Source organism: Methylocella silvestris BL2 (assembly GCF_000021745.1).
GTDB classification, from domain to species: Bacteria; Pseudomonadota; Alphaproteobacteria; order Rhizobiales; family Beijerinckiaceae; genus Methylocapsa; species Methylocapsa silvestris.
In genome coordinates this window covers 1932501-2156219 of the sequence record NC_011666.1, presented here as the reverse complement: position 1 = coordinate 2156219, position 223719 = coordinate 1932501, and the positions used below count along the sequence as shown (strand labels likewise).

211 protein-coding genes, 4 tRNA genes, 2 rRNA genes and 3 pseudogenes (2 of these 220 running past the window's edge) are annotated in these 223719 nt (G+C 62.5%); 108 read left to right on the top strand and 112 right to left on the bottom strand.

What is annotated here, in order from left to right; genetic code table 11:
• Nucleotides 1–141, bottom strand: the beginning of a protein-coding gene (locus MSIL_RS10135; RefSeq protein WP_012590998.1) for a TetR/AcrR family transcriptional regulator. It extends 480 nt beyond the left edge of the window; 141 of the gene's 621 nt are visible here — the first part of the coding sequence; its start codon is at nt 139–141; its stop codon lies beyond the left edge, outside the window.
• A gap of 65 nt (nt 142–206) precedes the next feature.
• Between MSIL_RS10135 and MSIL_RS10130 the strand changes: the two genes are divergently transcribed.
• Nucleotides 207–1175, top strand: a complete 969-nt coding sequence (locus tag MSIL_RS10130) for an alpha/beta fold hydrolase (RefSeq protein WP_148213067.1) — start codon at nt 207–209, stop codon at nt 1173–1175.
• A 338-nt stretch (nt 1176–1513) separates the two neighbouring features.
• Here MSIL_RS10130 and MSIL_RS21285 read toward each other — a convergent pair whose 3' ends face one another.
• Both MSIL_RS21285 and MSIL_RS10115 read right to left on the bottom strand, forming a co-directional pair.
• Nucleotides 1514–1705 carry a hypothetical protein gene (locus MSIL_RS21285; RefSeq protein ID WP_012590996.1) on the bottom strand — a complete coding sequence of 64 codons (192 nt, stop codon included), beginning with the start codon at nt 1703–1705 and terminating at the stop codon, nt 1514–1516.
• Between the two features lie 810 nt (nt 1706–2515).
• Complete coding sequence (locus tag MSIL_RS10115; RefSeq protein ID WP_012590994.1) at nt 2516–2950, bottom strand: DUF1330 domain-containing protein; 435 nt, start codon at nt 2948–2950, stop codon at nt 2516–2518.
• A gap of 112 nt (nt 2951–3062) precedes the next feature.
• On the opposite strand from MSIL_RS10115, the gene MSIL_RS10110 reads away from it, so the two are divergent.
• On the top strand, nt 3063–3683 hold the full coding sequence (locus MSIL_RS10110) for a TetR/AcrR family transcriptional regulator (RefSeq protein WP_012590993.1): 621 nt from the start codon (nt 3063–3065) through the stop codon (nt 3681–3683).
• A gap of 424 nt (nt 3684–4107) precedes the next feature.
• Here MSIL_RS10110 and MSIL_RS10105 read toward each other — a convergent pair whose 3' ends face one another.
• Nucleotides 4108–4941, bottom strand: coding sequence for a helix-turn-helix transcriptional regulator (locus tag MSIL_RS10105; protein WP_012590992.1), 834 nt, complete (start codon nt 4939–4941; stop codon nt 4108–4110).
• 101 nt (nt 4942–5042) lie between these two features.
• Between MSIL_RS10105 and MSIL_RS10100 the strand changes: the two genes are divergently transcribed.
• On the top strand, nt 5043–5930 hold the full coding sequence (locus MSIL_RS10100; RefSeq protein ID WP_012590991.1) for an SDR family oxidoreductase: 888 nt from the start codon (nt 5043–5045) through the stop codon (nt 5928–5930).
• Between the two features lie 198 nt (nt 5931–6128).
• On the opposite strand, the gene MSIL_RS10095 is transcribed toward MSIL_RS10100, so the two are convergent.
• The 7 genes from MSIL_RS10095 to MSIL_RS10065 form a co-directional block, all read right to left on the bottom strand.
• On the bottom strand, nt 6129–6872 hold the full coding sequence (locus MSIL_RS10095; protein ID WP_041367865.1) for a hypothetical protein: 744 nt from the start codon (nt 6870–6872) through the stop codon (nt 6129–6131).
• Nucleotides 6873–6905: 33 nt separating this feature from the next.
• Nucleotides 6906–7829, bottom strand: a complete 924-nt coding sequence (locus MSIL_RS10090) for a nucleotidyl transferase AbiEii/AbiGii toxin family protein (RefSeq protein WP_012590989.1) — start codon at nt 7827–7829, stop codon at nt 6906–6908.
• Nucleotides 7816–8667 (bottom strand): type IV toxin-antitoxin system AbiEi family antitoxin domain-containing protein, encoded by an 852-nt coding sequence (locus MSIL_RS10085; protein ID WP_012590988.1) that lies wholly within the window; start codon nt 8665–8667, stop codon nt 7816–7818. Before MSIL_RS10085 ends, MSIL_RS10090 begins: the two co-directional genes overlap by 14 nt.
• A gap of 126 nt (nt 8668–8793) precedes the next feature.
• On the bottom strand, nt 8794–10236 hold the full coding sequence (locus MSIL_RS10080; protein ID WP_012590987.1) for a relaxase/mobilization nuclease domain-containing protein: 1443 nt from the start codon (nt 10234–10236) through the stop codon (nt 8794–8796).
• The gene (locus MSIL_RS10075) at nt 10233–10586 is read right to left on the bottom strand and encodes a plasmid mobilization protein (RefSeq protein WP_012590986.1); all 354 of its coding nucleotides are present in this window, start codon (nt 10584–10586) and stop codon (nt 10233–10235) included. Before MSIL_RS10075 ends, MSIL_RS10080 begins: the two co-directional genes overlap by 4 nt.
• Nucleotides 10587–10908: 322 nt before the next feature.
• Entirely contained in the window at nt 10909–11256 is a 348-nt protein-coding gene (locus MSIL_RS10070) for an ankyrin repeat domain-containing protein (RefSeq protein WP_012590985.1), read from the bottom strand.
• On the bottom strand, nt 11256–12074 hold the full coding sequence (locus MSIL_RS10065) for a hypothetical protein (RefSeq protein ID WP_012590984.1): 819 nt from the start codon (nt 12072–12074) through the stop codon (nt 11256–11258). The genes MSIL_RS10070 and MSIL_RS10065 overlap by 1 nt, the downstream gene beginning before the upstream one ends.
• Before the next feature lie 14 nt (nt 12075–12088).
• Here MSIL_RS10065 and MSIL_RS10060 point away from each other — a divergent pair, with 14 nt between their 5' ends.
• Genes MSIL_RS10060 through MSIL_RS10045 form a run of 4 tightly spaced genes read left to right on the top strand, consistent with a single transcriptional unit; the run spans nt 12089 to nt 15586 of the window.
• On the top strand, nt 12089–13873 hold the full coding sequence (locus MSIL_RS10060; protein ID WP_244406252.1) for a type IV secretory system conjugative DNA transfer family protein: 1785 nt from the start codon (nt 12089–12091) through the stop codon (nt 13871–13873).
• Between the two features lie 9 nt (nt 13874–13882).
• On the top strand, nt 13883–14659 hold the full coding sequence (locus MSIL_RS10055) for a J domain-containing protein (protein WP_012590982.1): 777 nt from the start codon (nt 13883–13885) through the stop codon (nt 14657–14659).
• The gene (locus tag MSIL_RS10050) at nt 14659–15252 is read left to right on the top strand and encodes a hypothetical protein (protein WP_012590981.1); all 594 of its coding nucleotides are present in this window, start codon (nt 14659–14661) and stop codon (nt 15250–15252) included. Before MSIL_RS10055 ends, MSIL_RS10050 begins: the two co-directional genes overlap by 1 nt.
• A gap of 34 nt (nt 15253–15286) precedes the next feature.
• Nucleotides 15287–15586, top strand: coding sequence for a hypothetical protein (locus tag MSIL_RS10045; RefSeq protein WP_012590980.1), 300 nt, complete (start codon nt 15287–15289; stop codon nt 15584–15586).
• 330 nt (nt 15587–15916) lie between these two features.
• On the opposite strand, the gene MSIL_RS10040 is transcribed toward MSIL_RS10045, so the two are convergent.
• The 5 genes from MSIL_RS10040 to MSIL_RS10025 form a co-directional block, all read right to left on the bottom strand.
• A complete protein-coding gene (locus MSIL_RS10040; RefSeq protein ID WP_012590979.1) occupies nt 15917–16276 on the bottom strand; it encodes a hypothetical protein in 360 nt (119 codons plus the stop codon).
• The gene (locus MSIL_RS21675) at nt 16273–16446 is read right to left on the bottom strand and encodes a hypothetical protein (RefSeq protein WP_012590978.1); all 174 of its coding nucleotides are present in this window, start codon (nt 16444–16446) and stop codon (nt 16273–16275) included. Before MSIL_RS21675 ends, MSIL_RS10040 begins: the two co-directional genes overlap by 4 nt.
• A 30-nt stretch (nt 16447–16476) precedes the next feature.
• Nucleotides 16477–16716 carry a hypothetical protein gene (locus tag MSIL_RS10035; RefSeq protein WP_012590977.1) on the bottom strand — a complete coding sequence of 80 codons (240 nt, stop codon included), beginning with the start codon at nt 16714–16716 and terminating at the stop codon, nt 16477–16479.
• 392 nt (nt 16717–17108) lie between these two features.
• A complete protein-coding gene (locus MSIL_RS10030) occupies nt 17109–21029 on the bottom strand; it encodes a calcium-binding protein (protein ID WP_012590976.1) in 3921 nt (1306 codons plus the stop codon).
• Between the two features lie 9 nt (nt 21030–21038).
• Nucleotides 21039–21725, bottom strand: a complete 687-nt coding sequence (locus MSIL_RS10025) for a hypothetical protein (protein WP_012590975.1) — start codon at nt 21723–21725, stop codon at nt 21039–21041.
• Nucleotides 21726–22306: 581 nt separating this feature from the next.
• Here MSIL_RS10025 and MSIL_RS10020 point away from each other — a divergent pair.
• Nucleotides 22307–22747, top strand: a complete 441-nt coding sequence (locus tag MSIL_RS10020; protein ID WP_041367862.1) for a hypothetical protein — start codon at nt 22307–22309, stop codon at nt 22745–22747.
• On the opposite strand, the gene MSIL_RS10015 is transcribed toward MSIL_RS10020, so the two are convergent.
• Complete coding sequence (locus MSIL_RS10015) at nt 22721–23620, bottom strand: ArdC family protein (RefSeq protein ID WP_012590973.1); 900 nt, start codon at nt 23618–23620, stop codon at nt 22721–22723. The genes MSIL_RS10020 and MSIL_RS10015 overlap by 27 nt on opposite strands.
• Before the next feature lie 451 nt (nt 23621–24071).
• Here MSIL_RS10015 and MSIL_RS10010 point away from each other — a divergent pair, with 451 nt between their 5' ends.
• Nucleotides 24072–24536 (top strand): hypothetical protein, encoded by a 465-nt coding sequence (locus MSIL_RS10010; RefSeq protein WP_012590972.1) that lies wholly within the window; start codon nt 24072–24074, stop codon nt 24534–24536.
• A gap of 27 nt (nt 24537–24563) precedes the next feature.
• On the opposite strand, the gene MSIL_RS10005 is transcribed toward MSIL_RS10010, so the two are convergent.
• Genes MSIL_RS10005 through MSIL_RS09995 form a run of 3 tightly spaced genes read right to left on the bottom strand, consistent with a single transcriptional unit; the run spans nt 24564 to nt 26400 of the window.
• Nucleotides 24564–25049 (bottom strand): N-acetyltransferase GCN5, encoded by a 486-nt coding sequence (locus tag MSIL_RS10005; protein ID WP_012590971.1) that lies wholly within the window; start codon nt 25047–25049, stop codon nt 24564–24566.
• On the bottom strand, nt 25049–25711 hold the full coding sequence (locus MSIL_RS10000) for a hypothetical protein (protein WP_012590970.1): 663 nt from the start codon (nt 25709–25711) through the stop codon (nt 25049–25051). Before MSIL_RS10000 ends, MSIL_RS10005 begins: the two co-directional genes overlap by 1 nt.
• Nucleotides 25708–26400, bottom strand: a complete 693-nt coding sequence (locus MSIL_RS09995) for a GIY-YIG domain-containing protein (RefSeq protein ID WP_210160594.1) — start codon at nt 26398–26400, stop codon at nt 25708–25710. Before MSIL_RS09995 ends, MSIL_RS10000 begins: the two co-directional genes overlap by 4 nt.
• 321 nt (nt 26401–26721) lie before the next feature.
• Here MSIL_RS09995 and MSIL_RS09990 point away from each other — a divergent pair, with 321 nt between their 5' ends.
• Complete coding sequence (locus MSIL_RS09990) at nt 26722–26904, top strand: hypothetical protein (RefSeq protein ID WP_012590968.1); 183 nt, start codon at nt 26722–26724, stop codon at nt 26902–26904.
• Between the two features lie 9 nt (nt 26905–26913).
• Here the strand turns inward: MSIL_RS09990 and MSIL_RS09985 are convergent, their stop codons facing one another.
• Complete coding sequence (locus tag MSIL_RS09985; RefSeq protein WP_012590967.1) at nt 26914–27855, bottom strand: ImmA/IrrE family metallo-endopeptidase; 942 nt, start codon at nt 27853–27855, stop codon at nt 26914–26916.
• Entirely contained in the window at nt 27842–28255 is a 414-nt protein-coding gene (locus tag MSIL_RS09980; protein ID WP_244406251.1) for a helix-turn-helix domain-containing protein, read from the bottom strand. Before MSIL_RS09980 ends, MSIL_RS09985 begins: the two co-directional genes overlap by 14 nt.
• Nucleotides 28256–28315: 60 nt before the next feature.
• Here MSIL_RS09980 and MSIL_RS09975 point away from each other — a divergent pair, with 60 nt between their 5' ends.
• Genes MSIL_RS09975 through MSIL_RS20720 form a run of 4 tightly spaced genes read left to right on the top strand, consistent with a single transcriptional unit; the run spans nt 28316 to nt 30911 of the window.
• The gene (locus MSIL_RS09975; RefSeq protein WP_210160593.1) at nt 28316–28741 is read left to right on the top strand and encodes a multiubiquitin domain-containing protein; all 426 of its coding nucleotides are present in this window, start codon (nt 28316–28318) and stop codon (nt 28739–28741) included.
• Nucleotides 28742–28744: 3 nt separating this feature from the next.
• The gene (locus MSIL_RS09970; RefSeq protein ID WP_012590964.1) at nt 28745–29158 is read left to right on the top strand and encodes an E2/UBC family protein; all 414 of its coding nucleotides are present in this window, start codon (nt 28745–28747) and stop codon (nt 29156–29158) included.
• 35 nt (nt 29159–29193) lie between these two features.
• Nucleotides 29194–30558, top strand: coding sequence for a ThiF family adenylyltransferase (locus tag MSIL_RS09965; RefSeq protein ID WP_210160592.1), 1365 nt, complete (start codon nt 29194–29196; stop codon nt 30556–30558).
• Nucleotides 30555–30911, top strand: a complete 357-nt coding sequence (locus MSIL_RS20720; protein WP_012590962.1) for a ubiquitination-like system serine protease family protein — start codon at nt 30555–30557, stop codon at nt 30909–30911. Before MSIL_RS09965 ends, MSIL_RS20720 begins: the two co-directional genes overlap by 4 nt.
• Before the next feature lie 21 nt (nt 30912–30932).
• Here MSIL_RS20720 and MSIL_RS09960 read toward each other — a convergent pair whose 3' ends face one another.
• From MSIL_RS09960 to MSIL_RS09930, 8 genes and pseudogenes are all read right to left on the bottom strand, one after another.
• Entirely contained in the window at nt 30933–33881 is a 2949-nt protein-coding gene (locus MSIL_RS09960) for a type III restriction-modification system endonuclease (RefSeq protein WP_012590961.1), read from the bottom strand.
• On the bottom strand, nt 33878–34495 hold the full coding sequence (locus tag MSIL_RS09955) for a hypothetical protein (protein ID WP_012590960.1): 618 nt from the start codon (nt 34493–34495) through the stop codon (nt 33878–33880). The genes MSIL_RS09960 and MSIL_RS09955 overlap by 4 nt, the downstream gene beginning before the upstream one ends.
• A gap of 13 nt (nt 34496–34508) precedes the next feature.
• Nucleotides 34509–36404: a site-specific DNA-methyltransferase gene (locus MSIL_RS09950; protein WP_012590959.1), complete on the bottom strand. Its 1896-nt coding sequence runs from the start codon at nt 36402–36404 to the stop codon at nt 34509–34511.
• Nucleotides 36405–36415: 11 nt separating this feature from the next.
• Nucleotides 36416–39265, bottom strand: coding sequence for an SNF2-related protein (locus MSIL_RS09945; RefSeq protein ID WP_012590958.1), 2850 nt, complete (start codon nt 39263–39265; stop codon nt 36416–36418).
• A gap of 47 nt (nt 39266–39312) precedes the next feature.
• Nucleotides 39313–39504, bottom strand: coding sequence for a ribbon-helix-helix domain-containing protein (locus tag MSIL_RS20715; RefSeq protein ID WP_083772205.1), 192 nt, complete (start codon nt 39502–39504; stop codon nt 39313–39315).
• A gap of 744 nt (nt 39505–40248) precedes the next feature.
• A pseudogene (locus tag MSIL_RS21045) lies at nt 40249–40515 on the bottom strand (tyrosine-type recombinase/integrase); the annotation flags it as partial.
• Between the two features lie 24 nt (nt 40516–40539).
• Entirely contained in the window at nt 40540–41439 is a 900-nt protein-coding gene (locus tag MSIL_RS21040) for a site-specific integrase (RefSeq protein WP_148213066.1), read from the bottom strand.
• A 54-nt stretch (nt 41440–41493) separates the two neighbouring features.
• Complete coding sequence (locus MSIL_RS09930; protein ID WP_012590957.1) at nt 41494–41727, bottom strand: hypothetical protein; 234 nt, start codon at nt 41725–41727, stop codon at nt 41494–41496.
• A gap of 187 nt (nt 41728–41914) precedes the next feature.
• Here MSIL_RS09930 and MSIL_RS21670 point away from each other — a divergent pair, with 187 nt between their 5' ends.
• Nucleotides 41915–42091 carry a hypothetical protein gene (locus MSIL_RS21670; RefSeq protein ID WP_187148720.1) on the top strand — a complete coding sequence of 59 codons (177 nt, stop codon included), beginning with the start codon at nt 41915–41917 and terminating at the stop codon, nt 42089–42091.
• 12 nt (nt 42092–42103) lie between these two features.
• Nucleotides 42104–43210 (top strand): annotated as a pseudogene (locus tag MSIL_RS21945) (recombinase family protein); the annotation flags it as partial.
• A 78-nt stretch (nt 43211–43288) separates the two neighbouring features.
• Here MSIL_RS21945 and MSIL_RS21940 read toward each other — a convergent pair.
• The 3 genes from MSIL_RS21940 to MSIL_RS20700 form a co-directional block, all read right to left on the bottom strand.
• Nucleotides 43289–43645: a hypothetical protein gene (locus tag MSIL_RS21940; protein WP_041367853.1), complete on the bottom strand. Its 357-nt coding sequence runs from the start codon at nt 43643–43645 to the stop codon at nt 43289–43291.
• Nucleotides 43646–43723: 78 nt separating this feature from the next.
• Nucleotides 43724–43800 (bottom strand) — tRNA-Arg (locus MSIL_RS09910).
• 418 nt (nt 43801–44218) lie between these two features.
• On the bottom strand, nt 44219–44407 hold the full coding sequence (locus tag MSIL_RS20700; RefSeq protein ID WP_012590955.1) for a YdcH family protein: 189 nt from the start codon (nt 44405–44407) through the stop codon (nt 44219–44221).
• 269 nt (nt 44408–44676) lie between these two features.
• Between MSIL_RS20700 and MSIL_RS09905 the strand changes: the two genes are divergently transcribed.
• A complete protein-coding gene (locus MSIL_RS09905) occupies nt 44677–44895 on the top strand; it encodes a YdcH family protein (protein ID WP_012590954.1) in 219 nt (72 codons plus the stop codon).
• 36 nt (nt 44896–44931) lie between these two features.
• Here the strand turns inward: MSIL_RS09905 and MSIL_RS09900 are convergent, their stop codons facing one another.
• Both MSIL_RS09900 and mnmA read right to left on the bottom strand, forming a co-directional pair.
• Entirely contained in the window at nt 44932–45594 is a 663-nt protein-coding gene (locus MSIL_RS09900; protein WP_012590953.1) for a class I SAM-dependent methyltransferase, read from the bottom strand.
• A 104-nt stretch (nt 45595–45698) separates the two neighbouring features.
• Nucleotides 45699–46946 (bottom strand): tRNA 2-thiouridine(34) synthase MnmA, encoded by a 1248-nt coding sequence (mnmA, locus tag MSIL_RS09895; protein ID WP_012590952.1) that lies wholly within the window; start codon nt 46944–46946, stop codon nt 45699–45701.
• 446 nt (nt 46947–47392) lie between these two features.
• On the opposite strand from mnmA, the gene sciP reads away from it, so the two are divergent.
• Together sciP and MSIL_RS09885 are read left to right on the top strand one after the other, a co-directional pair.
• Nucleotides 47393–47668, top strand: a complete 276-nt coding sequence (gene sciP / locus MSIL_RS09890; protein WP_012590951.1) for a CtrA inhibitor SciP — start codon at nt 47393–47395, stop codon at nt 47666–47668.
• A gap of 124 nt (nt 47669–47792) precedes the next feature.
• A tRNA-Glu gene (locus MSIL_RS09885) sits at nt 47793–47868 on the top strand.
• Nucleotides 47869–48014: 146 nt separating this feature from the next.
• Here the strand turns inward: MSIL_RS09885 and MSIL_RS20695 are convergent.
• A pseudogene (locus MSIL_RS20695) lies at nt 48015–48215 on the bottom strand (SUMF1/EgtB/PvdO family nonheme iron enzyme); the annotation flags it as partial.
• Between the two features lie 563 nt (nt 48216–48778).
• On the opposite strand from MSIL_RS20695, the gene MSIL_RS09880 reads away from it, so the two are divergent.
• Nucleotides 48779–50947 carry a TonB-dependent hemoglobin/transferrin/lactoferrin family receptor gene (locus MSIL_RS09880; protein WP_012590950.1) on the top strand — a complete coding sequence of 723 codons (2169 nt, stop codon included), beginning with the start codon at nt 48779–48781 and terminating at the stop codon, nt 50945–50947.
• 30 nt (nt 50948–50977) lie between these two features.
• On the top strand, nt 50978–51298 hold the full coding sequence (gene hmuQ, locus MSIL_RS09875; RefSeq protein WP_012590949.1) for a heme-degrading protein HmuQ: 321 nt from the start codon (nt 50978–50980) through the stop codon (nt 51296–51298).
• A gap of 27 nt (nt 51299–51325) precedes the next feature.
• Here the strand turns inward: hmuQ and MSIL_RS09870 are convergent, their stop codons facing one another.
• The 7 genes from MSIL_RS09870 to MSIL_RS09840 form a co-directional block, all read right to left on the bottom strand.
• Nucleotides 51326–52144, bottom strand: a complete 819-nt coding sequence (locus tag MSIL_RS09870) for a heme ABC transporter ATP-binding protein (RefSeq protein WP_012590948.1) — start codon at nt 52142–52144, stop codon at nt 51326–51328.
• Complete coding sequence (locus tag MSIL_RS09865; protein WP_012590947.1) at nt 52141–53211, bottom strand: FecCD family ABC transporter permease; 1071 nt, start codon at nt 53209–53211, stop codon at nt 52141–52143. The genes MSIL_RS09870 and MSIL_RS09865 overlap by 4 nt, the downstream gene beginning before the upstream one ends.
• A complete protein-coding gene (locus tag MSIL_RS09860; RefSeq protein WP_244406250.1) occupies nt 53208–54104 on the bottom strand; it encodes a heme/hemin ABC transporter substrate-binding protein in 897 nt (298 codons plus the stop codon). Before MSIL_RS09860 ends, MSIL_RS09865 begins: the two co-directional genes overlap by 4 nt.
• Nucleotides 54105–54112: 8 nt before the next feature.
• Nucleotides 54113–54226 (bottom strand): hemin uptake protein HemP, encoded by a 114-nt coding sequence (hemP, locus tag MSIL_RS21935; protein ID WP_244406249.1) that lies wholly within the window; start codon nt 54224–54226, stop codon nt 54113–54115.
• Nucleotides 54227–54900: 674 nt separating this feature from the next.
• Nucleotides 54901–55116, bottom strand: a complete 216-nt coding sequence (locus tag MSIL_RS21280) for a hypothetical protein (protein ID WP_148213065.1) — start codon at nt 55114–55116, stop codon at nt 54901–54903.
• A gap of 318 nt (nt 55117–55434) precedes the next feature.
• The gene (locus tag MSIL_RS09850) at nt 55435–55671 is read right to left on the bottom strand and encodes a hypothetical protein (RefSeq protein WP_041367851.1); all 237 of its coding nucleotides are present in this window, start codon (nt 55669–55671) and stop codon (nt 55435–55437) included.
• A 399-nt stretch (nt 55672–56070) separates the two neighbouring features.
• Nucleotides 56071–57321: an arylsulfotransferase family protein gene (locus MSIL_RS09840; protein ID WP_210160591.1), complete on the bottom strand. Its 1251-nt coding sequence runs from the start codon at nt 57319–57321 to the stop codon at nt 56071–56073.
• A gap of 242 nt (nt 57322–57563) precedes the next feature.
• On the opposite strand from MSIL_RS09840, the gene MSIL_RS09835 reads away from it, so the two are divergent.
• Nucleotides 57564–58961, top strand: coding sequence for a cytochrome P450 (locus tag MSIL_RS09835; protein ID WP_012590941.1), 1398 nt, complete (start codon nt 57564–57566; stop codon nt 58959–58961).
• A gap of 231 nt (nt 58962–59192) precedes the next feature.
• Here MSIL_RS09835 and MSIL_RS09830 read toward each other — a convergent pair whose 3' ends face one another.
• Nucleotides 59193–60020: an oxidoreductase gene (locus MSIL_RS09830; protein WP_012590940.1), complete on the bottom strand. Its 828-nt coding sequence runs from the start codon at nt 60018–60020 to the stop codon at nt 59193–59195.
• Between the two features lie 106 nt (nt 60021–60126).
• On the opposite strand from MSIL_RS09830, the gene MSIL_RS09825 reads away from it, so the two are divergent.
• Nucleotides 60127–61035, top strand: a complete 909-nt coding sequence (locus MSIL_RS09825) for a LysR family transcriptional regulator (protein WP_012590939.1) — start codon at nt 60127–60129, stop codon at nt 61033–61035.
• A 271-nt stretch (nt 61036–61306) separates the two neighbouring features.
• Here the strand turns inward: MSIL_RS09825 and MSIL_RS09820 are convergent, their stop codons facing one another.
• From MSIL_RS09820 to MSIL_RS09810, 3 genes are all read right to left on the bottom strand, one after another.
• On the bottom strand, nt 61307–61717 hold the full coding sequence (locus MSIL_RS09820) for a phasin family protein (protein WP_012590938.1): 411 nt from the start codon (nt 61715–61717) through the stop codon (nt 61307–61309).
• A 495-nt stretch (nt 61718–62212) separates the two neighbouring features.
• Nucleotides 62213–62746, bottom strand: a complete 534-nt coding sequence (thpR, locus tag MSIL_RS09815) for an RNA 2',3'-cyclic phosphodiesterase (RefSeq protein WP_012590937.1) — start codon at nt 62744–62746, stop codon at nt 62213–62215.
• Nucleotides 62747–62862: 116 nt separating this feature from the next.
• Entirely contained in the window at nt 62863–63459 is a 597-nt protein-coding gene (locus tag MSIL_RS09810; protein WP_012590936.1) for an arylesterase, read from the bottom strand.
• A 170-nt stretch (nt 63460–63629) separates the two neighbouring features.
• Between MSIL_RS09810 and MSIL_RS09805 the strand changes: the two genes are divergently transcribed.
• Nucleotides 63630–64337 carry an ABC transporter ATP-binding protein gene (locus MSIL_RS09805; protein ID WP_012590935.1) on the top strand — a complete coding sequence of 236 codons (708 nt, stop codon included), beginning with the start codon at nt 63630–63632 and terminating at the stop codon, nt 64335–64337.
• On the opposite strand, the gene MSIL_RS09800 is transcribed toward MSIL_RS09805, so the two are convergent.
• Together MSIL_RS09800 and MSIL_RS09795 are read right to left on the bottom strand one after the other, a co-directional pair.
• Nucleotides 64334–64825: a DUF302 domain-containing protein gene (locus MSIL_RS09800; RefSeq protein ID WP_012590934.1), complete on the bottom strand. Its 492-nt coding sequence runs from the start codon at nt 64823–64825 to the stop codon at nt 64334–64336. The genes MSIL_RS09805 and MSIL_RS09800 overlap by 4 nt on opposite strands.
• 86 nt (nt 64826–64911) lie before the next feature.
• Nucleotides 64912–65895, bottom strand: a complete 984-nt coding sequence (locus MSIL_RS09795) for a GlxA family transcriptional regulator (RefSeq protein ID WP_012590933.1) — start codon at nt 65893–65895, stop codon at nt 64912–64914.
• A 113-nt stretch (nt 65896–66008) separates the two neighbouring features.
• Between MSIL_RS09795 and MSIL_RS09790 the strand changes: the two genes are divergently transcribed.
• From MSIL_RS09790 to MSIL_RS09765, 6 genes are all read left to right on the top strand, one after another.
• Nucleotides 66009–66581, top strand: coding sequence for a cysteine hydrolase family protein (locus MSIL_RS09790; protein WP_012590932.1), 573 nt, complete (start codon nt 66009–66011; stop codon nt 66579–66581).
• 162 nt (nt 66582–66743) lie between these two features.
• A complete protein-coding gene (locus tag MSIL_RS09785; RefSeq protein WP_012590931.1) occupies nt 66744–67166 on the top strand; it encodes a YeeE/YedE family protein in 423 nt (140 codons plus the stop codon).
• Nucleotides 67163–67654: a YeeE/YedE family protein gene (locus MSIL_RS09780; RefSeq protein WP_012590930.1), complete on the top strand. Its 492-nt coding sequence runs from the start codon at nt 67163–67165 to the stop codon at nt 67652–67654. Before MSIL_RS09785 ends, MSIL_RS09780 begins: the two co-directional genes overlap by 4 nt.
• An 18-nt stretch (nt 67655–67672) precedes the next feature.
• Nucleotides 67673–67993 carry a cupin domain-containing protein gene (locus MSIL_RS09775; RefSeq protein WP_012590929.1) on the top strand — a complete coding sequence of 107 codons (321 nt, stop codon included), beginning with the start codon at nt 67673–67675 and terminating at the stop codon, nt 67991–67993.
• A 44-nt stretch (nt 67994–68037) separates the two neighbouring features.
• On the top strand, nt 68038–70686 hold the full coding sequence (locus MSIL_RS09770) for an ABC transporter permease (protein ID WP_012590928.1): 2649 nt from the start codon (nt 68038–68040) through the stop codon (nt 70684–70686).
• A 239-nt stretch (nt 70687–70925) separates the two neighbouring features.
• Nucleotides 70926–71711: a Bax inhibitor-1/YccA family protein gene (locus MSIL_RS09765; RefSeq protein WP_012590927.1), complete on the top strand. Its 786-nt coding sequence runs from the start codon at nt 70926–70928 to the stop codon at nt 71709–71711.
• Nucleotides 71712–71779: 68 nt separating this feature from the next.
• Here the strand turns inward: MSIL_RS09765 and MSIL_RS09760 are convergent, their stop codons facing one another.
• Nucleotides 71780–72169, bottom strand: a complete 390-nt coding sequence (locus tag MSIL_RS09760; RefSeq protein ID WP_012590926.1) for a DUF2794 domain-containing protein — start codon at nt 72167–72169, stop codon at nt 71780–71782.
• A 281-nt stretch (nt 72170–72450) separates the two neighbouring features.
• Here MSIL_RS09760 and htpG point away from each other — a divergent pair, with 281 nt between their 5' ends.
• Together htpG and prmC are read left to right on the top strand one after the other, a co-directional pair.
• Nucleotides 72451–74403 carry a molecular chaperone HtpG gene (gene htpG, locus MSIL_RS09755; RefSeq protein WP_012590925.1) on the top strand — a complete coding sequence of 651 codons (1953 nt, stop codon included), beginning with the start codon at nt 72451–72453 and terminating at the stop codon, nt 74401–74403.
• Between the two features lie 26 nt (nt 74404–74429).
• Entirely contained in the window at nt 74430–75320 is an 891-nt protein-coding gene (prmC, locus tag MSIL_RS09750) for a peptide chain release factor N(5)-glutamine methyltransferase (protein ID WP_012590924.1), read from the top strand.
• 54 nt (nt 75321–75374) lie between these two features.
• Here prmC and MSIL_RS09745 read toward each other — a convergent pair whose 3' ends face one another.
• Nucleotides 75375–75656 (bottom strand): hypothetical protein, encoded by a 282-nt coding sequence (locus MSIL_RS09745; protein WP_041367848.1) that lies wholly within the window; start codon nt 75654–75656, stop codon nt 75375–75377.
• Nucleotides 75657–75763: 107 nt separating this feature from the next.
• Here MSIL_RS09745 and MSIL_RS20175 point away from each other — a divergent pair, with 107 nt between their 5' ends.
• The 4 genes from MSIL_RS20175 to gyrB all read left to right on the top strand — a co-directional run bounded on the left by MSIL_RS20175 (nt 75764) and on the right by gyrB (nt 83229).
• Complete coding sequence (locus MSIL_RS20175; RefSeq protein WP_012590923.1) at nt 75764–76801, top strand: DUF4167 domain-containing protein; 1038 nt, start codon at nt 75764–75766, stop codon at nt 76799–76801.
• A 375-nt stretch (nt 76802–77176) separates the two neighbouring features.
• Complete coding sequence (clpB, locus tag MSIL_RS09735) at nt 77177–79771, top strand: ATP-dependent chaperone ClpB (protein WP_012590922.1); 2595 nt, start codon at nt 77177–77179, stop codon at nt 79769–79771.
• A gap of 372 nt (nt 79772–80143) precedes the next feature.
• Entirely contained in the window at nt 80144–80593 is a 450-nt protein-coding gene (locus MSIL_RS20170; protein WP_012590921.1) for a DUF2335 domain-containing protein, read from the top strand.
• Nucleotides 80594–80763: 170 nt separating this feature from the next.
• Nucleotides 80764–83229: a DNA topoisomerase (ATP-hydrolyzing) subunit B gene (gene gyrB / locus MSIL_RS09725; protein WP_012590920.1), complete on the top strand. Its 2466-nt coding sequence runs from the start codon at nt 80764–80766 to the stop codon at nt 83227–83229.
• A 6-nt stretch (nt 83230–83235) separates the two neighbouring features.
• Here gyrB and MSIL_RS09720 read toward each other — a convergent pair whose 3' ends face one another.
• A complete protein-coding gene (locus MSIL_RS09720; protein WP_012590919.1) occupies nt 83236–84573 on the bottom strand; it encodes a DUF2254 domain-containing protein in 1338 nt (445 codons plus the stop codon).
• A 290-nt stretch (nt 84574–84863) separates the two neighbouring features.
• Here MSIL_RS09720 and MSIL_RS21665 point away from each other — a divergent pair, with 290 nt between their 5' ends.
• Both MSIL_RS21665 and msrB read left to right on the top strand, forming a co-directional pair.
• Nucleotides 84864–85079, top strand: coding sequence for a hypothetical protein (locus MSIL_RS21665; protein ID WP_012590918.1), 216 nt, complete (start codon nt 84864–84866; stop codon nt 85077–85079).
• Between the two features lie 120 nt (nt 85080–85199).
• Nucleotides 85200–85607 carry a peptide-methionine (R)-S-oxide reductase MsrB gene (gene msrB, locus MSIL_RS09705; RefSeq protein WP_012590917.1) on the top strand — a complete coding sequence of 136 codons (408 nt, stop codon included), beginning with the start codon at nt 85200–85202 and terminating at the stop codon, nt 85605–85607.
• Nucleotides 85608–85616: 9 nt separating this feature from the next.
• On the opposite strand, the gene MSIL_RS09700 is transcribed toward msrB, so the two are convergent.
• Nucleotides 85617–85832: a hypothetical protein gene (locus MSIL_RS09700; RefSeq protein ID WP_012590916.1), complete on the bottom strand. Its 216-nt coding sequence runs from the start codon at nt 85830–85832 to the stop codon at nt 85617–85619.
• Between the two features lie 357 nt (nt 85833–86189).
• On the opposite strand from MSIL_RS09700, the gene MSIL_RS09695 reads away from it, so the two are divergent.
• Entirely contained in the window at nt 86190–86897 is a 708-nt protein-coding gene (locus tag MSIL_RS09695; protein WP_012590915.1) for an alpha/beta hydrolase, read from the top strand.
• On the opposite strand, the gene MSIL_RS09690 is transcribed toward MSIL_RS09695, so the two are convergent.
• Nucleotides 86898–87644 carry a class I SAM-dependent methyltransferase gene (locus MSIL_RS09690; RefSeq protein ID WP_012590914.1) on the bottom strand — a complete coding sequence of 249 codons (747 nt, stop codon included), beginning with the start codon at nt 87642–87644 and terminating at the stop codon, nt 86898–86900.
• A gap of 213 nt (nt 87645–87857) precedes the next feature.
• Between MSIL_RS09690 and gloB the strand changes: the two genes are divergently transcribed.
• A complete protein-coding gene (gene gloB, locus MSIL_RS09685) occupies nt 87858–88628 on the top strand; it encodes a hydroxyacylglutathione hydrolase (protein ID WP_012590913.1) in 771 nt (256 codons plus the stop codon).
• Nucleotides 88625–89092, top strand: a complete 468-nt coding sequence (locus MSIL_RS09680) for a cupin domain-containing protein (RefSeq protein WP_012590912.1) — start codon at nt 88625–88627, stop codon at nt 89090–89092. Before gloB ends, MSIL_RS09680 begins: the two co-directional genes overlap by 4 nt.
• Before the next feature lie 73 nt (nt 89093–89165).
• On the opposite strand, the gene MSIL_RS09675 is transcribed toward MSIL_RS09680, so the two are convergent.
• The gene (locus MSIL_RS09675) at nt 89166–91508 is read right to left on the bottom strand and encodes an autotransporter domain-containing protein (protein WP_012590911.1); all 2343 of its coding nucleotides are present in this window, start codon (nt 91506–91508) and stop codon (nt 89166–89168) included.
• 255 nt (nt 91509–91763) lie between these two features.
• Nucleotides 91764–93404: a B12-binding domain-containing radical SAM protein gene (locus MSIL_RS09665; protein WP_012590910.1), complete on the bottom strand. Its 1641-nt coding sequence runs from the start codon at nt 93402–93404 to the stop codon at nt 91764–91766.
• A gap of 466 nt (nt 93405–93870) precedes the next feature.
• Here MSIL_RS09665 and MSIL_RS20165 point away from each other — a divergent pair, with 466 nt between their 5' ends.
• The 3 genes from MSIL_RS20165 to MSIL_RS09645 all read left to right on the top strand — a co-directional run bounded on the left by MSIL_RS20165 (nt 93871) and on the right by MSIL_RS09645 (nt 99733).
• Nucleotides 93871–95442 (top strand): SUMF1/EgtB/PvdO family nonheme iron enzyme, encoded by a 1572-nt coding sequence (locus MSIL_RS20165; RefSeq protein ID WP_012590909.1) that lies wholly within the window; start codon nt 93871–93873, stop codon nt 95440–95442.
• Between the two features lie 122 nt (nt 95443–95564).
• Nucleotides 95565–96638: an efflux RND transporter periplasmic adaptor subunit gene (locus tag MSIL_RS09650; protein WP_083772203.1), complete on the top strand. Its 1074-nt coding sequence runs from the start codon at nt 95565–95567 to the stop codon at nt 96636–96638.
• Nucleotides 96638–99733, top strand: coding sequence for an efflux RND transporter permease subunit (locus MSIL_RS09645; protein ID WP_012590907.1), 3096 nt, complete (start codon nt 96638–96640; stop codon nt 99731–99733). Before MSIL_RS09650 ends, MSIL_RS09645 begins: the two co-directional genes overlap by 1 nt.
• Before the next feature lie 5 nt (nt 99734–99738).
• Here the strand turns inward: MSIL_RS09645 and MSIL_RS09640 are convergent, their stop codons facing one another.
• The 5 genes from MSIL_RS09640 to MSIL_RS09620 all read right to left on the bottom strand — a co-directional run bounded on the left by MSIL_RS09640 (nt 99739) and on the right by MSIL_RS09620 (nt 104921).
• Nucleotides 99739–101106 (bottom strand): O-linked N-acetylglucosamine transferase, SPINDLY family protein, encoded by a 1368-nt coding sequence (locus MSIL_RS09640; RefSeq protein ID WP_244406247.1) that lies wholly within the window; start codon nt 101104–101106, stop codon nt 99739–99741.
• Nucleotides 101107–101244: 138 nt separating this feature from the next.
• On the bottom strand, nt 101245–101766 hold the full coding sequence (locus tag MSIL_RS09635; protein ID WP_012590905.1) for a hypothetical protein: 522 nt from the start codon (nt 101764–101766) through the stop codon (nt 101245–101247).
• A gap of 134 nt (nt 101767–101900) precedes the next feature.
• On the bottom strand, nt 101901–102431 hold the full coding sequence (locus tag MSIL_RS09630) for a hypothetical protein (RefSeq protein ID WP_012590904.1): 531 nt from the start codon (nt 102429–102431) through the stop codon (nt 101901–101903).
• A 366-nt stretch (nt 102432–102797) separates the two neighbouring features.
• On the bottom strand, nt 102798–103745 hold the full coding sequence (locus tag MSIL_RS09625; RefSeq protein ID WP_012590903.1) for a hypothetical protein: 948 nt from the start codon (nt 103743–103745) through the stop codon (nt 102798–102800).
• A gap of 12 nt (nt 103746–103757) precedes the next feature.
• Complete coding sequence (locus MSIL_RS09620; RefSeq protein ID WP_041367837.1) at nt 103758–104921, bottom strand: response regulator; 1164 nt, start codon at nt 104919–104921, stop codon at nt 103758–103760.
• Nucleotides 104922–105293: 372 nt separating this feature from the next.
• Here MSIL_RS09620 and MSIL_RS09615 point away from each other — a divergent pair, with 372 nt between their 5' ends.
• A complete protein-coding gene (locus tag MSIL_RS09615) occupies nt 105294–107204 on the top strand; it encodes a S9 family peptidase (protein ID WP_012590901.1) in 1911 nt (636 codons plus the stop codon).
• A 22-nt stretch (nt 107205–107226) separates the two neighbouring features.
• Here MSIL_RS09615 and MSIL_RS09610 read toward each other — a convergent pair whose 3' ends face one another.
• Together MSIL_RS09610 and MSIL_RS09605 are read right to left on the bottom strand one after the other, a co-directional pair.
• The gene (locus MSIL_RS09610; protein ID WP_244406246.1) at nt 107227–109593 is read right to left on the bottom strand and encodes a sensor histidine kinase; all 2367 of its coding nucleotides are present in this window, start codon (nt 109591–109593) and stop codon (nt 107227–107229) included.
• 174 nt (nt 109594–109767) lie between these two features.
• The gene (locus MSIL_RS09605; RefSeq protein WP_012590899.1) at nt 109768–110127 is read right to left on the bottom strand and encodes a DUF2147 domain-containing protein; all 360 of its coding nucleotides are present in this window, start codon (nt 110125–110127) and stop codon (nt 109768–109770) included.
• Between the two features lie 162 nt (nt 110128–110289).
• Here MSIL_RS09605 and MSIL_RS09600 point away from each other — a divergent pair, with 162 nt between their 5' ends.
• The 4 genes from MSIL_RS09600 (at nt 110290) to MSIL_RS09580 (ending at nt 116202) form a co-directional block, all read left to right on the top strand.
• Nucleotides 110290–111240 carry an aldose epimerase family protein gene (locus MSIL_RS09600; RefSeq protein WP_244406245.1) on the top strand — a complete coding sequence of 317 codons (951 nt, stop codon included), beginning with the start codon at nt 110290–110292 and terminating at the stop codon, nt 111238–111240.
• 134 nt (nt 111241–111374) lie between these two features.
• Complete coding sequence (locus MSIL_RS20160; protein WP_012590897.1) at nt 111375–113522, top strand: transglycosylase SLT domain-containing protein; 2148 nt, start codon at nt 111375–111377, stop codon at nt 113520–113522.
• 201 nt (nt 113523–113723) lie between these two features.
• Nucleotides 113724–114680: a bifunctional 5,10-methylenetetrahydrofolate dehydrogenase/5,10-methenyltetrahydrofolate cyclohydrolase gene (locus tag MSIL_RS09585; RefSeq protein WP_012590896.1), complete on the top strand. Its 957-nt coding sequence runs from the start codon at nt 113724–113726 to the stop codon at nt 114678–114680.
• Nucleotides 114681–114768: 88 nt separating this feature from the next.
• Complete coding sequence (locus MSIL_RS09580; protein ID WP_012590895.1) at nt 114769–116202, top strand: LPS biosynthesis protein; 1434 nt, start codon at nt 114769–114771, stop codon at nt 116200–116202.
• Nucleotides 116203–116205: 3 nt separating this feature from the next.
• Here the strand turns inward: MSIL_RS09580 and MSIL_RS09575 are convergent, their stop codons facing one another.
• On the bottom strand, nt 116206–116415 hold the full coding sequence (locus MSIL_RS09575) for a DUF2842 domain-containing protein (protein WP_012590894.1): 210 nt from the start codon (nt 116413–116415) through the stop codon (nt 116206–116208).
• Nucleotides 116416–116594: 179 nt separating this feature from the next.
• Here MSIL_RS09575 and MSIL_RS09570 point away from each other — a divergent pair, with 179 nt between their 5' ends.
• From MSIL_RS09570 to MSIL_RS09560, 3 genes are read left to right on the top strand one after another with little or no spacing between them, the layout of a single operon-like run.
• Nucleotides 116595–117674 carry a COX15/CtaA family protein gene (locus tag MSIL_RS09570; RefSeq protein WP_012590893.1) on the top strand — a complete coding sequence of 360 codons (1080 nt, stop codon included), beginning with the start codon at nt 116595–116597 and terminating at the stop codon, nt 117672–117674.
• 30 nt (nt 117675–117704) lie between these two features.
• On the top strand, nt 117705–117968 hold the full coding sequence (locus MSIL_RS09565; RefSeq protein ID WP_012590892.1) for an antitoxin: 264 nt from the start codon (nt 117705–117707) through the stop codon (nt 117966–117968).
• Between the two features lie 8 nt (nt 117969–117976).
• Complete coding sequence (locus tag MSIL_RS09560; protein WP_012590891.1) at nt 117977–118366, top strand: type II toxin-antitoxin system VapC family toxin; 390 nt, start codon at nt 117977–117979, stop codon at nt 118364–118366.
• Nucleotides 118367–118370: 4 nt separating this feature from the next.
• Here the strand turns inward: MSIL_RS09560 and MSIL_RS09555 are convergent, their stop codons facing one another.
• On the bottom strand, nt 118371–118814 hold the full coding sequence (locus MSIL_RS09555; RefSeq protein WP_012590890.1) for a CoA-binding protein: 444 nt from the start codon (nt 118812–118814) through the stop codon (nt 118371–118373).
• A gap of 70 nt (nt 118815–118884) precedes the next feature.
• Here MSIL_RS09555 and MSIL_RS09550 point away from each other — a divergent pair, with 70 nt between their 5' ends.
• The 7 genes from MSIL_RS09550 to MSIL_RS09520 all read left to right on the top strand — a co-directional run bounded on the left by MSIL_RS09550 (nt 118885) and on the right by MSIL_RS09520 (nt 123835).
• Complete coding sequence (locus MSIL_RS09550) at nt 118885–119313, top strand: cupin domain-containing protein (protein ID WP_012590889.1); 429 nt, start codon at nt 118885–118887, stop codon at nt 119311–119313.
• A gap of 190 nt (nt 119314–119503) precedes the next feature.
• A complete protein-coding gene (gene rplM, locus MSIL_RS09545) occupies nt 119504–119974 on the top strand; it encodes a 50S ribosomal protein L13 (protein WP_012590888.1) in 471 nt (156 codons plus the stop codon).
• 2 nt (nt 119975–119976) lie between these two features.
• Complete coding sequence (gene rpsI, locus MSIL_RS09540) at nt 119977–120456, top strand: 30S ribosomal protein S9 (protein WP_012590887.1); 480 nt, start codon at nt 119977–119979, stop codon at nt 120454–120456.
• Nucleotides 120457–120754: 298 nt separating this feature from the next.
• Entirely contained in the window at nt 120755–121471 is a 717-nt protein-coding gene (locus MSIL_RS09535; protein WP_012590886.1) for a hypothetical protein, read from the top strand.
• The gene (locus tag MSIL_RS09530) at nt 121468–122130 is read left to right on the top strand and encodes a TetR/AcrR family transcriptional regulator (RefSeq protein ID WP_012590885.1); all 663 of its coding nucleotides are present in this window, start codon (nt 121468–121470) and stop codon (nt 122128–122130) included. Before MSIL_RS09535 ends, MSIL_RS09530 begins: the two co-directional genes overlap by 4 nt.
• A 235-nt stretch (nt 122131–122365) precedes the next feature.
• A complete protein-coding gene (gene argC, locus MSIL_RS09525) occupies nt 122366–123280 on the top strand; it encodes an N-acetyl-gamma-glutamyl-phosphate reductase (RefSeq protein ID WP_012590884.1) in 915 nt (304 codons plus the stop codon).
• 66 nt (nt 123281–123346) lie between these two features.
• Entirely contained in the window at nt 123347–123835 is a 489-nt protein-coding gene (locus tag MSIL_RS09520; RefSeq protein ID WP_012590883.1) for a CDP-archaeol synthase, read from the top strand.
• A gap of 22 nt (nt 123836–123857) precedes the next feature.
• Here MSIL_RS09520 and MSIL_RS09515 read toward each other — a convergent pair whose 3' ends face one another.
• Nucleotides 123858–124103 carry a hypothetical protein gene (locus MSIL_RS09515; RefSeq protein ID WP_012590882.1) on the bottom strand — a complete coding sequence of 82 codons (246 nt, stop codon included), beginning with the start codon at nt 124101–124103 and terminating at the stop codon, nt 123858–123860.
• 238 nt (nt 124104–124341) lie between these two features.
• Nucleotides 124342–125349, bottom strand: a complete 1008-nt coding sequence (locus MSIL_RS09510) for a metallophosphoesterase (RefSeq protein WP_012590881.1) — start codon at nt 125347–125349, stop codon at nt 124342–124344.
• Between the two features lie 343 nt (nt 125350–125692).
• Between MSIL_RS09510 and trxA the strand changes: the two genes are divergently transcribed.
• The 7 genes from trxA to pgi all read left to right on the top strand — a co-directional run bounded on the left by trxA (nt 125693) and on the right by pgi (nt 132923).
• On the top strand, nt 125693–126613 hold the full coding sequence (gene trxA, locus MSIL_RS09505; RefSeq protein ID WP_012590880.1) for a thioredoxin: 921 nt from the start codon (nt 125693–125695) through the stop codon (nt 126611–126613).
• Nucleotides 126614–126728: 115 nt separating this feature from the next.
• The gene (locus MSIL_RS09500) at nt 126729–127388 is read left to right on the top strand and encodes an LON peptidase substrate-binding domain-containing protein (protein WP_012590879.1); all 660 of its coding nucleotides are present in this window, start codon (nt 126729–126731) and stop codon (nt 127386–127388) included.
• Nucleotides 127389–127462: 74 nt separating this feature from the next.
• Nucleotides 127463–127672 carry a Trm112 family protein gene (locus MSIL_RS09495; RefSeq protein ID WP_012590878.1) on the top strand — a complete coding sequence of 70 codons (210 nt, stop codon included), beginning with the start codon at nt 127463–127465 and terminating at the stop codon, nt 127670–127672.
• Nucleotides 127673–127878: 206 nt separating this feature from the next.
• Complete coding sequence (tesB, locus tag MSIL_RS09490) at nt 127879–128790, top strand: acyl-CoA thioesterase II (RefSeq protein WP_012590877.1); 912 nt, start codon at nt 127879–127881, stop codon at nt 128788–128790.
• Nucleotides 128791–129212: 422 nt separating this feature from the next.
• Complete coding sequence (locus tag MSIL_RS09485; RefSeq protein WP_012590876.1) at nt 129213–129551, top strand: P-II family nitrogen regulator; 339 nt, start codon at nt 129213–129215, stop codon at nt 129549–129551.
• A 35-nt stretch (nt 129552–129586) separates the two neighbouring features.
• The gene (locus MSIL_RS09480; RefSeq protein ID WP_012590875.1) at nt 129587–131107 is read left to right on the top strand and encodes an ammonium transporter; all 1521 of its coding nucleotides are present in this window, start codon (nt 129587–129589) and stop codon (nt 131105–131107) included.
• Between the two features lie 166 nt (nt 131108–131273).
• Nucleotides 131274–132923 carry a glucose-6-phosphate isomerase gene (gene pgi / locus MSIL_RS09475; protein ID WP_012590874.1) on the top strand — a complete coding sequence of 550 codons (1650 nt, stop codon included), beginning with the start codon at nt 131274–131276 and terminating at the stop codon, nt 132921–132923.
• 39 nt (nt 132924–132962) lie between these two features.
• Here pgi and MSIL_RS20155 read toward each other — a convergent pair whose 3' ends face one another.
• On the bottom strand, nt 132963–133736 hold the full coding sequence (locus MSIL_RS20155; protein ID WP_012590873.1) for a protease inhibitor Inh/omp19 family protein: 774 nt from the start codon (nt 133734–133736) through the stop codon (nt 132963–132965).
• A 296-nt stretch (nt 133737–134032) separates the two neighbouring features.
• On the opposite strand from MSIL_RS20155, the gene MSIL_RS09465 reads away from it, so the two are divergent.
• Nucleotides 134033–134854 (top strand): DUF3108 domain-containing protein, encoded by an 822-nt coding sequence (locus MSIL_RS09465; RefSeq protein ID WP_012590872.1) that lies wholly within the window; start codon nt 134033–134035, stop codon nt 134852–134854.
• Nucleotides 134855–134867: 13 nt separating this feature from the next.
• On the opposite strand, the gene MSIL_RS09460 is transcribed toward MSIL_RS09465, so the two are convergent.
• Together MSIL_RS09460 and MSIL_RS09455 are read right to left on the bottom strand one after the other, a co-directional pair.
• Nucleotides 134868–135536 carry a 3-oxoacid CoA-transferase subunit B gene (locus MSIL_RS09460; RefSeq protein ID WP_012590871.1) on the bottom strand — a complete coding sequence of 223 codons (669 nt, stop codon included), beginning with the start codon at nt 135534–135536 and terminating at the stop codon, nt 134868–134870.
• Nucleotides 135536–136189 carry a CoA transferase subunit A gene (locus MSIL_RS09455; RefSeq protein ID WP_012590870.1) on the bottom strand — a complete coding sequence of 218 codons (654 nt, stop codon included), beginning with the start codon at nt 136187–136189 and terminating at the stop codon, nt 135536–135538. Before MSIL_RS09455 ends, MSIL_RS09460 begins: the two co-directional genes overlap by 1 nt.
• Before the next feature lie 266 nt (nt 136190–136455).
• Here MSIL_RS09455 and MSIL_RS09450 point away from each other — a divergent pair, with 266 nt between their 5' ends.
• Nucleotides 136456–137847 carry a GntP family permease gene (locus tag MSIL_RS09450; RefSeq protein ID WP_012590869.1) on the top strand — a complete coding sequence of 464 codons (1392 nt, stop codon included), beginning with the start codon at nt 136456–136458 and terminating at the stop codon, nt 137845–137847.
• Nucleotides 137848–137964: 117 nt separating this feature from the next.
• Here MSIL_RS09450 and MSIL_RS20150 read toward each other — a convergent pair whose 3' ends face one another.
• Nucleotides 137965–138849: an AraC family transcriptional regulator gene (locus MSIL_RS20150; RefSeq protein WP_012590868.1), complete on the bottom strand. Its 885-nt coding sequence runs from the start codon at nt 138847–138849 to the stop codon at nt 137965–137967.
• Between the two features lie 281 nt (nt 138850–139130).
• Here MSIL_RS20150 and MSIL_RS09440 point away from each other — a divergent pair, with 281 nt between their 5' ends.
• Nucleotides 139131–140294 carry an alpha/beta hydrolase gene (locus MSIL_RS09440; RefSeq protein ID WP_012590867.1) on the top strand — a complete coding sequence of 388 codons (1164 nt, stop codon included), beginning with the start codon at nt 139131–139133 and terminating at the stop codon, nt 140292–140294.
• 196 nt (nt 140295–140490) lie between these two features.
• Here MSIL_RS09440 and MSIL_RS09435 read toward each other — a convergent pair whose 3' ends face one another.
• Nucleotides 140491–141216 (bottom strand): GyrI-like domain-containing protein, encoded by a 726-nt coding sequence (locus tag MSIL_RS09435; RefSeq protein ID WP_012590866.1) that lies wholly within the window; start codon nt 141214–141216, stop codon nt 140491–140493.
• A gap of 178 nt (nt 141217–141394) precedes the next feature.
• Between MSIL_RS09435 and dapF the strand changes: the two genes are divergently transcribed.
• The 4 genes from dapF (at nt 141395) to MSIL_RS09415 (ending at nt 144843) form a co-directional block, all read left to right on the top strand.
• Nucleotides 141395–142267, top strand: coding sequence for a diaminopimelate epimerase (gene dapF, locus MSIL_RS09430; protein ID WP_012590865.1), 873 nt, complete (start codon nt 141395–141397; stop codon nt 142265–142267).
• Nucleotides 142264–143565 carry a tRNA (N(6)-L-threonylcarbamoyladenosine(37)-C(2))-methylthiotransferase MtaB gene (gene mtaB / locus MSIL_RS09425; RefSeq protein ID WP_012590864.1) on the top strand — a complete coding sequence of 434 codons (1302 nt, stop codon included), beginning with the start codon at nt 142264–142266 and terminating at the stop codon, nt 143563–143565. The genes dapF and mtaB overlap by 4 nt, the downstream gene beginning before the upstream one ends.
• Nucleotides 143566–143667: 102 nt before the next feature.
• Nucleotides 143668–143811, top strand: coding sequence for a hypothetical protein (locus tag MSIL_RS09420; protein ID WP_012590863.1), 144 nt, complete (start codon nt 143668–143670; stop codon nt 143809–143811).
• Nucleotides 143812–143898: 87 nt separating this feature from the next.
• Nucleotides 143899–144843 (top strand): site-specific tyrosine recombinase XerD, encoded by a 945-nt coding sequence (locus tag MSIL_RS09415; protein ID WP_012590862.1) that lies wholly within the window; start codon nt 143899–143901, stop codon nt 144841–144843.
• A 3-nt stretch (nt 144844–144846) separates the two neighbouring features.
• Here MSIL_RS09415 and MSIL_RS09410 read toward each other — a convergent pair whose 3' ends face one another.
• A complete protein-coding gene (locus MSIL_RS09410; protein ID WP_049768138.1) occupies nt 144847–146247 on the bottom strand; it encodes an aminotransferase-like domain-containing protein in 1401 nt (466 codons plus the stop codon).
• 103 nt (nt 146248–146350) lie between these two features.
• Here MSIL_RS09410 and MSIL_RS09405 point away from each other — a divergent pair, with 103 nt between their 5' ends.
• Nucleotides 146351–147214, top strand: coding sequence for a DMT family transporter (locus MSIL_RS09405; RefSeq protein ID WP_012590860.1), 864 nt, complete (start codon nt 146351–146353; stop codon nt 147212–147214).
• A gap of 8 nt (nt 147215–147222) precedes the next feature.
• Here the strand turns inward: MSIL_RS09405 and MSIL_RS09400 are convergent, their stop codons facing one another.
• From MSIL_RS09400 to MSIL_RS09375, 6 genes are all read right to left on the bottom strand, one after another.
• On the bottom strand, nt 147223–148062 hold the full coding sequence (locus MSIL_RS09400) for a formate/nitrite transporter family protein (protein ID WP_012590859.1): 840 nt from the start codon (nt 148060–148062) through the stop codon (nt 147223–147225).
• A gap of 224 nt (nt 148063–148286) precedes the next feature.
• On the bottom strand, nt 148287–148730 hold the full coding sequence (locus MSIL_RS09395) for a DUF3597 domain-containing protein (protein WP_012590858.1): 444 nt from the start codon (nt 148728–148730) through the stop codon (nt 148287–148289).
• A 203-nt stretch (nt 148731–148933) separates the two neighbouring features.
• Nucleotides 148934–149713 (bottom strand): glutamine amidotransferase, encoded by a 780-nt coding sequence (locus tag MSIL_RS09390; protein WP_012590857.1) that lies wholly within the window; start codon nt 149711–149713, stop codon nt 148934–148936.
• Between the two features lie 25 nt (nt 149714–149738).
• On the bottom strand, nt 149739–150539 hold the full coding sequence (locus MSIL_RS09385; protein WP_012590856.1) for an SDR family NAD(P)-dependent oxidoreductase: 801 nt from the start codon (nt 150537–150539) through the stop codon (nt 149739–149741).
• 69 nt (nt 150540–150608) lie between these two features.
• Nucleotides 150609–151127, bottom strand: coding sequence for a tellurite resistance TerB family protein (locus tag MSIL_RS09380; protein ID WP_012590855.1), 519 nt, complete (start codon nt 151125–151127; stop codon nt 150609–150611).
• A gap of 39 nt (nt 151128–151166) precedes the next feature.
• Nucleotides 151167–151538 (bottom strand): hypothetical protein, encoded by a 372-nt coding sequence (locus tag MSIL_RS09375; RefSeq protein ID WP_012590854.1) that lies wholly within the window; start codon nt 151536–151538, stop codon nt 151167–151169.
• Between the two features lie 214 nt (nt 151539–151752).
• Here MSIL_RS09375 and pheT point away from each other — a divergent pair, with 214 nt between their 5' ends.
• Nucleotides 151753–154185, top strand: a complete 2433-nt coding sequence (gene pheT / locus MSIL_RS09370) for a phenylalanine--tRNA ligase subunit beta (RefSeq protein WP_012590853.1) — start codon at nt 151753–151755, stop codon at nt 154183–154185.
• A gap of 523 nt (nt 154186–154708) precedes the next feature.
• Here pheT and rplT read toward each other — a convergent pair.
• From rplT to MSIL_RS09335, 6 genes are all read right to left on the bottom strand, one after another.
• Nucleotides 154709–155068, bottom strand: a complete 360-nt coding sequence (rplT, locus tag MSIL_RS09360) for a 50S ribosomal protein L20 (protein WP_012590851.1) — start codon at nt 155066–155068, stop codon at nt 154709–154711.
• 62 nt (nt 155069–155130) lie between these two features.
• Nucleotides 155131–155331 (bottom strand): 50S ribosomal protein L35, encoded by a 201-nt coding sequence (gene rpmI, locus MSIL_RS09355; protein WP_012590850.1) that lies wholly within the window; start codon nt 155329–155331, stop codon nt 155131–155133.
• A 369-nt stretch (nt 155332–155700) separates the two neighbouring features.
• Nucleotides 155701–156027 carry an SWIB/MDM2 domain-containing protein gene (locus MSIL_RS09350; protein WP_012590849.1) on the bottom strand — a complete coding sequence of 109 codons (327 nt, stop codon included), beginning with the start codon at nt 156025–156027 and terminating at the stop codon, nt 155701–155703.
• Between the two features lie 362 nt (nt 156028–156389).
• Nucleotides 156390–157772: a glutamate--cysteine ligase gene (locus MSIL_RS09345; protein WP_012590848.1), complete on the bottom strand. Its 1383-nt coding sequence runs from the start codon at nt 157770–157772 to the stop codon at nt 156390–156392.
• Between the two features lie 232 nt (nt 157773–158004).
• A complete protein-coding gene (locus tag MSIL_RS20145; protein ID WP_012590847.1) occupies nt 158005–158862 on the bottom strand; it encodes a DUF937 domain-containing protein in 858 nt (285 codons plus the stop codon).
• Between the two features lie 37 nt (nt 158863–158899).
• Nucleotides 158900–160255 (bottom strand): MATE family efflux transporter, encoded by a 1356-nt coding sequence (locus tag MSIL_RS09335; RefSeq protein ID WP_012590846.1) that lies wholly within the window; start codon nt 160253–160255, stop codon nt 158900–158902.
• Nucleotides 160256–160509: 254 nt separating this feature from the next.
• On the opposite strand from MSIL_RS09335, the gene MSIL_RS09330 reads away from it, so the two are divergent.
• Nucleotides 160510–161472: a cation diffusion facilitator family transporter gene (locus MSIL_RS09330; RefSeq protein WP_012590845.1), complete on the top strand. Its 963-nt coding sequence runs from the start codon at nt 160510–160512 to the stop codon at nt 161470–161472.
• A gap of 75 nt (nt 161473–161547) precedes the next feature.
• Here MSIL_RS09330 and MSIL_RS09325 read toward each other — a convergent pair whose 3' ends face one another.
• From MSIL_RS09325 to MSIL_RS09315, 3 genes are all read right to left on the bottom strand, one after another.
• On the bottom strand, nt 161548–161826 hold the full coding sequence (locus MSIL_RS09325) for a hypothetical protein (RefSeq protein ID WP_012590844.1): 279 nt from the start codon (nt 161824–161826) through the stop codon (nt 161548–161550).
• A 276-nt stretch (nt 161827–162102) separates the two neighbouring features.
• Nucleotides 162103–163092 (bottom strand): LLM class flavin-dependent oxidoreductase, encoded by a 990-nt coding sequence (locus MSIL_RS09320; RefSeq protein WP_012590843.1) that lies wholly within the window; start codon nt 163090–163092, stop codon nt 162103–162105.
• A gap of 97 nt (nt 163093–163189) precedes the next feature.
• The gene (locus MSIL_RS09315; protein WP_012590842.1) at nt 163190–164227 is read right to left on the bottom strand and encodes a zinc-dependent alcohol dehydrogenase family protein; all 1038 of its coding nucleotides are present in this window, start codon (nt 164225–164227) and stop codon (nt 163190–163192) included.
• A 226-nt stretch (nt 164228–164453) separates the two neighbouring features.
• Between MSIL_RS09315 and MSIL_RS09310 the strand changes: the two genes are divergently transcribed.
• From MSIL_RS09310 to MSIL_RS09290, 5 genes are all read left to right on the top strand, one after another.
• Entirely contained in the window at nt 164454–166346 is a 1893-nt protein-coding gene (locus tag MSIL_RS09310) for a PAS domain-containing sensor histidine kinase (RefSeq protein ID WP_012590841.1), read from the top strand.
• Complete coding sequence (fixJ, locus tag MSIL_RS09305; RefSeq protein ID WP_012590840.1) at nt 166339–166956, top strand: response regulator FixJ; 618 nt, start codon at nt 166339–166341, stop codon at nt 166954–166956. Before MSIL_RS09310 ends, fixJ begins: the two co-directional genes overlap by 8 nt.
• A 261-nt stretch (nt 166957–167217) precedes the next feature.
• On the top strand, nt 167218–167592 hold the full coding sequence (locus MSIL_RS09300) for a response regulator (protein ID WP_012590839.1): 375 nt from the start codon (nt 167218–167220) through the stop codon (nt 167590–167592).
• Nucleotides 167593–167715: 123 nt separating this feature from the next.
• A complete protein-coding gene (locus MSIL_RS09295) occupies nt 167716–168420 on the top strand; it encodes a helix-turn-helix domain-containing protein (protein WP_012590838.1) in 705 nt (234 codons plus the stop codon).
• A gap of 100 nt (nt 168421–168520) precedes the next feature.
• A complete protein-coding gene (locus MSIL_RS09290) occupies nt 168521–170272 on the top strand; it encodes a PHA/PHB synthase family protein (RefSeq protein ID WP_012590837.1) in 1752 nt (583 codons plus the stop codon).
• Between the two features lie 73 nt (nt 170273–170345).
• Here MSIL_RS09290 and adhP read toward each other — a convergent pair whose 3' ends face one another.
• From adhP to ppc, 3 genes are all read right to left on the bottom strand, one after another.
• Nucleotides 170346–171374, bottom strand: a complete 1029-nt coding sequence (gene adhP / locus MSIL_RS09285) for an alcohol dehydrogenase AdhP (protein ID WP_012590836.1) — start codon at nt 171372–171374, stop codon at nt 170346–170348.
• A 72-nt stretch (nt 171375–171446) separates the two neighbouring features.
• Nucleotides 171447–172964, bottom strand: coding sequence for a threonine ammonia-lyase, biosynthetic (gene ilvA / locus MSIL_RS09280; RefSeq protein ID WP_012590835.1), 1518 nt, complete (start codon nt 172962–172964; stop codon nt 171447–171449).
• A 62-nt stretch (nt 172965–173026) separates the two neighbouring features.
• Entirely contained in the window at nt 173027–175798 is a 2772-nt protein-coding gene (ppc, locus tag MSIL_RS09275) for a phosphoenolpyruvate carboxylase (RefSeq protein ID WP_012590834.1), read from the bottom strand.
• A 295-nt stretch (nt 175799–176093) separates the two neighbouring features.
• Between ppc and MSIL_RS09270 the strand changes: the two genes are divergently transcribed.
• Both MSIL_RS09270 and MSIL_RS09265 read left to right on the top strand, forming a co-directional pair.
• Nucleotides 176094–178022: an elongation factor G gene (locus MSIL_RS09270; RefSeq protein WP_012590833.1), complete on the top strand. Its 1929-nt coding sequence runs from the start codon at nt 176094–176096 to the stop codon at nt 178020–178022.
• A 98-nt stretch (nt 178023–178120) separates the two neighbouring features.
• Entirely contained in the window at nt 178121–178510 is a 390-nt protein-coding gene (locus tag MSIL_RS09265; RefSeq protein ID WP_012590832.1) for a tautomerase family protein, read from the top strand.
• Nucleotides 178511–178652: 142 nt separating this feature from the next.
• Here MSIL_RS09265 and MSIL_RS09260 read toward each other — a convergent pair whose 3' ends face one another.
• Nucleotides 178653–178892: a DUF2188 domain-containing protein gene (locus tag MSIL_RS09260; RefSeq protein WP_012590831.1), complete on the bottom strand. Its 240-nt coding sequence runs from the start codon at nt 178890–178892 to the stop codon at nt 178653–178655.
• A gap of 246 nt (nt 178893–179138) precedes the next feature.
• Here MSIL_RS09260 and MSIL_RS09255 point away from each other — a divergent pair, with 246 nt between their 5' ends.
• The 3 genes from MSIL_RS09255 (at nt 179139) to MSIL_RS09245 (ending at nt 182693) form a co-directional block, all read left to right on the top strand.
• Nucleotides 179139–180311 carry an HlyD family secretion protein gene (locus MSIL_RS09255; protein WP_012590830.1) on the top strand — a complete coding sequence of 391 codons (1173 nt, stop codon included), beginning with the start codon at nt 179139–179141 and terminating at the stop codon, nt 180309–180311.
• Nucleotides 180308–181876, top strand: coding sequence for an MFS transporter (locus MSIL_RS09250; RefSeq protein WP_012590829.1), 1569 nt, complete (start codon nt 180308–180310; stop codon nt 181874–181876). The genes MSIL_RS09255 and MSIL_RS09250 overlap by 4 nt, the downstream gene beginning before the upstream one ends.
• 94 nt (nt 181877–181970) lie before the next feature.
• Nucleotides 181971–182693, top strand: a complete 723-nt coding sequence (locus tag MSIL_RS09245; protein WP_012590828.1) for a 2OG-Fe dioxygenase family protein — start codon at nt 181971–181973, stop codon at nt 182691–182693.
• Here the strand turns inward: MSIL_RS09245 and MSIL_RS09240 are convergent.
• Entirely contained in the window at nt 182677–183195 is a 519-nt protein-coding gene (locus MSIL_RS09240) for a 2Fe-2S iron-sulfur cluster-binding protein (RefSeq protein ID WP_041367827.1), read from the bottom strand. The genes MSIL_RS09245 and MSIL_RS09240 overlap by 17 nt on opposite strands.
• Before the next feature lie 261 nt (nt 183196–183456).
• Between MSIL_RS09240 and efeU the strand changes: the two genes are divergently transcribed.
• The 4 genes from efeU (at nt 183457) to efeO (MSIL_RS09220) (ending at nt 187740) form a co-directional block, all read left to right on the top strand.
• Nucleotides 183457–184308: an iron uptake transporter permease EfeU gene (gene efeU / locus MSIL_RS09235; protein WP_012590826.1), complete on the top strand. Its 852-nt coding sequence runs from the start codon at nt 183457–183459 to the stop codon at nt 184306–184308.
• Nucleotides 184309–184311: 3 nt separating this feature from the next.
• On the top strand, nt 184312–185472 hold the full coding sequence (efeO, locus tag MSIL_RS09230) for an iron uptake system protein EfeO (RefSeq protein ID WP_012590825.1): 1161 nt from the start codon (nt 184312–184314) through the stop codon (nt 185470–185472).
• Between the two features lie 4 nt (nt 185473–185476).
• Nucleotides 185477–186778: an iron uptake transporter deferrochelatase/peroxidase subunit gene (efeB, locus tag MSIL_RS09225; RefSeq protein WP_012590824.1), complete on the top strand. Its 1302-nt coding sequence runs from the start codon at nt 185477–185479 to the stop codon at nt 186776–186778.
• Between the two features lie 116 nt (nt 186779–186894).
• The gene (gene efeO / locus MSIL_RS09220; RefSeq protein ID WP_012590823.1) at nt 186895–187740 is read left to right on the top strand and encodes an iron uptake system protein EfeO; all 846 of its coding nucleotides are present in this window, start codon (nt 186895–186897) and stop codon (nt 187738–187740) included.
• Nucleotides 187741–187825: 85 nt separating this feature from the next.
• On the opposite strand, the gene MSIL_RS20140 is transcribed toward efeO (MSIL_RS09220), so the two are convergent.
• Complete coding sequence (locus MSIL_RS20140; RefSeq protein WP_187148717.1) at nt 187826–188326, bottom strand: hypothetical protein; 501 nt, start codon at nt 188324–188326, stop codon at nt 187826–187828.
• A gap of 541 nt (nt 188327–188867) precedes the next feature.
• Here MSIL_RS20140 and MSIL_RS09210 point away from each other — a divergent pair.
• The gene (locus tag MSIL_RS09210) at nt 188868–189281 is read left to right on the top strand and encodes a DUF1236 domain-containing protein (protein WP_012590821.1); all 414 of its coding nucleotides are present in this window, start codon (nt 188868–188870) and stop codon (nt 189279–189281) included.
• A 106-nt stretch (nt 189282–189387) separates the two neighbouring features.
• Here the strand turns inward: MSIL_RS09210 and MSIL_RS09205 are convergent, their stop codons facing one another.
• A complete protein-coding gene (locus MSIL_RS09205; protein WP_012590820.1) occupies nt 189388–190131 on the bottom strand; it encodes a type 1 glutamine amidotransferase in 744 nt (247 codons plus the stop codon).
• A 262-nt stretch (nt 190132–190393) separates the two neighbouring features.
• Here MSIL_RS09205 and MSIL_RS09200 point away from each other — a divergent pair, with 262 nt between their 5' ends.
• Together MSIL_RS09200 and MSIL_RS09195 are read left to right on the top strand one after the other, a co-directional pair.
• Nucleotides 190394–191356 carry a DUF5996 family protein gene (locus tag MSIL_RS09200; protein WP_012590819.1) on the top strand — a complete coding sequence of 321 codons (963 nt, stop codon included), beginning with the start codon at nt 190394–190396 and terminating at the stop codon, nt 191354–191356.
• A gap of 73 nt (nt 191357–191429) precedes the next feature.
• Nucleotides 191430–192800: an L-serine ammonia-lyase gene (locus tag MSIL_RS09195; protein WP_012590818.1), complete on the top strand. Its 1371-nt coding sequence runs from the start codon at nt 191430–191432 to the stop codon at nt 192798–192800.
• A gap of 28 nt (nt 192801–192828) precedes the next feature.
• On the opposite strand, the gene MSIL_RS09190 is transcribed toward MSIL_RS09195, so the two are convergent.
• Both MSIL_RS09190 and MSIL_RS09185 read right to left on the bottom strand, forming a co-directional pair.
• The gene (locus MSIL_RS09190) at nt 192829–193884 is read right to left on the bottom strand and encodes a hypothetical protein (protein WP_012590817.1); all 1056 of its coding nucleotides are present in this window, start codon (nt 193882–193884) and stop codon (nt 192829–192831) included.
• Between the two features lie 186 nt (nt 193885–194070).
• Nucleotides 194071–195063 carry an MBL fold metallo-hydrolase gene (locus MSIL_RS09185; RefSeq protein ID WP_012590816.1) on the bottom strand — a complete coding sequence of 331 codons (993 nt, stop codon included), beginning with the start codon at nt 195061–195063 and terminating at the stop codon, nt 194071–194073.
• A gap of 93 nt (nt 195064–195156) precedes the next feature.
• Here MSIL_RS09185 and MSIL_RS09180 point away from each other — a divergent pair, with 93 nt between their 5' ends.
• Nucleotides 195157–195783: a nitroreductase family protein gene (locus MSIL_RS09180; protein ID WP_012590815.1), complete on the top strand. Its 627-nt coding sequence runs from the start codon at nt 195157–195159 to the stop codon at nt 195781–195783.
• 21 nt (nt 195784–195804) lie between these two features.
• Here MSIL_RS09180 and MSIL_RS09175 read toward each other — a convergent pair whose 3' ends face one another.
• Nucleotides 195805–196341 (bottom strand): formaldehyde-activating enzyme, encoded by a 537-nt coding sequence (locus MSIL_RS09175; RefSeq protein ID WP_012590814.1) that lies wholly within the window; start codon nt 196339–196341, stop codon nt 195805–195807.
• Nucleotides 196342–196932: 591 nt separating this feature from the next.
• On the opposite strand from MSIL_RS09175, the gene MSIL_RS09170 reads away from it, so the two are divergent.
• Nucleotides 196933–197142, top strand: a complete 210-nt coding sequence (locus tag MSIL_RS09170) for a cold-shock protein (RefSeq protein WP_012590813.1) — start codon at nt 196933–196935, stop codon at nt 197140–197142.
• 101 nt (nt 197143–197243) lie between these two features.
• Here the strand turns inward: MSIL_RS09170 and cdd are convergent, their stop codons facing one another.
• The 7 genes from cdd to MSIL_RS09135 all read right to left on the bottom strand — a co-directional run bounded on the left by cdd (nt 197244) and on the right by MSIL_RS09135 (nt 202660).
• A complete protein-coding gene (cdd, locus tag MSIL_RS09165; protein ID WP_425277113.1) occupies nt 197244–197630 on the bottom strand; it encodes a cytidine deaminase in 387 nt (128 codons plus the stop codon).
• 121 nt (nt 197631–197751) lie between these two features.
• Nucleotides 197752–198036, bottom strand: a complete 285-nt coding sequence (locus MSIL_RS09160; RefSeq protein ID WP_012590811.1) for a con-10 family general stress protein — start codon at nt 198034–198036, stop codon at nt 197752–197754.
• A gap of 348 nt (nt 198037–198384) precedes the next feature.
• Nucleotides 198385–198645: a hypothetical protein gene (locus MSIL_RS09155; RefSeq protein WP_012590810.1), complete on the bottom strand. Its 261-nt coding sequence runs from the start codon at nt 198643–198645 to the stop codon at nt 198385–198387.
• 228 nt (nt 198646–198873) lie between these two features.
• Nucleotides 198874–199596: a 6-phosphogluconolactonase gene (gene pgl / locus MSIL_RS09150; protein WP_012590809.1), complete on the bottom strand. Its 723-nt coding sequence runs from the start codon at nt 199594–199596 to the stop codon at nt 198874–198876.
• 144 nt (nt 199597–199740) lie between these two features.
• Nucleotides 199741–200064: a TonB-dependent receptor gene (locus MSIL_RS09145; RefSeq protein ID WP_041367820.1), complete on the bottom strand. Its 324-nt coding sequence runs from the start codon at nt 200062–200064 to the stop codon at nt 199741–199743.
• Nucleotides 200065–200187: 123 nt separating this feature from the next.
• Nucleotides 200188–201849, bottom strand: a complete 1662-nt coding sequence (locus MSIL_RS09140; RefSeq protein ID WP_012590808.1) for a Na/Pi cotransporter family protein — start codon at nt 201847–201849, stop codon at nt 200188–200190.
• 157 nt (nt 201850–202006) lie between these two features.
• Complete coding sequence (locus MSIL_RS09135; RefSeq protein ID WP_012590807.1) at nt 202007–202660, bottom strand: MarC family protein; 654 nt, start codon at nt 202658–202660, stop codon at nt 202007–202009.
• A 171-nt stretch (nt 202661–202831) separates the two neighbouring features.
• Here MSIL_RS09135 and MSIL_RS09130 point away from each other — a divergent pair, with 171 nt between their 5' ends.
• The 3 genes from MSIL_RS09130 (at nt 202832) to MSIL_RS09120 (ending at nt 206409) form a co-directional block, all read left to right on the top strand.
• On the top strand, nt 202832–204247 hold the full coding sequence (locus MSIL_RS09130; RefSeq protein WP_012590806.1) for a sodium:proton antiporter: 1416 nt from the start codon (nt 202832–202834) through the stop codon (nt 204245–204247).
• Nucleotides 204248–204437: 190 nt separating this feature from the next.
• The gene (locus tag MSIL_RS09125) at nt 204438–205610 is read left to right on the top strand and encodes an alpha/beta hydrolase (protein ID WP_012590805.1); all 1173 of its coding nucleotides are present in this window, start codon (nt 204438–204440) and stop codon (nt 205608–205610) included.
• Nucleotides 205611–205836: 226 nt separating this feature from the next.
• On the top strand, nt 205837–206409 hold the full coding sequence (locus MSIL_RS09120) for a L,D-transpeptidase (protein WP_012590804.1): 573 nt from the start codon (nt 205837–205839) through the stop codon (nt 206407–206409).
• A 40-nt stretch (nt 206410–206449) separates the two neighbouring features.
• Here MSIL_RS09120 and MSIL_RS20130 read toward each other — a convergent pair whose 3' ends face one another.
• Complete coding sequence (locus MSIL_RS20130; protein WP_049768133.1) at nt 206450–207256, bottom strand: tetratricopeptide repeat protein; 807 nt, start codon at nt 207254–207256, stop codon at nt 206450–206452.
• Between the two features lie 188 nt (nt 207257–207444).
• A complete protein-coding gene (ykgO, locus tag MSIL_RS09110; RefSeq protein ID WP_012590802.1) occupies nt 207445–207570 on the bottom strand; it encodes a type B 50S ribosomal protein L36 in 126 nt (41 codons plus the stop codon).
• A gap of 208 nt (nt 207571–207778) precedes the next feature.
• Between ykgO and MSIL_RS09105 the strand changes: the two genes are divergently transcribed.
• The 5 genes from MSIL_RS09105 (at nt 207779) to MSIL_RS09085 (ending at nt 213317) form a co-directional block, all read left to right on the top strand.
• Entirely contained in the window at nt 207779–209551 is a 1773-nt protein-coding gene (locus MSIL_RS09105) for a NirA family protein (RefSeq protein WP_012590801.1), read from the top strand.
• Entirely contained in the window at nt 209548–211128 is a 1581-nt protein-coding gene (locus MSIL_RS09100) for a sulfite reductase subunit alpha (protein ID WP_012590800.1), read from the top strand. The genes MSIL_RS09105 and MSIL_RS09100 overlap by 4 nt, the downstream gene beginning before the upstream one ends.
• Nucleotides 211129–211264: 136 nt before the next feature.
• On the top strand, nt 211265–211900 hold the full coding sequence (locus MSIL_RS09095; protein WP_012590799.1) for a DUF1007 family protein: 636 nt from the start codon (nt 211265–211267) through the stop codon (nt 211898–211900).
• Between the two features lie 7 nt (nt 211901–211907).
• A complete protein-coding gene (locus MSIL_RS09090; RefSeq protein ID WP_012590798.1) occupies nt 211908–212948 on the top strand; it encodes a nickel/cobalt transporter in 1041 nt (346 codons plus the stop codon).
• A 117-nt stretch (nt 212949–213065) separates the two neighbouring features.
• Nucleotides 213066–213317: a hypothetical protein gene (locus MSIL_RS09085; RefSeq protein WP_012590797.1), complete on the top strand. Its 252-nt coding sequence runs from the start codon at nt 213066–213068 to the stop codon at nt 213315–213317.
• A gap of 95 nt (nt 213318–213412) precedes the next feature.
• Here the strand turns inward: MSIL_RS09085 and cysN are convergent, their stop codons facing one another.
• From cysN to MSIL_RS09065, 4 genes are all read right to left on the bottom strand, one after another.
• On the bottom strand, nt 213413–215356 hold the full coding sequence (gene cysN, locus MSIL_RS09080; protein ID WP_012590796.1) for a sulfate adenylyltransferase subunit CysN: 1944 nt from the start codon (nt 215354–215356) through the stop codon (nt 213413–213415).
• Nucleotides 215356–216264: a sulfate adenylyltransferase subunit CysD gene (gene cysD, locus MSIL_RS09075; RefSeq protein WP_012590795.1), complete on the bottom strand. Its 909-nt coding sequence runs from the start codon at nt 216262–216264 to the stop codon at nt 215356–215358. The genes cysN and cysD overlap by 1 nt, the downstream gene beginning before the upstream one ends.
• Before the next feature lie 106 nt (nt 216265–216370).
• A complete protein-coding gene (gene cobU / locus MSIL_RS09070; RefSeq protein ID WP_012590794.1) occupies nt 216371–216925 on the bottom strand; it encodes a bifunctional adenosylcobinamide kinase/adenosylcobinamide-phosphate guanylyltransferase in 555 nt (184 codons plus the stop codon).
• 16 nt (nt 216926–216941) lie between these two features.
• Nucleotides 216942–217376 (bottom strand): GlcG/HbpS family heme-binding protein, encoded by a 435-nt coding sequence (locus tag MSIL_RS09065; RefSeq protein ID WP_012590793.1) that lies wholly within the window; start codon nt 217374–217376, stop codon nt 216942–216944.
• 272 nt (nt 217377–217648) lie between these two features.
• On the opposite strand from MSIL_RS09065, the gene MSIL_RS09060 reads away from it, so the two are divergent.
• Nucleotides 217649–218758, top strand: a complete 1110-nt coding sequence (locus MSIL_RS09060; RefSeq protein ID WP_012590792.1) for an extracellular solute-binding protein — start codon at nt 217649–217651, stop codon at nt 218756–218758.
• A 35-nt stretch (nt 218759–218793) separates the two neighbouring features.
• Here MSIL_RS09060 and MSIL_RS09055 read toward each other — a convergent pair whose 3' ends face one another.
• A complete protein-coding gene (locus MSIL_RS09055) occupies nt 218794–219084 on the bottom strand; it encodes a hypothetical protein (protein WP_012590791.1) in 291 nt (96 codons plus the stop codon).
• 1085 nt (nt 219085–220169) lie between these two features.
• Between MSIL_RS09055 and MSIL_RS09050 the strand changes: the two genes are divergently transcribed.
• The 4 genes from MSIL_RS09050 to MSIL_RS09035 all read left to right on the top strand — a co-directional run.
• Nucleotides 220170–221656 (top strand): 16S ribosomal RNA (locus tag MSIL_RS09050).
• A gap of 239 nt (nt 221657–221895) precedes the next feature.
• Nucleotides 221896–221972: transfer RNA gene (locus MSIL_RS09045), tRNA-Ile, on the top strand.
• 262 nt (nt 221973–222234) lie between these two features.
• Nucleotides 222235–222310 (top strand) — tRNA-Ala (locus MSIL_RS09040).
• A 524-nt stretch (nt 222311–222834) separates the two neighbouring features.
• Nucleotides 222835–223719: ribosomal RNA gene (locus MSIL_RS09035) — 23S ribosomal RNA — on the top strand (it continues 1988 nt past the right edge of the window).
• The 16S and 23S rRNA genes sit together here with 2 tRNA genes alongside, the layout of an rRNA operon.

Sequence of the window (223719 nt, the reverse complement as noted above, 5' to 3'; positions counted from 1 at the left end):
TTCCGCCACGGCGTCGACGCTCACGCTTCGGATGCCCTCACTGTAGAACAGCTTGGACGCCGCGGCGATGATGCGGTCGCGTGTCGAGGGGTTCGTCGAGGCCATGAACAATGTATACCGACTAGTGAGTGTAAGCGCCATCCGCCTTCCCCTAGATTAGCGTTCAATGCTGATGCGAGGACGGGGGCTTGGTGTCGGGGAATCTAGTGGCGCCGGAGGCGCAAGCTATCGCGATCCCTTGCCGGGATGACGTGACGCTCGGAGGCCATCTCTGGACCAAAGCCGGGCCGGGGGGAACCGGCACGGTCATCATCAATCCGGCGACGGGCGTGCTGGCCCGCTACTATCACTCTTACGCGGCATTTCTCGCAGGACACGGTTTCAGCGTCCTGACATATGACTATCGCGGCATAGGACAGTCGCGGCCCGCGCGGCTGCGCGGTTGCGGTTATCGGTGGCGGGATTGGGGGGAGCTGGATTTCGACGCGGCGCTGCGCTTCGCCAAGGCTCGCGATCCGGACGCTCCCTTATTCGTGGTCGGTCACAGCGTCGGCGGGTTCCTGCCCGGCCTTTCGGAAAATGCGCCGGCGATCTCCCGAATGCTCACGGTCGGAGCGCAATATGCCTATTGGCGCGACTATGAGCGAAGCCGCCGCGCCCGTCTGTTCCTCAAATGGCATGTGATCATGCCCGCATTCACCGCGCTCTGGGGCTACTTTCCCGGCAAGCGGCTGGGCTGGCTGGAGGATCTTCCCGCCGGAGTCGCCAATGAGTGGAGCTTCCGGCGCGCGCGCATGGAGCTGAGCCACCCTCGACCGGGAAGAAAGGAGGTTCTCCAGCGTTTTGCCGCAGTCTCTGCGCCGATCCTGGCCATCGCAGTGTCCGATGATGAATTGGGAACCGTCCCGGCGATTGGGAGAACTCTGGAATACTACCGCGGCGCCACGCGAATAGAGGTGCTTCTGGAGCCTGCCGATCTCGGTTTCGACGCGATCGGACACTTTGGTCTATTTCATAATCGACACGCGGCAGGATTTTGGCTCGACACTGTACGGTGGTTGAGGGATGGCATGAACCCTTGGCCGGACAAGCGCGTGGCGCCCATATGCAGTGAGCTCAGCAGCCGGCAGAATTTTCTGCCGCCGAACCTTTGGACAAAAGAAAATCCGCAGTGATCCAACGCAGAGGCGCACGGAACTCGCGCAACGGGATGCTAATTTTCTCTACGTCGCCACGCCTTCCAAGCAGAGCGCCGAGCATCTCAAGGCGATAGAGAATTGCTGGCTATCGGTGATCCATGACGCAACAAAACGGGGTATAGCTATATCGGAAAGATAGACCCCACCGTCCGACAGAGCCTGGGCGGACGCGCCGAGCGGAACCCGGGCAGATCGCGCTTGAAGAGTCGAAGTCGCTCGCAAAGCGAGACGCGAACGGGACGCAGCGATTGCGGATGCGGCCGCTTTCTCGGCGGCGGCTCTCCGACGGGTCGTTCAAGCGCGCCGATGGCGGCTCATATGCCGGGATCAAATCCGTGGCGCGGGCGTCCGCGTCGAGAGCGCCAGTAATCTATCTCAACCCAGACGCGGATCAGCTTGCGCAAGATGTCGCGTCGCTTCGCATGATCATAAAGCGTCTCGCCGGCGAGATATTCCTGCGCGACCTGCCGCTTGAGGTCGACGTCAGGGGATCGGCGCTTTGCCATGGGCTTTCATCCTTTGAAAGCCCGGCTTCTTGGTCAATCCGTCAAATCCAAACCGTCCGCCGCCTGGGGCCGCCTCCACTATCGGGCCAATTCTCAGTGGAAATCGCCAATTCCGATTATCAATGAAGGCCGCGCGCCGAGATCGACGTCCTGGGAAGCGTCGCCGCCGCGCTCGCCATTGCAGGCGACGTCTGATCGGCCAAGCGAAAGCCGCGTAAGCTGGCGTCATAGGAAAGCTGTTTCCAGGCAATCTTTAGAGAACGCGCCTCCAAGCCGGAACAGCTCCGCAGCACGACGTCCGCGACGATCGGGCCGCCCGTTTCCGTATCGATAAGAAGACGTTTGAGACTTCCGATCCGATTGGCGCCGTCAAATATCGGCCTTCCTTCGATGCCGCCGCCTGTCTCATGCGATTCAAAACAAACCGAGCGGGCACGAGAGCATTCTTGCAGAGCTTTCATCGCTGAACTCCTGACGCCAGATCGCGATCAATGGATCAGAGTGATAAAACGACTGAGTTCTTAAGTCTTTAAGCTGCGCCTTTAATATTCTTATGTTTTCGAAAGCGCTCAATCTACCCGGCGTTGCGCTTTCGTTAGGGCGGATGTGCTGGCGCCAGCTGTTCATTCGGCCCTGGCGGCCAGCCGCTGTGCCGGCGCCAGCAGGCGCCGATGATCGCCTCTTATATCGGGAGCGACGCATCGCCCCAGGACAGAGCGCCGAACTGAGCCAACTACGCCTTCCAGGCAGGCCCAAGCTCGGGCTGCCTCCCGGCGCATGATCATTTGTCGGACCATGCCGGACAGGCGATCATCCGGGAAGGTTCATCTTTTGGGCAGCAATGAAGCGCCAGTCCTCAAGGGCGGCGCGTCGGTGCGGGGCGGCGTCGGATTTATATTCGGGGCTATCGATAATTCGCCTCAGCACCTCAAAGCTGGGATATTCCACAAGGGCGATGGCGTGCCAGGTCTCGCCCGTAGGCGGGACCAGCGTCGCAAGGACACCGCCGACCCACCAGACCGAAAAGGTCTCTCCCGGAACGACGGCCGACGCGACTTTGGCGAAGGCGGGCAGGTAGCGCTGAAAATACGCCTCCTGGCCAGAGCAGGGCGAATATTCGCCTCCAGCGCCATAGTCAGCGATGGCGCGGTAGCGGAGCAGGTTCACCATCTGGACCGCCCCTTTGCCTGCAAGAGCCGAACGGGCCGCTTCGAGTCCGTCACGCGTCACATCAAGGCTTGTCATGAAATCCGCTCTCCTCGTTCGTCTGTGGGCGACGCGCCGTCCCATCGAGTGCTCGAATAAACTCTAAGCGATAGGGCTTGTCAAAGAAATACGTTCGTACGTATATAGATAAATGGGCAGGCACTCTCTTCGAGAACGCTTCATCGAATCCGGCGTCATGACGCTGCACCAGCGCGGCTTCTTCGGGGTCGGCGTACGTGAAATATGCGCCGAGGCGAACGCGCCTCAGGGCTCCTTCATCAACCATTTCGGATCGAAGGAGGCGTTCGCCGTCGCCGTACTCGACCGCTATTTCGAGCGCACCGAAGCCATCATCGCGGCGACCCTGGGTGACGACACCCGGACCGCCATGGACCGTTTGACGGCTTATTTCGACGTCATCACCGACGCCCTGGCAGGCGCGGGCTGGCGACACGGATGCATGATCAGCAACATGAGCCTGGAGGCGGCCGAACACAGCGATCTCATCCGTGGCCGGCTTGAGCAAATCTTCGCCAGTCTGACCCAGCATTTCTCCGCCGGTATCCGGGCGGCGCAAGCGGCGGGGAGCGTGCGGGCTGATCTTGACCCGGATGAACTAGCAGATGTGCTGCTCTCGTCCTGGCATGGAGCCATGCTGAGGATGAAGGTCGAACGTAGTTCCAAGGCCATCGACCGGTTCAAGCGTGTGATGCTGTCCACACTGCTGATCCCTCCGGCGTCGGAGCCGGCGCCAAACCCCGGACACGCATAGACGGGCGTCGCGGCGGAGAGACGTGCGCGAAAAGGCCTCCGACAAGGCAGGGCTCGGTTGTTGGTGACCTCATGAAACGGACCAGAAAATATTCTCCGGGAAGCCCAGTCCCTTTCGCTCCGATGCGCCGCCGCCCCACGAGATGTGGCGGACGATGGCCCGTGCTGGTAGTGAGTGGAGATCAGTCAATTTTTTAGGGGTTGCCCTAAACCACCGGTTTTATTGACGTGCCCGACAGGATGAAACCGGGCGCTCTTATGTGATTGTTTGCGCCATTTTTTTGTGGTCGATTGCACTGACGGCGAAAACCAAGACTGAATTCAGCCACGCAACCGCGTTTACCTGATCAGTTATCGCGGCGGAAGCGCCATCTATGAAGCAGATTTCCGCTGGCTCCGCAGAATAACTCGCTTTCCAATAGGAACTAAGCGCGTTTGGTCAATCGCTTAACAAGCACGCGAATGCGATCTTTGACCTGATCATCCAGTGGATTGTAGACCAGCAGCCCGAGATCGGGCCGTCCATCGACGGCGAAGGCAGAATACTCCATTGCAAATGCGCCGAGTTCCGGATGCTGCAGTTGTTTGACGCCATCGCTGGGAGCGTAGACGTCGTTTTCTTTCCAGAATTTTGCAAATTCTGGGCTCTTTAGACAAAGCTCGTCCACAAGCTCTGTCACTTCCGCGACCGCGCCAGCGCGAGCGGCGTCAACCCGAAACGCGCCGACTAAAAATCGCGCCATGCCTTCCCAGTCGTGCTGCTTGGCGCGCATGGCGGGATTGCAAAAGACGAGACGCAGGATGTTGCGCTGGTGCACGGGTAGCTTGCCGTAGTCCGTCAGCACGATCGTAGCGGCGCGGTTCCAAGCGACGACATCCCATGTCGCGGTTTTGATAAAGGCTGGGCATGCATCGAAGCAGTCCAGCAAACGCTGGAGACGCGGCGTCACGCCCAGCGTGGGCTTGTAACGCATCTCCGGAGGTCGTCCCAACGCCAGAATAAAAAGATGTTCGCGCTCGATCTCGGTCAACATGAGGCCGGTCGCAATACGATTCAGCACATCTGCGGAAGGCGCGCCGCCACGTCCTTGCTCCAGCCACGTGTACCAGGTCGAACTGATATTGGAGCGTTGCGCGACCTCTTCCCGCCGCAAGCCTGGAGTTCGCCTGCGCCCCGAGAATCCGAATGCGGCGGGATCGAGCCGGGTGCGGCGATCCTTCAAGAAGGCGGCGAGGGTATTGGCGGTCCCTGAGGGCATGGCGAGCCTATTAGTAATTATAATAGGATAATATCACTACTTTAACAGGATATCATATTGACCCATACCGGAGGAAATAGAATTCAAAAAGGAGAATGAGCATGCGTATCTTCCTGACTGGAGCCACAGGCTTCATCGGTTCTGCAGTCTTGCCGGAGCTCATCAAGGCGGGCCACCAGGTGATCGGCATGACCAGGTCCGACGACGGCGCCAAGTCGCTCGCGGCGGCGGGCGCCGAGGTTCACCGCGCTACGCTGGAGGATTTGGACAGTATCCGCAGCGGCGCGGCAAAAGCCGATGCCGTGATTCATGCCGCGTTCGATCACGATTTCTCGAAATTCGTGGAGAATTGCGAAAAGGATCGCCGCGTCATCGGTGCGCTTGGCTCCGCGCTGAAGGGTTCTGACCGGCCCCTGCTCATCACCTCCGGCACCGGTATGGGCGGCGGTACGCACGGTCAACTGGCGACCGAGGATGTCTTTGACGCCAGCCATCCCAATCCGCGCATCGCTTCGGAACTGGCTGGGAACGAACTGCTGGATGCGGGCGTCAATGTTTCGGTCATGCGGCTGCCGCAGGTTCACAACACAGTCAAGCAAGGACTGATCTCGCCGCTCGTCGCGATCGCGCGGGAAAAAGGCGTATCGGCGTATGTGGGTCAAGGACGCAACCGTTGGCCTGCGGGTCATTTGAGCGATGTCGCGCGCCTTTACCTCCTTGCAATCGAGAAGAAGGAAGTCGGTGCGCGTTACCATGCGGTGGGTGAAGAAGGCGTCGAAGCTCGCGCGATTGCGGAAGCGCTCGCTCGCGGCCTGAAACTTCCGGCAGTCAGCGTTTCGCCAGAAAAAGCCGCCGAGCATTTCGGATGGTTGGGTATGTTCGTCGGTATGGACATGCCTGCCTCCAGCGCGCAAACGCAGGCGAAGCTCGGCTGGTGTCCGACCGGCCCAAAGCTGATCGCCGACCTCGACGCGATGCGCTATTCGTAGCCACAGCGAAGGCGTTCTTTTGCTCGGTCCCGCCGGCGGGCGAGAGGCACATTCCTCGCCCCAAACACCCTCCATAGATGGCCCGTGCCGGTGGTGAGCGAAGGATCACTCGATTTTTTTTGGGGCTGCCCTAAATCAGGACTTTATTGGCGCGCCCGACAGGATGAAACTGAGAACTCGTATGTCATTATAATTGCGCTATGAATTTTCATCGGCCCCAGATGCAACGGCCTTTTTTGCTTCGTCCTGTGCCGCCTTTATAGGCTTCAGCCGGGCGATGTGAGGCTCCATCCGCGCAAGGACGCGTTGCAGAGGTTCGCCGTCCAGCCAGAACGCACCTAGTTCGAAGCCCGCTTTTTTCTGCTGGGTTTCGAACCACGCGATCAACTCCTGTGTCGGCTCCTGATCGAACATCATGCGGATGAGCGTGTCACGGTCACTGGAGTAGCCGCCGAGAGCGTAGACACTGGCGCGGTCAAGATTGTCGATGCCGAGGACGACTTCGGCCTGCGTGTTGCGGTATCGACCGGCCCCATCCCAGAACCCGTCAATTGCGCTGCTTTCACGTTCTAGCGCCCCGCAAAAATCAGGGGACTGATAGAGGGCGTGAAGATTGAGAATTACAGCTTCCGGCTCCGGCATGATCTCAAAGATCGTGCCCTGCCAGCCTTCAGGGGGAACGCCGCCCTTGAACGTCTTTGCTATGGATGGCGCGAGCGTCCAGGCGGAGATTTTTTCAGGCAGACTTCGCTCCGCAATGAGTTTCCAGACGCCGCCCTTGTCCAGTGCAACTTGCCGATAGGTGATGAGGCCGCAGCTTCGAAAACGGCTATCAATGCCTTCGGCAAGCTCTTTCAAGCGCTCGCCTCTTTTCTTTGTCTGGCGCGCATCGCCGCCACGCTGCCAGTCGCTTACCGCTTGAAGGAATTCACGTGTAAACATCTACCACCGCACCCATGATCCGATCATCATTGGCTATTCTTTCGCGGCCAATGTTTCGGCGAGCTGTGCAACTAGCCGGGCACGAGCGTCTGCCGAGAGTTTGTCGAGATTGAATTGCTTCCATTTAACGGCGGGCAATTCTGACGCGCCTGGAATGCTCAGCAAATTCCAGTCGGGCTCACCGCGTTTGAAGGCCAGGAGAAACTCTTTGTGAGCTTTTGGCATTCCGCCTGCCATTGTAGCTATGAGTGCCTCTCGCGCCGCGAGTAACTCGTCCAGCGCCACAGGCTTAGTTGTCATTCCCTCGAAGCCTTGTGCAAATTCTTGCGCAATGTCTTTCTGTCGCGGGATGAGGACTTCTGAGATCGGCCTGTCGTGACTGATAAGATAGACGATGAATGCGCTTCGAAGATTGTCGTCGATGCCTTCATTTGCCAGCAGGTCGCGGACATCAAACAGGTCACGCGGATGCTGCCGGTCGAGAGCGGCCATAATCTTACCGGCGTACAAGTCGGCAAACGACACGACCTGCGTTTGCGCAAAGCCAAACTGCTCCTCAACGCTATCGGAAACCGAACGCATCGTGGGTTCGAAAACGCAGCCGCGTAGAACGGGCGTCACCTCGATCTTGATCTGCGCATCCGGCCTCTGGACCGTGAGCTTGGTTACGATCTGCTCGCGGGCGTTCAACACCTGGGTTACACGTGCTCCCCGCAAACCCGCTCGGATTGCGTCGGCCATGCGCTTCATCCCCGCATCAATCGCAGCTAAGGACTCAGGCCTCGGAGCTACCGGCAGGTAGGTCAGGTCAATATCCACCGACAGACGAGGCATATCTCGAACGAAGAGGTTGATCGCAGTACCGCCTTTCAGGGCGAAATCTTTTTCCGCTGCAACGAACGGAATGACTTCGACCAGTAAAGCGACTTGGCGCTGATAGCGTTCAGACAGGGGCACCGAGGTCCTCTGGGATTGTTATGAGGTATTTTGGATCAAACTTGCCGCCTTTGACGAGCATACGCTTCCCACTTCCTAGATCGACGGCAGCGGGGTCCATTTGTTTTAGCCAAGTATGCTGATGACGCTCGGCGAACCAGAAGAAGAGTCGCTTGACCTTCACGCTGCGGCAATCGATGAGTAGCTTCTGGAGCCGCTTTGGACTCAGGATGCGCAGGCCTTCGACGAGCATATCAACTTGATGAAAGCTTTCGTGCGTGGGCAGTTCATCCAGCAGTTCAAGAAGCGCGCGCTCGGGAGTAGAGAGTGTGAGCGGCCAATCCGACTGTCCCCAGACTTGCCTCAGCTCTCCCGCCTTCAATCCATCGGCCATCGTCCCTGCGTTCGCAGGTACATCCCAAGCAAAATTCGTAAGCCCCTTCGTGACGGGGTCCGACTTAAAGAGTGTCTGAGATCGGTGAAACCGAAATCGCTCTTTCAAGGGCAGCTTGGCGAGCCAATTCGGCGGGGGATCGCGCCCGTAAAGATGTACAGTAGACGGGCCGCTGGCAGATAAATAATGCGAGAACCCGTGCAGTTCGAGCGCGGTGCGCCCACCTACGACCAACGATTGTTCGAGCAGCGTTTGTAAAGAGACGACAACCTTCTGCCACGTTAAATCGCCGAGTGGCCGCTTGTAGGTGCCGCGTGCTGGCTGGGTCAGCCAGCCTGCGGAAACATATTGGCTGCGCAGGCTGGTTGAGTAACCGTTGCGCTCCATCCAGCCTGAGTCAACGAGAAGCCCTTCAGGGAGGGTTCGTTCTAACTGGTTTAGCTTGCTGTGCTTTTGCTCAGTCATACTTAGTAAAATAGCATAATCTCAAACCATAATCAAGGTTTGAAGAGGCCAGCTTTCACGTAGCCAAACTTAGCAAAATAAACGACTTATAAACCGCGCGCAAAATTTTACATTGAGATCAGCGTCTTAGCTTAGATCATCACGGGACTGCCGATAACCGCGCGGGCGATTTTGCTTCTGCCCTTTGCCGTCGTCCAGCTTCGCCTGCCGAGCCTTCCACCCGCGCTTTCCTTCGGCTTTGGCAAGGGAAGCGTCGACAGTAATATCGATTTTGTTGACCTCGATCTGATCCTGACGGAGCTGCGCGGCATCGGCCCGCAGTCCTTCAGTCTCCTGAATCTGGCGACGGACCGTGATTTCAAGCGAGCGACGCTCTTTCAGGTCCAGCCGGTCCAGAGCCTTGTAGCGCCGTCCCAGCATGAAGTGCTCGCGCTGATGACGGCGGTCGAGTGCCTCCCGCTCGATGCGGTGGCGCTCGGCAGGATTGATATTTGGGTTGCGCCGCAGAGGCGCGATGACGGACCGCAAGCCTGGAACCCTTTCGAACAGCGCGAATATGGCACCGGCCACACGAGCGAACGGCTTGCCCGCTTCCGACTTGTGCGCGGCATGAAGGGACATGCGTTCGCTACCGTGAACGATGTCCATTTCCTGCTTGCGGCAATCGAGCTTCCCCCGCCGTGTCGCCTGCCGGGTATCCAGCTTCCCGGATAGCTCCGCCATGCGGCGGGAGACGCGCGCATCGACGCGCTCTTTCGCCTCCGCTCCGCGGGCTCGCATGGCGTCGGTCGCCTGATCGACCGATGGAAGCTGCTCCTGCGCTAGCGGCGCGAGCTTGTCATTCAGCTCGCGCGTCCGCACCCCGTCGATCTGGCGGGCAAGGCTGTGAACCTTGCCGAACCTATCGACGACGACAAACCCGCGTTTGTCGCCCCGTGCGAGGATATAGCCTTTCTCTTTCAGCGCGGCCCGGAACGCCTCCGCACTGTCGGAGCGGCGGAATGCATCCGTGATCTCGGCGCTGCGCTCGCGGGGAGTGATCCCCGTAGCTTCGGCCTGAGCCTTCTCGCCAAGGCTCATATCCTTCTTGCGCTCGCGATCCGTATCGCGTCCCTGCGCAAGGCCATCTGGCAAGGACAGGCCGAACTCATGTGCAAGCTCCTGGGACAGCGTGCGCAGCTTCATACGGTCGTGGGAAATATGCACAGCCCGCATATTCACGGAGTCGACCCGTGACCATACGACGTGGCAATGCTCGCGCCCGTGCTTGACATGAAACACCACCGCACGAGCCTGGCCCGAGAGCCCGAGGCGCTGCTCGATGCGGTCTATGGCGGTCTGGTACTGGTCGCGGGAGATCGGCTCGGACGGATTGATGGAGAGACTATAGAGAGGCTTTTTGCATCGCGTCCCCGCGGCAATAGCCTCGTGCTCTCCGAACGCTCCGTGCAAATCCTGCGCCACCGTACCCCTGATCTCGGCCACCTCGACAAGATCGTTGTCGTGCTCATTCATGAGGTGGGTCGCGAGATCAGCACCGCCTGCGCGCTGGTTGCCTTTCAGGATCATGGCTCGCGCTCCATGGCCAGAAAGCAGACCGTGCGCATTTCGGCGAGATCACGGAAGGCGGCAGCGACGTGAGGCTCGTTCGGATCGATACGGCCTGCGGCGGATGCCGCACGCAACGTGTCCGCGATCCGACCGAGTTCGCCGAGAATACGGGCAGCCGCCTGATGGTTCACCGTCGGGCGGCGCGTCGCGCGGGTGAGAGGAACGTTCAATGTCGCCGAGCGTATCAGCGAAGCTACGCTCGTGCCGGCGTGATCGGCCATAAGCCGGATCGCGTCGGCCTCCGAGGCATTGAATCGTGCAGAGAGCGTCAACTGACGCTGTCTGGTATCCGAGCCGCTCCGCGACATGCCCGCTCCCGCGCATCCAATGACGCGCTTCATTGGTCGTTGTGCAGCGGCGAAACGCTGCATTCGGCAGACACGGGCTCGATGCCTGGGAACTGCCGATTATGCGGGGGATGCAACGGGGGCTGGCTTCAAGAAGCCCCCTGCCAAGATCGGCGCGGACTCTCCGCGCACATCTTGTAATCCGCACTAACGACTTTCTTTTGAGCTTACCTGGAGAGAACTACAATCGCATGAAGAAGGCATCCATCAATGTGAACGCACGCGATCTGCAATAAGTTCATGAAATTATCAGAGTTTTATACGCTGGTCAAATTCTGGCCACTTAACGATCCAGTAGTTTTGCTTCCACCTCAACGATGTAGTCCGCGAGTTTCTCATCTACTCTGCATTCCGCGGCGATGATCGTTGGCCATCTTCCAGTCCGGTCGGGTCCGATACGGGCTCCTGCATCGATGAGATAACGTGTCAGAAAAAAATTATTGGTGCCTACGGCGATATGCAGCGCGCTCAATCCTGTCTGCTCATGAACGCAATCGACATCTGCGCCGTCACCGATTGCCTGCTGCACGCCTGCGAGATCGCCAAGGTAGCTCGCCTGCAACAAATCCGAATTGAGCCGCGCCGTCCCGGCGCTGTCTCCGGCCTTTGGTTTGCGTACCGGTTTTGCCATCAGGATCGCTCCTCGTGTGGCACCCGTTCAAATGCAAAATCCACGGGGTCAGAATATGGCCTCGGCTCATCCATATCATTCAGGAACGACGCCTCCATCCCGCATCCCATCAATAGGCCGTTTCCAAATTCACGAAGCCAATACGCCTTCGGCAGACGCGTCAGGACGTTCCTCGATACAATGAACACGAGAGGGTCGAACACCAGCACCACGCCTTCGAAGTAGTGCCGCACAACCGCGTCTCCCGCGGGTGCGGTCGCAGCCACCATCGCTGGATTGAAAACTTGCTCGCGTACTTTCAGCTGACTGCCTGGGCCAGTGCTTTCAAACTCACAATGCGAGTAGGAAAGGCTTAGCGTGCCATCATCATCGATGTCGAAGACACGCACTTTCTTAGGCCTCGGCGGCCTCGTCGTCACGGCATAGCGACCGGCGAATTGTTCCGCCGCAACCATCGATGTCCCGCTCTGGTCCGCATTGGTCTGCAATCCCGCGAGACCGAAAAAACTCCCAAGCTCTCTCGCGATGTCCGCGGTCTCGCTCTGCGTGGGCAGCGACTTCGCAAATTGAAAGCATGGGATCAGGAAGGCATCGTTCGTCCTGCCGATGCCGGTCAGGAATCGCTGCAGGGTCTTGAGCGGCAGGAGATCGGGCGATCTGTCCGTCGCATCCGCGATCCGTACCTGAAGGGTGGGAACGCCGATGCCGTGTTTCTGCGAGTACCCAAGTAGCGCCGAGCGAAGCCGCTCCCGTTCAGCTATGTCGAACTGGGTCTTCCTCGGTGCGCGCCTCTTTATACCCGTCGTTGCTTCACTCATTATCTGACCAATCCTTGGCCAAGACGTTCGCGGTGCTTGCAGTCATGGTCCGGCCTATGGATACGAGCACTCTTGCATATATCGCAGCCGGTGTCTTCGGCGCGGCGATTTGGGGCTGGCGGACGAAAGAACGCCCAACCACCTTCGGCTCCGCCGATTGGCTCGCTCCTTGGGTCGCGAGCAAGAAGGGAATGTTCCACAAGGACGGCCTGCTGCTCGGCGACTGGACGGGTCTTCTCCCGGTCTATTACCGCGGCTCCGGCCATATCCTGACCGTCGCCCCAACCGGCTCCGGCAAGGGCACGTCCGCCATCGTCCCAAATCTTCTCCAGCATCCTTGGATATTCCTGATCGATCCAGGCGGTGAGAACACCGCCATCGCCTCCCGTGCGTGGAGTGAAAAAGGCTACGCGTTTCACTGCCTCAATCCATGGGGAATGCTGACGGCTGCTCCTTGGTCGCTGCCTTCGCACAGCATCAACCCACTCAGCATTCTCGATCCTGCGAGCGAGACGTTTTCGAGCGACGCCGAGCTCATCGCCGACATGATCGTAACCCGCACGGGAAACGAGAACGGCTCGTCGGCTTATTTCAAGGAAGAGGCGCGAAGCGGCATCCGCGCTTTCCTCATGCACATCATCACGACGGAGCCAGCTGAGCGGCAGACGCTTCTTACCCTACGCAAATACATCTCCGCCGACTCCGAAAACTGGGAACGGCTTCTGAAAGACATGCAGGCCAATGAGGCTGCTGGCGGCATCATCGCCCGCGAAGCGGTCGCGCTTGAGCGGCGTGAAACGCAGGCGACCGAGGAATTCTCGGCGATCCTTTCGACGATGAAGCAGGACACGAACTTCATCGAAGACCCTGTGATGCAGCGCGCGCTCGCGACATCGACCGTCGAGCTTTCTGAGCTGAAAGGCTTCAGGAACGGCACGGCGCTGAACGGCTGTGTCGTCTCGGTCGTGATGCCGCTCGAATATCTCGAAACCCACGCGGCGTATGCGCGGCTGATTGTCGGCTGCGCACTCTGGACGATGCAGAAGGCACCGCTCTCTAAAGGCCGCGTCCTGTTCGTGATGGATGAGTTTCCTGCGCTGAAGCGCATGGATCGCATCGCTGGCGGTCTTGCGACACTGCGCAAATATCGCGTCTGGCTCTGGCCGGTCATTCAGAACCTCGGGCAGCTGAAGCAGCTCTATGGCCAGAACTGGCAGACCTTCATCTCAAACGCAGGGCTTAGGCAGTTCATCGGCGCGGGCGATCTCGAAACCGCGCAGTACATTTCAGAGCTCTGCGGCGACGGAACGATCGAAGTCGTAACCCGCTCGCCTGGCGGCGAGTCGATCTCGCAAACACAGCGCCGTCTCGCGACGGTCGAAGAGGTCATGCACATCGAGAGCAAAATGCAGATTGTCTTCGTCGACAATCTGAAGCCGATCCTGCTCCGCAAAACCGAGTATTGGCAGCGGCCTGCGCTGCGGGGGCACTTCAACCGAAATCCCTATCAGTCGGGAACACCTGCTCTCGATACGCGCTCGCCATTCCGGACCCTGCAAGGCCTCGGCCTGCGCTTCTGCGCATGGATCGCGGGACCTTCTCCTGTGGTGATGGCGGTCCTGTGTTTCTGGCTCGCCAACGCTTCAGGCCTCGGTATCTCGCTGGTGCCTTGGGTGCACTCCCAATACGGCGGCTGCACGTACCTGACAACGCACGGCGCGCTTGAATATCCGATGCGCGATTACGAGGGGCAGCCAGGCTGCTCCCGGATTGCATTCAATCTTGGCTACGGCCAATAGGAGGAAGAAGTGGCAGGTATCAGAATTGGCTCAGAGACGGGGAATGAAGCGGGCGGCTGGTGGGTCGTGTTCGTGGGCGCTTTTGTGAGTCTCGGCGCTGCGGGCGAAGTTCTCACATGGCTCGACGTTCGTGTTCCGGTTCCAGAGAACATGATGGTCCGCGTGCTCGCGTTCCTTCTCTTCGTCGCAATCGCGTACGGCGTGTTTACGGCGGTCGTCCTGATCGCCGCGCGCCTCATCACTCTCGCATTTTCGGCGGTGGAAAGGACAGCACACTTTGCTGTCGCACAAACGGAATGGCTGCTCACCATGGCGATCAGCCACGGCATTCCTTTTCTGGTGTCAGCACTCAAGCTTCCGCTCGCCCCTTTCCGTTTCGCGGCAAGCTGGGCTCACGCCCAATATCTCGCTCCGGCGCTTGAGCGCAGAAGGCAACGTGCCGAGCTTCGCCGTCTCTATGATGAGGTTCGCGACGAGTACGTGAGCTTTGACGACTTTCTTCGGCAGTTCGAAGGTGGCACCGACTCCGAGACCGATGCGACCGAAAACACAGATGCAGCGGACGACAAGGCGGGGACTCCGGAGCCTACACCTGTAGATAAATTCGCGGCTGCATGCCGCACTATCGGACTATCCGAGGACGGCGCGTTCACGCAGGCCGAGCTCAAGACCCGCTTCCATGAACTGATGAAGGCGCTTCATCCCGACCTCCACGGGCCGAACGTATTCGCCTCGCAGATCAACGAAGCGCGCGAAACCATCAAGTCCCGGAAAGGATGGAAGTGATGAAAAACTGGCTCACCACCACGAAGGCCCATTCCATGCCTGCGAAAGCTCCAGCGAAGGCGATTGCCTCGCGTGCGGAATTCGAGCGCAAGATGGCCGAATTCCGCAGAGCGACTGGTAAACTCGAATCCTGCCGGATCGGCTTTGTCTGCGCAAAGACGGCAGAGCATTTCGATGTCGAGTTCGGCAGGGCGAGCGCTGCCGAAACGTTCAAAGTTACGGCCATTGAAAAGCGGACCTCGTCGGCCTCGCCATCCGCTTCGATGACGGCGAGCGCCTCGGCGCTACGCAACTTCGACATCGAGGCATTCTCGTTTGCCGGGTGGCGATGCCCTTGCTGCGGCAACGGCGACTTCGTCCGTTGCGGCTGCGGCCAGATCAACTGCCGCTGGCGGCCTCTGCGCGAGGTTGGAGGCCGTCGGCTCTACAAGTGCGAGCCTGGCTGCGGCGCGGAAGGACCACTCTCCACGATGCACGCTATCGACGCGGCTGAGGCGGCGAAAGGCGGGGCAAAGCCAAAGGCGCTTGCCATGACTGCGCGGCCAACTCTGCCGGGGAGCAAGGCTCCGCGCCTGCTGACACGCATACGCTAGTAACCTGCCGAGAGATGTCTGCCATACTGGAGATATGGGATTACGTACCAACCGCGGTGGCCGCAAGGCCGCCGCTCCGAAGGACGAAAACGTCGCGCTCAAGATCAAATTGCGCGGGCAGGACAACGTCCCGATGACGATCCCTGAGCTGCGCGAGGCGCTGCTGGAAGCCGCTCGTGAACTGAAGCAATACGAGACAGACTACCGCGCAAAGTTTGCGACCATTTACCTGACGCTCGTCAACGAGAATGGCGAGCCCGTCCGGATCAACCAGTCGAACGAACTTACCATCTTCTCCTACCGCTCCGCTGCTGACGACTTGGGGATCAAATAGGCCGTTGTCATGATTGGCCAGCTTGTGACCAACACCCCGCGACCATCCAGGGCTACATCGGACGGAGAACTTCTCGCCGATGGAGATCGAAATGTTCAGCGCAAAACGTACGAAATGCTGCCCAGCCTATGGCTGCGCCAGCGGCAAGGTTCTTTCAGAGGAACTGGTGCCATGCGCAGCGTGCACATTTAGCCAGAAGCTTATGTGCCCAACCTGCGGCGGTCGCCGACAGATCAGAAAGACCGTTTGGAAAACATGCTTCGCTTGCGTGGGAACCGGCTGGGCCAGATAGAGAAAAGGGCGCTGCCGAATTACCGGTAGCGCCCGCTGCTAAAGAAGCGCGAGTTGAACGTCCGCAGGGTCTTTGACCCCGTACACCATGCGCGCCATCGCGATGGTCGACTTGCCCGCGAAGGTAGGCTTGGCTATGTGGGTGTTCTGGATTTCCCAGCTGATCCAGATTTTCAGACCTGCCGCTTGATACCAAAGCGATAGCATGTCAGGGCCGCCGCTGCCGCCCATGATGCCAATCTCGAATGCGAGTGCATCAGCAAGCTCGGCATCCGTCATGCCTTTGGCGGCGCGTTCCTTCCACCTCTCGCTGGCCCCGGCCATGCCACAGGTCGCCCGCTGAAATCCGCGAATACGGTCTTCCTCAGTGAGCTTTCGAGGGGCTGTTTCCTCGCTCATTCTGCGCCTCCGTCGATCTCTTCCGCCTCGAAGTTATTGAGCTCGGTGTCGATCCACATCGGGAATTCCGGTCCGCGGATCGCGCGCTGGATAGCGCTTTCCTGATCGAAGGCATGGACAAGCATCTCGTACTTACGAATCTCCACGAATTTTACGACATAGCGCTTCATGCTGTTTCCTCCTGAGGGGAAGAGAGGCGCTTACGCGCCCCTCTCCTCGGTTGCCTCGGAAGGAGTGCGGAGGACGATGCGTCCGCCGGAGACCGGAACCAGATCGAGCTGCAAGGTGAGACCCTTGCCGTCTTCGTGATCCCAGGCTGCGCCGATGCGCGTCCAGAAGGACTTGCTGTCGGTCTTTTCCGCGACGTGCCAGGCGATGAATGCCGGGGCTTTAGTTTCGCGGGCCTTGCTGCCTGCCTTGTAGTTGTTGCTGCGTGCCATGATGTGCTCCTTTGCTAGATGTTTTCGACACGCCACACCTGAGACAGGGCGGCAAAGCGCACGGATCAAAGCTTTTGAAATGGAGGGGCATCTCCCGCCTGCACACGCGAAGCACGGAAGGTGGGGACACCGTATTAGAACCCGGAGGGCATGGCATTGAAACGTAAGCGCGCCCTGTCAGGAATGGCGTCAGAGTCGAGAGCATCCAGAAGGCAAAGGAGCTTGGCACGACAGCCGTACAAGCAGTGAAGGATCGCGCGACCACTCCCGCATTTACGGCTACCGCCAGCGGGAAGACGAGGCTTGTTGTTGAGCGCCACTTGCCAGCGCCAATAGACAAAAGATCGCGCCTATTACAGCACGATCCCCTGTTCCAAATTCGCCGGTCAACGCTACGCGGCTATGAGCGTTCCGGCTGTCACGAGCGCCGCCTCGTCAGTCAGTCCGGTAATATATTGAATGGTGGCAATATGCTGGGATGATCCGAAGGTTGCGCTGCCAGTCGTATCGACAAATAGCTCTGAGTTGCTGCCGCTGGTCGTGATCTGAACGAAATCGGTGATCGCGTCCGTAAGCGGATCATAGTGACCGTCAAGAACGTCCGATATGTCGATTTTGTCGTGTTCAGACGTGTTGAACTGCTGGATAACGTCCACCGCATTGAAAGCGCTCGCTGCATCAAACGCGAAGGTGTCCGTGCCATAGGCACTGATCATGGTATCAACGCCGTTCCCACCATGCATGACAGTTTCGCCGTAGTTGCCGCCATGAAGGGTATCGGCTCCATCGCCGCCAAACAGCGTCACGAGAGTGCCAGCAGCTTCGTTCGAATACGGGTTTGCGTATAGATCATCGTTGCCAGCCTCGCCATACAGCACGCTATGGAACTTGCCGTGCAACTCATCGGCATCGTTGCCGCCATACACTGTATCGTTCCCGTTGCTCGCGTAGACGTAGTCAGCGCCATCGCCTGCATAGACCAGATCGTTGCCATCACCCGCGTCGATGGTGTCATTTCCCGCATAGCCGTAGATCGTATCGGCACTGCTCGCGTCGCCGACATCATGGCCGTAGAGATAGTCGGCACTGCTCGTGCCGTGGGTTTCGATTTCCATCGAGCTCAGATTCCAGACGGTCGTGTCGGCAAAAGCGACGTGCTCAACGACGTATCCCGAGCTGTATCCTTGCCTGTAAACGGTAATCGAGTTTCCGTCCGTATCTTCTAAGCGCATCCCAGTGGTGTCGTAGTAATACGGGACAAATGAAATGGAGATGTCACCCGGCGCATAGCTACTTCGGACAAGGATCGTGTCATCCCCGCTGCTCTCAGTGATTGTGTCGTGGCCCGCAGAGAATATGTACGTGTCGTCGCCACTGCCTCCATTGACGTAATCGTCGCCCTCTCTCCCGTCTAGAATATCGTTGGCTCCCGCATGAGTGCTAGGAGGACTCAGGTTATCATTCCCTGCCGTTCCAACCGTTGTGATGGAGAGGCCTGACAGTGATATTGTGCTGTTATCGTTGTCAAAGTGCATGTACTCAACCAGCGCACTCGAAAATTGCGCGATCACGGCGATTTCGCCGAGGCCATTGATCGAGATGCCAAGGTTATCGGTTGGGCCGCTTCCATTTAGGATTCGGTAGAAGGTCACGTCATCAATCGTGAATGCGGCTGGGACGACGATTGTGTCTGTCCCTGCATTTTCGCTGATTGTATCGAAGCCGGTGCTCGCGATGTAAGTATCGTTGCCAGCTCCTCCGTACATCGCATCATTGCCGTTGCCACCGTCGAAGGTGTGAGCAGCATTTTGATAATCGGACATATAGTCATCACCATCGCCTCCGTAGATAGCGAAGGCGCCAGTCGCGCCGCTGGTAAACGTGTCATTTCCCGCCGTTAGGTACACATCTGGATTTGCAAGGGTCGTTAAATCCAGCGTGCTGGTGTCGGAGAACACCAGCGTCTCAATACGGAACGAGGAACTTTGGAAATGTGCCTTGATCTCGATTGTACCGGCACCATCAATGTTGATGAGGAGGTCGTCGAAATACGAAAGGCTGCCTTCCGTCGAAACTCTCTGGAAAGTCAGGTCGCCTAAGACGATCCCTGATGGCAGAAGCAACTGATCCGAACCGCCGGTATCGCTAATCACATCGTGACCTCCTCCATAAACGAAGGTGTCATCGCCCGTTAGAGCGCTCAGGAAGTTCCCGCCAGCTCCGCCGTCCAGGGTGTCGTTACCGTACTCGCCATGGATCGTATCGTTGCCGTCGCCTCCATAAAGATGATCGTTACCGGCTCCTCCATAAAGCACATCAGCGCCTTCATCCCCATAGATGACATCGTTGCCGTCGTCGCCGTAGAGGATGTCGTTGCCGTAGTCTCCGTAGATGGTGTCAGCGCCGTTGAAGCCATGGATGGTATCCGCGGTCACGTCTCCATAAAGGGTTTCAGCTCCATTTGTGCCGTTTTGCGAGGCGGTGCCGGCGGACGGGTCGTAGCTGTGTAAGACCGTTGCCCAGTCCGACAATGCATTGGACGCCGTGATTGCGTCGGAGAGCCATGTCGTCTCGTCGTAACTCAGATTCGAAATGCCCTTCGTAACATCCAGCGCCCACGCGACCGACACCCAGAACGCCTCATTCTCAGGTCCAGACGAAGGAGCGATGCTGACGAGATCATCGATTGCGTCCTCAGATAGATCAGTGTCACCGGTACGAGTGCCAGACGAAGGGTTGTACGTAATGGCGGTGTCAAACAGCTGACCAAAACCCGTCTGGACCAATATGTCCGCCGACAACATCGCGAAGGCCGCCTGATAGGCGTCCTCGATCAGTGCCCCAGCCCATGGCTGCGGGTCTGCAGAGTGGGTTGTGATTTGAAGGAAGTCACTTCCGATGAACTGTTCAAGGAAAGCTAGATGCTGGGCATCAACCCAAATGCCTCTGCTGTCGGGATCGACGCCTTCCACGCCAGCCCATTTATAGAGGATGTCCGTAATTGCAGTTTTGGCATCTGCGAATTCGGACAGATCGGTACCTGCGAAACCCAAGACCAAGTCCTTAAGATCGGAATCCAGGCTCATCGCTATAGTCAGATCAGGCAAGGTACCGTAACCGCGCACTCTCGGAAGAAATAGTGTGTCGACATCAAGGGTGTACTCGCCTGTATAGAAGGAGTTCGTATTGTCATGTACGAACCAGGCGTCGTCGATCGCTGCCGTTGCACCGCTCGTGAAGGTGATCTTACTAACGTGGCTGATCGAGTTTCCGGAGATCGTACTCGTTGAGGAAGCGACTCCGGCAAGATCGATGTTTGCGATGTTGAGTGATGCGAGCGAATGAAGTTCGCCGCTCTGCGTGACCGCGTCTCCGTCATCATTCCAGACAACCAGGGAGTCCCAAGCGTCATCATTGCTATCAATGCGGAGGTCATGGTTTGAATCGAGCATCGCCAATTTCGCGAAGCCATCAACGGTCGGAGACCCGAACAGTTCTGCCGAGGAGTCAATAATTCCGTTTTCGTTTAAGTCGCGCGCCAGAAGCCCGGTATCGCCGCTAACCCAAGCGGTCTGAACGGCAAAGCCATTGTCGTCCAGATCAAAATACGTCTCGGTAGTACTAGCGCTCCACGTGGTCAGAGTCACGCCGGAGTGACCCGAGGAAAGGTCGATTACAAGGGGACTGGAGGCGTTAATTGCATCTCCAAATGCCGGTTGAATCGCAGCTAGCTGACTTGGCAGGGGAGCCCCTGGCAAATTCTCACTTAGTGGGCTGCTGTCGTCCAGAATGTGCGGAGAGTCCCCGCTTCCCGAGTTTTGATTGAGGCCGCTGCCGGTATCGCCCTCCGTATTATAGTAATGGGTCTGCGGGCTCTCCTCGGGATGAGCTGTGCTCATAATATGATTTGAATATTTCGTCGCTTGTTCTTCCCGCTCCGCTTGCGTCGATGGTGCGTTGTCACCTATGGCTTGCATGACGTGCGCTACTTCATGGGCGTATAAGCGTTCCAATGACCACTTGTCTGTTCCAACGTGATTGTATGTATCGCCATCGAAGCCCTGCTTCGGAATTCGGATCACGTAGTCATAGGTGCCATAGTACGCCGTGTCGCCCGAAGTGACAGGATACGTGGCTGATGTTCCGCTAACGGTATCGTTCGCGATAATGATGAGAACGCGTGTTTTAGAGGCAATGTAGAGAATATCTTGATCAAAATCACCAGAGGCGTTGCGAAGGTTTTCGAAAGAGTTCTTTACGTCTTGCTCGTCTAATCCAGTGGCGCCTTCGACAATAAAAGTAATTCCAGACATTGCTGTCTCCTAAAAATTTGATTTTTTAAAACACGTATTGTTTCTCAGTAACGCAATAATAGCTTGGTACTTATCCATTCCAGGCTTGATGTCTGGGCAGTATAAGATTGAGAGCAACCTTTTGTCGTAATCCGTAACGTCAGGGGCGCGAGCAGCCTGGACGATTGGCAGTTCCCTGAAATATTTTTCCTTTTCGGCTTGTGTGCCGAGGCTCCAGAACGATTTGTCGCCATCGGCAAGCGGAGTCATTTCGGTCGCGTCGTAGGGACGGTTCCAAGGACCTAGGGTGCTTTGCGGCTTGTCGGGCAACAACTCCGTCAATCCCATTGCCCTGACGAGACATTCGTTGATCAAAGCTTTTTGGACCTTGCGCGGAAGGCCCGCGACAATCCTGCATACCGCGAGGCCCAAGCTATTGTCAGCGTTGGAAAGCAGGAAGCCGTCGACTTGCGTGGGTGATGTCGGTGTGAAAGGAATTGCGGCTACGTACGCTTGGCTAAGCTGGGTATACCAGTCTTCAGACGCCATCCCGGTTTGGTAGTCTCGAAACTTGAAATGATTGTGCAGTCCGGTTTCAGGAAGGAAAACGATCCTGATTTTGGCGTAATCCTTCGTCACTTCCCTCGGATCGCCTGGCGGTACAAAGGTGACTGACTCCGATACAGCCCCCCCGATCTCTGAGAGTGTGTCCTTCACGGTTTCCGCCGCGAATGCTACCAGCTCGGGTGACGTAGGAGGCGTCGTGGAAGACCCTTACGAAGGCCATCCGATTCCAACAGAGACCGGATGCGTCCATTTCGCGATACGGTCGTGAGGAGGAATGCCGTCTCTGCGACTGATAAAGTCTTGAAGCCAGGAATGTTTGTCCGAGGGTGCCTTTTTCAGACCGGCAACATAGCCTTTGAACGGAGCCAGTGCCGCGGAAGGAGTGCCGCTGTTCTCAAGCCATAAAGAATTGCTGAAGGCGGTTCGCATGAAGTCCGAAATCAGCTGATCTCTCGAAACCTCCGCCCCTTTCACCTCGTTGGGCGCTTTGTCGCCCTCCGACCAAAATTTCGATGGCTGTGGTTGACTGATCTGGCTGTCTTGGGCCGCTGCAACGGCCCTATTCGTTGGATAAAATGACAGAAGTATCAGCGTAAATGTTATCGCCCTGAAAATCGTTCCCAATAAAAGCTCATAAGTAAAATCGTTATGGACTAAAGTTTAGCGTCGTAAATATATACGATCAGACAGCTTTAGTACACGCGCTAATTGTTTTCGAAAACGCCAATCAGATGGTGATGCTGTTCTGTAAAAGACTTCGTCTGACGCTCACGCGCGCCTCAATGCCGCTGATCCGCCCCCGCCATCTGCGCCGCGCCAATCTTCTGATACAGCGCGGCAAGCTCATCCTGCGCCCTGCGAACATTGGCGTACCACTCGGCATTCTGAACGATTGCGCCGTGGTTCGTCAGCTCTCGCTCGATAAGATCGAGGATCAAATTCGTGACATGAAGAGCTTCGTGACAGCCGAAGCTCTCCGGCCCGTACCGAAATTCCAGCGGCTGCTTTTCGCCGCGTTCCCGATCCTGCTTTCGAAGCTCGGCGAGCTTCGAAAGACGCTCTGCCTCCAGTTCCTCATCTTCAGTCATGGCCTGTACCTCCCGCTGATCTGCACGATCAAGAATAGCCAATTCTGGCGCTGCATGTCAGGCGGCATGCGCCTGTATGTCTGACTTCTGAAACCCGTTCAGAAAGTCCGCCGCGCGCTGTGCGTGCGAAGCTGCCGCAAAGATGGCGCGCCGGTCCTCCTTCAGCACCTTCAGCCAATTCTCGATATAGGAAGCATGATCGGGGCGAACCTCCGGGGTGAGATCGAGATCGGCAGACAGGAAAGCCGCGCCAAGCTCCGCGACCAGCTCCTCCATCGCATAGCCTTCATCGCCGAACCGCTTGCGCCCGAAGTCACGGTCGAGCCGCTTCGGATGCTTCGTCCAGTGCGTCACCTCGTGTGCGAGCGTCGCGTAATAGCTCTCTGCATCGCGGAAGGTTTCAAAAGGCGGCATCTGCACGTGATCGGGTCCCGTGCTGTAATAGGCCATGTTGCCGCCATGCCGGATTTGGGCGGCGGTGTTTGCGAAGAACGTTTCCGCTGCCGCATTGCACTTCACTGGATCAAGGCGCGCCTCCGCTGTCGCGTAGTAGTGCGCAGGAAGTCCGTCCACCTGCTCGACGTTGAACACGGTGTAGCCCTTCATGAAGGGAATGTTGCGCTCCTCCTCTTCGCCGGTCGCTTCGACGGTCTCGGTGCGCGTCATGCTTGAAGCAAACACGACAAGGCTTCCCTTTTCGCCCTTGCGGACATGAGCGTCCAGTTCCAGAGCCTGCTTGAAGGTCATCCAGATCGGTGCCGCAAAGCCCTTTTCCATCGCTTCCGCCCAGAGCATGATGACGTTTATGCCCTGATAGGGAATGAGATTACCGCGCAGCGGACGGGTGATCCTTCCTGCCGCTTGCTCCGCATTCCAAGGCTTCAGCCAAGGCCTCACGCCCTTCTCAAGCTCTGCAATAATCTGATCCGTGACACGCTGATAAACGTCGCTTCTCATCTTCCTTCCTCCTCACTCAAAAAGCCGGGTTGCCATGCAACCGGTTGGCACTCGCCGAGAGCGGGAGGGTTGGGTCGGTATGAGTTCGTGGCAGGCCGGGTTGCCGGACGGAGCGGGGCTCTTCTCTTGCCCCGCGCCGGACGCGGCGCTGCCTGTCCAAAGAAGGCGTGCCAAAGGGAGGGAGGGCAGCGCCATCCCTGACCCCTTTTACCTGCGAGGAAAGTCAGCCAAGGGCTGCCGGTAAAACTTCGCGCGAGGGATCGTCACCGAATGGCCGAAACCGCGCTTCCTGCGTAGCGGGATCTGCGCGGGTTCGGTGAGCGCGCCGCAAGGTGAGCGAATAGAGCCCGGTACGGCAGGGGCGTACGCGCCATGCCAATCTCTGACCAGCTTCTGACCAGGAATTCAGAAATCGCTTCGCGTAGTGCTTCTCGCAAGAAAGGAGCGCCCCATGGACATGACCATCCACATGAAAGCCTTCAGGCGCTATGGAGCATTGACCGGCGACCTCAAAAACGCATCACGGGCGGAGCGCAAGCAGGCTCTCGCCGACCGTAAGGATTATGCGTGCGAGTACATCCCCAAGGGAGCGTGCGGCTGGGATAAGGCCGCACTGCTGCTGCGCTTCATGCACGAGGTCTGCCGCATCCCTCTATGGCAGGCGCGTGAATGTGCAGTGGCGATCATACGCCAGTATGAGGCCTTCGAGACTGATTGCCGCGACGCGGAGACAACTGCGAACCTCATAGCGAGGGAGACCGGCAACGTGCTCATCTCGGAAGCGATAGCGTCGCTTTACATCGCCGCGGCAGAGGGAACTGACTGGAAGCTGTTCTGGGAGGAGGTTCTGTCAGTGCTGCGCTTCGGCCAGCCACTGCTGGAACAGGACGATGAAGTGGGCACGACATTGCACTGACGGGAGAACATTTCAGCGGGCGCGGGTTTATCCAGGTCTGATGAAGATTTGGATTTGGCGTTTGCCGCCTCGTCCGCCGTACGGCTTGCCCTGGGCCTCGAAACCGGCCTTCACGAGCGAGGCATGCATGCGGGCGTTATCGACCCGCGCCGTTGCAAAAATTCCAGCGCCCGCCGCCGCGTCTATCGCCGCATTGACGAGTGGACCTGACAGATGCTGCCCCCGTGCCTCGGGGACGATGTAAATGTAGCCGAGCTCGTAAGGGAAGCTCGAAGCATCGACATGGAATTCCGACTTCCCGCTGATGCGCCTGCGATAGCTTGCAAGCGGCTTTTTGAGAGCGGCCACACCCTTGATGCCTTCTTTGCCGCGCAGAAGCACGAGCGCTTTCGCGTTCTTGACGTTCCGCGCCAGCACAACATCGCTGACTTCGCCGCCCGCTTTAACGAGTGCGATAAACGCAGTGCGGTCGATGTCCGAAAAACTTCCCGGCTCTCCGGCAATTGGCTTCATCACGATAGCTCGCTTCCGATTTCGCCGCGTAAGAACGCATTCACACATTCATAGTGCCAGTTCGTGCGGGTCGTGGTTTGAAACCGGACGGCGGAGCCTCCTTGTATCTGCGGCACGGTCGCGGAATTGAAGAACACGGTTCGCGGCGACCAGGCGCCGTCGGTCAGTTCGCGAAAGAGCGGCAGATAATCCTTGCCGCCGAAGAACACGATTGGCTCGTTTGTCTCCCTCGGCAACATGCGCAGATCACGGTAGTGATCGGTCTTTCGCCTGCGCTTGTACGGCTCGGCCTGAGCGCTGAACGTGATGTCGTAACAGGGGGTGAGAAAGGCCGCGTTGATCAGTCCCCAGCCAGCCGAGAGAATGAACATCTTGTCCAAGCCGACCCGGTCCGCGAGATGGCGATAAGCATCGTTCGCATATAATTCGAACGCGCGAAGAAGCCCGAGCGGATTGTTTCCGGGTTGGCTGTTGTAGCCTTGCAAAATATCACGCCACGCCTTGCCGTCATCGGCGATGTCGTCGGGCCGTGCGTAGACGTAGCCCGCCTTGGGCGGAGCTCTATCAGGATCGGCGACAAACAGAACCCGCCTTCCATCCTTCGTCCTGAGATGACCCGCGTCGTCACGCTTTTTTGCAGCGCACTGAATGACGACAATCAAGCGACCGCCTCCATCGCCAGCACATGCCGCTCAAGGCATTCGAGAAACGCCGGGTCGTAGACCTCATCGACGTGATTGGAATTCCACAGACCTGACTTCCTGATCCTCTCCCTGTTGCAGTCATGGCCAAGCCATCCCTCGGATGGCGCATCAACCGGCGTCCTGCCGAAGTTGCTGAGAAGCGCAATTGCATTGCGCTCGATGTAGCCGCGCATGCTGTCTGCACCGGGCTCGTCGTCGACCTCGATCCAGACAAACGGCATCGCGCCGATGAAGCGCGTTACTTCGCGCTCCAGCTCCACCTCGCCAGCCCGTATATCGGCACTTGCCGACTGTCCGCTGCCCCACGTCGGATACTCATGGCCGTGCCGCGCCATGAGTGCCGTCCCCACTATGAGTCGGAATATCGAACCGCGATGATTGCCGCCGCCACTGCCCAGGCGTCCGCGATGCTGCGACAGGCGGGTCCAAAGTCTTGTTCCCGACGCGGTCTTCAGCGCATGCGTCCCGACCCTCACGATGCGCGGGCCGCTTCCTGACTCGGAACGAACCTCGCCATCCTCCATGAAAAAATAAACGCCTCGCTTTGGCCAGGTGAGCCTGCCCGAAGCGCTTCCAAGCGTTCGCGCTCCTCCGAGACCTTTCTCAAGACGAGCGATGATCGAATAAAACTTCTGCAAATCACTCAAGCGTTGCGATTCCATTCGCAATCATAACCTGACGCGCGCAGTCCGATCCATGTTCATTCGCGAAGATACTTCATTCATTGCCTCGCTTCGCGCCTCTTCCCAATCCGGTTGTGACACTTTGTTTCCTCCTCGGTCCGTCTTTCAGCCATCCCGTCCTTTATCTGTACGTAAGCGATAGCTGCTTCGCCTCAAGTCAATGCAAGTGCTGCAAGCAGCACTCCTCCTCTCACGTTTCAGCCGTCCCGGTGCATAGCCCGCCGAAGCGCTCCTGCCCTCCGCACAAGGCCGCGATGTCCGCAGCCGGAACCGATGGAGGAAAAGATGAGAGTGATGTCCCAAACCGAACTGGCGCGATGCACGAGAAGCGAGCTGCAAATCCTGCTGCAAGTGATCGCAGCCGAACTGCCGCGCCTCAGGGAAAATTCGCCGGAGCTTCGCACCGCTCATTACAATCTGCAGAATATTCGTATCGCTCTCGCGCGGCCTGAGTTCAGGCCGCGCTGACGGTGCCGGTCAAACAGCGGCCACCTTTTTGAAGCCCGGCGGCAAGATGATGGTCGAACCACTCAGCGCCTTCACTGGATAGAGGAGGATCAGCACGTTGTGCTGCGTGTCGAAGGGCTCAGCTACGCTTTCGTGCGGCGCCCCATTTTTGTCCTTGATCGACACTGAGACCGGGCGCGTCATCTTGCGCCCGATTGGCAGGACCGGGCCAAGGATATGATTCAAAGTAACGACCGTATCCGAAGGCCGTCCGAACTGGGCTATGTATGAAGGGGAAGGTTCGATGCGGCGGACTTTGGCGCTAGCGCCGTGACCGGCAACGAGCTCAATCGGCTCCAAGATATAGACGACACAGGCCCGGTGATTGGTTCGGGCGAATTCGCGTGCCGAGGCGTAGACCGACGCTCCGAATTTCTTCGCAAGCGTCATTGGCGTTTTGATCTCGAATGCGCAGTCCGCGGCATGTCGCGCAAAGGCGTCGCCTTTGAACAGAGCGAAGCGGGCAAAGTTATTTGCCTCGCGCTCGAATTGGTCGGCGATGTCGGGAGCCAGGGTCTTCTCGCAATCTTGAAAGAAGCGAAAGAGCTTGCGGTGGGTTGGCAGATCATGGTGCGCGGTCTCGTGCAGCGTAAGAAAGGTCTGCTTCGATTTCACTACCTTGTCATCGATGTGGATGAGGCCTTCTCCGGCATCGTACAGGCCGAAAACTTTAGCGACTGCCGACTTGATGCGCGCGCCCGCGTCAGCAGTCTTACCCTTCAGATAAGCGATGATCGAGGCGGCATCGAACATACTCGTCGGGGCAACCCGCACTTGGGCAGCGGCCAGAATGTCCTCAAGCGGAACGGGAAACCGGTCCCACGCGTCGGCGCGGTCCAGGAGCTTGCGTGCGCGCTCCTCGACCGCCCGAAGATCTTCCGGGTCTAAGCTGCTGTCGTCAGGTCTTATCACCCGGTCGTTTCCTACTTCGCATGAATTGAAGGAACTGCATCATTTCAGCCTCTTCCTCGGCTGTGAGATTGTGTTCGGCGAAAGTCGCGATTCGCCCGTGCCTTTCGGTGTCGGCGCGCGTCGTCGGCGAAGTTAAGTATCCGGCCATTTCCATCAGCTTCTCGAAGTTGATGGCATAGAGCTCAGCCAGTGCGTGCAAAATGTTGGGCGACGGCTTCTGGATTTTGTCATTTTCGATCTGGCTCAAATACGCATTCGATACTTGTTTGCCGGTGGCCTCCTCGACTTCGCGCAAGGTCATTTTGCGGTCGGTGCGAATCGAGGCGAGGTACTGTCCAAGGGTGGGCTTCACGGTACTCCTGTCATCAGTGCGGGCGAGCATAGCGGCATCCTCCTGCAACGCATTGTTCCATTTACGATTCTAGCGCGAGGCGCGAACGGCGTCAAGCTTGCAAAGAGCTTGCTTGATATTCTTAGCATGCTATGCCATATTGGTGTGGAGGCAGCCGCAGTGGCCAGCCCGCTTCCCAAGGAGGGAAAATCGATGACTGATCATACTGATATGAAGGAGGAGGACTCCGGCGTTGAGGAAGTTCTCGACGAAATTGCCGATCTCGAAGAATACGCGAAGCTCGGAAAGCGTCCGCCTTTGGCGAAGGGCTACCGCATCCGCGTGAACGGCGACGCGTTCGTTGTCCACGATCCCAAGCCCACCGGTCGCGCAATTCTGACGCTCGCCGGCCTGATCCCTGCCGAGCAGTACACCTTGCGTGTCAAGCTCGCCGGCGGGAAGCCTCGCAAGGTCGGTCTAGACGAAAAGGTCGACCTGCGTCACCCGGGCGTCGAGAAGTTCAAGGCGCTGCCGCGCGACCAGACGGAGGGCTGAGTCATGACCCTCCGTCGCCAGTTCGACTTGCTCCCTGTCGACCACGAATTCCTGGACGAGTACGGACTGTCGTGGGAAACGATCGTGGATGGCTCCCAATGGGTGCTGATCCACGATCTTCCGACGCCGCACGGTTACAACCACACGCGCGTCACCGCGGCGATCCGGATCGAGACCGGCTATCCGAACACCGAACTCAACATGGTGTATTTCTTCCCGGCTCTCGCGCGGATCGACGGCAAACCGATTGGCGCGACGGAAGCGCAGCAAGCGCTCGACGGCAAGACCTACCAGCGCTGGTCTCGCCACCGCACGGGCGAAAATCCCTGGAAGATCGGGCGCGACCATCTCGGTACGCACGTCATCTTGATCGAAGACTGGCTCGAGCGGGAGTTTGAAAAATGTCCGCTCGCATAACCCTTGCGCTCTCGGGTGATCAGCACGAGCACCTGATGAGCTTCCTGTTTCCGGGGGATGGCAAAGAGGCAGTTGCCATTCTACTGTGCGGACGCCGCGATGGTGATCGCTGCCATCGCCTTGTCGTCCGAGAGATACACGGTATTCCTTACGACGACTGCTCCGAGCGGACGCCGTCGCGCGTCACATGGCCGCCAGATTACATCGCGCCGATGCTGGATCGGGCTGCCGCCGAGCGTCTTTCGGTCGTCAAAGTTCACAGTCATCCGACCGGCTATGGCGCATTCTCCACAACCGACGACGCGGGCGACGCACGCCTCCTGCCGATGGTCCGTGGATGGGTCGAGGCCAATGTCTTTCACGGCAGCGCAGTCATGTTGCCTTACGGCCAGATGTTCGGGCGCGTCATGTTGGACGACGGCAGCTTTGCGCCAATCGACTGTATCTCTGTGGCAGGCGACGACCTTCTTTTTTGGTATGCGGACGCGGGAAGCGTTGCCTTGCCGAACTTCGTCGCATCTCATGCGCAAGCCTTTGACGAAGGAACAATCCAGCGGCTCCGCCGCCTTTCGTTTGCCGTGGTCGGGGCCTCCGGCACCGGAAGCCCGACTGTTGAACAGCTCGTCAGGCTGGGCGCTGCTGAAATCGTGATTGTTGACGATGATTACATGGAGGATCGCAACGTCAACCGTATCCTGAACTCCACAATGCAAGATGCGAGTGACAGTCGGACGAAAGTCGACGTGCTCGCGGATGCTGCCGAGCGGATCGGCCTTGGAACCCGCGTCGTTCGCGTGCGCAAGAATCTCTGGCATCCCGATGTCATTCGAGAAGTCGCACAGTGCGACGTGATATTCGGCTGCATGGACACGGTCGATGGTCGCTACCTCCTCAACGCGCTCGCCTCATATTACTCGATCCCATATTTCGATATTGGCGTGCGCCTCGATGCGGTCCGGGACGGCGCTGGGAAAGGTCGCATCCGCGAAGTCTGCGGCACCGTCAACTACCTTCGCCCTGGTCGCTCCAGTCTTATGAGCCGGGGTCTGTTCACGATGGGCGAGGTCGCCGCGTCGGGCCTAAGGCGTAATGATCCGCGCGCCCATGAGCGCCAGGTCGATGACGGATACATTAAGGGAGTTGCGGCGCATCGCCCTGCGGTAATCAGCGTGAACATGTTTGCATCCGCGCTTGCCGTGGATGAGTTCCTCGCCCGTCTCCATCCCTTCCGCGAAGAGCCGAACGCAAGCTATGCGAGCGTAACGTTCAGTCTCGCCAGCATGGAGCTGATCTGCGATCCTGAAGAGGGCATCTGCGAAATTCTGGGCGGCGCTGTTGGCATCGGCGACACATCCCCGCTTCTAGGGATAATGGAACTCGCTGAAAGGCGGGTGTCGTGAACTGGTTTCACGGTCTATTATCGCGGACCCGAGCGCGCGTTTATCGCTGGCTCTATCCTCCCTATCGAACCCTTATTGTCGAGGAATCTCTGCCCAAAAGCCTCAAGCGCAAGACCATCTATGTGGTCGAGGAAGACGGCTTCCAGGAGCAAGCGGCAATGGTTTGTCCCTGCGGCTGCCGCCGAACGCTGCAAATGAACTTACTGCCCGACGAGCGCCCGTGCTGGAAACTCACGCAACACGAGGATGGCACAGCTAGTCTTCATCCTTCCGTCTGGCGGAAGAAGGACTGCGGGTCGCACTTCTGGTTCCGGCGCGGGCGCGTCAAATGGTGTCGTGGAGCGGTGGATTGAGAACCGGCCCTTTGGCAGACCTCACATCGCCACGTCTGCAAGCGAAGTGACCACGGCATAGTCTACCCCAAGCGAATCGAAATGCTTGCGACCACAGGCGATCTTTTGGTTTTCCTTAGTGCGCCGCTCCTCGCTGTCGAGCGTGCTCTTCGTCTCACGAACGAAATAAAGCTTCTCCTCGCGCTCGGTCACAAAGGCCCAGTCGGGATTATAGGTGCCGATGGGCGTGTCGATCTTGAACCACGACGGCAGCTTGACGAATAGCTTCACGTTCTCATTGCTGTCGAGGTCGCGTGCGAATTGCTTCTCAACCTCGGATTCATAAACAATTGCATCGAAGAGCGACTTCTCGCGGTTTTGAACCTCATAGAGATTGCCGAGATACCGGACGATGCCGTCTTCGGCATCCTGCTCGATCCGGCTCATTTCCCAATGCTGGCCTGCGACCTTCTCGTATTTGATGCCTTCGAGCATCAGGTCATGCAGCGCGCGCGATATTTCCTTCGCAGCGGCTGCCATGAAAGCCTGCGGATTAATCTTGAACTCGCCGAGCCGCCCCGAGCGCTTGAGGATTTCGGCAAGCGTGTGGCGGGTCAGCTCAGTCTCCTTCTGCAGGAAGGCGAGAATGTCCGGCAAGACCTTTACCTGCTGCACGTCCCTCACTCGCGACGAAATCTGTCGGTCGGCGGAGACACCGGCATCGGTAATATCCACCTCAACGACGGTGGTCTCGATGCGCGCTGCCTTGATCGGTTCGATCTGCTTGATGCGCGAGAGCGCCCGGTCGATCAGTGCAGCGGTTTCAAAAGTCACGCGGTAACGCGTGCGATGTTTGATCTTATCCCAGAGAGCCTGGAAGTCGGCGCTGAGATGCACCTCTTTCCGGAATTTCAGGGTGCGCTCATCGCGGACATTGACGATACGGTTCTTGAAGAGCTTGCGGTTCACCTCGTCGATGATTTCCGCCCGGAGATCAGCGAACGCGTCTGAAATTTCCAGTTTGAAATGGGGGTTCTTCGGGTCAAACTTCTCCAGAATATCGCCCGCGCCATTTAGGTAGCCCTTCGCAACGAGCTCGTGCCAAATCTTCACGGACTCGTCCTGCCCGAGTTCGACATCGGTTCCATCCGCAGCCCGTCGCACGAGCTTTGCGAAAGCGATCTTCTCGATCCTTCCGAACTTGATGCCAAAATCCTCTTCAAACTCGGTCTGAAGCGTGCGCGCAAAATCCTCATATGACTCGTTGGCGATGACGGTCAGACGATTGATCGTTTCGTCATGAACGCGCTCGCCGGTCTCATTGACAGGCAGACGCAACCCGCGCCCGATTTCCTGCCGCTTGCGCTCGGCTGATTGCGTCTCGTTCAGGGTGCAAATCTGGAACACATTTGGATTGTCCCAGCCCTCGCGCAGGGCGGAGTGGGAGAAGATGAAGCGCAGTGCAACGTTAGGATCGAGAAGCCGCTCCTTGTCGCGCATGATGAGGCTGTAAGTGTCATCATCGTCGGCGGTGTTCCCGCGTGTGTCCTTGGCGTGGCCCTGCTTGTCCTGCGAGAAGTAGCCGTTGTGAACATCGGCAACGCTGAATGGGATAAGGCCCTTGTAGATGGGCTTGGCCGTGAGCTGCTGATAGGCCTCCTCAAACCACTGACCGATCTTGCCAAGGCTGGTCGTCCCGTCCTCATTGTAGATGCGGTAGTTGGCGACGCGGTCGATGAAGAACAGCGAGAGCACCTTGATGCCCTTGCCCTTCAGGGCGCGCTCCTTCTTTAGATGCTGCTCGACGGTCTCATAGACCTGAGCCTTCATAATGTCTTCGCCAAGCCCGCCGACTTCCTGACCCAGCTCAAGGAAGCGGCCTTGATTGAACTCGATATATTCGGAGCCCGGAGTGCAATCGATGTTCTGCACGATGTAGCCGTCGCGATAAGCGTCGCGCTCGTCCGACTTCACGTACAAGTCATCGCCCTGCTTGACCCAAAGCTTCGCCGCTTTGGGGCCAGTGGCACCTTCCCTGTGAATCTCGATTTGCGCTTTGATGCCGGTCTTGTTGTCTGTCTTGAGCAGCTTCACGTATGCATCATTGAAATTGTCATCCGACCGGACGGATGCGACTTCGATCCTCTTCACGAGCCGTAGGTCGTAAGCCTTGATCGGGTCGAGCTTGTAGAGGAGGTTATAGGGATTGCGATGCGTCGCGCTGTAACGCAGCGTCGCCATTGGATTGAGGTTGCCAATCGCCCGCCGTGATTTCTCGGTCGTATCGACGCTCTGGGGTTCGTCGATGATGACAACGGGGCTGGCCGCCTGAATGAACTCGATAGGCCTGCGGCCCGACATGCGATCATTCTCACGGTTGATGACATTGAGCTTCTTCAGCTCATCCTCGGTCATCTCCGAGAGGTCCTTGTCGGCAACATCCTTCTGGAAGGACTGGATGTTGATGACCATGATCTGAATCTGATTGCTGGTCGCGAACTGGCGCACTTTGCCTAGACGCTTTGAGTCATAGACAAAGTGATCGAAGGGCGCGTTGTCGTAGAGCGTGTGGAAGTGCTCCTTCGTTACCTCGATGCTCTTAAGCACGCCCTCACGAATGGCGACACTCGGAACCACGATGATAAACTTCTTGAAGCCGTAGGTCTTGTTCAGCTCAAAAATCGTCCGAAGATAGACGTAGGTCTTGCCGGTGCCGGTCTCCATCTCGACTGAGAACTCACGCCCGTTGAGGGCAATTACCTTCTCGATCTCATTAGCTTCCTGAACGGCCCGGACGTTTGCGAGAATTTGCTCATCGCCAATGTTGAGGAGATTGCCCAGCCCCAGCTCCGTCTGAAACAGACCGCCGATCTGAAGCGACTGAAACGCCATTGCCCCGGTCTGCACGAAGGGCTGCCCCTCGAACGCCCCAACGACGGCGCTGACGGCATCCTGCTGGTACTGAAGTGAGGGATCGAATTTAAGTTTCATTCTGCTGCCTCCGCGAACGCAAGTTTGCGCTCCAGCGGGAAGCCTTGCAGCCTCCCGATCCATCCCTTCAGGAATGCGAGGAAAGACTCCTCATCGAAGATCGCGACGCGGAACCCGTCGCCGCTCTCGTGCTTGCTGAGAAACGCGAGATAGACCACGCGCTTTCCCGCCGTCTCATACCCGTCCTTGTCGAGATAAACGACATTACCGTGTGCGAGCCCATTTCGAATGGTTCGCAACACTATGTTTGCGTCCTTGGCCTCGGTCGATTTCAGAGGATGCTCGCCCTTCTCGTTCAACCAACCAACTGTGTCTTCCGGGTCTGTTACGATTTTGGCGTAACGGAAGAAGCCTGGCTTTCCTCCGGCCCAGAAGGGACTATCGGCGAACGGCAGTTTCTTCAGGCCTTCGACGGCCTTGTAGAGCGCGTCCTCGGGCGGTCCTAGAGGATGTGCCTTTTCAACCATGCGGCCAAAGGGAATCGTGAATGCGGCAGACGCGACAAGAAGCGCAAACGACCCAAGCAGGTCGGCATGTCGCGCCGGACGCTCCAGCATGTCGAGCAGCTGGCCGCATCTTGCGGGATATTCAGTGACGAAACGTTCGGGGATCATGACCGTGTCCCCCTCAAACCGTCTTAAAGACGATTTCGGATTCCTCGGCCTGAGCGCGGGCCTTGAAGGTCTGTACCGCGTTCGTTTTCAGTTGGTCATTGCCCTTGAAGCCCTCGTCTAAACATATAACCTGAAGCGGGTTCGCTTCAGCGAGCGCGTCGATCAGCTCCGGCGTAATCTCCTTAGAGAGGCAAATGAGCAGCGCTCCCTCTTCAATCGAAAATACCTCAGCACCATTTAGGTCGATCTTTACAACCTTGGTCGCCAGCGGGAAGCCCGATTTCAGAAGCAATTCGTAAAGTACATCCTCCGGTTCTCCTGCATCGCGAAGATGGTCGACATGCAGCTGCAGCTGCGATTCTAAATCGCTTGAAGTCGACACGCCTCCATCCCACGACCTGAAATTGGAACTATCAAGCGCAAAAGATCGAAATCCGCGACCATGACTGTCCTTTTTCAATAAATCGGACTGACTCGCTGCAATTACATTTTTTACCCTCGCACGGGCAAAATCGGAGATCGTCTTAAAATTCGCTTCTGGCTTCGGCAGTTCCTCCGGTAGCTGCACCATGATGAACCGTCGTCTGATGCCGTCGTCCAAAGACTGCTCTATAACCGCCTGTCCTGTGGTGCCGCTGCCAGCAAAAAAATCCAGCACAATGTCGCCGTCGCTCTTCGTGGCTATTTTGATCATGCGCCTGATGAGGTTAACCGGCTTTACAGAGTTCAACGTATTCTCGGTTTCCTCGTAAGGCACATATTTGTTCAACTCTCGCTTTGCGTCTTGCGTATGACCAACCTCTTCATACTTCCAGAGCGTTTGAGGAACGCGTCCAGCAGACACTTCGGACAAATACCGTTTGTAACGCGGCATGCTGTCTCCAGAAACGCCCCACCATATTCTCCCGTCTGCGTTCAAATCATTGAACTTTGATTGAGAAACGGGCCAGTATCGCCCTTTTCCTGGAGTAAATTTCTTACCGGAAGGTCCAGTGACTTCGTAAGAGCCCTCTCCATAAAAATTGCGCGCAGTAAGGTTGTCGGACATCCAAGGGCCGCGTTGATCCTTATCCGGATTTTTGTATAAAGCATCTTGCTCGGGTGTCCTTTCAAGCAGCTCGGGTTTCCACTGATCCGAGTTGCGTGCGTAAACGAGGATATAGTCGTGATCATCGGAGAAGAATTTCGCGCTATTTTTTGGAGCGTAAACCTTCTGCCAAATGATCGTAGCCACGAAATTCTCTTCGCCAAAGATTTGATCCATTAAGGCACGGAGATTATGAACTTCATTGTCATCTATCGAAATGAATATGGCGCCATCATCTCTTAGCAAGTTGCGGGCAAGATAAAGCCGCGGAAACATCATATTCATCCAGCGAGAATGGTACCGGCCAGACTGATCTGTGTTTGTTGAAAAGCGCTTTCTTTCGTCGTCAACTTGTCCTGTATAGGCCAGGTACGTTTCCAGCGTTTCGGTAAAATTATCAGGATAGATAAACTCATTACCCGTGTTGTACGGCGGGTCGATATATATGAGTTTTACTTTACCGAAATAAGCTTTCTGAAGCAGTTTCAAGACCTCAAGATTGTCCCCCTCTACGAAGACGTTCTCTGCCTCGTCGAAGTTTGCTGACTTTTCGCGCTCTGGCCTTAATGTTGCGGGGCTTGGCTGTTGAATAATCTTCATGCATTCGGCCTTACCCGGCCAGTTGAGACCGAACCGTTCCTTGCCGGGGTCCACCCACTCGCCAAGAGCCCGTTTGAGCTGATCAAAATCTATCGAACCTTCGGCGAAGATGTCCGGAAACGCCTGTCCCAAGCTACGCTTCAACTCGCCCCGCTTCTCCTCCGCAACATCCATAGATCGCAAATCGATCTTCTCCGGTTGAGTATGTTCCGGCTTGTTCATTTTTAGCCCCTTCACTGAACTTGAAACTTGATGGCGAAAAGCTCTTCATCAGACACTGCCTGCCCAAGCCGCTCTTCCACCTGATCCAAAAGACCGTCTTTCTGAACCTCTATGTCCTTTGCCGCCGCATCATATGCGCGCCACGCTTCATCCCGCTTGGCTTCGAGCGTGCGCGCCTTGCGCTGCAAGGCGAGCTTGTCGGGGAGATTGCCGGTCTGGCGAACCTCTTTCTTAAGCGCTTTGATCTCTTCGTCGATGTCCTTGAGGTCGGCCTTCAGCCCGGCACGTTTGTCCTCTGCCCAATTGTCGAGCTTATCGATTTCATCGTCGAACCATTTGGACTGGCGTGCGGCCATGTCGTCCAGGATCGACTGGCGCTGGCTGTTTACCGTGGCCTTCACCGCGTTCGGCATCTGCAGGTCATTGGCGGCGCTCTTGCGTACCGGCAACTCGAAGAGACGCTTCGCAGCTGCGGGATCTATGGCCGTTCCATCATCTGTCATGGCGGCGATGATGATGTGATCCTGATCGTCCGCGCCGCGGATCGAAAGCTTGTGCACGACGAGCGTTCCCCCTTTGCCGACGAGGGGCGCGATTGCGACAGTGGTCTGCGGCCACGCGGTGTAGTCGAAGACGAGCGCTGCTCCATTCAGCTTGCGTGCGCCAGCCACCCCAATGAGGTGCTGTGCCAGCGGATGACCAAGCCGGTAGCGATGCCCATCGATGCCGAGCTTAGACAGGAAGTAGCTTCCAACCGGAACGTCGATGCCAGCCGGACAGGCGGACAGAATGAATGTGAGATAGTCGTCATCGAACTTGGCCTGCTTGCCAAGTTCGTGTTTCGTCAGAGCCCAGAGCATGCGGGCGTACCGATCCAGATACTCCTTGCTCTGCGTCATATTGATTTTCAGGCGGTCGTGAACCTCAGCGTCGAAGTGCTCCAGCAGCTTGCGGCGCGTATCTTCCATCGTCGCGGTGATGTTGGTGTCCATCTCGGCGCGAAGCCGCTCGAATTCAGTTTCGATTTCTCCTGTCGAGCGGCAATTCTGGTAGATCGATACGATACGCTTTTCGAATTCCACGCCAGACTCAATTGCACCGAGCACCTCGTCGCTAGCGCCAAACACGCCGGAGAAGAGCTTGAATTTTTCGGCGAGCAGCTCATACACCCGCTGGTCAGCGGCATTGTTCTTATTCAGGAAGTTTACGACGACGACATCGTAACGCTGGCCATAGCGATGGCAGCGACCGATTCGCTGTTCGATGCGCTGCGGGTTCCAGGGTAGGTCGAAATTGACGACCATGGAGCAGAACTGAAGGTTGATGCCTTCTGCCGCGGCCTCGGTCGCGATCATGATCCCGGCTTTCTCGCGGAAATAATCCACGAGCGCCGCCCTTATGTCCGCGGTGCGTGAGCCCGTGACGCGGTCAGTGCCTTTATGGCGCTCGATCCAGGCTTTGTAGATTTCCTTGGATTGCGCGTCCGAGTTCGAGCCGTTGAAGAGGACGAGCTTGTCCTCGGAGCCATTTTTCGCGAGGAGACGGACCAGATATTCCTGTGTCCGGCGCGACTCCGTGAAGATAATTGCCTTTTCAGCGCTGCCCAGCTCCTTGGCCTTTGCGAACCCGGCCCGTAACGCGCTGAGGAGCGCTTGCCCCTTTGCGTTTTCTGAGATTGAGACAGCCAGATCGCGGAACCCGCGAAGGTCAACGATCTCGCGTTCGATGTTCGCGATGTCGTCCTCGGTCAGCAGCTCCGGTGCGGCCTCGTCGTCTTCCCACTCGTCGGCAGTTTGCTCGAATTCCTCGTAATCCTCGGCAAGCTCCTGTTCGAGCTTCTCCCGAAGGTTCTTGTCCTTCCCAAGCTGGCGTTCCAGCTTACGAGCGAGCGTGTCGAGCGCCCCCGCGATGGCGAATGTCGACGATGCGAGCAGCTTGCGCATGATGAGTGTCATCAGCGACCGCTGGCTGGACGGAAGCGCCTGCAACGATGGCCGCCGCAGATAGTCGGATACGAGGTCGTAAAGAGTCTGCTCCTCCTGCGTCGGAACGAACTCCTGCGTGATTGGGATGCGGTTCGTGTAACGGATATATTCTAGGACTTGCCGCCGAAGCGTCCTGTGACAGACGGGCTTCAGGCGCTCCTTCAACTCGTCGAACTGAGTGTCGTCGGAGAGCCGCGCATACTGGGCGCGAAAACTCTTGGCATCGCCGAAGGCGTAGTCGTCGACGAGACTGACGAGACCATAAAGCTCCATCAGTGAGTTCTGGAGGGGCGTTGCCGTCAGCAGCACCTTGGGCGAATTTGCAAGCGCTCCCTTGAGCGCCTTTCCGATGCGATTGTCGGGCCTGTATACATTTCGCAGTCGGTGGGCTTCGTCGATGACCACCAAGTCCCACGGTATGACCATGAGCTCGTCCGCATTGCGAGCGGCGAACTGGAAGGAGCAAATGACAAGAGTCTTCTGCTCGAAGGGGCGGCGAGCGCCGTCCTTTTTCATCTTGTTATAATTGCGGGCTTCGAGGATCGTACTGGGCAGAAAAAACTTTTCTGCGAGTTCCTGCGACCACTGTTTCCGCAGATTGGCGGGCGTGATCACGAGGATGCGCCGCTTGCCCTCCGTCCATTTCTGGGCGAGCACCAGACCCGCCTCAATGGTTTTCCCGAGACCGACCTCGTCGGCGAGGATCGCTCCTTTCGAAAGCGGCGATTTGAACGCAAACAGTGCCGCCTCAACCTGATGGGGATTGAGATCGACCTGGGCATCGAGCAAGGCACCGGCGAGCTTCTCGGAATCAGCGACGGATCGCTGCCGGGTAAGTTCGTGAGCGAACAGCTTCGCATGGTACTCGGTGGCCAACTTTCTTCCTCCCCGGCTTCAAAGGCCAATAATTCTCGTAGCGCGTCTCAAGCGCGCTTTTTGCGTCGACCGCCAACCGCACGGCCTTCGTTGCTGCCAAGTTTGAGCGGTATTGCCTGCTCCCCGCCGTAACCGGCCAAGAACTGCGACAAAGCGTGACGAACTATCCACGCTGCCGAAACATCGTTGCTCGCGGCAAGCTGCTGGACCTGCTGGTAAAGATCGGCTGGCACGATCACGGAAGTTCGAACGGTCTTCCCCTAATCAACCGGCATCGGCTCTCCCCACGAAGCAGTGCACCAGATGTACCAAAATGTGGTGCACCTTGCATACCGGCATTTTGTCGAAAAAGACCGACGCAGAAAGCCGGGCGGGGCAAACAGATTTTGCGGAAAAGCGGTGCCAGTCGCCAAGGCACGCGGCCCGATTCGGTCCGCCGCCGTCCCTAAGTGGCCAGCTTCTGCCCAATCGAAAGCCTCTGGCGGCGCTATGATCCCATCAGAACTGAGAGCTGAAGGGAGCACACGTTATGTTTATTCGAAAGGGTGAGCGGCCAGCTTGCACTGCCTTTCAATGCAACGGTGGGCAAGTCCGCGTCCAGGAGCGAGTGCCTTGCATGACCTGCACCTACTCACAGAAGAACTCATGCCCCGCTTGCGCGGGGACGAAGTACGTCCGCAGGGAGGCGTGGAGAACCTGCATCACCTGCTGGGGGCGTGGATAAAGTATGGCGGGCGCGCTCGCCACAAACTCGCCACAAGCCCAAAAAGTCTGCCTCGGAGAATGGCGGATTCCTGCGGGTTACGGCGGACCGGTCTCTTGTGGCAAAAACGGCCCCAAGGGGCCGTTTTGTTTCCATAGCTTCTGACTAAGTGATTGATTTTGTTATGGTCGGGGCGACAGGATTTGAACCTGCGACCCCTTGCCCCCCAGGCAGAACATTATGATGGGGAATCAATAAGTTAGCATATCTCTGCCACAGACTAGCCACACGGTATCCTCTGCATCGAAGTAAGAACACTCGTACGAGGCTGCGGAGCAGTATCGGCACGTTCAATCAAATGACCATACACATCAAGGGTCGTCTGAATGCTGCGGTGGCCCATGAGCTTCTGGATGCGTTTCAGGTTGATGCGCTGATCGATGAGCATCGATGCATAGAAATGGCGCAGATCGTAGGGCATGTATTTTGGCCTTTCGACCAACTGGCCGTCTTCCTGCACTTTGACAACCAGACCCGCTTCTTCACATGCGCGGTTAAAGCCGCGCCGCCTCTAGTTTCGAACGTTTTGCCAGCCGCCGTTTTCGGAGGGAAACACCAGATCGTAGTCGTTCTCGACCGAATGATTTTTGATGAAATGTTGGATGATGTCCAACGTCTCCGCGCTGAGATCGATGAAACGCCGTCCCGCACGAGTCTTGGTGACGGTTATCTCGTCGCCGCCACCATCGAGGGCGCGATCCACTTCAACTCCTGCCTCGCTCACATTGGCGCGGGCGAGCGCAAGATACTCTTGTGGCCGCATACCCGAGTCCACGGCGAGATAGAGCATGGGCCGATATTTTTTCCACGGCTCACTAACCCGCATGTCCCGAGAGTTCGCGAGCCTATCGGCGGCGGATAGTAGCTCGCTGATCTCCCTCTCAGTCGGAATCGCCACGGGTACATCATAGCGGGACTCAGCCCTCACACAGACGCCAGCTGCCACGTCATGTTGCAGGATCGTCCGGCTAATCATTTCAAGAATCATAGAATGAAAGGACTTCAGCACCTTGTGGGCCACATCGCGGCTATAGTGCTGCAAGAGCCATGATCGGAATTCGATGACATCGGATTTCGCCAGATCGGCCAGCCCTTTATCCCAGTCGTATTTTTTGATGATCGAGGCGCGGTAGGTGTAATTCTCCAAAGTGTATTGGGTCACCGGCTCGCGACCGTCTCTGCCTTCCTTCTCGCAGATATGCAGCCACTTTGTCAGCCCTTGCTCCACCGTCTGAATATCCGATGAGCGGCGAGAGGCCTTCGTGCGAGCCAATCCGTTCTCGCGAAATTCGAGAGCTTCCTTCCGTGTTGCAAAGGTCGCGTATGCGTAGCCCGACTTTGCTGCTTTGCTGGGGTGACGAACTTGATAGGTGGTGCCTTTGGCTCCCGTGCGCTTCCTAATGTCGGACAAACAATACTCAAAAAAATATCAGTTACAGAAAGACGTATAGAATCACAGTGTCCATCACTCTTGCAAGTTATTCTCGGCTTCTACTTGCAGCTTTCGATATGCGGCAACAAGGGCGCCTTTCTCGATTTTGAGCGTGCCGGTCAGCGGATCGACAAAGAACGGAAGTTTCCTCTTGCCCTGCGCATCCTTGTCAGCAGCCCGTTTGATCTGACGGTCGGACAGCACAACTCCTATTGATGACAACTCGTTGCGCGCTTCGGAAAGAGTGATGTAGGTCGGAATATCCATCTGAAAATCTCCAATATTATTGAAAGCAATACTGTAATTATGACAATTGCGGGTTGCGCAATGCTTAATTAGCGCACTGCTACATACTGTCGTATGGCCAGTTTCTGACCAACTACGCCTGCCTCGCGGCTGTCATCCTGCAACCATGAGAAAGGAACGTCAAAATAGCTGCCAGACAGAACCTGGATTGGCAGTCATCGACAACTTCCCTGATGAGGTTCCTGTGACCGCAGCCGAGCTCGATGTTGTCGAAGCGTACTTGATGTCAGCTATCGTTGAAATTCTCTCTGCCGCACGTCCCAAAGCTGATGCGCTGGACTCGAAAGAGTCGCAATATTCGGCAAGATGGGAAGCCAGTCCCTAAGGCGTCGCCCTCATGACCGAAGTCGCCACTGAAACCATCGATAGGACCGAGGCCAAACGCGCAGCTCTCTATCTGCGCGTTTCAACCGGTCGTCAGGCCGAAGCCGATCTTTCGATTCCAGATCAGCGCAGACAGGCGGTTGCATTCTGCGCAGCCCGCGGGTGGCAAGTTGCCGCTGAGTTCGTCGAACCTGGCGCAAGCGGCACGGATGATCGCAGACCAGAGCTTCAGCGTCTTCTCGATTTGGCGACGGGAGGCGGCACGCCATTCGATGTCGTGATCGTGCATTCGTTCAGCCGCTTTGCTCGCGATCATTTTGCGCTCGAATATCATGTGCGCAGTCTGCGCAAGGCTGGCGTTCGCCTTATCAGCATCACGCAGGATTTGGGCGACGATCCGATGAGCGTGATGGTGAGACAGGTCTTCGCGCTCTTCGACGAATACCAGTCGAAGGAGAACGCAAAGCACACGCTGCGCGCCATGCAGGAAAACGCCCGGCAAGGCTTCTGGAACGGCTCGAAGGCTCCCTTCGGATACTCCGTAGTCGATGCAGAGCAGCGCGGTTCAAAAACCAAAAAGCGCCTAGCAATTGATCCGGTCGAAGCAGAGACCGTGCGCCTCATGTTCCGCCTCTTCCAAAGAGGCGACGGCACTAACGGTCCTATGGGCGTCAAGGCTGTCACCAGTTGGCTCAACGAGCATGGCTACCGTACGCGCGTTGGCGCGAGGTGGGGTATCGGGCCTCTGCATCAGATTCTCACGCGTCCAACCTATAAGGGCGAGCACCGCTTCAATCGCAAGGTTTGGAAGACGAAGGAAGCGAAGCCTGAGTCCGAACAAATCGCCGTCCCTGTCGATCCCATCATCGATGCCGCGACCTTCGATGCGGTGCAGGCGATGCTGAAATCCAAAAATCCGAGAGCGATGCCGCCGCGCGTCGTAACCGGACCTATCCTTCTTACCGGTATTGCGACTTGCGCAAGCTGCGGCGGCGGAATGACGTTACGTACCGGAAAATATGGGCGCTACCGCTACTACACCTGCGCGACTTGTGCACAGAAGGGCAAGTCTGCCTGCAAGGGACGCTCTATCCCAATGGACAAGCTCGACAAGCTTGTGACTGAGAGGCTCGCCGAGCAGCTCCTGACGCCGGAGCGCATCGGAAAAATCCTCGCGGGAATAATGGAACGCCAGGCATCAAAGGACGAGGATTATTCGGGCCGCCTCACGGCTCTCCGGGCAAAGCTCGCCGATGCGCAAGGAAGGCTGGGTCGTCTCTATGCTGCAATCGAGAACGGCATTGCCGACCCAATGGATGCGACGCTCAAAGAGCGGGTCGCCACAGTAAAGACCGAACGTGATATTGCGCAGGTCGCGTTCGACCGGGCGGTTGCAGAGATGCGTCCAGATGTCCGCATCACAGAAGACAAGATCGCGGCCTTTACAGAGGTCATGCGCGCGAACGTCCTCAAAGGCGAAACGCCTTTCAGACGCGCCTATATCCGTTCCGTCATCGATCAGGTCGAAGTCGACGACACGGAAATCCGTATCCACGGGCGGCGGGCTGTTCTGGAGCGGCTGGTGATGGGCGGCGGGGCAACTCCTGCCGGAGTTCCCAGTTTTGTTCGGAAGTGGCGCGCCCGAAGGGATTCGAACCCCTGGCCTCTGCCTTCGGAGGGCAGCGCTCTATCCAGCTGAGCTACGGGCGCTTGCGCAATTCATCCACGTGAGCGCCCATGGACTTTTGTCATGGGCTTGACCGCGCGGCGTCGCCTTCTTAGCCGATTTTGACGCTCCGCGCCAAGCACCGTTTCACTAAATCGCGCCGCGCGCCATCTGGTCTGTGGGGCGACCTCAAGGCGTCGCTCAAATCTGTCTGGCACGGGCCGACGGCCCGAGCAGGCCGCGGCCTGTGAATCCCGGCCCGTTTCGAGAAGCGTCGCGCCGGCGCGCACAGGTAAATCTCAGCATCTAAGCCGCCGGCGCAAAGATCAAATGTCTCACAGCAAGCTGACAGCGGGGAATGGCGCAGCAAGCTTCGCCCGGCCGTCCTCGGCCCGACAAGCGTGCGCCATTCTCGTGGTTCCTTTGCTTGACCCAAGCGCGAACCAACTCGTAATGGAAAGACTAATGTATGGTGGAGAAGGCTGACTCGCCTCGAAGCTTTGCAATCTCATCTTTGAGTTGCAGTTTACGGCGTTTAAGTTCAGCCAGTTTCAACTCGTCAATCGCAGGGTGCATCAACGACTTTTCGATCTCACGGTCGAGCGCGTCGTGGCGCTGTTCCAAAGCAGTCAAATGATTTTCGAGTGACATGCAGAACTCCTTCTTGAAGTCTTCGCATGAGATCAGTGTGCCACAGGATTTCGATTTCGCGAAGGGCTTCGCAAAGGCGTGGCGAAAATTTCATGACGAGGGTATGACGCATTTTGCGGCGCCTTTTCGTTTTTCATGGGCCGGTCGAATGCGGCAGGCGCGCAAAGGCCATTGACGCCAGAGCGCGCAATGCCGCAAATCGGTCCGGCTCCGGTCCGGCTGGGTTCGCTGGAGCCATCGATGATCGCGCCTTAAGGTTTTGAAAAAATATGCCCGAAAAGCTAAGCGACGGCGAACGCGGCCCGTTGCAGGCCGAGCTTGAGCATTTGCGTCAGGAGCATCGCGATCTCGATGCCGCCATCGACGCGCTTCTTCATCTCGGAACGGTGGATCAGCTGCAGATCCAGCGCCTCAAGAAACGCAAGCTCTCTTTGCGCGACCGCGTCGCCTTCATCGAGGATCAGTTGACGCCGGATATCATCGCCTGAGCCGCAAGACCGCGGAATTATACTCGAAAGCGGCCGTTACGCTTTTTTCAAGCGCGCCAGCGTGAACAGCCCGAACGGCGCAAGCGCGCGGCGCTCCAGGAGGCGCGCGGCCGGGCGCGCGTCGATCCAGCCGCCAAGGACCGACCATTGAAATTGCGGCCGCCAGCCAAGATGGGCGCTGCGCTTGCCGAGCCACGCCTCGAGCTTGGCGATGATCCCGGTCTCGGCGCCGACATGGTTGACGAGCACAATCTCCCCGCCAGGCTTCACGACGCGCAGCAATTCGTCGAGCATGGCATGCGGGTCGGGCACGACGGTCAGCACGTAAGGGGCGACGACCGCGTCAAAACTCGCATCGGGAAATGCTAGGCGCGTTGCGTCCATGACGAGCAGCCCGTCGACATTCCGCAGCGATTTTCCGATCACGCGGCGCTGCGCTTGCCGCAGCATCGGCTCGCAGAGATCGACGCCGACAAGCCGTGTCCGCTCGTCGAACATCGGCAATTCGAGGCCTGTGCCGACGCCGACGTCGAGCACGCGCCCCATCGGGCGGTCAGCCGCCGCGACGGCGGCGAGGCGGCCGGCGCGCATGATGAGCGAAAAAACAAGGTCATAGACGGGCGCCCAGCGCGCGTAGGATGATTTGACATGAACGTTGTCGAGCGTCGCAGGGGCCGCGGATTCAGCTCCCGCGCCCATCGGGCGGGCGAACTCGGAAAGATGATGACCTGTCAAAAGTGCGATCCCTCGATCGGAGTTTTCGAAGATGCGGCGCAAGACGGAGCCCGGCGCCTCAGGCGGGCCTAGACAGGGACCGAGGCGGCTTCAGCGGCCCGGCTCGTTGCCGGACAGACGTCGATGGCGGATTCTGTCGAGCTGATGAAGCCGCCGCCGAGAACGCGGGCGCGCGGCTGGTCGGAGGCGTAGAACACGCAGGCCTGACCGGGTGAAACGCTGTCCTCGTCATGGACGAACTCGACATGCGCGCCGCCGTCCCGCGCGTAAAGCCGGCCGGCGACAGGAGGCCGCGTCGAGCGCACCTGCACGAAAATATCGGCGCCCTCGCGGGGAAGGTCGCCGAGTTCGCCGTCGCCGATCCAGTTCACGGCGCGCAAATGCGCGCGGCGCGTCGCCAGCGCCTCGCGCGGGCCGACGACGACGCGCGCCCCTGCGGCGTCGAGCTTTATGACGAAGAGCGGTTCGCCAGCGTTGGCGTCGCCAAGGCCGAGGCCGCGCCTCTGGCCAATGGTGTAATGAATGACGCCCGCGTGGCGTCCGAGCACGCGCCCGTCGATATGCACGATCTCGCCGGGGACGGCGGCGCCGGGAGACAGTCTTTCGATCAGATCGCTATATTTGCCCTTTGGCACGAAGCAGATGTCCTGGCTGTCCGCCTTGTCGGCGACGATGAGGCCGAACCGCCGCGCCAGCGCGCGGACGTCGGTCTTGGTCATGTCGCCGAGGGGGAAGCGCAGCATCTGCAGCTGGCGGCGCGTGGTGGCGAACAGGAAATAGCTCTGATCGCGGGCGCCGTCGAAAGCGCGGTGCAAAACGCGCTCGCCGGCTTCGTCGCTGCGGGTTGAGACATAATGTCCGGTCGCCAGGACGTCCGCGCCGAGATCGAGCGCGGTATCGAACAGATCGGCGAATTTGATCTCGCTGTTGCAGGAGACGCAGGGGATTGGCGTCTCGCCTGTCGCATAGCTGTGCGAGAAGGGATTGATGACTTTTTCGCGAAATCGTTCTTCGTAATCGAGCACGTAATGCGGAATGTCGAGCCGGGCGGCGACGAGGCGCGCGTCCTGAATGTCCTGACCGGCGCAGCAAGCGCCTTTGCGGTGGATCGCCTCGCCGTGGTCGTAAAGCTGCATGGTCACGGCGATCACGTCGTAGCCCTGCTCTTTCATGAGCGCGGCGACGACAGAGGAATCGACGCCCCCGGACATGGCGACGACGACGCGCGTCTGCGCGGGCGGCTTCGGCAGCCCAAGCGAATTCAGCTCGCGCCGGCCCTCGGCCGCGGCCGCTTCTGGCGAATGACTTGCGCTCATGATCGCCGTCGCTTGCTCCGCTCCCGGCGGCGCGCTACGCCCCGCCTCACCGTCCCATGCCGCAATTCGTCCTGGGAGGGCGGCCGCCCCGACACAATTGCGACGCGCCAAAACCCATGCAGAAGCCACGCCTCCGCTCATTCGTCAACAAAATATAATGATCTGCGGTCTATGTGCAAAGGACTCGTTTGCCGCCGGCTGCGAATCATTTTGCTTGGCCCGTGGCGGCGGCGCCCCGTTTCCCCGCGTCGCCTGCAAGCGTAAAGGACGGAAGCGTTCCAAGTTGAGACGATCAAAGCGGTCTTTGCTGGCTAGAGCGCGCAAATCAACGCCAGTAATCAGAAATCATTAATAAAACAACGGCATGGGCTTAGGCAAATCTTAAAACACGCCGCTTATGTTCGGCTCGATCTGATTTGTGATCTGAAGTTCTGTGAGTTGCAGACATGGCCGAACCGAGCCGTCATCGCGCGAAATATGTCATCGGCCCCGATGGAAGTCCTTTGACCTTGGCCGATCTGCCCCCGTCCAGCACAAAACGCTGGGTGATCCGGCGCAAGGCCGAGGTCGTCGCGGCCGTTCGCGGCGGTCTGCTCTCGCTGGAAGAAGCGTGCAACCGCTATACTTTGACCGTCGACGAATTCTTGTCCTGGCAGATGTCGATCGACCAGCATGGACTTGCCGGACTACGCACCACGCGGATTCAGCAGTACAGGGCCTAGCTAGACCGCGGCGCGCCCCCGCAGGCCGCCGAATGAGACCGCGCGGGCCGCTGAATTCAAATCCAGGACAGCGGCGCGCTTGCAGGCTCGCCCCGTCCGGGCTAGAACCCGCCATTCGCTCAACGCTCCCTTCGTCTAGCGGTCCAGGACGTCGCCCTCTCACGGCGAAAACAGGGGTTCGATTCCCCTAGGGAGCGCCAAAGCTGTGAGGGACTTAGCGCTATTTGGCCGTGCGAGGCGATCCTCGCGCCCAACTCCTGCCCAATAAATAGGCGAACGGCCCTGATTTTCTCGCATGATGACGCACAGCTTATTGCCGTCTCGCGTCGCCCTACGTCGGCGCGCCGGTCGTCCACTCCCAGGTGTTGCCGATCTGATCGTAGAGGCCATAATTGTTCGGTGGAAAGGACCGTACCGGCGAGCGCGCTCAAATCCATCTCTGCGAGATTTTGGAGAGGAAACTGGCCCTCCCACGTATTCGCCCTATCGCGATCCCCGGGCGTGAACTCGTTGCCCCAGGCAAATTCGGCGCATCCATGCCGCCGCGCTGCAAATCCTATTAGGCGTGGCTTTCGCGGAAGGCGCGATGCGGGCGACGGGATGGTCCATCAGGCAAGGTGATTGCCGTGGCGTGAGCTGACCCTCTCCGGCTGGTTTTGTCTTCGGTGGTAGCCTTTCTCGCGAGGCAGAGACCCGATCGAAATCCGACTGCTGGCGCGACATGATCGGCAAATTTGTTTCGGTTCGTCTGCCCGCTCCGATTTCTTCGGACGAGCGCTTCGCCGTGCTCGCGCCCCCTTGCTCGTCTGCCGCCCAGCGCTTCGGGAGGGGCGTGCTCTGCCGCCATCATATGCCGGAACGACCAACAGCGCTCTCGGCCCAGCCGCGAGCGTCGCAACGACACGTTGCAAATCTGCAACGAAGCTAGATATTACGGCCCGGCGATTTTTACATAACGGAGGTAGGTTTAAATTGGAATAAATACATTGATTTTGTGAGGCCTTTACTTCGGCGTCCGCCGCCGCCTAGCGTGAACCAACCGCAAGCCAGCCAGCGCCCGTTCCCCATCGCAAGCCAGCCAGCGCCTCAATCCATCGCAAGGGGCTGGATATGTCTGTTCGAGCAGGGGCGGCCACCGCGGCTGTCGCCACTTTCTTCGCTATCGCGCCAGTCTACGGACAAACCGCGCCGGCTCCATCTCAAGACGCCGTCCCGGCCGCGGACGCCGCTGCGCCGAATGCAGGGTTGAGCGGCGCAATCTCACTCGATCAGATCACCGTGACATCGACCAAGACGCCGGAACAAGCTATCGACGCCCTTTCCGCGTCGAGCGTTGTCGACACGTCGCAAATCAATATCCTGCAGCCCTCGAAAGCGTCGGGCGTTCTGCAAGATATTCCGGGCGTGACGACGCAGGAAAGCCAGAATGATCCGGGCCAGTCGGTGAACATTCGAGGCCTGCAGGATTTCGGGCGCGTTAATATTCTGGTCGACGGCGCGCGCCAGGATTTTCAGATCTCCGGCCATAATGCGAACGGCACCTATTATCTCGATCCGGCCTTCATCGGCCGCGCCGACGTCACGCGTGGACCGGTCTCCAATATTTATGGATCGGGCGCGATCGGCGGCGTCGTTTCCTACACCACACGCGGCGTTGAAGACGTTCTTGATCCCGGCAAGATCTATGGGGCTTCGCAGACGACCGGCCTTGGCTCGAACAGCCGCGAGATCCTGACGAGCACCGCGGGCGCCGCGCGCTTTGGCGATTACGCCGATCTTTACGCGCAATTCGTCTATCGCGGCCTCGCCTCCTATTTCGACGGCGTCGACGAAAAGGTGGCTGATACGGGAAGCACGCTCGCCGGCGGTCTCTTCAAGGCAAACCTCCGCCCGGCGGAAGGGCAGCAGATCACCGTCTCGACGCTCAATCAAAGCTACAATTTCACGAACAACGGCACGAGCAATGCGGGAAGCCGGTTTTCCGACCATGTAACGACCGGAAATTACACGCTGGGCTACACCGCTGCGCGGCCAGATCTGCCGTGGCTCGACTTCAGCGCCAAGGCATATTACACGACGACCAAGAACCAGCAAACGGCGTTGGCGCCGGACGAGACTTATGAGGCGCTCGGCGTCGTACCGGGAGACCCGCTTGCCGACTCAATGTCGACAATCGGCTTCGACATTCACAACACGTCCCGCTTTGATACCGGACCACTCAGCCACGAGCTGACCTATGGCGGCGACAGCGCATGGGACCATGTCAACACCTTCGACAATGCAGGCGGATTTATCTCGGCTCTGACGCCGTCCGGCAACCGCCGGCTTTCGGGTGGATTCGTTCAGGATCAGCTGCGCTATGGCGGCTGGCTGAGGTTCGTCGGCGCGCTGAGATATGATGATTACAGTCTGACGGGCGACGGCGTTAACTCCGGAGGAGGGCATCTCTCGCCGAAAATAACGATCAGCGTTACGCCCGTTCAGGGAATCGAACTTTATGGACTTTACGCCGAAGCCTATCGCGCGCCGTCGGTCACAGAGACCTTCATCGAAGGCGTGCATCCCTTCCCGGCCTTTAACATCCTGCCCAATCCGGACTTGACGCCTGAAACCGGCCACAACTTTGAAGGCGGCGTCAATATCAAATACGACAACATCCTTGCGCAAGGGGACAAGCTTCGCATCAAGGCGAATGTGTTTTCGAACACCGTCGACAATTACATCGACTTTGAGCCGGTCGGTCCATCCTTTCTGGTGCCGTTCATACCCGGCGCGCCGACGTCGCTTTGCAATGTCGCGCCCTTTCTCTGTTTTCCGATCACCTCCTTTCAATATGTCAACATCGCGCAGGCGCATCTCTACGGCGTCGAGCTCGAGGGCGGCTATGACTGGGGCGGGGGCTTCGTCACCATTTCGGGGGCGCATATCAATGCGCGCAATGTAAGTGCGAACCAGCCGCTTATCACGTCTATTCCAGACAAAATCAGCGGCACGTTCGGCCTGCGCTTTCTTGACCAGCAGCTGACGATCGGCGCGAGAGCCGTGTTTGTCGCTTCGAGCGTCAAGCTTTACGACGACACCGGAGCGACGACGAACGAGCCCACAAAGGGATACGGGCTTCTCGACCTCTTCGCGTCTTACAAGTTCAGCGAATCGGTGAATGCCGATCTCTATCTCAAGAATGTGTTCAATCAGCAATATACGCAATATCTGAACACGCTGCCGAGCGCCGGCTTCGGCGCGAAGGCCTCGCTTACTGTTAAATTTTCGTCGATGTGATCGACGCGCCAATCAATCAGGGAGCACGCCATGTATATCGCAATGAATCGTTTCAAGGTGCGCAAGGGCGAGGAGCCGGCTTTCGAGGCGGTCTGGCGCGCGCGTGAAAGCCGCCTCCACGAAATGACCGGATTTTCCGCCTTTCATCTGTTGCGCGGACCGGAGGGCGAAGACCACACGCTCTATGTGTCGCACACGATCTGGGACAGCCACGCCGATTTCGTCGCCTGGACCAAATCGGAGCAGTTCCGCGACGCGCATAAGGATGCGGGAAAGGGCCCCTCGCTCACGATCGGACATCCGGTCTTCGAGGGGTTCGAGGCCGTCGAACTCGCCGATGTGACAGCCTGACGGGCCGGGCGGCGAGGCGCTCCCGCGTTATCTCTGGGGCGCCGCTGCTCGGCGCCGCGGCACGATGAAAGGGACATTGCCGGGCGGAGGAGCGCCGACCTTGACGTCGAGCCGAAAGACCGCGGACATCAAGGCATCGGTCATCACTCTTGCCGGCGCTCCGCGCGCGACGATCCGGCCGTCCTTGAGGACGATGAGGTCGTCGGCATAGGCCGCGGCGAGATTGAGATCGTGGATCACCGCGACCACCGCCACGCCTTCTTGCGCCAGCCGCGCCGCGGCGTCGAGCAGATCAAGCTGGTGGCTGAGATCCAAATTTGCGGTCGGTTCGTCGAGAAAAAGGATCTGCCGGTCGCTCACCGTTTGACCCGCCGCGATCTGGCCAAGCACGCGCGCGAAATGGACGCGCTGCCGCTCCCCGCCGGACAAGGTCCCGATCAATCGCGAGGCGAGATCCGAGACGTCGGCCGTCTCCAGCGCCCTGCCGATCACAGCGCTTTTTTCCGCGCGCGACAGGGACCGGCCGACGCCGTCAACGCCGAGGCCTGCGACCTCCCGCACCGTAAAGGGGAGTGATACGGCCCCGCTTTGCGGCATCACCGCCCGAATGCAGGCGAGCCGCCAGGGCTTGAACGCGGCGAGGTTTTCCCCGAGCAGCTTGATGCCGCCCTCCTTTGGTCGGAGCTCTCCGGTGAGCAGCTTCAGCAAGGTCGACTTGCCTGCGCCATTCGGTCCTATGACGATCGTCATGCGTCCGCCCGCCAGTTCAAGCGAGGCGTCGGCGATCAGGACGCTTGTCCCAACGTGATAGGTCAGGCTTTCCGCCGTCAGGATCGCGTCTGTCATTCGAAATAGCGCATTCGGGTGGAGAGAAGCCAAAGGAAGAACGGCGCGCCGATAAGCCCGGTTAAAATGCCGATCGGCGTCTCGGCGGGCGCCGCGACGGTGCGCGCGAGAATGTCGGCGAGCACGAGCAATGAGCCGCCGAGGAGAATGCTCGCCGGAAGAACGAGACGATGGTCGGCGCCGACTGTGAGACGGATGAGGTGCGGCGCGACGATGCCGATGAAGCCGATCGGGCCGGCGAGCGCGACGCCGACGCCAACCGCCATCGAGGCAAGCGCGATCATGATGCGCTTGTCCCGTTCGACGTGAACGCCAAGGTGAAAAGCTTCCGCCTCCCCGAGCGCGAGCGCGTTGAGGCTTCGCGCCAGAAAGGGCGCGGCGAGAAACACCGGCATGATCAGCGCCGCCGCGACGGCCGTCTTGGACCAGTTCGCGCCGCCAAGGCTGCCAAGCAGCCAGAACGTCAGATCGCGCAACTGGCGGTCGTCGCTGATCGTGGCGAGGAGCCCGGTCAGCGATCCGGCGAAAGAGCCCACACCGATCCCTGCGAGCAGCATGGTCGCGATCGACGTGCGGCCGAGGCGCGTCGACAGGACATAGAGCAGCGACGTCGCGACGAGGCCGCCGAGAAACGCGGCGACGGGAAGAGCCCACACGGAATAGGCCGACATTAGCGGCGCGGCGAAACGGTCGCCAAGAACAATCGCCGCGGCGGCGGCGAGCGCCGCTCCGGCTGAAATGCCGACCACTCCGGGATCGGCGAGCGGATTGCGAAACAGGGCTTGCAGCAACGCGCCGGACAGCGCAAGCGCGCCGCCGATGAGGAAGCCGAGAAGCGTGCGCGGCAATCTGATGTTGAGCAGGATCATGGAGTCTGCCGATTGCGCAAACTCGCCTTGCAGGATCCGGACGATGCGCGCAGGCGCGATCGCCGCCGCGCCAAGAGCGATCGACGCCAAACCGACCAGCAGGCACGCGCCGCACAGAACCGCAATCGTCGCAATGAATTTTTCGCGAGACGAATCCCTATCTCCGCGCCAGCCATCGCGCCTGGCGAAGAAGGTCACGGCGCCGCCGTCGCGAGCGACGGATAAAAGGCCTCGATCAGCTCGCGTGCGGCGTCAGGCGTGCGCGGACCGAAGCCCAACAAGAAGAGCCCATCCAAGGCGAGAAGCGCGCGCGTTCTGGCGGCCGGCGTCAAAGCGAAAGCCGGTGACGCGAAAACGGTCTCGGCGTCGACATGATGATCGCCATTTTTCATCATGAGCACGAAGTCCGGAGCGGCGGACGCAATGGCCTCGTCGGTCATCGGCTTGTATCCGTCAACGTCCTCGGCCGCGTTGACGGCCCCTGCGAGCGCCAGCATGCTCGCCGCCGATGTGTTGCGGCCGCCGACGAGCGTGCGTCCGTTGGCGAATGACAGCACAAAAAGCGCGCGAACGGGTTTGGTGATTCTTGCCCGCAATCCCTCGAGCGCCGCGAACCCCGCGCCGACCTCGCGATTGAGCTTCGCCGCAGCGTCCTTGGCGCCGACGGTTTCGCCTAGAATTTCGATCTTGCGGCGGATGCCCTCCGGCGTCGGCGCGTCAGGAACAATTTCCAGAGGCGCCCCGGCCGCCCGAATCAACTCCAGCGCCGCCGGCGGCCCCGCTCCTTCGATGGCAAGGACGAGCGTCGGCTTCAAGGACAACACGCCCTCCGCCGAAATTGCCCGGACGTAACCGACAGAGGGCTTCTCCTGAAGAGCGGACGGCGGAGCAAGACTCGTCGAGTCGACGCCGACAATCCTGTCCTGAGCGCCGAGCGCATAAAGGATCTCGGTTATCGAGCCGCCGAGCGCGACAATCCTCGACTCCTCCGCCCACGCCGCCGTGTTGGCCGTCAGGAGGGCGAAGACAAGGGCGGCCGCCGCGAGCTGCATGAAGGTCGAGGGGTGTGTGAGACCGGGCCGCAATTTCACGATCGCGCTCATTTGGTCAGAATGAGTTTATCGTTCGACGTCAGGCGCAGGCGATAGCGCTCGGAGCCGTGCAGGATGATGATTTCGCGTCGAGAGGCGAACAACTCCTCAGAGGAAACCACATGCGCATCCTGGGGCGCGGCATCCGAATTCGGAGGCGGGTCGTCTGACTTGATATTACTGTGCTTCATGGGCGTTGCTGCTCTTTCGGCACGCTAAGCAGTTTAGAATTACCTTAATTCTAAATAGCAATACTGTTCTGAGCTTGCGTATCCGATAAGACTCGCCGGGGTCAACTGGCGTTCGCCTCCCGCGACTTCATTCACTTCGTCCGCCGCTTGCGCCGCGGCAAGCGCGACCGCGCCCCGCGCTTCGATCGACGTCGCCATGCGGGCGGGTTTGCGCGCCGAACGCGCGCGCTGCTACGCGGTGAAGCCGGACGGGTCAGAGGCTGCGCTGAGAATCTTTCTTGCGTCGATTCCGCACTCCACCGCCTTTTTCCGTGTCGCCTGGGAAGCGCGTTCGATGAGAAAGTCGGCGGTCTGATCCGTAAGGCTGTGCGAAGACGAGCGCCACCGTCGTTGACCTGAATTGGCTATAGCTTGGGCGGCGGGTCACGTGTCGCCTCGGCCATGCTGCCAGCTTGCGACGTCTCCTCCGGTAAACGGCTGCAGTAGTTCCTCCCTTGATCGTGGAGCCGGTCATGCGCGCCGGCTCCATTTTGGTTGGCCAAAGTTGCTCGCCCCGATCCCCTTATGTCGAAATCGGCGGCACTCGCCGCTCCGGTCTAGGCAGACTACAGCAGGCGCATATGGCGCTCGCGATGCACCATGTCGTGATGACGCTGGTGATGATAATCGTGGTGGCGATAATGCATATCGCGGTCTCCCATCATTTCATGATGATGCCGATGGTACATCCCTTCATGCATCTCTCTCTCTTCAGCACTGGCTAGAGCAGGCGCCAAAGTCAAAACCGACGTAAATATGCAGGCGGCAAGTATCTTTTTCATATCAATGATTTCCTATCCCGAGACTGGCTTGTCGTCGGGATGGTGAAATCCGTAGCGGAGGCAACAGTTCCGCTCATGCCCGCTGAATTGCGCGGTCGAATAGCGCCGAGGATGCCGCGCGCCAACGAAAGCAGGCAGCGTGCGAGAACATATGCCGACCGGGCTCATGGCAGAGCCTCGGCGCGCCTTTAAGCGAAAGACTATAAAATACTAAGAGCATTCTAAAGATCCGGGCGGATTAGGGCGCCATTATATTTCGACGCCTTGAAACGGGAGGTCGAAATGTCGACAAGAGATGTTTGGTCTCAATACCCGCCCTTACCAACACAGCAGCCATGGCCGCGTTTTTTGCTTAAGATGCTGGTCCAGATTTGCGCCATCGTGGTGGCCGGCTTTCTCCTTTACGTTACTGTCCAGGCGCAAGCAAAGCTTATCACCGCCGACCATACTGAAGATTTGCCCTTTGATTAATTGCGGCTGCGGCGCTGCGGCGATATAAGCCTTCACGCTTATCAAGCCCTCAAAGAAAATGTTGATAACAAAAAAATGAAGCATCAAATCCGCTAATCACATATGTGCTTTCCAGCGCTGCTTTGCTCGCCTTCACAGCCGTCTCGCAAGCTGCCGCGAAAGTCGCGCCCGGCGCGGTCACGAGATTTGAGGCTTGACGAAAGTCTCAAGGAGCGCACTATCGACGCGATTCGCGCCGCCCTTGAGGCCGCGGGCGTCGAATTCATCGCCGAGAGTGTCGGAGGGCCGGGCGTGAGGCTGAGGAAGGCAAAATGAGCGTCACGCCGCGACGTGATCTGGCAGACGTCAGTCAGATGAACAGGCCTGATCGTCCTGCGCCGCGGCGCATTTTCGCGCGAGCAGCGCATATGCACGCCGCTCGCGCCTTATGGGGACGCTGTTGATCATCCCTAAGCCACACTCATGCAGCGGCGAAGGAAGGTGCTAGTGACTGCCAAGCTCCAGCCGGCCAGGCCGCCAAGGCAGCAAATAGGCGCGGTAGGTGTTTACGCCGGCGGGGAACTGCGCGTTGAAGAGAAGATTACCCGACCGATTGAACTCTGAAAAGTAGGGCAATGAACCCCACCCCACGACGAGGTTGTCCCTGTCGGTCGTCTGGGCGTTGCCCTGCGACGGCGCGATCAAACCCTCTGGCTGCTTGTCGGATTTGATCAAGGTCGCGATGTGCTTCCGCTCATTCAACCGCACTGTGACGGCGCGGCTATAGCCGAGCTCATTTGTGGCGCCGGACCCGGTGTTGCCAGCTCCGGCCGACTCGTTGTCGAAGAATGTGTAGGTATTATCGCCAAGCGCCTCGGGGTCGTGCTGCCACGCGAAGATCTTGCCAGCATTGTTGAGAGTCTGGCCAGGCGCAGCTTCCAGTTTGAAGGTGGAGTTCTTGCCGCCGAGCCGCCAAACGATTGCGCCGGTTTTACGACTCACCTTATAAGCCGTCCACGTGTCGCGAGCGTCGATCAGGTAGTTGCCATCCGCGTCAATCTTGATGGCGTTGACGTGGAACCAATCCCAGGGCGAGCTCGCAGACCCAGGCAGCGGCTGCTGACTCTCGCTGAATGGAACGTGGTCCTCACTGTTCCACTGGAACAGCACCTTGCCCGTGCGGATGTCGATCTCCTGCACGACCCCGTTGATGACCGCCTGATTGGCTGGACCCCCGATGGATGTTAGGTCGGCGGTGGCGGCGGCATAGGCGAGAATCAGCGCGGTGTTCCGCGGAGTGATCAGGAATTCGTGACCGTCTGCGCTCAGCCCGTTGCCAGCGTTGACGGTCGCGATCTGCCGATAGTGGTCGTCGTAAATGTAGTCGACGCCTTGAGCAAGGCCCCCCAACCCGGCGCCCTGCCACCATGTCAGGACGGGCTTGCCGCGGTAGTGCTGCACGCGGAAGTCGCTCGCCTCCTGCCCCGCGGGAACAGCGTGGAACCAGATCACATTGCCGCTATGATCGAGGATCTCGGCGCCATTGGCGTAGGTGGTCTGACCGCCGAAGGGCGAGATGAAGAAGTAACCCGGGCTAACGAACGGGCTGGATGTGAGGATCGTCACAGGCGGTGCTGTTGTCGGGGCGGCGAGCACAGCCTCCGACCCGACCAGCGCAGCCCCGAGGCTGGCCGCCGCCGCCGAGCAGGCGATGCGCCGACCCCACTGTTGCGAGCACCCTACGGACTTGCGCAAGGACCAAAATCGAAACATCGCTATACCTTTCGGGTTGAGAAGGCTGCGGAGGAGGCGGGAGCAAACAGCGAAGACTATAATGTCTATAGAAACACTAGACTAATAAGAAGCCGCCGGTCAACCCCGCGGCGGCATTCGGGATCAGTCAAAGGGATCGCACACGCCGCGAAGATCGCCTCTCCGCAGGCGACTCTCCGAGCTCCGTTTGGCGCGGCCGGCAAAACTAGTGCTAGATTGACGGCATGATGGATTTCTCCCCTGCCGCCGCGGTTTTGCCCCGCCCTCCCGCGCCGGCGCCGCGCGCGGGGCCGCTCGGGCCGCTCCAGACCATGTGGGTCCTGCGCAAAAACCCGATCGAAACTTGGACCCGCGCGCATTTCGAACTGCCGATCCTCGTCGGACCCACCATCCTCGGGACGATCGCGGTGCTGAGCGAGCCGGGCGCCATCCGCCGCTTCCTCGTCGACAACGCCGCCAATTATCGCAAGGACGCCCTGCAAAAGCGCGTGCTCGGGGAGGGGCTGCGCGAGGGGCTGCTGATGGCCGAGGGCGACGACTGGCGCGTCCAGCGCCGGACGCTGGCGCCGCTGTTCACGCCCAAAACGATCGCCTCCTTCGCCCCGGCGATGAATCTGGCCGCCGAAAAGCTCGTCGCGCGCTGGATGAACTTCAGGGACGGGCGGCTGTTCGACGTCCAGCCGGAAATGGCGCGCGTCACCCTCGACGCGCTGGGCCGCACCCTGTTTTCCGACGGGCTGGGCCGCGATCCGAGCGAATTTACCACGGCCTTGACCCGCTATTTCCTGACCCTCGGAACGCTCGACCCGTTCGATCTGCTCGATTTTCCCGATTGGGCGCCACGCTTCGGACGCAGTGGCGGCCGCGCGGCGCTCGGCTTCTTCGAGGACGTCGTCGACACGATCGTCGCTCGGCGCAAGCGGCTGATCGCGCAAGACGCGGGAGCCGCGCCGCGCGATCTCCTCACCCTGCTGCTTGAGGCGCAGGATCCGCAGACGGGCGCCGGACTGACAGGCGCCGAAGTCCGCTCGAACATCGTCACCTTCATCGGCGCCGGCCATGAAACCACGGCGAATGCTCTGATCTGGTCATTGTTTTTGCTGTCGATATCGCCTGAATGGCGCGCCCGCCTCGCGGAAGAAGCCGACGCCGTTCTCGCGGGGCCCATCGAGCAATATGCCGAGCGCCTCGTTGAGACCCGCGCCGTGATCGAGGAGGCGATGCGGCTTTATCCGCCCGTCGCGAGCATCAGCCGCGAGGCGATCGACTTCGATACGCTCGCCGGCCGGCGCATCCGCAAGCGAACGCTGGTGATGGTGTCGCAATGGGTGCTGCACCGGCACAGGCTGTTGTGGGACGAGCCGGACGTCTTCGATCCGCGCCGCTTCTTGCCGGGCGCGCGGGAAAAAATCGACCGCTTCGCCTATCTGCCGCTCGGAGCCGGGCCGCGAATCTGCATCGGCGGCGCTTTCGCGCTGCAGGAGGCGGCGATCATCCTCGCCCATATCATGCGCTCTTTCACGCTTGAGACGCGCAAAGGCTATGAAGTGAAGCCGGTGCAGCACATCACGTTGCGGCCGGAAGGCGGCCTGCCGATGATCTTGCGACGGCGGCGCGTTTAAGGCCCTCGGGGAAACATTTGGCGCTCCGGGTGTGTCCCCGCCGTGGCAGCGCGCGCCGGCGCCGTCACGCTGCGCATGACGCGCCGCGCCGACCGCCGCCCTTTCCGGTCGCGAGGGAGAGCGCGACCGCCTTCTACCGTTCGAGTTCCTTCAGCAATGCCCATCGTCGGCGCGGATCGAGGCGCGGAGATCGCCGAACCGCAATCTTGAACCTCCGAGGCCCGGTCGATCTCACTTCGCGGGAAAGTCGGTGCTGCGCGTCAGCTCCTCCCACCGATCCATATCTTTGGCCGTGGCGTCCATCTGTTCCCGCGCGCGGCGGAGGGCGTCGGACCCAAGCAGGAGATGAAGCGGCGGGGAGTCCGCATCGACGATCTCGATCATCGCCCGCGCGGCGCGCGCCGGGTCGCCGGCCTGCGCCCCGGCCATCGCGTCGAAGGCCGCGAAGGCGCGCCCGACGGTCGGCGCGTAGGCGTCGCCGTCCAGCTCGCTTTTCCGGAGGGAATGGGTCGACAGGAAATCGGTCCGGAACGCGCCAGGCGCTACGGCCGTCACCTTGACGCCAAAGGGCGTTACCTCCTGAGCTAACGACGCGGACAAACCTTCCAGCGCGAACTTGACCGCCGCGTAAAGCGCCGAGCCCGGTCCGGGCGCCCGCCCCGCAATCGATGTGATGTTGAGGATGTGTCCGGATCTTTGCGCCCGCAGATGGGGCAGGGCGGCCCGAAGCAGACGGATGGGCCCGATGATATCGACGTCGAAGACGCGCTCCACTTCGGCGTCGGTCGCCATTTCGAGCGGGCCGAGCTGGCCGTAGCCGGCGTTGTTCACGATCACATCGATGCGCCCCGCCAGCGCGAACGCCTGTTCCACAGTCGTCTGGATCGCTGGCCCGTCGGTCGTATCGAGCTTCAGCACGTGAAGCTGACCGGCGTCCGACGGAAGATCCGGCCGTCCCTGCCGCACCGTGCCGATGACGCGATCTCCCTTTGCGAGCGCCGCCCGGGCAAGCTCGAGGCCGAACCCTCGCGAAATGCCGGTAATAAACCATGTCTTCATGCTTGATCTCCTTCCGTCAGAGATATGGAGGACGATTGGCTGGTTCATAATGGCGCCGTTTCTGATATCGGTTATAAGCTAAGCTAAAAGGTGAGAGTCAAAGCGAATGGATACCCTTCTCTCTGGCAGCGACTACAACCAGCTGCGGGCCTTCGTCGCGGTGGGCGAGTTTCTCAGCTTCAGCCGCGCGGCCGAGGCGCTCGGGGTGTCGCCGTCGGCCCTGAGCCAGACGGTGCGGGCCTTCGAGGAACGCGTCGGCGCCAGATTGCTGAACCGGACGACGCGCAGCGTCGCGCTGACCGATGCGGGGGAGATCCTGCTCGGTCGCGTCCGGCCTGCTGTGACCGAGTTGGGCGACGCGCTCGTCCAGACGCGCTGCTCAGGCGAGCGGCCGACCGGCCTCGTTCGCGTCCATTCTTTCCGTTTGGCGGGAGAACGATATTTGGAGCCGATACTGGGCCGGTTCGCGAGGGACTTTCCTGAGGTGGTGCTTGACGTCACTCTCGACGACGCCGTCGAGGACGTGGTCGCCGGCCGCTATGATATCGCCATCCGGATCGGGGAAGTGATCGAGCGCGATATGATCGCCGTGCAGCTTGGCCCCGCTCTACGCCAGATTGCGGTCGCCTCCCCTGCCTATCTCGAGCGCCACGGCAAGCCGGAGCACCCTCGCGATCTGCTCCAGCATCGATGCGTCCGTTGGCGCTGGCCGGGGCGGGCGACGCCCTATGCGTGGGAATTTTTCGAAAATGGCGCTTGGTTCGAGGTGGCGGTCGATGGGCCATTGATCGTCAATGACAAGAATTTGGCCGTTTCCGCTGCTCTGCAGGCGGCAGGAATCGCCTTCGCAGTGGAGGATGTCGTCAGGGAGCAGATCGGCTCCGGCGCCTTGGTCTCCCTGCTTGAGCCATGGTGCGCCGACTTTCCCGGCTACTTCCTCTGTTATTCCAGCCAGCGCCAAATGGCGCCGGCCGTGCGTGCCCTCATCGACACGGTTCGGAGCGCCGCCGGCTGACGCTAAAGGATCCGGGGCGGGATCAGAGTTGCCGAGCCTTCGGCGTCGATCGCTGAAGCCGGAACGAACGGCTATTCCAGCATCCCGACTCGAACGGAAGGGCCGGAATACAATCGTGACAAGCCGCGCGATCCGAACGACCTGACGACCCTCGGAGTCTTTTGCCAGCGGCGATCGCGCTTCAATAGTGTGGGTGGGATCTCCGCGGAGAGAGAGACCCCACGCATGCTTCGATGACGCGGCATATTGCCTGTCTTGCCGCTCTAAACCTTCAATGGACTGCCGGTTCGAGTTGCTTGTCTTTGCTGGTTTGAACCTCAGCGACGACCTGAACGGGTAGCTTGTCCTTGCCGATTTGAGCCTTGGCGACGACGGCTTCGATCGGCTTGAGAGCTTCTTTGGAGAGGTTGGAATAGAGTTCGCCGACTTTCGTCAGATATGCAATGAAGTCCGCGAAAAACGTCTTGGTATATTCGGACTGGATATGCATCGCGCCCTCGAAAGACTTGGCGCTGCGCAGCTCTTCGATCAAGGTCGAGACCTTTGCGATCGACTGCGCCGAATAAGTTGTCGCTTCTTCAGCAATGGTCTTTAGGTTTTTGACAAAGGCGGACGACGAGGTCGTCGCGGCCTCGAGTTGCGCTTTGCTAAACTCTTGAAACTCCGGCGAGTTATTAGCCATCTAAGCCTCCAATGTCGAGAGTAAGAATGGCCGGGCCTCCTGACTTGAGGCAGCCAAGGACAAAAATTATCGCGCAATACGAAGGAGGTCAAGTTTATATTAAGTTCAGGCTAGGTTCATTCCAAGTTAATATCTAATTTATGCTAGATCTATATTTAGTTCATATTTCGACGAAGTTTGATCTGGAATAAACTTCAACCAAATTACGATGACGGCCTCTCATATCAATTAAGGCAACCGTCATCACAAAGTAGTGACTCCTCAACCCGCATCATTGAGATCAAACGGCGTCATTGAGGGAAAGAGCGGTGAAATCAGCGAGAAACGGGGCGGCGCGCTTGGGCGCAGCCACGCTGAAAACCGCCATGGCGTTGGAGCGGCCCCGCCGCGCGACGCAGCGATCGTGGCGATCGCCGACACGCGTCTGTCCGACCGGCGCCGGCGGCGGCGAGCTTAGATTTATCGGCTGGCCTGCGGGCGCCCCGCAGTGTCGCGCTATCCCAGCGGGTAGGCCGCCTCGACGACATAGGGGCCGCCGCCCGTCGAGGCGCGTGAGGAGAACAGCACGAAGCGGCTGGCTTCGAAGCGGCGCGAGAAGAAAAACCCGCGCGTCGACAGATAATCGGCGACCGCCATGGACGAGGCCGCTCGAAGCCGCGCCAGCGTCACATGCGGCGTGAATTTGCGCGGCTCCGGCGCAATGCCGATCCGTCGCAGCAACCGCTCCTGCTGCGCCTGCAATTCGACGAGGGGGGCCGCTGGCTTCGCCTTGGCGACAATCGCGCGGGGCTTGTCCCCGCCGAAAGAACCGAGCGTTTCCAGGGTCACCTCAAACGGTTTTCGGCGGATCTGCTCCAGCGCCATGTGAACGTCGTCGGCGGAGGAATCGTCGATGTCGCCGATGAAGCGCAGGGTGATGTGGTAGTTCTCGACATCGATCCAGCGCGCGCCATAAATGCCGCCGCGCATCAGGGACAGATCGGTCGCGACTTCCGGCGGAATTTCGATGCCGGTGAAGAGGCGGGGCATGGTTCCTCCCGTGCTGGAAGAAAAGAGCCGAATCGCGCGGCCGAGCGCGGGCATGCTTTGTCTAGCAAATCTCGCTCGCGCCGGAAACGCGCTCTATGCTGCGGGCGCGAAAAAACTCAGCCCGGACCTGGCTTGTCCCCAGAAGGCGCGGGTTGGCCGAGCTCGACCAACAGAGCGCGGACGCTTGGGAGAATATTGCGCACGATCTCATCAACGCCGATTGCATTGGGATGCATTCCATCGGCGAGCTTCAACTCAGGCCGCGGCGCGACCCCCTCAAGGAAAAACGGATACAGAATGGCGTCATATTTTTTGGCGAGGGCTGGGTAGATCGCGTTGAATTTTTCGCGAAACTCCGCGTCGAGATTCGCGCTCGCCAGCATGCCGGCGAGCAGCGTCCTGACGTTCTTCTCCTTGAGCTTCACGAGGATCGCCTCGATGGCCGCTCTGGTGACGGTGGGGTCGATCCCGCGCAGCATGTCATTGGCCCCGAGCTCGACGATCGCGCCGTCCGCTCGGTCTCCGAGCGACCAATCAAGGCGGGCAAGGCCGCCCGAGGCGGTGTCGCCGGAAACGCCGGCATTGACGATGCTGACCCGATAGCCTTCTTTGCGCAGCGCCTTTTCGAGCACCGCGGGAAAAGCCGCGCTCGCCGGCAGCAGATAGCCGGCGGTGAGGCTGTCGCCGAGCGCGAGCAATTTTGTCTCTCTCATGTCGTCTTTCGGCGCGATGGCTGCCTCAAGCGCGAAACCGTTGGAGGCGCCGAGCGCCGCGCAGGCGAAAGCCAGACCTTGGAGAAAAGCGCGGCGCCCGCCATATCTCGAATAACCTGCCGCCCTTGGCGCATCGCCGCCTAGGGCGGCCGACTCCCTGGATATCGTCAATGTCTGAGCCCGCGATTAAATTGCAGAATATACATCTGAGCCTCGGGCGCGGCGCGGCGCGCGTTCACATTCTGAAGGGCGTTTCGCTCTCGATCGCGCGGGGCGAGAGCGTCGGCCTCGTCGGTCCCTCGGGCTCGGGCAAATCCACCCTGTTGATGGCGCTGGCGGGTCTGGAGCGGCCGGATTCCGGCGCGATCACGATCGCCGGCGAAAGCCTTGACGCCCTCGGCGAGGACGCGCTGGCGCGGTTTCGCGGCGCCAAGATTGGCATCGTGTTTCAATCGTTCCATCTGATCCCGACCATGACCGCGCTTGAGAATGTCGCCATCCCGCTGGAGCTCGCCGGCGCGCCGAACGCCTTCGCCCGCGCCGCCGATGAGCTTTTGGCGGTCGGCCTCAAAGATAGGGTCGCGCATTATCCGGCGCAATTGTCGGGCGGCGAGCAGCAGCGCGTCGCTCTGGCTAGGGCGCTCGCCCCGCGTCCCTCAATCCTGCTGGCCGACGAGCCGACCGGCAATCTCGACGCGGCTACGGGGGAAAGCATCATCGATCTCATTTTCGCGCTACGGCGGGACCGGGGCGCGACGCTGGTTCTCGTCACCCATGATCTTGGCCTCGCCGCGCGATGCGACCGCACTATCGCTTTCGAGTCCGGGCGGATTGTGTCTGGCGCGCGGGGGACTGAGGCGGCGCAGGCTGTTTCCTAGCCGGCGGCGCCGAGCAGGGCGGCTTCCAGCTCTTTGTCGAGATCGCGTCCAACGCCGGCGACGCGTTCGTCGCCGAATTGGCTGAAGAACGAGGACGGTCTGTCATATTCAAAGACGCCGCGGCCTTGTTCGTCCTCATAGAGCACGACGCGCAACGGCGCATAGAGCGCAGCGGCGAGCCGATGACGGGTCATCGTCGAGGCGGTCAGCGGATTGCCGATCTCATATTGGAGCGCATTGCGGGCTTGGCCTGCAATCTGCAGCAGCGCGCCATGATTGCGCTGCGCGAAGATCGAGAGCTTTGGGCCATGCTCCCCATAGTCTTTGGCGCGGATCTGGTCGCCCTCGCTCAACGACGCCACGATGCCCGGATCAAGCTGCGGAACGCTCGCCTCCAATTTGCGGCGCACCTCTTCAAAGGATTGTGCTGACCGGATCGTAATATGATCGATCGCGATCACGGCAAACGTCGTCGCAGGCTCCGGCATGGCGGTCTCCCTGGTTTCCTTGAGTCGATATCCGCGCGGCGGCATAGCGGCCGGCGGTTCCGGTCTGATCGGCTTGACGGATGAAATCAACGGTTCGCTGCTCGCGCCGCGCCGAAACGCGCCCGATAATGTCCGGGTGAAAGTCCCACCACTTTCAGAAACACCTTGCGGAAGGCGCCTGGGTCGGCATAGCCGACCGCAAAAGCGATCTCCTCGACGGAGCGGCCGGTAAACTCGAGCATCTCGCGCGCCTTGCCGACGCGCAGATGCTGGCAATATTCGAGGGGCCGCAGCCCTGTCGCTTTGCTGAAGCGGCGCAAGAAGGTGCGCTGCTCAAGTCCCGCCCGGGCGGCCATGGCGGGCAGGCTCGTCTCGCGCGCGCCCTGCGCCTGCAGCCAATGCTGCACCTTCAAGATGGCTTCGTCGCCATGGCGCAGTTTTGGCGCGAAATGGCTGTAAAAGCGCTGTTCGCGTCCCGGCGGGTCGACCAGAAGAAAGCGCGCCGTCTCCGCCATGATCGTCGGGCCAAGCAGACGGTCGATCAGCTTGAGGCCGAGATCGGTCCAGGCCATCAGGCCGCCCGCCGTGATGATGTCGCCGTCGTCGATGATGAGCTTGTCCGTATCGACGATGATCTGTGGATAGCGCTGCTGCAGCGTCTCGGCGTAGACCCAATGCGTCGTCGCCGCGCGCCCGGCGAGCAGCCCCGTCTCGGCGATGAGGAAGGCGCCGGCGCAGACCGAGCCGAGCGTTGCTCCGGCCGCATGCTGCGCCTTGAGCCAGAGGGCGAGCGGCGCCATCGCCTCGCGCGTTTGCAATTCGCCAAGGCTCGGCGGCGCGATGAGGATCGCGGGCGCGCCCGGCGCATCCGGGTTTGTATCGAAGACCCGCGCGGCGGCGCTCCCGGCGGGCCCCTCCAGCCGCCAGTGGCTGACCCGCAGGACGCAGGCAGAATTGTGCTCGCGCGCGAGCCGGTTGGCGACCTCAAAAAGATCGGTCAGCCCATGCACCGCCGCGAGTTGCGCGCCCGGATAAAGCAAAAGGCCGATCTCGGTCAGCGCGCCGGCCATCTGTCAGTTTTGCCCCGGACTATGTCGGTTCCGCCAATCGGCAGCGTAATCCAGCCCCTGTATCAAAGCCACAGGAAGGCGAGGGCCTCCGGCAACCGAACAGGAGAGTGTTAATGGCCAAGCGCGCGCTGATCGTCGTCGATCTTCAGAATGATTATTTTCGGGACGGCAAATTTCCCCTCATCGGGATCGAGGCCGCCGCCCGCAACGCCGCGCGCGTGCTCGCCGCCGCCAGAGCCGCGGGCGATCTCGTCGTCCATATCCGCCATGAATTCGCGAGCGCCGGCGCGCCCTTTTTCGAGCCGGGATCGGCGGGCGCGCAGATTCATGAGAGCGTGTTGAATGAGCAGGGCGAGACGGTCATCGTCAAGAACCACATCAATTCCTTCCGGGAGACCGGCCTCAAGGCGGCGCTTGAGCGCGCCGGCGTCGAAGAAATCGTCATTATCGGCGCCATGAGCCATATGTGCGTCGACGCGGTCACGCGCGCTGCAAACGACTTCGGCTATAAGGTCACGGTCGTGCATGACGCCTGCGCGACGCGCGATCTCGAATTCAACGGCGTGCGCGTCGAGGCGGCCAAGGTTCATGCGGCCTTCATGGCGGCGCTTGGCTTCGCCTATGCGGCGACGCCCTCGACCGACGCCTATCTCGCCGCGGCCGCCAGCGAAAAGACCGCCGCCTGAGTGGTGAACGCGCCGTCCCTCGCTGTCTTGCGCAAAAGCCTCCTTGCGCAAAAGTGACTTGGGGCGGCGCGGCGCGCTCTGCTAAGGAATCGGCCTCGCTCCGAAAAATTCGCGGTTGGCGCGATGCTTTGACGCCGTGCGCCCGCCTGGGATATTTGCTCGATGTGGCCGATCTATCTGCAATCGCTCGCCGGCGGCGCCCTCATCGGCCTCGCGGCGGCGCTCTACCTTATGATCGACGGCCGCATCGCCGGCGTCAGCGGCATTGTTAGCGGGGCGCTGTCCTGGCCGGGGGCGGGGAGCCTGCGCAATCTCGCCTTCGCGCTCGGGATTTTCGGCGGCCCCTTCATCTACAGGCTGGCCTTCGGCGCGTGGCCGGCCTCGCATATTGACGCCTCGCTTGTCGTTTTGGCGCTTGCCGGTCTGCTCGTCGGCTTTGGCGCGCGGCTTGGATCGGGCTGCACCAGCGGCCATGGCGTCTCCGGCCTCGCCCGGCTGTCGCCGCGCTCCTTCGCGGCCGTCGCGACCTTCATGACGACCGCCATTGCCGCCGTCGCGCTGATGAACGCGCTGGGGCTGACATGAACGCCCGGCGCGAACCTTCGCAACTCTTGGCGGCGCTTGGCTGCGGCGCGCTGTTCGGCTTTGGCCTTGCGCTCTCCGGCATGATCGATCCGGCCCGCGTGCGCGGGTTTCTCGATATTTTCGGCCGCTTCGACCCGAGCCTCGCCTTCGTGCTCGCCGGCGCGGTCGCGATCTCGTTCGTCGGGGTCAGGCTGTCGCATCGCTTGCGCCATCCTCTGCTAGACGACAGTTTTCATCTTCCGACGGGCAGAACCATCGATGCGAAATTGATCGGCGGCGCGGCCCTGTTCGGGATCGGCTGGGGCATGGCGGGATTGTGTCCCGGCCCGGCGATCGCCGCGCTGGCGCTGGGAAAAGGCGGCGTCTTCGTCTTCGCTTTGGCGATGGCCGCGGGGATTTTGATCCATGACCGCTGGCTCGGCGGGACCGCCGCAAAGCCGGTCGCGGCGCCGGGTCGGGCCGTAACAGCCGAGTCGGCCGATGCCTGACCCCAACGCCGGCCGCGTGTGAGCGAAAACCTGTTCGATATCGCCGGCGTCCATCCAGCCGCCGAAGAGTTTCGCGCCCTGCTGGAGGCGCCGGGCGTAACAATCGAGCGCATCGTCTCGCATGGGCAGGCGAGCCCGCCCGGATTCTGGTACGAGCAGGCGCGCGCCGAATGGGTGCTGCTTCTTGCGGGAGCGGCGGGGCTTCGCTTTGCCGATGAGGACGACGTCCGCCGCCTCGCGCCGGGCGACCATCTGTTCATCGCGGCGCTGCGCAAGCATCGCGTCGAATGGACCGCCGCCGGGACGGCGACGATCTGGCTCGCCGTCCATTTCGGCTGAACAGGTTGCGCAAACATGCGCGCGCCGCGCAGAAAGTTGATTTGATGGAGCAGCTCGACGTCGCCGCCGGCTCGGCCCCCGCGCAATCCCTGGCGCGGCGCGGCTGGCGCGCGCCGCTCGCCCTGAAATTCGCCTTGCGCGATCTGCGCGGCGGCCTGTCGGGCTTTGTTATTTTTCTCGGCTGCATCGCCGTCGGCGTCGCCGCAATCACCGGCGTCGGCTCGCTCTCGCTGTCGCTGAAGGACGGCCTCGCGCGCGAAGGCGGCGCGATCCTTGGCGGCGACGTCTCCTTCGATCTCGCCCAGCGCGAGGCGAGCGGGGCCGAGCGCAGCTTTCTCGCCGGCGCGGGCCGCGTCTCCAGCGTCGTCCTGATGCGGGCCATGGCGCGTCCAGCCGGCCAACTTGCCGGCGAAGCTGCCGGCCAAGCGGGTGGCCAATCGGCTGGCAATGTGGCGATGGTCGAGATCAAGGCGGTCGACGGCCTCTATCCGCTCGCGGGGACGATCAGTCTTGAGCCGGCGACCTCGCTCGCCGACGCGCTGTCCGAGCGGGACGGCGTCTTTGGCGTCGCCGTCGATCCCGCCCTGGCGCCGCGTCTTGGCGTTTCGCCTGGGGCTGAAATCCGCATCGGCCAGGGGCGCTACCAGCTTCGCGCCATGCTGACGAAAGAACCGGATCAACTTGCCGGAGGCGTCGGCTTCGGACCGCGCGTGCTGATGAGCGACGCGGGACTGCGCGCGAGCGGCCTTTTGCAGCCGGGCGCGCTCGCCCATTTCGTCTATCGCGTTGCGCTTGGACAGGCAGAGGCGCCGGCGTCGGACGCCGCCGTCGAGGCTTTCGCCGACCGCGCTCGCGCGGAGGTTCAGGGCGCGGGCTGGGAAATCCGCACGCGCAAAAATATCTCGCCGCAGTTTTCCCGCAACCTCGACCGTTTCACGCAATTTCTGACGCTGGTCGGCCTCTCGTCGCTGATCGTCGGCGGCGTCGGCGTCGCCAATGCGGTCCGCGCTTATATCGCCCGCAAGCGCACGACGATTGCGATCCTGAAATCGCTCGGCGCCAGCGGTTCGCGGGTTTTCGCCGTGATGCTGATCGAGATCATGCTTGTCGCCTTGATCGGCGTCGCGCTGGGGGCCGTCGTCGGCGCTCTCTTGCCCTATATCGCCGCCGCCGCCTTCGGCGATCTGCTGCCGTTCCCGCTCGCGCCCGCGATCCACGCAAGGCCAATGTTCGAGGGCGCGCTCTATGGGCTCTTAACTGCGCTCGCCTTCGCCGCGCTGCCGCTCGGGCTCGCCCATGACGTTCCCGCGACGGCGATTTTTCGCGACGCGATCGAGATTGTCGCCAGCCGGCCGCGGGCGCGCTATATCGCCATCGCTTTCGCGGCGGCCGCGGCGCTGCTCGTCTCTGCCTTGATCCTCGCCGGCGACCGCAAGCTCACCCTGATTTATGCCGGGGCGACGCTCGCCGCGCTGGCGGCGCTGCGGCTCGTCGCTTTTCTGATCATGCGGATCGCGCGCAAGCTGCCGCGCGCGCGATGGCTGCCGTTGCGCCTCGCCATCGCCAATATTCATCGCCCCGGCGCCTTGACGCCCTCCGTCGTGCTATCGCTTGGCCTTGGCCTCGCGCTGCTCGTCGCTTTGGTGCTGATTGACAATAATATCCGGGGCGAATTGAAAACAGCGGGCGCGGGCGAGGCGCCAAGCTTCTTCTTTCTCGATGTGCCGAGCGCGCGCGCCGACGAATTTTCGCAATTCGTCAGGCAGAAGGCGCCGGAGGGCAAGCTTGCGCTCGTGCCGATGCTGCGCGGCCGCATCGTCGAGCTGAAAGGCGTCGCGGCCGAAAAAGCGCAGCCGAAAGAGAGCGCCGCCTGGGCGCTGCAAGGGGATCGCGGGATCACTTTCGCGGATGCGCCGCCGCAGGGCTCGAAGCTGATCAAGGGCGAGTGGTGGCCGAAAGATTACGCGGGCCCGCCTTTGATTTCCCTCGAAAGCCAGATCGCCGACGGCCTTGGGCTCGAAATCGGCGACAACGTCGCCGTCAATGTGCTGGGCCGGAGCATCACCGGCAAAGTCGCGAATATCCGGAAAATCGACTGGCGCGTGATCGGCATCAATTTCGTGCTGGTGTTCTCCCCGAACACCTTCGCGGGCGCGCCCTATAATGATCTTGCGACGCTTTCGTTGCCGGGCGCCGGAGCGGCGCGCGAGATGGCGCTCGCCCGCGACGTCGCTTCGGCTTTTCCGGCAATTACCAGCGTGCGCGTCAAGGACGCGCTGGAATCGGCGGCGGCGATCGTGTCGCAGCTCGCCAGCGCGGTGCGCGGCGCCTCGAGCGTGGCGCTGGTGGCGGCCATCCTGGTGCTCGCCGGCGCCGTCGCGGCCGGGCAGCAGGCGCGCATCCATGACGCCGTCGTGCTGAAAACCCTCGGAGCGACGCGCGGCCGGCTGCTGACCGCTTTTGTGGCCGAATACGTTCTCATTGGCCTCGCGACGGCGCTGTTTGGCGCGGCGGCGGGGACGGCGGCGGCCTATGGAATCGCGAAATCCGTGATGAACATCGATTTCACTTTCTTCTGGCCGCAGGCGCTGGCAGCGGCGGTGGCGGCGCTGCTTTTCACCGTCCTGCTCGGGCTGATCGGAACCTGGCGCATTCTCGGCCGCAAGGCGGCGCCCTATCTGCGCGATTTATAGATCGACGCGTCAGAGCTCGTGAGAAGGCTCCTTTGGCGTTCTTTAAGTATTTTCCTATAGCGAAAGTTCTATGGCTTTTGCGATAGCCTCGGGGCGGCCCGAGATGGCGCAAACCTTAAGTATTGTTCATGTTAAGCTCCCTTGTACGGTCTTCGCTGCTAGGCCATATTGCAGCTACGACCGCCTTCTGTGGCGGCAGCCGGAGGCGCCGTGGCCTCCCCAACTTTTAGAGGAAACTCATGTCCGACTTTGACCGCAACGCAGGCGCCCGCTGGGGCCAGGGCGTCGCTCGGGCCGGTCGCGCCGAAATTGACCAGGGCCTGCGCACCTATATGCTGGGCGTTTACAACAACATGATGGTCGGCCTTGCGCTCACCGGTCTTGTGGCGCTTGGCGTGAATATGCTCGCGGTCGCCGGCGATTCCTCGCAGGCGGTCGCCCAGATGGGCCGCATTCCGCTGACGGCCTTCGGCGCGGCGATCTATGGCAGTCCGCTCAGATATGTCGTAATGCTCGCCCCGCTGGCTTTTGTGCTGTTCTTCTCGTTCCGAATCAACCAGATGTCGGCCTCCTCGGCGCGCATCATGTTCTTCGCCTTCGCGGCGACCATGGGCCTGTCGCTGTCGTCGATCCTGCTGATCTATACCGGCGCCTCGATTACGCGGGCCTTCTTCATCACAGCGGCGGCGTTCGGCGGATTGAGCCTTTACGGCTATACGACCAAGCGCGATCTTTCGGCGATGGGCTCGTTCCTCGTGATGGGCCTGATCGGCCTCGTCATCGCCAGCGTCGTCAATCTGTTCGTGCAGAGCACGGCGTTCCAGTTCGGCCTGTCCATCCTGTCGGTCCTGATCTTCTCGGGCCTCACCGCATGGGACACGCAGTCGATCAAGGAAATGTATTATGAGAGCGACGGCTATGAGGTCGCGACCAAGAAATCGATCAACGGCGCGTTGATGCTGTATCTCGATTTCATCAACATCTTCCAGTCGCTTCTCTTCCTCAGCGGCGACCGGAACAACTAAGCCTGGTGTGATTTGATCAGAGGGAAGGCTCCGCTCAGGCGGGGCCTTTTTTCATTTTCGGCCTGGTCTCAGCCGGAGACCAGCCGCAGCCGCTTGTCGAGCACGGCGAGGACGCGGCGCAGATCGCCGCCGCGCTTCAGCACCAGCCCGCCCGTCGCGACAACCGCATAGGCGCCCTGCTTCTTGGCGAGCTTCGGCGTCTTCTCGATCCGGTAAAGCGCGCATTCGCTGGCGCGGCGATAGACAGAGAAAATGGCCTGCTGCGGCGTGAAATCGACCGCGTAATCGCGCCATTCGCCCTCGGCCACCTTGCGGCCATAGAGGTTCAGGATCTCGCGCAATTCGGACCGGTCGAAGGAGACGGGCGCGGGAGATAGCGGCGCCGAGCGGAAGGCGAGCGGAGGGGCGCGCGTCTCGGCTGCCGGATTTGCCTCTTCGGCGGTCTCCAAATCGCTCATGCCGTCTTCTGTTTTTGACCCCGACGCGGCATCATTGCGCGCTGCTCCGGCTTCATCAAGGGCTTTTCTGACGGTTTAGCGACAGAGCGATCCGCCTCGGTTGCCCTTGGCCGCTCTTGCGCGGGAGCGAAGCAAGCGCGATATCTGCGGTTTGGAGCGAGCCGCTGGCCTCCTGGCAAAGGAAGGCGGGCGGGGTGGTTCGCAAACGCATTCACACCGCGTCGCGGGCCGGCGAAGATCGGCCCGAAGCGCTCGAAAAATTCTTGGAGCATCCTGTTCAAATGACTGAAGCCGCTGGACAATCCCAAGCATTTCAAGCCGACGTCGCAAGGCTGCTGCACCTCATGGTGCATTCGATCTATTCCGATCGCGACATTTTCCTGCGCGAGCTTTTGTCCAACGCCGCCGACGCCTGCGAAAAGCTGCGCTATGAAGCGCTGGCGAATGCCGAATTCGCCGCCGCGCCGTTCAAAATCGTGATCGCGCTCGACAAGGAGGCCGGCGTCCTCAGCGTCGAGGACAATGGCGTCGGCATGACCCGCGAGGAGCTCGCCGATTCGCTGGGCACGATCGCCCGCTCGGGAACGCGGGCCTTTCTCGACCGGCTTGGCGCGCGGCCGGAGGCGACCGAGGGCGGCGACGACGCGGAAACGGCGGAGGCGGAAGCCGGCGCGGAAAAAAATCCGCATGTGGATCTCATCGGCCAGTTCGGCATCGGCTTTTATTCGGCCTTCATGGTCGCCGATCGCGTCGACGTCTATTCGCGCCGCGCCGGTTCGAATGAAGCCTTTGTCTGGAGCTCCGACGGCAAGGGGGCCTTTACCATCGCGCCGCTCGCCCTCGATCAGGCGCCGGAGCATGGAACGCGCGTCGCGCTCCATATCAATGAGTCCTCGAAGGAATATCTCGATCCTTACAAGATCGAGCAGATCGTGCGCGAACATTCGAGCGCCCTCGCGGCCCCGATCGATCTTGTCGAAAGCCCCGGCGCCGAGCCGCGCCGCCTCAGCGACGGGCAGGCGCTCTGGACCAAGCCCAAAAGCGCGATCAAGCCCGAGGAATACGCCGATTTCTACCACACGATCTCGGGCCAGTTCGACGAGCCCGCGCTGACCGTGCATTGGCGCGCGGAGGGACGGCACGAATATACGGTGCTGGCCTTCGTGCCGTCCTCGCGGCCGTTCGACCTGTTCAATCCGGAGCGCCATGGCCGCGGCAAGCTTTATGTGCGCCATGTCCTGATCAGCGACGACGCCGAGATCCTGCCAAGATGGCTGCGTTTCGTGCGAATTGTCGTCGATTCGGCGGATCTGCCCCTGAACGTCTCGCGCGAGATGATCCAGGAAAGCCCGGTGTTCGGCGCGATCAAGAAGGCGGTAGCCAATCGCCTCTTGCAGGAGCTGGTGAAGCTCTCGGAAAGCGATCCGGCCAAATTCGCCGAGGTGTGGAAACATTTCGGCGTGGTTCTCAAAGAGGGTCTCTATGAGAGCCCCGAGAAGCGCGACGCCCTGTTCGATCTCGCGCGCTTCGCCAGCTCGACCCATCCCGAGGGCGGCCGCACGCTGAAGGAATATGTCGCCGGCCTCAAGGAAAACCAGACCGCGATCTATTATCTGCTGGGCGATGATTTGAAGCGCCTCGCCGCAAGCCCGCAGCTTGAAGGTTTTGCGGCGCGGGGCGTCGAAGTTCTCCTGCTGCCCGATCCAATCGACGCTTTCTGGGTCGGAACGGCGGCGGGCTATGACGGCAAGCCATTCAAATCCGTGACGCAGGGCGCGGCCGATATCGCCTCCATTCCGCGCGTCGACCCCAAGCCCGACGCCGACAAGGATGCGCCGCAGCCGGCCAATCTCGCGGCCCTCTTCGCCCTGATGAAGCAGACGCTGGAAGGCGCTGTCGAGGAGGTGCGAGCCTCGGACCGGCTGGCGCAAAGCCCGGCCTGCCTGATCGCCCCTGAGCGCGGGCCGGACCGGAGGCTGGAGCAATTGCTGGCCGAGCACGGCCAGCTTGGCGCAGCGACGAAGCCGATCCTCGAGATCAATCCGAAACATCCGCTGATCGAGGCGCTTGCCGGGCTGATCGGATCGCCGGACAAGCAGAAGATCGAGGACATCACCTGGCTGATTTTCGACGAGGCGCGGCTGATGGAGGGCGAGAAGCCGCAGAACGCGTCGGATTTCGCGACGCGGCTGACGCGCATCCTGATTGAGGCTGCGGCGCGGCCCGCGGCGTGAGCGCCGCGCGCGAGGCGCCCGGGCGTTTGGCGCCGCCGTCCGGCTTCGATGCAAACACGCCGCGCGATCGCGCGCGCCGGATCCTTTCCGGCGCCCTTGCCGAGGCGGGCGTTCCATCGGCTGACCTTGACGCGCGGCTGCTTCTTTGCGCGGCGCTCGGCCTCGACCACGCCGGGCTGCTGCGCGATCCCGGCGCGCCGCTCGGCGCGCGCGGCGCGCAAGCGCTCGAACGCATGGCGGCGCGGCGGCTCGCCCGCGAGCCGACCTCGCGCATCCTTGGCGCACGCGAATTCTGGGGCGCGCGTTTTCATCTCGGCCCCGCCGCCCTCGACCCGAGGCCGGACACCGAAACGCTCGTCGAGGTGGTCCTCGACGCCGTCGGCGCCGAAACGGGCAGGGCCTGGCGCATCCTCGATCTTGGCGTTGGCTCCGGCGCGCTTCTTTGCGCGCTGCTCGCCAGCCTGCCGAACGCTTTCGGGGTCGGCGTCGATCTCGCGCCGGCCGCCTGCGCGATCGCGGACAGGAATCTCGCGGCGCAGGGGCTGCAAGGCCGGGGCAAGCTCATCTGCGCAGATTGGGCGGCGCCGCTGGAGGCGCGGAGCGCGGCGCGCTTCGACATCATCGTCTCCAATCCGCCGTATATTTCGCGCGGGGATATCGCTCGTCTCGAGCCGGAGGTGCGCATTTACGATCCGCTGCTCGCGCTCGACGGCGGCGAGGACGGCCTCGACGCCTATCGGGCGGTCATTCCGACTGCGGCGCGGCTGCTCGCGCCGGAGGGCTTCGTCGCGCTCGAAATCGGTCAGGGACAAGGCAAGGACGTCGACGCTCTGCTGCGGGACGCTTCGTTTTCGGCGCGAAACTTCAGACTTGACCTCGGCGGCGTCGAACGTATTATCCTCGCCAAATTCGCCTGAGCCTCGACTCGGCGCGTAGAGCGGGATGCTCGTTTGCGAGGATAATTTCCGAACCTATTTCTGCAAAAGCGCTTGGCGTTTCAAGCGAAAGCGGCTAGTTTCACGCAAACAAGGATTGCCCTTTCGCTCGTGTAAAGCTGCGGTCAGCGTCGAGATGTCGTCGTCTTCGCCCGATACGCAGTGTGTGAAATAGGGTTGGTCCGTTCCGGCAAAGCTGAGACGCTCGGCTAAACCGAGGCAAACGTCCCAAAGCTCTAAGATCCTGTTGCTCCAGGATCGAAGATTGATGCCGCGAAATTTCGCGAGTATCGCCACCGGCTGGAGAGCCAAGAACATCAGCTTGCGCCATTGCTCTTTGGCTTAATGGTTCGATAAGGACCGAAAACGACTCGCCTTTGGCGACGGTCGGGGGTTGCGGCTACGGCGCCACTCAAGGATCATCGATGAGACCTGGACAGAACAACAAACAACGCATGCGTGGCCGGCCGAACAATAATCGCAAAGGTCCCAATCCTCTGACGCGCTCCTATGAGTCGAGCGGTCCCGACGTCAAGATTCGCGGCACCGCCCACCATATTGGCGAGAAATATCTGCAGCTCGCCCGCGACGCCCAATCGTCGGGCGACCCCGTCACGGCGGAAAGCTATCTCCAGCACGCCGAACATTATTTCCGCCTGATCGCGCTCGCTCAAGCGCAGCAGCAAGGCGCATCCGGCTATCAGCGCCAGCCCGGCGACGCCATGGCCGAGGAGATCGACGGCGACGATGATTTCGCCGCCCTGCCGGATCGTTTCGCGTCGCCGATCGAGCGCTTCGCCGCGCCGCAGCCGGCCTTTGCGCCGCAGCCCCCGGGGGGCGGCCCCCAGCCCGTCGCCGACCGGCCCTTCTATCCGACCAATGGCCAGGACCGGCAGCCGCAGGCGCCGCGCGTTGCGCCCTATCAGGAGAGGCAGCAGCAGGAGCCGCGCGCCTATCCCGATCGCTCCGGTCAGGATCGCCAGGATCGCAGTCAGGATCGGGGTCAAGATCGCAACCAGGATCGCAGTGGCGGTCAGGACCGATACCAGCCGGAACAGCGCGGCCCGAGAGATGTGTCGCCGCGCAATCAGCCTGCATCGTCCGATCAGGACAATCGCGCCTCGCGCCGCGGCCGTGAATTTCGCGGCGATCTGCCCCGCGACCCGCGGGCCGACCGGGCGCCCGTCGAAGAGGTTCAGCCGAACGGCCTGCCAGCCTTCATAACGGCCCCCGTGCGCCAGCCTTCCGAGACGCTTCCCGAATCGCTCGATCCGACCGCAGCGCTCGATAGTCTGGTTCCGATCAGCGAGGATCGCGCCGAGGCCGATCGCGAATCGAATGGCTTTCACCTGCGTCCGCGCCGCCGCCGTCGCAGCAAGGCCGAAATGGCGATCGATCAGGCGAACGAGGCGCATGATTCCAGCGACGAGCAATCGAGCGCCAAGGATCCTGTCGGCGACTGATGGGCGGGTTTCTCGCTCGTGCCGCTGGGGAGTCCGGCGCGTCGCGCCGGGCCCGCGTTGGCGGCGGGACGGGCTGTGGTGATTGCGGCGCGTCTGCCGCTGGTGAACGCACGCTCGGGGCCTGTTCCCACTGGACGTCAATCAATCTGATCGGCCGGGCTGCATCCAAACCCAAACATGCTTCGCGGCGCCGACGTCAGGTCGCCGCGAGGCGGCTTTGTCTGGCCGAGTTTTAGCCCGGATAACGGGCAAAAACCCTTCCGCTCAGGCTTTTCTTTCCTACATTTGACAAAGAACACGGCCGCGGTTTCGAGGCCAGTTAAGTCAAGCCGTGACGTCGCCGCCAGGGGCGTCACAGGCGGGGGAGATACAACAATGAATTTCGAAAAATATACGGAAAGGGCGCGCGGATTTGTCCAGAGCGCGCAGTCCCTCGCGATGCGCGAGGGCAATCAGCAGTTCACGCCCGAACATCTCCTGAAGGTGCTGCTCGATGACGAGCAGGGGCTGTCCGCCGGCCTGATCGACAAGGCGGGCGGACGCTCGCGCGACGCGCTTACCGCGACCGAACTGGCGCTGGCCAAATTGCCGAAGGTCGAGGGCTCCGGCGCAGGGCAGGTCTATATCACGCCGACGCTCGCCCGGCTGTTCGACAATGCCGAGAAGATCGCCGAAAAGGCCGGCGATTCCTATGTCACCGTCGAGCGGCTGCTGCTGGCGCTAGCGATGGAGAAAAATTCGGAAGCCGGGAAGATTCTCGAGCGCGCTGGCGCGACCCCGCAAAATCTCAACAAGGCGATCGAGGAACTGCGCAAAGGGCGCACCGCCGATAACGCAACGGCCGAAAACGCCTATGACGCCTTAAAGAAATACACCCGCGACCTTACCGAAGCGGCGCGGAGCGGAAAGCTCGATCCGGTGATCGGCCGCGACGAGGAAATCCGCCGCACCATTCAGGTGCTCTCGCGCCGCACCAAGAACAATCCGGTGCTGATCGGCGAGCCCGGCGTCGGCAAGACGGCGATCGTCGAGGGGCTGGCGCTGCGCATCGTCAATGGCGATGTGCCCGAAAGCCTGCGCGACAAGAAATTGCTCGCGCTCGACATGGGCTCGCTCATCGCCGGCGCCAAATATCGCGGCGAGTTCGAGGAGCGGCTGAAGGGCATTCTGACCGAAGTCACCTCTGCAGCGGGCGGCATCATCCTGTTCATCGACGAAATGCACACGCTCGTCGGCGCCGGCAAGGCCGATGGCGCGATGGACGCCTCGAACCTCCTGAAACCCGCGCTTGCGCGCGGCGAACTCCATTGCGTCGGCGCGACGACGCTTGAGGAATACCGCAAGCATGTCGAGAAGGACGCGGCGCTGGCCCGCCGTTTCCAGCCGGTGTTTGTCTCGGAGCCGACTGTCGCCGACACCATCTCGATTCTGCGCGGCCTCAAGGAGAAATATGAGCTGCATCATGGCGTGCGCATCACCGACGCGGCGATCGTCGCGGCGGCGACGCTGTCGCATCGCTATATCGCCGACCGTTTTTTGCCGGACAAGGCGATCGACCTCATCGACGAGGCGAGCGCGCGGCTGCGCATGGCGATCGATTCCAAGCCGGAAGAGCTCGACGAGTTCGACCGTCGCATCATCCAGCTCAAGATCGAGCAGGAGGCGCTGAAGAAGGAAACCGATTCCGCATCCAAGGACCGGCTGGTCAAGCTTGAAGGCGAACTCGCCGAGCTCGAGGAGAAGTCGGCTGCGCTCACCGCGCGCTGGCACGCTGAGAAGGACAAGCTCGGCTCCGAGCAAAAGTTCAAGGAACAAATCGAGGCGGCCCGCACGGAGCTGGCGCAGGCGCAGCGGCGCGGCGAATATCAGCGCGCCGGCGAACTGACCTATGGCGTCATTCCGGAGCTTGAGCGCAAGCTCGCGGAGATTGAATCCAAGCGCGGCGGCGTTCTCGTCGAGGAGGCCGTGACGCCGGAGCATATCGCGCAGGTCGTCTCGCGCTGGACCGGGATTCCGGTCGACAAGATGCTGGAGGGCGAGCGCGAGAAGCTGCTCAACATGGAGCACGCCCTTGCCGCCCGCGTCGTCGGCCAGGAGGAGGCGGTCAAGGCCGTCTCGACGGCGGTCCGGCGCGCCCGCGCGGGGTTGCAGGATCCCAATCGCCCGATCGGCTCCTTCATGTTCCTTGGGCCGACCGGCGTCGGCAAGACCGAACTGACCAAGGCGCTCGCCGCCTTCCTGTTCGACGACGAGAATGCGCTGCTGCGCATCGACATGTCCGAATATATGGAAAAGCACTCGGTCGCCCGGCTCATCGGCGCGCCTCCCGGCTATGTTGGCTATGAGGAGGGCGGAGCGCTGACCGAGGCGGTGCGGCGGCGGCCCTATCAGGTCGTGCTGTTCGACGAGATCGAGAAGGCGCATCCGGATGTGTTCAACATCCTTTTGCAGGTGCTCGATGACGGCCGCCTCACCGACGGACAGGGCCGCACGGTCGATTTCCGCAATGTGCTGATCATCATGACCTCGAATCTCGGGTCCGAATTCCTCGTGCTGCAAAAGGAAGGCGAGGATTCCAACGCGGTGCATTCCGAAGTCATGCAGGTCGTCAGGGCGCATTTCCGGCCGGAATTCTTGAACCGCGTCGACGAGATCATTCTGTTCCACCGGCTGCGCCGGCAGGATATGGGCGCAATTGTCGACATCCAGCTGAAGCGGCTCGACCGGCTGCTGGAGGATCGCAAGATCACGCTGGAGCTGACGCCGCAGGCGCGCGATTGGCTCGCTGAGAAAGGGTACGATCCTGCCTATGGCGCGCGGCCCCTGAAGCGGGTGATCCAGAAGGCGCTGCAGGATCCGCTTGCTGAGGCAATTTTGTCGGGAAAAATCCACGATGGCGAGCACGTGCGGATCGGCGCCGATGAGAAGGGGCTTTTGATCGGCGACGACGCGATCCGGGCAGCGGCTTAGCAAGGCGATTGCGTTAGATGGAATCGCGCAGCGTTTCCGTCTGAATTCTTGGTCGGGCAGCTTCGATTCCATAGCGTCAGGGAGGCGGGGCGTATGCCCCACGCTGGCCGCTCGAGTTATGGTGGCGAAGCGGGCTCCAAATGACTTAAATTGCCAGCCTGCACCCTCGTGAGTAGGGCGGAAGCATGAAGATTAGAAAAGACATCATTCGTGCGGCGATCAAGCTTGCTACCAGCTTCGATGGACAGCGAGTCGTTTACGCAAACGACCCAAAGCGCGCTGCGATCCTACGGGATAAGATCTATCGGGGACCGTCGCAGGACGCCCTGGCTTTCAAGACGGACATGTCGGCCGCACTAGGGATGGTTGAGGGTGGACGAATCAGACGAAGACGCCTTGCAGGCAGTGAGTCCGGAAAATCTGCCGGGGGTGCTAAAGCGATTACCGCCTGACGAGATATCCCGCCTTGTCTCCATCGGGGTGCTTACGGTCTCCAAGCAACATAACGGCCCGCTCCCGCCCGCTGAGGAATTCGCCCTCTACGAGCAGACTCACCAGGGAACTGCCGAGCGCATTCTCGCGTACATGGAGCGGGAGCAGACTTTCCGGCATGAACTGGCGCGCAAGGAGCAACGCGCGCTAAATTGGGAAACGATCCGCGGCCAAGTTTTCGGTTTCATCGTCATGGCTGGTTCGCTGGCGGCAGGCGTCTACTCTTTCGTGATCGGCGCGCACCCGGCCGTCACGATCGCTTTTGTCAGCGTCCCTGTTATCAGCGCGGTTAAGGCATTCATAGAGGGCCGGGCCAAGCAGGACGATTAGGCTTTGCTTATGCGCCTGCGGCGACAGCGCAACGGCCTGTGAATTACCCCGAAAAGCATTAAAAAACATGACCTTCACGCACGCTTGGTCTATAAGGGACGAGGCGTGGTTCCGCCCTGTCCAAGCGCGCCTAAAATCCTCGCAAAAACAATTGAAAGTCCGTTTCGCTCATGGTTGAACCCGCCGCCGCGTCGCCCGCCTTCATTCCCGCCGAGGCGGAAGCCTATTATGGCGCCGATTCGATCAAGGTGCTGCGCGGCCTCGACGCCGTCCGCAAACGGCCGGGCATGTATATCGGCGACACCGACGACGGCTCGGGCCTGCATCACATGGTCTATGAGGTCGTCGACAACGCCATCGACGAGGCGCTCGCGGGCCATGCGACGCGCGTCACGGTGACGCTCAACGCCGACGGCTCCGTCGCCGTGACGGATGACGGCCGCGGCATCCCGACCGACATCCACAGCGAAGAAGGCGTTTCCGCGGCCGAGGTCATCATGACCCAGCTGCATGCGGGCGGAAAATTCGACCAGAATTCTTATAAAGTCTCGGGCGGCCTGCATGGCGTCGGCGTTTCGGTCGTCAACGCCCTGTCGAGCTGGCTGAAGCTGCGCATCTGGCGCGACGGCAAAGAGCATCTGATCGAATTTGCCCATGGCGATGCCGTGACGCCGCTCAAGGTGACGGGGCCGGCGCCGACCCATGACGGAAAGCCGAAACGCGGCACCGAGGTGACCTTTCAGGCCTCACCCGAGACCTTCACCAAGGTCGATTATGATTTTGCGACGATCGAGCACCGCCTGCGCGAGCTTGCCTTCCTGAATTCGGGCGTCCGCATCGAGCTCACTGACGCGCGTGGCGCCGAGGTCCGCTCGGAGACGCTCTATTATGACGGCGGCCTTGAGGCCTTTGTGCGCTATCTCGATCGCGCCAAAACGCCGCTCATCGCCAAACCCATTCTGATCAAGGGCGAGCGGGAGGCGATCACCGTCGAGGTCGCGCTGTGGTGGAACGATTCCTACCATGAAAATGTGCTGCCCTTTACGAACAACATCCCGCAGCGCGACGGGGGCACTCATCTCGCCGCCTTTCGCGCGGCCTTGACGCGCCAGCTCACCGGCTATGCCGAACGCTCGGGCCTTCTAAAACGCGAAAAGGTGGATCTGACCGGCGACGATTGCCGCGAGGGCTTGACCTGCGTTCTTTCGGTCAAGGCGCCGGACCCGAAATTCTCCTCGCAGACCAAGGAGAAGCTTGTGTCCTCCGAGGTGCGGCCGGCGGTCGAGGGCCTCGTCAATGAAATGCTCGGCTCCTGGCTCGAGGAGCATCCCCAGGAGGCGCGCACCGTCGTCGGCAAGGTGATCGAGGCGGGGCAGGCGCGAGAGGCGGCGCGCAAGGCGCGCGAACTCACCCGCCGCAAGGGCGCGCTCGATATCTCCAACCTGCCCGGCAAGCTCGCCGATTGTCAGGAGCGCGATCCGGCGAAGTCCGAACTCTTTCTCGTCGAGGGCGATTCCGCCGGCGGCTCGGCCAAGCAGGGCCGCAACCGCGAATATCAGGCGGTGCTTCCCTTGCGCGGCAAGATCCTCAATGTGGAGCGCGCCCGCTTCGACAAGATGCTGTCCTCCCAGGAAATCGGCACGCTGATCACAGCGCTCGGCACAGGCATCGGCCGCGATGATTTCAACGTCGACAAGCTGCGCTATCACAAGATCATCATCATGACCGACGCCGATGTCGACGGCTCGCATATCCGCACTCTTTTACTTACGTTCTTCTTCCGCCAGATGCGCGAATTGATCGAGCGCGGCCATCTCTTCATCGCGCAGCCGCCGCTCTACAAGGTCAAGCGCGGCGGTTCGGAGCAATATCTGAAGGATGAGCGCGCCCGCGAAGATTATCTGATCGGCAATGGGCTTGAGGGCGCCGTGCTGCGCCTCGCCGACGGCGTCGAGCGCTCCGGCGCCGATCTGCGCGCGATCGTCGAGGAGGCGCGCACGGTGCGGCAGGTCCTCAGCGCGACACATTCGCGCTATGACCGCGCCGTCGTCGAACAGGCTGCGATCACCGGGGCGTTGCGGCCGATCGGTCCTGAGGATGAGGCGGGAGCCGAGGCGATCGCCGCCGAGATCGCCGGCCGGCTCGACGCGCTGGCCGACGATATGGAGCGCGGCTGGAGCGGCCGCGTCGTCAATGGCGGCTATGTGTTCAGCCGGCTGGTGCGCGGCGTGCGGCAGGCCGCGACGCTCGACGCCGGGCTGCTTGCCTCCAGCGAGGCGCGCCGTCTCAATGAGCACGCCGCCTCGCTGCATGACGTCTTCGCGCGGCCGGCTGTTTTCATGCGTCGCGCCGACCAGAGTCAGGCCTCGGGGCCGGGCGAGCTTTTGAGCGCTGTGATGGCTGCGGGCCAGAAGGGCATCTCGCAGATGCAGCGCTACAAAGGGCTCGGCGAGATGAACCCGGAGCAGCTATGGGAGACGACGCTCGATCGCGACGCCCGCTCGCTGTTGCAAGTCAAGATCAAGGAAGGCGACGACGCCGACGATATTTTTGTGAAGCTGATGGGCGACGTCGTCGAGCCGCGCCGCGAATTCATCCAGGAGAATGCGCTGAACGTGTCGAACCTCGACGTTTGAGCCGCCCTATGCGCCACGCGTCGCAAAACTCGGCGATCGGGCTTCGAGCGACGCCAAACGATCTTCGAGCCGCTTCAGATTGGTCGGGTCCAGTCGCGTCGCGCAGTTCGCAACGACGCGCCGACCGCACAGCGTGACCTCTTTGCGCATGCTGTCGTCATTGAGCGTGGCGGCAAGATCATCCATGGCGCGCAGCAACCGCAAGCTCACGGCGACGTCGTTCGCCGAATAGTGGCGGATCTGCTCGAAGGCCGTGTCGAGAAGATGCTTGAAGTCGGGCCAGGGGAGAATCACCCGCACGACATAGGGCGGATCGCTAAAGATGGTCGCTGGCGGGGCGCGCTCCGCCCAACGGATGAGTATGCTCGTTAGCTGATCGATGCAGTTGATCGCCGTGCTGGGATCATTGACCGCAGGCGAGATCGCCTTCAAGGCGATATCGACGATTTGTAGCACGCCGAACTCGACGTCCTGCTGCATCGTGCGCATTGGCCCGATGCCGAATGCCGATCGAAAGTCCCGATCGAGCTCCGCCGTCAGTCGGCTCTTATGCGACACCGTGAATAAGGGCGCGCCCTCGGGCGCGAAATGCCCGATCGGGCGCAGCACGCGAATGCGCAATTTATGCGCCTTGGCCAGTTTCAGCAGGCGGGTCGTGTCGATAAAGCAGATATAGCCGGATCGAACATTGAGAACGGCAAACTCGGTCTCCTCCGGCTCGAACTCCATATCCTCGCCCCGTGCGACGGCTCCGCGCTTCCGCGGCATGAGTTCGTCGATGACCCTCTCTGTCTCCCGCGCGATGCGATCGACGATATGATTGACGCTGACGGCGCGGGAAATGTGGTGGATGAAGTAAATGAGCCCCATCACGGAGGCGAGCGCAAGCGCCAGAGCGCCGGTTACCGTCGCCACCGGCGCGAAGGGTTGAGGCAGGCTGCGCGCGGCGGGCATCGCAGCCATGCAGTAAAGAAACGTGCCGAGGAAAACGCCGAGCGTCCACTGGGTCACGTGGTCGCGCACGAAATTGACCAGAATGCGCGGCGAGAATTGCATCGAGGCCAGCGTCAACGTCATCAGCAAAATCGCGAAAACGATTGAGACGACGGTCATGATCGAGCTTGCGATCGTGCTCAGCATGACCTGAGCGACCTGCGGATCGGCGTGCGACGGAAACAGCGCGTCGGGGACCCAGGCGCTGACGACAGGAAATCTCTCTTCGGCCGACGACAGGATCATTCCCGCGAGTCCGAGCGCGAGCGAGATGAGCAGCGGCCGGACCAAAAAGCCGCCGCGCAGCGCGTACATCGAGTTTCGGACAAAGATCGGCAGGCTCGTCTTCAAGGCTTTTCTCTGTGCGTGCCCCTTGGCGCTCCGTGCGCCGATAGCGGAAGCGAGACTATCAGATCGCCGGCGATGTCGCGCCGGGCCGACGTTCGAAAGGTCCTGCGCCGAGCGGTGGCTGGGGACGTCTGCTTATGAGGCCTTTATGAAATGGGAGCAGGTCAACGATCGATTTTTTATGGCGCGCGCCGCAAATTAGTTCGACTTCAAACCGAATGCGCTGGTCGCCGCGCTTTCGCCAGATTTCCGGCAGAGGGCGCGTCGACCAGAGGAAATAGGAGTTTCGATCCATGATGTGGAGTGCAATCTGCAACGCCTTCAGGCGGCTCGACGATCGCCTTTCCGACGGGGTCTATACGCATGGGCGCTACCTGACGGGCCAGGAAAAGATCGTCCGCCTGCATCCCCTCGCGAAAGCGGCAGTCGAACGCCTGAATCTCCCGGCTGGGTCGCTCTCGCGGATGAAGTCTTCCGATCGTGACGCGGCGCGAGATTTAATGCGCTAAGCTGCAGCCCTCTCGACGAGGGGCGAGACGGCCGCAATAGGCCAATCCAATCGGCTGCTCAAGACGCGAAACTAGGCTAACATAAAAAAGATGAAGCCAGCCTGGTTTGGAGCGCCGATCATGCCGCCAGAGACGAAGACATACCCGGTGACGCATAGTGAGGCAGAATGGCGCGCGCTGTTGACGCCAACGCAGTACCACATCATGCGCGAACACGGCACCGAGGCGCCGGGCAGCTGCGCCTTGAATTTTGAAAAGCGCGCTGGCGTTTTTGTCTGCGCCGGCTGCGAGCAGCCGCTCTTCGCGTCAACACTGAAGTTCGAGAGCGGCACCGGCTGGCCAAGCTTTAACGATCCGCTGGCGGGCGCCGTCGAGACCTCGGAAGACCGCAGCTACGGCATGCGCCGGACCGAAGTTCATTGCAGCCAGTGCGGCAGCCATCTCGGCCATGTTTTTCCCGATGGTCCGCCGCCCACGGGCCTGCGCTATTGCATCAATGGCGTCGCGATGAATTTTACGCCCGAGTGAGCGGGCGCCTCAAGGGATATACACCGCCTCGATGACCTTGAGCTGCTCCCCCAGCGGATCGGCCTCCATCCGCACAACCTCGGCCATCAGCTTGTCGCGGAATTTATAGGCGCGGCGCCAGCCGTCCTCGCTCGTCGGCGGCCAGGGCGTAAAGGTCTTCTTGTCGACCATCATGGCCTCACAGCGCAGCCGCGGGCCGGTGATGTTGCGGGCGATGATATACATACGCGCTCCTCAGGGTGGCGCGATCCTCACGGCGGCGCGAGGTTTTGCGCGCCGCCTTAGTCCGCAAAATAGTAGTCGCGCCGGGCGCGCCGGTAAACGCCTAACTGGGCGCTTCGCCCGAAGGGAAATAAGAAGGCCCGCGCCGAAGCGAGGCGAGCGGACTAGCGGCGGGGGCGCTTCGCCCGAAGGGAAATAAGAAGGCCCGCGCCGAAGCGAGGCGAGCGGACTAGCGGCGGGGGCGCTTCGCCCGAAGGGAAATAAGAAGGCCCGCGCCGAAGCGAGGGTTCCACTTTCCGGCGGCATGCTCTAATGGCGGGGGATCGAAATTGCATCCCTCCACCAGCGGATATTTTTCTCATGGCCGCACTGATCGATGGCCCGCGTCTTGCGGCGAAATCGCGAACAGCGAAGCAACTCGTCGTTTTTCTGCATGGTTACGGCGCCGACGGCACAGATCTGATCGAACTCGCGCGGCAATGGCAGCCTTTCATGCCGGACGCCGCCTTTGTCTCGCCGCATGCGCCCGACCCTTGCGTGCAGGCGCCGGGCGGACGGCAATGGTTTCCTCTGACCATGCGCGATCCGCAGGAGCGCTGGGCCGGCGTCAACAAGGCGGCGCCAACCCTTCAGGCGTTCCTCGACGCCGAGCTCGACCGCCATAAACTCGATGATTCGAAGCTGGCCCTTGTGGGCTTCAGCCAGGGGACGATGATGGCGCTCCATGTCGGGCTCCATCGCGCCCGGCCGCCCGCCGCCATCCTTGGCTACTCGGGGGAGCTCGTCGGTCCGGAGCATCTGCGAGAAGCGGCCGCCGCCGAGGCATTGAAGCCGGGGAGGAAGCGGCCGTCGATCCTGCTGGTTCATGGCAGCGAAGACGACGTCATCTCGCCCGAGGCGCTATTTCTCTCGGCGGAGGCGCTCGCCGGAGCCGACATCCCGTGCCAATGGCATTTTTCGTCGGGACTCGGCCATGGCATCGACGGCCCGGGGCTGAAGCACGGCGGGCTTTTTCTGGCGAACAGCTTCAAGATCAAGATCGACCCAGCGATCCGCGGCCGAATGTAATCAGCCGCGCGTCGAAACGGGCGCGCCGACCGGGTCGGCGGCTGGCGCGAATTGCGGCAGCGCCTCCTGCGCACGCTGCGTCGCCGGCACCGGGCGATACAGCTGCTTTGTCGCCTCGACGATCAGAACGCCGGCTCCGGGCAGGCCGAAGAAAGCGCCGATCTTCTCGAATATGACGCCGGCGCGCAGTAATGTTTTGTGCCGGAACGGCGGCGCATAAAGCGCCTCGGTCCAATGCGTCGGCGAAAACAGCGTGTCGCGCATCAAATCGCGCAGCTGACTGCGCGAGAAGGGCTGGCCGTGGCCGAATGGCGTGCGATCGAGTCGCGCCCAGAGGCCCGATCGGCTCGGCGCGACGATGATGACCCGGCCCCCGGGGGTCAGGACGCGCCAGATCTCGGTCAGGAGCTCGCGCGGATGTTCGGTCGTCTCGAGGCCGTGAATCAGGATCACCCGGTCGATCGAGGAGTCCGGCAGCGGCATCGCCGTCGTCTCGACCAGCGCCGAGGCGCAGGACGACGCGGCCGGCCAGTGGATGACGCCCTGCTGCGCCGGCATGAAGGCGAGCACCCGCACCGCCTCGTCGCGAAAAACGCCGAGATAGGGCGTGGCGTAACCAGCTCCGAGGATCGAATATCCCGCGCAGTTGGAAAACCGCTCCCGCACGATGCGGGCGATCAGCCGGCGGGCGAGATCGCCCGCGGGCGAAGCATAGAAGGAGCGCAGATCGATGACATCGAGCGACATGGCCTGCCGGGCGTAAGGAATTATGGGCAAAAGCCCGCCCGCAATCATTAGGCCTAGCCCACGAAAAATAAACCCTTACCCTTTGCGGGCGCAGAGCTTGCGCACATTCTATCGCCTTTGGTTGCGGTCCTGTGGTTTGACGCCGAAGCCAGGCGTGGCAAACTCGCGCGGCAACGGGAATGCGCGCGGAACAGCAGCGCAGGAAAGCAGGCAATGGCGCCCCATATCCATCAATTCATCTGCCTTAGCGATAATTTCGGCGTGCTGGTGCACGATCCCGAGACGCGCGCGACCTGCGCGGTCGACGCCCCCGACGGCGCGCCCATTCTCGCCGCGCTCGCGGCGCGCGAGTGGGAGCTGACCGATATTCTTCTGACCCATCACCACGCCGACCATGTCCAGGGGGTCGGCGCGCTGAAAGCCGCCTTCCCGAAAGCGCGCGTGGTGGGCCCGCTGAAGGAAGCGGAAAAAATAGGGGGTCTCGATCTCAAGGTCGGCGAGGGCGATCTCGTCATGGTCGGTTCGCTGGCCGCCCGTGTGATCGCGGTCCCAGGCCACACCAGCGGGCATGTCGCTTATTGGTTCGAAGAGGAAGATCTTGCCTTTGTCGGGGACACGCTGTTTGCGATGGGCTGCGGGCGGGCGTTCGAGGAGCCGCCGGACGTGCTGTTTCATTCGCTCTCGAAGCTCGCCGCGTTGCCGGACGAGACGCAGGTCTATTGCGGCCACGAATATACACTCGCCAACGCCAAATTTGCACTGTCGGTCGAACCCGGCAACACGCTTTTAAAAGAACGCGCCGGGGAAGTCGCAGCGCTGCGCGCCGCCGGCAAATTCACCCTGCCGACGACGATCTCGATCGAGCTTGCGACCAATCCGTTTTTGCGCGCCGAGGAGCCCGAGCTTCAGGCCGCGGTCGGCATGCCGGGCGCCGATCCGGCTGCGGTATTTGCGGTGCTGCGCGAGCGCAAGAACCACGCATGAGCGGGCCGCCGCCGAGCGACTGCGAGGCCGCGAGCGCCGATGAAATCATCGCGCGGCTTGAGCTCGCGCCCCATCCCGAAGGCGGCTGGTACAAGGAGACGTTTCGCGATCAGGCGACGGACGCATCCGGGAGGGCGGCCTCAACCCTGATCTATTTCTTGCTGCGGGAAGGCGAGAGATCAAACTGGCACCGAATCGACGCCGCGGAGATCTGGCACTTTTATGCCGGAGCTCCGCTCGCCCTCAGCCTGTCGCAAAGCGGCGAAACGGTCGACCGTCATATTCTCGGCAGGGAGCTGCTCAAAGGCGAGCGGCCACAGTTGATCGCGCCAGCGGGGTGGTGGCAGAGCGCGGCGAGCCTTGGACGATGGACGCTGGTTGGATGTTCCGTCGCGCCGGGATTTGAATTTTCCCGCTTCGAACTCGCGCCGGCGGGATGGCGGCCCGCTGCGGGCGAGGGGTGATCGATTCCAATTATTTAGCGCATGCTGCCGGTCTGAAACGCCTGCGGCTTCTTTGCCTTCATGCCGCAAACGCTCAGAACTGGTAGCGCATGCCGGCGACCACGGCGTAGCCCTCAATTTTTTCGCCAAAGCGGTAGTCGCCGCGCAGGAAGCCGAGCAGGCCGGTTTTCAGCACCTGTCCGGACACGCCGACGCCGACCTGACCGAAGGTTCCGATCCGCGTGACGCTCAGCGGCACGGACGACGCGCCGGCCGAAAACGTCGTATTGGTGTCGCCGGCGAATTCGCGCCATACGCTGCCGGTCACGAAGGGCTGAAGCGCGAGTTCGGCCTGCTCGAACACATAGGTTGTGCCGACGCGGGCGCCGGCGCGTCCGAGGGCGCTTTCGAAGGGATTGAAATCAAGCGTGCCGAACGAGGTTCCGCTGGGATCAAGCCCGACGCGCAGGCTGTCCATATGCAGGCTCGAATACATGAAGGCGACGGAGGGCTCGATGAACCAGGCCGACGGAAGATCGAAGCGGTAGCCGGCCGAGGCGTTGGCCGCGACGGCCGTGCCGCTAAGCCCGGAGTTGTTGAGGAAGGCCGCCGGATTGGTGAGATTCAAGGCGTAAAAGTCTTCGCGCAGCTGGGCGTCGACGAAGAAATTATGACCGGTGACGGCGGCGTATATGCCGATGAAGGGCACATTCGCCTGGCTCGTGATGTTGCTGAGGATCAGATCGTTCGTGCGCAGGCTGACGAGGCCCGCGGTGACGCCAAGATGGGTGTTCCACCCCGTCCCCTCCACATTAGCGACGCCGAGGTCGACGCCGGTCTGGAAACCGTCGAAGTCGGCGCGCACTTTGGCCGGAGAGGAGGCCGCGCCTGTCGCGTTGAAGGCGGTCGTCGTCGAGGAGATGTCGTTGCGGCCGTTGGCGAGGCGGATCCACAGGCCGCCGTTCCACTGGTTCTTGCCGGGATCCGGCGGCTCCGAAAGAAAGGCGCTGGCGTTCTGGAAGAAGCCCGTATTCAGGGCCGTCAGCATAGCGTCAATGCTGGTCGGGGTGGCTGAGGCGACGCTGGTGTTGACCGTGGAGGCGAGGCTGAAGGTGTTGCCCGATTGTAGAATTGTATAGTCGATGATGCCCGGAGTCTGGGCGGCGGCGACGGTGGCCCCGCCGGCGAGATTTGTTGCGGTCAAGATCGGGATCGGCGTCGAGATCAGCCCGGCGGCGCCGACATTGGCGACCGAAATCAAGTTCGTTCCGGTGAGCTGCGAAACAGTCAGCCTGTCGGCCGTTCCTGCGACGGAGTTAACGTCGATGGCGAGGGCGCCGCCTTGGCCGTTGAGAGTGGTCGTCGCCCAATTTGTCACGCCGATGGCGCTATTGACGAAGCTTAACGTTCCGGCGTTGTTGATGTTGGTCAAGCCGGTCGGGCTGATCGGGCCGGCCGAACCCCGGATCGTGCTGCCGGCGCCGACATTGATCGTCGCCAGACCATTGGCCACGGACGTCCGCAAGCCAAAGCCATCGTTGCCGGTGACGTCGCCGACGGTCGAGATCGTGATGTTGCCGGCGCCGACCGTTGTCGCGGTGACGCCGTCAAGGGCGCCGACGATGAATCCGCTTCGGTTGATCGTGATATTGCCGCCGTTCGCCACCGCATTGATGCCGGGGCCGTTGATGAGATCGATGGTGTTTCCGGAGCCCGAAACCGTGATGTCGCCCGTGCCGGCGCTGAGCGCGGTGATGCCGCCGGCCAAAACGGTTCCCGCCCCGCCGATGTTGATATTCCCGGCGCCGGTGGATCTTACTGCGATGTCGTAAAAAGACGCGGGAGTGGTGGTCCTGACGTCGCCGTTGAAAGTGATATTGGCGTCGCCATCGACCACGGTGACGTTGATGCCCTCGAGAAGACCCGAGACGAGCGTTCCAGGCGCCGTCGTAATGCTGACGCCGCCAGCGCCGCTGGCGATGGCGCTGATGCCGTTTCCGGAGAGCCCGATGATATTCGCGTTAAGTCCGCCGCCGACGGAGTTCTGGCCGATTCGAATGTCAGCGCCGTTCAGCGAAAGGACCTGAACGGCCGTGCCGACGCCAATGATCGAACTCGGCGCGCCGGTATTGGCGGTGTCGAGGCCGAAAAAGGTTCCCGCCGGGCCGGTGACGAAGATCGGCAGGTTCGCGGTGAGGTTGATGGTCGCCGCGTTTCCATCGGCGCCGAGAATCAATTGCGTGCTGATCGGCACCGCCGGGACGGGAAGAGAACCGACTGTCGTGTTGCCGATGCATTCGACGGTGTCGAGGGTCGGCGTCGCCGACGTCAAGGCGCAAGCCGCAAGCGCCTGCGAGGCTGGCAGAAGAAGAGGCAGCGCGACGCCTCCAAGTAAAATGGCGGCCAGGCTTTTCAAATTGAAGTTGCTATCGCTCATCGAAATGACCTCACCCGCCAATTGTGAATTAGTAGCTTACACGCATTGTTGAACGCAATCGGCCGACCGCCGCAGGATCTTCCGGCCGACCGCGCGGCTCGTCGCGCGCTGAAAACGCCCGGAGGGAATAACACCCGTATTAACAATTGGCTGACAGCTGTTTGCGCGCGGCGGCGCGCGATCCGGCCGCTGTTTGCGGCCGCGCTATTTCGGGCCCTGTTGCGCTGACGCCACAGGCTGGGCGCCCAGGCGCGCCTATTCGGCGGCGATCTCCTGCCGCAGCGGCGTCGCGGCGCCCTGCGGGCGGTTCTTGGCTGAATAATGAGACGCATTGCTGCGGCCGGAGCAGGCGTCGCGCGCGAACATGATGAGATGATGCGCGACCAGGCCGACGCTGATCACCGGCTCGATCTTGCCGCGAATCAATCGGCCGAGCGCGAACGTCCAGAAGGCGCGCCTGTAGCCGCCGCGCAGGCCAACATGCCAGAACAGCTTTGCAAGGATGATCACGGCCATGCGGATGTTGCGCGGCGACAGGCGCTGGCGGCTCCATGGCCGCGGCAGCCGGTTCGGCCGCGTCGCGCGCATTTGATGCGCGTAGCGGGCGAAAAGCGCCTCCGGCGTATACGCCTTCTCCATGCAGCGGCGCCACATGGCGAGCACCTCGTCATAAGGCAGCGCGAAATCGACATTCGACTCGCGGTCGGCGTCGTCGAGAAGGCGTCCATCCCGTTCGAGGCGGTCCCACAATGGCGTTTTCGGCAGCGCCTGCAAAAGATTGATGGTCGCCAGCGGGATGTTCGACTGTTCGAGGAATTCGAGAATTCGATCGCCGCTTTCGGCCGTGTCGGTGTCGAGGCCGAGGATGATGCCGGTCACGACCTCCATGCCGTGATCGTTGATGGCCTTGACCGACTCGAGGATCGGCCGGACCATATTGTGCGATTTCTGAATCGCTTGCAGCGCCTCGGGCTCGGGCGTCTCGATGCCGCAGAAGATCGTGTCGAACGCCGCCTCGCGCATTAGCTTCAGGATGTCCGGCGAGCGGGCGATGTTGAGGGTCGCCTCGCAGGACAGGCTCACGGCATAGCCGTTGCGGTTCTGCCATGCGACGAGGTGCGGCAGAAGGTCGAGCAGAGCGCGTCGGTTGCCGACGAGATTGTCGTCGACGAAATAGATCGAGCCGTTGACGCCGCAGGCGAGCAGCTTGTCGAGCTCGCCGACGACCTGCGCCGGCGTCTTCAGGCGCGGCACGCGGCCATAAAGACCGGGGATGTCGCAGAATTCGCAGGTATAGGGGCAGCCGCTCGAAAACTGGATGCTGCCGAGGAAATAGCGATCGATCGCGGCGAGCTCATAGGCCGGCGCCGGAAACTCGGCCAGCGGCCGGCGGTCCTTCGTCTTGAGGATGATCTGGCGCGGCGGACGCGAGACGTCGCGCGCGATGAGTTCGATCAGCGCTTCGGTCGCGTCGCCAAGCTCGCCGACATGGAGATAATCGAACGCGGGATATTGCTCCGGCGCGGCGGAGACTGAGGGGCCGCCGAGAGCGACGGGCTTGCCCTGTTCGTGGGCCCGCGCGCAAATATCCTCCATTTGGCGGCGCTGAATATGCATGCCGCTGACGAACACGGCGTCGGCCCAGGCGAAGTCGGCGGCGCTCGCCCGCTTCATATTTTCGTCGATGAAGCGGACTTGCCAATGTTGCGGGAGCGCCGCGGCGATCACGAGCAGCCCCTGCGGCGGCATGAAGGCCTTGACGCCCGGCGTCAGCGAATGGGCGTATTCGAAGGTGCCGAATGAGGGAACATAATGCGGAAAGACGCACAGGATGCGCCGTTCGGCGCCTGCGGCGGCGGGCGCGAAGTCCGCAAGCGGCCGGACATTGGAAGGCAAGCTCGCGCTCTCAGTCAAAGGGCTGTCAGCCTTTCGTTGTCAATTCGCGCAGGGCCGCCGGGGCGCCTGTCATGCCGGCCCGCAAACAGCGCAAGCATTCGAGGCGAAGTGGCGGCCATGAAGGCGGCGAAGATATGATCGCCGGACGGAATTGAAGGATGCGCCTCAAATCCGGCTCCAATTCTGACCCGCCGCCTGCGGTTCATCCGCGCCGTTTCGTTGCGCGGATAGTCAACTGATTCGCAAAGCCTATCGTCTGCGGGCCGGAAGTAAAGCTTCGCCGCGAGCCTGCCGGCGGCTCATTTGCGCCGCCGTTTTGCTTTGGCCGCGTGACGCAGCGCAACAACGCCGCGGCGCCGCATGGACATTCGCGCGGCGCATGTTAGCCTTTCCGAAACGCCGCTATTTCCGCCGCTTCCGCTTCCGGCGCCTTCGGGCGCAAAGATCATCGCGTCGTCCCGCCTCCATGCGCTTTCCCATTTTGCTGCTATTGCTGAGCCTTGTCGCCGCGCTCGCCTCCGGCGTCCGCCCGGCGGGGGCGGCGGAGGGCGCCGGCAAGGGCGTCGCGCTTCTCATCGCCAACGCCGCCTATTCCGGGGGACCGGCCTCTGCGACAGTCGTCGCCGGCGCGCAAAATCTGGCGCGCGAACTGTCCCGCCTCGGTTTTGCCGTGACGACCCGGTCCGATCTCGACCGGGCGGCGATGCGGCGCGCGATCGACGGCTTCATCGCCCGGATCACGCCAGGCAGTCCGGCGTTGTTTTTCTTCGCGGGCTATGGCGTCGAGGCAAAGGGATCGAGCTATCTCATTCCAGTTGACGCCGGAATATGGACGGAGGCCGACGTTCGCAAGGAAGGCGTCGGCGTTGACGGCGTTCTCGCGGCGATGGCCAAGGCCGGCGCAAAGCCGAATGTGATGATCCTCGACGCCTCCCGCCGCAACCCGTTCGAGCGGCGCTTCCGCAGCTTTTCGGCGGGGCTCGGCGTGATCGACCCGCCGCCGCAGACGCTGCTTTTTTCCGCCGCCGAGCCGGGCAAGGTCGTCGGCGATCAGGACAGCGAGAGCTCCGTTTTCATCGCCGAATTGATCAAGGAGCTGAGCGCGCCCGACTCCACCGCCGACGATGTTTTCAATCGCACGCGCCTTGGCGTTTCCCGCGCGACCAACGGGCAGCAGGCCCCGGTGATGAAATCGACGCTGACCGAGCCCTTTTTCCTCTCGGCGCAGAGCGCGGCCGGCGCAGGCTTCGCCGATGAAGCGCCGGGCCTTGAGGCAGATGGCGCGGCGTTCGGGCCTCCCTTGGACAAGCGGCCCGGCGCCGTCTTTCGCGACTGCGCCGCCTGTCCGAGCCTCGTCATTGTTCCCGCAGGCGCATTCACCATGGGCTCCGACGATTTCGAGGCGGAGCAGCCGGCCCATTCCGTCTCGATCGCAAAGCCTTTCGCGATGGGCCGGTTTGAGGTCACCAACGCGCAATGGGACGCCTGCGTCACTGGCGGCGGATGCGGCGGCTGGCGTCCGCCAGATCGCGGCGCAAGCGGGGGCGGCGTCCCCGTCAGCGAGGTGAGCTTTGTCGACGCAGGCCGCTATCTCGACTGGCTGTCGCATAAGACCGGCCGCGCCTATCGCCTGCCGAGCGAAGCCGAATGGGAATATGCCGCCCGCGCGGGAACGACGAGCCGCTTCTGGTGGGGCGATGAGGTGGGGACCGATCACGCCAATTGCCGCGGCTGCGGCGGCCCGGGGCGCCCGCTCGCCGCCGGCTCCTATCCGGCCAATCCATTCGGCCTTTACGACACCGCCGGCAATATTGCCGAATGGACGGCCGATTGCTGGACCGCCTCCTATGCCGGCGCGCCGCGCGACGGCTCGGCCGTCAGGGCCCCCGCGGGCGGGGGGGCGTGCAAGCAGCGCGTCGTGCGCGGCGGCTCATTCGACGCCGGCGCGCGCTACGTGCGTTCGGCCTCCCGCTTTCTCTACGATGCGGAGCTTCGCTATTATACGAATGGCTTTCGCGTCGTGCGCGATCTTCCCTGATCGCGATCGTCCATCATCGAAGGTGACGACAGGCCGCTAAAGCCGTTTAATGCGCCGATTCGTCCTGTGAAGACCCGATCGATCCCGCCCGCCAGCCGCCGCGGCTGCCCAGAAAAGCCGCCATGAGAAAAGCCTCTCCGATGAGTTTTTCGCGCGCCGCGCCCGCGACCCGGCTCCATCATCGTTTCGGCGGCGATGAGCGCGCGGGACGTTTTTCGCCCGCGGCGCCGGTCTTCGCCGTCGGCCTGCTCGTCGCGGCGTTCGCTTCTCAAGAAACCGCCGCCGAGCAGGCTCCGGCCGCCGCGCCAGCGGGGGCGCCTGTCGCCGTGGCGCAGGCTGCGGCAGGCTGCTTTTCCGAGGCGATCCACGCCGGCGGCTTTCTGGCCCCGCGCGCCGACGCCGTCGTGATCCTGACCCTTGAAAATTACCAGGTCGCCGAGGTGCTCGCCAATGAAGGCGACAGCGTCGCGGAAGGGCAGCCGCTCGCCCGCATCGCAAAGATCGAAGCGCCGAACCCCTATCCGCCCGGCATGGGGCCGCCGCCTGCGCCGGGCCCGGCGCTGCCGGCCTCGATCGTGCTGCGCGCGCCGGCCGCGGGGACCATCATCAAATCGCGGGCGCGCATCGGCGCTGGCCCCTCGGCTCAAGGCGATCCGCTGTTCGCGCTCGCCGTCGACGGGCTGATCGAGGCCCTCGCGCAAGTGCCGAGCGTTCATATCGGCGAGGTCAAGGCGGATCAGACCGTCAGCGTTATCATCGAAGACGGCCGCGAGATTTCCGGTCGCGTGCGCCGGATCGGCTCGCAGATCGATCCCGTGACGCAAATGGGCGAAGTTCGCGTCGCGATCGAGCGCGATCCCGCGCTCCGCGCCGGCCGCCTCATTCGTGCAAAAATCGACGCCCGCCATAGCTGCGGCCTGTCGATTCCGCGTTCGGCGCTGTTTTATTCGAACGAAGGCGCCAGCGTGCAGATCGTGCGCGGCAAGATCATCGAGACGGCGCGGGTGAGGGTCGGTCTTGCCTCCGGCGCCGACGCCGAGATCGAAGCGGGGCTTCGCGCCGGCGATCTCGTCGTGCTCAACGCTGGCGGCTCGCTGCGCGATGGCGATGTCGTCACGCCGATCCTGCCAGACGAGCAAGGGCAGGATCGCGACAAGGATCGCGGTGGGCAGGATCACCCGGCGGAGCGTCCCTGATGGCGATCAATGTCTCGGCCTATTCGATCCGCCGCCCGCTGCCCGCGATCGTCCTTGCCCTCGTCCTTCTCGCGCTCGGCATGGCGAGCTTCAAAAATCTTCCGATCACGCTCTTGCCGAATGTCGATCAGCCGATCGTCACCGTGGTCGTCAGCCAGTTCGGCGCCTCGCCGGCCGAACTCGAGACGCAGGTGACGAAGCCGGTCGAGGACGCCATCTCCGGCGTCGAAGGCGTGCGCCATATTCTGAGTCAGGTGACCGACGCCGTCTCGGTGACGACGATCACGCTCGCGCTCGGCGCCGACACCGACCGCGCCCTGAACGACGTCAAGGACGCGGTGACGCGCATCAGAGGCCAGCTTCCGCGCAACATCAACGAGCCGCTGATCCGGCAGGTCGGCGTCGTCGGCGCCAGCATTCTCGCCTATGCCGCAGTCGCGCCCGGCAAGACGCCGGAGCAATTGTCGAATTATGTCGACGAGATCGTCAAACCGAAGCTGCAGGAGGTGCGAGGCGTCGGCAATGTCGAGCGCATTGGCGGCGTCGACCGCGAAATTCTCGTCTCGCTCGACCCGGCGCGGCTTGCCGCCTTCGGCCTCACCGCCGCCGACGTCAGCCGCCGCCTGCGCGGCACCAACCTCGATCTCGCCGGCGGCCAGGCTGAGCTCGGCGGCCAGACGCAGTCGATCCGGACCCTCGCGGGCGCCCGCACGCTCGACGAACTCGCCGGCAGCGTTCTCGCCCTGCCGAAGGGTGGGGCGGTGCGGCTCGACGAGCTTGGCGTCGTCACCGACACCATCGCCGAGCCGCGCACCTTCGCCCGGCTCGACGGCGAGCCGATCGTCGCCTTCTCGATCCAGCGCTCGAAAGGCGCGAGCGACGTCACCGTCGCCGCCGAGGTCGAAAAGCGGATCGAGGCGCTCCACGCCGCAAGGACGGACATCGATCTGAAGCTGATCGACACTTCCGTCGCCTATACGCTCGGCAATTACCATTCGGCGATGAGCACCCTCTTCGAGGGCGCGCTCCTCGCCGTCATCGTGGTGTTTCTGTTCCTGCGCGATCTCCGCGCGACGGTGATTGCGGCGATCGCTTTGCCGCTGTCGATCATCCCCGCCTTCTTCGTGATGGACGTTCTCGGCTTCTCGCTGAACCTTGTCAGCCTGCTCGCCATCACGCTGGCGACCGGCATCCTCGTCGACGACGCCATCGTCGAGATCGAAAATATCGTGCGTCATATCCGTATGGGGAAATCGGCGTTTCAGGCGGCGATCGACGCCGCCGACGAGATCGGCCTCGCGGTGATCGCGATCAGCCTCACCATCGTCGCGGTGTTCGCGCCGGTCTCCTTCATGAACAATATCGCCGGGCAATATTTCAAGCAATTCGGCCTCACCGTCTCGGCCGAGGTCCTGTTCTCGCTGCTCGCCGCCCGCCTCATCACGCCGATGCTGGCCGCCTATTTCCTGAAAGCTGAAGGTCATCAGGAAGAGAAGGAGGGCAAGCTCACGCAGCGCTACGCGAAAATCGTCGCCTGGTCCGTCGAGCGGCGCTACAGCACGGTCGTGATCGGATTGGTGCTGTTCGCCCTCTCGATCCTGTCGACCAAGCTGATCGGCACCGATTTCCAGCCGACGCAGGACGCCGGACGGTCGCATCTTGCGATCGAGCTTCCCGCCGGCTCGACGCTGTCGCAGACGCAGGGGATGGCGGATGACGTGTCGCGCCTGCTGCGCCAGCGTTCCGAGGTGACCCATGTCTTCATCGATGGCGGCCATATTCCGCCTTCGACCTCGGATGTGCGCAAGGCCTCGATCGTCGTCAATTACACGCCGCGCGGCGAACGCGCCAAAACCGTGCAGCAGCTCGAGGCGGAGATCTCGCGCGACCTCAACGCGCTGCCCGATATCCGCAGCTGGTTCGTCGATGACTACGGCCAGCGTCCCGTGTCCTATGTCGTCACGGGGCCGGATTCCGTCACCGTCGCGACCTTCGCCGCCGAACTCGCGGCGCAGATGAACCGCATTCCGGCGCTGGCCAATGTGATCGCCTCGACCTCGCTGGAGCGGCCGGAACTGCTGGTGCGGCCGGACCGCGATCTGGCCGCGCGGCTCGGCGTCTCGACCGAAGGGCTCTCCGAAACCTTGCGCGTCGCGACCATCGGCGACGTCGGGCCGGCGCTCGCCAAATTCAACGCCGACGGGCGCCAGATCCCGATTCGCGCAAAACTCGACGGCGCGGCGCGCTCCGACAAGCAGGTGCTGGAAAGCATCGGCGTCCCAACAGGGGCGGGCCCCGTCGTGCCGCTGTCCTCGATCGCGCAGATCGAGCTAGGGCAGGGCGAAGCCTCGATCAGCCGCTTTGACCGCGAACGCGAGGCGCAGATCCAGGCCGCGCTCGCCCCCGGCTCCACTCTGTCCGAGGCCGAGGCCGCAATCTACGATCTGCCGCTCATGAAAAACCCGCCGCCGGGCATCAGGGTCGGCAAATCCGGCGACGCGGAGGCCATGGCCGAACTTTTCGCCGGTTTTGCCGAGGCGATGCGCAACGGGCTCATCATGGTCTATGCCGTGCTTGTGGTGTTGTTTGCGAGTTTCCTGCAGCCGGTTACAATCCTGTTCTCGCTGCCGCTCTCCATCGGCGGCGCGATTTTTGCCCTGCTCATCACCTCCCGCCCGGTCTCGATGCCGGTGATCATCGGCATTTTGATGCTGATGGGCATCGTCACCAAAAATGCGATCATGCTGGTCGATTTTTCGATCGAGGCGATGCGTTCCGGGATGGAGCGGACGCAGGCGATTGTCGAAGCAGGCAAGAAGCGCGCGCGGCCGATCGTAATGACGACGATCGCGATGGTCGCCGGCATGGTTCCGAGCGCGCTGGCGATCGGCGCCGGCGGCGAGTTCCGCGCGCCGATGGCGATCGCGGTGATCGGCGGGTTGATTGTCTCGACCGTGTTGTCGCTTCTTTTCGTGCCGGCCTTCTTCGCGATGATGGACGATGTCGGACGCGCGATCGGCGGGTTGTGGCGGCGCTTTGTGACGGAGCGCGCGGGCACTGCGCCGGCGAAAAAAGATGCCGGCCCGGCGGAGTAGATAGATTACTCGCCGTCTCCGCCGCCGGCCCAGATCGCGGCGGCCGGCAGGCCGCCGCGGCGCCGGCTCCACATCGTCTCAAAAAGCGCTTCGAGCGCCCGCGTGTAGGCGCCAACGTCGAACAGCGGCGCCGTCAGGCGGGCCTGCTGCAGCCTTGTCTTCAGAGCCGCGAGCCGGTCCGGCTCGCTCGCCAGAACCGAGGCGATGGCGAGATATTCCTCCGCGTCGGCGGCGATCAGTTCGGGCATGCCGACGGCATGCAACAGGCTGCCCGCGACGCGCGACGGAAAGGTCTCTCCGGCGAAGGTGACAATCGGCACGCCGGCCCACAGCGCATCGCTTGCCGTCGTATGCGCGCCATAGGGCGAGGTGTCGAGGACGAGATCGGCGAGCTGTAGCCGGCCGAGATGATCGACCTGATTCATATCGGGCGCGAAGATAAGCCGGTCGGGCGAGACGCCGCGCCGCAACGCTTCGCCGCGCAAATTGCCTTCGGCCTGTTCGGCGCGAAGCAGCCAAAGCACGCTGCCGGGAAATTCGTCGAGCAGGCGGCGCCAGAGATCGAACACCGCCGGCGTGATCTTATAGGCCTGGTTAAAGCAGCAGAACACAAAGCCCTGCTCTGGAAGTCCAGCCTGCGCCCGTGTCGGTTTATCGCCGATCGCGCCTTTGCGGCCGCGCGGCTGGTAGGAATGCGGCATATAGGCGAAGGATTCGGAATAATCGGCGGCGGCGCTCCCCGGCGTCATATGCGCGTCGGTAATGAGATAATCGCAAAGATCGCCGCCGAGCGTTCCGGCATAGCCGAGATAATTGACCTGTACCGGCGCCGGATGCAGCAACAGAATGCCGCTGCGGGCGCCCTTGGTGTAGCCTTTGAGATCGATCAGAATATCGATGCCCGCGTCATGAATGGCCTGCGCCGCTTCAGCGTCGCTCAACGCTGCGACATCGTGAAACGCATGGAACGCGCCGCGAAGCCGGACGCGCATCGCCGATCCGTCGTCGGCGCCGAAGCAAAAGGCGTGCGCCTCGAAGCGCGCGCGGTCATGCGCCTCGAATGTTTCGATCAGCAGCAGGGAGGTCGCATGATCGTGGAAATCATTGGAGAGATAGCCGATGCGGATCTTTTCGCGCGAGCCCAAGTCGAAGGCGAATGCGACGCGGCCATCCATGCTCGTCGCCCTGCGCGCGCGGATCCAGTCTTCCGACAGGCGGCGATGCTCCTGCGCGTTGACGCCCGGAATCGACAGGAACAGGAAAGGCGACATTCGATCCGCGTCGCCGGCCGCCAGCGCGGCGCGCATGCGCGGGGCGGCGTCGGACAATTCGGCCCATTCGCACATGGCGAGGCTGCGGGGCAGGGATTTCATCGGCGGCGCGATTTCGCGGGCGTCGGGCGAGCCGGGGATCGGGACGGTCCTCTTCGATAGCGCATCGCCGGCCGCCTCAAAATTTGATCGGACTATACCGGCGTCACGCACGCAATTCCCAAGCCACCGACGGAAACTTCACTTCCCGTAGGGACGCCCGAACAGGGTTGGCTCCGCGTCATAGCCGCCGGCGGGGCCATAATAGCCGGCGAAGAAGGGCGTGCCGACGCCGTCGTTGGGGTTGAACACGCCGTAACGGTAGCCGTTATTGGCGACCGGCAGCCAGTAATTGTAGCGCGCGGCGTCCGCGGCGATGGCGAAGCGGACGGGGTTCAGCCACGGCGGACGCTCATTGCGCACATGATAGCGCCAGGCGCCGACCCGCACCCCGATCGGCAGCGCGTAAAAGCCAAGTCCGCTGCCCGGATCGCCGACGAGCTCCGTATAGCCTGTTCCATGCCCGCGCAGTCCGCGCGGCGCATAGGCGAGCCGGCCGCCCGGGGCTCCGGCGCGTGCGACGCTTCGCCCCTCCGCGACGCCGTGGCGCTGCGCCGATATGACTTTCTTGTGAGGCGTCGATGACGCCGCCTCGGCCGGGAGAGCCGCGAGCGTCGCAATCGCGACGATTGCAAGACCGAGAAGACCAAACCCGCGCAGCATATGACGTCTCCGGATGAAACCGCTGCAAATCAAATGGATATGCGCGGCCTCGATGTCATCCCCCGGCTGAAAGAAATGGGGGCGCGGAGCGCGCCGGACTTCGCCGTCCGCACGCGTCCAGGCGTCTGCGCCGCTCAGAGCCGCTTCAGCCCTTCCTCATAGCTGATCGCCTCATAGGCCTGATCGTATTTGGCGGCGCCATCGGCGATCACGTCGAGCTTTTCCGCTGTGTCGAATTTCTTCATCTTCGTCTTGTCGAGATAAAGAAAATCGATCAGCTCGTTGTAGACCGAGGTGTCGTCGATCGGCAGCACGTAAAGCGGCACGCCGCCCATGTTGATCTGATAGCGCGATGCGCGGTCGAGATCCGACACATAAATGAAATATTTGCCGTCGGCTTTCACCTCGGCGCCGAGCGCTTCGACGAGGGCTGGCAATTGCTTATAGGACGACAGCGAGCCGGCGAGAAAGGACAGCCCCGCGTCGCCGTCTTCCGCCGTGGCGAAGGCGGCTTCGAGCGTGACAGGGGGGTCGATGGTCAGCGCGATTTCGCCGCGAAAGCCGAACCGGCCTGGACGACGGGTCTCCGCCTTATGCGCGGGCTTCAAAAGACGCCCTTCCGCATCGAGGCGCTTGAAGGGTGTTGATTCGATGGAGGTCATCATAAAATCTCATGCTTCCGCTCATTCTTGAAGTGTTCAAAAACATAACGGCCGTTGGCGCCGTGCGCGGGAGGCGCGCGGGCGCGTCGCCTGCGATGAGCCAAAAGCTCCTTGACGCAGACATCGTCGCGAAAATTTTGGCCGATGGCGGAAATGGCGCTTTTCCGACAAAGCAGGGCGGAAAGGCTTCATTCGAGAAAAAAACGCCATCCCGCCCGATTTGTGGGGGGACGAATCTAGCTCGTTGTTATCGCGCGGGTTTCATGCGAGAAATTGTGTTCGTCCCTGGCGATGGGCCGCGCGCGCGCCTTTCGATCCGCCGCCCGCAGCCAGCTATTTCACCAATCGTGCCAGCGGCGTTAGAACCACTCAGCCGCCGAACATGGTCGCCGCCAGAGCCTGCCCCGCCCTTTGCTCCGTCTCATATTGTTGCACGGGGTTGAAGGGCGCCCTGGCCGCGGGAATAACAGAAAGCGCGCGGTAGAAATCCGGCTGAGCCGTCTTGAATTTCGCCATCAGCTCGCGCGGGCTCATGTCGATGTGCTGGTAATTGTCGAGAAATTTTTCAGGATGATCGAGCAGCTTGTCGCCGTGCTCGCCGAGAAGTCCCTTCAATTTGCGTTCGGACATATAGATGTTGGTCAACACGGTCGCGAGATATTCCTCGACGAAGCCATAGCCTTTATTGACGTCCTTGAATTCCTGCAGGCCATGCATCTGCCGCGCGGCATGCACGAGCTCGTGGAAAATGATCACATCCGGCGCGTCGCCGTCGGCCTTGGATTTTGAGCCGCCGCCCGGCCCCCACATCTGCGGCGTGTAGCGGATGAGCGAGTCGGTTCCGCGTCCCGTGGTTCTGCGCCGGCGCCCCTTCACCCGCACATGCTTTCCGCGCGCAGTCGAGTTCACGAAGTCGTCGTCCGCATTGACGTTGCCGCGCGGCCGCGTGTCGGCGTTGAGCGGGTCGCCCCAGTTCCAGTTCGGAACGAAGCGCGCGGTGCGGGCCCCGGCCCGCCCGATTTCGGCGAGGAGCGCTTTGCCGGCGAAGCTTCCGGCAAGCGGCGGGAATTGCGCGCGTAGTCTTTTGAGGTAGTCCTTGCGTTCGACCGTGAAGCGGTGAAGGTAGATCTTGAACGCATGCGGATCGAGGGTCAGGTCGTACCAGGCCATCCAATCCGACATCGGAAAGAAACTCGCGACGACATTGGCGAAATGAGGGTCGACCGGCTCTTCGGGCGGATCGACGATATCCGCCGTTTCATCCGCCGTGGAATTATCCTCGCAATATTCCTCATATTTCCAATGCGGCCAGAACATGGAGATCTTCCTTCAGGCGCTTGCGCTTTGCTCCGCCGTCGCGGCTCCCAAAATCTCGAAAGCCTCGATCGGCCGCCGAAACCCCTTCAGCGTCAGCGGCTCGAGCGGGCGCGATTCAAACAGGCCATCGTCGAGCGTATGGAAGGCGCGCGCGGCGATGATGATCTGTCCAGATTTGGCCTCATCGCAAAGTCGCGATGCGAGATTTGTCACACTGCCGACGGCTGAATAGTCGAAACGGCGCTCAAATCCGATCCGGCCGAGCGTGGCGTAGCCGCAGGCGAGGCCAATGCCGAAGCCGAGCTCGTGGCCGAGCTTGCGCCACATAGCGGCGCGCGCCTTGATCGCCGCCATCATGTCGAGCGCCATGCGCACGGCGCGCTCGGTGTGCCTCGGGCAGGGCAGCGGATCGTTGAACAGGATCAGCATGCCGTCGCCGGCGAAGCGCTCAAGCGTCGCCTCATAGCGGTCGATGAGGGCGCCCAAGGTCTCGTGGTAGTCGTTGAGGACGCGCATCACTTCTTCGGGCTCCGCCGTCTCGGTAAAGGCGGTGAAGCCGCGCAGGTCGCAAAACAGCACGCTGACTTCGCGCCGGTGGCTTTCGAGCAAGCCCTGCGCTTCGTCGCTCGCGGCGACGACATCGGCGATCTGCGGCGAAAGGAACCGCTTGAGGCGGCTCATGCGCTCGATCTCGCCGACCTGCGCGTCGACGCGCGCTTCGAGCGTCGCATTGAAGGCGGCGAGCTCTTTCGTCTGCTCGGCGAGCGTCCTGGCCTGATCCTGGACGAGATCATGCAGAGCCTTGATCCGCAGCATGGAGCGGACCCGCGCGACGAGCGCGCTCTGGTCGAAGGGCTTTGTCAGATAATCGTCCGCCCCCGCGTCGAGACCGGCGACGAGGTCGGTGCGGTCGGCCTTGGCGGTCAAAAGGATGACCGGAATGAAGCCGAGATTTTCGTCGCGCTTCAATTCCTTCAGCACCGAAATGCCGTCGAGCTTCGGCATCATGATGTCGAGCAGGATCAGATCGGGTTTGATCGCGCGCGCCTTGGCGAGCCCTTCCTCCCCATCGGAGGCTGTGATGATTTCATAGCCATGGGCTTCGAGGCGCACGACGACGATCTCGAGATTTTCGGCGACGTCGTCGACGGCGAGGATGCGCGGCGGATTATGCAAGGGCGCGGGCCTTTGTGAGATGGCGCGGGGTTTCTCACGCAAGAGCAATCATGCTCATGTTCTCCCGCTTCGTCACGCGGCAATGTGCGCATTGGCGCTTCTCGAGTTGAGGCGCGCTCTCAGCCCTCATGCTGGGAAACCGGGGCGAGAGTGGTCCATTTCGGTTCTGACAATGGCAAAGTGAGAGGCGTTCAGGGGAAGCAACGCAATGGTTACGCGGCATAATATAGTTTTATTTTTTTTATTTTGAATAATATTTAGAATGAATATTTTCAGATGTTACGATAAAAATCAGTTTGGAACTGTGTCTTGACCAGTAAGTTGTCTTTACCATTTGCGCCGTGTAAATTCTTTTCTTAAGGTGTCTTGGAAATGTCGCATGGCTTGATTCCACGATCCCATTTGTTCGGCAATCCTTATAAATTTTCCGGCAAGATCAGTCCCGACGGACTCTTCCTCGCCTGGCTGGCGCCCCTCGACGGAGTTCTCAATGTCTGGATCGCGCCGATTGATGCGATCGATCGCGCCGAACCCGTCACCAAAGACACGAATCGCGGCATACGGACTTTTGAATGGGCTAACGACGGCCATCACCTTGTCTATATGCAAGATAAGGAGGGCGATGAGAATTTCCACATCTACGCCGTCGACACGGAAACGCGCGCCATTCGCGACCTCACGCCATTCGACGGCGTAACGGCGTGGATCGATCGCGTCAGCCGAACGATCCGCGACCGCATCCTCGTCAGGATCAATCGCCGCGACCCGAAATTTCACGATCTCTACACTGTCGAACTTGCGAGCGGCGATATTGCCTTGATCCAAGAGAACTTCGGCGTCGCTGCATTCGTGACGGACCATCATTACAACGTCCATCTCGCAATCAGGGACCTGCCAAGTGGCGAAAGAGAGGTTCTGCGCCGCGTCGACGGCGTCTGGACGCCGTGGATCACTTTTGCGACGGAAGACGCGCGGGTGTCTCACCCTCTTCATTTGGACACGCACGCGAGAATGCTTTTTCTTCGCGACAGTCGTGGCCGCGACAAGGCGGGTCTGACGAGAGTTGATCTCGCCACGGGCGAAACGGCGTTGCTTGCCGAAAGCGACAAGGCCGACATCTTCGGGGTTCTGTGCGATCTGGAAACGAGGGAGCCGATCGCATATAGCGTCGTTCACGAGCGCCTCCAATATTTCGCGCTTGAGGCAAAACTTCAGGCCGATCTCGATTTTCTGGCGGCGCAGGATATCGGCGACTGGTTTCTTTTAAGCCGGACGCTGGATGATCGTCTTTGGGTCATTGGCGCTTATTCGGATACGCAGCCCTTCATCGAATATCTTTTTGACCGCGGAACGAGATCGCTTCGCGAACTCCATCGTGTCTACCCGGAACTCGACGATGCGCCACTGCTGCCGATGCGGCCGCTCATCATCAAATCGCGCGACGGACTCGATCTCGTCACCTATCTCACGCTTCCGGGAGACGTCTCCGCCGCCGCGCCAGGAGCTGCCGTCCTTCTCGTCCATGGCGGCCCATGGGCGCGCGACAGTTTCGGCTACCACAGCCTCCATCAATGGCTCGCCAATCGCGGTTATGCCGTGTTGAGCGTTAATTTTCGCGGTTCAGCCGGGTTCGGCAAGGCATTCATCAACGCCGGCGACGGTGAATGGGGCCGGCGCATGGACGACGACCTTCTCGACGCCGTCGCCTGGGCGATCGAACGACGGATCGCCGATCCCCAACGGATCGCCATTATGGGGGGAAGCTACGGCGGTTATGCGACGCTCGTCGGCCTCACCCGTAACCCCGATACCTATGCCTGTGGGGTCGATATCGTCGGACCGTCAAATCTCGAAACGCTCGTCCGAACCATTCCTCCATATTGGGAATCTTTTCGCGCGCCGCTGACGAAAGCGGTGGGCGATCCCGAAACGGAAGAAGGCTTGCGGCTTCTGCGCGAGCGTTCTCCGCTCTTCAATGCAGACAAGATCGCCAAACCGCTTTTGATCGCACATGGCGCGAATGACCCCAGAGTGAAGCAGGCGGAAGCAGACCAGATGGTCGAAGCGCTGAAAGAAAGAAACATCCCGGTCCCCTATCTGCTTTTTCCAGACGAAGGCCATGGTTGCGTGCGGCCCGAGAACAATATTGCGCTCTTTGCGATTGTAGAGAACTTCCTTGCGCGCCACCTGGGTGGACTCGCTGAACCCATCCATGCAGATGAGTTGAAGAAAAGCTCTCTCGAAATCAGGGAGGGCGCGGAGCAGCTTTCCCTACCGCAGTGACTGGCCGAGCGACCGGGCCGTTTCATGCGGCGGCCTTCTGTCGTTCGACGCGGATCGGGACGAGAATTGTAAAGCTCGATCCCTCGCCGAGCTTGGAGGCGACGCTGATCGCGCCGCCGTGCATCTCGACAAAGCGCCGGCTGATCGAAAGGCCAAGCCCGGTGCCGCCTTTCAGCCGCGTCGAGGTGTTGTCGCCCTGCTGAAAGGCTTCGAAAATTCGCGCTTGATCCTCGGGCGGTATGCCCGGCCCCGTGTCGGTCACGACGATCTCGAACATGTCGGCGAGGGTTTGCGCCTTGATCGCGACATAGCCCTCGTCGGTAAATTTGATCGCATTGCTCAATATGTTGATCAGGACCTGAGTCAGCCGCCTCTCGTCGCCGCGGCCGAGCGGCATCGGCTCCTCGATCGTCTGATCGATGCGCAACCCCTTGGCCTGGGCGAGCGAATAGGTCGCCCCAATCGCTTGCTCGACGATGTTGCGCATCGAATATTCGTCGAGCACCAGAGAGAGCTCGCCGGCTTCGAGCTTTGAGAGATCGAGCACGTCATTGATGAGGCCGAGCAGATGGGCGCCGTTGCTCTCGACGCGCTCCAGCACGGATTTTGCGCGGTCCGGCAGTTCGCCGTAAAGCCCGTCGCGCAGCAGCTCGGCATAGCCGAGGATGGCGTTCAGCGGCGTGCGCAATTCATGGCTCATATTGGCGAAGAAGCGTGATTTATGCTCGCTGGCGACGGCGAGCTGGCGGCCGTTCTCCTCGGCCTTGCGAAAAAGGCGCGCATTGCGCATGGCGAGCACGGATTGATGTGCGAAGGCCTGCATCAGGCTGACCTTGTTGGCGGCGAAGGGACCGTGTTTGCCGCTTTCGACGACGAGCGCGCCGAGCACGCCGTCGGGCGCGATGAGGGGCACGACGAGGGCCGAGCGAAACCCCGCCGCGATCGTCGCCGCGCGCAACGGAAAGCCGGCGCAGTCGGCGATCTCCGGCACCTGCACGGTGCGGCCATGCTCGGCGACCTCGCCCAGCAGCCCGTCGAGCCGGGTCAGTTTGACCTCGCGCAGCGCCGCGACGAAGGACGGATCGAGCCCATGGGCTTCGGCGAGATGGAAGGCGCCTCGCTCGCGGTCGAAGGTGTAGATGGCGCCGCCGTCGGCCTCGGCGAGCTCGACGGCCCGCGTCAGCGCGGTCTGCAGCACGAGGCTGAGGTCGAGCGAGGCGGCGAGCGCGCGGCCGATTTCTTCAAGCGCCTTCAGCTCCTGCACCGACTGGGCGAGGTCGCGGGTGCGGTCGTCGACCTTCTGTTCGAGCCTTGCGTAGAATTCGCGTAGCTGCGCCGCCATGCGGTTGAATTCATCGGCCAGCACCTCGACCTCATCGCCGGTGTGGACCTCGATCGGATGATCGAAATCGCCTGAGGCGAGGCGCGAGGCGCCTTCCTGCACGGCGCGGATCGGCACGGTCATCCGGCGCGCCAGCAGGACGCCGGCGCAGACGCACAAAATGAGGCCGAGGCCGAACAGCCAGGCGAGCCGGATCAGCAGCGAGACGACCGGGCCGAATGCCTGCGTCACCGGCTGCTCGACGAACAGCAGCCATTTCATATGCGGCACCGTCGCCGCCGCCGACAGCACCGATTGTCCGTCAAGATCGGAGCCGATATCGAGCGGAGCGCCGGTCTGGTTCAGCGCATGCACCTGCGGCAGCTTCGACATGTCGAGGTTTTTGCCGACGAGGCTCGTGTCGGTATGGGCGATGAGCCGGCCGTCGTTGGTCGTAAGGTAGGCGGAAATGCCCGGTCCCGCCTGAATGCCGTTCAGAATGTCGGAGAGATATTTCAGCTCGATTTCGGCGACGGTGAAGCCGGCGGCATGGCCGGAATGGGCCATGACGATCTGCATGCGCGGCCCGGTCGAGGCGAACACGACGGGGCCGAACCAGGCGCCGTCCTGACGCGCCTCGCGCGCGGCCGCGGTCAACGTCCAGTCGTCGCCGGTATGGATCGCGCCGCCGTCGCGCGACAGCGTCGCGATCTCCTTGCCGGAGCCGTCGATCTGCGCAATCTCGGCGATGGCCGGCGTATTCGCCAGAATGCGGCGGTAGTCGTCCATGCGCTGCTCGGGGCTCGCGACGCTGGCGCGGGTCGCCCAACTGATCTGGCGTTCGAGTTCGGCCATGAATTGCTCGACCCGGCGGGCCGCCGCGTCGGCCTTTTCCCCCTGCGCGTGCAAAAGGATGTTCTTTGTGTCGCGATAGGTGATCCAGACGTCGACGGCGCTGCTGATCGTCAGCACGAAGGCGACGAGGCCGACAAAATAGGCAATGTATTTTCCAAACAGGCTTTTCTGCCGGAACAGGGTCTGCAACAGGTCCCGGGGAGACTCTGCCAAAGCCGTCTTCAAATGCCGTTTATCCCGCGTTCGGCGCCAGAGCGCGGCCGATCCAAATCCGGCGATCCATATTAGGCGATTGAAGTCAGGCGATCGCCGCAATGAGATTTAGCGCGTTTGCGTCGCGGCGCCAAAGCGAAAGCGCCGGGGGCGGGCAGCTTGGCTTTCACGAAATTACTTCAGGCGCGACCATTGCTGGCCGCCGCAGATCATGCCGCCGAGGACACAGCCTTCGACCTTCAGCACCTGTTCGCCGCGCAGCGACATGCGGCCGATATATTTTTGGCCGTCCCGGGCGTTGACGATCGAGCCCGCCCAGACGTCTCCATTGGGCTTCATGCTGATCAGCACCGGCTTGCCGATCATGTCGGAATCCTTGGCCCAGGACACATAACCGCAAAAATTGGCGCCGCAGGAGCGAATCGCGACATTGGCGGTGCCGTCGGCGATGCGCCATTCTCCGGCCGGGCTGGCGACGGACGGCGAACTTAACGCGGCTATGATGGCGGCTGCGGCTGCGGTCAGATGGTTCATGACGTCTCTCCCAAGTCATTGGAAATGACCGTGGCGCCCATCCGCCGCCGCGCCTGTGAGATTGCGCACATCGACGCTGCGCCGCCATAATTCGCCCGCGGCCTGTCATCCTTTCCGATGATGGCGCAGGGGAATTGTTTCGCTCACGGCGCGAGCCTGGCCTTGACCGCGGCGGCGGGCTCGCCTCTGCTGGCGCCGCTGGCCCCACGCCGGCTGGCGGAGAAACGGTTTTCGATGGATGTGATTGAACTTAGCGTCGGCTCCGCGAGGGCGACCATCGCCCTGCGCGGCGCCGAGGCCATGCGCTGGAGCGTCGGCGGAACGCCGCTCCTCTGGGACAAGGATCCGGCGATATGGGACGCCACATCGCCGCTTCTGTTTCCGCTCGTCGGCTGGACGCATGACGCAAAAATCCGCGTCGAGGGGAAGAGCTACCCGGCCGAGGTGCATGGCTTCGCCAGCCGGATGTGCTTTTCGCCGAGCACGACGAGCGCGCAGCGCGCAAGGCTCACCCTGTCGAGCAGCGCCGAAACGCTGGCGGTCTATCCGTTCGATTTCTGGCTCGGCGTCAATTACGCTTTGTTCGACACGGCTTTGGCGGTCGGCCTCACCGTGAAGAACCGTGACGCCCGGCCGATGCCTTACGCCTGCGGCCTGCATCCGGGCTTCCACTGGCCTTTTGCGGGCGGGACGGCGGGCGACTACGCCATCATGTTCGCGGCTGAGGAACAACCCTTCGCGCCGAAAATCTCGCCGCAGGGGCTGTTTTGCGCCGAGCAGCGCGCCCTTCCGCTCCAGGGTCGCAGACTGCCCTTGTCGCCGGAGCTTTTTTCCGCCGAGGCGCTCTGTTTTCTCAACACGCGCAGCCGCAGCCTGAGTTTCGAGGGGCCGGAGGGCGCGGCGATCAAGGTCGAGACATCAAATTTTCCGCATGTCGCGCTGTGGTCGAAGCCGGGCGCCCGGTTTCTGTCGATCGAATCCTGGACCGGCTACGGCGATCCGGAAGGATTTTGCGGCGAGCTCGCCGAAAAACCCTCGATGCGCATCCTTCAGCCGGGGGCGGTCGCTCATCATGTCGCGCGCTATAGTTGGCGCGCGCCTCAAACAGCTTAAGCTGTAGCGCCATAAGGCTTGGCCAAAACAATTTAAGGAAATCATAAGGATGCAGGCCGCGATCGCCGCCGACAGCGGAGCGAAGGCAAGCTATAATCCAACAATAGATTGATTTTAATCGGGAGGGAGCCGCCATGAACCCGCTCATCGGGCTCGCGATTCAACTCGTCCCCCAACTGTTGCAGTTGTTTTCGGGAGACAAGGCCGGCCAGATCGGACAGAAAGTCGCCGATGCGGTGACCCAGATCACCAAGACGGATTCGCCAGAAGAAGCGACGAAGATCGTCATGGAAGACCCGAAGATTAAAGCGGATCTTCAGGCCGAGCTGGCGCGGATCGCTTTCGCCGGCCAGCAGGCCGCATTTCAAGACGCCCAAAACCAACGCGAAGCGGATTTGAAGGCGGATACGCTCGCCAACGAGAGCACGGCGGGCGCGCGGCGTTTCGCCGAGGCCCTCGCGGCCACGAGCCCGCTGATGCAATGGACGCCGACCGTCATCTCTTTCATGGTGGTCATCGGATTCTTGGCGCTTCTGACGCTAATGACGCTTGGCAAGGCCGTGCTGCCGCCGCAGGGCGTCGATCCCACCATCCTGCAGATCGTCAATATATTGATCGGCGCGCTCGCCGCCGCCTTCGCCACGGTGATGAATTTCTGGCTTGGCTCCTCGCTCGGCTCGCGCGGCAAGGATCGCATGCTCGAACTTCAGGGCGCGCAGGCGATTTCGGCCGGGCCTGCGCCTTCGCCTGCTCCGAGCGCGGCGGCGCCTCCGCTTGCCGGAGGGGCGCCGGGAGGAGCGCCGATCGGAGCGCCAAGCCCGGCGGCGCCGCGCAGCCGCCCGGAGGCGCCAGGCCAGATGTCGCCTCAAGGCGGCTTCGCGCCGGGCGGCGTCGGCCCGCTCTCGCCGCAGCCCGCGCCGAGCCTGGAACTGCCGCCGACGCAACCAGTGACGCCAGCGCGCCCCGGCGTCGTTAGCGAAACCATGGCCGAACTGACGACACCGCATCGGCATTTTGCCGACGGCGTATCGTGGGCGCTGACGGCGGCCGGCGTCGCCATCGACGGAGCGGCGGCCATGGGCACGCCGGGCGAGCCTACGACGGTGCGCAAAATCTGGACGAAGTTCGGCGCCCCTTGCGCCGCGGCGGCGCAAAAATATGGCGTCCCGGTCGAACTCATCGTCGCGACCATCGCGACGGAAAGCGGCGGCGACCCCACGGCGCGCCGGTTTGAACCGAAGATCAACGACCAAAGCGTCGGCCTGATGCAAACCCTCGTCGGCACCGCCCGCGGCGCGCTGCGGCGCCCGGGCCTTACAGCCGACGACCTGCTCGATCCGGCGGTTTCGATCAACGCCGGAACAGCCTATATCGCCGAGCAAAGGGGCTCGACGCATTTCGATCCGCCGCTCGTCGCCGCCGCTTACAATGCGGGCTCGATCCGGCGCGACGACGCGCCCGCAAACCGCTGGAAGCTGCTTTGCTATCCGACCGGCACGGGCCATCACATCGACAAATATGTCGCCTTCTTTTCCGACTGCATGCGCGTCTCGGACGCCGACGGATGGAGCGGCAGCGGCGCGACCCCGAGCTTTGCCGATGAGCTCTCGGACCGCCCGGCCGCGCCGGCCCCGGCCGGCCCTGCAGCGCCGTCCAGACCCGTTGACGAGTCGGGACCGGATTTTCCGCCGCCGCCTGCCTTTGCGCCATTGATCAGCATCGCCGACAGGCAAAAGCTGTTCGGCGCCTTCACTTTCGCGCCTTCCCCACAACCGGGCGATCCCGAGCATATCAGGGTCACCAATGATTGGGCGGCCCGCAATATCATTACGGTCGCCATCCCGCTGCGCTCCGTCTTGGGCAAGCCGGGACCGCTCAAAATGCAGTTCCACCGGCTCGCCGCCGCGCAGCTGACGGCGCTCTGGCTCGAATGGGAAAAGCAGGGGCTGCTCGACGAGGTGCTGACGTTCGACGGCGCCTATAATCCTCGCTTCATCCGCGGCAGCACGACCACCCTCAGCAATCACGCCTTCGGCACGGCGTTCGACATCAATGCGCGGTTCAACCCGCTGAAAGCCCGGCCGGCGCTGAAAGGTCAGCCGGGATCGGTGCGCGATCTCGTCCAAATCGCCAATCAATTCGGCTTCTATTGGGGCGGCCATTTCAGATCCCGGCCAGACGGGATGCATTTTGAAGTCGCGGAATTGCTCGACGTCGCGCCGGATGGCGGGACGGGCGAAGAACCTGTTGCAGCAGCCACAGCGCCGCTTGTCACGGCGTAAACGACGAACGCCGGAGACAGCCCTCCGGCGTTTGCAAAATAAACTTGGCGGCGGCCAAAATTATTTTGCTATCCGTTCGGCGCAGCGCTCCCTATTTTCCCGAAAGCTTCGCCCATTCGAAGACGTCGGCGCCGCGCGCGCGAAAATCCCGCTTGGGCTCGAAATTCTGCCGCGAACAAGAAACCAGGCTGGAGGTTACAAATGTCCGTCGCCCAACTGTCGACCCCTGAGACCGGCGTCCTGCGCCCTTCAAGCGGCAAGGCGCTTCTGATCGACGGCAAGCGCGGATCGGAAGAAGTGCTCGCGGAGATCACCGAACAGGTGCGCGGCCTCGACGGGTTGCAGCCGGGTCTCGCCGTTATTCTCGTCGGCGCCGACCCCGCAAGTCAGGTCTATGTCGGCGCGAAGGGCAAGGCGGCGAAGGCTTGCGGCTTTCATTCCGTGCAGCATGACCTGCCAGCCGAATCAACCGAAGCGGAGATTCTGGCGGTCATCCAGAAACTGAACGCCGACCCGAAAATCCATGGCATTCTGCTGCAGCTGCCTTTGCCCAATGGCGCGGACGCGACCCGCATCATTGAATCGATTGCGCCCGAAAAAGACGTCGACGGGCTGCATCCGATCAATTCGGGCCTGCTTGCGATCGGCGATATTGAGCGCGCGCTGATCCCCTGCACCCCGGCCGGCAGCATGATCTTGCTGCAGAAAGCGGCGGCGGCGCTTAATTTCAAGCTTCAGGGCGCTGAGGCCGTCGTCGTCGGACGCTCTAATCTCGTCGGCAAGCCGATCGCGCAACTGCTGCTCGCCCAGAACGCGACCGTCACCATCGCGCATTCGCGCACGCGCGATCTTCCCGCGGTCGTGCGGCGGGCCGACGTGCTGATCGCGGCGGTCGGCCGTCCCGAGATGATCAAGGGCGATTGGATCAAGCCGGGCGCAATCGTGATCGACGTCGGCATCAACCGTGTCCCGGCGACCGACCCGGCCGCCAAATCCAAGACGCGGCTTGTCGGCGACGTCGCCTTCGCCGAATCGCTCGATACGGCCGCGGCGATCACCCCGGTGCCGGGCGGCGTCGGACCGATGACGATCGCCATGCTGATGAGCAATACGCTGAAGGCCGCGTTGCGGATCTCCGGACGCAAATCTGGGCATTAAGTGGACCGCTAGAAGCTAGCAGTCGCCGTTAACGACTCCGAAACCATAATGGGCGTCTCATGCAGGCGTTGGGTCTCGGAGCCTTCCGATGCATTGGCTGGACTGGGAAGAGCCGCGGGCCGAGCGCCGCAACTGGTTTGCGGCGCTGCGTCAGGAGGCGGCCGCCCGTCGGGCCGCGCTGTTTGCAGCCGCGCTGACCGGGCCGCTCGCGATCATCGCCTTCCTCATGGCTGCGACCCCGCAATATCAGGCCGAAGCGCAGATTTTCGTCGCAGCTGTTGAGGCGCGGCCGGATCTTGTCCTGAATCGTCAGATCCTGACCCAGGGCGAGGCGCTGCTCGGCTCGCGCGATCTCGCGCGGCGCGCAATGAAATCGCTCGGCGCCGAAACGAGGCCGGAATTGTCCGGGAACGGGGATATGACGGCCGCGGCGCGGGCCCTGATCTTTCTTGGCGCAGCAGGTGAAGAAGGGCGTCCGCGCGCCGATGAGCGCGCCCTGGAGGCGTTTCAGGACCGCCTCAGCGTCAAGTCCTCGGATCGCGATCGAATCGTAACAATCGCGTTCCGCTCCGATGACGCCGATTTTTCCGCGCGGGCGGCCAATCGCGTCGCCGCTTTGTTTGTCGAAGCTGGCGCCGAAGCTTCGCAGATTTCCGCGCGCGTGATCGCGCCGGCGCGCCCGCCGCAGCAGCCGGTTTTTCCGACCACCGGCCTTCTTGCCGCGATCGGCGCCGCGGCGGCTCTCGTCGTGGGGACAGGCTGCGCTCTGCTGACGCGGCCCTTGAGCCGCATCGAGGAGCCGCTGGCGCCGCCGCGCGCGATCGGAGACCCCGGCGTCTTCCTGCGTCTCAAGGAAGCGCCCGGCGCGCAAACCTCGGCCGGGCGGGACTCGGCAGGGCGGCGCGCCGAAGCTCAGAACGCCAATGCGCTCGAGGACGCGGCGGCGCGTATTCTCGCCGCGCGCCGGCCTTCGGGAGCGATCCGCATTCTGGGCGCGCGGCTCGCCGCCGGCGGAGCGGCCGACGTTCTCGTCGCTCTGGCAAGGCTGCTCGACGCCGAAGGGCGTTCCATCATGATCGATCTCGCCGGACTGACGGACCCCACCGGCGGCGCGCGCGAGGAGGCGGGACCGGGCCTCTCGGAGCTCATCTCGGGGGAGGCGTCCTTCGCCGAGGTCATCTCCCGCGACCCGAGTTCTCGGCTGCATTTTTTGCCGCGCGGCCGGCAAGGCGTTTCGCCCGAAGCGGCGGCGCCCGGCGCCGAACTCTCCATAATCCTGCAAGCGCTGGAGGGCGCCTATGATTTTATCTGGCTGACGGTCTCTGCGCTGGAGCGGGAGGATATGATTCGAACGCTTTCGGGAGAGGCCGATTTCGTCGTGCTGACGGCCGCGGCCGAGCCGCGCGAGGCGGTGATCGTCGGCTCCGGCGCCAATCTCGCTGGATGGCGGGCGAAGAATGTGCTCGTGATCGGCGCGCCGAAACAATCGTCGCCGCGCGGCCTCAGCCTTGACGCCGCCTGAGCTTCAGCGGTCGGGCCTCTGCATCCAGCGGATGAGCGGCATCAGCGGCAGCACCCAGGCAAGGCCCAGCGCCGCATAGCAAATGATCTGGATGGCGGGCGCCGCCTCCTGCACCGGGCGGGCCTGCGCCAGAGCCATTGCCACGAGCGAATAGAGGATGACGAACGCCGTCATCACGATCGCCCCGATGAATTTGCGCGTCCGCATTCGCATGCGCGTGTCTTGCCTCTCGTTCGGGCCGGTCGCGTGGACTTCGCGATGATGCGGCGATAGATCAGATTTCCGGCGCGCGCGAAAGCGCGCGGCGCCTGAAGCGGGTCGACGCTCCGCTCTTAGTCCGCGGCCTGGTCCGCAACAAGCGTTTCATATGAGGCCGCGCCGGAAGGAGCGACATGACCTGGGTTTACGATCCGCTGCCGGCGCCGTCGGCTTTTGACGCGCGAAGCTGGCGAACCGTTCCGGCGGTCGCCGTCTGGCTCTGGACTCTCGCCGCGCTGGTATTCTTGATGGTCCTCGTCGGCGGCGCGACGCGGCTGACGGAATCCGGCCTGTCCATCACGCAGTGGAAACCCTTGACCGGCGTGATCCCGCCGCTCTCGCAGGCCGACTGGCAGGCCGAATTCGAAAATTACAAGAAGATCCCGCAATATGCGCAAATCTTTCCCGACATGGACCTCGCCGGGTTCAAATTCATCTTTTTCTTCGAATGGAGCCACCGGCTGCTTGGCCGGCTGATCGGGCTCGCGACCTTCCTGCCGATGGTTTTCTTCTGGGCGAAGGGCCTGCTGCCGCCTTCATTGAAGCCAAAGCTCGTCGGCGTCCTCGCGCTTGGCGGGCTGCAGGGGTTTGTTGGCTGGTGGATGGTGAAATCCGGCCTCGTCGATCGCGCCGAGGTGGCGCAGGAGCGGCTCGCGCTGCATCTTTTGCTGGCGAGTGTGACCTTCGCCATCCTGGTCTGGCTGGCGGCTTCGCTCAATTCGCGGCCGCCCGCTGTTGCCGCGCCGCCGCGCCGCCTGTTCGGCCTCGCCCTGGTCTTTGTGGTCGCGGCGCTTGCGCAAATTGGCCTCGGCGCCCTCGTCGCCGGGCTGCGCGCCGGACGCGCCTATAATAGCTGGCCGCTGATGGACGGACGGTTCTTTCCGCCGCTCGACCAATTGATGGCAGAGGCGCCGCTGTGGCGCAATTTCGTCGACAATCTCCTGACCGTGCAGTTCCAGCACCGGATGGCCGCCTATGCGCTGCTGGTTTTCGCGCTTGCGCAGGCGCTTTATACGCGCGTCGCCGCAGGTCGAGGCGCCGCAAGCCGCCGCGCCGCCGCGCTGGCCGTCCTCGTCGCCGCGCAGGCTGTGATTGGAATCACGACGCTCGTGCTCGCCGTGCCGCTGTGGGCGGGGCTGCTGCATCAGGGCTTTGCGATGATCGTCCTCGGCATGGCTGCTGCGCATGCCCAGGCGCTCAATCAGGAGAGATGAGGCTTCTTGCCACAGCAGTTCGGACGGCATATGCTAAGGCATATGCTGGAGGTGTCCGTGTCAGAGCAAAGACGCGTCAAGCTGTTCAGAAATGGCCGCAATCAGGCCGTCCGCATTCCCGTCGAATTTGAATTGCCCGGCGATGAGGCGATCATGAGCCGGGACGGCGACCGGCTGGTCATTGAGCCAACGCGCAAACGCGGCTTGCTGGCGCTACTCGCAACGCTCGAGCCGCTCGAGGAGGCGCTTTGCCAGATCGAGGATCGGCCGGTCGCGCCTGAAGACATATTTTGACGCGCTATATGCTCGACACGAACATCCTTTCCGACCTGATCAAGAATCCGCGCGGCCGGGCGGCGGCGCGGATCGAGAAAGTCGGCGAGGGCGACATCTGCACCAGCATCATCGTTGCTGCGGAACTGCGCTATGGATGCGCCAAAAAGGGATCTCCACGCCTCAGGAAAGTGGTGGAAGACATCCTTGGAGAAATGACGGTGCTCGCGTTCGACGCTCCGGCCGACGTCGAATATGGCAGGCTCCGCGCGGAGCTTGAGGCGGCGGGTCTGACCATCGGCGGCAACGATCTGCTGATCGCATCGCACGCCCGCGCGGTAGGAGCGACGATCGTCACCGCGAATCTGCAGGAGTTTACCCGCGTCAATGGCCTGAAGGTCGAGAATTGGCTCGCTTAGCGACTCAGTTCCGGCCGACGCCAAGCTGGACATAATCGATCTTGGGGCAGCGATTCATGATCACCGTGATCCCCTGCGCTCGGGCCAGGGCGGCGGCAGGCTCGTTGACGACGCCAAGCTGCATCCAGATGACCGAAGGGCGCCAGTTCAGGGCCAATATATCCGTCACGACCTCGCCGGCCGCCGCCGAATTGCGGAAAATATCGACCATATCGACCGGCGCGGGAAGATCCTTGAGGCTGGCGACTGCAGGCGCGCCGAGGAGGCTCTGGCCGGCAAGGCCGGGGTTGACGGCGGTCACCTCGTAGCCGCGCGACAACAGGAAGGCCGCGACCTCATAGGATGGGCGCTCCGGATTGGCCGAGGCGCCGACGATTGCGATCGTCTTGACCTTGCGCAGAATGGACTTGATGTCATCGCCGGACAAGGAAGGCACGCTGCTGGTCATGAAATATCCTCAAAGCTTTCCACTTCACATAATCCTTTGACGGCCGGATCGCTCCAATTGGAGACAGCACATGAACGTCAAAACCGATAGCAGCGCCTTCGGCCGCTTCGATCTGAACGAAATCGCTCGCTCCTTTCCGCCAAGCGCCGACACGCTGCTGCTCGACCGCTATCTGACCAACGAGCCCGGATCGAGCGCGCGCGTGTTCCGCGTCTATCGTGGAACGCCGGCCCATTATCATGAAGGCTCGGATGAATATCTCTATGTTCTCTCGGGCCGCGGCACGTTCTGGATGGGCGCGGCGTCCGATCTCCGCGAGTTCGCGCCGGGGCAACTGCTGTTCTTCAAGCGCCGCACGATCCACGCTCTGCCGGATATTCTCGAAGGTCCGGTCGTGTTCTTCGCCGTGGACGCGCCGCGCCGCGATCCCAGGGACATTATTTTCGTCAATCCGGAGGAGGGCAGCCCGGAAACCTTCGTCCGCGCCCAGCCGGAGTGAAGGGCAGGGCCGCTAACGTCAGTGAATGTGGTATTATTCTACCTCTTTATGCAAACATATGATCTATAAGCCAGTTTTAGCGGTCCTCTGCTTCATAGTCGCTTGACGCGCGCCGCCAATAAAACTACAAGCGCGACGCGACCGCAGCGGCCACATCGCCGCGCGGCTCAAAATGCATGGAATTTGAACTATGTTCGGCAAGACCTATTCCGCCAAGCCGGCGGACATCACCAAGAAGTGGGTCCTGATCGACGCCACCGGCCTTGTGGTCGGCAGGCTGGCGTCGCTCGTGGCCATGCGGCTTCGCGGAAAGCACAAACCGACCTTCACGCCGCATATGGATGATGGCGACAATATCATCATCATCAATGCCGAGAAGGTGGTCTTTACCGGCCGCAAGCGCGATCAGAAGGTCTATTACCACCACACCGGCTATCCGGGCGGCATCAAGGAGCGCACGGCGAAATTCATCCTCGATGGCCGTTTCCCCGAGCGCGTGCTCGAGAAGGCCGTTGAGCGTATGGTTCCGCGCGGGCCGCTCGGGCGCAAGCAGATGGGCAACCTCAGGGTTTACAAGGGCGCGGAGCATCCGCATGCGGCGCAGCAGCCTGAAACGCTCGACGTCGCCAGCCTCAATGTCAAGAATTCGAGGATTGCCTGATCATGGCCGAGACTTTTTCTTCCCTTCAGGATCTGAAGAGCGCCACGGCCGCCCCGACGCAGGAAGCGCCGCACTATGTGCAGAAGCTCGACGCGCAGGGCCGCGCCTATGCGACCGGCAAGCGCAAGGACGCCGTCGCCCGCGTCTGGATCAAGCCGGGCTCCGGCAAGGTCGTCGTCAACGGCCGCGCCGTCGAGGTTTATTTCGCCCGTCCGGTGCTGCGCATGATTTTGCAGCAGCCGCTGGGCGTCGCAAAGCGCGTCGACCAATATGATTTGACCGTCACCGTCGCCGGCGGCGGCCTGTCCGGGCAGGCGGGCGCCGTCCGCCACGGCCTGTCCAAGGCGCTCGTCGCCTTCGAGCCGGAGCTGCGCGGCGTGCTCAAGAAGGAAGGCTTTTTGACCCGCGACTCGCGCGTGGTCGAGCGCAAGAAATACGGCAAGAAGAAAGCCCGCCGCAGCTTCCAGTTCTCGAAGCGCTAAGGTTTTTGGATTTTCGACGATCAGGGCGGTCTCCGGGCCGCCCTCGGACTTCTGGCAAACCCCGTCATTTTTGGCGGGCTTTTGTTTTTTGGGCCTTTGGTTGGAAATGGTGGTCGATACAAGCGAGGGAACGCGCTCCGACGCCGGCCAGATGGCGCATCTCGACGGCGAGCGAAGCTAAGTGTGGCCGCATTCACGCACCGTTCGAAACGGCGAAGCATTCTTGCGCTGCGACATAATTTCGCCTCCAACAGGCGTGAAGTTCAAACAGACGTTTGAATTAGCGCAGGAGGCCCCGATGCCCACGCCGATCCCAGTGATGCTACGCAAGGGCCTGCACGCCGTGACGCAAAAGCTGGTCGCCGAGGTGCTTGTTTCGGTCTTCTCGACGCTTCTTGTCATGATGCTTGTCTCGCATCTGACGAAGCCCGCGCCCGACTTTGCGGCGGTCGATCTGCGCGTCGCCGCCGTTCCGGCCCTGGCGCCAAACGAATCAGGCGACGCGACCGCCGATTTTCTGGAGCGCGTCGCGCTGTCTCATATTGTGGCGCCGAGGGCCGCGGCGCTCGAAGCGGCGGCCGAACCCGCGGCTGGCGCAACCGGCGCGGCCGCTCCGCTTCCGCCGCGCCGCCGCGCCGCCCTGCTGGACCATTCGCAAGCCGGCAAGGACCGCGTCGCGGCCAACGTTCAGGCCAGTGCGCCGATCAATGCGCAGGCCAACATCCAGAGCAATGCGCCGGGCAATGTCCCTCAAGCGCTAGCAGCTCACACGCCTGCCGCCGCGTCCGCCCCCTCGGATTGGATCGATTCGCTTAATCCGTTGAAGTACAGCGTCGGGCTCGTCTCCGGCATTGGCGCCTTCGTCTCCGCTTCCCATCAGCGCGCGATCGACGGGGGCGGCTGGCTCGTCTCCGGCATCGGTGAATTTGTTTCGGCTTCCGACAAGCGTTTGGTCGAGGGCATGGCGTCCGTCGGCGATTCGGTGACAGCCTTGGTCAAGAAACCGAAATCGTGAAGATTGCCGATTTGACCCGCCAGGCGCTGCTCGCCCACGCCGCCGTCGCCTTTGCAGAAAACGGCTTCGAGCGCGCCGCCGTGCGCGAGATCACCCGGCGCGCCGCGGTCAATCAGGCGGCGATCAACTATCATTTTGGCGGCAAGGAAGCGCTTTATCGCGAGGTTTTGCGTCTCGCCTTCGCGGCGCTGCGCGAGGCTTCGCTCCTCGATGAGGAGACGGTCGACCGCGTCGGCCGCGAAGAGGCCGTGCGTCTGTTCATCCGCCAGCAGGTGACGGCGCTCGAAAAACACGACCAGCTCAGCCGCTATCTACGCATCCTGGCCTGGGAGACCCTGGCCCCGACGCCGATCTACCTTGATTTTATCGCCAGCGCGGAACTGCCGATGCTAGACCAGGCCGAAAAGATCGTGCGCCGCTTTCTGCCCGCCGGCGCCCCGCGCGCGGAAATCACCATCGCGACGATCTGGCTGACCCAACAGGTCGCGCCCTTCATCCGTCATTACGACATGCTGTCTCAACCGCCGCTCAACCTCACCATCGACCGCCGATTCATCGAGCAGCTGGCGGCTGACGTCGGCCGCATGGCGGTCGCCGGGCTCAACGCACGGACGACCGCGGCCGGGGCGGATTCGGCTTATGAAGCGCAAATGGCGTAGCGGGACGCCTCCAGTTCCCTGCCGCCCGGACCGTTCCGTCCTGCGGTTGGTCGTCCCCCGATGTGATCGGGGATTGAACCGGCGATCCAAACCACTACCTCCGTGACGGAATGCCCGGGTTCAACCCCCGGGCATGATTCTATTGAGGTCCGGGCATGACTATCTGGGGTCATGAACGGCGGGGTCTGTTATAAGTCCCGGCCTTTAAAGGCGGGACCTCAAGAGGCGGCGGCTCATGCAGGGCAAGATATTCATCGACGGCGAAGCCGGAACCACCGGCCTTGGCATCAAGACGCGGCTTGCCTCCGAACCGGGGATCGAACTGAGAAGCCTGCCGCCCGAGTTGCGCAAGGATCGGGACGCCAAGGCGAAGCTGCTCGCCGGCGTCGACGTCGTCATTTTATGCTTGCCCGACGACGCCGCGCGCGAAACTGTCGCCATCGTCGAGACGCTGGGGTCCGCGGGCCCGCGGGTGCTCGACGCTTCGACCGCGCATCGCGTCGCGCCCGGCTGGACCTACGGCTTTCCCGAATTGGCCAAGGGCCAGGCCGAGGCGATCGCGCAAGCAAAGCTCATCTCAAATCCCGGCTGCTATGCGACAGGCGCGATCGCTTTGCTGCGTCCCCTCGTTGACGCCGGGCTTGTTCCCGCCGATTGGCCGGTCGCCATCAATGCGGTCTCCGGCTATAGCGGCGGCGGCAAGGCGATGATCGCGGATTATCAGTCGGGCGCGGCGCCTGCCTTCGAACTTTACGCCCTCGGCCTCGAGCATAAGCATGTGCCCGAGATCGAAAAATACGTCGGGCTGACGCGGCGTCCCCTCTTCGTTCCCTCGGTCGGCAATTTCGCCCAAGGCATGCTGGTGTCGATCCCGCTGTTTCTCGATGCGCTTCCGGGCAAGCCGGGCGGCGCCGATTTCGAGGCGGCGCTCGCCGCCCATTATGCCGGCGCTGAATTCGTGCGCGTCGCGCCGGCGGAGGCCTCGGGCAAGATCGAGCCGGAGGCTCTGAACGAAACCAACAATCTTGAGCTTCGGGTTTTCACGAATGAGGCGCGCCGCCAGATGGTTCTCGTCGCAAGGCTCGACAATCTGGGCAAGGGCGCATCCGGCGCCGCGATGCAAAACCTGGGGCTGATGCTCGGGGCCTGACGGAACCCGAGTCCACACAAAAGCGTTACCTCACAAAATCTGCCGCGCGACGGCAGGAGAACTGTGATGAGCATCGCGCCGATCGCCCAGGGCCTGATTCTGGTTTTCGTCGCCAACGGCGCGCCGATCCTCGCCCGCTGGGCCTTTGGCCTGTGGGGGAACGCCCCGCTCGACTTTCATGCAAGATTTGCCGATGGGGCGCGTCTGCTTGGCTCCTCCAAAACATTCCGCGGCGTCATCGCCAGCCTCATTGCGACGACGCTTGTCGCGCCGCTGATTGGCGTCGACTGGCGCGTCGGCGCTCTTGCGGCTGCTGCCGCGATGGCGGGAGATATTCTCTCAAGCTTCATCAAGCGCCGGCTGCAGCTGCCGGCGCAGGGAATGGCTCCCGGCATCGATCAGGCGCCAGAAAGCCTCTTGCCGCTGATTGTCTGCAAGAGCGCGCTGGGCTTGAGCCTCACCGACGTGCTGATCGCCACCCTCATCTTCTGGATCGGCGGCCTCTTGCTGTCCCGCGCCTTGTTTACCTTGAAGATCAGGGAGCGGCCCTACTAGCGGCTGCGACGCGGACACGCCGTCAAAGCCCCTCGTCAGCGCGGCCCCAAGGGTGGTCGCCCGAAACCAGCGGCGCCTTGATCCCCGCCTTCTCGACATCGGCAAGCGTCTTGTAGAAGGTCGCCTCATGCACCAGCGCGCCGTTCTTCGATAGCACGGCGACATAGCGCGCCGGTAAGTCGATGTCGCAGCTGTAGCCGCCGCCGGGATCATCGGTGCTGCGCGTGTTGCCGCTCCAATCCACAAAGAACCCTGAACTCGCCGACATGTAACGTCTCCCGCGCAATGATCCGGTCGGACGCGCGCTGCGCTGGCGCGTCCGCGCCAGCCATCAGCAAACTTCTTGCCGCGCCGGAGCTTTGCGACTAACTTATTGGTTATTAAGGAGATTCAGGCGTTGGCAAGCCGCCGGATCGCTTTGGCCGCGCCATGTCGGTTTGTCGTAAAGGCGACGTTCCGGCGCATCCCGACAGCAGGCCTTCCGGCGATCTTTGGGAAATGGCGCTCTATTCCCGCCGCAGCCGATGCAGCGTGACCTCCGGCGGGCAGTTGAACCGCACCGGCAGCACGCTCGATCCGGCGCCGGTCGAGGTGTAGCCGCTCATTTCATTGTATTTCCAGGCGCCCGCGCCGAAGGCGCGCGGCAGAACGGAATCGAGGGTGAGCGGAAAGCCGCCGGGCAGGCAGATCTGGCCGCCATGCGTATGCCCGGACAGGATGGCGTCAAAGCCCGCATGCGCCGCCTGGCGATAGATTTCCGGCGTATGCGACAAAAGCAGGGAGAAATCCTCGAAGGGAATATCGACGGCGACTTTCTCGATATTGTCGACCCGGAAGAAATGGGCGTCGTCGATGCCGCCGATATGGATCGCTGTCCCGCCGCGGTCGATGCGGACGGATTCATTGAGAAGCATCGTGACCCCGAGATCTTCGAGCGCGGGGGTCATTTTGATGGTGTCATGATTGCCGAGCACGCCATAGATCGGCGATTTCACCCGGCTGAGCAGCGGGGCCATCCCGTCGAGCGTCGCTTTGAAGCCGCCAAAGGTTCGCGCGCGATAGTCGCCGGTCATGACGCAGATATCGTAATCGAGGCCCTCGATCAGTTCCGCAGCGCGCAGCATGGCGGCTGCGCTCATCTCGACATGCAGGTCGCTGAGATGCAGCAAGGTGAAGCCGTCGAAGGCCGCCGGCAGCCGGCGCGAGACGATCTCGTTGCGGCGCAGCTCGACCTTTGCGGCGTTGCGCTGGCCGCGCCCGAAGACCCCGCATAGCCGGAGCGCGAGGCGCATCATCGCGTGGACGGAATACCAATTCTCGATGTGAAAGAAATTGAGCCCCTGGCCGAAAGCCTGCGCCTCGTGATCTTCCTCGATGCCGATCCTTTGCCGCGCATAGACTGGGCCGAGCCTCTTTTCGAGGCGGCGGGCTACAGTGAAGTCGGACATATCGGACGGGGCGTTTGCCGGCGCCTCAGACTGCGCGCGACGGATCGGATCAAGAGGCTGGGACAAGCGCGTTCCTTGATTTAAAGCATCCTGGAACTGAAGCATCCGGATTTAAAGCAGATCAATTGGAGAAGCCGCGCCGCTCGCTCTCTTGGCCCGGCGGCGATGTCATCATGTCAGGGATCAGCAACGGTCAGGGTTGCGATATCGGCGCCAAAGCTCCATTTTCCCTGAAGCATGACGCCGAAAAGTGAAAACCGCTCTTCGACGAGAATTCCTTATATTCCTTCGCGCCAAGAACTCGAGCCGCAACTTCGCTCGCCGGTTTTTCGCGCGACATCCCGACTCTCACGCTTTAATGAGAGACGGATTTGAGATTTGAGGCGCCAGCGCCGAGGGAGAGCTGCACATGGCGGGACTATACGGCCTCAGCGCCAACGAAGCCAAGCCGGATCAAGCGGCGGCGGCCTCCGTCGTCAAGGATACGACCACGGCGAGCTTTGGCGCCGACGTCATCGCCGAATCCGCGCGTCAGCCGGTTCTGGTCGATTTCTGGGCGCCATGGTGCGGCCCCTGCAAGCAGCTGACGCCAATTCTCGAAAAAGTGGTTCAGGCGGCGGCAGGCAAGGTCAAGCTCGTCAAGATGAACATCGACGAGCATCCCGAGATCGCCGGGCGGCTTGGCGTTCGCTCGATTCCCGCGGTAATCGCGTTCCAGCGCTCGCAGCCGGTCGACGGCTTCATGGGCGCTCTGCCGGAATCCGATGTGCGCGGCTTTGTCGAGCGCCTCGTCGGGCCGATCGGCGGAACGGCGGACCTCCTCGCAGAGGCCGAGGCGCTTGTCGCCGATGGCGACCCCGCCGCAGCCGCGGAATTATTCGCCGAAATTCTCGCTGAAAACCCGGCCGACTTTGACGCGCTTGCAGGGTTTGTAAGGCTTCACGTCGAGGCCGGCGATCTCGAGCTTGCGCGCGAATTGCTCGACGCCGCGCCTGCGGGAGCAGAAAAACACGCCGGCGTCGCGGCGGCCAGAGCCGCGCTGGAACTCGCCGAACAGGCGGGCGCCCTCGGCGATCTCGCCGACCTCAAGCGCAAAGTCGACGCCGATCCGCAGGATTATCAGGCGGCATTTGATTACGCAGTTGGCCTCAACGCCCACAACAGGCGCGAGGAGGCGGCGGCGGCGTTGCTCGACATCATCCGGCGCGACCGCGCCTGGAGCGAGGATGGCGCGCGCAAGCAGTTGCTGCAATTCTTCGAGGCCTGGGGACCGGCCGATCCGGCCACCATCGGCGCGCGCAAAAAATTGTCGACGCTGCTGTTCTCCTGATGGCGCGCGCTTTAGGCGTTGCTGCGGCCATAATGTATAAAGCGATCATGCGCGAGCTGACGGAACAGCGGCAATGGATGGACGAGCGGGCTTTGGCGAAGGGGAGGAGCTGACGATGGGCATCAACCACGCTTACGGCGGCCCCGACGACTTGCCGCCCTCCCTGCCGATCTTTCCGCTCGCCAAGGCGCTGCTGCTGCCGCGCGGACAATTGCCGCTCAATATTTTCGAGCCGCGCTATATGGCCATGGTCGACGACGCCCTGAAGGGCAATCGTCTGGTCGGCATGATTCAGCCGAACCCCGAGACCAACAAGAGCGAGGCTCTGTTTCAGGTCGGCTGCGTCGGCCGCATCACGCAGCTCGCGGAAACCGGCGACGGCCGCTATCTTTTGACTCTGACGGGCGTCGCGCGGTTCAAGATGGTCGAGGAGATCGACGCCCTGACGCCTTACCGGCAGGCCCGCGTCGATTATGCGCCGTTCTCGATCGATTTCAGCCCGCGGGCCGGGGAGGAACTGGTCGATCGCGACGGCCTCTTGCGCACCCTGCGCAGTTTCGCCGAGAGCAATGAGCTCCAGCTCGATTGGGACAGCATCAATGAGGCGCCCAATGAGGCCCTCGTCAACGCTTTGGCGATGATGAGCCCCTTCGGGCCGCGGGAAAAACAGGCCCTCCTCGAAGCGACCGATCTCAAGGGCCGCGCCGACGTGCTTGTGGCGATCACGGAAATCGAGCTCGCGCGCGGCAAGAACGCTGAAAACACGCTGCAATAGGCCTGGAGCATGCCGCCGAAGCCGAGATTTTTCTGGCGGGCGGCGCTCCAAACTTTCCAAAGGATTCGCGCCCGATGACCGATACGCCCGCAAAACCTGCCGCCGACGCGCCGCGGGTCGACCCGCGTCTGCTCGAGATCCTGGTCTGTCCGCGCACCAAAACGACGCTCGAATATGACGCCGAAAATCAGGAGCTGATTTCCCGCGCCGCCAAGCTCGCCTATCCGATCCGCGACGGCATCCCGATCATGCTGCCCGAAGAGGCGCGTCCGCTGCAGGATTGAGGCGCCGGATTGGCCGCCTCGCGCCACGCCGTAAGTTTAGTTTGACTCGGCGAGAATGCACGACGACTCCGCTGGAACGAATGACGCTGCTTTGGCCTCGGTCGGGGCGCGAGCGCGGCTTGGTCCGCCTTTGCCCCAATGATGCGAGGGGGCCCTTTCGAAGCGGTGTTTTATTTCAAGATCACGCAAGAGGATCGTAGTTCGACATGACCGATGCGCGGAAAACCCCGTCTGTGGCCAAGGAGGCCCAACGAGCCTCGGCGTCGGCGGAGGCGGTTGACGAACTCTTGGCCATCCTCGACCTCGAGACGATCGAGCAGAATATTTTCCGCGGCCGGAGCCCGCAGGTCGGCTGGCAGCGCGTCTTCGGCGGGCTTGTCGTGGCGCAGGCTCTCGTCGCCGCTTCACGCACCGCGCCGGGGCGGACGCCGCATTCCCTCCATTGCTATTTTCTGCTGCCGGGAGATCCGCAGGCGCGGATCGTTTATGAAGTCGAGCGGCTGCGCGACGGCTCCAGCTTCGCGACGCGCCGATGCGTCGCGATCCAGCACGGCCGCCCGATCTTTTCGCTCGCTGCGTCTTTCCAGATCGAAGAGGAGGGGCTGGAGCATGCTTTCGCCATGCCCGATGCGCCTGCGCCAGAATCGCTGCCGAGCGAAGCCGAGATGCTGGAGACATTTGGCGCGCAGCTGCCGGAGACGATCCGGCGCTGGTTCGCCAGCGCGCGTCCGATCGAGACGCGCCCCGTCGATCCCGATCGCTACATGCGCCGCGCGCCCGGCGCGCCGACGCAGAACATCTGGCTGCGCGCCGCCGCGCCCCTGCCGGATGATCCGGCGATCCACCGCGCCGTCCTCGCCTATCTGTCCGACATGACCCTTCTCGACACCGCGCTGATCGCTCACGGCCATTTCGTATTCGATTCGGCCCTGCAGGTGGCCAGCATCGATCACGCTTTATGGTTTCACAGGCCTTTTCGCGCCGATGAGTGGCTGCTCTACGTGCAGGACAGCCCCAATTCCAGCGGAGCGCGAGGGCTGACGCGGGGACTGATCTATTCGAGGGATGGGCGCCTCGTGGCCTCGGCCATGCAGGAAGGGCTGATGCGGCCGAGATAATGAGGTCGCTGAGGCGGGTCGATTGATATCATTTGATATTTTAGCCGAATTATGAGCGCGCAACCGCGAGTCTGATGATTTCGCAGCGCACGATATGTTGCCTAAAACATAGGCATTCGGACTATTGGCGAGGCTAAATTCACGCAAAACGACAGCGAAGGCGCCTCCGGCCGGAGAACAGCTTTTACGCCGCCGGTCTACGTGACTGGCGCAAGCAGCGCCGTGGCGAGCCAGCCCCAGCTAATTCATGACAAATAGTCGCTTTCCGGCAAAAAAGCGTTGCGAAGGCCCGCGAAAGGCCCGGCGCTTGCTAAGCACGGCCGGCAAGGACGCGCCTGAACCGCGCCCGAGCTGGTTGGTGGGGGGCGACTCACGGGCTGACTCAACGGCTCTCAGGTTGGCGCAAACGGGAAAAAATGCACATGAAAATCGTTGTTGCGATCATAAAGCCGTTCAAGCTGGACGAAGTGCGCGACGCTCTGACCACCCTTGGCGTGCATGGCATGACAGTGACCGAGGTCAAGGGATATGGACGTCAGAAGGGTCACACGGAAATCTACCGGGGGGCCGAATATGCGGTGAGTTTCCTGCCAAAGCTGAAAGTTGAAGTCGCAATCGCGCCCGAGCTCGTCGCAGCGACGGTCGACGCGATTGCAACGGCGGCGCGAACGGGCCAGATCGGAGACGGAAAAATCTTCGTCAGCGGGCTCGATCAGGCGGTTCGCATCCGTACCGGCGAACGCGACCTCGACGCCCTTTGATCCTTGAAAAATTCCCAGCTTCTCAGGAGTACATGATGAGATTTGCGTTTCCACCGATCCGAGCCCGCTCGGTAGGGCTAGGGCTGCTGCTGGCAGGCGCCGCCGCGGGCCTCGCCTTTGCGCAGACTGCCGCCGCCGCCCCGGCGCCCGTGCCGAACAAGGGCGACACCGCCTGGATGTTGGTCTCGACCGCCCTCGTGTTGATGATGTCGGTCCCCGGCCTTGCGCTTTTCTATGGCGGCTTGGTGCGAACCAAGAACATGGCTTCGGTGCTGTCGCAGGTCTTCGCGATCGTCGCGCTCGTGTCGATCATCTGGGTCGTCTACGGCTATTCGCTCGCCTTCACGGAAGGGTCGAGCACGCCGTTCCCGATCTTCGGCGTGAATTGGAACGCTTTCTTCGGCGGGTTCAACCGCGCTTTCCTGAAGGGCATGGACGCGTCGTCGACCGCTGCAACCTTCTCCAACGGCGTCGTCATTCCTGAATTCGTCTATATGGCGTTTCAGATGACCTTCGCTTGCATCACGCCGGCGCTGATCATCGGCTCCTTCGCGGAACGCATCAAATTTTCCTCGCTGCTCGTGTTCATCACGCTGTGGGTGACCTTCATCTATTTCCCGATCGCGCATGCGGTCTGGTATTGGGCCGGCCCGGACGCCGTCGCCGACGCCGCCAAGGCTCTCGCCGCGGCGACTGACGACGCCGCCAAGGCGACCGCGCAGGCAAATCTGGACGCTGTGAACTCCAACGCCGGTTTCCTCTTCCAGCTTGGCGCTCTCGATTTCGCCGGCGGCACGGTCGTGCATATCAACGCGGGCATCGCCGGCTTTGTCGGCTGCCTCGTCATGGGCAAGCGGATCGGCTTCCCGCGGGAAGTTGGGCCGCCTCATTCGGTGACCATGTCGATGATCGGCGCCTCCCTTCTGTGGGTCGGCTGGTTCGGCTTCAACGCCGGCTCCAATCTCGAATCGAACGGCACGACGGCTCTTGCCTTCGTCAACACCTTCGTCGCGACATCGGCCGCGACGCTGTCATGGATGCTCGTGGAATGGGCGTTGAAGGGCAAGCCGTCGCTGCTGGGCATTATTTCCGGCGCCGTCGCGGGTCTTGTCGCCGTGACGCCCGCGTCGGGCTTCGCGGGACCGATGGGTTCGGTGGTGCTTGGCCTTGCCGTCGGAGCGATCTGCTTCTTCTTCGTCGACTATGTGAAGAAATGGGGCGGCTATGACGACTCCCTCGACGTCTTCGGCGTCCATTGCATCGGCGGCATCGTCGGCGCCATCGCCACGGGCATTCTGGTCGCCCCGGCGCTGGGCGGCGTCGGCCTCACCGACTACACGATCAAGCCCGGCGAAGCCTCGGCGGGCGCCTATGACATGGCCACTCAGGTGACGACCCAGCTCAAAGCCGTGGCCTTCACGCTGCTCTACTCGGGCATCGGATCCTTCATTCTCTACAAGCTCGTCGATCTTGTGATGGGCCTGCGGGTCAAGAAGGACGCAGAGCTCGAGGGTCTCGACATCACCTCGCACGGCGAGCGCGCTTACAACCCGTAAGCCGACGCGCCGCAGCAAACTGCGCGAATATCAGCCGCCGGATCGAGAGGTCCGGCGGTTTTTTTCCGCCGCCCGCGGAGCATCGTAAAAGCCGCCGCGTCGCCCAACTTTGCTTCGTGGCCGCTTTACGTTAGATGATCGGCCATCGCTTTCCCAAGGCTCGCCGATGGACCGCAGCAAGGTCGCAAATGCTTTCGCCGCGCTGGACGCCTATGCGCGCCGGAGCGGCGCCCCGAAAATCGCCGATCTGTTTGCCGCCGATCCGCAGCGGTTCGATCGCTTCCACGCGCGTTTCGACGATCTTCTGTATGATTTCTCGAAGCATCGGCTCGACGCGGAGACGTTGCGGCTGCTGCTCGATCTCGGCCGTGCGGCCGAAGTCGAACCACGCCGCGAGGCCCTTTTCGAAGGCGATCCGGTCAACATCACCGAGCGGCGCGCGGCGCTGCACATGGCCCTGCGCAATCTGTCTGGCGCGCCGATGCGCGCGGCGGGCGAGGATGTGGCGGCGATGGTCGAGGCGGAGCGGGAGAAGCTCCTTGCCTTTGCCGAAGCCGTGCGGAGCGGCGCGATCCGGGCGGCCAATGGCGCGCGCTTTACCGACATCGTCAATTTCGGCATCGGCGGCTCCGATCTCGGGCCGGCGATGGCCGCTCGCGCGCTCTCGCCCTTTATCGCCGATCATCTGCGGCTGCATTTCGTCGCCAATGTCGACGGCGCCGATTTCGCCGATACGATGAGAAATACGCCGGTCGAGACGACGCTCTTTATCGTCTGCTCCAAAACCTTCACGACTCTGGAGACGATGACCAACGCCGCGACCGCGCGCGCCTATGTCGCCGAACGGCTCGGGCCGGACGCGATCGCCAGCCATTTTTGCGCTGTCTCGACGCAGCTCGATCGTATCGCGGCCTTTGGCGTCCGAAGCGACCGCGTGTTCGGCTTCTGGGACTGGGTCGGCGGCCGCTATTCGATCTGGTCGTCGATCGGGCTTTCGCTCGCGATCGGCGTCGGCCGCGACAATTTCGAGGCGTTTCTGCGCGGCGGCGAGGACATCGATCGCCATTTTCGCGAGGCGCCTCTCGAGCGAAACATCCCGGTGTTGATGGCGCTGATCGGCGTGCTCAATCGCAATGTGTTCGGCTATGCGACGCAGGCGGTGATTCCCTACGATCAGCGGCTGGCGCGCTTTCCCGCCTATTTGCAGCAGCTCGATATGGAATCGAACGGCAAATCGGTCGATTTGTCAGGCGCCCGCGTCGCCTACGAGACGTCGCCGGTGGTCTGGGGCGAGCCCGGCACAAATGGCCAGCACGCTTTTTTTCAGCTGCTGCACCAGGGCACCGAGATCGTTCCGGTCGATTTCCTCGTCGCGGCGAAGCCGACCGCCGCCGACGAAACCCACCACCGGATCTTGTTCGCCAATTGTCTCGCGCAGAGTCAGGCGCTGATGCAGGGCCGCCCGCTGGAAGCGGTTTCGGCGCAGCTCGCCGCGCAAGGGCTCAGCCCCGATGCGATCGCGGCGCTCGCGCCGCATAAGGTTTTTGACGGCGACCGGCCGTCGAGCACCTTTCTTTACACCGCTCTGACGCCGCGCACGCTCGGCCGGCTGATTGCGCTCTATGAGCACAAGATTTTCGTGCAGGGCGTGATCTGGGACATCAACTCTTTCGACCAATGGGGCGTCGAGCTCGGCAAGGAGCTCGCCCAAAAGCTCGCGCCGATCGTCGGGGACGATTCTGCTTCAACCGAGGCGCTCGACGCCTCGACCGCCGGGCTGGTTCAGGCGGCGCGCGCCCGCCGCGCGGGGGCTTAGGCCGCGTCGGCGACGCAGGGTCGTTTCAGAAAATCCGGCTTAAAGCTTTTTCAGCCCCAGATTCTTGCCGAGCGCCGCATCCTTCACGAAGGTTCCGTCCGGCTGCAGGTCGAGCTGCGTCGTGTGGCCCTTGCGCGCGACGAGCACAAGGCGCGAGCCGGCGAGGCGCCAGCCGACCGGATCGAAGGTGACGATACCCTGATCGCGACAGGCCGGCGCGAGAAAGGCTTTCGTCGAGGCGTCGAGCGTCACCATGCAGCCGGTGTCGCGGCCGCCGTCGCGCAGCACGGCGTAGCGGCCGGCGATGTCGGCGGGGCGCAACGCCAGTTTCGTGGCGACGGCGCGCGGAGGAGCGGCCGGATTTTCGGCCGCAGCGGGAGGCGCGGGCGCGGCGGCGGCGAAGGCGAGCTTATAATTCTCGCCCGCCGGAGAAATCGCGGCAAGAGCGCCATCCGGCTGCAAGGCGAAATCGAGAATCGGCGCGCCGACTACGTCGCCGATGATGAGATGCTCTCCCCCCGGCAGGCTCCAGGCGGCGGCGTTGGCGAGCGGCGCCAACCCGCGCCGGCAACCCGCTGGCATTCCAAGGTAAAAGCCGCCGCGCACTCGCTCGGCGCGGAATGTCAGGCGGCAGGCCTTGTTGCTGCCTTCGAGCGTGAGATCCCATTGTCCGAGCACGGCGTCGGGATTGTCGAGCGTCGCGGCGCCGAGCCGCTCGCCTGAGGCGACGCAAAGGGCGATCGTCAGAAGGATTTTCGTCGCCGTCGACCGGACGGACCGGGCGGTCGCAGGAGGCGCGAGATGCAGTCGCATGGATCGCTCGGGGGTTGGGGTTTGACGCGGTGGCGGGCGACTCGAGGCGGCGCAGGATGAGGACGAAACATTATAAGCAAAATCGGCGCTGCGCCAATCTTGCCGGCGAAATCCGACCAGGGATTAGAGGGCTGCTAAAATTTGCCGATATTCGCGCCGAACATGCGCTTCGCCGTGAGGTTGGCGCGATTTCGTGATTGTCGGATGATTCCCTCCGGCCGGAAAGCGCGCTAGAAACATTGGGTTTGCGCCGCCGATTCGGGACCCGATCGGCTGCGGAGGCCGGGAGACCGCTTTTGATTCGCCAATCCGGCCTCGCCTTTGTCGCGACGCTCGCTTTGATCGCCTCCAGCCTCACGTCAGCGCAGGCCGAGACGGTGCGCGCGCGCTATGCGGTGAGCCTCATCGGCCTGCATATCGGCGAGGTGGCGGCCGTCAGTTCGTTCGACTCCAGCAAATACCGGATCGATTTCAACGCCCGGCTGACCGGAGTCGCCGCGATGGTCGCGGATGTGAAAATGGCGCTGAGCTCGACGGGATCGATGCAGGGCGGCGTCATTGCCCCGGCGACCTATGTGACGACGGCGGCCAACTCACGCGAGACGCGGACCGTCCGCATGGCGCTCAGCGGCGGCGCGGTCAAATCGCTGCTCATCACCCCGCCCTGGACCGATCTCGAAGGCCGCGTTCCCGTCACCGACGCCAATAAGCGCAATATTCTCGATCCGACGAGCGCTTTCATCATGACCGTGCCGCCGGGGCAGCCCCTGGTCGGGCCTGCCGCCTGCAACCGCAAAATTCCGGTCTTCGATGGCTATTTGCGGTTCGACGTCACGCTGTTCTATGTCGGCTCGCGCAATGTCGATATCGGCGGCTATTCCGGGCCCGTCTCCGTCTGCGCCGCGCGCTATACGCCGATCGCCGGCCATAAGCGCGACTCGCGCTCGACGCGCTTCATGGCCGATAACCGCCAGATCGAGGTCTGGCTCGCGCCGATCGAGCACGCCCATGTCGTCGCGCCGCTGCGCGTCGCGCTGATGACGCTGGCCGGCAACGCCGTCATTGAAGCGGTGGAGTTTTCGGTCGACACAAGCGACGTCACCGCCGCGACGCATTAAAGCTCAGTCATGGTCACGCGCCTGTCGGCGCCCGAATGTCCATTTCCGGAACATCCTCCGGCACTGTCATGCGCGCTGTCGTCGCCTCAAGAATCTCCGCGACAGAAACGCCGGGCGCGCGTTCGCGCAGCACAAGCCCCTCGAGCGTCGGCTCGATCACGGCCATATCGGTGACGATCAGCGTGACGCGCCGCGTCGAGGTGAGCGGCAGCGTGCAGACCGGCACGATTTTGGGGCGTCCGCGCGCCGTGTGCTGCATGGCGACGATGACGCGCCGCGCGCCTGTCACAAGATCCATGGCGCCGCCCATGCCCGGCACCATCTTGCCCGGCACCATCCAATTGGCGAGCCTTCCCTGCTCATCGACTTCGAGCCCGCCGAGAACGGTTGCGTCGAGATGGCCGCCGCGGATGAGGCCGAAGGAGGTTGTGCTGTCGACCGTCGCGGCGCCCGGCACGGCGGTGACGAAGCTGCCGCCGGCGTCGGTCAATTCGGCGTATTCCATGCCTTCCGGGGGTCGCGCGCCCATGCCGACGATGCCATTCTCCGACTGGAATAAAATCCCGGCGTCCGGCGAGATGAATTGCGACACGCCGGTCGGTAGCCCGATGCCGAGATTGACGAGCGTGCCGGGGTGCAATTCGCGCGCGACGCGGCGCTGAATGATCTCGTCCGGCTTCATCAGACAGCCCTTTCGATGAGATGATCGACCAGCACGCCCGGCGTATCGACGCTGTCCGGCGGCACCGCGCCGACGGGAAGAATTTCGCGCGATTCGCAGATGACGATGCGGCCGGCCATGGCCATCACCGGATTGAAATTGGTCGCCGTCAGCTGATAGGACAGATTGCCATTGTAGTCGGCGCGCTCGGCCGCGACGAGCGCGAAATCGGCGAACAGCGGCGGGGCGTAAAGCCAGGGGTCGCCATCGATGTCGATCACGCGCTGGCCCTCGGCCGCGATGGTTCCAAGCCCTGTCTTGGTCAGCACGCCGCCGAGCCCGTAGCCGGCGGCGCGAATGCGTTCGGCGAGCGTTCCCTGCGGCACGAGTTCGACTTCGATCTCGCCGGCGATCATCGCTTTCTGCGTGTGCGGATTGAGCCCTATATGCGAGGCGATCACCTTTGCAACGCAGCCGGCGGCGATGAGCTTGCCGATGCCGACGCCGGGCAGGCCGGTGTCATTGGCGATGATCGTCAGATTGCGCTTGTCGGCGGCGACGAGAGCGTCGATCAGCCGATGCGGCGAGCCGACCGCCATGAAGCCGCCGATCATGATTGTGGCTCCGTCCGGGATCAGGGCGGCGGCGGCCGTCGGCGAAATTGCGCGTTTCATGCGGCTGCGGCGTCCATGGCTCGCCCTCCCTCATCTGCAAATTTTTTCGCAAGCCGGCGCGTTCGCCCGGCGGCGCAGGCGCCCGGCAGATCGGGCGCCGTCAAGCTGTTATGACGCCCCGCCGCGGTTTGACAACAGGCTTGCCGAAGCTAGGCTTGAAAAGCACTGGGTAGCGCCCGCTTTGAGGGATCCGGCTTGGTTTTCCAAAGCGGCGCGGAGTGGCAAGCAGGCCGCGTCAACGCGCCTGCAGTGGGGGAAGCGACGCCATGAATTTCTTGATCGCGCTCGCCGCGCTGGTCTTTTTGATGGTCGTCGCCTACCGCGGCTTCAGCGTCATATTGTTTGCGCCGATCGCCGCAATGCTGGCCGTGCTCGCCACCGATCCTTCCACTGTTCCGACCATCTTTACCTCGCTGTTCATGGAGAAGATGGTCGGGTTTCTGAAACTTTATTTTCCCGCGTTTCTGCTCGGCGCCATTTTTGGAAAAGTCATCGAGCTGTCCGGCTTCTCGCAATCGATCGTCAGCGCGGTGATCGGCGTCGTCGGCCACGCCCGTGCGATTTTGTCGATCGTGCTTGTTTGCGCCATCCTGACCTATGGCGGCGTTTCTCTGTTCGTCGTCGTCTTTGCGGCCTATCCTTTCGCGGCGGAAATGTTCCGTCAGAGCGCCATTCCAAAGCGGCTCATTCCGGGGACGATCGCGCTCGGCGCGTTCAGCTTCACGATGGACGCGCTGCCCGGCACGCCGCAGATCCAGAACATTATCCCGACCACGTTTTTTCAAACGACGACCTGGGCCGCGCCGATCCTCGGCCTCATCGGCTCGGCCTTCATTCTGGGGAGCGGCCTCGCCTGGCTGGAATGGCGACGCCGTCAGGCCGCTGCGGCGGGCGAGGGATATGGCCAAAATCATATCCATGAGCCGGAGGCGGCGGAAAAAGGCGCGCTGACCCATCCGCTGATCGCCTTGAGCCCGCTTCTCGTGGTGTTTTTGGGCAATCGCGCGCTGACTTCGCTGATCGGCGCCTTTTATGGCCCGGAGAATCATGTGCAGCTCGCCGGCATGTCGGCGCCGGTTACGGCCAATGTGGCTTCGCTGACGGCGATCTGGGCGGTGCAGGGCGCGCTGATCGCCGGCATTCTGACGGTGTTCGCCTTCGCCTTTCGGCGTGTTTCCGTCAAATTCGCGGAAGGGTCGAAGGCCGCTGTCGCTGGGGCGCTTCTCGCCGGCATGAACACGGCCTCCGAATATGGCTTTGGCGCCGTCATCGCGGCGCTGCCGGGCTTCATTACGATCCGCGACGTGCTGGCGCAGATCGGCGATCCGCTGGTCAAGGTCGCCGTCAGCGTTTCGACGCTCGCCGGCGTCACGGGATCGGCCTCGGGCGGTTTGTCCATCGCGCTTGCCGCCATGTCGAAGCAGTTTATTGCCGCGGCGGAGGCGGCGCATATCCCCATGGAAGTGCTGCACCGCGTCGCCGCCATGGCCAGCGGCGGCATGGACACGCTACCGCATAATGGCGCGGTCATCACCGTCCTCGCCGTGACCGGCCTGACGCACAAGACGTCCTACATCGATATTTTTGCGGTGACGATTTTGAAAACGGCGGCGGTGTTCGTGGTGATCGGATTCTATTATCTGACGGGGCTTTATTGAGGGCGAAGCCTTGCGGGGTTCTCGATGGGACCTGAACCGGGGATGGGCAGCGCGAGGGCCGTCTGCCTGCAGAAAGGCTGCTCGTGGCCCGACGCCGGACATGGCCGTCGCAGACAGCTAGAGACCGGCTTGGTACTGCTTGGGCGTGACGCCCGTGAACTGGCGGAAGACTTTTACGAAGTGACTTTGACTCGAAAATCCGATCTCCGAGGCCACCTGACTCGCGGACAGGTTCGCGCTCACAAACAGCTCCTTCGCGCTCGCAACGCGTTCCCGCATGACAAATTGATAGGGCGTAATCCCGAACGAAGCCTTGAAAATTCGGGCAAAGTGAGAGGGACGCATCTGCACCAGCCCCGCGAGCTCCGTCACGGAGATGTTGTTGGCCAGATTCTCTCGGATGAAGCCAACGAGGGTCCGCATCTCGGCCGGCGAAAGGCTTTTCTCGCAATCGGCGAGAAGCGGAGGGGTAGCGTAGCGACCGGCGAGATACGCAAGGAATGCGATGGAGATCGATTCTCCGTAAAGCCTCCCGGAGGCGCATCCATCTTTGACTTCCGCGGACATTGCCGACAACAGCGCGGCAAGCCGGACATCTCGCGTCACCTGCACAGAACTCAACGATTTCTCAATTGCGACAATTTGAGCGGGCGCCAGCTCCTGAAATCGCGCGCCATCCAGCTGGAGCACCATCATCCGGAATGAGCCGCTCGGCAGAACAGATTGGATCTCGACGTCGCGACGGGTAATGGAGACGGTTCCGGACTGGAGCGGGTCAACGCTCCAAACGCCTCGGTGCTTCCAACGCAGCGAACCCTGACCCCCTGTGACATATAAGAGGGTGGTCTTTGACCAGGAATGGCTCGGCATCGGCTCGCTCGGCGCATTCGCCTCTTCGAAGCTAAAACCAGCCCAAGGGTGATCGGCGCTCATCAAATCGGGAGCGCGAAACAGCGTCGCGCGTCGTCCGTGCGCGATAAATTGAATCCGGGTCGTACTCATTGACAGGTCCAGTCGTCAGCGAGGCCGACTAGCGTTCACGCTTTTGTGATCTCCTGTCAATGTCCTCTGTTCGAGAGGCCTCGGCGCAAAACCGCCAAGAGTCGGCCTTTGCTCACGGCATTGTGAACTTTATTATGTGCGTATGCAGGATCGTGCTCAAATGCGCCGGATCGTGGTAGTCTCCTTCCGCATCCCCCTCTAGCTTTCGAAACGACGAGCAAACTTCAGTTTTCGACGAAGATCGAAAACGCGCGTCACCAGAAAGCAAAAGGGGGGAATTAATGAACAACGACAACAATAGAGTTGCAGAATCCGGTCGTCGGGAGCTGAGCAATTACTGTCCGTTAGCTGCGCTCTTGCTCATCGCCGCCACAAGCAGCGGCGCCTTGGCCCATGACTCTCGCAAGCCGCCCATCGTGCTCGACAGTTCGGGCGGTTTCGTCATCGGCGGCAAGGTCGTCCCTATCAATCCCGCCACGCCCAATCGGACGCTGTCGTGCGATCACGGCTATGTTGAGTATTTCATGCCCGCGACTCCGCGCAGGACAAGCCTCGTCATGTGGCACAGCTCCAGCACGCAAGTGTGGCAGAACCGCTGGGACGGCGGCGAAGGCTACAAGGACATGATGCTGCGCCGCGAATACCCCGTCTTTTTGTGGGACGGTCCGCGCGTCGGCCGCGCCAACTGGAGCTGCGAGTCGGTCACCTACACGCCATCGTCGCGGGATCAGGGCAATTTCACGGCCTGGGTGTTCGGCCCCGCAATTCCAGTCGGACAAGTTCCAACGGCAGCCGAATGGTGGCCGGGCGTCCAATTCCCGACCACAAATCCACAGGCTTGGCTGGATGCGACAGCCTCTCGTTATGACGAGTTCGACATCGCGCGGAATATCGAGATTGAGACGGATGCGGCGGCCGTCGCGGCCGATTCCGGCCGACTGGGCAATAGTATCGTTTACCTCACCAACTCGGCTGGCGGGCTTCGCGCGATGCGCACAACCACCAAGAGCCAGAAAACCAATATCAAGGGCATCGTCACCTACGAAAGCATCGGATATGTGTTCCCCATCGGCGACCCCGAGAGCCCCACGCTCTGCACGGATCCCGGGCCGGCCTGCGCTTTCGGTCCGATCGGCGTTCCGCTTGAGGACTTCAAGAAGCTGGCGAAGCTAACGGCGATCCAGTTCGTGTGGGGCGACCATCGCCCTGAAACCTACAGTTTCGTTATTCAGTCCCGCCTGTGCGCCAAGCTCATCAACAAATATGGCGGGCACGCGGAAGTCCTCAAGCTGGCGGAGGATGCGGGGCTCAAAGGAAGCACGCATATCGCGTTTGCAGACATGGATAACGACAAGGTTGCCGCTCTGCTGGATAAGTTCCTGAAGAAGAACAAGCTGAACGGATGGAAAAATAGCAGAGACGCCCACAATTGGCATGACGATTGATCATGCGGAAAGCCCTGCCCGCCTCGCGCGGCGCAGGGCTATTGCTTGCGCCTATATGTAAGGAACGGGAGCAGCCGGCTTTGGGGCAGGCCGTTATGCCGGCGTGTTCTTCTTCCGTGGTGTTGTCATTGTGAAAAGCAGCCGCTTATGGCGATAATTCAGAATGCTTCAATAGCGACCCGCTCCAGTTTAGCCGCTACTTCAAAAACACATAAATGTCGGCCTCAAGCCCCGCGTCGTCGCTTTCGCGGGTCGGGGTCAGATATTCCTCGATGAACAGATTCTTGGAATCCAGCCCCTTCTCGTCGAGATAGGCGGTGATGAGATCATAGGTTGAATCGATGTCGTCATAGGCGCCGCGGTGCAAAAATTTGATCGCCTTGCCGGCCGGCGAATCGCCGATCTTGACGCCCCCGGTCAGCTCGGTCTTGCCGTCCGGCTTGGCCTCGATCGGCACCATCGCCTCGAAATGGAAGCTGGTGTCGTCGGTCGATAGAAACACCGCGAAGGGCGGGCCGGCCTGCTTGAGCCCGGCGGTCTTGACGGCCTCCTGCGCCTTGTCGAGCGCGGCGAGGATGGATTTGAACCCTTCCGCCCATTCCGCGTCGCCGACGAGCAGCGCGACGGGCTTGGCGGTCACCTCCACAGTTTCGGCGGTGGCGTCGCCGGGGACGCCCGGAGCGCCGGGCGCAGCCTTCTGGTCCGGCTCGGGCACAGTCGCGTCGGGAGCCGCCGATTCGGGGGCGGCAGGCGAGGCGTCAGGCGTTGCGGGCGGCGCGGCTTCAGTTGCAGGCGGCGTTGTCGTCGGCGCTTCGGCGGCGGCGGGCGCAGCAAAAAGGGCGAGGAAAGCGAGCGCGGCCGCGGCGCGAGCAGCGCGCCCCGAAAACGCAAGCGTCAGTTCTGCGAAGTCGCCAAATCTCATATGCCGCTCCAAAAGTCCGACCGTCGCCGCCGCGCCTCCTGCCCGGCGCGAAAGAGCAGCGGCAAGGGGGCCTATAAGGGGAGCTTATTGGATAAAGAACGCGCCAAAGCGACAAAACAATGGTTCCGCGCAGCTTATTTTCTTATATGAGGCAGAACGCACACAGACGAAGCGGCACATGAATCCCCTCGCCAACCGGCTCGCCGTCAAGATGAACGGCATAGGCAATGAGATCCTCATCGTCGATCTGCGCGGCGCCGGCGCCGGCGTCACGGGCCCGCAGGCGCGCGCCATCGCCCGCACGAAGGGGCTCGCCTTCGATCAACTGATGGTTCTGGAAGACCCGCGCTCCAAAGGCTGCGCGGCTTTCGTGACGATCTTTAACGCCGATGGCTCGCAATCGGCCGCCTGCGGCAATGGCACGCGCTGCGTCGCCTGGACCTTGCTGAAGGATGGCGCGCGGGACGAAGTGTTGCTCGAGACGGCGGCCGGGCGGCTCGCCTGCCGCCGCGTCAGCGAGCTGGTCTTTTCCGTCGAGATGGGGCGCCCCCGGCTGAAGGCTGCCGAGATCCCGCTGAGCCGGGACGCGCCCGACACAAGCGCGGTCGATCTTTCTTTCGGGCCAGCCGATTCGCCCATCCTGAAAAATCCGGCCGTGGTGAATATGGGCAATCCGCACGCGATCTTTTTCGTGGAGGATATCGGCGCCTATGATCTCGCCGCGATCGGCCCTGTGCTCGAACATGATCCGCTCTTTCCCGAACGGGCCAATATTTCGCTGGCGCGCATCGTCTCGCCCGAGCGCATCGAGCTGAAGGTCTGGGAGCGCGGCGTCGGCCTGACGCTCGCCTGCGGCTCGGCCGCCTGCGCGGCGCTGGTCGCGGCTGCGCGGCGGGGACTCACAGGCCGGCGCGCGACCGTCGCCCTCCCTGGGGGCGAGTTGGACATTTTTTGGCGCGAGAGCGACGATATGGTCGTCATGACCGGGCCGGTTGCGTTCGAATTCGAGACCCGGCTCGATCCGGCGATTTTCGCGGACGCCGCGGCGTGACCGGAAGCGGCACTTTTCGCGCCGTCGAGGTCGCAAGCTTTGGCTGCCGCCTCAACCTCGTCGAATCCGAGGCCATGCGGCGCGCCGCGGAAAAGGCCGGCCGCGAAAATCTCATCATCGTCAATACTTGCGCCGTGACGGCGGAGGCGACCCGTCAGGCGCGCCAGGCGATCCGCCGCATCCGGCGCGAGCGGCCGTCCGCCGAGATCATCGTCACCGGCTGCGCCGCGGAGATCGACCCCGGCAGCTTCTCGCAAATGCCCGAGGTGTCGCGGGTTCTTGGCAATGCCGGCAAGTCGGACGCCGCCGCCTGGGCCTCGGCCGAGCCCGTCGAGGCGCAAAGCATCATGAACGCCGCCGGTCCGCTGAACATCCCGGCCGAGGGCGTCGAGGATCACACCCGCGCCTTTCTAGCCGTCCAGACCGGCTGCGATCACCGCTGCACGTTCTGCATCATTCCTTTCGCCCGGGGGCCGTCGCGCTCCTCCCCCGCCGAGGCGATCCTCGCCTCCGTCCGCCGCCTGACCGATCAGGGCTTTCGCGAAATCGTGCTCACCGGCGTCGATTTGACGTCTTACGGTCAGGATCTTGGCGACATCCGGCTCGGCGGCCTCGTCAAGGCGATTTTGAAAGCCGCGCCAGAGCTCGAACGGCTGCGCCTCTCCTCGATCGACTGCATCGAGGCGGACGCCGATCTCTTCTCCGCCTTCGCCGAAGAGCCGCGGCTCGCGCCGCATCTGCATCTTTCGCTGCAGGCGGGCGACGACATGATCTTGAAGCGCATGAAGCGGCGCCATTTGCGTGCGGACGCCGTCCGCCTCTGCGCCGAACTCAAGCGGCTGCGTCCCGACATCGTCTTCGGCGCCGACCTCATCGCCGGCTTTCCGACCGAGACGGAGGCCATGTTCGAGAATACTGCGAGCCTCATCGAGGATTGCGGCCTCGCCTATCTGCACGTCTTTCCATTTTCGCCCCGGCCCGGAACGCCGGCGGCGAAAATGCCGGCTGTCGCCCCGACGCTCGTCAAGCAGCGCGCCGCGCGCCTGCGTCTGGCCGGCGAGACGGCGCTGGCGCGCCATCATGCGACAAAAATCGGAAAGACCCTGCGCGTACTGACCGAGCGCGGCGGCTTTGGCCGCGCCGCCGATTTCACGCTGGTCAAGACGGATGGCGCGCCGCCGTCGCAAATGCGCGATATCTGCATCGCGCGCGACGACGGCAAATCGGTGTCAGGAGCCGTTTCGCCCGGCGCGCGGCCGCGTCTCACGGAGGACGCCGTCACCGCGCTCGTTTCATAATTGGGCGCGTTCTTGCGCCTTAAGCATTTACTTTACGCATGATGTTCATCCGAAAAGTCCACAAGCGTTCGGCGTCATGCTCTGGCGCCGCCGGGGGTCGCATTGCCTAGTCTCTTCCGCTTTCTTGTCGTGCTCGCGCTCATCGCCGGCGCCATTTTCGCCGGCATGCTGGCGCTGGTCGCCTTCGTTCAGCCGGAGCCGCGCGAAATCAGCCAGACCATTCCGCCGCAGCGGCTGAACAAATGACGCCGGGCTTCCAATGCGTAATTATCCATTCCTGAACCGAATGCGGGCCAAGCTCGCCGGCTGAAAGCGGCCAAAAGGAGAGCGGGCATGCAGACTGGCGACGGTTCGTCCCCCCTGATCGCGGCTTTCCTTGACATGGTCGCGGCCGAACGCGGCGGCGCCAAGAACACGCTCGAAGCCTATGCGCGCGACCTTGCCGATTATGCCGGCCGGCTCAAAGCCGCCAAAAAATCGCCGATCGAAGCGACCGGCGACGACATCGGCGCCTATATCGCCTCTCTCGAAAAGCGCGGTCTGAAACCAGCCTCGAGCGCCCGAAAGCTCTCGGCGATCCGCCAGCTGCACCGCTTTCTTGTGGCGGAAAGCTATCGCTCCGACGATCCGGCGGCGATCATCGAGGGCCCACGGCGCGGCCGCGGTCTGCCGAAAACACTGTCGATCGCCGAAGTCGACCGGCTGCTTGCGGTCTCAAAAGAGGGTCTTGACGCCGCCGCGCGCTCCCCCGGCGAGCAGCTGCGGGCGCTTCGCACGGCCTGCCTCATCGAACTTCTCTATGCGACCGGATTGCGCGTCTCCGAGCTCGTTTCGCTGCCGAAATCGATCGCGCGCGGGAAAGATCCCCTGATCCCGATCCGCGGCAAGGGCGGCCGCGACAGGCTGGCGCCGATCTCGACAAAGGCGCGGGAGGCGATCGCGGCCTATCGCGCCCTGTTGGACAGGCTCGCGCCGGGCGCGGCCTCCGGACCGTGGCTGTTTCCGGCCGACAGCGAGAGCGGTCATCTGACGCGCCAGGCTTTTGCGCGCGATCTCAAAACGGCGGCGGCGGCGGCGGGTCTCTCCGCCGCGCGCGTCAGCCCGCATGTGCTGCGCCACGCTTTCGCAAGCCATCTTCTGCAAAATGGCGCGGACCTTCGCGTCGTGCAGGAACTGCTCGGCCATGCCGATATTTCGACGACGCAGATCTACACGCATGTGCTCGACGAGCGGATGAAAGCCATGGTCCGCGACCTGCACCCGCTCGGCGATCCGTAAAACCTACCTCCCCATCGCCGCGGCGAGCGCCGTGTAGATGCGCGGGTCCGCCGATTGCGCCACATTGAAGCGCATAAAGCCCCCGGCCGATTGCGAGACGCTGAAGACATTCCCCGGCGCGAGCACGATGTTTTCGGCGAGCGCCCGCTGCGCGACGCCGGCGGCCTCAAGGCCGTCCGGCAGGCGGCACCAAAGAAACATGCCGGCCCGCGGCAGGATCCAAGGCGTAACGCCAAGGGCGGCGAGGCGGGCGCTTGTCTCGCCCATGGCGCGGGAGAGGCGCTCGCGCAGGCTGTCGATATGCTTGCGATAGGTTCCGTCCTTCAGAACGCCAAGAACGAGCTCCGCCGAAAGGGCGCCGCCGGCGAAAGCGGTCGAGATTTTGAGATCGATCAGCCCTTCGATCCAGTCGCGCCGCGCCGCGATGAAACCGCAGCGTCCCGCCGCGGAAAGGGTTTTTGAGAAACTGCCGATATGAACGACGCGATTGAGGCCGTCGAAGGCGGCGAGCCGCGGCGCTGGCTCAAGCTCGAAATCAGCGAAAATGTCGTCTTCGAGAATCGTCAGTCCATATTGCTCCGCGAGCTTCAGCAGACGGTGCGCGGTTACGGGCGATAGCGTCGCGCCGGTTGGATTATGCAGCGCCGAATTGGTGAGATAGAGACGCGGCCGGTGCTCTGTCAGCGCTGCGGCGAAAAGCGCGACGTCCGGGCCTGTCGGCGTAAAGGGGACGCTGACGACCTCCGCCCGGTGCGCCCGCAGCAGCGCGCGGAAGTTGAAATAGCAGGGATCGTCGACCAGCACCGCGTCGCCGGGTTCGATCAGGAAGCGGCAGAGAAGATCGATCGCCTGCGTGCCCGATTCCGTCAGCATGATTTGGTCGGGCGCCGCCTCGACGCCATGCTCTGACATGCGACGGGACAGGAGCTGACGCAGCGGCAAGAGCCCGAGGGGAGGGGCATAATCGGCCAAAGCCGAATCATCCGCCCGGGCCAGCGCCCTCAGACCGCGGCGCATCGCGCCCTCAGGCATCCATGAGGGGGGAAGCCAGCCGCAGCCGGGCTTCAAGAACGAATCGTCCGTCTCGAGCGATTGCCGCGAAACCCATAAAGGGTCGATGGCGCGGTCGAGCCGCGGACCCAACTCCGAGAGCGACAAAGGCGCCGTCCGGCCGCCGACATAAAAACCGGAGCCGCGCCGGGACTGGATCAGCCCTTCGGCGGCGAGCCGGTCATAGGCTTCGACCACGGTCGATTTGGACACGCCCATCGTTTCGGCGAAGCGGCGGATCGAGGGCAGCTTCGCCCCGGGCGCGAGCATGCGTCCGGCGATCTTTTGCCGAACGGATTCCATCACCCGCGTCACCAGCCTTCGGTCACCTGCGAAATCCGCCTGCTCGTCCATGTGTACTGCCGTCATATCCATTACAGTTTGGCAAAAGTGTAATGGTCTGTCCCTGTAAAATCCAGAGGGCTCCGCGTAAATCTCGCCCGGTGGAGGCGAGACGATGGACAAGAGTTTGAGCGGATGGGCCAATGGGTTCATCGGCGTTCTGATTTTCAGCGGCTCGCTGCCCGCGACGCGCGCGGCTGTCGCTGATTTCGATCCCCTGTTTCTGACCGCCGCGCGCGCGTCGATCGCGGGCCTTCTGGCGATCGCTCTCTTGCTCGTGTTGCGGCAGAAGCGCCCTGAGCGTCGCGACCTGGTCTCTTTCGGCATCGTGGCGCTCGGCGTCGTCGTCGGCTTCCCGCTTTTGTCGGCGCTGGCGCTGAAGCATGTCACGTCGGCGCATTCGGTTGTGTTCATCGGCCTGCTGCCTCTGGCGACGGCCATCTTCGGCGCAGCGCGCGGCGGCGAGCGTCCGCGGTGGGCGTTTTGGCTGTTTTCCTGCGCCGGCAGCGCCCTCATCGCCGGCTTTGCGCTGACGCAGGGCGGGGACGTGTCGCCGATCGGGGATCTGTTGATGTTCGCGGCCGTGGTCGCTGGAGGGCTTGGCTATGCCGAAGGCGCGATGCTGTCGCGGCGGCTCGGCGGCTGGCAGGTGATCTGCTGGGCGCTGGCCTTGTCGCTGCCCATCACGGCGGCGCTCACGCTTTACCTTGCGCCGCCGTCATTTTCGGAGGCGGGGCCGTCCGCCTGGATCGGCCTCTTCTATGTGTCCTTGTTCAGCATGCTGATCGGCTTCGCCTTCTGGTATCGCGGGCTGGCGCAGGGCGGCATCGCCGCTGTCGGACAATTGCAATTGCTGCAGCCCTTCTTCGCCCTGACCCTGGCCGCGGCGTTCCTGCATGAAAGCATCAGCTGGCCGATGATCGTCGTCAGCGGCGCCGTCGGCCTCTGCGTCGCCGGCGCCAGACATTTCGCGACATAGCGCGGGGCCTATTCAGCCGGCGCGGAGAGCGGCGCGTCCTTGCCGACCGAACGCATGGAAGCGACGCTCGGACGGAACGTCAGGAACCAGGGCAAAGCAATGAACAACAGCCCGCCGGCAAGATTGCCGAGCGTGACGGGGATCTGGTTCCACAGCCACCAATCACTGAGCGTGACTTTGGCGCCCAGCATCATGCCGGCCGGGATCACGAACATATTGACGACGGCGTGCTCGAAGCCTTGACCGAAGAAAATGAAGATCGGCAGCCAGGCGCCGAACAATTTGCCCGCGGTGGAGGTCGACATCATCGACATGGTCACGCCAAGGCAGACCATCCAATTGCACAGCATGGCTTTGACGAAGCTCGACAGCAGGCCGGCTGCGCCGAAGGGCTCATAGCCGACGGTTTTCAGAGTTGCGATGTCGATGATTTTCTGCGCGACGCCGGCCGGCGGAACGTTCCAGGCGTTGGTCAGCGCAATGACGAGCAAAAAGGCGTAGAGCACGCTGCCGATCAGATTGCCGATAAAGCCCCAGGTCCAGTTGCGGCCGGCCTCCGCCCACCTGCAGCGTCCGCTGAGCGCGGAAACGCCAAGAATGGCGAAATTGCCGGTGCAGAGCTCGAGGCCGAGGGCGACGATCATCACGAAGCCGACCGGGAAGACGATCGCGCCCGCGAAGGGCACGCCGGTTTGCACGGCGCCGGTAATTGCGAGGCTGGTTGCGATGCCGAGCAGGGCGCCTGCCATCATGCCGCGGATGAGCATGTCCGGGATCGAGAGCCGGGCGCGCTGAGCCCCCGAGTCGGCCATGGCGTTGACCATGTCGGACGGTTTGACGTAATCCATTGCAAAGCCTCCGGTTTTGGAGGAATTTTTGCAAGAGGCGCGCCATCGGCGCTCTGACGTCGCCTGGCAAGGGGTTTCACAGCAAATACCGGCCAAAAGTCGGGGCGAGGCCAGGCGGCCGCTCGCCAGTCTGACACACTGCAACAAATTCAATCACGCCGTGGGTCAAATTCTGGCGGCGAAGGCGGCGCGTCTCGTCGATGCGCCGCCCGGATCGCGAAAGGTCAGTGAACGAGATCGGCCGGCAGCTTGCCGCCATTTTCGGCGAGCTTGGCGAGCACCTGTTTGATGAGCCACACATTCATCGTCGCGGTATCGTCGGTGCTGCCGGAATAATGCAGTTCCGAGGCGAGTTCCTTGCGGGCTGTGAGGCTGCTGTCGAGGTCGAGGGTTTTCAAAAGATCGACGATCGAATGGCGCCAGTCGAGCTTTTGCCCTTGCTTGGCGACGAGTCCATCGAGAATGGACGCGACGTCGACGTCTTTGAGCGCCGTCGGCGCGGGCGCTGCTCCGCCGGCCGCAGGCGCAGCGGCGGTGGTTGTCGAGCCGGCGGAAGCCGGAGCGGGCGCATGCGCCGCCGGAGCTCCGCCCGCCGGCGGGGTTACGGGGGCGGCCTCGGCCTTGGAGTGGCCGAACAATTTGGAAACGATATTGCCGAAGATGCTCATGGTTCGTTTTCCTTGGACGTGTCGATGCGGGAAAAGGAGAGCGATCGAGAAAGGCCAATCCCCGTCACGCGTGCATTGAACGCGCGGGAAGCAGCGTCGGCCGCGACGGCCGACTGATTTTGACGGCGAAGCGGCGCGCTTCGGCGCCGGAGTTCCCGACAGATGAGTGGTAGTAAGGGAAAGGGCCGCCGTCCAGTTTTGTTTTATGACACTGCGGCGGCGTTGGGGCCGGCCTGTCCGGGCGCGAAAACATGCGGCCGGCGCGCTGTCTGCGCGCCCTCGACCCAACTGCGCAGGAAGGCCGTCGACCAGCGCGAGATCGCCCGGTCGTGGCGAAGCCAGCCCTCAAGATGGCGATGCAGCGGTCGCGCGCCGGGGAAATTCAGCCGTTCGCTCGAGCGCGCCGACCAGCGGCAGATCATCGGCAGGGTGACTTCCGGATGGAACTGGAAGCCGAACGCCTCCGGCCCATAGCGGAAAGCCTGCGCTTCGAAATCGTGACCGCTCGCCAGCAGGGTGGCCCCGCTTGGCAGATCGAATCCCTCGCGGTGCCACTGATAGACCCGGTCCGGGAAGCGATGATCGCAGAGGCCATGGCCGTGTTCGGTCGGATCGATCGGATAATAGCCGACCTCGACCCGGCCTTGCGGATGCGGGCAGACGCGATGGCCAAGATGGCGCGCCAGCATTTGCGCGCCGAGACAGATGCCGAGGAATGGCTTGCCTTCCTTGAGGGGCACGCCGATCCAGTCGATCTCGCGGCAGATCCAGTCTTCCTCGTCATTGGCGCTCATCGGGCCGCCGAAGACGACGACCCCGGCGTGGTCCGCGAGCGTCTTGGGCAGCGGGTCGTCGAATCGCGGGCGCCGGATGTCGAGACTGTAGCCGAGGTCGCATAGAATGCGGCCTATTCGGCCCGGGCTCGAACAGTGCTGATGCAGGATGACAAGCACCCGTGGGTCTGATTTCTCTGCTACGGCCATCGCTCACATAAAGAGATCGACTCAATCAACGGCGTTGATGTTGCATTTGCGAAATCAACGACAGGATCATGTGCTTTGGCGCGAAGGGCAAGACCCATGCGCCCAATTTGTTGAATCCGCCCGGTATAATTTCCCGCCGCCCCGCCATAAGGCCCTTGTAGCCGGCTTCAGCCACCTCCATCGAACTCGTCGCCGGGATCTTGTCGAGCTTGATGTCGGGACCGAATTTGGCGCGGGCCTGAAAGCCGGTCGGCGTCATGCCTGGGCAAAGCGCCGATACCGTCACGCCGTCTTGAAGCAATTCCTGCGCCAGACCCAGGGAGAACGATAGGACGTAAGCCTTTGAAGCGTAATAGATCGCCATGCCGGGGCCGCCTGGAAAATAGGAAGCGACGGAGGCGACGTTGAGAATTTTTCCGCCCGCGGCGCGGATGTCCGGCAGAAAGCGAATGGTAAGCTGCGTCAGCGCGCGGACATTCAAGTCGATGACGCCCAATTGTTCGGCCTCGCCGAGTTCGCCGACGTCGCCGCTGAGGCCATAGCCAGCATTGTTGACGAGGATCTTTACGCGCGCTCCGTTTTGCTGGAGGGCCGCCTCGATGGCGTCAGCGGCCTTCGGGTCGGAAAGGTCGAGCGCCAGCCGCAGCGGCCGCCGGCTGGTCGCGCGTTCGATTTCATCCGCAAGCGCGGCAAGCTTGTCGTCGCTGCGCGCGACAAGCATCAGATCATGGCCGTTGCGCGCGAAAACCCGCGCAAGGTCGGCGCCGATGCCGCCGGAGGCGCCTGTGATCAGCGCCACGCGCCTTCCGTCGTCAGTCCCTTGCATGATCAGCCTTTTGCCGAGGCGCCGCGCGCCCATCGGGAAAAGGCTACATCGATCTTGGTAAACGGGGAATTAACTATTCTGCGACTTGGCTGGATCGGCGCCGGCCGCACCAGAGTCGCCAGATTTCCCGGCGGCGGTCTCCGCGGCGACTTGCTGGCGCAAAAGCACGCGATCGCGCGAGGAGACCCCCAGCAATTCGGCGACCCGCCAGATCGTATTATCTTCGAATTCGTGAATTTCACCGTCGGCGCAGGCAATCTCCCACATCATTTCGACGATGCGCCGGCGTCCGTCGTCGTCGAGCGCGCGCTTGAGAACGCTGGTGAATTGATAGAAATCGACGGCGTCGCGGTCGCTTGCCTCGGCGCGGCGGATCAACTCCAGGGTCGCCGCCGCATCGAGGCCGAAACGCTGCGCCAGCGTGTCGCGCAGCCTTTGCCGCTCGGCCGCGTCGGTTTCGCCGTCGGCCGCGGCGACATGCACCAGCAGCGCAGCGGCGGCGAGACGATAATCATCGTCGCCGTAGGCCCTGCCAGCCGCGCCGCCGCCGCCAAGCTCGGCGAGAAAAGCTTTTAATGCGTCGAGCATGTTTGCTCCGCTCATGTGAGCGTGGGATCACGCAAAGAATCAGCGCAGAAGCAGGCAGCCGCGATAGCCTTCCGGCTCGTGATAGGCGCCGTAGGACGCCTTGACCCAGGCGCGGCATTGCCGGCTCGTCGGAAAGCACACATGCTCGTCACGCCAGTCGACGATGGTTCGTCCTTGCGCGTCGATATAGGGCTTGCCGCCCGAAAAATGCCCATAATAGACCGAGGGCCAGGGCAGGGTTTCGGCCGTCGCCAAGGTCGGAACCCAGAACGGCTGGCCGATCGAGCAGGCAACGCCGCCTTGCGGCTCTGCGAAATCCGCCGCCGCAGCCGGCAAGGCGAGGCCGGCCGAAGCTGCGAGGGCGCATAGGGCGAGCGTCGCGCGCAACCTGCCGATGAATGCCCCGATCATGATGGACGCCTTTCCGTTGCGCGTCGGGCCGAGCCCGCGAAAACGTTGCGAGCTTTGCCCGGAACGCGGCGCGATCGCAAGTTTTTCGCGGGTCCGCACGGCAGCCCCGGCGCGGAAAATGAAGAAAATTTCCCCTCGTTGCAGAAAGACACTAGATGAAGGCCTGAACGGGGCCGAGCGGCCCCGCGAGCCGACGCCGCCATCTGGATCTGCAATGAAATTCACGCTTTCCTGGCTCAAGGATCATCTTGAGACCGACGCCTCCCTGACCGAGATCGTCGACGCATTGACCCGCATCGGGCTCGAGGTCGAGCATGTCGAGGATCCCGCCGCCGCTCTGCATGATTTCACCATTGCCCGAATCGTCGAGGCGAAGCCGCATCCGAACGCCGACCGGCTGCAGGTCTGTCTCGTCGAAACCGGCGGCGGAGGGCTCGTGCAGGTCGTCTGCGGCGCCCCGAACGCCAGAGCCGGCTTGAAGACGGTGTTTGCGCCTCCGGGCGCGGTCATTCCGGCAAAGCAGATCACCCTGAGCAAGGGCGTCATTCGCGGCGTCGAATCGAACGGCATGCTGTGCTCGGGCGCCGAGCTTGGCCTCTCCGGCGATCACGACGGCATTCTCGAACTGCCGGATGAAGCGCCGGTCGGGCGCGCGTTCGCGCCCTGGGCTGGCCTCGCCGATCCGGTGATCGAGTTCAACCTTCTGCCGAACCGGCCGGACGCTATGGGCGTCGAGGGCGTCGCGCGCGATCTCGCCGCCGCCGGTCTTGGCCGCTTCAAGGGGAGATCGATCACCCCAGTTCCGGCTAGCTTCCCCTTGGCCATCGCCGCGCGCCTCGACCTCGCGCCGGAGGATTCCCATCTTGCGCCGGCCTTCGCCCTGCGCCTCATTCGCGGCGTCCGCAATGGCGAAAGCCCGGACTGGCTGCGCAAGCGGCTGACCGCCATCGGGTTGCGGCCAATCAACGCCCTCGTCGACATCACCAATTATCTGAGTTTTGACCGCGCCCGGCCGCTGCATGTCTTCGACGCGGCCAAGGTCAAGGGCGATCTCGTCGTGCGCCGCGCGCGAGCCGGCGAGAGCCTCAACGCCCTCGACGGGCGCGTCTATGCGCTCGACGAGGAGATGATTGTGATCGCCGACGATCGCGGCCCGCAATCGCTGGCCGGAATCATGGGCGGCGCGGACACCGGCTGCGACGCGGCGACGACCGACGTGCTGATCGAGGCCGCGCTCTGGCATCCGGCCAATATCGCCCGCACCGGCCGCCGGCTCGGAATCAATTCGGATGCGCGCTACCGCTTCGAGCGCAGCGTCGATCCGGCTTTTCTTCTGCCGGGGCTGGAGCTCGCCACCGCGCTGACGCTTGAATTTTGCGGCGGCGCGGCCTCCGAGATCGCGCTCGCCGGCAAGATCCCGGAGCGCGACCATCGCATCGTCTTTTTCCAGGGCGAGGTTACGAGGCTGACCGGGCTTGAGCTGCCGCCGTCCGAAATTACCGGCATTCTGGAGCAGCTTGGCTTCGAACTCGTCTATTCGCCAGGAAACAGCGATCGGTTTGTCGTGAAAACCCCGTCGTTTCGGCCCGATATCGAGGGGCCGGCCGATCTCGTCGAGGAAGTTATCCGCATCGCCGGCCTCGACCGGGTGACCTCGCGCCCCTTCGCGCGGGAAAGCGCCGGCGTGCAGGCGCCGAAGCTGACGCCGCTGCAACGGCGGGTGCGGACGGCAAAGCGCGCGCTGGCGGCCGCCGGCCTCGTCGAGGCCGTCACCTGGTCGTTCATTTCCCATGCCCGCGCCGAAGCGTTCGGCGGCGGCGCGGCCGAACTGACGCTGGCGAATCCGATCGCCGCCGATCTCTCCCACATGCGCCCGAGCCTGCTGCCGGGCCTGATCGCGGCCGCGCAGCGCAACGCCGATCGCGGCCATGGCGACGTCGCCTTGTTTGAGGTCGGACAGATTTTTTTGGGCGACGGCGAAGCGGATCAGAAAATCGCCGCGGCGGCGCTGCGGCAGGGCTTGGCCAAGACGTCGGGCGCCGGCCGCAACTGGCTGACCGGAGCGCAGCCGGCCGATGTTTTCGACGTCAAGGCGGATGCGCTGGCGCTGCTCGCCGCCCTTGGCGTCCCCACGAGCGGATTGCAGATCGTCCCCGGCGGCCCGGATTGGCTACACCCCGGGCGCTCCGCAACGCTGCAATTCGGGCCGAAGACCAAAATCGGCTATTTCGGCGAAATTCATCCGCGCGCGCTCGCCGCCCTGGGCGTTGACGGGCCGCTGGTCGGTTTCGAAGTTGTTTTGAATGACATACCGGTGACAAAATCTAAGCCGACAAAGACCAAGCCGAGGCTTGAACTTTTCGAGCTCATGCCTTTGCAGCGCGATTTCGCCTTTGTCGTCGACCGGTCCGTCCTTGCGGGCGATCTCGTCAAGGCGGCGCTTGCAGCGGACAAGACGCTCGTCGTCAATGCCGAGGTGTTCGACGTCTACGAGGGACCGGGGGTCGCTGAGGGCAAGAAATCCGTCGCGATCTCGGTGACCCTGCAACCGCGCGACAGAACGCTGACCGAGTCGGACATCGACGCTGTCGCGGCAAAGGTCGTCGCCGAGGCGGCGCAGCGGGCCGGCGCGAGCTTGAGAGGATGAAAAGGTGCGTCTAGCGACGATAGCATTTGCGGCCCTTATCGGGGCCTTCGGCTTGGCCGAGTCTAGCGCCGCGCGGGCGGAGTCCATCGCCGATTGCGAAAAAATCCAGGCAGCAGACGCGTATAATCAATGCCTTGCCCGCTTTGGGCCGACCCCGCGCAGCCATATTTCCTCGGCGAAGGACTTTGGCGGCGATGGCGATCCGTCCGCGACGGCGGATGTGAAGGATCCGGACGCTGCGGAACCCGCCCCGCGGCAGTCGCGCCACGCCTCCCGCGGGCGCTCCCACTCTCACTCCGCTTCGCGCCATTCCGGTCATCGCTATTATGGCCATTATCGTCATGGCCACGGCAGCGCGCAGGCGGCTAACGGCGGGCAGAAGCGCATGGCGTTCAACGTTGTCTCGGGACGCCACGCGCGCTAAACCGGCGCTCGTATTTTAGGTCGCGATTGATTTACGAAAAAAAGGGGCCTGGCGGGCCCCTTTTTTGCTGATATTTGCTATCCGTTCTGCCCTTTCAGGTCAGGCGGGCAGCGCCGACTTGGCCTTGTCGACGATCGCCTTGAACGCCTCGGGCTGGGTGATGGCGAGATCGGACAGAACCTTGCGGTCGACCGCAACGCCGGCCTTGGCAAGCCCGTCGATGAAGCGGGAATAGGTCAGACCGCATTCGCGCACGGCGGCGTTGAGGCGCTGAATCCAGAGCGCGCGGAACACGCGCTTCTTGGCGCGCCGGTCGCGCGTCGCATATTGCATCGAGCGATCGACGGCCGCTTTGGCGGCGCGGATCGTATTCTTGCGGCGGCCATAAAAGCCTTTTGCCGCTTCGAGGGTTTTCTTGTGCTTGGCGTGTGAAGTTACGCCGCGTTTGACGCGCGCCATGGATGATCTCCGGACTGGCTAATTTTGGGGTTCAAAAGGACAGTTATTCAGACGGCCGGGGTTCAGCCGTTCGGCAGAAAATATTTGATGATATTGTCGCCGTCGCTTTTGAACATTACGGATGTGCCGCGCAGATTACGGATCTGCTTGTTGGTCCGCTTGATCATGCCATGCCGTTTGCCGGCCTGCGCATAAAGCACTTTGCCGGTGCCGGTGATCTTGAAGCGCTTCTTCGCGCCCGATTTCGTCTTCAGTTTGGGCATTTTGCTCGTCTCCGCGGGCTTTTCAGCCCTTATTTGATTGATGGAGTGGGCGAGGCCCACTCTCGTTCGTTTCCGAACGAGCGAACGAACCGCCACGGCAGCCCTGGTAGCCGGTCGGTTCGAAAGGCCGCTTTATAAAGAAAGCCGCGACGAAAGCAATGGGCGCCGCGCTAAATCTGCGGCGGCGGACGCCGTCCGCGGGGCGACGTTAGATGCCGGCGCCCGCTGTCATTTTGATGGGGTTGAAACTGCAATCCGCGACGCGCAGCGGCAAAAAATGCTCGCCGCTTTACCTTCGCGAATAAAAAAAATGCCTCTCACCGTCGCGAAGCGCCCGGCGATGAGAGGCGGGAGCAGATGCGGGACGGCCTACTTAAGATGCTGCGCGAGATATTTGTTCATCTCGAACATCGTCACCTTATCGCGGCCGAACACAGCCTTGAGCTTGTCGTCGGCTAGAATCTCGCGCTTGTTCGCTTCGTTCTGCAGCTTATGCTTCTTGATATATTCCCAGACCTTGCTCACCACTTCCGTGCGCGGCAGCGGGGCCGATCCGACCACTTCGGCCAGTTCCTTCGATGGCTGCAGCGGCTTGGCGAAAGCGCTGCCCGAAGACGCCTTGGGGGCGGCCTTCGCGGCGGTCTTGGCCGGGGCGGCGCTTTTCGCCGGAGCGGCTTTCTTGCTTGAACTCGTCATTCCGTCGACCTTCCATCAATAGCAGCGGGGGCGCTTCTTTTTGCGAGCGTTCCTGCGCAGCAAGCTGAATCAGTTCTTCTCTCGCATTCTCGACTGACGGAACCCCAACCATTGTCCCCCGTCAAGCGAGGAACCGAAGTTTTGTGACGGCGGCCCTGCGCAGAAGGGCTGTCTCTTTGCGCGGCGGGGGCGCGCGCCGGCTGCTAGCCGCTTTTATCTAAAGCGGTTTCGCTTCATTTTGGGTCTCATCCAATGTTGCAGCGAGACCGGCGCCGAAGCGGCTCCATATCCGGCGAGGGGCGAAACTCCTTGGGGAAAAGCACGGCTTTCTCGGGCCGATCGAGGTGATTCGCAAAAAGCGTTCAGTAGACGCATTGTTCAAAGGCGGGATCGACGCTGCCGGCCCAACGCGTCTTGAACGCCTCGATCAGGCGCTCCGCCTCGGTCCGCCCGTCGACGATGCGATCAAGCGGGTCGAGGAAATGGGCTTCCGTGCGTCCTTGGTCATCAAGATGTTTGCGCCGTTCGAGTCCTGTCCGCGCCAGCGCCAGCGTTTCGCGCGCGACGTCACGCAACGGGCGCCCCTGGATGCTGGCCTCGAGGCCGAGCCGCGGCGTATCGGCGCGCAGGCGCTCGCGATCCTCCTGCGTCCAGGGCTTGATCAATTCGCAAGCCTGATCGAGCGCGCCCTGATCGTAGAACAGCCCCGCGAACAATGCGGGCAAAGCGGTCAGCATGGGCCGCGGGCCGGCGTCGGCGCCGCGCATTTCGAGGTAGCGCTTCAGCCGCACCTCGGGAAAGATCGTCGACAGATGGTTCGCCCAGTCGGACAAGGTCGCCCGCTCGCCGGGGCAGGCGACCAGCCGCCCGGCGAGAAGATCGCGAAAACTTGCGCCCGCGACGTCGATATAGGTCTCGCCGCGCTTGACGAAATACATCGGGACATCGAGCGCATAATCGACATAGCGCTCAAAGCCCATGCCTGGCTCGAAGGCGAAGGGCAGCATGCCCGTGCGCGCCGCGTCAGTGTCGCGCCAAATCTCGGACCTTGCCGAGAGAAAGCCGTTCAATTTGCCGTCGGTGAAAGGGGAATTGGCGAAAAGCGCCGTCGCGACCGGCTGCAAGGACAGTGAAACCCGCAGCTTTTTGACCATGTCGGCCTCGCTCGAAAAATCGAGATTGGCCTGAACCGTCGTCGTGCGGAACATCATATCGAGGCCGCGCCCGCCGACCTTCGGCATATAGCGGCGCATGATCGCATAGCGCTGCTTCGGCATCAGGGGAATATCGTCGAGTCGCCATTTCGGATTCATGCCGAGAGCGAGAAACCGGACGCCTAAAGGGGCCGCGACGCTTTTCAGCGCCGAAAAATGGCGATTGAGTTCGGCGTCGGTTTCATGGATCGTGGCGAGCGGGGCGCCTGACAGTTCGAACTGTCCGCCGGGTTCGAGCGAGATCGCGCCGCCGCCGCGCTCGTCGAACAGGCCGATGATGTTTTCGCCGTCGCAGATCTCGCTCCAGCCTTGCTTGTCGCGCATCCCAAGCAGCAGCGCGCGGACGCCGCCGAGGTCTTCTTCCGGCCTGCCCTGATAGGGCACGGCCGAATGGCAAAGCTCGTAGAACGGGATTTTTTCATGCTCCGTGCCGATGGCGAAGCGCTCCGCCGGCTTGGAGCCCGCCTCAAACCACTCGACGAGTTCGCGTTGCGACGTAACAGGCGTTGAATCGGAGACGTCGCGCGCCATCAGTGCATTAATCCGGTTTAGCGAAGGGCAAATTCATGGCCCGGGGGGTGCGGGCTGCCGAGCGCGCATTGGCGAAGCTTCATAAGCGCGCGCGCGCTGCAGCGCAACGCCGCGCCCTCGCGTCTCAGCCGCGGCGATAACCAGCGGCGGTTTCGCTCAAGGCTGGTTCTGCCGGCCCGGATCGCGAAAAGAGAGGCTCAATCCGCGCCGCGCGAAAAAATCGCGTGAAAGTTCAGGACGGCTTCTTGCCGGTGAAAATCGAGTTGATCTCGTCCTGCAGGTTGCTCGCCTGGCTGGGCGGCGGCGCCGGCGTTCCGGGCTGCAGCATTTTTGTGAGGGCTTCGAGCGCCGACTGGATCGTCGCCGGATCGAATCCGCCTGGCGCGGCGTTCGGCGGCGCGCCCGCCGGGGCGGATCCAGTCTGGGCCGACCCGCCGGCCTGCTGCCCGAAGAAACCGCTGAGGATCGTGCCGAACATTCCGGCCAACCCGCCCATTCCGGCCGCAGCGCCGCTTTGATCCGCTTGTGGATTGGGGTGAATGCCGCCCGCTCCCGCGCCTTGCGGCGTGGTCTGGCCCTGCGCGCCGCCGAGCAGACTGCCGAGGATGGAGCCGAGGCCGCCCTGGCTCGCGGCGTTGGCGAGCTGGCCGAACAATCCGCCAAGGCCCTGATTGGCGAGGCTCTTGCTCAAGCCGCCCATCACCATCGAGGCGATCACCGGCAGCATCTGCTGGATCAGCGCCGGGGGTAGCCCGGCGAAGGCGGCCGCGTTTTGCGCGACGTCCGCGCGCTGCTGCGAGGAGCCGAACAATTGCGTCAGCACGTCGGCGCCCTTTTGCATCGTTTCGCCGGAGAGAGCCGCGGTGGGGTCGGTGAAAGCGGCTAAGTGCTGCGTGTCGCCGAGCGCGCCGAGCATCGAGGAAAAGGCGGCAGGCTGCGCCGACTGCTTCAGGAAGGCGGCCGACATATCCGGCATCAACGCTTTGATGGCGGCGTCAGCCTGCTCCGGAGAAATGTTGAACTGCTTCGCCAGATTGTCGACGGCCTGGCCGCCCTGGGCGTTCTGCAGGATCTCATAGAGATTGAACATGGAAGTTCCTATCTGCCGGGGCGAGAGAAAGAGCCCGCTAAACGCCCGTTGCTCGTCTCTCGAGCCTGGCGGTCACGAAATATGCCACGACGACGGCTAATACGCCAAAAAGGGCGGCGCCGGCAATGAGCCCGACATAGCCGCCCTTCGGCCCGAAGTGCGCCGCTCCGAGGGTCACGAAGGGAACGGTGCCGGCGGTGGCCCGTCCCCAATTGAATACCGTCGACAGGACGGGAAAGCCGAGATTGTTGAAGGAAGCGTTGGCGACGAAAATGCCCCCGAGAAAGAACCATAAGCCGCCACAGTAAAGGCAGAAGAAGCGCAGGAGGTCGGCAGTCTCGCCCTCTGCCGCGAACAGCTTGATGAGCAGCGGCGCGGCCTGCGTCAGGGCCGCCGCCACGACGAGCACGTAAAGCGCGGCGAAGCCGAAGCTTCCGTTCAAGGTCTGCCGCAGCCGGTCATAAAGCTGCGCGCCGAGATTTTGGCCAAGGATGGGCCCGACCGAGCCAGACAGCGCAAAGAGCACCCCGAAGGCGACCGGCGAAACGCGGTCCATGATCGCCACCGCGGCGACGACCGGCGCGCCGAATTGAGAAAAGACGCTCATGGCATAGGCGTTGGCGACCGGAGCCGCGATATTGGTCAGGATCGCCGGGACGGCGATGGCCATTAAAATCCCGGCGTCGGCGAGCGCCGCGCTCATGCGGGGCCAGGCGACGAGATCATGACGGCCGACCGCGCCCCTGAGGCCGACGACGACGAAAACGATGCGCGAGAGCACGGTTACGATCGCTGCGCCCTCGACGCCAAGGCCAAGGGCGAAAATGAAGATCGGATCAAGGATCGCCGTAACCACGGCGCCCGACAAGGTGACATACATTGCGCGCCGCGCGTCCCCGACCGCGCGCAGAATGGCGGCGAGCGCCATGCCAAGGCCAAGGCCGACCGTCGCCGGCAGAGTCAGCATCAGATAGGCGGAGCCGACGTCGAGCGCCGGCCCGCTCGCGCCGAGGAAGGCGAGGATTTCGCGCCGGAAGGCCATTCCGACCAGACCGACGAGGACCGAGATCACAGCGACATGGACGAGCCCCGACGCCGCGAGGCGGCGCGCGCGCTCGCGCTGGCCGGCGCCGATCGCGCGCGACACGAGGGCGCCGATCGCGATCGCAAGGCCGATATTGACCGAGACGGAAAAGAACAACACCTGCGTCGCGAAGCCGACCGCGGCGGTGAGATTCGGGTCCTGGAGGCGCGACACATAAAGCAGCGACAGGAAATCGACGACAAAGATCGACATCAGGCCGATCGAGGCCGCGCCGGTCATGACAAGCACATGACGCAGCGTCGAGCCTTCGGTGAAGATCGCGCTTGCGGCGGCGGCTTTCGGGCTCAAACCTGCGTCATTCCTTGATGCGCTGCGCGCGACCTTGCCTGACGGCGCCGCGCGCTCTTGCGCCGGGGCCGCGCCCGCGCCACTCTATCGCCGCTCCCGCCCTCTATCGCAAGGCGCCGGGCGTTCGGCGCCGACCGGGGCGGGGCAGCGGCGCGCTGTATCATCCCTGTGATTTTCATGTGATTTTAACGCGTCGCGGGGATCAAAATTGTCCGAAAACATTTGGCAGGCTGCAGCTACCGGAGCGCGCGACAATGACTGATTCAGACGCTCACGGCGATCCGCATCATGAGCATCCCCATGATCATGCAGACGGCCATTCCCACGCGCATTCCCATGCGCCGACGAATTTCGGGCCGCGATTCCTGGTCGGCATCGGCCTCAACATTGCAATCGTCGTGCTCGAACTGGTTTTCGGGCTGATCTCCCATTCGGTCGCGCTGATCGCCGACGCCGGTCATAATTTATCCGACGTGCTCGGCCTTTGCGTCGCCTATGTCGCGATTATACTCGCCGCGCGTCCGCCGTCCGACCGCTTCACCTATGGGCTGAAGGGATCGTCGATCCTCGCAGCGCTGTTCAACGCAATGTTCCTGCTCGTCGCTACCGGCGCCCTCAGCTATGAAGCGATCCGTCGTTTCTTCGACCCCGAGCCCGTCGCCGCGGGAACGATGATGGCGGTGGCGGCGGTCGGCATGGTCATCAATGCGGCGACTGCAGCGCTTTTTGTCTCCGGCCAGGGGGACGACCTGAATATCCGTGGCGCGTTTCTGCATATGGCGGCGGATGCGGCGGTTTCGGCGGGCGTCGTGCTCGCTGGCCTTCTGATCCTCGTCACCGGACAGCTCTGGCTCGACCCGCTGATGAGCCTTGTGATCAATGCCGTGATCATTTTCGGCACCTGGGGGCTGCTGCGTGAAAGCGTCGTGATGTCGCTCGCCGCCGCGCCGAAGGGCCTGCCGGTCGGCGATGTGCGCGGGTTTTTGGCCGGGCTTCCCGGCGTCGCCTCCGTGCACGACCTTCATATCTGGTCGATGAGCACCAGCGAAATCGCCCTGACCGGCCATCTGGTGACGCCGGGCGGCCATCCCGGCGACGCCTTCCTGATGGAGACGGCGCATCATCTCAATGAGCGCTTCCGGATCGGCCATGTCACCTTGCAGATCGAGACGGATGAGACGACGGCCTGCGCGCTGGCTCCCGACGAGGTGGTTTGAATTTGGCCGGCGAGCGGCGCCGGAGCCGCTCGCAACATGGCGCCGCCCTTGAACCGCTGACTTCAGCCTGGTTCGTCAGTCCGAAAAATTGCCGGGTCCTTCCGGGCGGAAGGGGCTGACGCCCGCGCCGTCACGTCCCCGTGTTCCGGCATGGTCATATTGCATGGCGTCGGCGCCGGGCGACGGCTGCGCCGCCAACTGGCCCTGATACATGCCGTAATAGTCTTGCGCGGCGGCCTTGGCATGCGGGCTCGCGGCTGACGCCGCGCCCGCCGAGGCCATCAGCGCCGCGGCCACAGCCACTGCGCGCGCGGCTCTGCCGTTGCGGATGATGCTGATCATTGAAATGCCCATGATGTTGCTCCTTCGATTGAGGGATCTTGCCGCCCGATTGGCGTCAAGCGATCTTGATCGATAGGTAGGGCGCGCTTGCGTTATTTGTAGGTTCTGAAATGTCAATAGATGTTGATGGAATAAATTTGAAAACGCGCATGTTACCGCTGTAACAAAGCGGTGTTGCATCATTTCTGTTCAGCCTGCGCAAGGCGCAGGCGCCGCCTCGTTCAAATATATGACGATAGTCATCCATAAACGCCTCTCGAGCTCTTGGGGAAAGGCGGGGGCTGAGTGTTAGCTTGCGGCGGCCTGCGCCGCCATCGGACGGATCGCCTCGCTGAAAACGGCGAGGTCGGCGCTGCGTTTCGAAAGCAGCGGGCTCAGCGGCTTCAGGACGACGCTGCGCGGCCCGATTTCAGTTTCGATTTCGCGCAGCCGGTCGCTGATCTCTTCCGCCGCCCCAATCAGAGAATCGTCCATCACGCGTTCGACGTCGAACCACTCCGTCCATTCCGGCTGCATGCGCGCGGTCGTCTCTCTCATGCGGGCGATGAAAGGCGCGAGAAACGTCGCCGCTTCCTCCCGCGCTTGCGCCCGCGTCGGAGCGAGATGGAAAAACCGCATCAGCACAAGTTTCGGATCGGCCTCGGGCGCGGCGTCGCGATAGGCCGCGACATTGCGCGCGACGATTTTCAGGGGGAAGGGCGGACCGGACATGAAGCCGTAGCCAAGCGTCGCGGCGCGCTGCGTAATACCGGGCGTCGATGTGGCGATGTAGGTCGGGATCGGCCGCTGCAGCGGCTTCGGCGCGAGGCGGACGCGATCGGCCCTGAAATGGGCGCCCTCGAAGCTCACCTCGTCCTCCGCGAGAAGCCTCTGGATCAGCGCCAGCGCCTCAAAGGTTTTTTCGCGGCTGCCGGCGACGTCGACGCAGAAATGCTTGTTCTGCATCGGGAAGGGGCCGCCCTTGGCGACGCCGAAATCAAACCGTCCGTCCGACAGAATATCGAGCGTCGCCGCCTCTTCCGCGATCAGCATCGGATTGTGGAAAGGCAACAGCACCGCCGCCGATCCGAGCCTGATGCGCGAGGTGCGCGCGGCGAGATAAGCGAGCGTCATCAGGCAGGAAGGAACCGGCGACTCAGCGTTGAAATGATGCTCGACCGCCCATGCCTCCTCGAAGCCGAGGTCTTCGGCAAGTCGGACGAGGCTCGTCTGTTCGGCGAAGGCGCGGGCGAAATCGTCATGCGGATTGTCGAAAGTGCAGAAAAGTCCAAACCGCATGGCGTCCCCCGTTTTGCCGACCGTGCGGCCAGGAAAAAATGCTACATACAATACGACGTTTGCAGCGTGATCCGCGCTTCTCGCTGCGCTCGCCGCCTCAGGCGGAAACGATCACCTTCAGCGCCTTGGTGTCGGCCGCTCGCGAAAATGTGTCATAGGCGTCCAGGATATGATCCAGCGTGAACCGGTGCGTGATCAGCTGTAACGGATCGAGCTTTTTCGACTGCACGGTCTTGAGCAGCATCGGCGTCGTCACGGTGTCGACGAGCCGCGTCGTGATCGTGATGTTATGCGCCCACAGCCGTTCGAGGTGCAGATCGACCTTGACGCCATGCACGCCGACATTGGCGATGACGCCGCCCGGCGCGACGATGTCCTCGCACAGCAGGAAGGTCGCAGGAATGCCGACAGCCTCGATCGCCGTATCGACGCCAATCCCTCCGGTCAGCGCCTTGACCGCCTCGGCCGCCTTGCCGTCGCCGCTGTTGATTGTATGCGTCGCTCCGAAGCGGCGCGCCACATCGAGGCGGTTGTCGTCGAGGTCGATCATGATGATGTCGCCGGGCGCGTAGAATTGCGCGGTGAGCAGCGCGGCGAGGCCGATCGGGCCCGCGCCGACGATCGCGACGGTGGATCCCGGCTCAACCTTTCCGTTCAGCACGCCGCATTCGAAACCGGTCGGCAGGATGTCGCTCAGCATCACCAGCGCCTCTTCGTCGGCGCCGGCCGGAATGCGGTAGAGGCTGGTGTCGGCGTGCGGCGTGCGCACATATTCGGCTTGCGTCCCGTCGATTTCATTGCCGAGGATCCAGCCTCCGGTCGTGCAATGGGAGTAGAGCCCGCGCCGGCAATAGTCGCATTTGCCGCAGGACGAGATGCAGGAGATCAGCACGCGGTCGCCTGGCTGAAAAGCGGTGACGCCGGCGCCGACGCTGTCGATGATTCCGACGCCCTCATGGCCGAGAATCCGCCCCGGCGCGCAGGTCGCCACGTCGCCCTTGAGAATATGCAGGTCGGTGCCGCAGATCGTCGTTTTGACGATTTTGACGATGGCGTCGCCGGACGCCTCGATCTGCGGTTTCGGGCGCTCCTCGAGCGCCTTCTGCCCGGGACCGTGATAAACGAGCGCTTTCATGATGTCTCCTCGGGGCGGTGCGCCGCCCACATCGCAGCTAAGCGCATCGGCGGCGAATCCGCCATGACCTTCCTCAAGGCGTTGCGCACAATCCGTTTCTGGCCAAACGCCAGTCTGACGCGAAAAGCTCGATTTGCCGCCCGGCGGAGGCTATGCTGAGAGCTCCAGGCGCGTGGGATGTGCGGAAAAAGGTCATATCCGCGCGGCTGCGGGATTGTTTTCAAAAATGCGTGTCGACGATGATGGTCTGCCCGAACATGCGCCCTTCCTCAGCGACGAGGCGGCGCGGGGCCTGAAGGCGGCGGGGGCCGGCGCATGGCGCTGGCGCCCCGCGACGGGCGCCGTCAGCCTCTCGCCGCTGGCGGCGGAGCTGCTCGGCGCCGAGGCGGCGACGCTCGACTATGCCGGCTTCCTCGCTCTCGTCGCCGCCGAGGACCGCGCGGGCGCAAACGCCGCCCTGCGCGCCGGCGCGGCGGCGCTGGCTCCTTATGATTTCGACTTCGCTCTGGCGCAGGCTTCGGCGGGAGCGCGAATCCGGGCGCGCGGGCGTTTCATCAGTCAGGGCGGGGACGTCGAGGCGGTCGGCATTCTGATCGCCGCGCGATGGCCGAAGTCGAGCGAGGAGGCGGCGAGCCGGCTCGCCGCCATTGTCGCCTTTTCCGATGACGCGATCATCGGCGAGACGCCCGAGGGCGTGATCACCGACTGGAACAGGGGCGCCGAGACCGTGTTCGGCTACAAGGCGGAGGAGATTATCGGCGACACCATCGCCATTCTCGCGCTGGATGACCAGCGCGACGAGATGATGAAGATCCTCGAACGCATCAGGCGCGGCGAGCGGATTGAGCATTTCGAGACGCGGCGGCGGCGCAAGGACGGCGAAATCATCGACGTTTCGGTCTCCGTCTCGCCGGTCTGGGACGAGGCGGGCCATCTCGTCGGCATCGCCAAAGTCGCCCGCGACGTCACGACCGCCAAGCGCGCCGAGATCGAGCTCCGCGAACGCGAGGCGCATCTGCGCTCGGTGCTCGACACCGTTCCGGAAGCCACCATCGTCATCGACAGCTCAGGCGTCATGCAGTCCTTCAGCGCCAACGCCGAGCGGCTGTTCGGCTACAGCGCGAAAGAGGCCATCGGCCGCAACGTCAGCCTGCTGATGCCCTCGCCCTATCGCGAGCAGCATGATTCCTACCTCGACCGCTATGCGCGCACCGGCGAGCGGCGGATCATCGGTCTTGGCCGCGTCGTCGTCGGGCTGCGCAGGGATGGCTCGACCTTTCCGATGGAGCTCGCCGTCGGCGAGATGCAGTCGGGCGAACGCCGCTTTTTCACCGGCTTCGTTCGCGATCTCACCGAGCGGCAAGAAACCCAGCAGCGGCTGCAGGATCTCCAATCGGCGCTGGTGCATATCTCCCGCTTCACGGCGATGGGCGAGATGGCCTCGACCCTCGCCCATGAGCTCAACCAGCCGCTGACCGCCATCGCGAGCTATCTCAACGGCTGCCGCAGGTTGCTCGACGCCGACAGGGGCGGCGACAAGGTCGCGATGGTGCGCGACGGCGTCGAACGGGCCGCCGCCCAGGCGCTGCGCGCGGGACAGATCATCAAGCGTATGCGCCAGTTCGTCGCCCGCGGCGAGAGCGAGCGGCAGGTCGAGAGCCTGCCGAAACTGATCGAGGAGGCGAGCGCGCTCGCTCTTGTCGGCATCAAGGAGACCGGCGTGCGCGTCGGCTTCGCTTTCGATCCGCGCGTCGCTTTCGTGCTGGTCGACAAGATCCAGATCGAGCAGGTCATCCTCAATCTGATGCGCAATGCGATCGAAGCCATGCTCGATTGCGCGCGCCGCGACTTGACGATCGCCACGGCTGAGCTCGCCGGCGACATGGTCGAGGTCAGCGTCGCCGACACGGGGCCGGGCATTTCGCCCGATATCGCCGCGCAGCTGTTTCAGCCCTTCGTGACGACAAAGCCCGACGGTTTGGGAATTGGCCTGTCGATCTCGCGCACCATCATCGAGGCGCATGGCGGCCGCTTGTGGGTGGAGCCCAATCCCGGCGGCGGGACCGTGTTTCGCCTCACCCTCAAGGCGTTGAGCCGCGAGGAGATGAGCGATGGCTGACGCCGTGGTCCATCTGATCGACGACGACGAGGCGGTGCGTCAGGCGCTCGGCTTTCTGCTCATGGCCTCGGGCTACGCCGTGCGGGTCTATGAGTCTGCGGCGGTCTTTATCGAGGGGCTTGCCGAAGCGCAGCCGGGCTGCGTCGTCACCGACGTCCGCATGCCGGAGGTCGATGGGATCAAATTGCTGCGTCTCATGAAGGCCAAGCGCAGCCGGCTGCCGGTGATCGTCATGACCGGCCACGCCGACGTTCCGCTGGCCGTCGAGGCGATGAAGGCGGGCGCCGTCGACTTCCTCGAAAAACCGTTCGACGACGAGAGCCTGCTGGCGGCGATCCGCCTCGCGCTCGACCGGCAGGCGCGTGACGCCCGGATCGAAGATGAGTTCGCGACGATTCGGGCGCGGCTCGAACATCTCTCGCCGCGCGAGCGCGAGGTGCTGGACGGCCTCGTCGCCGGGCTGCCCAACAAGTCCATCGCCTATGATCTGAAAATCAGTCCCCGCACGGTGGAAGTGCATCGCGCCAATGTCATGACTAAGATGGGCGCGGCGAGCCTGTCGGACCTGGTGCGCATGGCCTTTGTGGTGCGCTCGGGATCGCCGAGTTGAGCAATTTAAAATGACGGTGATTTTAAATTGAATCGGTCTAAACTGATCGAACCAGGTCTTTCCTAAGTATTTGAAGCATAATGCTGATCCGAGAAATCTGCGGCTATTCGGCGCCGCGCTCTGGCGCGTCGCAAGCGCGCGTCGGACGGCGCTTGCGATGTGGCCTGTTGCGCTGAATCAAGGCGCCCCGGGGCGTTGCCGATTATTTTTTTTTCCATGATTACGCAATGCGGCGTCGCGCCCGACGCTGGAGCTTCTTTCATGGCTAACGCGGAGCGTCTCGTTCTGATCGCCGACGACGATCAGGGCGTGCGAGACGCGCTGCAATTCGCCTTGAAACTCGAAGGGATCGACGTGCACGCCCACAGCGGCCCGGCCGAGCTTCTGGCCGACGCCGATGTGCAGCGCGCGGGTTGTGTGATTCTCGAGGACAGCATGCCGCATATGGACGGGTTGGAGCTGCTCCGGCGGTTGCGGGCGCGCAACAACCGGTTGCCGGCAATCATGCTGACCAATCACGCGACCCCCGGATTTCGCCAGCGAGCTGGGGCGGCCGGGGTTCATCTCGTTCTGGAAAAGCCGCTGCTCGACACGGCGCTGATCGATACGCTGCTGGTCATTCTCGGCGACGCCTGAGGGCGCCAAAAGATACGGCTTCGCGGCGCGGATACGTATAATCCCCTAGAACAATTGCGAATAGGCCGCGGCGACGCCCGGAGCTACACGAAGAGACGCGATCTCTTCAGAGGTGGAGCTCCTATGTCGGCGACGTTCTCGGCTTTTTCGGATCCTGCATTTTCGATGCGCCGCGCCGTTCCGACGCGGCCGTCCTGGATGGCCACCTCCGCGCCTGAAAAAATCCCGGCCGGCGCCGCGTCCGGCGGCCAGTTGCTCCATGTCGCGCCGGACGCCGAACTCTACGCCGACGGCGCTGAAAGCGTCTCCTTCTACAAGGTCGTCAGCGGATTGGTGCGCACTTGCAAATTCAGGAGCGACGGGCGCCGCCAGATCGACGCCTTTTATCTGCCGGGCGACTCCTTCGGCTTCGAGGATGGAGGCCGCCACCGCCTCTCCGCGGAGGCGGTGTGCGAGACCTATGTCGTGGCCTATCGCTGGCGCGGCGCCGAGGCGCTGTCGGCCGGCGACGCCGCGCTGGCGCCGCAGCTGTTGTCGCTCGCCCTGCAGGGGATGCGGCGCGCGCAGGATCACGCGCTGCTGCTCGGGCGCCGCAGCGCCTCCCAGAAAGTCGCGGCCTTCCTCACCGACATGATCGACCGCTCCGTCAATGACGAGGTCATCGAGCTCGCCATGTCGCGTCAGGATATCGCCGATTATCTTGGCCTCACCATCGAGACCGTGTCGCGGACGCTGTCCCAGCTCGAACGCGACGAGATGATCGCGCTGCCGAGCGCGCGCCGCGTGCGCGTCCAAGATCGCCTTGGCCTGCGCCATCTGAGTTCTTGAGCCGGCGGCGACGCCTGCCGGCCGATCCAACGCCAATCGCCCCACGCTGAGTTTTGCGTTATCCTGCGCATCGCCATCCCGACGAGCGAAGCGGCCCTGCATGAACAAGCAGCTTTTTCCTCAGCCTGTTGGTCCCGCGGTGGTCAAGCCGCCAGAGGCAGACGGCGCCCAGTTCAATGCGCTCGACAGCGCGCTGCACGCTGCCGAGGGTAATTTTTCCGGCGGCCTCTCGGTTTGCGCGCATTGGCTCGCCTTCCTCGACTGGGGCGCGCATCTTGCCAATGCGCCGTTTCGCCGACTCGAACTGGCGCAGGCGGCGGCCCGGCAATGGCGTCGTTTCGAAGGCGCCGTCAGTGGCGAAAGGCCGATCGAACCGCCGGCGGGCGATCATCGCTTCAACGACCCAGCCTGGCGCGACCCGCCCTTCAACGCGATCTCGCAAGGCTTCCTCCTCGCCGAGGAATGGTGGGCGCTGGCGACCAAGGGGGCGCGCGGCGTCAACGCCGACAATCAGCGCATCGTTTCTTTCGCCATGCGCCAGTTGCTTGACGTCTGGTCGCCGTCGAATTTTTTCTGGCTCAACCCCGAAGCGCTCCGCGCGACGATGAAGTCGGGTGGCGTCAATCTCGTCCATGGCGCCGAAAATCTCCTGACCGATTTTCAGGAATCGGTGACCGGGCGTCCCTGCGGAGGCGATGGATTTCGCGTCGGGCGCGATATAGCCGCGACGCCGGGCAAAATCGTCTTCCGCAACGAGTTGATCGAACTCATCCAATATGCGCCGACGACAGCAAGCGCGCATCCTGAGCCGGTGATGATCGTTCCGGCCTGGATCATGAAATATTACATTCTCGACCTGTCGCCGGAGAATTCCCTCATCCGTTTCCTCGTGGCGCAGGGCTATACGGTGTTCGCCTTGTCCTGGCGCAATCCCGGGCCGGCGTTCCGCGATTTCACGCTCGACGATTACCGCGTCAAGGGCGTGATGAGCGCGCTCGACGCTGTGAGCGACATCTGCGGCGAGGCTAAAATTCACGCCTGCGGCTATTGCCTCGGCGGCACCATTTTGACCATTGCGGCGGCCGCGATGGCGCGCGACGGCGATGAGAGGCTCGCCAGCGTCACTTTGTTTTGCGCGCAGACCGATTTCACCGAAGCCGGCGAATTGAAGCTGTTCATCACCGAGGATCAGCTCGCTTTCCTTGATGACGTGATGCGCGCGCAAGGCTACCTCGACAGCCGCCAGATGGCGGGGGCGTTTCGTCTGCTCCGCTCCAATGATCTGATCTGGTCGCGCATGACGCGGTCCTATCTCATGGGCGAGCGCGAACATCCGAACGACCTTCTGACCTGGAATGCGGACGGCACGCGCTTGCCGGCGCGCATGCATAGCGAATATCTGCGCCGCCTCTTTCTCGACAATGATCTCGCCGAAGGGCGGTTCTTGGTCGCGGGCAGGCCGGTCGCAATCAGCGATATCCGCGCGCCGCTGTTTGTGGTGGCCACAGAAACGGACCACATCGCGCCCTGGCGGTCCGTCCACAAGATCGAGCTCTTAAATGACGCCGACCTGACCTTTGTTTTGACGTCGGGCGGCCATAACGCCGGCGTGGTGAGCGAGCCCGGTCACAAGCATCGGCATTATTCGATCGGCCGCCGCAAGGTCGGCGCGCTCTACATCGGGCCGGACGATTGGCTCGCCCAAGCGGAGCGATGCGAGGGCTCGTGGTGGCCCGCCTGGTGGGAGTGGCTCGACGCGAACTCCGGGCCGCGCGTCGCGCTTCCCGCGATGGGCTCCGTGCATTATCCGGCGATCGCGGACGCGCCCGGTTCTTACGTGCTTGAGGATTGACGCGGGGCGGCAAGCTTCGACGCCCAATTCTCAACACATGGCGGGATCGCTGTCGCCATGGCCTCCGTCAGCCTCACGGAAAATCGAGAACCATCCGTCCCTCGATCTCGCCGGCCTTCAGCTTTGCGAAAATATCGTTGATGTCTTCGAGCGGCGCCCGCGCGATCTGCGCCTTGACCTTGCCCTCGGCGGCGAAGGCGATCGCCTCGTCGAGGTCGCGGCGCGTGCCGACGATCGAGCCGCGAATCGTGATGCGCTTCAGCACCACCTCGAAGATCGGCGTCGGGAAGTCGCCGGGCGGCAGGCCGACGAGGCTCACGGTGCCGTTGCGGCGCACGAGACGAATGGCTTGGCCGAAGGCCGGCGGCGAGACGGCCGTCACCAGCACGCCATGGGCGCCGCCGCCCGTCGCCTTGATGACTTGCGCCACGGCGTCCGGCTCTCGCGCGTCGATGGCGATGTCCGCGCCCGCCGCCATGGCGAGGTCGAGCTTTTCGGGCGCGATGTCGAGCGCGGCGACATGCAGGCCCATCGCTTTGGCATATTGGATGCCGACATGGCCAAGCCCGCCGACGCCCGAAATGGCGAGCCATTCGCCGGGCCTTGCTTCGGTTTCCTTGATGCCCTTGTAGGTGGTGACCCCGGCGCAGAGGATCGGCGCGATCTCCGCGAAGTCGATATTCGTCGGCAGCTTCGCTGCGAAGGGGGCGGCCGCGATCACATATTCAGCGAAGCCGCCGTTGACGTTATAGCCTGTGTTGTGTTGATGCTCGCACAAGGTTTCCCACCCTGTTTCGCAATATTCGCAGCGCAGGCAAGAATCATGCAGCCAGGCGACGCCGACGGCGTCGCCCTCTTTAAGATCGGTGACGCCGGGACCGAGAGCCGCGACGATGCCTGCGACCTCATGGCCCGGAATGAACGGCGGCGCGGGCTTGACCGGCCAATCGCCATCGGCGGCGTGCAAATCGGTGTGGCAGACGCCGCAGGCCGCGACCTTGACGAGAACCTCGCCGGGTCCTGGCGTTGGGATGGGCGCGTCTTGGATCACGAGCGGCTTGCCGAATTCGCGCACGACCGCGGCCTTCATCATCCTGACCATATCGGGCTCCTTTGGTTGCGCTGAAGGATAGGGGCGGGGGCCGGGGCAGCCTTGACGCTAATCAACGCCGGCTCAGCGCTCCTTCAGGAACATGTGATAGGCGGGATTGGCGGTCTCGTCCTCGTAAGGGTAGCCGAGCGCCGCCAGTCTTTCATTGAGCCGCGCCCGCTCGCCCTCCGGCGCCAGCACGCCGACCAACACGCGGCCGTAATCGGCGCCGTGATTGCGGTAGTGAAACAGAGTAATGTTGAAATCGACGCCGAGGCAATCGAGAAATTCGCGCAGCGCGCCGGGGCGCTCGGGGAATTCGCAGCGCAAAATGAGTTCGTCGCCAAGCCCGCTGGCGCGGCCGCCGACCATGTAGCGCACATGCAGCTTGGCGGTTTCATCGGCGCTGATGTCGAGCACGCCATAGCCAAGGCTTTCGAGCTCGGTGATGAGCTGCGCCTTTTCTCTCTTGGCGTCGTGCAGCCGGAGGCCGACGAAGACATGCGCCTCGCCGGCCCCGGCATAGCGATAGTTGAACTCGGTGATCGTATGCTTACCGAGCCGGGCGATGAAGCTGCGATAGCTGCCGCGCTCCTCCGGGATCGTGACGCCGAGCAGGATCTCGCGCGCCTCGCCGATTTCGGCCCGTTCGGCGACGTGGCGCAGCCGGTCGAAATTCATATTGGCGCCGCTGTTGATGGCGATGAGCGCCCCGCTTCGTTGCGGATTCTTCAGCGCATAGGCCTTGAGCCCGGCGAGCGACAGCGCCCCCGCGGGTTCGGCGACGACGCGGGTGTCTTCGAAAATATCCTTGATGGCGGCGCAGATCTCGTCCGTGCCGGCGAGCAGAACATCGTCCAGCAGTACGCGGCAGACGCGAAAAGTCTCGACTCCGACCTGGCGCACGGCGACGCCGTCGGCGAAGAGGCCGACTTTTTCGAGCACGACGCGCTCGCCGGCTTCGATCGCGGCCTTCATCGAGGCGGCCTCGATCGGCTCGACGCCGATCACCTTCGTCTCGGGCCGCAGGAATTTCACATAAGACGCGATTCCAGCGGCAAGGCCGCCGCCGCCGATCGGCACGAAGATCGCCTCGATCGGTTCCGCATGCTGCTGCATGATTTCCATGCCGACGGTGCCCTGGCCGGCGATCACGTCGGGATCGTCGAAGGGGTGCAGGAAAGTGAGGCCGCGCTCGGCTTCGAGCGCGCGGGCGTAGGCATAGGCCTCGTCAAACGCGTCGCCTTTCAGCGCCACCTCGCCGCCAAAGAAGCGCACCGCGTCGATCTTGATCTGCGGCGTCGTCACCGGCATCACGATCAGCGCCTTGACGCTGAGCCGCTTGGCCGAGAGCGCGACGCCTTGCGCGTGATTGCCGGCCGAGGCGCAGATCAATCCGGCCGCGCGCGCCTTGGCGTCGAGCCGCGCGATCTTGTTATAGGCGCCGCGGATCTTGAAGGAAAAGACCGGCTGCAGATCTTCCCGCTTCAGCAGCGCATTGCAGCCGAGGCGCCGGCTGAGCCGGTTCAGCCGGTCGAGCGGCGTGATCGAGGCGACGTCATAGACGCGGGCGTCGAGAATTTTTCGGACATAATCGGTCAAAAAGGGGTTCCGTCGGCTCGGGCAGGAGCGTCCAAAGCGACGCGCCGCCGCGAGCTTACGGCTCAGCCGGTATTGCGCAAGCCTGCGGCGACGCCATTGATGGTGATCAGGATCGAGCGCAGCGTCTTGTCGTCGTGCTCGCCGGATCTCCAGCGGCGCAGCAGTTCGACCTGCAGATGGTTCAGCGGCGAAATATAAGGGAAGCGGTGTTTTATGGCGCCGGCCAGCGCTGGATTGTCGGAGAGCCGCGTCGAGACGCCGGTGATCTCGTTCAGCGCCTTGGTCGTGCGGGCCCATTCCGCCTCGATCGAGCCGAACACGGATTTGGCGAGCTCCTGATCGGGCACGAGCTCGGCATAGCGCCCGGCCAATCCCATGTCGGCCTTGGCGAGCACCATGTCCATGTTCGACAAGAGCGCGCGGAAGAATGGCCATTCGGCGCCCATGCGCCGCAGCAGCGCCATGCGCTCGGCGGGCGCCTTGGCGACAAATTGCTCGACCGCCGAGCCGAAGCCAAACCAGCCCGGCAGATTGATGCGCGCCTGACCCCAGGAAAAGCTCCACGGGATCGCGCGCAGATCTTCGATGCGCCGGGTCGATTTCCGCGAGGCTGGGCGCGAGCCGATGTTGAGTTCGGCAATTTCAGCGATCGGGGTCGCGGTGAAGAAGTAATCGACGAAACGCGGATTGTCGTAAATGACGGCGCGAAACGCCTTCATGCTGGCTTGCGACAGCTCCTCGGCCGCGTCGAGGAATTCCTTGGGCGCGGCGCCTGCGGACGGTAGCAGCGTCGCCTCTATGGTGGCGGCGACGAGTGCTTCGAGATTGAGGAGGCCGATCTCCGGATTGGCGTATTTCGAGGAGATCACCTCGCCTTGTTCGGTGAGCCTGATCTGGCCCGCGACGGTGCCGGGAGGCTGGGCGAGGATCGCCTGATAGCTTGGACCGCCGCCGCGCCCGACTGTGCCGCCGCGGCCGTGGAACAGGCGCAGCGCGATGCCGTCGTGCTCCTTGAACAGCGCGGCGAGCGCGGTCGAGGAGCGGTAGAGCTCCCAATTGCTGGTGAAGAAGCCGCCGTCCTTGTTGCTGTCGGAATAGCCGAGCATGATTTCCTGCTCGGCGCCCGAGGCCCGCGTCAGCTCGGCCACCCCTGGCAGCGCATAAAAGCCGCGCATAATTGTCGCGGCGTTGCGCAGATCCTCGATTGTCTCGAACAGCGGCACGACCATCAGCTCGGCCGACGTCCCCGGCTCGCCGAGCACGCCATGAACCATGCCGCACTCTTTCTGCAAGGCGAGCACTTCGAGCAGATCGCTGACCGTTTCGGTGTGGCTGATGATGTAGTGGACGACGGCGGGCTCGCCGAAGGTCCGGCGCGCGTCGCGGGCGGCCTCGAAAATTTCGAGCTCCTCCTCCGTGCGCGGGCTGTAGGTCACGCCCGGCACGCGCAGCGGGCGCGGATCGCGCAGAAGGTCGATCAGAAGATTTTGCCGGGCGTCTTCGTCGAGGGCGGAATAGTCGGGAACGATGCGGGCGACCGACATCAGCTCCTTCAGCGTTTCCTCGTGCCTGTCCGAGCTTTGGCGCAGATCGACCGATGCGAGATGGAAGCCGAACACATCGACCGCGCGGCGCAGCGGTCCGAGCCGGCCGGGGACGAGGGCCGCGCCATGGTTGGCGCGCAGGGAATCCTCGATAACGCCCAAATCCGCCTGCAACTCGCCGGCGTTGGCGTAGGGCTCTCCCGGCGCGACGGCGTGGCGCAACGCCTCGCCGCCGGTCAGCAGGGTCAAGGTCGACGACAGGCGCGAATAGACGCCAATCAGCGCGCGCCGGTAGGGCTCGTCGTCGCGGAAGGGATTTTCGTCGCCGGATTTCTCGGCGAGCTCCTGTAGCGCCTCCGCGCAGCCGAACAGCCGGCCGGAAATCGACAGCTCGGCGCCAAGCTCATGGATCTCGCGCAGATAGTGGCGCAGCGCTGTGTCGCATTGGCGGCGGAGGGCCAGTTCGAGCGTTCCCGCGTTGACGTTCGGATTGCCGTCGCGATCGCCGCCGATCCACGACCCCATGCGAAAGAAGCTGGCGACCGGAAGGCTGCCGAGGCGCTCCTCGATCCGGGCGTAAAGCTGCGGGATCTGCTTGAGAAAAGTCATCTGGTAGAAGGCCAGCGAATTTTCGATTTCGTCGCGCACGGAGAGCCGCGCATAGCGCAGCAGCCGCGTCTGCCAGAGCTGAGCGATGCGGGCGCGCAGCATCATCTCGTTTTGCTTGCGCGGCCTTTCCCCGCTGAGGGTTTCGCGGGCGAGCAGCAACTGCGCGATCGCCCGCTCGGCGTCGAGCAGGCTGCGGCGCTGCACCTCCGTCGGATGGGCGGTCAGCACCGGCGAGACGCGGGCTTGCGCGATCGCTTCGGCCACCGCCTCAGGCGTGATCGAAGCGGCGGCGAGAAGCTCAAAGGTCTTGTCGAGCGTGCCGCCGTCGTGCTCGTCGGGGCGCTCGGCCGCCTGCGCCGCGCGCCGGCGGATATTGTGCCGATCCTCGGCGATATTGGCGAGATGGGCGAAATAGCTGAAGGCGCGGATCACGGCCATCGCCTGCTGCGGCGTCAGCGAGCGCAAAAGCTCGTTCAGCTTGAGCTCGGCGTCCGGGTCGGCATGGCGTTCGAACTCGACGCTGAGGCGGCGCGCCTGCTCGACAAGGCCGAACGTGTCCTCGCCTTCCTGCTCGCGGATGGTGTCTCCGAGGATCTGGCCGAGCAGGCGAATGTCGTCGATCAGCGGCCGCTCGATCGTCGAGGCGCTATTCGCCGAAATAGGGTCGAGAACTTTCGTCATCAATGCCTCGTCAGGGGTGGGCAGCCGCCCGAACGGGCGGCGGCGTGCGCGCCGTTTGAGCGGATCGGACGCGAAGCGGGCAGTTTCCTCTAAAGACCTAAGGGATGTCCCTTTTCTCCGCGGCGCACAAGCAGCGTAGCCCGTTTTCTGAGCAATTCAGGCGCCACGGCAGCGCTTGGAGGAGGGCCGATTGACAAACGCCGCGTTCGTTCGAAAGATGATTGCAAAAGAAGAAAGCGTAAGTCCGCCTCAGGACGCCCAAATGGCCGCCCGCGCCGGACTAGGAGGCGTCGCCATGACCGGACAGAAGGCCGCAGGACCGCGCTCGATCGCCCTTATCGGCCCGCAGGGCGCGGGCAAATCCACCCTTTTTGACGCCCTGATGGCCGCCGCTGGCGCGCCGCAGAAGCGTCAAAGCGAAGCGCGCGGACGATCCGTCGCCGCCGAGGCGCGCCTCGGTCATTGCGCCTTTCTCGGCGAGCGCTGGTCGATCCTCGATTGCGCCGGCTCCGTCGAATTCGCTTTTGAGACCGAGGCGGCGTTGACGGCGGTCGATCTCGCCGTCGTCGTCGTCGAGCCGACCGCCGAGCGCGTCGCCAATCTGCCGCTGCTGCTGAAATCGCTCGAACAGCACGGGCTGCCGCATTTTATTTTCATCAACAAGATCGATTCCCTGGCCGGTTCTTTCTCCGATCTCATCGCGGCGTTTCAGGCCCATTCGGCGCGGCCGCTGGCGCCCCGGCAATTGCCGATCCGCGCTGGCGACGCCGTCATCGGCTATGTCGACGTCGTCACCGAGCGCGCCTATCGCTATGGCGACAAGCAGGAGGTCCAGCCGATCGAACTGCCCGCCGCCATGATCGAGGCTGAAAGAGAAGCCCACGAAGGCCTTGCCGAGGCGCTCGCCGATCAGGACGACGCGCTGATGGAGAAGATCCTCGAGGATATGGCGCCCACCGCCGACGAGCTTTACGCTCACCTCTCGAAGGATCAGGCGAAAGATTCGATCGTCGAGGTGCTGATCGGCTCGGCGAGCCGCGGCCATGGCGTGTTCAGGCTCTGGAAAGCGCTGCGTCACGACGTGCCGCTCGCGCTCGAAACCGCAAGGCGGCGCGGCGTCGAGGGCGGCGATCAGCCGGCGGTGCAGATTTTCAAGACCGTACAGGCGGGCAAGCTGTGCTACGGCCGAATCTGGCGCGGCGCCCTGCGCGACGGCGCGACGCTCGGCGGCGTCAGGGTCGGCGGCATCTATCGCTTCGCCGGAACCGATTCCGTGCGCGCGCCGGAGGCCGACGCCGGCGAACTCGTCGCGCTCGGGCGCCTCGACGGCGTCTCGACCGGGGCTTTTCTCGGGGCTTCGGACAATGAGCCCTTTCCGGAGCCGCCGCCGCCGGTCTATGAGCTCGCGATCGCGCCAAAAGACCGCAAGGATGATGTGAAACTCTCGGCCGCGCTGGGAAAGCTCACGCAGGACGATCCCTCGCTCAGCGTCGAGCACAGGATCGAGACCGGCGAGACGATCCTCAAAGGGCAGGGCGAAATCCATCTGAACGTCGCCATCGAACGCTTGAGTTCGATCTATAATGTCGAGGTCGCGGTCAGCGCGCCGAAGATCGCCTATAAGGAAACCATCCGCCGCGCCGTTTCGCAGCACGCGAGGCTGAAGCGCCAGACCGGCGGCCACGGCCAGTTCGCCGACGTCAAGCTGGAGATCGAGCCGCGCCCGCGCGGCGCCGGGTTTCTCTTCACCGATAAGATCGTCGGCGGCGCGATCCCGCGAAACTATATTCCGGCTGTGCGTGAGGCCGCCGAGGAGGCGATGCAGAAGGGTCCGCTCGGCTATCCCGTCGTGGACGTCGCCGTCACGCTCGTCGACGGCACGTTCCATGCGGTCGACAGCTCCGATATGGCGTTCCGCACCGCGACCCGCATGGGCGTGGTGGAGGGGCTGGCCAAGGCCGAGCCGTTCCTGCTGGAGCCGGTGGATCATGTCGTCGTCAGCGTGCCGAACGCGTTTACGGCGGCGGCGCAGCGCCTGCTCAGCGGGCGCCGCGGCCAGATCATGGGCTATATGGAAAAGCCCGGCTGGCCCGGCTGGGACGACGTGGAGGCCTTGGCTCCGGCCGCCGAGCTGCACGACCTCATCATGCAGCTTCGCTCCGACACAATGGGCCTTGGCGCCTATCGCCGCCGCTTCGATCATCTGTCGGAGGCGAGGCGCTAGAGCAGATTTCGATCGGATGGAATCCATCCGATCGAAAAGAACATGCTCAGACTGTTGATTCTGAAGCGCTCAAAGAAGCCCGCAAGAGAAAGTTGGCCATGCCGCTGATACGCATCGATCTCGTCGCGGGCCGCACCGACGACGAGCTGAAAAAATTGCTCGACGCCGCGCATGACGCCATGTTCGACGCTTTTCATGTTCCGGCCGGCGACCGCTATCAGATCGTACAGGAGCATCCGGCGTCCCGAATGATCATTGAAGACACCGGCCTCGGATTCGCGCGGACGGCCAAGGTCGTGGTCGTTCAGGTGACGACGCGGCCGAGGCCGCGCGATCAGAAGGTCGATTTTTACGCGCGGCTTGCGCGCTACCTGCAGGAGCGCTGCGGAATCGACCCCGCCGATCTGATGGTCTCCTGCGTCGAAAATACGGACGAGGACTGGTCGTTCGGCTTCGGCCGGGCGCAGTTTTTGACGGGCGAGCTATAGAAGCGCGCCGCTTGGCTGAATCCGTATGACTTCCGTCATTTTGTCGGCGTGGCCGGGACGAATCTGCCGCCAAACGACGGAAAAGCGCGACCGTCGCATCGGACCGATCGCGCTTCAAAGAATTGGCGGCCTCTTGACGTCCCTAATCGACGACCTTCGTCGCCGGCCTGTCGTCGCCGGCGGCGCGCTCGACTTTCCATTTTCCTTTTTCGGTCTCGTATTCGATTTCCGCGGTCTCACCCGGCGTGCGCTGCTCGGCGGCGGCGCGCTTGGCTGCGGCGAGCGCGGCGGCGTGGCTGGCAAAGGTTTCCGAATAGACGCCGTCGAATGTATAGGCCCAGCCGCCGTCGTGCTCGACGACCTGGTAGGACACTGTGCTCATGAGGCGCTCCTTCATTGTGGGCGATATTGCAAGAAGCAGATTTGCTTGGCGCGATGGCTCGTCCGGCCGCCAGCGCCCAACCTGCTCGACAGATTTGAGCCGCCAATTGCTAACATGGCCAATGACTCAACTCAAATGCGCGCAAGGATCGAAGCGCCTTTGACAGTCAGTCCTTGCAGTTTAAGCTTCAGGTCGAAGGATCCTTGCTTTGCTTGAAGGACGCAGCGAAAAAGGACGAGCTTGAGCATGACTGAAGCCATGCGCGATGCGGCGTCGCCGCCGCCGGGCGGCGCTTCGGCCGCCGCGCCGATCCCCGCCGGGGATGAGCGACGCGGACGCTGGTCCTTTCTCCCGCCGCTGCTGCGGCTGATCGCGGTCGCCGCCATCGGCTATCTCGCCTGGTATGTCGCCGGACATTGGGATCGCTGGACTGGCGCCGCGCGATTCGAGACAACAGACGACGCCAACATCGCCGGCGATCTGACGCCGCTCGCCGCCAAGATCTCCGGCTACATCAAGACTGTTGCGGTAAAAGACTACCAAGAGGTGCGTCAGGGCGATTTGATCGTCGAGATCGATCCCTCCGACTATTTGGCGGCGCTGGATCAGGCCAAGGCGACGCTGGAGGCGGCGCAGGCGAATCTCGACAATCTCGCCAACCAGAAAGACGTTCAGCGCGCGCTGATCCGTCAGGCGGAGGCGACGATCGCCGCGACGCAGGCGGATTTGCAGCGCTACCAGCTCGAGCTCAAGCGGCAACAGGATCTTCTTCAGACGCGCATAGCGGGAACGCCGCAGCTCGCCGAACAGGCCGAAGCCAACGCCAAGCGCACGCAGGCGCAGCTGTTGTTAAACCAGGCCCAACTCGACCAGCAGAAAGCCGTCCTCGCGGGGCTTGATGTGACGGCAAAGCAGCTTGCCGCGCAAAGAGACGCGGCGGCCGCTGCCGTCGAACTCGCGCGCAACAATCTGAACTACACGCGCATCGTCTCGCCCGCCGATGGCATCGTCGGCCAGCGTCAGGTCCGGGCCGGTCAATTCGTCAACGCCGGCGCGCAGGTGATCGCCGTCATGCCGCTGCCGAACATCTGGGTGATCGCCAACTACAAGGAAACGCAAATGACCAACATGCGGGCGGGGCAGCCGGCCCGCATCTCCGTCGACGCTTTTCCCGATTTGAAACTGACAGGCCATGTCGAAAGCTGGTCGCCCGGCACGGGCAGCACCTTCGCGCTATTGCCGCCCGACAATGCGACGGGCAATTTCACCAAGGTGGTGCAGCGCGTTCCGGTCAAGATCGTGCTTGATCCCGACCCGGCGCTCGGCGCGCTGGTGCGCCCCGGCATGTCGGTCATCGCGACGGTCGACACCGGCGCGCCCGGCGCCGCCAACGCGCCGGACCTGGCCGCAAAAAAATGAGCGTCATCGCGGTTTCGCCCGCCGCCGCGCCGCATAGCGAGGCTGGCTCCCTGCGGCCCTATATCGGCATCCTTGGCGTCCTACTCGGCGCGATGATGAGCACGCTCGGAAGCCGGGTCACGACGTTCGGCCTCGCCGATCTTCGCGGCGGGCTGCATGCCGGCTTCGACGAAGGCGCCTGGATCACGACGAGCTTTGGCGTCGGGCAGATGGTCAGCGGCGTCGCCAGCGCCTATCTCGCCTCGATCTTCGGCGTGCGGCGCTTTCTGCTTTATGGCGTCACGCTGTTCTTCACGACCTCGCTGCTGGCGCCTTTTTCGCCCAATCTGACGGCCTATTTCGTCACGCAATTTCTCGGCGGGCTCGGGTCCGGGACGTTCATTCCGCTGACCATCAGCTTCATCGTCCGCAGCCTGCCGCAGCGGCTGATCATCTATGGCGTCGCCGTCTATGCGATGAATTCCGAACTGTCGCAGAATATCGGCGCTTCGCTCGAGGGCTGGTACGCGGAGAACTGGTCCTGGGGCTTTATCCATTGGCAATATTGCCTTGCCTTGCCGCTGATGTTCGTCTGCGTTGTTTACGGCGTGCCGCGCGATCCGCCGACGTCGACGCGCCTGCGCGATCTCGACTGGCCGGGCCTCGTCTATGGCGCCTCCGGCTTCGCCTTGCTCTACGCCGGCCTCGATCAGGGCAATCGGCTCGACTGGACAAACAATGGCCTCGTCAACGGGCTTCTCATCGCCGGCGCGCTGTTCAGCTGCCTCTTTATCGTCCGCGAATATGTCGCCGAGCGGCCCTTCATCAATCTGCGGGTCATCGCGCGCGAAAGCCTTGCTCCGCTGATCCTGCTGCTCGCCGGCTATCGCTTCATCATCCTGTCGACCGCCTATATCATTCCGAGCTATCTGCAGACGGTGCAGAATTTCCGCGAGCTGCAGGTCGGCTCCGTGCTGTTGTGGATCGCTCTGCCGCAATTCGTCATCGTGGTTCCGCTCGCCGCGCTTCTAAAGCGGGTCGACCCGCGTCTCGTGCTTGGCCTCGGGACGGGCTTTATCGGCGTCGCGTGCCTGATGGCGACCGGCCTGACCAGCCAATGGGCGACGCAAGATTTCCTCCCCTCGCAGGTTTTGCAGGCGATCGGCCAATCCTTCGCGCTGACCGCGCTGCTTGTTCTGATCGTCCGATCGATCAAGCCGGCCGATGCGCTGACGATCGGCAGTCTGATGCAGATTACGCGGCTGCTTGGCGGAGAGATCGGCACCGCTTTCATGCAGACTTTTGTCCGGATCCGGGAGCAGGTGCATTCCAATCTCGTCGGACTGCATGTCGAAAGTCTCTCCGCGCTGACCGCCGCGCGGCTCGACGCCTATCGCAGCATTCTTGCGGGCAGCTCCTCCGAGGCCGAGGCGGCCGCGCGCGCGGCCAAATTGCTCGGCCAGCATGTCGCGCAGCAGGCGGCGGTGCTGTCCTACATCGACGGTTTTGTCGCCGCCGCTTTCGGCAGCTTTCTCTGTCTGCTTGTGGTCGCCACGGTCAAATATCGCCCGCCGGCGCTCTGCTGAGACCGATCCCGCCGCGTTGCTGCGGCGGCGCCTCGTTTTTGCGCCCGATCCCGCTTATATCGGCGGGACAAGACCAGGGACGTCAGCAGGGAAGATGATGGACAAATTGCTGCAGCCGATTGCCGAGCGGCTCAAGCTCGAAGGCTTTGCCTTCGCCAAGGCGGATGCGATGGAGACTGTGCTGCGCAGCGCGGGGCTCTCCGATTGGGACGGCTTCGCCGCGAGTTGGAACGACCTCGGCGTCGACGGATTCATGGCCGATGGCGGACGCTATCGGCGCCGGCGCTTCGCCGCCTTTTCGGTTTCCAGCGAAGGCGCGCTTCGCAAGCCGCATCAGCCGCATTACCAGAGCCGCGACTATAACGCCCTGAACGGCGGGCTCGAGCGCTGGTTCAGCCCGGTCGCCGACGACATTGGCGCTCATCCGGCGATGCGCGCGATTTTGCGCATGAGTTTCGATCTGTTCGATCGGCTGACGCCCGCCGATCAGCGGCCCGAAGCGTGGCATGTCGAAGTCCATCAGTTCCGCATCGAGGCGAGCGCGGGCGAAGCCGGGCTGCCGACGCCGGAAGGTCTGCATCGCGACGGCGTCGACTGGGTGCTCGTGCTGTTGGTCGACCGCCGGAATGTCGCGAGCGGCGAGACGACGATCCACGACCTCGCCAAAACCGAGATCGGCGCCTTCACGCTGACGCAGCCGCTCGACGCCGCTTTCGTCGATGATTTTCGCGTCTACCATGGCGTGACGCCGGTGACGCCGCTCGATCCCGCGCATCCCGCCTGCCGTGACGTGCTGGTGGTCACTTTCCGGCGTTGATCTCTTCGGCGTCGGCGCCTGCCTGCGCCGGCGCGGGCTGCCGCTCTAGCGTGCGGACGACGAGCCCCTCGACCTCGGCGGAGAGCGCGATCTGGCACGACAGGCGGTCGTCCTCGTGCGGATCGTCGATATAGCGCAGCACGCTGCGCTCGCCCCGTCCGGAAGGGGTCACCCGATCGCGCCAGCTTTTTTCGATGCGGATCCGGCAACCGCCGCAACAGGCGCGCCCGTTACAGAGCGGCATGACGGCGGCCTTGGCGCGCAACAGGGCGTCGAGCAGACGCTCCCCATCAAAACCATCGATGCGGCGTGACAGGCCGCCCTCGCTGAGCGTGACGGCGAGGGGCGTTCTTGGCGGCCCTTCCGGCTCTGCGGGTTCGATGGCGGGCTCGTCCATATTCAGCTTGTCTCGATTCTGTTTCGGCGGCGCCGGTCCGGGGCCATGCAGATTCCGGTCCATCGCGTCGCGCGAAGGCGTCACATTATTCGGAGCGGCCGCCATGTCGCTCTTACGCATCGGCGGCGAACAGCAAATATTTGCGGGCCGACCCTCAAGCACAAACGCCAATATGCGCAAGCACATCCATCAAGTTTTGAATTATTCTATTTATTGAATAACAACAAGTGCTTGAGCCTTTTCAGAGAAAGGCTTAGGCATTGCAATCGAAAGATTGCAGACAGACGCGCGGCTGCGATGACGTCATGGCCGGGGCCGCGCAGTCCCGCCCGTCACTTCTCTGGAGCCTTATGTGAGCCCTCGCCTATGTTAGTTCCGTTCCTGATTATGCTGCGCGAAGGCGTCGAGGCGGCGCTGATCGTTGGCATCGTCGCGAGCTATCTGAAGCAGACCGGCCGCGGCGATGCGATGCCCCTCGTCTGGCTTGGCATTCTGCTCGCGCTGGCTCTGTCGCTTTTCGTCGGCGCGGGACTTCAACTCGCGAGCGCCGAGTTTCCGCAGAAGGCGCAAGAGGCTTTCGAGGCTTTGGTCGGGCTGATCGCGGCGACGGTGTTGACCTCGATGGTGTTCTGGATGCGCAAGGCGTCGCGCTCGATCAAGGGCGAATTGCAGCATTCGGTCGACGCCGCGTTCAAGGGCGGACGCCATAGTCTCGCGCTGATCGGCATGGTGTTCTTCGCGGTGGCGCGCGAGGGGCTTGAATCTGTTTTCTTTCTCCTCGCAATCTTTCAGCAGAGCCAGAGCGCCGAGGCGCCGCTCGGCGCTCTCCTTGGCGTCATCTGCGCGATCGCGATCGGCTATGGCGTCTATGTTGGCGGCGTTCGGCTCAATCTCCGCAAATTTTTCCGCTGGACGGGGGTGTTTATTCTCTTCGTCGCGGCCGGCATCCTCGCTGGGGCTTTGCGCTCGCTGCATGAGGCCGGCCTCTGGAACAGCCTGCAGACCGTTGCTTTCGACGTCAGCCATGTTCTGCCCGCCGATGGGCCGCTCGGCGTGCTGTTTTCCGGACTCCTCGGCTATCGCGACGCGCCGACCGTTGGCGAGCTTGTCGTCTATGTTGCGTTTCTCGCCGTGACGCTCGTGCTGTTCCTTATGCCGGCCTCGCCGCCGCCGGAGCCGGCGTCCGCGTCGGGGGCCAATCTGCGACAGAAAGTCTGATCCATGGACGCGACGCCCTCTAAAAAACCCCCGGCGGGATGGGGCATAAAGCTGCTCGTCGGCGCCGCTGCGCTGCTTGTCCTTGTGGCGGGAGTCGCCTTCTATCTGGCGTCGAAAAAGGCGCGCGCGCCGGAAGGCGCCAAGATCGTCAGCATCACCGTCAATGCCGATTCCTGCAACCCGAACGAGCTCTCCGTGCCGGCTGGGCGAACCGTGTTCGAAATCGTCAACGCCTCACAGCGCGTCGTCGAGTGGGAGATTCTCGACGGGGTCATGGTGCTTGAGGAGCGCGAGAACATCGCCCCCGGGATCACCGCGCGGCTCACGGCAAAGCTCAATCCGGGCGTGTTCGAAATCACCTGCGGCATGCTCAACAATCCGCGCGGCAAGCTGACCGTCACGCCATCCGCCCAATCCGAGGCTGAGGCGGCGCGGCCGCCGGCGACGGCGTTCATCGGTCCGCTCGCCGAATATCAGGTCTATCTCGCACTCGAGACGGAAGATCTGATCGAGGCGACGCAGAATCTCAGCGAGGCGATCAAGGCCGGCGACCTCGATCGCGCCCGATCGCTCTATGAGCCGGCGCGCAGGCCCTATCTGCATGTCGCCCCGGCCGCGCAGCGGTTTGGCGATCTCGACGCGGCGATCAACGCCGAGCCGGATTATTTTGAAAAGCGCGAGCAAGATCCCGCCTTCTCCGGCTTCCATCGCCTCGAATATGGGCTTTTCGGCCAAACTAGCCTCGCTGGCCTTGCTCCCGTTGCCGAAAAACTGGCGAGCGACGTCGCGACGCTGAAGGAGCGCATTCGCGCTTTGAAAATCGCTCCCGAGGATATTGCCGCCGGCGCCTCGAAACGACTCGCCAAGAGCGCGGACGCCGCAGCCTCGGGAGTCAGCGAGCGCTACGCCCATACCGACCAGGCCGATTTCGAGGCCGACGTCGCCGGCGCCGCCAAGAGCTTTGACGTGCTGCGCCCGCTGATCGCCAAAGCCTCGCCGGATCTTCTCGCTCGCGTCGACGCGGGTTTCAAATCCGCCAAGGCTTCGATCGCTGCTTTGAAGACGGGCGCTGACGCCGGCGCCGCGCGGGCGGCTGTGGCCGCCGATCTCCGTCAACTCTCGAGCGAACTCGGAAAGCTCAACGCCGCCATCGGACTGGACTAGAACAATGTCGAATCGAAAGACTCCGCTCTCGCTTTCCCCGGATCGCCGCAGCCTGCTGCTCGCGGGCGGCGCCCTTGCCGGCGCCCTTTCGGCCGGCGCGCCGCAACGGGCGCTTGCGCAAAGCGACAGCACCAACGTCACCAACGCCCCGATCAGCGAAAAACAGCAGCAGCGCAACCCGTTCTACGGCGCGCATCAGGCGGGAATCGTCACGCCGCGCCAAGAATTCGGCATGATCGCCACCTTCGACGTGATCGCCTCGAGCCCGCCCGATCTCGTGCGCTTGTTCAGGACGCTGACGGCCCGCTTCGCCCTTTTGACGCAAGGATGGACGCCGCCGGAGCTCGACCCCCGCCTGCCGCCGCCGGACTCGGGGTTGCTCGGTCCGGTCGTCGAGCCTGACAATCTGACGGCGACGCTGTCGGTCGGCTCGTCGATGTTCGACGAACGTTTTGGCCTTGCGAAAGTGAAGCCGGCCGTTCTGACGCGCATGACCAGCTTCAAGAACGATGCGCTGGACCCCGCGCTCTGTCATGGCGATCTGTCGATACAGTTTTCGTCGAACTCGGCCGACGCCAACATCCACGCCCTGCGCGATATCCTGAAGAGCCTGCCGGATCTTCTGGTGCTGCGCTGGAAGCAGGAGGGCTATGTTCCGGCTCTGCCGGCAAAGCCCGGCCAGCCGCCGGAAAGCGCGCGCAATTTCCTCGGCTTCCGCGACGGATCGGCCAATCCGCACGCAGGCGATCCGGCCGCAATGAATGAGATCGTCTGGGTCCAGCCGGGCTCGAAAGAGCCGGCCTGGGCCGCCGGCGGAACCTATCAGGCCGTGCGCATCATCCGCAATTTCGTCGAACGCTGGGACCGCACGCCGCTCGGCGAGCAAGAGCGGATCATCGGCCGAAGAAAGCCCTCCGGCGCGCCGTTCGACGGCAAAACCGAAGCGGACGTTCCGGATTTCGCCGCCGATCCCAACGGCAAGATCACGCCGATTGACGCCCATATCAGGCTCGCCAATCCGCGCACGCCGGAAAGCCGCGCCAATCTCATTTTGCGCCGCCCGTTCAACTATTCCAACGGCGTGTCGAAATCCGGCCAGCTCGAAATGGGCCTGCTCTTCATCGCCTATCAGGCGGATCTCGAAAAGGGCTTTATCACGGTCCAGCACCGGCTCGATGGCGAACCGCTCGAAGAATACATCAACCCGATCGGCGGCGGCTTTTTCTACACGCTGCCAGGCGCAAGAGACGAACAGGATTTCCTCGGCCGCTCCATGCTGGAGGCGGCAGGCATCGCTCTGTCGTAGAGCCTTCAAACTCCACAGGGGCGATCGTTCGTCTGCTGCGGCGCGCCCTTTTTCCCGCCAAACCGATCCATGACGCGTCCCACGCCGCGATGAGATCAACCATACAGGAGCAAACTATGAAATTGCCTCATCGCCCAACCCGTCTTGCCGGGCTTCTTGCCGCCGGCGTCGCTCTCTCGATTGTAGGGGGCGCGCAATTTGCCCGGGCCGAGGTCGCGCCGCTCGATCTCGTCGCGCCTGTAACCGACTACAAGATCTATGTTTCGGCCGCGACCAAGAAGCTGGTCACGGACACCAAGGCTTTTACCGATGCGGTGAAGGCCGGCGACCTCAAAAAGGCGCAGGCGCTGTTCGGGCCGACGCGCATGCATTATGAGCAGATCGAACCGATCGCCGAGCTGTTCGACGATCTCGACAAGGCGATCGATTCACGCGCCGACGATCACGACAAGAAAGAGGCCGATGAGGGCTTCACGGGCTTTCACCGCCTTGAATATGGGCTGTTCGAAAAAAAGAGCACGGACGGGCTGTCGCCCATCGCCGATAAACTCCAGACCGATGTCGACGAACTCGCGAAGCGGATTAAAGATCTGACCTTCCCGCCGGAGAAGGTCGTCGGCGGCGCGGCGGCGTTGATGGAGGAAGTGGCCAAAACCAAGATCTCCGGCGAGGAAGACCGCTACAGCCACACCGACCTTTATGACTTCCAGGCCAATTTCGACGGCTCGAAGAAGATTTTTGACCTGTTCAAGCCGCTGATCGAAAAGAGCGACAAGACCTTCGTCAAGAAGGTTGACGGCAATTTCACGACGGTCGCCAAAACGCTCGGCAAATACAAGACCGCAAACGGCTATGAATCCTATGAGAAGCTGACCGAAGCCGACCGCAAGGTGCTCGCCGCGTCGGTGAACACGCTCGCCGAAGATCTGTCGACCCTGCGCGGCAAGCTCGGACTCAATTAGTCCCGCGCTCGAGGCCAACACACGCTCGTTGATGACGACCTTGCCGGACGCAGCCGGTCCGGCAAGGGATTGGATATCGGGTTAGCTAACCCTCGATGACAGCGACGACCGCGAATGTATCGGGTTCGATGATGAGGATTTCATTGCCGACCCGAATGACGCGATAGCTGCTCCAGGCCGGAACAATATTGATGATGGTGGGAGGGACGGGCTCCCAATATTCTGTAATCGTTCGGGGGGCCGTCGCGCCAATATGAAGGTTAACATTGAGGTTCGGCGCTTCCCTGATGTGGGTGTGCGCCAGTTCCGCATGGACTCTCGTCTGCTGCTCGGTGTTGATTTGGGAAGTCGTGGAGCGGTGGGTGTCGCCGGCTCCTCCAACTCTGTTCCGGTCGCCTGTCGTTTGGGCGTCGGCCTGCGGATGATTGCCCTGCATTTCGCCGCCGGACTGTTGCGCTGACGGCTTTATCTCGCCGCTTTTTCCCGCGCCATTAGCTGGGCGCTCAGCGCTCTGCGCGTTGGGGCCGCTTTCAGTGGACCCTGCTGCTTTTGCGGCCGATCCTGCTTTCGCGGGCGATGCCTCCAAACCCGCGCCTCCGGCGCCGCCCGATCCCGCTCTGGCCGCGCCGCCTCCTGCTCCAGGTCCCGCGGGGCTCGCTCCCGCCGCTCCGACTCCAGCCGGGTTTGCACCGGCCGCGCCGGCGCCGGCTGCCCCCGTTCCAGCGGCTCCCTGCTGGGCGTCCGCCATTTGCGCGAACCCTAGCGTCAGACCTGCAACAAGCGCAGCCGTCGCGATGCCGCCAAATGCGATTCTCCGTGTCATGGCCGTTTCCCTAGTTCTTTGTGATCCAGCACGAGGAACTTGACGCCGATAAAGTAGTTCCGCCACGCGCGCAGCGAATTTCAGGCGCATGATCGTAAAGCGTAAGGATTGCAATTAACGATTACACGATCAAATCGTCAGATATGTCGAGCGTATTCCATCGCCTCCCGCGTAACACCTTAGGTGACCCGTCCGCAACGAATAGGGAACTTGTGAATGCCTGCTGACGTTTCGCGCCCTGCAACGGCGAGCCGGATTTTTTTCGCCGTTGTCTTTGACTAACCAATCCCGAAAGGATCTCGCAATGTCTCCCAAATTCGTTTTGTCGGTGCTGATGGCTTCGACTCTCATTAGCGGCGCGGCTTTCGCGCAGGGACTGGCGCCTGGCGCGCAGCGCGGGGCGGAAGAAGGGGGCGCGGCTGGAGGCGCGGTCGGCGCAGTGGTCGGGGGAGCCGTGGGAGCGGCGGCCGGCGTGGTCGGCGGAATTTTAGGCGTCGAGCAACGCCCCCGCTTTCGCAGCTACGTCCAGCGCGAGCACGTGACATCCTATCGCTATGAAGAGCCCGTTCGCGTCGGCGCGGTGCTTCCAAACGCCGGCGTGACTTATTATGAGGTCCCGCCCGAGTATCAGGCGCCGGGCTATCGCTACACCGTCGTGAACGACGTGCCTGTGCTGGTGGATCCCAACACCGGCCGCATTGTCGAAGTGATCGAGTAGACTCCGCGCGTAAAGACACGGAGGGCATAAAGAAGCCCAATCGCCCCGCATGGCCAGCGGCCTCGTTACTAACGGGCCGCTGGCTTGCTTTCAAGCGCTGCGCATTTCACTCAGTCACCGCCTCGCGCTTGGCTCCGCGCGCGACGATTTTCATCAGATTGTTGTTCACGAGGCGCGCGGATCGCTCGAAAGCCTCAAGCTTGGGCGCGATTTCCTGTCCGAGCCGCGCCGCGTTTTCTGCGCCAAGGGCTTTCTCCAGGCTTTCCCGATACTCAGGGATCTGCTCCCATTCGTCGACCGCGGAGGCCTCGATCTCCATATGGAACTGCACGCCATAGGCGTGTCGCCCGTAGCGGATGGCCTGCGCCGGACAGGCCGAATTGCCGGCGAGGATTTTGGCTCCGGGCGGCAAGCGGGATACTTCGGCGCCATGCCACTGGAACGTTTCAAAGCCCGCCGCAAAGCCTTGAAACAGGGGATCGTCCTGGCCGGACGGCGTCAGATCGACGGCCGACAGGCCGACCTCTGGGCGCACCATGAGGCCCACTTTGCCGCCAAGCGAGGCGGCGAGCAGTTGATGACCAAGACAGACGCCGAAATAGGGTCGCTCCAGCCGCTCCACCCAATGCCGGATCGCCGCTTTCTCGCGCGCGAGCCACGGATGCGCCTTCTCCTGCCAGACGTCCATCGGGCCGCCCATGACGACAAGGAGATCGTAGCTGTCAAGGGTCGGGATCGGCTCTCCCTCGTCAAGTTCGACGGCGCGCCATTCGTGCCCGGCCTCGGACCAGAAGTTGCGGAAGATGCCGGGATGCTCGACCGAAAGATGCTGAAAGACCAGAATACGCATCCAAACTCCCTGACAGAGGGCCAAAGATCTTTTGCCTTGACGCTTGGCGGTCGGCCCTGATTGACGGACGGTTACTCGTCTGAAGCAAGATGCGAGCCCCTGCGGTCCTATTTTAAAGAATATTTTTATATTGAAAAGAAACCAGCGCGCTCGTCAACGGCTTCAATTGCGGCTCGACGGCCGCGATGGGCAGCCCTCCAGCTCGCGGAGGCCGCAGGCGCACCCCATATGAGGCGCCATGCTCCCTGAAGAAGGAAAGTCCATGCTAGCGACGCTGCTCGCCGAGATCACGCCGCCTTCGGGAGCCTGGCCGGACCTCCCCTTTGAGGCTTGGCGCGAAACGGCCGCGACGCTGCATCTCATGACGCAGATCGTCGGCAAGGTTCGCCTGCGACATACGCCCGCGCTTAACCACGCCTGGACCGGCACGCTTTACGTCGGCGCGCGCGGCCTGACGACGGGGCCGATGTTCGACAGCGGGCGCGTGTTTGAAATCCGCTTTGATTTCGTCGATCATTTTCTCATTGTCGAGGCAAGCGACGGCGCCCGCTGGAGCGCGTCCTTGCGGCCGCAGCCGATCGCCGATTTTTTCGCAGAGTTCATCGCCGGGCTTGAAAGTCTCAGTTTGCCGTCAAAGATCAACGGCGCGCCGAATGAATTGCCCGACCCGATCCCCTTCAGGGAGGACCGGGTTCACGCCGCCTATGACGCGGACTATGCGCATCGGTTCTGGAAGGCGCTGCTGGCGATCGATCGCGTTTTGCAGAATTTTCGCGCCGCCTTCATCGGCAAGAGCAGCCCCGTGCATTTTTTCTGGGGCAGTTTCGATCTTGCCGCGACGCGCTTTTCCGGACGGCGGGCGCCGCCGCATCCGGCCGTTCCCCATCTTCCGCTCGCCGTCGTGCGCGACGCCTATTCGCATGAGGTGAGCAGCGCCGGCTTCTGGCCGGGCGGGGGAGGGATCGACTATCCGGCATTCTATTCCTACGCCTATCCGGCCCCCGAGGGCTTTTCGTCTGCCCCGGTCGAACCCGACGGCGCGTTTTTCAGCGAGGCGTTGCAGGAATTCATTCTGCCCTATGACAGCGTGCGCACAGCGCCCTCGCCGGAGGCCGCGCTGATGCGTTTCTTGCAAAGCACTTATCTCGCCGCGGCTGAATGCGGACAATGGGACCGGGCTGCGCTCGAACGCGGCTACGATCCTTCCGGCCAAACGCTGGTTTGAGGCGTCAGGGATTGAGAATGACAAAATACGCCGCCGCTGTTTCGCCGGCTCCGATAGCTCGCGGGGCGAATGTTTGATCAGCCTTTTCGAGATTTTCAAGCTTGGCATCGGACCCTCTTCCTCGCACACCGTCGGCCCGATGAAGGCGGCCGCGGCCTTTGCCGACGCGCTGCGCATCGCTGGCCTCGTCGCCGCGACGAAGCGCCTGCGCGTCGATTTCTTCGGCTCGCTCGCCTGGACCGGCCGCGGCCATGCCAGCGACAAGGCGGTGATGCTGGGTCTTGCCGGCGAGCGTCCCGAAACGGTGGATCCGGACCATGCCGATCAGATCATCGCGGATATCGGCCAAAGCCGTTCGCTTCCCCTCGGCGGCCTCAAGGCGATTGGTTTCGACCCCGCCCGCGACATTGTTTTTGACCGTATGAGCGAGACGCCGCGTCATCCGAACACGCTGCGCCTGCGGGCCTTCGGCGACGATGACCGCCTCCTTTCGGACGAGCGTTGGTGCTCGATCGGCGGCGGTTTTATCACGCGGGAAGACGATCTGGACCGCGCCGCGGGCGTGGCGGTCGATCTTCCCTATCCTTTTGCGGATGCGGCGGAGCTTCTCGATATGTGCGCGAGGGCGGGGGTGTCGATCGCAGGGATCGTCGAGGCCAATGAACTCGCTGCGCGCCCCGCTGTCGAGGTCGACCGTCATATCAATCTCGTCATCGATACGATGATGAACGCCATTGATCGCGGCCTTCGCTTCGACGGCGAACTGCCGGGCGGCTTGCGGGTGCGCCGTCGCGCCAAAATGCTGCTCGCCAAATTCGAGGCGGACCGGCTCAAAAACCAGCGGCCGCCGCATGAGATCATGGATCGGATCAGCCTGTTCGCCATCGCCGTCAACGAGGAAAACGCCGCGGGCGGACGCATTGTCACCGCGCCGACGAATGGAGCGGCCGGCGTCGTGCCCGCGGTGTTGCGCTACTATCGCGACTATTGTCCCGGCGCCTCGGACGCCGGGATGCGCGCCTTTATCCTGACGGCGGCGGCGGTGGGCGCGCTGTTCAAGATGAACGCCTCGATCTCCGGCGCCGAGGTCGGCTGCCAAGGAGAAGTCGGCGTCGCCTGCTCGATGGCGGCGGCCGGTCTCGCCGCCGCGCTCGGCGGCTCGAACGAGCAGATCGAGAACGCCGCCGAAATCGGCATGGAGCATCATCTCGGCATGACCTGCGATCCGATCGGCGGCCTTGTCCAGATCCCCTGCATCGAACGCAACGCCTTCGGCGCCGTCAAGGCGGTGAACGCCGCCTCGCTCGCCCTCAACGGCGATGGCGTCCATCGCGTCTCGCTGGATCAAGTCATCGCGACGATGTACCAAACCGGCGCCGATATGCAGAGCAAATATAAGGAGACCTCGCAGGGCGGCCTCGCGGTCAATTTTACGGAGTGCTGACCGCCGCGGGGCGGAGCGGCCGCCGCTCTCACGAGGCCGACGCCTCCTCATAGGGGTTGTCGATCAGGGACTTCTTGCCGTCATTGGCAGGCGCCTGGAGATCGTCGCGTTTCCCGAATTGCGCGCGGTTTTGAAAGCCAGCCTGGCCTTGCGCCTCGCCGAGTTTCTTGATCTCGTTCTCGCGGCCGTCGAGATAGCGGCTCCATTTATTGTTGTCGGCGAGGAATTTGTCGGCCGAGGTGACATAGTCGCCCTTGTGATCGAGGATTGAAATTGGGCTGAGTTCGACGCCGAACATCAAAAGCGCCCAGAGGAACGTGTTGAGGTTGTGGACGCCCGGCTTGTAGTGGCCGCTATCGGTGCGAATTCCGAGGATGCGGCCGCTCCTGACCAGCATCGTGCCGGCCATGATGACGCGGGCGCCGCCATTATAGGATGAATGGAATTGATGCGCGTCGCGATCCTGCTTGCGCATGTAGATCTCACGATCGAGCGTCATCACGAAGCCGCAATAGCTCGGCGACTGGCCGCCCATCTCGCCGCGTTTCATCTCGATATAGCCGTGATATGACGAGGCCAATTGCTTCTTCAGGCTGCGCGAATTCTCCCACCACGGAACCTGATAGGCGAGGCCGTCCTTGAACCACAGCCGGGCGCGGGCGCGCTCGTCGTCGCTGAACGGCTTCAACGGCGAGCTTTGGTCCGTGACATGGCCGCCGGCGCTCATGCCAAGGCCAAGAAACTCTTTCAGCGCATTGGAAAGCTCGACATCCGAATGAACGACGAAGGCCAGCTTCAATTGCTTCACGACCGCGCCGAACAAATTCATCATCGCATTGTATCGGCCCTTCTCGCAGTTGGCGTTGCGCGCGTGAAGGCTCTTCACCCAACAATCGATGGTGAGAAAGAGATCGCAGAGAATAAGGCTCTGGCGGCCAGGGTCGAGTTCGGCGCGGTGGTAGTCTTCGAGCAATCGATCGACGCGCGTCAGGATGATGTCCTGCTTGCGCGTGGCGAACGCCACGCTGGAATCGCGCATCCACAGTGTGAGCGACGGAATGTCGGCATAAGTAACGTGAGCCATGACGCTGTTTCTCCGATCCTTGCGCCGCCGGCGGGCATCGCCGCGGTGGGACTGTTGAAGCGCAATTTTCGGGGCTGTTTTGGTGGAAAATCCCACATCGCGGCGGTTGGAGAATATTTCCGACCCGCGGTTGGAGCGCATCCTCCAGGCGCAAACGTCTGCAGCTTTGCGAAAAAATTCCCCGGCTCAGCGCGTCTGCCAGACCTCGCCTGGCTGCAGCGGAACGAAATGCTTCGCCGCGACGCCGTGGGCATTGAGGGCGGTGGCGAGCTCCCGCGGGGGCGCGTCATGGGCTTCGTCGCTGAGATGGAAGGCGCCCCAGTGCACGCCAAGCGCCTGGAGCGCGCCGCATTCGCGCATGATCGCGACCGCCTCGGCCGGATCGACATGTTGCGGCGACATGAACCAGCGCGGCGCATAGGCGCCGATCGGAATGATCGCGACCGCGGGCGCGCCGAATTGGCGGCGCACGCTGCGAAAAATCCTTCCGTCGCCAAAGCCTGTGTCGCCGACGTGGTAGATGAGGCCTGCCGGCGTCTCGATGGCGAAGCCGCACCAGAGCGACATGTTGCGATCGCTCAAGGTTCGCGCCGACCAGTGACGCGCCGGCGTCAGGCTTGCGGCGACGCTGTCCGACAGCGCGAAGCGATCGCCCCAGTCGCCGGTTGCGACCTCGATGTCGGGATCGGCGCGGCGGATGATCGCGTCATTGCCGAGCGGCGCCAGGATGCGCGGGCGGTGGATGCGCCACAGGCGGCGCAGAGTCGGCATATCGAGATGATCATAATGCGCATGGGTGATAAGCACGACGTCGATCGGCGGCAGATCGTCGAAGGCGACGCCGGGGGGGTTGACGCGCTTTGGTCCCGCGAAGGAGAACGGGCTGGCGCGGTCCGACCAATGCGGATCGACCAGAATGTTGCATAGCCCCGCCTGGATCAGCATCGAGGCGTGGCCGATCAAGGTGATCCTGAGGCCGGCGACGCGTTCTGGCGGATGGTCGAGGAAAGGGCTCGGAACAGACTTCGGCCATTTCGCCTTGCCGCCCGAAAACCGCCAGCGCAGAAGGGCGCCGAGTCCGGGGCTTCTGCGCTCGTCCTCCGGATTGAAGAAACGATGACCGTCGAAATGGTCGGAAGGGGGGCCCGCGTAATAGCGGTTCCGCTTTGAGCCGGGCATCTTTATTTATTCCAGATACAGAGTAAAAACAATAGGTTGCCGCCACGGTAAGTCAAGCGTAAGGGTGGACTAAAGAGTGCCCCGGAGCGCGACATGACCAAAGCCGTCGATTCCATGCAAACCGACGCCAGCGATGGCGAGGCGCTGTTATCGCTGATGGAGACTCGCCGCTCCGCCGCCGTCGCCGCCATTGGCGAGCCCGGCCCCGATGACCGCCAGCTCCGCCGCCTCCTGACGATCGCCTGCCGCGCGCCCGACCATGGCGCGCTCGAGCCCTGGCGCTTTATTCTGATCGAGGGCGAAGCGCGCGCGGATGCAAGCCGCGAAGTCGCGCGCAGCTACGCGGTCGAGTACGCCGCGATGGAGCCCGCAAAGCTTCAGAAATTTACGGCGCTGATGGAGCGGATTTTTGTCGCTGCGCCGGTCGCGATCATCGTCGTCAGCAGCCCCGATCCCGCCGCGAAAATCTCGCTCTTCGAGCAGGAGCTGTCTGCGGGCGCCGTTTGCATGAATCTCCTGACGGCCGCCAACGCCCTTGGCTTTGACGCCAACTGGGTCACGGGCTTTGCCGCGACCAGTGCGGGGGCGCGGGCGCTGTTCGGGGTCCGCACCCATGAAAAAGTGGCGGGCGTGATTTTCCTTGGCACAGCGAAAGAGCGTCCGGCCGAGCGCAAACGGCCGGACATCGACGCCATCGTCAGCCGCTGGACGCCAGCCTGAGCGGGGGCGTCCGGCGAGAAATCAGTCGAGGACGCCTTCGAGCGCGTAATGGCTGATCGTCGTGCGGTTTTCGATGAGTTCATCGACGCTTGGCTGGAAATTCATCGCCCGTGCGATTGCAAGCTTCGTCGCCTCGTAATTGGTGCGGTAGAGGTCGCGTCTGTCGAGGTTCGGGTCGCTGGCGCAGCGCCGGTCGAGCCAGACCATGATGATCATGCAAAGATCATTCGCCTGATCCTTCGGCAACACGCCCTCCTTCAGGCAATCGACGATGGCGTCGCCTGTCGCCGCCTGCACGACCCCGCCCAACAATTCGACATAGGCGGTCGAATTCACGGTCACCTTCGTCGTCATCATGGTCGGTGGGCGAACCATCTGATTGAGGTCGCGGATGACGAACATGCGCGGGTGGCCGGCGCTTTGCCCCGCCATGGCGGCGAAGGCGTGGCCGACGGGGCCCTTGACATCACCGATCATCACCTCGGGCATGGCGTCGGTGAATTGTCCGTCCGCCGCCAGAACCGTCGCCTCGCCCGTGCGCAGCCAAATTTCGCTCATGGTCAATCCCGTTGATGAATGAGGCGGTCGAATAGCACCGTCCCGAGCGGTGCGGAAGGGCGATCATCGGCGGCGTCGTCCCGGCTCGGGGCAGCAGCCGACGATGTCGCGAAATTCTCGCGCGTTGAGCAGAGATGAATGCGCAATCCAAATGGCGGCATGAAATACATGCCGAAGCGACGGGAACAGCAATACTTCCGGGGATGAACGATCTGCGTCTTGCAAAGGCGTCATTTGTGGGAAATCTATATCGCGGCCGAGCGCCCTAACAAGCATCTCCGGCGGCCGTCGACATCGAATTTGGCTTTCTACTTGGAAAAAAAGGCGGCGCTGCTCGGAAATACGGCGCTATAAGCCAAACCGCTCTGCGTTAAATTTATACACCAGATTCAAAATTTCGGCTGTTTGTCAAATTGACGCATAGCCCGCTTGTGTTCGCAGCGCAGTCGCCCTATGTTGGGCGCATGTCGTGTTTTCCACCGACGACTTGGCTATCGCATTTTGCGTCTGCTGACGACCTCTCAAAAACGACGATGCGACATCGGCGTCATCGATTGACGCTCGCCTATTACGATTCTAGGGATGCCTTATATGACTACGGGAACTGTGAAGTGGTTCAATCCAGACAAGGGATACGGCTTTATCCAGCCTGACGACGGCGGGAAAGACGTGTTCGTCCACATCAGCGCTGTGGAGCAATCAGGGTTGCGTCACCTGCAGGAAGGCCAGAAGATCAACTATGAAGTGATCGCGGACAAGCGGACCGGCAAATCGTCGGCCGGCAATCTTCGCGCAGCCTGAACGACGCCATTTCTAAAGCCCTGGCCAACGCCGGGGCTTTTTCATTGAGCCCGTCTCAAGTATTGGTTGATCGTCGACAATAAATTCCGCCGAGACGCAAGTCACGGCGGCATGAGATTTGGACCGAAAGCGTGCGGAAGCAGCAAGCGTAGCGAAAAGCTCGTGCGAACGCCGCCGGGACCGGCGACATGGACGCGAGGATCGCCGCCGCCCGCGAATTCAAAGATCCTTTGCCGGCATGCGCCGCAGGGCGTCACCAGCGCGTCGCCATCGCCCACAATCAAAATCTCGGCAATCACCCGCTCGCCGGCAAGCGCCATCGCGGCGATCGCGCCGGCCTCTGCGCATGTGCCGACGGGAAATGAGGCGCTCTCGACATTGACGCCGCAATAGATCGAGCCGGACGGCGTGCGGATCGAGGCTGCGACTTTGAAGCGCGAATAGGGCGCATAGGCGTTTTGGCGCGCTGCGGACGCGGCTTCGAACAATTCGTCCAGCGTGGGATCGCGCGGAAAATTCTGCAGCGTCCCTCTCCGAATCCAGTCACAAAAATGCGGTAGCGAGCATGAGTATCTCGCTACCGCATCGTAACTATTTCCGAAAGGCGCTTTATTCCACGCCGGGCTTCTTGGGGCCGCCATGGGAGGCGTGGCCGCCCTTGCGGCCGGCTTCCGACGCGAGCGTGTGATTGCGCGAGAAGCTGCGCTTGTTCGGATTCACGCTCTGGCCGCCCTTGCGGCCGGCCTCAGCGGCGAGGCCGGGGTTCTGGGAGAAGCTCCGCTTTTCATGCGGAACGCTTTCGCCGCCCTTGCGAGCGATCGCGCGCTGTTTCTCGGGATCCATCGAGGCGAAGCCTCGCGTAGAGGTTTTCTTGGTGGTTTCGACTGCGCTCATCGCTTTGCTCTCTTTGAATAGACGTCTTAGAAATGTAATGTCTGGCGCCGCTAAAGGTTTCGCACTTTCGATCAAGATCACGTTATTGGACGAAAGATTTTTATGCTGCGGCGCAGTAAACAACGTTTTCGAATGACGCGGCCTATATTTTGGCGCCTGGAAGCGCGCCAATGACTGTCATCTTCAACTTAAACCGCCAACGCAACAGCCCCGCCAAAGGTTTCGTGATCAAAAACTTTGTGTTCTGGCGAAGAATACTGCGACGCACCATTATACATTGCATTTGCTAAAGAGCGGCGCCGCAATTTTTTGCAAATCGAGGCGTCAAGCCGATTTACGCACTGCGGCTTAAAAGCCCACGCCGAGAATGATGATCCCGGGGCAGGCGATCGAGGCGCAGCTCATGCGCGGCCGATCCTGAAAGCGCGCCGCGTTGAACTCGACAGTTTTTGCCGCTTTTTGCTGCCGGACTGCAGGTCTGAACGGCGGCCAGGCGAGCGCATCAAACAAGGGATCGCTGTATCCGGAGCAACGCGCTGGCCCCGCCGCGCCGATCGTCGCGACAGCCAGGGCGCCGGCCAGAAAAAATGCGTTATGTCTTTGATGCATGAACGAACCTGGACCCTTATCTTTTTGCGGCTCAAGCCAGCGCCGCGACCCGTCTGATCACCGTCTACCCAGATCGGATGTGCGGCCGCGCACATTGTTGCAGAAGGTTTGGCGCCTCGGCACGGACCGGCAATCCGGAGCGATTTCAGAATTTACAGATCGAGATAGCTTCATCTCGCTACCTCAACGCATTTGCTTGCCAAAAAGATGCTTCTTTCCGGAAATGCCTTAGCCGCCGAAGGCCGCGCGATCGGCGAATATCCGCAGCGCGCCGGCGGTCTCGATGCGGGAGGCGGGAAGCGCGGCGTCATTGGCGAGCACGCGCCGCAGGATCTCTCTCTTGGCCTCGCCCGAAACGAGGAATGCGATCTCGGCGCTCGACGCCAGAGCCGGATAGGTCATGGTGATGCGCGGCTCTGGCGTCGCGCCAACGACTGCGCTGACGAGCGCGTCGCGAATCTCCAAAGCCGGCGTTCCCGGAAACAGCGACGCGGTATGGCCGTCGGCCCCAAGCCCAAGCAAAGTGACGTCGAACAGCGGCCGGGCGAGATCGAGCGTCGGGGCGCCATAAAATTCGCGCAGCGTCCCGTCGTAAAGCGCCGCGGCCTTTTCCGGCGAGGCGGCGTCGACCGGAACGGGATGGATCTGGCCAGGCGGAACCGGCACATGCGAGAGCAGGGTTTCAGAGGTCATGCGAAAATTGCTCATCGCATGATCGAGCGGCACGAAGCGCTCGTCGCCCCAGAAGATTTCGACCTTGCTCCAGTCGATGGCGCTGCGCAAAGGCTCCGCGGCGAGCAGCCGAAAAACCTCCTTCGGCGTCGAGCCGCCGGACAGATTGAGCGCGATCCGCTTTGGCGCCGCTGCGATCTTCGCGGCGATCCAGGCGGCTGCGCGGGCGGCGAGCTCTTCCGCGCTCGCCGCGACGTCGATCTCAGGGGCGGGCTTCATGAATGGGCGTTTCCTGATCGGGGTTCGGGGTTGGGGGCAAGCAGATGGAGCGCCGCGGCGCCGGAAAGGGCAGGCAATTTCTCAGCCGCCCTCCGCAGCATGAGCCGTTCAAGCCTGAACAGCTATCTCCAAGCCTTTATTTGTTTAGAAGGTCAGGCGCGCGCCCACAAAAATCGCGCGCCCGTCGCCCGGATAATAGATTTGCTGATTGGCGGGAGAGCTCGCATTGATGACGGCGGCGACGTCGCTGATATAGCGCTGGTCGGTCAGATTGCGCGCGTCGACATAGACCGAAAACCCCTGTGGCAGCTTCATCCCGGCTTGCAATCCCAAAAGGGCGTAGCCGGGCGTGCGAACCGTATTGGCATAGTCGGCGAATCCTCCGACCGGCGTCCAGTCGAGCGAGGGCGCGATATAAAGCCCGTCCGGCCGCTGATAGGAGAGAACGGTGCGCAGGACCGTCGGCATGCTTCAACGGATAGGTGGCGTCGGACCGTTCCGCAACGCCGCCGGGCGTCTACAAGCCGATTTCGCCGGCGCCGTGGCGCCGGCAGCACAAGCGGAGCGCGACTAGATCAAAATGATCGGGGTCTAGTCGCCGTTTGTCGCGAGCCGGCTTGGCAACAGGTCGCCGGTCCGCTCCAGCACCGGATAGGCGGCGGCCGCGACGATGTGGCTGTTGATGAGCTTCATGTCGCGCAGCAGATCGAGGTAAAGCGCGCTGGTTTCGATGGCGCCGAGGCGGCCCATGCGCATATCCTCGAAATGCGCCCGCGTCGCCGCGCTTTCGGCGTCGCGGAAGGCGGCTTTTTCGGCGGCGAGCAGGCGCGCGGCGCGCGGATCTTCCGTCATCAGCAAAGCGGCGGCGGCGCGCAGATTGGCGATGAGCCGATCCATCAGAGTCTTGATCTCGGCCTCGCTCGCCTTCGGCAGGGAGAGGCCCCGCTTGGCCCGCTTTGCGGCGTGAGGCAGCAGGCTGCGGTCCACGACGTCGCCTGCCTGCTCCATATTGGTCGCAAAGGCGAGGATCTCGGCCATCCGGCGATGATCGGTCTGGCTGAGCTCGTCATGATCGAGCGTCGCCAGATAGGCCTTGATGGCTGTGTTGAGCCGGTCAAGAATGTCGTCGAGCCGCTTCATTCCCGCGATCTGCTTGCGGTCGCCTTGCACCAGCGCGTCGATCGCGCCATTGAGCATCGCCTCCAGCGCGTCGACGAGCCGGAGCGCTTCGCGGGCGGCGGCGCCGAGCGCCACGATCGGCGTTTCGCGCGCGGAATTGTCGAGATAAAGCGGCCGCGAGGGATCGGCGGGATCGATGCGCGTCGGCATCAGCCGCCTCAGCAGCGCGGCATAGGGCGTCAGCAGGGGAAAAAAGACAGCCGCGAGCGCCAGATTGAAAAAAGTGTGGAAGTTCGCCGCCGCTCGGGCGTTGTCGGGTTCCAACGTCACCATCAGCACGCTGATGGGGTGGAGCAGCGCCAGCCCGATGGCGACGCCGATCGCCCGATTGAGCAAATTTCCGACGGGCAGACGACGCAGGGAGGGATCGTTTCCCGACGGCCCCTCAAGCACCGGATTGATCGCCGTCCCGAGATTGGCGCCGAGAATCATGGCGAAAGCCGCTTCCGGCGGGACGACGCCGCGCGCGGCCAAAGACATGACCAGGAGCACGACGGCGACGCTCGAATGCATCGCAAAGGTCGCGGCGGCGGTCAGCAGCACGGCAAGGAGCGGGACGGTCGAAACGGCGCCGAGAAGCAGCCGCAGGCTCGGCGCATCCTCATAGGGAGCCGTGAGCTCCAGCAATTGATGCAGCGCGAGGAGCATCAGCCCGAAGCCGATGAAGACGCGCCCAAGATCATGCGTCACGGGATTGGAGCCGCGGCGAAACATCATGACGCCGACGAGGACCAGCGCGGGCGAGAAGGCCGAAACGTCAAAAGAGAACAGCTGCACGATCAGGGTCGTGCCGACATTGGCGCCGAGCATGACGGCGAGGGCCGGGACGAGATCGACGAACCCGCCGGCGACGAACCCGGCCGCCATCAGCCCGGTCGCGGTGCTGCTCTGCACAGCCGCCGTGACGCCCATGCCAGCGAAAAAAGCCAGGAGTCGGTTTTTCAGCGCAGCGCCGAGAGCCGCGCGCAGTTTGGGTCCGAAGGCGCGCTGGACGCCGGTCTGGACCATATGCGTGCCCCACAGAAGAAGCGCGACCGCTCCGGCGAGGCTGACGAGGGTAACCGGGAAATCCATGTCTGCGCGGCCTTATGGCGACGGGCTTTGCGCCACGCTCCTTTCGGATGGTTTTTTAGGAAACCTCTTTGGCGGCTTTCCGCTCTTTGAGGGAACGCTCAGACTCTCACAATGATCCAGCAGGATCAAGGTTTTGGCGCTCCGCGTGGGAACAGCCTCACGGCGGCGCGATCAGCCCATGTTCGTGCAAGCCCTGGAGCACGCCATTGAACACAAGACCGACGCCCATAGCGGAGACGAAAAAACCGACGATGCGGGTCGTCGCGTCAATGCCCATGGGGCCGAGCTTGTCGACCAGCTTGCCGGCGTAGGCGAGACATAGATAGGTGACGAACATCGCGCATAGAATCGCAAGGGAGGTCGCCGCGAACCGCCCGATATGCTCCGGCGCCTCCTTGATCTCCGACTGCATGCCAAGAACCGTCGCGATGGCGCCGGGGCCGCACATGATCGGCAAGGCGAGCGGCACGAAGGCGAAATTGGCGGTCTTGCTGGAGGCGTCCGGGATGATCGAGCCGCCGTTCGGCGAGGGCGAAAACAGCTCGAAGCCAATCTTCACCAGGATGATGCCGCCGACGATGCGGACCATGCTCAGCGGCACGCCGAACAGCTGCATGATCAGGGAGCCGAAGATCAGGAAGAAGAACAACAGCAGGGTCGCGTAGAGCGTGGCGCGCGCGGCCACCCTGCGATGCTCCGACAGATCCTTGCCTTCGAGCAGCATCAGAAAGATCGGCAGCGCCTCGAACGGATTGATGATCGCAAGCAGCGTCGCGAAGGTGCTGAGGAAAAGCGCCCATTCCTTGGTCATGCGTTGGCTCCGGCTCCGCATCGGCGGGCCGGCGGGTCTTGCCACGCGGACGGGCCTCCGGCAAGGGCGCGGGCGTTGCCGGATGCTTGCGAGGCCGTCCCGCGCGCCCTAAAGCTCTTCGCAGAAAGCTTTGCGACGCAGCCGCCTCGCGGCGGTCCTGCTGGAGGGCGGATGATCGGATCGAAACGCGGGACTTTTGCCTTGGCGGTGGTGGCCGCCGGTCTGATAGCCTCGCCGGCCGCCGCCGCGGAGGCGCTCGACGGCTCGAAACTGCCGTGGCAGCTTGGGCTGCCCTTCGTCGGCATCCTGATGTCGATCGCGCTTGGGCCGCTTTTCGTCAAGGAATGGTGGCATATCCATTACGAGAAGGCGGCCGCCGTTTGGGCGATGCTGACCCTTGGCGGCCTGATCGCAATCGTCGGCCTTGACGCGACTGCGGCGGCCTTCGTCCACAATATGGCGCTCGAATATATTCCCTTCATCCTGATGCTGTTCGCCCTGTTCACGGCGGCGGGCGGCATTGCGATCGACAGCGCGATCAAGGCGACGCCGGCGATCAATTGCGCGATCCTGGCGATCGGCTCGGTCTGCGCCAGCCTGATCGGCACCACAGGCGCCTCGATGATTCTGGTGCGGCCGCTGATCCGCGCCAACGCGGGGCGCCCGTATAATGCCCATGTGCTGGTGTTCTTCATCTTCCTTGTGTCGAACATTGGCGGCGCGCTGACGCCGCTCGGCGATCCGCCGCTGTTTCTGGGCTTTCTGCACGGCGTCGATTTCTTCTGGACGGCAAAACATCTGTGGCCTGAAACCCTGTTCGCCGTCAGCGCGCTGCTCGCGGCGTTCTTCGTCGTCGACAGCTATTTTCTCCGGCAGGAGACGCCCGATGCAGGCCCGCGTCCGCCCTTCGCGGTCAAGGCTTCGGGCCTCGTCAATGTCGGCCTGATCGCAATCGCCATCTGCGCCATCGTCCTCAGCGGACTTTGGCGCCCCGGCCTTGGCGTCGACGTGCTCGGCACGCGAATCGAGCTTCAGAATATTGTGCGCGAGGCGGTGATGGTCGCCGTCGCGCTCGCCTCGCTGGCGCTGACCAACAAGTCGACGCGGGAGGCGAACGGCTTCGACTGGGAGCCGATTCGCGAGGTCGCCTATCTTTTTGCGGGCATCTTCATTTGCATCATCCCCGTCATGGCGATGCTGAAGGCCGGCAAGGAGGGCCCGTTCGGCGTGGTCATCGCCTTGCTCGAACATGCCGACGGCTCGCCGAACAATCCGGTCTATTTCTGGGCGACGGGCCTTCTGTCTTCATTCCTCGACAACGCGCCGACCTATCTCGTCTTTTTCGAGCTCGCCGGCGGCGATCCCGCAAAGCTGATGGGGCCGCTCGCCTCGACGCTTGCGGCGATTTCGCTCGGCGCCGTGTTCATGGGCGCGGTCAGCTATATCGGCAATGCGCCGAATTTCATGGTCTACGCCATCGCCCGCAACGCCGGCGTCAAAATGCCGGGCTTCTTTCCCTATTTGCTATGGTCGGGCGCAATCCTGCTGCCGCTGTTCGCGCTCATTACGTTTCTGTTTCTGGCGTAAAGAATCGCCAAAGCAGACAAGGCCGTATGATCGTAAAAAGCGGCAATCCAAATGGTCAGGCGAAGCAGCCGCCAAATCCATATTATTATAAAAAGCGGAAGATCATGGAAGATCGAGCCGCTGCGAAGTCCTAATCCTCCCGATCGCGTCACAGGATCAAGGTGACGGAAAGATAAAAGGGGGGATACGAATGAAACGAACTGGCCCGTTCGTCCGCGTCGCATTTCGTGCGCGCCGTCTTTCCAAAAGCAGGCTGCTGCTCGGCTCTCTTTTCGCCCTCGGGCTTGTCCCCGTCGCGGGCTTCGCGGGAGGCTTGTTCGATTCCGATGATTTGCCGATCGTGCTGAAGACGCAGGGAAGCTTTATGCCGGGCGGCGCGGTTGTCACCAATCCCGGTACATTCGATCCGATCGCCCTGACCCCGGACGGGCAGACGATTCACGGCGACCATGCCTATGCCCAATATCAGGTTCCGCTCAACGCGCGGCGCTATCCGCTGGTGATGTGGCACGGCGGCGGACAGTTCACCAAGACATGGGAGACGACGCCGGACGGCAGAGACGGCTTCCAGAACATCTTCCTGCGCCAGCGCTATACCACCTATCTAATCGATCAGCCGCGCCGCGGAAACGCCGGACGCGCGACGACGAACGGAACGATCGCCGCCGTTCCCGGACCCGGACCGACGGGAGAGCAGGGAATCTTCATCCGCTTTCGTCTTGGCCTCTGGCCGAACTACTTCCCCAATGTGCAGTTCTCGCATGACCCCGAAGCTTTGAACCAATGGTGGCGGCAGCAGACGCCAGACACCGCGACGACGACCAACGATCAGGCGACCGATCCCGTCGCCGCAATGTTCAATCAGATCGGGCCCGCCGTGTTGCTGACGCACTCCGCAGGCGGGGTTCTTGGGTGGATCACGGCGACCAAGAGCAGCAATGTTCGCGGCGTTTACGCCTATGAGCCGGTGACCCAGGTGTTTCCGGAAGGACAGGTTCCGCCGCCGATTGACTCAGGCCCATTGGGTCCGATCACCGGCACGCCGATCCCGCTTTCCAGTTTCCTGAAGCTGACGAAAATCCCGATCGAAATCATCTGGGGCGACAATTTCCCGATTACCGGGCAGCCGCCGTCGAAATATCCAGATCTCGAGGTCTGGCAAGGGCGCTACACCATGGCGCAGAAATTCGTGGACCTCGTCAATAAATACGGCGGCCATGCGCATATGACCCATCTTCCCGACATCGGGATCAAGGGCAATACGCATTTCGCGATGTCGGATCTGAACAATAAACAGATCGCCGGCTTGCTCGGAAAATGGCTTCACGACAACAGGCTGGATGGCGAACAACGCGGCTGGTGACCCGTGAGGCGCTCGGTCATTGAGGGCCGAGCGCCGCTCAGCGGTTGAGCCAGCGCGCTCTTTTCCCGCTCTCGTCGAGCCGCAGCCGCAAAAGAAGCCGTTGCGCCCATGCGCACCGCCTCTTTTCCGCCATATTTCTGCTCGGGTCTTGCCTTATTCAACGACGTGACACCATTCTCTCAATGGCGCCAAGAGCTTGCTGCAAGCGCCTGATGGGAGATTGAACATGCGACGGATGATCGGCGTCTGGGCTCTACTCTGTGGCTCTATCTGCGCTGGCGCGGCGCAAGCGCGCGTCAAAATCGATGTCGATCTCAGTTCTCAGACCATGCGGGTCAATGGCGACGGCGCCGATTATGTCTGGCCGATTTCAACCGCCCGGTCGGGCTATGCGACGCCGCGCGGAAGCTATCGCGCGCAGCGCCTCGAGCGCATGCATTACTCCCGCAAATACCACATGTCGCCGATGCCCCATTCGATCTTTTTCGCCGGCGGCTATGCGATCCACGGCACCTATGCCACGGGCGACCTTGGCCGGCCGGCCTCGCATGGCTGCGTTCGCCTTGCGCCCGGCAACGCCGCGCTGCTTTTCGCTCTGGTGAAGGGACAGGGCGCCGACATCAAAATCCGCGGCTCCGCGCCCGTTTATGCGGCGCGGCGCGGGGAGGGCGGGCGCCACGCGCAGTCCCGCCATGACCGCGCGAAAGTGGCCGAAGCCTATTATTCCACGCGTGGCTTCCGCGCGCAGCGCATCATGGATTCCTGGATGGGCCACAATGAATGGGACGGCTGGAATTGACGCCGCGGCGCTTTGCCCTGAGGCCGGACCCTTGAATGCGCTAGATATCGCGGCCGTTGACGTCCAGCGATAGTTTTTCGACCGATTCCTTGAGGCCGGGCTGCGCAGGATAGACCGCGAGCGCTTTCTCGAACGCCTCCAGCGCGCGCTTGTCCAGTCCGGCGCGCTGCAGGATCACGCCCATCCCCATCAAGGCGCCGAAGTGGCGCGGCTCGAGCCGCAGCACCTTGTCGATGTCGGCCATGGCGCCGTCGGCGTCTTCGCTCATGAAGCGGACCGTCGCGCGCTCGTTCCACGCCTCCGCCCAGGCCGGCGCGATCGCCACCAGCCGGTCAAGCAATGTCAGCGCCTGCGTGTAATTCTTGGCCTCCACCGACGCCATCGCCCGCTGCATGATCAAGGCGGCCGTGTCCGATGGGGTTTGCATCCAGATCCGCTGGATCGCCGCCGCATAGAGCTGCGCCTCTTGCGGCTCGGCGGCCACGCCAAGACGCTTGAACAGATCGTCGAGGGTCCGTTGGCGCAAGACCGCGGGCTCGGGCTTCGGCGCAAGGGCCTTCTTGAGCTCTTCGGCGCGGGCCTTCTCCTTCGCCGCCTTGAGGGCGGCCTCATCCTTGGCGGGATCATGAGGTCTGGCCGCGCCGCCGCTCGGGAGGCCGCCTGCGCCGCCGCCAAAGGGCCGCCCCTGCGGCGAAAGGGTCGCGCCGTCGCGGCGGAAGTCAAACGCGCCCGGCCGATCGACCGATGGTCCGCCGGGAGTCGGTTCGTCATCGCCGAGGACGCGCCAACCGTCCGGCAGGCCGCCCGGCCATTGCTGCCGGAACGGCGCGCCGTCTTCGGCGGCCATGACACTCGTCAATGATAAAGTCGCGGCGAGCGCCGCAATTACCAGGGGAAAGGCCCGTTCAACCATTGGCGCAGGCTAATGCGCCTTCGCCAAAACGTCAAAGCGCGCGGACCCGCCGCGCGCCTTTGTGAACACCGCCTTCATCGACGCCAATTTACAAAGACATGAAAGCCTTCATAATCAGATGCTTAGCCTTGACGGGCCTTGTAGCGCTTCTGCGTCTTGTTGATGATATAGACGCGGCCCTTGCGGCGGACCAGCTGATTGTCGCGATGACGCCCGCGCAGCGATTTCAGAGAATTACGGACTTTCATCGGACCAATCCAAACGAAAACGACCGGCGTTGCAGCCGGTTCGAACAAGATGAGCGTGTCTATGCCTCATCGGCGGCGGGAGATCAACCCCGCGCAGAGCCAAACCGCAGAGACCAAGCCCCCGCCGCTCTCAGGGACCGTACAAGACCGGCTGGCACGGCGTTTGCGCGGAATTTTTCCTCCAGGGTTCGTTCCAACGGAGATTTGCGTGAGCGGCGATTTTTCTCCAGAGCAAAAGCGTTATCTCGAAGGCTTCGCCTCGGGCCTGCAGATCGCGCGTGCGGGGCGCTCGCTCAATCCGACTGGCGCGCCGGGGGCGGCGGCGCCGAGCGGCCCGGACGCGCCCCACCTCGCCGCCATGGCGCGGCAGGAGGCGCAGGGCAGGAAGCTCGCCGATCAGGAAAAATGGAAGCGCGAAGAACACCCTTTCGACGCCTTTCACCGGCTGAAGGAACAGGCCCGCCGCGACGAATTCCCCAAACCCCCGGACAATTTCCGCTGGCGCTACTATGGGCTCTTCTATGTCGCGCCCAATCAGGACGCCTATATGTGCCGGCTGCGCATCCCCAACGGGGTGGTGACGCATTGGCAACTGGCCGCGCTCTCGGACGTTGCCGACCGCTTCGCCGGGGGCTTCAGCCATGTGACGACGCGGGCCAATCTCCAGCTGCGCGAGATCCCGGCGCGGCACGCGACAAACGTCGTCGAGGCGATCCAGGATATCGGCCTTTCCTCGCGTCATTCGGGGGCGGACAATATCCGCAACGTCACCGGCGACGCCACTGCGGGCTTTGGCGTCACCGAGCTGCTCGACACGCGTCCCTATGCGCGCGAATGGCACTTCCATGTGCAGAACGAACGCGTCATGAGCGGATTGCCGCGAAAATTCAATGTCGCCTTCGATGGCGGCGGGGCCATTGCGACGCTTGAGGACACCAATGACATCGGCTTCCAGGCGGTGGAGGTTCTCCCGAGCGCGAGCGTTCCGGCCGGCGTCTATTTCCGCCTGCTTCTCGGCGGCATCAGCGGTCACAAGGATCTCGCGCGTCCGACCGGCGTCGTGCTCGATCCGGCGGAGGCGGCGAAGATCGCCAACGCCATCGTCCTCGTGTTCATCGATCGCGGCAATCGCGCCGACCGCAACAAGGCGCGGCTGAAATATGTGCTCGACGAGATGGGCTTCGACGCTTTCCTAAAACTCGTCGAGGAAAAGCTCGGTCATCCTTTGGCGCGGATCGATGAGAGTCATATCGCCCCGCGTCCGGCGCAGGACCGGCAGGCCCATATCGGCGTTCATCCGCAGCGCCAGCCGGGCCTCTCTTATATCGGCCTCGTTCTGCCGGTCGGAAAACTGACCAGCGACCAGATGCGTGAGGTCGCCGCCATCGCGAGCGGCTGCGGCGATGGCGAAATCCGGCTGACCGTCTGGCAGAATTTACTGCTTCCCGGCATCACCGAGGACAAGCTCGATGAGGCGAAATCCCGCATCGAGGCGGCAGGTCTCGAATGGCGCGCCTCCAGTCTTCGCGCGGGCCTCATCGCCTGCACCGGGTCGAAGGGCTGCCGCCTCGCCGCCGCCGACACCAAGGGGGCCGCGCAAGCCATAGCCGCCTATTGCGAGCCGCGGGTGGAGCTGGACCAACCCGTCAATATCCATGTCACTGGCTGCCATAATTCCTGCGCGCAGCATTATATTGGCGACATCGGGCTGATCGGCGCGCGCGTCGCTGAGGATCCCGACAATGAAGAGAGCGAAACGGTCGACGGCTTCAACGTCTTCGTCGGCGGCGGCTATGGCGCGGACGGCGCCATCGGCCGCGAGCTTGTGACGAACGTCAAGGCGAGCGATGCGCCGCAACTTGTCGAAAGCCTGCTCAAGGCCTATCTCGCCGAGCGCGCGTCGCCGGACCAGAGCTTCCAGCATTTCACCGCGAGCCGCTCGCTTGAAGATCTGCAATCGATGGTAAAGGGCGTCGCATGAGCCTGCATGAAGCGCCGCCGATTTCGGCTCCCCTGATTCCGGACAATGCGCCCTTTTCGCAGGAGCAGCGCGCCTGGCTCAACGGCTTTATCGCCGGCCTGATCGCCCCTGACATTGCCGCGGCGCAAGGCGCCCCGGCGTCGCCGCCCGCGCAAGCGGAAGACGAGATCACCTGGCACGATCCGTCGCTGCCGCTCGCGGAGCGCATGAAGCTCGCCGAAGACAAGCCGCTGCCCCTGAAACTGATGGCCGCCATGGCGCAGCAGGATTGCGGCCAGTGCGGCTATGATTGCCAGAAATACGCCGCCGCCATCGCCAGCGGCGAGGAAAAGCGCCTGAACCTTTGCGCGCCCGGTGAAAAGCCGACCGCGCGCATGGTGAAATCGCTGGTCGAGGGAGCCGGCGGGGAGGCTGCCCCAGCCGCGGCCGCTGCTCCGGCTGCTCTGCCAAAATCGTCAAAGCCGCTTGGTTATGCGCGGGAAAACCCGGTCATGGCGCGGTTCCTCTCCCGCGCCCGGCTCAACAAGGAAGATTCAGAAAAATCCACCTATCACATCGAATTCGATCTTTCGGAGAGCGGCCTCGACTACACGGTCGGCGACAGTTTTGGGGTGTTCCCGGCCAATGATCCGGAGCTGGTCGATCAGATTCTCGCCGCCATTCGCGCGCCAGCCGACTTCCCCATCGGCGAGGGCACGCTGCGCGAGGCGCTGATCCATGATCTGGCGCTGCATTCCGCCCCGGACGCTCTGTTCGAGCTCATCTCCTATATTGTCGGCGGCGAGCGGCGGAAGCTCGCGCGCAGCCTCGCCAAGGGCGAGGATCCGGAGGGCGACGCCTCAACGCTCGACGTTCTCGCGGCGCTTCAAAAATTTCCCGGCATCCACCCGGACCCGGAAGCTTTCGTCGAAAGCCTCGAGCCGCTGCAGCCGCGGCTCTATTCCATTTCATCCTCGCCGAAAGTCGATCCGCACAGGCTGTCGCTCACGGTCGATCATGTGCGCTATCTGATCAAGGATCGCGTGCGGCGCGGCGTCGCCTCGAGCTGGTTGGGGGAGCGCATCCAGCCTGGCGCGAGTTTCAAGGCCTATATTCAGCGCGCCCATAATTTTGCGCTGCCTTCGAGCGGGGAGACGCCAATCATCATGGTCGGACCCGGCACCGGCGTCGCGCCGTTCCGCGCCTTCCTGCATGAACGCTGCGAGACCAAGGCGACGGGCGGCGCCTGGCTGTTCTTCGGCCATCAGCGCCGCGCGGCCGATTTTTTCTATGAGGAGGAGCTGACTGGCTTTTTGGCCAACGGCGCGCTGACCAAACTGTCGCTAGCCTGGTCGCGCGATGGCGAGACAAAAACCTATGTGCAGGACAAGATGCGCGAGGAGGCTTTGAGCCTGTGGGAATGGCTCGAAAAAGGCGCCCATTTCTACATCTGCGGTGACGCCAAGCGCATGGCCGCCGACGTCGAGCGCGCCATGATGGATATCGTCGCCGAGGCGAAGGGGATCGACCAGAAAGCCGCGCAAGCTTTTGTCGCCGAGCTGAAGAAGGCAGGGCGCTATCAGGCGGATGTTTATTAAGCCCTGGCCCTCAGGCAGGCGCCGGGTCCGCCGCCCGCAACTTTCCGGCATCATACTTTGGCGCCGCTCTTTTGCCAGACTTTGCGCCTCATAAGGTCGCAAGCGCTGTTTGCGCGGGGTCTTGGATGGGGCGCGGATGCGCGGGCGTTTTTTGGTTTCGATTGCGCTTTTCATAGCGGCCGCCAGCCCCGCGAGCGCCCACCCCCATGTCTGGATCAATGGGCAGGAGAGCGTGGTTTTTAGCCCCGCCGGCGAGATCGTCGCGATCCGCCACGTCTGGGTTTTTGACGAAATGTATTCGGCCTTCGTGACCGAGGGCGCCGGCAAGAAGGGCGCGCTTTTGACCAAGGCGGACCTTGCCCCGCTGGCGAAAAGCAATGTCGAGGATCTCGCCGAATTCGATTATTTCACCCATGCCAAGGTCAAGGGCGTGAAGCTGGAGTTCCTTGAGCCGACCGATTATTCGCTCGAGGAGCGGCCGGACAAGCTCGTCGAATTGCGCTTCACCATGCCCCTGAAGCAGCCGATCGCGCCGAAGATCTTTTCGTTTCAGGTCTATGACCCGACCTATTTCGTCGCCTTCGAACTCGACAAGCAAAATCCCGTCAGCTTCGTCAATGCGCCGAAGGGATGCTCGACCAATATCGCTGGCGCCAAAAAGCTGGCGGACGATGAATCGAAGAAGCTGACCGAATCCTTTTTCAGCGGCCTGTCGCCGGGAAGCGATTTCGGCGTAAAACTCGCCTCGTCCGTCGTGGTCGCCTGTCCGTGAGGCCGCGTTGAAATTTTCCTCAAACCGCTCCTGTTGGATCCTGCTTCTCGCTTCCCTCGCGCTGCTCGCGGCGGAGCCTGCCTTCGCGCAGGGCGTGCATCACCCCTTTGCGGTCGGCGTCAATGAAGGCGCGGCGAGCGCGACCGGATTTTCCGGATGGATTTTGGCGCAGGAGAGCTGGTTCTACCGGCTGCTGTCAGGCGCCGTGCGGGCGATCAAATCGGGCGGCTCGAACGGTTTTATGCTCGCGGCGCTGAGTTTTGGCTATGGCGTATTTCATGCCGCCGGACCCGGCCACGGCAAGGCGGTGATCGCCGCCTATATGGTCGCCGACGAAAGGCAGTTCTACCGCGGCCTCGTGATCTCACTGGCGGCGGCGCTGCTCCAGGGCGTTGTCGCGGTGGCGCTGGTCGCCATCGCGTTCCTTGCCGTGGGGACGACGGCCAAACATATGACAGCCGCCGCCAATTGGATCGAAATCGCCAGTTTCACGGGCGTCGCGCTTCTCGGCGCCGTGCTGACGCTCGCCAAGGGCCGGGCGCTCTACGCCGCCTGGCGGCAGGCGCCGACGCGCGAGGCGCTGGCGGCCTTTGGGCCGCTGCAGCCGGCCGGCTTTTCCTCCGGCCATTTCGTCGCGGAAGAGGGACCGCATATCCACACGGCCGATTGCGGCCATGTCCACGGTCTCAACCCAGACGAACTCGGCGATGGGTTTTCATGGAAGAAGGCGTTGCTGACGGTCGCTGCGGCCGGCTCGCGGCCCTGTTCCGGCGCAATCCTGGTGTTGGTCTTCGCCTCGGCGCAAGGCGTGTTTCTGGCTGGCGTCGGCGCGGTGTTCGCCATGTCGCTCGGCGTCGCAATCACCACCGGCGCGCTGGCGGCGTCAGCCGTGTTCACGAAGAAGACGGCGGCGCGTCTTCTTGGCCCGGATAGCTGGCGCGGGATGTTCGCCGGGCGGCTGTTCGAGGCCGCCGCGGCCTTCGCCGTGCTGGTTTTCGGCATAGCGATGCTGGCGGCCACGCTTTCCGGCGAGAGTTTCGGTGGTTAACGGGGCGTTATTTATTCCATTCCCGCTATCAATGTATTGCAAAATCGCCGCCTAGTGTGCGGAGCCAAAAAGCGCAAATTAAGCCCCAGCAGAGTTCACAACCTGTTGGAGACTAAAATGCGTAATTCAAACAAATATGCCGCTGTTCTTGCCGCCGCTCTGATGATTGGTTCGATTGGCGCCGCCGCCGCCGGGACTCACGACTTGCCGACGCCCAAAGATTACTATGGCCTTTATCAGGGCGACGGTCGTCCGATTGCGTCTTCGCGCGCCGACCGCATCGAATATGACCTCTCCGGCACCCGCGGCCGCGTCGGCCTCGGCCAGGATCCGGTTCATCCCGAAGGCTCGGGCAATTTCTCGAACTAAATCTCTGATCTGACTGATCATCGCATCCATTGGCTGGCGCCGGACATTTCCGGCGCCAGCCAAAACGCTTGCGCCAGCGTTGGCTGTCCGAAAACTCAGATCGAGAAATCGTCTCCCGGATCAGCGAAGCTGTCGATGAAGCCGCGCCGGATTAGCTCCTTGACGATGGCGGCCGCGGCCTGTTGCGGCGTCTGGCCGTCACGGGCGACGATCATTTCGGGATTTTGCGGCGCCTCATAGCGCTGATCGACGCCGGTGAAATTCTTGATCTCGCCGGCGAGCGCCTTTTTGTAGAGGCCCTTCGGGTCGCGCGCGATGCAATCCTCGATCGGTGTGTCGACGAAAATCTCCAAGAATTCGCCGTCGTCCAGCAAATCGCGCACAAGTTGGCGTTCGGCGTTGAACGGCGAGATGAAGGAGCAAAGGACGATAAGTCCCGCATCCGTCATCAACTTGGCGACCTCCCCGACGCGGCGGATATTTTCGACGCGGTCGACCTCAGTGAAGCCGAGATTCTTGTTGAGCCCGTGGCGGATATTGTCGCCGTCGAGCAGGATGGTGCGCATGCCATGCGCATAAAGCCAGGACTCGACGAGATTGGAGATGGTGGATTTGCCCGAGCCCGAAAGCCCCGTGAACCACAACACCGCCGGCTTCTGATTGTTCAGCCGCGCGCGGTCGAGCTTGCCGATGCTGAGCCCATGCCGATGAATATTGGTGGCGCGGCGCAGGCCAAAAGAGATCAGGCCGGCGGCCGCGGTGGCGTTGGTCGCGCGGTCGATCAGAATGAACGAACCGGTGGTGTGATTGTCTGTGTAAGGGTCGAAGGCGATCGGCGTCGCTGTCGCCAGATTGCAGACGCCGACTTCGTTAAGGCTCAGGGTGCGCGCCGGGAGCTCGCCGAGCGTGTTGACGTCGATGCGGTGCTTCAGCTCCGTCACCGTGACGGGAACGGTTTTCGCGCCGCTCTTCAAGAGATAGGAGCGGCCGGGCATGAGCTTGTCTTCGCTCATCCAGATGAGATGGGCGGCGAATTGATCGGACACCTCCGGCCGGCTTTTGGCGTCGGAGAGAAGATCGCCGCGCGCGATGTCGAGTTCGTCTTCAAGCGTCAGGGTGACGGCCTCGCCCGCGCCGGCGCTGGCAAGATCGCCGTCGGCGGCGACGATGCGCGCGACCTTCGAGATCTTGCCGGAACCGGCGACGACGATTTCATCGCCCGGCCGCACCGAACCGCTGGCGATCGTCCCGGCGAAGCCGCGAAAGTCGAGATGGGGCCGGTTCACCCATTGCACGGGAAAGCGGAACGGTTTTGCGCTCTGGTCTTCCTCGACGTCGACTGTCTCGAGGAAGGAGAGCAGCGCCGGCCCCTTGTGCCAAGGCGTGTTGGAGCTTTTTTCCGAGACATTGTCGCCATGGCGGGCGGAGATCGGGATCGGCGTGATCGAGGCGAAGCCGAGCGTCGCGGCGAAAGCCTTGAAGTCGGCGACGATCTTGTGGAACCCCGCCTCGTCGAAGCCGGTGAGGTCGATCTTGTTCACGGCCAGCACGACATGTTTGATGCCGATTAGCGAGACGATGGCGGCGTGACGGCAGGTCTGGGTGAGCAGCCCCTTGCGGGCGTCGACGAGCAGAATGGCGAGGCTGGCGCTTGAGGCGGCGGTCGCCATGTTGCGCGTATATTGCTCATGGCCGGGGGTGTCGGCGATGATGAAGGCGCGGCGCGGCGTCGAGACATAGCGATAGGCGACGTCGATGGTGATGCCCTGCTCGCGTTCGGCCTCGAGGCCGTCGACGAGAAGGGCGAAGTCGATGTCGTCGCCGGTCGTGCCGTGCCGCTTCGAGTCCCGCTCGAGAGCGGCGAACTGATCGTCGAAGATGAGGCTCTGTTCAAACAGCAGGCGTCCGATCAGCGTCGACTTGCCGTCATCGACGGAGCCGCAAGTGATCAGCCGCAAGGTTGGCGGCGGCGCGGCGTCAGACGGCTCCGCTTGCGCCGACAGTCCGCCCGACGACGCGGCGGCGACCGATTCCAGCATCAGAAATATCCCTCGCGCTTCTTCTTCTCCATGGATCCCGATTCATCGTGATCGATCAACCGTCCTTCGCGCTCCGACATGGTGGAGGCGCGCATCTCCGCGAGAATCTCGGGCAGCGTCGAAGCCTCGGAGCGCATCGCGCCGGTCAGCGGATAGCAGCCGAGGGTGCGAAAGCGGACCTTTTCCATGCGCGGCGTTTCGCCAGGCAGCAGCGGCAGCCGGTCGTCGTCGACCATGATCAGCGCTCCGCCGCGCTCGACCACGGGGCGCTCCTTGGCAAGATAAAGGGGAACGATCGGCACCCCTTCGGCGGCGATATAGTCCCACACGTCGATCTCGGTCCAGTTCGACAGAGGAAAGACCCGCATGGACTCGCCCGGTTTAATTCTGGTGTTGAAGATGTTCCACAGTTCCGGGCGCTGGTTGCGCGGATCCCAGGCGTGGGCCGCGGAGCGATGCGAGAAAATGCGCTCCTTGGCGCGGCTTTTTTCCTCGTCGCGGCGCGCGCCGCCGAATGCTGCGTCGAATTTCCATTTGTCGAGCGCCTGGCGCAGCCCCTCCGTCTTCATCACCTGCGTATGCACCGATGAACCGGAGGCGACGGGCGACACGCCGCGCCGGACGCCGTCTTCGTTAATATGGACAAGCAGGTCCATGCCGACCCGAGCGGCCATCTGGTCGCGGAACGCAATCATTTCCTGGAACTTCCACGTCGTGTCGACGTGAAGCAGCGGGAAAGGCGGCTTCGCGGGGAAGAATGCTTTCTGGGCGACATGCAGCATGACGCCCGAATCCTTGCCGATCGAATAGAGCATCACCGGCCGTTCGAATTCCGCCGCCACCTCGCGCATGATAAAGATCGCCTCGGCTTCGAGACGGCGCAGATGGGGGGAGAGGGCAGATTTCACGTGTGTATCCTGTGATACATTGGAATTTACGTCTTTGATGATGTCAATATAAGGCGGCGCCCGCTTTTGCAAACGGGACGGCGCGACGCGCGACGATCAGCCGCCGTCAAAAACGCAACCGGGGCGCAACGCCGGGCTTGAGCTGCAGCGGCAGACCGGCGCAAATCTGCACCACGGCGCCGCAAGCTTCGGCGAGCGCCTGATTAAGCGTCCCTTGCGCGTCGCGGAAGGCGCGGGCGAGCGCATTTTCGGGGACGATTCCGCCGCCCACCTCATTTGACACGAAAATGCACGGTCCTTCGAGGCGGGCGAGGCTTGCGGCGAGTTCGGCTGTCGCCGCCGCGCAGTCGGCGTCCCGCAGCAAGAGGTTGCTCAGCCACAGCGTGGCGCAGTCGATGAGAACGATCCGGCCGGGGCGGGCCTCCCGCAGCAGCGCGGCGACGAGAGCGATCGGCTCTTCCACCAGCGTCCAGCCTGGCCCGCGCTCGGCGGCGTGCCGGGCGATGCGCGCCCGCATTTCCGCGTCATGGGCCTCGGCGGTGGCGATGATGACCGGCCGCGCGCCCGAGCTTTCCGCGAGTTTTTGCGCATAGCGGCTCTTGCCGGACCGGGCGCCGCCGAGAACGAGTAGGCTTCTCGTCGGCGGCTCGGTCGGCGTCATGGGCGAGGGGCCGGCTTCAGGTGCGCCAGGGATGGTCGGGCAGTTCGCTGACGCCGAGCACGGCGACGCCCGCCTGCGCGACGATATTGTCGTTTTCGACCGAACTGCCGCTCACCCCGATAGCGCCGACGAGCACGCCTTCCTCATCGACGATCGGCAGTCCGCCCGGAAAGGTGATCAGCCCGTCGTTCGAATGCTCGATGCCGAACAGAGACCCGCCGGGCTGCGAAAGCTGTCCGATCGCGCCGGTCGGCATGCCGAAATAGAGCGCGGTCTTGGCCTTCTTGATCGAAATGTCGATGCTGCCGACCCAGGCGTCGTCCATGCGATAGAACGCCTTGAGATTGGCGCCCGAATCGACGACCGCGATGCACATTTGCGTCTTGGTTTCGACGGCCTTCTTGCGCGCCGCCTCGATGGCGGCTTCGGCGTGGGCGATCGTGACGTGCATGGGATGCCTCTTTGAAAGATCTCGTTGCGCCTGCCCGCAGACCCCGCGCCGTGAAGCGCGGCTTTATCTCGGACGTCTTTGAGATAGCGGTTGCTCGCTGGCAAAGCTAGATGCGGGCGACGAAGCCTGGCTTCGTTTCAGCCGGGCGCCTTTGCGGCTGAGGCAGACGGGCAATCCGATTCCCTTCGGGATCGTCATGCCTTAGCATTCCCGCGAAAATCTCGAGGCGACGTGTGGCAGGCATTGGATCGGGCGAAATGAGGCCGTCTTTGATGGAATTTTATCTGCGCGCCGCCTGTCTCGCCTTGGCTCTTTGCGCCGCTTGGGCCGCTCCCTCCGCGGCGGCCGAGCCGCAGCGGCTCAATCTCTTGAGCTGGGGCGACTATTTTGACCCGAAAGCGCTCGAGGAATTTACCGCCGAAACCGGAATCGTCATCGCCTATGACGTCTATTCGTCGACGCAAACGCTCGAGGCCAAACTGCGCGGCAAGACGGATTACGACGTCGCCGTCGCGCCTGGCCCCTCGCTGCAGGCCCTCATCGCGGGAGGCGGTCTGCGCAAGCTCGACAAGGCGAAGCTCTCCTATGCGCAGGGCGTGGCGCCGGAGGTGGCGGCGCGGCTCGCCGTGTTCGATCCGGGCAATCAATATGGGGTCCCCTATCTTTGGTTCACCAACGGCCTCGCCTTCGACGTGGATAAAGCCCGCGCCGCGGGAGGGCCGGCCGCCTTCGATCCCGCCTCATGGGATGTTGCGTTTCGACCTGAGCGGCTTTCGGCCTTTGCCGATTGCGGCGTCTCAATCTCGGATAGCCCGAGCGAGCTCTTTCCGGTGGCGTTGCGCTATTTGCGCCTCAATCCGGCGTCGCGGAACGAGGCCGAGCTAAGGCGGGCCGGCGATTTCCTCAGCGCCATGCGGCGGACGATCGGTAAATTCGGCGATTCGGATTATGCCGCGGGGCTCGCCAATGGCGAGATTTGCCTCGCTGTGGGATCGAGCCTCGCCAGCCTGCAAGCGCGGGCGCGGGCGCGCGAGGCCGAAAACGGCGTCGACATCGGCTACGCCCTTCCGAAGGAAGGCGCCCTCATGTCGATCGACGCTCTGGCGATCCCGCTATCAGCGCCGCATCCAGAGGCGGCTCTCGCTTTCATTAATTTTATGCTGCGGCCGGAGATCGCCGCGCGCAACACCAACGCCACCAATCTGGCCAATAGCGTGCCCGCCTCACGGCCATGGATCGCCAAGGACATCGCCGGCAATAAAGCGATCTATCCGGACCCCGACCTGATGGGGCGCCTCTTCTCCGCGCCCAATCCCGACGCGGCGACGCAAAAGTTCATTGCGCGCGAGTGGGCGAGAGTGAAGACGGGGAAATATCCGTAAGAACGGCCAGAGCGGTTCGACATGCCGCCGCAGTTTCAAACCTTGGCGAATTGCGTCCTGATCAGCCCGACGATGGCTGTGACTATTGCGCCGCTGACGCCGCCGCCGACCGCTTGCCCGAGCAGGACTCCGATGTCGACGCCGCCGGCGCCCGAGAGCGCCGGAATGAGCGCCGAGAGAAGCTGGCCGCCGAGGCCGCCGCCAATCGCGCCGCTGATCGTGCTGCCGACCTGGCCTAAGCCGAAGTCCTTGAACTTCGACAAAAGATTTCCGCCAGCGCCGCCGGCGATAACCTGGATAAGGAAACTGATGATTGCCCCGGACATGTTGTTCCTCCGATTGGGCAGCTTTTTGCCAGCTGCTTTGGGGCGGCGATTTGACCCCACCGTCAAGCTGATCCATCGCCAGAGCGAAAGCAATGCACGAAGGCGGCGGCGCGCCGGCAATTTTTGGTGTTTTGGGCGAGCGGAAGAACGGCAGGCCGGGCGGATGTGGGGGCGCTCATCCGTTCAGACGGCACCGCAATATAGAGCCGGGGGATAATGGGGATGAAAGCGAGCAAGCGGCTCATTTTTCGCTCAAATCGCGATCGCCGCCGCCGTCGTTTGGCCGTCTTGGGGCGGCGGGCGTCATTTTTTCCCGAGAGGCCGTGTTGACAAGCGATTGGGGGTCGCCATATAAGCCCTTCATTGGGAGCGGCGCTGCTTATGTGGCGGGCGCGGATTTCGTTTCTCGGGACAGTCTCGGGTTTTGCTTCCCTGGTCTGGGTTACGACCGGGGCGGTTAGCGTTGTCTGCGTTTTGGGTCTGTCTGACCTGATCTGGTTTCCGGCTTTGGCGATGCGGTTCTTTTGAGGCTTCGGTCTTTGGGGGTTGCGTCGCTGGGATGAAGGCCTTGCGGTCTTCATTGGCGGATGGGGCTGCTGCGCGAGCGGGGCCGTATTTGCGAGGCGGGGCGCGGATTTGGGCTTGGGATCTGGCCTTGCTTCTTGATCTATTGGCGGCGGCCTTCTTGCGCTCATTGGGTCTTTTATGATCTAATGATCGTTTGCGGTCGCGTGGGGCCGGTGGTCAGGGATGGCGCCTTCGGGCGGTTTTCATGATCGGGCCTTGCGGCGAAGATCTGCTGTTTGACAATTGAATCGGAAGAAAGAGAAACGTGGACGGCGGGGTCCTTGCGGGGCGCGCGCGTTTGTCGGGAGGGTTTCCTTCTCGGCTTATGGCGGCGCCCAATGAGATAACTCTGGCGGTCACGTTATCAAGTTCATCGTGTCTTGCGGTCTTTTGGGGGCTTTGCCTTTGATGGATCGGCGGACAGATGTGCTTGGGACTCGTCAAAAGACGATCCTTCGCCGTGAGGCGACTGGATTGTCGAGTATAAAGTGACCAGCCGGGTGACAAATTCTCATCTACAACTTGAGAGTTTGATCCTGGCTCAGAACGAACGCTGGCGGCAGGCCTAACACATGCAAGTCGAACGCTGTAGCAATACAGAGTGGCAGACGGGTGAGTAACACGTGGGAACATACCCTTCGGTTCGGAACAACTCAGGGAAACTTGAGCTAATACCGGATACGCCCTTTGGGGGAAAGATTTATCGCCGAAGGATTGGCCCGCGTCTGATTAGCTAGTTGGCGGGGTAATGGCCCACCAAGGCGACGATCAGTAGCTGGTCTGAGAGGATGATCAGCCACATTGGGACTGAGACACGGCCCAAACTCCTACGGGAGGCAGCAGTGGGGAATATTGGACAATGGGCGCAAGCCTGATCCAGCCATGCCGCGTGAGTGATGAAGGCCTTAGGGTTGTAAAGCTCTTTTACCTGGGAAGATAATGACGGTACCAGGAGAATAAGCCCCGGCTAACTTCGTGCCAGCAGCCGCGGTAATACGAAGGGGGCTAGCGTTGTTCGGATTTACTGGGCGTAAAGCGCACGTAGGCGGATCTTTAAGTCAGGGGTGAAATCCCGGGGCTCAACCTCGGAACTGCCTTTGATACTGGGGATCTCGAGTCCGGGAGAGGTGAGCGGAACTGCGAGTGTAGAGGTGAAATTCGTAGATATTCGCAAGAACACCAGTGGCGAAGGCGGCTCACTGGCCCGGTACTGACGCTGAGGTGCGAAAGCGTGGGGAGCAAACAGGATTAGATACCCTGGTAGTCCACGCCGTAAACGATGGATGCTAGCCGTTAGGCAGCTTGCTGCTTAGTGGCGCAGTTAACGCTTTAAGCATCCCGCCTGGGGAGTACGGTCGCAAGATTAAAACTCAAAGGAATTGACGGGGGCCCGCACAAGCGGTGGAGCATGTGGTTTAATTCGAAGCAACGCGCAGAACCTTACCAGCTCTTGACATGTCCGGTTTGGTTTCCAGAGATGGATTCCTTCAGTTAGGCTGGCCGGAACACAGGTGCTGCATGGCTGTCGTCAGCTCGTGTCGTGAGATGTTGGGTTAAGTCCCGCAACGAGCGCAACCCTCGCCCTTAGTTGCCATCATTTAGTTGGGCACTCTAGGGGGACTGCCGGTGATAAGCCGAGAGGAAGGTGGGGATGACGTCAAGTCCTCATGGCCCTTACGGGCTGGGCTACACACGTGCTACAATGGCGGTGACAGTGGGATGCTAAGGGGCGACCCCTCGCAAATCTCAAAAAGCCGTCTCAGTTCGGATTGCGCTCTGCAACTCGAGCGCATGAAGGTGGAATCGCTAGTAATCGTAGATCAGAACGCTACGGTGAATACGTTCCCGGGCCTTGTACACACCGCCCGTCACACCATGGGAGTTGGTTCTACCCGAAGGCGTTTTCTTAACCGCAAGGAGAGAGGCGACCACGGTAGGGTCAGCGACTGGGGTGAAGTCGTAACAAGGTAGCCGTAGGGGAACCTGCGGCTGGATCACCTCCTTTCTAAGGATGATCCTCAAGTCGCCTGACATTCGTTTGGCGCTATTGGATCTCTTCAGAACACACGGCCTAAATCAGGGCCGATTATGCGGGACTTCGCCGCCTTCGTTTCTCTTTCTTCCAGGACGAGCCCGCGCGGGCTCTAAGCCTCGTTCGGCCTTGGGCCGGGCGCGCGCCTGCGCAATGGTTCTTGCGCAAGGTCTAGCGCCTTGGCGCGCGAACAGGCTTGGAGAACAGGCTTTGGGCTTGTAGCTCAGTTGGTTAGAGCGCGCGCTTGATAAGCGTGAGGTCGGAAGTTCAAGTCTTCCCAGGCCCACCATTCTTGTTAAGCAAATCCCTCGCATCAGCTCGGCGTCGCGTTCGCTCCTAGCAAAACCTTCGGTTTTGTGGCGCAAACGATGTTGCAAGTGACGTTGATCGAGCATCGGCGCCAATTCTGTCATGCGCCTCCCGGCGCGCAGCGCCGCAAGGCCGACCGGCCGCCGCGCCTGATGGCGCGAAAAGCCTAAGCGGGCGGACGCCCGCGCCGGCGTCTGAGGCTAAGGAAAAAACCCTTAGTCTCGCGCGGAGCGCAAGACTAAGGGGCCATAGCTCAGTTGGGAGAGCGCGTGCTTTGCAAGCATGAGGTCGTCGGTTCGATCCCGTCTGGCTCCACCAGATTTTGGGGATCCGGCGGCTGTGCCGAAGCCAGGCTTTCCCGCAAGATCCCGCTGCAGCCACTGCTGCAGGTCTCCCCGCAACGCGGGTCGAGATCGCGGCGATAAGGTTCGTCCAGAGAAAAGTTTCGCTCCTTCCGCGCGTCGCGCAGCCCTTTGGGTTTGCGGCGTCCGGTTTGGGCGGGTTTGATTTACATCGTGAAGAGGAAATGCATCCGGTCGGCTTTCGAGCCGCCGCATGATCGCGCCAGGATCCTTGATCTGGCGTCTCGCAAGAGACGCTGGTCTGCAAGGGTCTGATGGCCTGATCTTGCGGCTGGTTTTTGAGCCGGGCGTACAGTCAGTGAGCGAGCTTGACCGCTTCGCTCCCGGGTGCGTTTGAAGCAAACTGGTCTTTAATATCAAGATCGCGCCCTTTGATCCCTTCGGGGATCTTGCTGCTGGCGCATGATCTGGAAAATTTGCCGATTTTCCGGATAAATCATGCGCTGTAGACGATTGGCGGTGGGCGTCGATAATGAGAGCGATCAAGTGTCTTAAGAGTATCCGGTGGATGCCTTGGCGCTGAGAGGCGAAGAAGGACGTGGTACGCTGCGATAAGTCATGGGGAGCCGCGAACAGGCTTTGATCCGTGAATTTCCGAATGGGGAAACCCACCTTCGATCTCTGTTATTCCAAAGGTTCTGTTTCGATGCGCACAGCATCGGAAGGGATTCGAGCTGGGCGGCCCGCGCTGATGCGCGGTTTGCCCAAAGGCTCGGCTTTTGGATTAGCAGAGGTCAAAAGAAGGTATTTGTTTCTGAATACATAGGAAACAAAGGCTAACCCGGGGAACTGAAACATCTAAGTACCCGGAGGAAAGGACATCAACGAGACTCCGTTAGTAGTGGCGAGCGAACGCGGACCAGGCCAGCGCTTCTGTATTTTTAACCGGAACCGATTGGAAAATCGGGCCTTAGTGGGTGAGAGCCCCGTACGGATTTCGAGATGCAGAAGACTTGAGTAGGGCGGGACACGTGAAATCCTGTCTGAACATGGGGAGACCACTCTCCAAGCCTAAGTACTCCTCAGCGACCGATAGCGAACTAGTACCGTGAGGGAAAGGTGAAAAGCACCCCGACGAGGGGAGTGAAATAGTCCCTGAAACCGGATACTTACAAACAGTAGGAGCCCAAGATCCGTTCTGGGTGACTACGTACCTTTTGTATAATGGGTCAGCGACTTAATCTGACGAGCGAGCTTAAGCCGATAGGCGCAGGCGCAGCGAAAGCGAGTCTTAATAGGGCGTTCAGTTCGTCGGATTAGACCCGAAACCTAGTGATCTAGCCATGAGCAGGTTGAAGGTGCGGTAACACGCACTGGAGGACCGAACGGGTGTCTGTTGAAAAAGACTCCGATGACTTGTGGTTA

Excerpts from the sequence above, each read along its gene's own strand:
- MSIL_RS21285 (WP_012590996.1), bottom strand. The coding sequence starts at position 1,705 with ATGGCAAAGCGCCGATCCCCTGACGTCGACCTCAAGCGGCAGGTCGCG.
- MSIL_RS10115 (WP_012590994.1), bottom strand. The coding sequence starts at position 2,950 with ATGACAAGCCTTGATGTGACGCGTGACGGACTCGAAGCGGCCCGTTCG.
- MSIL_RS10110 (WP_012590993.1), top strand. The coding sequence starts at position 3,063 with ATGGGCAGGCACTCTCTTCGAGAACGCTTCATCGAATCCGGCGTCATG.
- MSIL_RS10105 (WP_012590992.1), bottom strand. The coding sequence starts at position 4,941 with ATGCCCTCAGGGACCGCCAATACCCTCGCCGCCTTCTTGAAGGATCGC.
- MSIL_RS10100 (WP_012590991.1), top strand. The coding sequence starts at position 5,043 with ATGCGTATCTTCCTGACTGGAGCCACAGGCTTCATCGGTTCTGCAGTC.
- MSIL_RS10095 (WP_041367865.1), bottom strand. The coding sequence starts at position 6,872 with ATGTTTACACGTGAATTCCTTCAAGCGGTAAGCGACTGGCAGCGTGGC.
- MSIL_RS10085 (WP_012590988.1), bottom strand. The coding sequence starts at position 8,667 with ATGACTGAGCAAAAGCACAGCAAGCTAAACCAGTTAGAACGAACCCTC.
- MSIL_RS10080 (WP_012590987.1), bottom strand. The coding sequence starts at position 10,236 with ATGATCCTGAAAGGCAACCAGCGCGCAGGCGGTGCTGATCTCGCGACC.
- MSIL_RS10075 (WP_012590986.1), bottom strand. The coding sequence starts at position 10,586 with ATGTCGCGGAGCGGCTCGGATACCAGACAGCGTCAGTTGACGCTCTCT.
- MSIL_RS10070 (WP_012590985.1), bottom strand. The coding sequence starts at position 11,256 with ATGGCAAAACCGGTACGCAAACCAAAGGCCGGAGACAGCGCCGGGACG.
- MSIL_RS10065 (WP_012590984.1), bottom strand. The coding sequence starts at position 12,074 with ATGAGTGAAGCAACGACGGGTATAAAGAGGCGCGCACCGAGGAAGACC.
- MSIL_RS10050 (WP_012590981.1), top strand. The coding sequence starts at position 14,659 with ATGAAAAACTGGCTCACCACCACGAAGGCCCATTCCATGCCTGCGAAA.
- MSIL_RS10045 (WP_012590980.1), top strand. The coding sequence starts at position 15,287 with ATGGGATTACGTACCAACCGCGGTGGCCGCAAGGCCGCCGCTCCGAAG.
- MSIL_RS10040 (WP_012590979.1), bottom strand. The coding sequence starts at position 16,276 with ATGAGCGAGGAAACAGCCCCTCGAAAGCTCACTGAGGAAGACCGTATT.
- MSIL_RS21675 (WP_012590978.1), bottom strand. The coding sequence starts at position 16,446 with ATGAAGCGCTATGTCGTAAAATTCGTGGAGATTCGTAAGTACGAGATG.
- MSIL_RS10035 (WP_012590977.1), bottom strand. The coding sequence starts at position 16,716 with ATGGCACGCAGCAACAACTACAAGGCAGGCAGCAAGGCCCGCGAAACT.
- MSIL_RS10030 (WP_012590976.1), bottom strand. The coding sequence starts at position 21,029 with ATGTCTGGAATTACTTTTATTGTCGAAGGCGCCACTGGATTAGACGAG.
- MSIL_RS10020 (WP_041367862.1), top strand. The coding sequence starts at position 22,307 with ATGGTGATGCTGTTCTGTAAAAGACTTCGTCTGACGCTCACGCGCGCC.
- MSIL_RS10015 (WP_012590973.1), bottom strand. The coding sequence starts at position 23,620 with ATGAGAAGCGACGTTTATCAGCGTGTCACGGATCAGATTATTGCAGAG.
- MSIL_RS10010 (WP_012590972.1), top strand. The coding sequence starts at position 24,072 with ATGGACATGACCATCCACATGAAAGCCTTCAGGCGCTATGGAGCATTG.
- MSIL_RS10005 (WP_012590971.1), bottom strand. The coding sequence starts at position 25,049 with ATGAAGCCAATTGCCGGAGAGCCGGGAAGTTTTTCGGACATCGACCGC.
- MSIL_RS09990 (WP_012590968.1), top strand. The coding sequence starts at position 26,722 with ATGAGAGTGATGTCCCAAACCGAACTGGCGCGATGCACGAGAAGCGAG.
- MSIL_RS09970 (WP_012590964.1), top strand. The coding sequence starts at position 28,745 with ATGACCCTCCGTCGCCAGTTCGACTTGCTCCCTGTCGACCACGAATTC.
- MSIL_RS09965 (WP_210160592.1), top strand. The coding sequence starts at position 29,194 with ATGAGCTTCCTGTTTCCGGGGGATGGCAAAGAGGCAGTTGCCATTCTA.
- MSIL_RS09960 (WP_012590961.1), bottom strand. The coding sequence starts at position 33,881 with ATGAAACTTAAATTCGATCCCTCACTTCAGTACCAGCAGGATGCCGTC.
- MSIL_RS09955 (WP_012590960.1), bottom strand. The coding sequence starts at position 34,495 with ATGATCCCCGAACGTTTCGTCACTGAATATCCCGCAAGATGCGGCCAG.
- MSIL_RS09950 (WP_012590959.1), bottom strand. The coding sequence starts at position 36,404 with ATGAACAAGCCGGAACATACTCAACCGGAGAAGATCGATTTGCGATCT.
- MSIL_RS09930 (WP_012590957.1), bottom strand. The coding sequence starts at position 41,727 with ATGGATATTCCGACCTACATCACTCTTTCCGAAGCGCGCAACGAGTTG.
- MSIL_RS20700 (WP_012590955.1), bottom strand. The coding sequence starts at position 44,407 with ATGTCACTCGAAAATCATTTGACTGCTTTGGAACAGCGCCACGACGCG.
- MSIL_RS09905 (WP_012590954.1), top strand. The coding sequence starts at position 44,677 with ATGCCCGAAAAGCTAAGCGACGGCGAACGCGGCCCGTTGCAGGCCGAG.
- MSIL_RS09900 (WP_012590953.1), bottom strand. The coding sequence starts at position 45,594 with ATGGGCGCGGGAGCTGAATCCGCGGCCCCTGCGACGCTCGACAACGTT.
- mnmA (WP_012590952.1), bottom strand. The coding sequence starts at position 46,946 with ATGAGCGCAAGTCATTCGCCAGAAGCGGCCGCGGCCGAGGGCCGGCGC.
- sciP (WP_012590951.1), top strand. The coding sequence starts at position 47,393 with ATGGCCGAACCGAGCCGTCATCGCGCGAAATATGTCATCGGCCCCGAT.
- MSIL_RS09880 (WP_012590950.1), top strand. The coding sequence starts at position 48,779 with ATGTCTGTTCGAGCAGGGGCGGCCACCGCGGCTGTCGCCACTTTCTTC.
- hmuQ (WP_012590949.1), top strand. The coding sequence starts at position 50,978 with ATGTATATCGCAATGAATCGTTTCAAGGTGCGCAAGGGCGAGGAGCCG.
- MSIL_RS09870 (WP_012590948.1), bottom strand. The coding sequence starts at position 52,144 with ATGACAGACGCGATCCTGACGGCGGAAAGCCTGACCTATCACGTTGGG.
- MSIL_RS21280 (WP_148213065.1), bottom strand. The coding sequence starts at position 55,116 with ATGAAAAAGATACTTGCCGCCTGCATATTTACGTCGGTTTTGACTTTG.
- MSIL_RS09850 (WP_041367851.1), bottom strand. The coding sequence starts at position 55,671 with ATGCTTCATTTTTTTGTTATCAACATTTTCTTTGAGGGCTTGATAAGC.
- MSIL_RS09835 (WP_012590941.1), top strand. The coding sequence starts at position 57,564 with ATGATGGATTTCTCCCCTGCCGCCGCGGTTTTGCCCCGCCCTCCCGCG.
- MSIL_RS09830 (WP_012590940.1), bottom strand. The coding sequence starts at position 60,020 with ATGAAGACATGGTTTATTACCGGCATTTCGCGAGGGTTCGGCCTCGAG.
- MSIL_RS09825 (WP_012590939.1), top strand. The coding sequence starts at position 60,127 with ATGGATACCCTTCTCTCTGGCAGCGACTACAACCAGCTGCGGGCCTTC.
- MSIL_RS09820 (WP_012590938.1), bottom strand. The coding sequence starts at position 61,717 with ATGGCTAATAACTCGCCGGAGTTTCAAGAGTTTAGCAAAGCGCAACTC.
- thpR (WP_012590937.1), bottom strand. The coding sequence starts at position 62,746 with ATGCCCCGCCTCTTCACCGGCATCGAAATTCCGCCGGAAGTCGCGACC.
- MSIL_RS09810 (WP_012590936.1), bottom strand. The coding sequence starts at position 63,459 with ATGAGAGAGACAAAATTGCTCGCGCTCGGCGACAGCCTCACCGCCGGC.
- MSIL_RS09805 (WP_012590935.1), top strand. The coding sequence starts at position 63,630 with ATGTCTGAGCCCGCGATTAAATTGCAGAATATACATCTGAGCCTCGGG.
- MSIL_RS09800 (WP_012590934.1), bottom strand. The coding sequence starts at position 64,825 with ATGCCGGAGCCTGCGACGACGTTTGCCGTGATCGCGATCGATCATATT.
- MSIL_RS09795 (WP_012590933.1), bottom strand. The coding sequence starts at position 65,895 with ATGGCCGGCGCGCTGACCGAGATCGGCCTTTTGCTTTATCCGGGCGCG.
- MSIL_RS09790 (WP_012590932.1), top strand. The coding sequence starts at position 66,009 with ATGGCCAAGCGCGCGCTGATCGTCGTCGATCTTCAGAATGATTATTTT.
- MSIL_RS09785 (WP_012590931.1), top strand. The coding sequence starts at position 66,744 with ATGTGGCCGATCTATCTGCAATCGCTCGCCGGCGGCGCCCTCATCGGC.
- MSIL_RS09780 (WP_012590930.1), top strand. The coding sequence starts at position 67,163 with ATGAACGCCCGGCGCGAACCTTCGCAACTCTTGGCGGCGCTTGGCTGC.
- MSIL_RS09770 (WP_012590928.1), top strand. The coding sequence starts at position 68,038 with ATGGAGCAGCTCGACGTCGCCGCCGGCTCGGCCCCCGCGCAATCCCTG.
- MSIL_RS09765 (WP_012590927.1), top strand. The coding sequence starts at position 70,926 with ATGTCCGACTTTGACCGCAACGCAGGCGCCCGCTGGGGCCAGGGCGTC.
- MSIL_RS09760 (WP_012590926.1), bottom strand. The coding sequence starts at position 72,169 with ATGAGCGATTTGGAGACCGCCGAAGAGGCAAATCCGGCAGCCGAGACG.
- htpG (WP_012590925.1), top strand. The coding sequence starts at position 72,451 with ATGACTGAAGCCGCTGGACAATCCCAAGCATTTCAAGCCGACGTCGCA.
- MSIL_RS09745 (WP_041367848.1), bottom strand. The coding sequence starts at position 75,656 with ATGTTCTTGGCTCTCCAGCCGGTGGCGATACTCGCGAAATTTCGCGGC.
- MSIL_RS20175 (WP_012590923.1), top strand. The coding sequence starts at position 75,764 with ATGAGACCTGGACAGAACAACAAACAACGCATGCGTGGCCGGCCGAAC.
- clpB (WP_012590922.1), top strand. The coding sequence starts at position 77,177 with ATGAATTTCGAAAAATATACGGAAAGGGCGCGCGGATTTGTCCAGAGC.
- gyrB (WP_012590920.1), top strand. The coding sequence starts at position 80,764 with ATGGTTGAACCCGCCGCCGCGTCGCCCGCCTTCATTCCCGCCGAGGCG.
- MSIL_RS21665 (WP_012590918.1), top strand. The coding sequence starts at position 84,864 with ATGATGTGGAGTGCAATCTGCAACGCCTTCAGGCGGCTCGACGATCGC.
- msrB (WP_012590917.1), top strand. The coding sequence starts at position 85,200 with ATGCCGCCAGAGACGAAGACATACCCGGTGACGCATAGTGAGGCAGAA.
- MSIL_RS09700 (WP_012590916.1), bottom strand. The coding sequence starts at position 85,832 with ATGTATATCATCGCCCGCAACATCACCGGCCCGCGGCTGCGCTGTGAG.
- MSIL_RS09695 (WP_012590915.1), top strand. The coding sequence starts at position 86,190 with ATGGCCGCACTGATCGATGGCCCGCGTCTTGCGGCGAAATCGCGAACA.
- MSIL_RS09690 (WP_012590914.1), bottom strand. The coding sequence starts at position 87,644 with ATGTCGCTCGATGTCATCGATCTGCGCTCCTTCTATGCTTCGCCCGCG.
- gloB (WP_012590913.1), top strand. The coding sequence starts at position 87,858 with ATGGCGCCCCATATCCATCAATTCATCTGCCTTAGCGATAATTTCGGC.
- MSIL_RS09680 (WP_012590912.1), top strand. The coding sequence starts at position 88,625 with ATGAGCGGGCCGCCGCCGAGCGACTGCGAGGCCGCGAGCGCCGATGAA.
- MSIL_RS09675 (WP_012590911.1), bottom strand. The coding sequence starts at position 91,508 with ATGAGCGATAGCAACTTCAATTTGAAAAGCCTGGCCGCCATTTTACTT.
- MSIL_RS20165 (WP_012590909.1), top strand. The coding sequence starts at position 93,871 with ATGCGCTTTCCCATTTTGCTGCTATTGCTGAGCCTTGTCGCCGCGCTC.
- MSIL_RS09650 (WP_083772203.1), top strand. The coding sequence starts at position 95,565 with ATGAGAAAAGCCTCTCCGATGAGTTTTTCGCGCGCCGCGCCCGCGACC.
- MSIL_RS09645 (WP_012590907.1), top strand. The coding sequence starts at position 96,638 with ATGGCGATCAATGTCTCGGCCTATTCGATCCGCCGCCCGCTGCCCGCG.
- MSIL_RS09640 (WP_244406247.1), bottom strand. The coding sequence starts at position 101,106 with ATGAAATCCCTGCCCCGCAGCCTCGCCATGTGCGAATGGGCCGAATTG.
- MSIL_RS09635 (WP_012590905.1), bottom strand. The coding sequence starts at position 101,766 with ATGCTGCGCGGGTTTGGTCTTCTCGGTCTTGCAATCGTCGCGATTGCG.
- MSIL_RS09630 (WP_012590904.1), bottom strand. The coding sequence starts at position 102,431 with ATGATGACCTCCATCGAATCAACACCCTTCAAGCGCCTCGATGCGGAA.
- MSIL_RS09625 (WP_012590903.1), bottom strand. The coding sequence starts at position 103,745 with ATGTTCTGGCCGCATTGGAAATATGAGGAATATTGCGAGGATAATTCC.
- MSIL_RS09615 (WP_012590901.1), top strand. The coding sequence starts at position 105,294 with ATGTCGCATGGCTTGATTCCACGATCCCATTTGTTCGGCAATCCTTAT.
- MSIL_RS09605 (WP_012590899.1), bottom strand. The coding sequence starts at position 110,127 with ATGAACCATCTGACCGCAGCCGCAGCCGCCATCATAGCCGCGTTAAGT.
- MSIL_RS20160 (WP_012590897.1), top strand. The coding sequence starts at position 111,375 with ATGAACCCGCTCATCGGGCTCGCGATTCAACTCGTCCCCCAACTGTTG.
- MSIL_RS09585 (WP_012590896.1), top strand. The coding sequence starts at position 113,724 with ATGTCCGTCGCCCAACTGTCGACCCCTGAGACCGGCGTCCTGCGCCCT.
- MSIL_RS09580 (WP_012590895.1), top strand. The coding sequence starts at position 114,769 with ATGCATTGGCTGGACTGGGAAGAGCCGCGGGCCGAGCGCCGCAACTGG.
- MSIL_RS09575 (WP_012590894.1), bottom strand. The coding sequence starts at position 116,415 with ATGCGAATGCGGACGCGCAAATTCATCGGGGCGATCGTGATGACGGCG.
- MSIL_RS09570 (WP_012590893.1), top strand. The coding sequence starts at position 116,595 with ATGACCTGGGTTTACGATCCGCTGCCGGCGCCGTCGGCTTTTGACGCG.
- MSIL_RS09565 (WP_012590892.1), top strand. The coding sequence starts at position 117,705 with ATGCTAAGGCATATGCTGGAGGTGTCCGTGTCAGAGCAAAGACGCGTC.
- MSIL_RS09560 (WP_012590891.1), top strand. The coding sequence starts at position 117,977 with ATGCTCGACACGAACATCCTTTCCGACCTGATCAAGAATCCGCGCGGC.
- MSIL_RS09555 (WP_012590890.1), bottom strand. The coding sequence starts at position 118,814 with ATGACCAGCAGCGTGCCTTCCTTGTCCGGCGATGACATCAAGTCCATT.
- MSIL_RS09550 (WP_012590889.1), top strand. The coding sequence starts at position 118,885 with ATGAACGTCAAAACCGATAGCAGCGCCTTCGGCCGCTTCGATCTGAAC.
- rplM (WP_012590888.1), top strand. The coding sequence starts at position 119,504 with ATGTTCGGCAAGACCTATTCCGCCAAGCCGGCGGACATCACCAAGAAG.
- rpsI (WP_012590887.1), top strand. The coding sequence starts at position 119,977 with ATGGCCGAGACTTTTTCTTCCCTTCAGGATCTGAAGAGCGCCACGGCC.
- MSIL_RS09535 (WP_012590886.1), top strand. The coding sequence starts at position 120,755 with ATGCCCACGCCGATCCCAGTGATGCTACGCAAGGGCCTGCACGCCGTG.
- argC (WP_012590884.1), top strand. The coding sequence starts at position 122,366 with ATGCAGGGCAAGATATTCATCGACGGCGAAGCCGGAACCACCGGCCTT.
- MSIL_RS09520 (WP_012590883.1), top strand. The coding sequence starts at position 123,347 with ATGAGCATCGCGCCGATCGCCCAGGGCCTGATTCTGGTTTTCGTCGCC.
- MSIL_RS09515 (WP_012590882.1), bottom strand. The coding sequence starts at position 124,103 with ATGTCGGCGAGTTCAGGGTTCTTTGTGGATTGGAGCGGCAACACGCGC.
- trxA (WP_012590880.1), top strand. The coding sequence starts at position 125,693 with ATGGCGGGACTATACGGCCTCAGCGCCAACGAAGCCAAGCCGGATCAA.
- MSIL_RS09500 (WP_012590879.1), top strand. The coding sequence starts at position 126,729 with ATGGGCATCAACCACGCTTACGGCGGCCCCGACGACTTGCCGCCCTCC.
- MSIL_RS09495 (WP_012590878.1), top strand. The coding sequence starts at position 127,463 with ATGACCGATACGCCCGCAAAACCTGCCGCCGACGCGCCGCGGGTCGAC.
- tesB (WP_012590877.1), top strand. The coding sequence starts at position 127,879 with ATGACCGATGCGCGGAAAACCCCGTCTGTGGCCAAGGAGGCCCAACGA.
- MSIL_RS09485 (WP_012590876.1), top strand. The coding sequence starts at position 129,213 with ATGAAAATCGTTGTTGCGATCATAAAGCCGTTCAAGCTGGACGAAGTG.
- MSIL_RS09480 (WP_012590875.1), top strand. The coding sequence starts at position 129,587 with ATGAGATTTGCGTTTCCACCGATCCGAGCCCGCTCGGTAGGGCTAGGG.
- pgi (WP_012590874.1), top strand. The coding sequence starts at position 131,274 with ATGGACCGCAGCAAGGTCGCAAATGCTTTCGCCGCGCTGGACGCCTAT.
- MSIL_RS20155 (WP_012590873.1), bottom strand. The coding sequence starts at position 133,736 with ATGCGACTGCATCTCGCGCCTCCTGCGACCGCCCGGTCCGTCCGGTCG.
- MSIL_RS09460 (WP_012590871.1), bottom strand. The coding sequence starts at position 135,536 with ATGAAGCCGGACGAGATCATTCAGCGCCGCGTCGCGCGCGAATTGCAC.
- MSIL_RS09455 (WP_012590870.1), bottom strand. The coding sequence starts at position 136,189 with ATGAAACGCGCAATTTCGCCGACGGCCGCCGCCGCCCTGATCCCGGAC.
- MSIL_RS09450 (WP_012590869.1), top strand. The coding sequence starts at position 136,456 with ATGAATTTCTTGATCGCGCTCGCCGCGCTGGTCTTTTTGATGGTCGTC.
- MSIL_RS20150 (WP_012590868.1), bottom strand. The coding sequence starts at position 138,849 with ATGAGTACGACCCGGATTCAATTTATCGCGCACGGACGACGCGCGACG.
- MSIL_RS09440 (WP_012590867.1), top strand. The coding sequence starts at position 139,131 with ATGAACAACGACAACAATAGAGTTGCAGAATCCGGTCGTCGGGAGCTG.
- MSIL_RS09435 (WP_012590866.1), bottom strand. The coding sequence starts at position 141,216 with ATGAGATTTGGCGACTTCGCAGAACTGACGCTTGCGTTTTCGGGGCGC.
- dapF (WP_012590865.1), top strand. The coding sequence starts at position 141,395 with ATGAATCCCCTCGCCAACCGGCTCGCCGTCAAGATGAACGGCATAGGC.
- MSIL_RS09415 (WP_012590862.1), top strand. The coding sequence starts at position 143,899 with ATGCAGACTGGCGACGGTTCGTCCCCCCTGATCGCGGCTTTCCTTGAC.
- MSIL_RS09410 (WP_049768138.1), bottom strand. The coding sequence starts at position 146,247 with ATGGACGAGCAGGCGGATTTCGCAGGTGACCGAAGGCTGGTGACGCGG.
- MSIL_RS09405 (WP_012590860.1), top strand. The coding sequence starts at position 146,351 with ATGGACAAGAGTTTGAGCGGATGGGCCAATGGGTTCATCGGCGTTCTG.
- MSIL_RS09400 (WP_012590859.1), bottom strand. The coding sequence starts at position 148,062 with ATGGATTACGTCAAACCGTCCGACATGGTCAACGCCATGGCCGACTCG.
- MSIL_RS09395 (WP_012590858.1), bottom strand. The coding sequence starts at position 148,730 with ATGAGCATCTTCGGCAATATCGTTTCCAAATTGTTCGGCCACTCCAAG.
- MSIL_RS09390 (WP_012590857.1), bottom strand. The coding sequence starts at position 149,713 with ATGGCCGTAGCAGAGAAATCAGACCCACGGGTGCTTGTCATCCTGCAT.
- MSIL_RS09385 (WP_012590856.1), bottom strand. The coding sequence starts at position 150,539 with ATGCAAGGGACTGACGACGGAAGGCGCGTGGCGCTGATCACAGGCGCC.
- MSIL_RS09380 (WP_012590855.1), bottom strand. The coding sequence starts at position 151,127 with ATGCTCGACGCATTAAAAGCTTTTCTCGCCGAGCTTGGCGGCGGCGGC.
- MSIL_RS09375 (WP_012590854.1), bottom strand. The coding sequence starts at position 151,538 with ATGATCGGGGCATTCATCGGCAGGTTGCGCGCGACGCTCGCCCTATGC.
- pheT (WP_012590853.1), top strand. The coding sequence starts at position 151,753 with ATGAAATTCACGCTTTCCTGGCTCAAGGATCATCTTGAGACCGACGCC.
- rplT (WP_012590851.1), bottom strand. The coding sequence starts at position 155,068 with ATGGCGCGCGTCAAACGCGGCGTAACTTCACACGCCAAGCACAAGAAA.
- rpmI (WP_012590850.1), bottom strand. The coding sequence starts at position 155,331 with ATGCCCAAACTGAAGACGAAATCGGGCGCGAAGAAGCGCTTCAAGATC.
- MSIL_RS09350 (WP_012590849.1), bottom strand. The coding sequence starts at position 156,027 with ATGACGAGTTCAAGCAAGAAAGCCGCTCCGGCGAAAAGCGCCGCCCCG.
- MSIL_RS09345 (WP_012590848.1), bottom strand. The coding sequence starts at position 157,772 with ATGGCGCGCGACGTCTCCGATTCAACGCCTGTTACGTCGCAACGCGAA.
- MSIL_RS20145 (WP_012590847.1), bottom strand. The coding sequence starts at position 158,862 with ATGTTCAATCTCTATGAGATCCTGCAGAACGCCCAGGGCGGCCAGGCC.
- MSIL_RS09330 (WP_012590845.1), top strand. The coding sequence starts at position 160,510 with ATGACTGATTCAGACGCTCACGGCGATCCGCATCATGAGCATCCCCAT.
- MSIL_RS09325 (WP_012590844.1), bottom strand. The coding sequence starts at position 161,826 with ATGGGCATTTCAATGATCAGCATCATCCGCAACGGCAGAGCCGCGCGC.
- MSIL_RS09320 (WP_012590843.1), bottom strand. The coding sequence starts at position 163,092 with ATGCGGTTTGGACTTTTCTGCACTTTCGACAATCCGCATGACGATTTC.
- MSIL_RS09315 (WP_012590842.1), bottom strand. The coding sequence starts at position 164,227 with ATGAAAGCGCTCGTTTATCACGGTCCCGGGCAGAAGGCGCTCGAGGAG.
- MSIL_RS09310 (WP_012590841.1), top strand. The coding sequence starts at position 164,454 with ATGCGTGTCGACGATGATGGTCTGCCCGAACATGCGCCCTTCCTCAGC.
- fixJ (WP_012590840.1), top strand. The coding sequence starts at position 166,339 with ATGGCTGACGCCGTGGTCCATCTGATCGACGACGACGAGGCGGTGCGT.
- MSIL_RS09300 (WP_012590839.1), top strand. The coding sequence starts at position 167,218 with ATGGCTAACGCGGAGCGTCTCGTTCTGATCGCCGACGACGATCAGGGC.
- MSIL_RS09295 (WP_012590838.1), top strand. The coding sequence starts at position 167,716 with ATGTCGGCGACGTTCTCGGCTTTTTCGGATCCTGCATTTTCGATGCGC.
- MSIL_RS09290 (WP_012590837.1), top strand. The coding sequence starts at position 168,521 with ATGAACAAGCAGCTTTTTCCTCAGCCTGTTGGTCCCGCGGTGGTCAAG.
- adhP (WP_012590836.1), bottom strand. The coding sequence starts at position 171,374 with ATGGTCAGGATGATGAAGGCCGCGGTCGTGCGCGAATTCGGCAAGCCG.
- ppc (WP_012590834.1), bottom strand. The coding sequence starts at position 175,798 with ATGACGAAAGTTCTCGACCCTATTTCGGCGAATAGCGCCTCGACGATC.
- MSIL_RS09270 (WP_012590833.1), top strand. The coding sequence starts at position 176,094 with ATGACCGGACAGAAGGCCGCAGGACCGCGCTCGATCGCCCTTATCGGC.
- MSIL_RS09265 (WP_012590832.1), top strand. The coding sequence starts at position 178,121 with ATGCCGCTGATACGCATCGATCTCGTCGCGGGCCGCACCGACGACGAG.
- MSIL_RS09260 (WP_012590831.1), bottom strand. The coding sequence starts at position 178,892 with ATGAGCACAGTGTCCTACCAGGTCGTCGAGCACGACGGCGGCTGGGCC.
- MSIL_RS09255 (WP_012590830.1), top strand. The coding sequence starts at position 179,139 with ATGACTGAAGCCATGCGCGATGCGGCGTCGCCGCCGCCGGGCGGCGCT.
- MSIL_RS09250 (WP_012590829.1), top strand. The coding sequence starts at position 180,308 with ATGAGCGTCATCGCGGTTTCGCCCGCCGCCGCGCCGCATAGCGAGGCT.
- MSIL_RS09245 (WP_012590828.1), top strand. The coding sequence starts at position 181,971 with ATGATGGACAAATTGCTGCAGCCGATTGCCGAGCGGCTCAAGCTCGAA.
- MSIL_RS09240 (WP_041367827.1), bottom strand. The coding sequence starts at position 183,195 with ATGGCGGCCGCTCCGAATAATGTGACGCCTTCGCGCGACGCGATGGAC.
- efeU (WP_012590826.1), top strand. The coding sequence starts at position 183,457 with ATGTTAGTTCCGTTCCTGATTATGCTGCGCGAAGGCGTCGAGGCGGCG.
- efeO (WP_012590825.1), top strand. The coding sequence starts at position 184,312 with ATGGACGCGACGCCCTCTAAAAAACCCCCGGCGGGATGGGGCATAAAG.
- efeB (WP_012590824.1), top strand. The coding sequence starts at position 185,477 with ATGTCGAATCGAAAGACTCCGCTCTCGCTTTCCCCGGATCGCCGCAGC.
- efeO (WP_012590823.1), top strand. The coding sequence starts at position 186,895 with ATGAAATTGCCTCATCGCCCAACCCGTCTTGCCGGGCTTCTTGCCGCC.
- MSIL_RS09210 (WP_012590821.1), top strand. The coding sequence starts at position 188,868 with ATGTCTCCCAAATTCGTTTTGTCGGTGCTGATGGCTTCGACTCTCATT.
- MSIL_RS09205 (WP_012590820.1), bottom strand. The coding sequence starts at position 190,131 with ATGCGTATTCTGGTCTTTCAGCATCTTTCGGTCGAGCATCCCGGCATC.
- MSIL_RS09200 (WP_012590819.1), top strand. The coding sequence starts at position 190,394 with ATGCTAGCGACGCTGCTCGCCGAGATCACGCCGCCTTCGGGAGCCTGG.
- MSIL_RS09190 (WP_012590817.1), bottom strand. The coding sequence starts at position 193,884 with ATGGCTCACGTTACTTATGCCGACATTCCGTCGCTCACACTGTGGATG.
- MSIL_RS09185 (WP_012590816.1), bottom strand. The coding sequence starts at position 195,063 with ATGCCCGGCTCAAAGCGGAACCGCTATTACGCGGGCCCCCCTTCCGAC.
- MSIL_RS09180 (WP_012590815.1), top strand. The coding sequence starts at position 195,157 with ATGACCAAAGCCGTCGATTCCATGCAAACCGACGCCAGCGATGGCGAG.
- MSIL_RS09175 (WP_012590814.1), bottom strand. The coding sequence starts at position 196,341 with ATGAGCGAAATTTGGCTGCGCACGGGCGAGGCGACGGTTCTGGCGGCG.
- MSIL_RS09170 (WP_012590813.1), top strand. The coding sequence starts at position 196,933 with ATGACTACGGGAACTGTGAAGTGGTTCAATCCAGACAAGGGATACGGC.
- MSIL_RS09160 (WP_012590811.1), bottom strand. The coding sequence starts at position 198,036 with ATGAGCGCAGTCGAAACCACCAAGAAAACCTCTACGCGAGGCTTCGCC.
- MSIL_RS09155 (WP_012590810.1), bottom strand. The coding sequence starts at position 198,645 with ATGCATCAAAGACATAACGCATTTTTTCTGGCCGGCGCCCTGGCTGTC.
- pgl (WP_012590809.1), bottom strand. The coding sequence starts at position 199,596 with ATGAAGCCCGCCCCTGAGATCGACGTCGCGGCGAGCGCGGAAGAGCTC.
- MSIL_RS09145 (WP_041367820.1), bottom strand. The coding sequence starts at position 200,064 with ATGCCGACGGTCCTGCGCACCGTTCTCTCCTATCAGCGGCCGGACGGG.
- MSIL_RS09140 (WP_012590808.1), bottom strand. The coding sequence starts at position 201,849 with ATGGATTTCCCGGTTACCCTCGTCAGCCTCGCCGGAGCGGTCGCGCTT.
- MSIL_RS09135 (WP_012590807.1), bottom strand. The coding sequence starts at position 202,660 with ATGACCAAGGAATGGGCGCTTTTCCTCAGCACCTTCGCGACGCTGCTT.
- MSIL_RS09130 (WP_012590806.1), top strand. The coding sequence starts at position 202,832 with ATGATCGGATCGAAACGCGGGACTTTTGCCTTGGCGGTGGTGGCCGCC.
- MSIL_RS09125 (WP_012590805.1), top strand. The coding sequence starts at position 204,438 with ATGAAACGAACTGGCCCGTTCGTCCGCGTCGCATTTCGTGCGCGCCGT.
- MSIL_RS09120 (WP_012590804.1), top strand. The coding sequence starts at position 205,837 with ATGCGACGGATGATCGGCGTCTGGGCTCTACTCTGTGGCTCTATCTGC.
- MSIL_RS20130 (WP_049768133.1), bottom strand. The coding sequence starts at position 207,256 with ATGGCCGCCGAAGACGGCGCGCCGTTCCGGCAGCAATGGCCGGGCGGC.
- ykgO (WP_012590802.1), bottom strand. The coding sequence starts at position 207,570 with ATGAAAGTCCGTAATTCTCTGAAATCGCTGCGCGGGCGTCATCGCGAC.
- MSIL_RS09100 (WP_012590800.1), top strand. The coding sequence starts at position 209,548 with ATGAGCCTGCATGAAGCGCCGCCGATTTCGGCTCCCCTGATTCCGGAC.
- MSIL_RS09095 (WP_012590799.1), top strand. The coding sequence starts at position 211,265 with ATGCGCGGGCGTTTTTTGGTTTCGATTGCGCTTTTCATAGCGGCCGCC.
- MSIL_RS09085 (WP_012590797.1), top strand. The coding sequence starts at position 213,066 with ATGCGTAATTCAAACAAATATGCCGCTGTTCTTGCCGCCGCTCTGATG.
- cysN (WP_012590796.1), bottom strand. The coding sequence starts at position 215,356 with ATGCTGGAATCGGTCGCCGCCGCGTCGTCGGGCGGACTGTCGGCGCAA.
- cobU (WP_012590794.1), bottom strand. The coding sequence starts at position 216,925 with ATGACGCCGACCGAGCCGCCGACGAGAAGCCTACTCGTTCTCGGCGGC.
- MSIL_RS09065 (WP_012590793.1), bottom strand. The coding sequence starts at position 217,376 with ATGCACGTCACGATCGCCCACGCCGAAGCCGCCATCGAGGCGGCGCGC.
- MSIL_RS09060 (WP_012590792.1), top strand. The coding sequence starts at position 217,649 with ATGGAATTTTATCTGCGCGCCGCCTGTCTCGCCTTGGCTCTTTGCGCC.
- MSIL_RS09055 (WP_012590791.1), bottom strand. The coding sequence starts at position 219,084 with ATGTCCGGGGCAATCATCAGTTTCCTTATCCAGGTTATCGCCGGCGGC.